Genomic DNA, 230686 nt, shown 5'->3' on the forward strand with positions numbered 1-230686 from the left:
AGTTAAATATTTTTATTGGAGAATGATGTTAGCAAGCTATCAATAAAGCTTGATACTCTTTTGCGTATTCTGAAATCTCCTCCAAAGATTTTACTAAAAAGTTCGAACTTCGAATGCTCGGGGTCACTAAAAAACTCCTTTAAATACTGATTTAAAGGAGTTTTGTGTTTTTATGCAATAAAATCATTCTTGTAAGTTCTAAATTGAACGACTGAAATTAGTTCCGCTTTAGTGGTAGCGGATATATTCATTAGAGTATTTGTATCAATATGCAAAAACAATTTAGCATTTTTCAGAAAAAATAAAATGATAAAAAAAAAGTTTTTTTAGACTAAGTAATTTATCCTTAACCCCTAAAAGGTTATTAAACCATAAAACGACCATAGCATATTATAAAAGAAATATATACTATGTAAATGTAAAAACTAATTATCGTTTTATGCTTCTTTGGGCTTATTAAACCAATAATTTAGTATTTGTCCTACTCCCCCTGTCAGAACCCCTAAAAGTATTTTCAATTCTCCCATCATAGAGTTCCCTCCTGCTTTCATATTTAAAGTATCACTTATTTCTACAACCAAAATTATGGTAACCAATATCATATACCCTATAATAAATAAAAAGCTTATTATGAATTGAATTTTTGATGTTTGCATATTCTTTTATTTTTATAACCAATTTCCGGATAATCCTGTTGACACTCGAAATACTAACAAAGACCTTTGTGTAATCTAAAGATAGGAATATCAACCAAAAAAAATATTACACTCTATTGCATAAAAATCATAAGTATTTTTCTCCTTAAAAGAAGCTCTCTTCTAAAGTAACTCACCTCATATTATCAAGTAATACTAAACTTAATTACTACACTTTTTACACCAGACAATTTTAGGATTTATAAAAAACCTATTAAATAAGATTTATTTTTCGATAGTACTCTAAAAATGCGATCATAAAAGTTAAAAAAATCATCGTTTTTATTATATTTGGTAAAGTTTTTTGATTCCCCATCATTAAACCTTAAAACCTAAACCCTATTCTTTGTTATTATTTACATGATTCTGTTTATAATTTCTAAAAAATAGAAATGGTGATATTTTGGCTTACAATCATCCGACTTATTTAAAATACATTCATGCAAACATTAGAATACCCCCTATCTACAGAGGTTAAAAACACTATTCATATAGCGCAATCGATTGCTAAAGAGTACCATAATAATCAATATAACGCTGCACATTTATTAAAAGCCTTACTACATAAGGATGTAGGATTAAAAGATTTTTTTAATCAAATTGATGCCGACATTTATTATTTTGAAGAGTGGTCAGAAGTAAGAATAGAAGTCCTACCAAGAGCTACAAACATACCTGATAAGATTGAAGGTGACAAATCTATCGAAGCTGTTTTTAATGAAGCTGATAGCATTAAACTAAAATTAGGAGAAGATGAAATCACTCCATTGTCATTATTAGTTTCTATTTGTACTCCCGGTGTTGGGTTTTCTTATGAACAATTAAAGACTCTACCTCTCAAGGCAGATGATGTTTTGATAGCAGCAAATATAAATACACCATCTTCTAACGGCGAAAAAAAGCCTAAAAATGGGAGTTCTAGTATTCTAAAGAAATCTGATTCGGGCATTTTAAAAGAATACTGTATAGACAAAACCTTTGAGGCAAAAAACAAGACACTGCATGTCATTTCGGGGAGAGATGCCGAAACAAAGATGATTATAGAAATATTGGGGCGACACTCTAAACCCAATGTACTAATAACAGGAGATCCTGGGGTTGGTAAATCAGTACTATTGGATGGTTTTACAGAAACTGTAGTAAATGGAACTGTACCAGATGCTCTTAAAAATGCTCAAATCTATGAACTAGATTTTATCCATTTGGTATCTGGAGCCAGTTACAAAAGTGAGGTAGAAGATAGATTTAAAAAAATTATCGCTGCGCTAAAAGAATTTGAAAAACCCGTTTTATTAATTGATGAGATAAATAACCTAACAGATAAGGACAATGGTAATCAAGGTCTGGTAAATATCCTAAAATCAGAGCTCGCCAAAGGTGAAATTACTTTTATAGGCACTGCAACCAATGATGCATATAGAAAACACATCGAAGTGGATGAAGGACTATCCAGGAGATTTGAAATCATATCATTGAATGAACCCTCCGAAAAAGAAGCACTAAGAATGATTTCTGATACGATAGACAGGTATAAAAAACATCACAATTTAGATGTTGATAATGACACTATTGAAGAAGCAATTCGTCTTTCTAAGAGGTTCAACAAAGAAAGAAGCTTACCAGATTCTGCCATAGACCTTATTGACAGAACAATGTCTGCCACTCGATATATGCTCGAAACTACAATTGCCAAGGTAGATACTATAAAAAAACATATCGATACTATTAAAAATATCGACAAAGAAGAAGCTGAGAAAATTTCAGACCTTGAGTTACAATGGGATAATCTAGACAAGATGTTTAGTTATTTACTGTTTACCGATCTAGGTGATGATGATAATTTTGTAGGAATAAATTCTATAGAAAAAGGTATTGAAAAAATAGAAAATGTTCTGGAAACATTTTTAAACAAGGCTAACAAAGAAAAAGAAACCATTGACAAAAATGATGTTTCTTCTACCATTGCCAACAAAACAGGTATTCCTGTAGGTAAACTTCAGGCAGATGAAAAAGAACGTTTACTCACCATGGAAGACCACCTAAAAAAACGTGTTATTGGTCAGGATCATGCAATCCAAACCATAACAGGAGCCATTCTTGAATCCAGATCTGGATTAAGTAAACCAGGACTACCAATAGGGTCTTTCTTTTTTACTGGTCCTACGGGGACAGGAAAAACAGAACTGGCAAAATCTCTTGCAGAATTTTTATTTCAGACTGAAGAAGCTATTATTAGGTTTGATATGTCTGAGTTTAAAGAAGAACATTCGGCAGCGTTATTATACGGGGCACCTCCAGGATATGTTGGATATGAAGAAGGAGGATTATTAGTTAATAAAATTAGACAGAAACCTTATTCTATAGTACTTTTTGATGAAATCGAAAAAGCACACCCTTCTGTTTTTGATATTTTTCTCCAAATATTGGATGAAGGAAAATTAAATGACCGCCTTGGTAAAACAGGAGATTTTTCTAACGCAGTGATCTTGTTTACCTCTAATATCGGGAGTGAACATGTTGTAAAATCTTTCTCAGATGGAGAGATTCCTAAATCTACGGATCTTCTAGAAATCATGTCTCGACATTTTAGACCAGAATTCTTAGGACGACTTACAGAGATAGTGCCTTTTTCACCCATTACAAAAGATAACGTAGTTAAGATATTTGAGATCCAGATGAAAGATCTTTATAAAGCTCTTAATAAGCAAGAAATAACTTTAGAACTTACAGAAGGTGCCAAAGAATTTCTGGCTCATAAAGGGTTTACCCCAAAATACGGAGCAAGACCTTTAAGAGGAATTATACGAACTGAACTAAGATCATCGTTATCTAAAAAAATAATTACTGGCAAAGTAAGCAAAGGAAGTCTGGTACAATTAGATGTAAAAGACGAAAAATTGATATGGAATTATAGTTAAGCCTATAATCCGCAATAAAATTTAGTATATTTATAATTTAGCAACCACAAATACTTTTTCCATGGACAATACATACGGATTAGGAGGAACAGAAGTAAAAACTGACGCAGGAGAAGCAATTCTAGAAATAGGACAAAATAAAACATTGCTTATTCAGAAATTGACACAAGACCAACCCTTAAAACCTAAGGTTGTTACCGGTCTAAAATCTATTGATGATGTTTTTGAAAATTATCAACCAGAGGTAGAAGTTGAGTTTGAAGATGCCGATGGCGTAGAGTCAAAAGAAACTTTAAAATTTAGCCATTTAGGGAACTTTGGTAAAAAAGGGATTATTGATCAAAGCGCATATCTGAATAATCTGAATACAGAAAAAGATCAGTACCTCAAAGTTATCAAACAACTTAAATCTAACAAGATTTTAAAAACTGCCTTGGCAGATCCAGAAGCCAAAGAAGCTCTTTTAAAATCTATTCAGTCGTTAATTGCAGAAATACAACAACAAGGTTAAAAAAGAAGTTTACATGGCATTATTAGGAAAAAAGGCAGACAAAAATATAAAAATAGAGAATCCAGCTCAGGAGCTTAAGATAAATGAAGAAAAACTTGCCAAGTATGGTGGTTTTGACTTATTAGAAGCATGTATAGATGACGTACAGAATTTGAACCCTGATCGTAAAGCAAGAAAGAAAATATTTCTTACAGAATCCTCAAAAAAATTAGAACGCCAAAAACTAGAGAAAACTCTAGAAATATGGAATGATATACTCTCTTCATCTGATGATCTATCAGACATGGTTGAAGAATCGGAGAAAAAATCAGAAATAGCAGCAGAATCTCTTAAGAAAAATTTAGGCACTGCTCTAGAGCAAACCAAAGAATTAGAACAATCTTATAGATCTGTAGCTTTGTTTTTCAAAAACACAGAATCCCAAAAATTAAAAAATGTAAATATTCTTAATGCAGAACTAGAACAGCTTAAAGATCTCGATAATACAAGATTTATTGATGCTGTACAAGAAGAACTGGTCCAAGGGTATGATCGCTTGGATCTTAGGGATAACTACGGACTCTTAGTAGTTCCCGGATATCTGGGATCTAACAAAGTCGTAGAAAAATGGGCTAAGATTGCCCATGAGAATAAAGTAATGATGATTACTGATTTTGAGCATCTTGATGAGCCAGATGATGTTATGGAACTTTTTGAAGCCGCTAACCTTACAGGAGGAGACAAATACCGCTCTAATGTAATTATGGCATGTAACTGGCTTGTCGGAAGAGGTAAACATGATGAAGTAGGCGAAGATGAAGATCTATTTGTACCACCATCAAGTGCTTTGGGAGGTAAAATATACAAAACACTAATGTCTCAGGTTACTGCCGGTAAGAAATTCGGTGGTATGAACGAGGTAGATGGTGTTCGGTTTGATCTTAAAAAAGGAGAAATCGCGCAACTAGAAAAACTAGGTCTGGTACCTATGGTAAATGAATATGGTAAAGTAATGGCTTTTTCTGCCAAAACTTTATTTAATGGTGATAACCTGGGACTACAGACATATTCTGTTGTTCGTGTGTTTGATTATGTCACCAAAGTATTAATGGACTTCTTAAACAGAAGGGCTTTTGAAAACTTTAATGCCAGAACCCGTAAAGAACTTATGGATCAAATCGTAAAATTTTTGGATGGTATTACTGGACCAGATAAATTGATTGAAGATTTTTCTGTGAGACGTTTTGAGCAAGATCCTGTTCAGAAGGATAAAATTCATCTGGATATCCATATGAAACCTTATTTCCCTGCCAAAAATTTTATGATCAAAATGGATGGGCAAAAAGGAGATGATGGATCAGAATGGAATTCTGAATATGAGCAAAAATAAAATCATAATCTTTGCAAAGCAAAAAAAGAGGCTAATTAAAAATTAGCCTCTTTTTTTGCTTTGCTTCATATTAAGAAATATCATTAAATCCATAACAACCGACTTATACAAGTAATAATTACTACTCACTATCTTTGGTTAAGTGTCCATCAAAAATATATCGTCTTTTAAAATATCCTGCCTCACAATTGCATATTTCAACAATTACTCCATTAATCGTCTTCCCTCCATTTTTTATGGATTGCTTTTTATTAGTGTATTTAATAATTTCTACTTTGCTGCCATACTCCAACTTTCCGGTTGTATTACCATCTTGATCTTTTACTTCTAAACCATTCAGTGCTTTTACATATTTTACTTCTTGTGGCTCAAAACTATGAAAGCAAGAATCAGAAATTTTGCCTTTATAAAAGTCTATATCCCGTATTATTCTTCCATCATCACTATAGATAAAATTGACATATTCTATCTGTTCTGGCTCTACAAACAAAACATCTTTTCTATGGATGCGGTCTTTGGTAATTATACTTTCTGACATCTCCCAGAATTCTGCATTTTTAGCCTTTTTTGCATTTTCATCAAAAGCGACTAATTTTTTACCTACAATATTGTATTGTTCATCATAATTAACAAGTATAATGCTTATGTGCTTTTGCGAATTATATACATATACTAATAAGGTTTTGTACAACTCTGTTAAGTGTAACTTATGTAGCACTCCACAATCTGATTTTTTCCAATGCTTACTTATTTTTTCAAAACCCAAAGCTTTTTTTTGGTTTAAGGTAAGATGACCTTTGGGACTATTTTTATCAAATTTCGTTTTTTCTACCAAAGGAAGCTCTATAAACTCATATGCCTCCAAAAAACTATAATCATAAGTTTCCTGGGCATATACCTTAGTACCAATCAAACACAAGAATACATATCCATAAAACAATTTACATCTACTTATTTTTACGTCTTTTGCTTTATTCATAATAAATTTCTTCTATAAGAGAAAACAAAAAGTATAGTGATAAGATATAGAGGAGTTTTCATAATTCTAATTACTTATAATTTAGTTTAACAACTTGAAAACAAAGTTAGTCTTACAGCACAAAACAGGTTCATAAAATTTTAATTCCTTACGTTTCGCGAATTTTAAGCGTTCGGTTATTTTTTTACCCATCAAAATCGCCACAATCTTCTTTTTCAAATTTATTCTCTATTGATTTGAAAGCATAAATGTTATATCTTAAAATATTTGAATAATGAGCTTCCTCACTTTCTTTTATTTTTAATTTGTAAATCTGATTTACTAGATTAACCTTGGAAAAACTTATTTGAATTTTATCTAATTGAATTACTTCTTCTCCTGAATATAAATGTTCTACTTTATTTATTTTAAATCGATAATTACCCTGTACCTCTTGATAGCTTTCTATATGAAAGATATAAGAAAGGGAAAGATCTTGTATTGAAAAATTCTTGCCTTCAAAACAAAATGAATAATCATATGCATATATTTTTTTTGCACTAGCATCTATATATAAAGAGAAGGCTGAAGGGTAACATATTGCATTGAAATCTACCCAGTACCTTTTAAAAACATCTGTAGCCAAACTATCTCTGACTCCTAAACCAATTAGTTCTTTATCTAAAATAGGGTAAACTTTTTTACTTTCTTTTGAAGGTATTGATGTGTCTCTTTTTATAGCAGTTAACAATAAGCTGTCTGAGTCTTTATCTTTTTTTGAGCTGTTTATTACAACCTTTTTAGATAGATCACCATTTTGAGTATTTTTTTGTGATTCTTTACAAGCTATGAACATCGTTAGAATTGTAAAGTAAAATACTATAGTTCTCATTTTATTCCGTTTTCTTTTTTTGACGCTTCTAGCATTCTATCTAATAAATCTAATCCATCAAATAGGTCTTTTCTACGTTGAAAAGAGGCTTGCCCATTATATTTACCTGATTTTGCATAAAGCATATCTGCATATGTTACTTGATAATCATTTAATACTCCTGACTCTTCCCCTGTGTAGAACTCAATATGCAGCATCCCTCTTTTTTCTCCCGTAGGTTGATGCACGTGAGGGACTAACAAGTCAACTTCTGCCACCTTATCTCCTCTAAAAACTCTTTGTCCTTTTTTTACCAAAATAGTACTTCCCTTTTTGACTTCTCCATAACGTACTACCATTCTATGACCTTTTTTGTATTCATACTCATGTTCTATTTCTATTCGCCATGTATCTCTTTAAAAATTAGCAATATCGGTTACAACTCCATCTGCAATGGCATATATTGGTTCCCCTACATCACTATATAAATCCCTAGCAGTATGAATTCTTAAAGCACTTCTCAATACCCCAAATGTCGGTGCCCTATGTTCTTTAAGTCTATAATTATAAGGTTTGTAATATTTATTTTTAAAATTATCTGGATGATTTAGAGGTATTGTATTAAATGGAGTTTCAAGTTTAAAGTAACTCTTAAACCCCTTATCGATTACCTCCCCTGCATTTTCTACACTATCACATTTGGTTTGTAGCCAAACGGATGTAGTTTCTCGTTTTACAATTTTGGGAGTAACTACTTCTTGTACAGTGGTTGTTCAATCCTTATAGCTATTAATACTTAACTATGAGGACTATTCAACCCTATCTAACTTTTCATTTTCAAATCTATATTTTACTTTTTCTCCTGAAATACTTTTTTCTTTTTGATTATCATAGATTTTTACATCTTTATTAAAAGAAAACTCTAAAATTTGATTTTCCAATTCTTTAATTTTCACAAAAGGAACAACACTCAAACTTTCTTCATATTCGTTCATAGCTACTATATCCATTACTCCAATTTCTTTGTAAATCCCATTACTATATTCATGAACTTCTACACCCCAACTCTCTTCCGCTCCAATCTCATTTATTAATATAATCTTATTAGAGTTTTCCGTCTTAAAAAGATTTAGATCATAACGCCAGCTATCATATTGTCCTTTGGACATATATATCAATTCATTATTCTTATTCTTAACAATTAAATGGATACCATTATTATTTCCGTCAATGGTTCCTGTTATTAATTGAGTATTATTTATCCAAACAGCTTCATTAACCTCTAATGAATCAGTTCTAAAATCTTTTTTAACTGAATCTGGTTCAATTCTCCTAAAATCTACAGGAAAAGTCTGAACTTTAATATTATTATTCTCTTTTTCTTTTTTAAGAATTAAATCACTTTTCGGAACTTTCTTTTTATCAGCAATTACTTTTAGGCTATTATTCTTACAACCTAAAATCATGACAATCAAAACGATAGAGAGTAAAATTTTCATACAAATTATATTTTATGTTTTGTAGTAGATATCTTCTTTTGATGTTTTTATTGCCAACCCAACTTTTACAAGTTATTATAAAGCACATACGAATTACTAAAAGTATTTTTATTATCTTCCTTTTAAATTAAACCTCACCAATATATTAATACAAAAAAAGTATTCAGGTTAACAATACTTAATTCGTTGATAATATAAAATCCCAAGTATTATTCATTGTTATTTTATCTACCCAATTCGTTTCAGAAAACTTATTATCATTTATAATATCGCTAATGGTTTTAGAATCCATATTGTATTCTTTAAAAGTTTTATATGAATAATCATCTAATACTATTTGAAGTATTTCATTTTCTTCTATTATTCTAAAAAAAATACTGCTTTGTTTATCATAAGACGTCCAAATCTTAACCGATTCATTATGATAAAAATTTTCTTCTATGGTATTGGGTAAATTATAAGTTTGCTTTAATAATTGAATAGAGCTCCAAAATGACACTTGGTTTTTATTTAATCTAAACCCCTTTTTAAAAGAAAATGTTTCTTCATCATATTCCCTATGTTCTAAAAGGTCAGTTCCTCTGTCCCATTGTAGTGAACTAACAAAATATTCAAATAGACAATCAAAAGGGTCAAGAGATTCATCAGTACAAGTTAATGTTTTATCAGATAACGATTCAGGAAATTTAAAACTAGAAAGAAAGCCACTCCATATAGGCTTTTCAAAATTTTCGCATTGAATTAAGTAACTTTTAATATTATAAAAATAAACTTCTTCAATAGTATCAACAATAACAATATTCTGATTAAAACTAGCCTTTGGCATGTCTAGTTGACTTATAACTTTTTTAGGCGAAAATTTATTTCGCCCAATAAAAAAGGTTACGTTTTTATTATTTTGAGTACTGAGATCGTTATTCAGATTTCTAGAATCTGAATTTTTAAAATTTTGTCTCTTATTTGATAGTTTAGATAAAGACTCAGATTGATTGACGTTTTGAGTGGCTCGCTTTTGATCTTTTATACAAGATAAAAAAATCAAAAAAGTGGAAAAAACAACTAATACTTTCTTCATAATTTTCTCTATTTAATTAACCCCTCTTTTCTTGAGTTTATAAGCATCTTATTTAATAAATCTTTAGGATCAAATAGATCCCTTCTCCTTTTAAAAGATCTTCCCACTGAAAAATTTGTTGATTTTGCATGTAGCATTTCAGAATACGGTACCCATCCTGGATAAAATGACTTACCAACTTCTTCTCCTGTATACATTTCAATATGTAACATCCCTCTTTTATCTGGGTACGGTTGCCGTATATAAGCCTTTTTCTTTGAATTGTAAAGCAATCCTATTTCTGCTATTTTTTGGTGCTCCACCGGAATGTAAGTGATCATTATGATAAGCGGCAGGGGTAGCGTTTGTAAGCGATGTTTTTGAATAACCTGTTAATTGTCCAGTAAATCCAAAATTTATATTGCCCAACCTATCCAAATGATGAAAAACCAAAAAGAGTAGTTTTTCAAAGTACTTTTACTAATCACCTACATTTACATCATTACTCAAAACTTTGATTTGACCATCTTTTTTTACTTTTAGCTTTCTTTTTATAGAGGTTGCTTCATCTTCCAAATGCATAAAGCTTTTAGTTGTTATATTGTAATTTTCATCTATTGTAAAACATTCGTGATATGCTATATCTTCAAGTCCAATTCCTGTAGTAATTAACCTTTTTCTATCTATCGGTTTTTGAAGTAAGGTACCATATGTAATAACATCTATCTGAATCCCTTTAATACGAGAATCATTTGGTTTATTATCAATTATTTTAGTAATTATTAATAACACTTCTATGTTTTCATTTATTTTATCTAGTCGTTTATACACATAGCTGTCTGAAAACGAAACTGTCGTATTCTCTTCGATATAATCCAAAAGAAAAGAGTAATACTTTTCAGAATACGATTTAGTCTCATTGTGTATTTTTTCTTTGACTAATTTATAAAACAGAGGTTCTTCAAAGTTATTTAAAGATAGTAACGTATCAGTTTCAATGTTTAACCCATAAATTATAGTATTGGACTGCTCTAATTCTTGTAAAGAGTCTGTACTACAATCTATAAATTCATGTGGAAGTTGTTGAATAGGAAGCTCCCTTATTTTGTCAATAAAATTATTATCAACAATAGATACTGCATTTAGCTCTAAAGAATTTTTGGAGGCTATTGTATTTTTAGAATTATTACAAGATAAAATAAAAAATACAACTATAAAATATACAGGAGTTTTCATAATTTTGATTACTTATAGTTTGGTTTAAAGCCCTGAAGGTGAAGGTGGTTTTTATGATGCGAATCTGATTCACAATGATTTAACTCTTTACCTTCATGAGTTTTATGTGCTAGATTTTTTTTAGTCACTCCCCATCCATAATCATGTAGAGCGTCTAAAAATTGATTTTGCCTTATTATATCTAATTTTAAATCCCCAACTAATATTCGATAGATCCCATTATCAATATTCCCTTTTTTCTTATCTTTTCTAAGGTATTTAAAATCCATATTAACTCCATTAAAATGGGTTACACTATATGCACCTGTTGCATCAGTAGAAACAGATCCATTGGATACCAAATCATTAAAATTCACTTTGGCTAATGCTCCTATTACTGTTGAAAAAGCCTCAGGGTTAAAATACTCCCTACTAGTATCTTCGTAAATAGCAAAATCTAAATTCCCTTTTTTATATTTAAATACTTTATTTGGAGAACCCGAGAAAGGAGTCATCAAAAGCGTCTTTCTGTTACCATCCTTTTTGTAATATCTTGTTTTTCCTCCGGAAATAACTTTTTTCCATTCTCCACTTACTTGAGTTTTAGAATAATGTTTAGTTCCATCAAGCCATTTTTGAGCTTCGATAATTGCAAAAGATCCTAAATCATGTTCTTCTCCACTGCTATCAACATATACATATCTTACTTTATCTCCTTTTTCTAAATAAGTCTTACTGATTTTACCATCAGAATATATATATATTGTAGTACTATATTTTAACTTAAAATAACTCTTAAACTCCTTATCGATTACCTCCCCGGCATTTTCTACACTATCACATTGGGTTTGAAGCCAAAGGGATGTAGTTTCTCTTTTTACAATTTTAAGACCTTTTACGGTATTCTCATAAACCCATCCTTTTGTTGATTTATGATCTGGTTTTCCTCTGTAGGGCTCTATTTGTATTTTTTTTCCTTCTAAGGCTTTGTCAAAAACAATAGTTAACTTGTTTGTTCCTCCAGTTTTTGTTACAGTACCATCTTCTGCTGTAGTTTCTATAACATCTACCAATTCTGTTTTAGCATAAGTATATAACCCTGATTTACTTTTAGCATCTATATCCGTTTTCTTACTATCTACATAAATACACCAACGAATATTATTTTTATCAGCGGTAGTGGCTGTTGTACCATATTCATCTACTGTAAAAATAGCATCTTTGCCTAAAATGCCAATTTCTGCGGGACCGTTCACTTTTTTAGGAAAACTCTTTTTATTTTCTTTTTTGTCTGCATCTGTATCACGTGTCAGGGTGATAAAGGTTTCATTTTTTCGAGTTTCTTCTAATGCTTTTGCTTCTTCGGCAGCTTTTTTGCCTTCTTCTGTTTCATCTTCTCTAATATACAATGCTTCCTGCCAGCCTTCGAAGCTTTTTACAGCATCTTCACTCTCGGTTTTAATCTTATCTTCTTTGGGACGTAACTGTATTTTTTTTATTCCTACTTCGATCTTGTCTCCTTTGTCTTCTTTATGTAGTACAATTGCACCACCTTCTTTTTTACCATTTTCTTCTTTAACATCGATCTCTATCCAATCACTAGCCTCGGTATTGGTAGTAGTATCTTCTTTTTTTGCAAATACCAAAACAGGTAGAGCCTTGTCTTTACTTTTCAAGAGTTTACTCCCCTCTTCTTTTTCACGAATTTTTACTTTGCCTTTTTTATCCTTTAGCTTTTTGGTCTCTACGATCAGGTATACCTGATATCCCATCGGTGCAGATGTTAACTTAGGATAAGAGACTTTTTCTACTGTTTTTAACAGGTCTATAGTAATGGTAGCATCTTTGGCATAGGAGGCTTCTGTTAGTTTTGCCCTGACCAATGCCTGAGTGGTATGTTTTTTATTATTTTTTTCTGCACTGTTTACTTTTTTAAGGATCACAGTAGCTATATTGTCTTTTTTTACATCTGTACCAGTGTCTGTGCTTGCGCTAACAAAAGTGTAGGTGTGAGTACCTGCACCTTCATCTACATTTTCGATCTTTTTTTCTGCGAAATAGGCTTGAATAATCTCCGGCTCCTCTTCGCTTACTAACTTTAGTACAGTATCTTCAAAGCAAAAGGTTCTCCCCATTACCTCAACATCCATACATAATTCTCTTGTTCTACTCATACCTTTGTTATTTGTTCCAATCTTTATTGGTTTCTACAGAACTCAATTTTGCTACTCCATCTTCTTTTACAGTTCCACTATACTTCAATTTAGTCTTTTCACCATCAATTTTATTATTTTTTGATTCATTTATAGTAACGGTGATCGACTGCCCGGGATCTACATTTTCTGTTCTTACGTACATGGTTGCCACTTCTCCATATTCCATTTCATTTATCCTTTGCTCTTCGTTTTCATCCATCCAGTAACTTTCGACTACTTTTGGGGCTTTATCATTGCCCAACATAGCACCTGGAATGGTCATGGCTATTTCTTTGAACTCTTCTTTAACACTACCTGCACTATTGATTTGCATGGGTTGCATGATGGTTACTTTACCACCGGTAGCACACATACATTCTGAGTCTTCGTACAGGAATTTTTTACTCCCGCCCAGAGATGATGTTTTTGTAGTTTTTGTCCATCTTTGTAATGCTGGCATACAGGGCAAGTACCCCCCGCTGGTAGGTTTTAACTTGCATTGACCAAAAGTAGCTGGTACTTGTACATCCATATCAGTGGCTTTAAACTTACCTTGTATTTTTACCTTCTGATTTTCTGTTACCAAAAGCTTGGCAGGTACAAATCCCTGATTACATTCTAATAGCGCGCCATCTAAAACATATATTTTACTACTCATTATCTTCTAGGTTAAAAGTTATTGTAGTTTCTTTTTTATAGAGGTCTTTTACCTCAAAAGCATACTTGAGCTTACCCTGAGTAACCAATCCTCGTTGTGGTGTTATTTTATACAGCCCCTTATAATCCACATGCAATTGATGTTGACTTCCTTCCTTAGTTGGCAACTGCCCTAAAAACATATTTAATTTAGGCAAGGAAAATTGAGGGTGTTCTGTATCTATTTCTGCCTGTGTGGTAATGGTAACATCTGTAAATGAAATATTCTGCTTACTGATCTTTTTTTGTTCTATCATTGGAATATTGATATTTCCCAAAGCATTGGCTATCGTTTTTTTTGCTGACAATGGCTTTTTACCTTCGTATTCATGATAAAAAAGATCTGAAAAAAAGAAACTATAAAAGTTATCTTCGAGAAACAACCGTTGGATATTTTCTTCTCGCAGTTGCCAATCAAAATCATCTACCATTTTATCGAGATCAGGAAAGTCTTCTAGCAAATCATGTTTTATGTCTTGCCATTTTTTTCTTATTTCTGATGTATTTGTTATTTTGATAAGCTTAAAATTTTTGCTGACCTGCATTTCTAACACATCATTTATTGCAGCTACTCTTAGCGCAATCTGTTGTGCTTTATTGAGTTTTTTGATCACTCTGTACTTTTTGGTTAACAAAAACCTCTTACTTACTTCTATTCGATATTGTAAAAATCCTTCTGTATTTCTGCCGTAATATGTAACATCAAACTCTAGCCCTGTAGCATTATATATGGTTTGTTTACCTTGATTTATCTCTGTACATATCTCTGCGGTATACGCACGGGTTACTCTTTCTCCGTTGAGTTTAATGGTTTGAACTATATGAGATAAGGTGCGCTGCATAGGTTATCCTGCTTGAGTTACTCGTTGTCGATTACCATGTACTCTATTAGGTCCCATACCGATACCGCTATAATGTGCTGAAAAATGGAAATAACGGTTTCTCAATGTTTTTAACAAAATTCTATGTTCTGGATTGTTATAAGACATTTTTACACCATCATTAAAAACATAATCATCCAAAATAGCTTTTGTAGAATTTAACTCGGCAGTTATTGGGTATGTTCTAGTAACTTTACTCATTATAAAATTAACACCTTTGTCTTTTGAGAATTTAGCCATAATCTGTAATGGTATGTAACTATATCTGTTACTCAATCCTTTTCTGTTACCAGTAAGGGTTCCCCAAAAATCACTTACTTCTATTTCATTAGGTTTATACCAACCTTGTTCTATCAAAAACTCTCGTTCTGCTCTTAAATCACCTAGATCAGTCAATGTATATTCTAATCGAAGCTCTTCGTCTGCATTATGGACATAACCTCCACCAATATCCGAATGAACTCCTGGAAGAAATTTCTCAACTCCTCTATTACCTGTACTTCTAATATCGGTTAGTCTAAAATTACTTCTATGCTCATCATCTGCAGCAAGTTGTAATGCATAGAGAGATTTCTTTACAGCATTTAGTTTTAGTTGTGCTGTATTATTATCATGAGATAATCCTAATGAGGCTACAGTATCAAACAATCCAGCAAAATGAATAACAACCATTTTTACTTTGATCCCCTTTTGTTCTAAGAATTCTCCTAAAGCTCCATTATCTACTTCATAGTAAATAACAGTTGTAGAAACGGCACCATATTGACCAGACCCGGTAGTAATTACTTCTTTTACCTGACCTTTTCTTTGAGTTATTTCATGGATAAAATTTCTGGCAGCGGCAGCACCCCTGCTAAATCCATAGGTCTCTATGGTTAATACATTGATGTTTTTCTCACCGATTCTATCGATTTTATCCGCTACTTGCTCACATCCTTTTTTTACTTTTGCCCGAACTCCTGTGGAACCTGTACCTAGCCCCATTCCAATTTTAGAGTCAGACCCTTCGTTTTCTGTTCCGATACCCTCTATGTAAACAGAAAACTTTTTAACGTTTTCTTCATCTACGGCTTCATAAGCTGGTTCTACTCGAGAAATATTGGAGTGATCATTGTCATAACTTCCTGTTTTATTTGGACTCCAAGGTGTTCCCCACCAAAAATCCCGATACTTCCGAACTAATGCTTCATTATGAGGTTCTCCTCGTTTCATTTTTTCATATTCCAGACGAATATTTGTGTTTTCTCTATTATTGGCAGTACCATCAAAAAATACTGCTGCTGTAACATTCACACTTTCTTCTGGGGTTAATTCTTCATATTCTGCATTACCTACATGAACAGGAGAGGTTTGAACGTTTACTCCACTAAGTACGTTTTTACTTGCTTCCTGTGCTCCAGAAGATGTTGCTGTTAATCCTATACTTCCCATATTAGTTCTTAATTAGAAGTTTCGTATACTTTTATCCTTGCTTTTTTTATATCTACTCTTTCCGAATCATTTTGTAAAGCAATGGTTATATCACTATTATATTGATCAATTTTTAAGGTCAATTCTGCAGATTTCTCTTTAGATTTTTCAAATACTTTTTGAAAAACACTATATATTTCGCTTTCATCAAAATAAATCTTGGCACCAAATTCATTATCATTTTGATCCACCCATTCCATCCGGATATGATCGGGAACAGAATAGTCAGAAAATTGATCTAGTATCTCATTTGTACCAACGGTATACAAGCTTTCACCATTATAAAAGGTTACCCGTATTTCTTTTAATTTCCCATTTTTCGGGAATCTTATTGATGGTTTCCATGAAAACCGTTGTCTATAGATATCCCATTTTCCGAACGGAATACTATCGGGATTCATTTTAGCTTTTACTTCTTCATTAAAATCTTCTTCTAGTACAGCATCTATAAACTCCTCCATTGTAATTATAGCTTCTGGTGCAAACTCCTTGATGCTAATCTCGGTTTCGGAAGCCTCAAATCTGGAAATTTCGGTTGTACGCCCCCCACCCAGAAGCCATACTACTACAACTCCTCCAGGTGCTAATCCTACATTAATCTCACTATATGTATCTTTTTTGTTTAAGCGATTTATATACCCTTCTTTAAAAAGCTTAGCAATTTTTTCTTTGGGTAAGTCAAAACTTCCTTTATAAAACTTCTTTTCAAGGTATGACACCCATGTTATTTCTAACTTAGTTGGTATAGGTTTAAAATCTTCTCCTACTATATGAGTAGGACCAGATTTCCCCCATCCTTGATGAAGAGTATGCCCTGAAGGAATATAAATACTTTCTCCATTTTCATATATCAAGCGCCCTTTATGAATTTGCATGGGATTATATTTAGGGGCACTTGCAGAAGGTATCCATTCGTATTTCTCCATTTCTTTTGTAATATTAATTTTAGTGTGATCAGATTTATTATTCTGACAAGAAACGATTCCGATACAGTTTATTATAAAAATTGTGCCTAGTACAATCGTTTTCAAACGCAGAAGTTTATTCTCCATACTCGACAGTTTCTGCACTTGCAATCGTAATTTTACCGCCAGCGTTCGTTTTGATTTCTCCACTTGCATCTGTTGTTATCTCCTGAGCTTCCTGATTATACTCACTACTTATCACCTTTATTGTTTCTCCTATTTGTTTATCTTCGTTAGTGGCACTCACAAAAGAATCTCCTGAGATATTTTCTGATTTATTTTTACCTACAGAAATATCCAGATTTTCTTCTACATTGATTTGCATGTTTTTGGCATTAAATGTCATATTCTCACCAGCAGAAATGGTAATATCATTATTAGCTGTATCAATGTGTATAATATTTCTATTCTTATCGGTTATGGTAATGAACTCTGCTCCACTACTGTCATTAAGTTCTACTGTGTGCCCACTACGAGTACGTATTGCTTTGACATCATTATTATCAGTTCTCCAGCTTTCTGGTTTTTGGGCACCTGTATATAATGCTCCCATTACATATGGACGCTCTCCATTACCTCCTTCAAAACCTACAAGTACTTCTTCTCCTATCTCGGGGATAAAATGAAATCCCTTTTCTCCTCCAGAATGCGGTGTGATCATCCTTAACCATGGTGTTGTCTCCCCATCTGGTCTTTGCCATGGGAATTGTACTTTGATACGACTTAACCCATCTGGATCAGCATTGTCTGTAACTACTGCTATCTGAGATTCACTTCTGGGAAAGGACATTGGATTGGTATTCGGGTAGATATCAATATCTGCTGTTACTCCTTCAAAATGATTTACATAATTACCATTTTCTGTTGCAGTATGCAGTACTTTGGTAATACGATAGCTTCCTTGTGTAGTTGTAGATTCTTTTATTTTTATCACCTGCCCCAGATATACTGCCGGGTTATCGCTTACACCTTTGATCAAAACTTGCTTAAGTTCACGTGTTTTCTTTTGCTGTTCTACCTGATTATCAAATCGTTGTTTTAACTCGGAATCGGTGTATGAATTAAGATAAACATTGGTTTCTTTGGCATAAATCTGCTCACTTTTGGTACTAGCAAAACCATTATACCCATTGACTCCTGTGCTTACTTCTGAAGTAGTTCTTTCATGAAGCTCATCGACAAGGTAATCGTTGGTAAAATACTTAAAATTGTTAGGAATTGGATTGAGTTCTAAAGTAAACTTTTTAAGGTCATGTCCATAGGTTAATTCTACTTCTTCACTATCTTGTGGTCTTCCAAAAACCAAGGTTTTTCCATCATAATAGAACCACTCACCATATTGAGCTGCTAATCTACTGGCATATTGATAAGAACTATCGTTATGCTGTACACTATAGTGAATATTTGAAGTGGTCTGGGGGTTAAAACTGGTTTCTAATTTGGATTGATCATATCCCTGAAATGTTTTATCTAGTATTTCTGCCAAACTTGCATCATTGTGAGAGGCAAAATGAGGTCCATCATCTGCTATAATACTTGCACTTTGGGCTTTTATCTCTATAGTATCTTCATTACCATTATCAAAGCCTTTGGTATTGTTAACTTTTACAACTACACCTTTAAACTCGAGATTACCATAACCTGAGAAACTTTCTGTCGACCCTACTTGAAGTGTAATGATTTCTCCAAGAAAATTTTTACTCTCTGAGGCCATCTCCTGATCAAGTTTTTCTAGTACATCCATACGACATACTAGTGTTAAAACATGATGAGAGTCAATGTCTTGTTGTAGAGATAATCTTTTATAAGTAAGTATTGGTGTACCGCCTATAAAAATTTGAATATTGGATTGTAATGCCATAGTCTTTTGTTTTAGGTTCACATCATCTTAAAAAGAACCGTTCTTATTCAATTTTATGAAACACACTATCTGTTATACAGCAAAATAATTACCATATAAAGATTTGAGAAAACCAATTTCTTGATCTTCTCTATACTAGGGGTATTGATTTTTTTACCACATTGCATTTTGATGATACTATATCTCTATTTTCAAAGAGAAAGTGATTTCTTATCAAAACTCACATTGCAGTTTTGTATCTAATTATCTATAAAAGATACTACATGAAAGGCATAGTGTACTTATCATGTTTTTGTATTTTTTTAGCAAAAATTTACAGACTTCAAGATAATGAATTTCAAAATAAATTCCACTTAATATCTGAGTATACTTTGGTTTCTATTTGCTTGTTTTCTCAATAAAATCAGACAATTCAAAGCTTATGCCATAAAGAAAGTACGCAAAAACAATAATGTTAATTATAGATAATGATTAAAGCTTTTAAAACTAATCCATTCTGTTGCTTTTGTACTTTTCATATCAATAACTGTTAATTCAGTTTTTCTTCCCAGGTTTCCTTCTTGATATGTCATCATGAAATAATAAACTCTAGCTTTGTCATTTTTCCAAATTTTCATTTCCAATCCATCGCTATTTATAGAAGAATGCTTGGTGTTCCTATTTTTTCTTCTAATGTTTTGGATATTATCCCAACCTCATTATCTGTGTATAAATTCACCTCATACATCGCGATCTTATAATCGTCTATCGAATAGTGCAGAATCAAATTATTACTTTGCCCATTAGAATTTCCTACCAAAGAATTTTTATTAAACTGAAGCAAGTTATTATCGGTAGTTTCAAATCTATCATATCTAAAAAGGGTTATAGCATCTGATTTTCCATCTGATAATTTAAGGTTATTTTGCTTTAGAATATCATCTATCTTTTCAGAGAAACCCAGATCATACAGATCAAAATCTAATACCTGAGATTGGCAATCTTGACTTAACACAATAACAAGTAAGAACATTATAAATAAATCGACTTTCATATCCAGATAATATTTATTCAACATTGGAATAAATTGGTTAAATTATTTCAAACTGACCGGTTTCTTTTGACCAATAAAATTCAAGATCAAGCATTAGATGCTCCAAAGGATCTTTTTTTTCAAAACACAAGGCAGGCTCACCTGTTACTTTTTTAAGGCTCGCTTTTTTACCATATGCAGAATAGACCACTACCGCGTCTTCTGATAATGTCATTTGATCAAATCCATTATCAAAATCATGTATTAAACTATTTAATCTAGCTCTAGAATCAACAGGTGATAAATACATAGATGTAGCCATATTTTGCTCTCTATTGGATAACTTTTGCTTAAAAATCTCATATTTTTTACTTTGAACAGTATTACCTATTTCAAGATAAACCATTCTCAACTTTTTCTCGATATCATCAACATCCCCAAGATCCTTTCCTTCTGTCCATAAGGCATTCAATGTGTAATTAACAGCTACTTCCATTTTTTTTGAAGATGCCAGGCTACTCAAAAGTCTATCATCAGTTATTTTTGGACTCTTATACCCTTCATAAGTCTCTTTATGCATAAATCCATTCTGCACATCATACAAATGACAATCATAACTAAACGCTGTAGCATCCGAGAACTGTGTACTACCAATTACTGGCAATACTGAAATGGAAATCTCTGTAATACCACTTTCTGAAATAGCATGATTTATTGGAGCCTGAGACGAAACCTGACCGTCTGCTACATTCATCTGAATGATTGGTTGATCATTAACCCTGATTTCAAATCGACACTCACAAGCACTAAACTTAATTATATAATAAGGCTTTCTTATCATTCTTATTTTTTTAAAGAGGAAGGTTTTTTTCTATTTGCTTTAGATATTTTTCTTCTTCAAAGAATTCATTTTTTTGGTCTTCGGCAAACTGTTGATATGTATAATTTGAATTTTGTTTTTTTACTCTTTCATTAACAAAATCCTTATAATATTGAAAATCTGAACTGAAATAATAATCAGTTAAAGATTCTATTTCATTATTTAAAATATACAAATCAGTAGTGACGGTTTTTTCGTTACCTATTTGGGCGGTATAATTTTGCTTTAATAAAAATGTGGTGTTTCCCTTTTCCCAAACTCCATTAAAAAACTCTTTATCCTTACTATAATAAATTGGTTTTCCGAATAGTTTTAAAATACTTTGATACATTTTTTCACCATTAATACCATCATGTGTATTTAACCTAATAAACTGAACGGAATTCGAGCTTTCGTTTGTATAAAAATATAGCCGTGTCGGACTATGATATTTATCCGAAAACTCTTTTGCAAAGGTAATCTTATCAAAAACAAATAAGTTTTTATCCTCAGAAGTATATACAATAAGGTTTTCGAATTTCAACTTATCTTTTTCAATTTGTAATTCGTCATTTTTTAATTCATTAAAATCATAAGGCAATTGAACTTGTGCCAAATCAAGTTTGGGTTGCGAAGAACAAGATGTCATAATACTAATGAATAGAAATATTATTATACTATAGTGTTTCATTTATTTTAGGGTTTTATAAGTTGAATTTCTGCTTTTCGACCAGAAACATCTTCCAAATTTTTAATTATATCAAATTCATCCCAGAATTTTCTCTTTTCGTTGATATTGATTGGCTTCCAATCTGCACTAACCACCTTATACGAAAGACCAACTTCAATATAAACTACCACTTGTGCAACACAAGGATCTATTTTTAAACTCGGTTTATAATAAAGACCTTTATTTGTAGCATATTTTAAGTGGTGCCCAGAAGTAATCCCTAGTTTAACCCCTGCACTTGCATGACCTTTAACGTGCGCGGAGCCTGTTTTTATTATTACAATTTTGGCGGTAAGTTCGACTCCTGCAGTAAGCTCAACCCCTAATTTAGTTTCAAGATTTGCACTTGCACTACTATTATCAGAAGCTGTATTACTTTTAAAATCTACACTTCCATTAATGGTTCCTGAAATTATCAAATCAAACCAAATTCGGAAATTCACTTCGACACCTTCTGACTTGTATCCTTTTTCTGCCCACTCTCTTATAGCAAGAACTATATCACCAGCTACGGGATTACCAGTAGTAGCATATGAAGCAGCGGTAATAGCTCCTCCTAATAAATCAATTATTAACTTAACTCCTATTAACGGTTCAGATTTAAGGTAAAACTTATACTCTGTACCTATTTCTTTGATTGGTTTTTCGTTTATTTCTCCTCTTGCTAATTGCCACTCTGCTCCTATACAAAAATTCGGAGGAACCATTTCTACAGAGAAAGGTGTTTTACTTCCCAGAGCTTGTGTTGCTTTTCCTTTAGTAGTTTTTGTAACACCTTTAGAAAGTTCTTGTATAGAGCTAAACACCTTATAAATCCATTTAAACTTATCTTCATATTTTGCCGTTACTTCAAAATCTCTTTCGTAGTTTAAATCATCAATTTTATTCCAACTGGCTTTTAGAACAACCCCCATCGCTGCTTCTGTTTGTTGCCATCTATTTTGTGCCGCTATTTTACCATTGACTTTTCTCATTCTTTCGACTCCAGCAGCATTCAATCCCTGCCACTTTACAGATAATGGATTGCTAAGCTTTAAAAAGAAATGAAAATCCCACTTAATATCTGGATATGCCTTAACTACCACCGTAGGCTTTTCTTTATCCGAATAATATCGACAACTATTAATATAGTACATAAAATCATTAGTAGTGTTTTTATGAGGCCATATGTATTTTAATGCATCGATTTTTAATAAGGAGATAGAAAGCCTAGAGTATACTTCATGTTCTACTTTACTTGTACCATCATATTCATAGGGTCCTTGTGGTCCTTGAGGAGTAAGCTCTATGACCTTTACATTGGTATCATGCTGTAGATTAGTGTCTCGTCTAAGGCATTTATCGGTTTCATACAGATCAATATCTAATGCTATCTTTTTCTTTTTAGAATCATCAGGGGCAATAGTTTCAAAAACAATACTCTGAGCGTCTGCTCCAAAAATCATAAACTTAATAGTCACTCTACGGTTAAGTTGATGCTCTGCTTCAGAAATATCTTCTCCTTCTACTAATAGCCTTCTTTTACCGTATCCTTGTGCCGATAACATTTTTCTTGATACTCCTTTGGACACCAAATACTCAACTGATGCAACAGCTCTTCGTTGGGAGAGCTTATCATTATACTCATGATCTGCTCTAATATCACAATGCGCCCCTAATTCTGCCTTTACATACGGATTATCCAATAATAAGTTAGCTATTCCGTTTAATACAGCTTTTGCATCTCCTCTTATCTCTGATTTATCCAAATCAAAATGAATCGTTTCTGATACTTGAAACTCTGATTTTCGCTGGGTATCAATATTCAGTTTTCCTTCATCAAATACAACTATATCTTTTTTATCATCGGTAACCGTTATTTTTTTAAAACGACATAATTCATATCGCTCTATGTTTACTTCTGTCTGACCAACGGTAGCTGGTCTTGCACTTTCGTGTAGCTCGACCTGTCTGGTAGAAATTTCATTTTTGATTCTCAAAAACCGGGCATGTTCGTCATCATTATGCTTATCTAAAATAGTTTTTGAACTACCACTTACTTTTATTTTTATATAGAATTTTTCTGTACTGTTTGTCCACACTCCTGTACCTGCCCTCCAGGCATAAGTATTCTTTACATGCACATTAACCTCTCCAGCTATACATGGTACAGCTCCTAATGTGGCTATTTTATCATCGCTCCCCATGCTGGCAATAAGGTAGACATCAATATCTAACATAGCTCCGTTTAATCCTTCGGTCTCTACGTACAACCATATATCATCACCATACTTTATTGGTGATTGACCAACATTTGCTCCTCCTTTGGTTTTACTCCATTTGGTACTAATAATTTTTTGTGGCGCCTGTGCTTGAAAAGTAAGTTGTTGTGGGTATGTATTAGAAGGGTCATCAATAAATGCTTCAACTACATGTTTCTTTGGTCCACAATATTTTGGTTCTACAGACAAGCCTCTGGAGTCTCCTATTTTACCTGTCTGATCATTTTTTGAATATGGTGCTCCATCTTTAGGTTTTACAATCCATTTGGCATGACCTTTAAGAGCCTCGGGAGTATCTGCATAATATTCTGCCTTGATCTCTACAATTTCATTTGCTTGCATAACAAAGTTTCGTGGAGACGTGGTTCGCCCAGACTTACTAACAATTGCAACTTTTTCTATTCCTACTGGCATATGAATATTTTTAAGTAACTATTACTTCTTCTATTTCTGACTCTGCTTCATCAAGATCATTTATATCTACCATGGGATTCATCTGTTGTTGCATATCAGAATTAGCATCCTCTGCACTCTCAGAGCTACCAGGTTGGCTTTGCCCATGATCAATAATACTTATACTGGGGCTTCCTGCAATGGGGCAAATAGCTTTACTGTCCTCTAATAAAACTTTTCCTCCATTTCCAAACTCCAGATTTTCATAAAAACCATCCCAGCCCGTAACTACAATTTGACATGGCTTAAAGCTACTACCTGTTGGCTGCAATTTGCATTGACCAAAAGTATTTTTTTCAAAAGTTCCTCCACCCAATTCCATTGAAGTAGCCAATAATTTCTCAGAACCTTCGGCGTCATCTGCATAATATTTTTTATGAGAAAGCACTTTTAACTTATCTGGTCCATCTCCAAACTGGCACTCACACATTGCTCCTTGAACGGCTGCAAATTTCTGACTCATGACTAATCAATTTTAAACATTAAACAATTTTGCCCAAAATCCCTTTTTGGGCTTGCTGTTATCCTCATCATCATCTATATCTATATTTTCACTTTTAAGTACTTCCTGTAAAAACATTTTTACAGTTACTTTTTTGGGCATTGCAAATTTCGTTTCAAAATTAGCTTCAATTCCTTCGACAATACCGTTATTACTATTAAGGAGATACGTTAAATTACATGTTCCCTTTAGATCCTTTTCATTTTTATTAATCATCCTATAATAAGGTGTATCCAATTCTTGCACCAAATCCAAAGCACATCTTTCATCATCAATCTCTCCTTCCATTTTGATCATCACATCATTTGATTTACTATTCTTTACATCTGTTAATTTTTTAATCACATTATAATTAACAGGAGTTGCTTTTCCGGCTATCGGATATTTTATTTTTTCTTCTACATAAAGATCTTCAGAATATGATGTATAAAGGGGTGCGAAGTATAAATTCAAAAACCAATCCTTAATCATTTTTTGATAAAGAATATCAGAAGATCTTAACGATTGATCGGTTAGCTGAATATATTTATTTACTAGTTCTCCTTTATGCTTTGTTTTGATTTTTTTCTTTTCTTCCTTCCATCTTTCCTTTATCTCTTCAAAATTCACGATCCCACTAAGTGTTCCTTTATAGGATGTGCTTACCTCTAATGGATACAATACACTACTTACTCGCAAAGCCAAAATATCAATAAAATTCTCTGGTTCTTTATCGTTTATATAAACAGAAGATTCTCTTTCTATTCTATAAAAGTTGGTATACTCATTGACCTCTTTAATATGCTTAATAATGAGTCTGTATCTAAGTTCATTTTTTGATACTCCATCATCAAAAATAACCATACAACCATAGTCTCCTACAAAGCCATTTGGCTTAATCATAAGACCAAAATCATTTAGGATATCTACTTTAGACTCTTGCTGAAGACCTTCCATACTCCCTAATGAAACCTAAATATTATAACTGACTTCTTCAAATACCTTAAAACAATTTAACTTTCTCCTTACTTTGTACATCAACAATTTTACCAGAGGATAAGGTTAGGTTTTGTTTATTACTGCTCACTATGATTTCATCAGATACATTTTGTTGTTTTTTTGAATCTGTAGATAGATTTTCTTCAACAATTAATGTGTTATTTTTTGTCATCACATTATAGTTTTCGGCAACACTTTTTGTAAAGTCATTTCCTGCAACCATTTCTATATTCTCTTCGGCCTTAATTTTAATATTTTTGGCCATAAAAGTCATTGTTTCTCCTGCCGAAACCTCAATATTATTATTAGCGGTATCAATACGAATAATATTACTGTTTTTATCTGTAATGGTAATAAATTCTGCTCCTCTGGTATCATTAAGCTCTACAGTATGCCCACTACGGGTACGTATTGCTTTGACATCATTGTTTTGTGTTCCCCAGCTTTGAGGATTTTGAGAACCAGTATATAATGCTCCCATCACATATGGGCGTTCGCCATTACCACCTTCAAAACCGACAAGTACTTCTTCTCCTATCTCAGGGATAAAATGAAATCCTTTTTCGCCTCCAGAATGTGGTGTAATCATACGCAACCAAGGTGTTGTCTCACCATCTGGTCTTTGCCAAGGGAACTGTACTTTGATACGACTTAATCCATCTGGATCTGCATTATCCATCACGACTGCCACTTGAGATTCACTTCTAGGGAAAGACATCGGATTGGTATTGGGATAAACATCTATATCTGCTGTTACTCCTTCAAAATGGTTTACATAATTTCCATTTTCTGTAGCAGTATGCAGTACTTTGGTAATACGATAACTTCCTTGCGCTGTGGTTCCTTCTTGTATTTTTATAACTTGACCCAGATATACTGCTGGGTTATCACTTACTCCTTTGATCAGAACCTGCTTAAGCTCTCGCGCTTTCTTTTGTTGCTCTACCTGATTATCAAATCGTTGTTTTAGATCAGAATCGTTGTATGAATTAAGATATACATTCGTTTCTTTGGCATAAATCTGATCGCTTTTACTACTGGCAAAGCTATTGTAACCATTTGCTCCTGTATTGACTTCGGTAGTCGTTTTCTCATGCAGATCATCTACAAGGTAATCATTGGTAAAATATTTAAAGTTATTTGGGATTGGATTAAGCTCCAGCGTAAACTTTTTAAGATTATGACCATAGGTCAATATCACTTCATCGCTATTCTCTGGTCTACCAAAAACCAAAGCTTTACCATCGTAGTAGAACCACTCTCCATATTGCGCTGCCAATCTGCTAGCATATTGATATGCACTATCATTATGCTGCACACTGTAATGTATATTTGTAGCATTCTGAGGACTGAAGTTTGTTTTTAATTTGGATTGATCATACCCTTGAAATGTTCTATTTAATATCTCTCCCAGGCTTACATCATTATGAGAGGCAAAATGAGGACCATCATCTGCAATGACACTTGCACTTTGTGCTTTTATCTCCACAGTATCCTCTGCTCCATTATTAAAGCCTTTGGTGTTATTCACTTTTACGACCACTCCCTTAAACTCCAAATCTCCATAGGTCGAAAAGCTTTCTGCAGAGCTCACCTGTAACGTAATAATCTCTCCCAAAAAGTTTTTACTTTCTGAAGCCATTTCCTGATTCAGTCGTTCTAGTACGTCCATACGACATACCAGTGTTAATATATGATGCGAATCAATATCCTGCTGTAAGGATAATCGTTTATATGTTAATATGGGAGTCCCGCCTATAAAAATTTGTATATTGGACTGTAATGCCATTGTATTCTATTTTAGGTTCGGATCACTTTACAATGATCCGTTTTTTATTCAATTTCATGAAATATACCATCTTGATATTGTAGCGTGATGGTCTTACCGGTAAGATTTAGAAAACCGGTTTCTTCGTCTTCTTTATACTCTGGATATTGAATTGTTTTATGTATTGGATCGTATTTCGATGACACCTTATCTCCTCTGTTTTTTTCTAAAAGAAAATAATCCTGCCCTCCAAAACAACTTTTACAATTTTGTATTTGACCATCTACAAAAGACAGTACTCGAAAAGTATAGAATTCCTTACCGCTACCATGAGTTCCATAGCTTTTCACCAAATACTTGCCTGTATCGATATCATATATTTTAAAATGATACGCATCTAAATACTCTTTTTTATCCGATAATAGACCACTATACATCCGAGGGCCCTCAACATATCGATACATTGCATTATAAACATGCCAGGTTCCTCCATTAAGTTCATCCCAAGAAATGATTTTCAACTTTTTGTCTGAAGAAGTAGCAACAATAATCTTTTCTTTTTTATTTAGCTCTTCAAAATCATGTTCCTTGAATTTTGGGTTATCCAAAATAGTTTTTAGGGTTTTCTTAAAACGATTAAGTATTGTATCTCTTGCTTCACCAGGTTCTGAGGCATAATCATGTTGGTTTTCCTTATACTTGTTATAGATCTCTCCAAGCATTTGATCTGCCCGTTCAACTGGTATATCATTAGTTGTTTTTTGAGAAACACAACTGAATTGTAGCCCAAGAAAAAAAACGAATATTAATAATCTAATTAGTTTCATTCAGAAAATATTCCTTTTGTTTGTACATATCTCCATGTAGCTACTCTTTCTGTAGCAAGTATATTTACCTGACCTCTCTCAGACTTATTAGTAGTAATATCAAGTCCTTTATTAGATTTTAACCATCTTCTTGCATTTCCTTCTCCTTGATAATACACATAAGTCCAATACGCCAGTTGGTCTTCTGTAGGTGTTCCATACCCAAAATCCTTTGCTGCTTTCAAAAACCTATCTTTGCGATGTGCTAATGTAGCTCCAAACGCCCATAAAGCACTTTCTAAATCCTTAAACGTTCCAGAAATAGTTGTTTTACCCAACTCATTAATTCTTGACTCCTGAACAAACTCGGCACCTGTGCTTAAATCTGCTAAAGTAGCTCCTTCATTGTATGTTTTAGGCAGATACTTTTTATATCGGAAAAACTCGGAACCAAAATCATCTGTTCCTAAGACATCAAAGCCACTTAATTGTTGATCAATTATTACATTGTGCGGAGGTGCAGGATCATAATTAGATTCAACAAACAGATTAAGTCCCTCACCTACAGCAATTGTATTAAAATAAGAAGGTATTATCCCTAACTCGGTTGATATATCCTCCATCAGCGTAAGTATGGCAGCCTCCTCAGGATCATCTACATACCCAGACCAACCATATACTTTTCTGGCTCCATATTTATCTTTGAGCTCCTGCTTTATTTCTTTTGCGGTTTTTTTTTCTTTCTGCTTACCCATAATAACACATTACACCTTCATGGGCCAGTTATTGGTAAAGGTAGTTCCTCGCATCACTAGCTCTTTTGCAGAAAGGGTTAAATATATCCGTAATGGCTTATCATCCACAGCATTAAACAGCTCTCTATACTCCAAACAATAGGTATCTCTGAATTCTAACTTTTTAAGACTAGAAACATTATCTCTGCGATAAAAGACAATTCCTCCATTTTTGGTAGCGGATCCGGAAGCGGCCCACTCAAAAAAATCTAATTTCACATTAGACTCGATAAGCAATCTTATCTGTCCTCCTTTAGGTTTTGCACTGGGGCGACCGGTTTCGTCTGCATTTTGTTTGAGCCCAAAATCACATTCCAATATATTGAACTCTTCCCCATCTATATTTAGTTTTGCTAAAAATGACATATGAATAAATTATAAATATTAAAGAAAACAAACTCCCATGCGAGTTTTAACAAGAAAGGGAGTAAATAAATACTCCCTTTATATTCATTATAAGGCTTCATGTAGCCAAAAAACGATTTACACCCAGTCATTTACATGCTCAGCATCTTGTGCTTTTAATGATTGAGCAGATATTGTACAGGTAATCTTAGCAGGAACACCTCCTGTTGATTCAAACTCTTCAATGTATTTTACAAGATAAGCATTTTCAAATGTAATAGTTCTTTGTGTAGCCTTGGTATCTCGCTTTTCGTACTTAACAGTTACGGTTTTCATTAAATAACTATCAAACGCCCAAGTTGAGAATAAACCTGCATCTTGTGAAAGCTCTAGAGTAAATGACCCCATTCCAGCTCTATTAACAGACGATGGTCTACCAGTAGGATCAACTTCCTGTTTTGTTTGATAATTGAAAGATAGAATTGTAAACGCTTTACCATCTACTTCTAATGTTGCATTAAAAGACATAATAATAAAATTTTAAGTTAATAATAAATATAAAAATGTATAATAAACGTGACTTGCACATCATAAATTTACTCAAAATATTAGAAGTATCGTATTAACCAAAAAGTGTAAAATTGCTAAAAAACATTCTAAAGAAAGAAAAATATTACAGCATCTTGATTTTAAAGTTTACTAATCATAATTTAGTCCATAAAAAAAGGCTTTAATCTCAAAACCAAAGCCTTTTTTTTAATAAAATTTTAACTTTTCATTCAACTCTTCTGCAGATAATCACATCATTTTCTTTAATGTTATTTGCTTCTACAGTTTTATTAAAGTTTATAAATTTTTGAAACCCTAACCAGTTTGGTTTAGAATAAAAAATCCATCCAGAAGGATTGTTCTTTTCGTCTATATAATTGATCTCCCCTCCAGGGTGTCTTTCATTATAATCATTAATAAAGAAATAAAACAGCTTACCAAACTCCATACGTTCAGGAGCCTTCAGTCTAAAGTTGCTAATCTCGTCCATGCTCTTTCCTTTATTAAACTCAAATGATATCACCAATGGATTTATGAGCTCTTCATCCTTAGGATCCTTTACTTTTTTATCAATTGGGTAAAACCATTTTTTATACACCGAGACAGGAATAGATACAGCGAATTCATATAGTTTTACTACTGTAAAAGGAATAACAAACGCAATCACGGATGCCAAGAAAATATAAGTGTATGCTGGTTTGTAAAGCCCAATGACAAACATAAAAGACATTAACCCCATACACACAGTAACTATAGTATACAAAAACTCTGACCAGAAAGAAGTACGGGTCTCTGATAAATCTGGAAAGAATTTGCGCAATGCCAATACATGTAGAACCCCAAGTATTAAAAACACCACCTGAAAGCTAATAAAGTTATTAAGTGGTACATTATTAAGTACATTTTCATTACCTAATAAGGCAGTAGCACCAAATAATAATAATACCACTAGTATATATAGAAAAAATTTCTTTCTATTTTTGGTAAACAGTTTTTTTAATCCGGTTACAAATCCCATAAGGATCACAGTAATAACAAGCAACACTACACCTATCTTAAATGCGTCTGTATTAATAACTGTAAGGAAAATCATTTTCATTTTATATAATTGTTGTTAAACCCAGTCTTGGGTTATCTGTTTCGTTTAACACAAATACACTTTCTTTTTCTGAATATGTAATATTAAGTTTGGTTTCTATTTCTAGGGGGATAAAATAGTCACAAAAGGTAGTAATAATTTTTCTAGCTACCCCGTTTTGTAAGAATTTACGCATATTTTTTCTTTCCACAGGACCAACCTCTATTTCAAAAACCGGGCACAAAACCTGAGAATCACTAAGCTCTAACACAAAATTAACACCTAAGGTATCATTATTACTTTTTATACCATTTTTATGATGATAAGGGGTTAGTTTTTTCTTTATACACACTTTTTCTCCAAGAATTTTTTCAAGACTTAAAGCCGTAAGATCTGGTTTACCAGATATATTATGTGCAAAAGGTAATAGCTTTAATAATTTCAAGCTATATGTGGCGGGAATATCCTTGTCTAATCCCCAAAAATCAAGAAGAAAACTATTTTTAAGATTTATAAACTCATTTATTAAATCTCTTTCCTTTTGCTCGACATGAACTTTTTGCACAAAAAATTCATTCTCCAGAGGAGTAAAAAATTCTCTTGCGTCTTTTTCTTCTTTTTTATGTTTTTGTCGTAAGTTTTTGTACGAAAGCTTATTCGTTTCTTTTACCTGCTCATGAAAAAGACCTTCGGGGAGTGTATCATAGATTCCATTACGAGCCAGGTTTAATTGCAATTTATCTTTAGTATCGGAGTAGGTATCTAGTTTAAAACCGATAACATCTCTACGGTATGATCTAGAAAAAGTACTTTTATTAAAAATATCTATATCACTAAAATCCAGATCAGAATTTTCAAGAATTTCTGCAACAAAAACTTCACCTTTTAAGTTTTTATATGCAGTTATTAACTCTTTATAAATTTTCTCAATTTTTTTATCTCTCATACCCCCCTACAGACAATTCTACTGCTTAATTCTTTAATTCTCCTGACTTAGATGATTATTCGCATTTTTTGGCTTTCTTCCTGCAGCTACAAACATTTTTTGCCAGTATCCATCTGTAAAATCACTTATCTGAACTCCATTTTTTCCAGAATCGCTAACTTTTGAAGTAGAGTGCACAAAACGATTATTACCTAGATAAACCCCAACATGGGTTATAGGGTGGTGTTGAGAACCTCTTTGATTAAAAAACAAAAGATCACCTTGCCTTAAAAATTCTTGCCCAATAAATTTGTCTGTACTGGGAGCCATGTATTGTTTTTCGGCAGTTCTCTCAATAAGGTTACTATATACATCGTGGTAGAGAAATTGAGTAAAGAAAGAACAGTCAATACCTTTTCTGTTTTCTCCTCCCATTTTGTAAGTAGTTCCCATCCAGCTATCGATAAATTTGTATAAAGGTATATTCTTTATTTCTTGAGGAGCTACCCCTATAATTTCACCGTATTTTTTTTGAATAGGCAGTAATTCTTGCTCTTTTTGATCTTTATCTTTTAAATATGCAAGTGCATCCTTACTCTTACAGCTCACCAATCCCAGTAAGCCTATCATTACTATTTTGCAAAATATGTTCATGCCCCCAATAAGTTATTTCTACAAATATAAAAAACTTCTTTCCTTTTTTCATTATAGATTATTTAGTTATCTCATAAAAACAACTTGTATACAAAAAAATGCTCAGGGTTTCTTATTCAATTCGCCTGTAGTATTCAAAACTTTATTAAATTGCAATATATTTCACACAACCTCTTAGCCTGTAACCAATGATACCATCTTATTATAGCTTACCACTGCAAACCAAAAAAATTGTTAGCAACAAAGAAGCAGGGCAATGCGACATTAACCAATCTATCTCCAAATTTATCCACCTGATTACTACAACTCATTATGGAGAGTGCACTTTTGATGAAACTTTTGGATGTACAATATGGAATGTTGATTTTGATAATTTAACCTCAACCAAGAAACTTAGAGACATTATTACAGAATCTCTACGAGAAAGTATTATCAGTAAAGAAAAAAGGTTAAAAAATGTTACTCTAAAAGTTGATATACAACAAGATGAATTTAGCTCTCTACAATTAAATAGAGTAAAAAAACGTGTTGATATAACAATTCATGGAATTATTTGTTTAACTAATGAGCCTTTTTCATGTATAGAAAGGTTTTACATAGCCCCTCTTTCGTATTAAAATTATGAGTATAGAAAATAAAACTCAGATCAAAAACAGGATGATAAAAAAGGCTGCTTCTCTATGGGGAGTACAGCCCAATGAGATAGAAACCTCTTTTGATCCTATTGTAACCCTTCTTATTAATGCATGCGCTTCTGAAATTGCGAAGATTTCTGGAGAGATCAATAATTCTCAGGCCAGAGTAACCGAGCAACTCATACAATTAATGACACCAGAAACACTATATGGTGCTCGTCCTGCTCATGGTATTGCTTATGCAGAGCCTATATCTCCAGAAAGTGTTATTACTCCCGAAAACCTATTATACTATAACAAAAGAATTAAAAGTGCAAATGCCGATCAGGTCATCAAAAATATCTTTTTCTCTCCTGTACAAGAAAGTAAGCTTGTAGATGTAAATATTACCCATGTTCTATGTGAAAAAGATGCCTATGAAATTGAAGGAAAATCAAGAACAAATATAGCACCTGAACATAATGAAGGCACACCCCTTCCTTCTTCTACAATTTATGTAGGAATAAAGACAGATCATCAAGAAGTAAATCTAAAGGATGCTTCTTTGTTTTTTGAAATATTGGATATTCAGGATAGAGATCTATTTTACCACCATTTAAAACAAGCAGATTTTTATTACAACGGTTCTTTACTTACTGTTTCATCTGGATATGTTGATAGTGACAACTCAGATCTTCTGGATTTAGAATCTATATTCTCTCATGTACCCAATAAAACCAGAAATATAGAAAACGAAGTAAAAAAAACATACGAAAAACATTTTATAAGCTTTAGATCCAATATTTCGTTACAAAGTAACAATGTTGTTCCACAAGAAATTACTAATTTTATAGATAATGAAGATTTTATAGATCTACACTGGATAAAAATAGTTTTTCCTAAGGTTATCAGTAGTACTATTTTAAAAAGTGTATTCTGTTCGTTTAATGCTTTTCCTGTATTAAATCGTAAGTTAGAAACTGTTTCTTATCAGCTTAAAGACTATGTAGATATTGCACCATTAAGCACAATGGATTTATTTTTGGATATTAAAACCGTAAGTAATACTTCTGGGCAATTATACAATCTTAGAGAGGATGATGCAGAAAAAGATCAAAAAGGAACATATGTTATACGAAAAGACAATGTAAGTAAACTAGATTCGCGCAAAGCAAAAGAATACTTACTACACCTTATTGAGTTACTAAAAGATGAAAGTGCAGCTTTCTCTGTTTACGGAAATGATTTTTTACAATCTAATGTAAATAAGCTAAATCAAAACATAGCTACATTAGAAAAAAAAGTTGCCGATATGACCAAAACTGTAGCAGAGACAAATTATATCTCTGTTAAACCCTATAAAAAGAAAGACACACTTTTAATAGAATACTGGACAACTAATGGAAAAGAAGCTAATCAAATAAAAACAGGAAATTCTTTACATACCTATAAAGGAAGTGAATTAAAACAAAAAAAAGGTGTTTTTCTCACTCAAACCTTTCAAGGGAAGGATAATCTGACGATGGATGAACGACTATATGCATACCGAAGAGCATTGCTATCAAGAAATAGGATTGTTACCAAAGAAGATGTTAAGGCACTTTGTTATGAATTGTGTAGTGATAAAATCAAAAATGTGACCATTAGAAAAACATTTAAAACAAATATTGAAGTGAATAAAGGGCTGGTTCCATCAATAGAAGTAAAACTTATCCCAAACCCTTCTGTAAAAGTTTCTGATTTCGAATGGGATTCTATAAAAAGTAACATTTTATCTATTTTAGAAAAACAATCGTTGAATGTTTTTCCATATTATATTACTGTATTAAACTAATAAAATTTTATACTAATGAAACCAACAGATACATTACAAAATACTTACATGGATCGAAGTATTGTTTTGTTTTTTATCATTACATTTTTTGTTACCGCAACTGTTTTTGCATACAGATACATCAATTATATACCTTGCGAGATTATAGAATTTGATATCAATGCAAAAAACTATAGAGCTGGCGAGATTATTAGATTTAAAGATAATACAAAAGGTGCCACAAAAAGAGAATGGAATTTTGGAGACAGCTCTAAAACACAAACCGGAGCAGCTCCTTTCCATACATTTGAAAAGGCGGGGCAATACGCAATTGAGCTAAGAGTTAATGGTAAATGTGAAGGAGTGCAAACAATTGTAATCAAAGAGAAAGCTTTTATCCTGGATTCTACCAAATTGGCAAACTTTACTATCCCTGCTTCTATAAAAGTTGGTCAGGTATTAAGAATTAAAGATAAAACCAAAGACGCTCGTAAATGGGAATGGAGATTTGGAGAAACAGCAAAAGTAAATTCTACCAAGAAAAACCCTCAATATATCTATGAGTCACCTGGTTTAAAAACCATTACCCTAGTAGTTAATAATGACCCTAGATATGCTACAAGAAAAAAAATAAAAGTTCTTCCTGCTAAGAAAAAATCTGGAGCTCCAAAAAGACGAATTCGAAAACCAAAAGAGTCTTTATCAACGATTAAATATGCTCCAAAAGATGTAATAAAAGATGCTCCTGAAACAGAGTTTAGAGCTCCTGATATTAAGGATAGTCAATTTGCAGCAAAAATCATGGCTGTTTCCAACAAAAAGGCAAGTGCCAAAGATTTTAGCAAATATTTATGTAATAACCTACAGTTGCCTATGACTGCAAAAGGTAAAAGAACAACTTTTATAGAATTTTGTGAAAAAATAAAAGGAAAGAGTATTAAAATCAAGGAACTCGAAATATTCAGGAATAAGAAAAATAATTGCATAGAATATATTACTATAAAATATTCTAAAACAGGTATATTTTAATGAAAATGAAAGTAGAAGATAACAATTATTATCGCGTTAATTGGATTGACGGAATGAAGATCAATAAAAATCGTTTTATTGATACAGAAAATGCACTTACACAATTCTCACAAGTAATTAGCTCCCGCGGGCTAAACTCTAATAACTATGGCTTATTACCTGATTTGGGTACGGATGAAGCCGTAAAAATGGTTTTTTCTGTTGATGGTCAGGAAACTGTTAAAGTACAACTTACTAAATGCAGAGCTATTACATCAGGAGGTCATCTCATACATATAACACCAGAAATATCGTCTTTTTTAGAAAATGAAGGAAGTCTTATTACTGCTAATTACCAAATTAGTGGTACAGAAAACGAATGCTATATTGTATTGAGTGTAAACCCATATGTTAGGGTTCCGATCGGTGATTCTGATCCAGAAGAAGAACCACCTAGGCACCCATTTGTGTTACCAGAATACAAACTGAGTATCGTTGGAAAAAATGAAGTGAATACAGAAGAATTTGGAAACTACCATATTACTATAGGTAAAATAATTTTTGAAGAAGATGCCGCTCCCTATCTAGCAGAGGATTTTATCCCTCCCTGCTCATCTATATCAGGGCATCAAGATCTATCATACACATATTCTGAGATCGGTACTTTTTTTAATGCTTTAGAAAAATACTCGATGAATATCATACAGAAAATTTATCAAAAAAAGCAATCTAATGATCTTGCCAAAATGGTTTTGACGCTTTGCCAAAACACTTTGCAATATCTTGGTGGAATTTTACCTGATTATCGCATTAATGACAGAAATGCACCTCCTGTAGCTATGATCTGTAAATTAATGTCACTAGCCAGAGTAATAAAAAACAATCTGGATGTTTATGCTGGTACAGGAAAAGAAGAATTGCTTAATTATTTATCAGACTGGTGTGATCTCAATCAAGGAGCTTTTGAAAACACTCTCATTGAAATGATCGAATTAAAATATGTACATACCGATATTAACGCATCTCTAAATCACGTATCCAATTTTACCAAGTTAATGATGTCCTTATTCAAAAAACTAAATGAATTAGACTACATCGGTAAAAAAACAGACTCAAATATATTTGTTAAGGAAGAGGTTCTTGCTAAACAAGATGTAAAAAATAGAAGAAGCTTCCTACTTGATTAAAAATCCCAACTTATAAAATTACAAAATGAAACCAAAGAATAGTAAAGAAAGAAGAAATAGTATATTAAAGTTTTCATTGTTATTTATTTTCACAGTAACTCTAATTGTAGTTACCTTCTTTTTTGATTTCGACCGAGTACCCTTGAAAGAGAATTCTGTATTGAGAGAACGATCCAAAGCAATAGAGACTGAAATGCAATTTCAGGAGAAATTTTCTACTGAAATGACTGCAATACGATCTTTATTAGATTCTTTAGATACTCCTGGGCAAAACATTCAGTATATCAATGCTCTTATAAATTCTAAAATTGTGGATTTACAAAAATCCATTCCCGAAGAGGATTCTACATATCGATACAATATGTATAATAGTATTGTAAAGTCTTTTGTAGATCTGCAAGGGTTAAAAACTAAATTAAAAGATTTTGAAGATGTAGATGCTCAATTAGATGAGTACGAACAAGAACTGGATCGTGTAAATCTGGAATTAGAAAAAGCAAATCGTTATTTGGATGCATTAAGACGCTAAATAAAGTACTTTAAACAATAGAAAAGCCTCAGAATAAAATTATTCTGAGGCTTTTTTATTTTTACTATCTAGATCGTATTATTTTTTACTACTAAGCCAATCTTTTCGTCTTTGCAATGCCTTTTCGTTAGGTTTAGAATACTCGGTAACAATCACTTCTGGATTCTCCCCTATCTTCACAAAGGTAGTTCTGTCTTTTCCATTTCTCTTATAGTTTAGAACTACTTTTTTACCTGGTTTGTTTTTGTTAACCACCTCGTGGTATTGCTCTAAATCAGAAAATGATTTATTCCCTATAGAAATAATAATATCTTCTTTCTCTAGCCCTGCTTCATAAGCTGGTGTACCTTGTTTGGTATAGTCCGATATTCTTGCCAGTCCATTTTTTGTAAACTCTATTTCAGCTCCTATATATGGATCTTTTTCAGATTTAAGATAGATCGCCATATTGCCAAATAATTTTTTGAAATCAGGCACTTCGCTATCATTAATATATTTAGAGAAAAAGTTATCTGCAAATGATGATCCTGCATATTCTCTTAAGGTAATAAATAGATTATCCATAGTGTAAGGAATCTCTGTTTTGCCGTATTTTGTCCAGAATAACTTCATAAAATCATCTAGATTAAGGTCATCCTTCTCTCCTCTTAAAGATAGATCAAGGGCCAGTCCTAACATGTTCCCATATGAATAATAAGAAATATACGTATTTCCCCTATTTACTGGATCTACAGAAGTAGCTGCATCCACAAAAGGAGCCTGGCGACTCATTTCTCTAGGGTTATAATATTGCAGTGCAGGAGAGTTCCATACTTCATTATATGTTCTGGTTAAATTGGCAATATATTCTTCCTGACTAATAATACCTGCTCTACATAGAGATAGCGTTGTATAATAACTTGTAATCCCTTCTGCAAACCATAATTCATCAGAAAGATTTGCTTTATCAAAATCAAAAGGTTCAAGTGATAACGGACGTATGCGCTCTACATTCCATGCATGAAAAAACTCATGGGCAAAAGTACCAATATTGTCTCTCATACCCCCATCTGCAATACTTCTTGGATTTGTAATTACGGTAGAGTTTCGATGCTCCATCCCATCTCTGGATACTTGAGGCATAAAACAAGCTAAAAAAGTATATTCGTTATTCTCAAAACTTGGGTAATCTCCAAATACTTTCTTTTCTTCATCAACAATCTTTTTTACCTGATCAAAAAAAGCAGAAGCTTCCTGATCTGTACCATTGTGCTGCAAAGCCATCTTAATTTTATATTCTTTGTCTCCAGAACCTACTTTATACTCTTTAACTACATGGTTACTTAACAACGCCGGACTATCCATAAAATACTGTAAGTTCGGTGCCTTAAAACTATTTCCTCCCTGAGGGATTAATTGAGTAGCGGTTTTCCATCCAAGATCTCCTCTAGTTACATACAATATCTCTATAGGACGATCTTTTAAGCTCGAGATGTACATAAAAGTAGCTGGATTATTAATCAAAGCATGAGTTTCATCTATTTGAGAATACGTACCATCCCCTCGATCTCCAAAAACGGTATAGTATACATTTATAGTACCATCATGTCCAGTAACATCCCATTGATGTAATGTAGGTCTTGTAACGGTAACATCTTTACCTTTACTATCGGTAATCCTTACATTATATACATTTTTAGCAAATTCATGCAATGCATATCTTCCTGGGGATGTACGACTCATCTTTAATGAAACCGTACCTCTTTCCAAATTTGTAAAAGTTGCAGTTACATTCGCTTCATGATGCTCTGCGTTATCGAATGATATCGAATATTTATTTTTTATTTGTGTAAAGCCCGATTGTATTGTAAAAAATAAGAGGATGATTAGTGAAAAATATCTCATTTGTAAATATTTAAATTTGGTAAATTAAGTAGTATTCTATGCATAATATTTTTGTGTAATTCTTTTAAAAACTTATGAGGCGTTAAAAATACAATTATCTGATAACTATACAAACATAGATTTTGTAAAGACTTGGTATTCATAATTCATAATAAAGATTTAACAAATTGTTACCAATTACAAGAAAATAAATTCTTTTTTCACAGATAATGATAAGAGGTTTAAAACAAGAAAGGTTCTTCAAAAAAAATATTTTAACTAAGCTTTTAAAAATTTCTTTTCTCTTTTTTCTACATTCGTAATGGCACATGAAAAACATCTATTTTCTTATCCCTCCAGAAACTCATCCTTTAGACATTATTGGACCTGCACAGCTATTTTATGAGTGTATAGAAAATGGGGCCGCACTTCAACTTTTTTTTATATCCAGTTCTTCAAATAATGAGATTTCTAGCTCATTAGGATTGCATTTCTCTAAACTTATCTCGTATACAGAAGTAACACTAGGTAAAAATGATGTTTTAGTCGTTCCTGGTATTAAGTTTTCTCTTTTAATTGATGTAACGTACAAAAAAGAAAGCATTGACTTTTATAATTGGTTACATTCTCAATACAAAAATGGTGCTACTATGGTATCTGTTTGTACGGGAGCATTTTTACTTGCCGAAGCTGGTTTGCTTAAAGGAAAAAAAGCGACTACACATTGGAAAGCTTTTGAAACATTTGAACAAAAATTTCCGGATACCGAAGTACTCAAAAATAGATTATTTGTAGAGAACGAACGTATATATACAAGTGCAGGAATGCTCTCTGGTATAGATTTGTGTCTATATCTTGTAGAAAAAGAATATGGAATAAAATTTGCCATCGAAATAGCAAAAGAAGTAGTAATGTATTTTAGACGAAGTGAATCAGATCCACAGCTAAGTATTTTTCTTCAATTTAGAAATCATCTGGATACCCGAATTCATAATGCTCAAGATTTCGTAGCAAATAATTTAGCCTCTTCTTTCACAATAGAAGATATCGCCGATAATGTAAACATGAGTGTAAGAAACCTCACTCGACAGTTTAAAAAAACTACAGGTATCACCATTGGTGATTATTTGGCAAAATTAAGGGTTGAGCAATCTGTTCATTTACTTGCCGAAGGTTATACTTTAGAATATACTACTAAAGAATGTGGTTTAAAAAGTACTAACCAACTCAGAGCACTTCTAAAAAAATATGAAGAAGTCATCCCTACAGATCTCAATTCTGTTAAATAAAATGTCCGGATACTGCGTATAGTTGTCCTTTCTACAACACACAAGTCAATTTACCTTTGCTGTATTATAAATTCAAAACGCAGAAGGTACCATACCTTCTTTTTATTTAAAAAATTAGTCTGAATATTACCACATACCATCTGTAGGTGCTTCCAGAATTAAAAGACAATATTATGTATCAAAAACTTATTATCATCGTATTTCTCATTTCACAATCAATTAATGCGCAAAAACATAAAACTACGTATGTCTGTCCTCCTTGTGATAATATATGCGACAACAAAATTTTCAAAAAACCAGGAAGATGTGATGTATGTCAAATGCAATTAGTTACAGAGAAAGAACTAAGTAAAATTAAAAATATGAAAATCAAAAAAATAGCTTTTTATTTACAACCAGGTGTAGAGGTACTTGATTTTGCAGGACCAATGGAGGTTTTTGCTTATGCAGGGTATGAGGTTTTTACGGTTTCAAAAACTAAAGAACCCATTCTATCTCAAGGAATATTAAAAATAATACCTGATTATAGTATTGATAACGCTCCAGAATCTGATGTCTTAGCCTTTTTTGGAGGTAATGCCTCAAACGCTTATGAAGATAAGAAGGTTATAAACTGGGTAAAAGAAAGAAAAAATGTAGATCTTTACTTTTCTGTATGTTCGGGAGCTTTGATATTAGCAAAATCCGGATTATTAGAAGGTAAAACAGCAACTACATTTCATAGTACATTGGATCGCCTGGAACACAACTACCCTAATGTAGACGTAAAAAGAGATGTACGTTTTGTTGATAATGGTACTATAATTACCACTGCTGGTGTTTCTGCCGGTATAGATGGTGCCCTACATTTGGTTGCTCGCCTTCAAGGATTAAATAGAGCTAAAGATGTTGCCTATTATATGGAATATGATAAATGGAAACCAGGAGAAGGTCTCATACTTACAGATGATAACCCGTACAAAGAAAAATAAAATGAAAACAAAAAGACTTTTTCTAGATCTAATAGAAGAAACTCATATTCCTGAAGTTCTTGAAATGTATAAAGAACCTGACACCTTTAAGTATATCAAACCGCTACAAGGCAAGGATGATAAATTTTATTCTGATTTTTTAAAACTAAAAATAAAGGAAGTTAGGTCTAAAAAAGGTTTTTTTTGGGTTGTAAGAAACCATGATCTAGAACTAGTAGGAGCTATTAACCTAACCCCTATTCCTAATACCGAAAGAATACAAATTGGTTGGCAAATCAGAGATAAGCATAGAAGGCAAGGGTTTGCCTATGAGGCTTCAAAAGCTGCATTAGAATTTGGTACAAAAGAAGCAAAAATCACGCCTATTTATTCTGTTTTTGAAAAAGAAAATATTGCCTCTCAAAAGATATTAACTAAGCTTAACTTTTCATTTTATGAGAACATTGATAAGGATGGTAAAGAATTAGAAGTTTATGTTTACAATTACAAATAAGTCACTTTAAACCAAAATAAATAACCAGTGATCGTATAGATACACCATCTATATCGCTTATCATACATTATTTTTCGCTCTTGTACTTTTATTTGCTCGATTAGCCTCTTAAGAATAACTTTACTATCTCATTAAAAAAGTTTTTTCTTGAAAAGTAATATCAAAATATCATTATATTGGAAAATTCAGATCTTAGGGTGGCTTACTACTTCTCTGTATTGGGGATATGTAGCCTTTTTTGACGGTAATTTTATCTGGAAAATTGGAATAACCGATTTGCTATTAGATATGTTTATCGGTATTACCCTAACGCATGCTTACAGAAATTTTGCTTTAAAAAAAGGTTGGAACGAACTGAGCTTGAAAAAGCTAATCCCTAGAATTGTATTAGTTATTGTAATACTTTCTACATCCTATATGCTTTTAGTTATTGGCAAACTATATCTGGTGCGTTTATTTATCTTAAAAAACTACGATAGTTCTTTTTTAGAATTATTCAATACTACGAGATTACAAGTTTTTATCACCGGGATAAGACTAATGTCGATTTGGGTATTGGCATACCACCTCTATCATTATTCGCGACGTGAAATACGAACTGTACAAGAAAATGCTCAATTAACAATTAAGGTCAAAGAAGCACAACTCAACAACCTCACTGCCCAACTTAATCCACATTTCTTTTTCAACTCATTAAATAATATCAAATCCCTAATATCCGAAAAACCGAATTCTGCCAGGAGAGCTATAGATTTACTATCCGACTTACTAAGAAATTCATTAAACAATAATATAGAAAGACTGATTCCGCTATGCGATGAAATAAGTTTGGTAAAAGATTATTTGGAATTAGAAAAAATGCGATTTGAAAAACGGTTACAGATATCGGTTGAAATAGACGAAAAGGTATCAAAACATTTGATCCCTCCTTTATGTATTCAATCGTTAGTCGAAAACGCTATCAAACATGGAATTGGCAAAAGAAAAAAAGGTGGTTTTATCAAAGTAAAAGTTGAAACATTAAACAATTATATACAAATCAGTGTTCAAAACTCAGGGATTCTAAGTGCTAATAATACTTTGGGAATCGGACTAAACAATCTTAGAGAAAGATTACTAATGGAATATAATGGAAAGGCATCTTTTGAGATTTTGCAAATGAATAAAGAAACTGTTTTGGCAACCATCTTAATTCCTGTTAAATGAAAAAAATCGAGGTCATAATTATAGATGATGAACGATCATCAAGAGTAGAATTAAAAAGAGCTTTAAAAAAGTATGATGATTTCATCCTTATCGACGAAGCAGAAAATGCAGATGATGCCAAGGAGTTAATCGAAACAAAAACTCCGGATTTAATATTTTTAGACATTCAAATGCCTGAAAAATCCGGCTTCGACTTAATCGAATCTCTAAACTATGTTCCTACGGTTATATTTACTACAGCGTACAACCAATATGCTGTGCAAGCTTTTGAAGTTAATGCCTTGGATTATCTTATGAAACCTATAAGAGATGAACGTTTTGAGAAGGCAATCCAAAAAATAAGAAATGAAATACTTCAAAAATTATCATCTAACAAACATAAATCCAATACTCAAAAAGTTTTTATCAAGGATGGAGAGAAACGATTTTTTATTCAACTAAATGAGATTTATCTAATTAAATCACTTGAAAATTATACCAGACTCTTTTTCCAGGATAAAAAAGCCCTTCAAAGACGCTCTCTTCGGCAATGGGAAAAGATGTTAGATAAAACTACTTTTTTTAGAATCAATAGAAACGAAATTATCAATTTACAGTACATACATGAAATAAATAAAACAACAGAAGGCAGATTAGAAGTAAAATTAAAATCAGGAGAATCTTTAGAAATATCAAACCGACAATCAATCAAGTTTAAAAAACTGAATGGTATTTAATAAAACAAACTACAAATGGCTGCATTTTTGAATTTAATAGTTTTTTGTCTTATAGAATTTAACTTATCTATACAACAACCAACGGTAACAAAAACAGATCTAGAAAAAAGTCTATATGAAGTACAAGATAATGTTCTAATCAAAACTCGGGATGGAGCAGAAATATCTGCTATAGTCGTACGAAAAAAAGGAATAGAATCTCCCAAACCTGTCATCTTTCAATTTACGATTTATGTAAGAGATACAGATAGAGATCTTAACGAACTAAAGGAAGCTGTAGACAAAGGTTATATCGGTGTAATTGCATATACCAGAGGCAAACGCTTTAGTGCTAATGAGATACTTCCTTATGAATATGACGGAAATGATGCGTATGATGTAATTGACTGGATAAGCAATCAAAAGTGGTGTAATGGAAAAATTGGAATGTATGGAGGTAGTTACAATGGCTTTACGCAATGGGCAGCTAGTAAAAAACTTCATCCTGCTTTAAAAACAATTGTCCCCTATGTAGCTGCCAGACCTGGTCTAGGTTGGCCAATGGAGAACAATATTTTTATTAATCCTAATTATGAGTGGTCTTTCTATGTTGGCAACAACAAACATCTTGATAATGAAGTCGGAAATGACAGAAGACGTTTCAGAAAAATGCAAGATACCTGGTGGGAAACCGGTACTGCGTATAACAAACTTGATTCAATCGACGGAACACCTAACAAATTGTTTCAGCGATGGATAAAACACCCGTCTTATGATGAATATTGGCGAAATATGGCTCCGTATAAAGAAGAGTTCGCACAAATCGATATTCCTATACTATCCATTGATGGGTATTATAATGATTCTCAAAATTCTGGATTGTATTATCTAAAAGAGCATTACAAATACAATCCAAAAGCTGATCACTATCTGATTATTGGACCATATAGCCATTTTGGAGCCCAACGCCAAGGCGATGCAATATTAAACGGCTATACAGTAGACTCAAATGCCTTGATCAATACTTCTGAAATAACCTATCAATGGTTTGACTATATTCTCAGAAATGGAGCAAAACCCAAAATACTACGTGATAAAATAAATTATCAAGTGATGGGAGCCAATGAGTGGAAAAGTGCTTCATCTATTGATAACATGAGCAATGCTAATCTAAAACTGTACTTAGCTCACAAAAAATCAGAAGAGTTTTATTCGCTAACCTCCCAAAAACCCGATAAGAAAACATTTCTCGATCAGCAGGTCGATTTTACCGACCGAGATGAGTATAATAATGATTACTACCCAGACCCTATTATTAAGAAAGAAATTGAAACCTCCAATGGGTTTAACTTTATCAGTGAACCTTTAAGAGAATCTGTTATTGTTAATGGATCTTTTTCTGGTGAAATAGTGGCTAGCATCAATAAGAAAGATATGGATATCGGTGTTACTTTGTACGAAGTATTGCCTAATGGAACGTATTTTCATTTATCGTATTTTATTGGTCGTGCCAGCTATTCAAAAGATATAACCACAAGAAACCTATTACAGCCTAACAAAATTGAAATTATACCATTCTCCAATACTAGGCTGGTAAGTAAAAAACTAGAGAAAGGTAGTCGCTTACTTGTATCTCTAAACGTAAATAAGAATCCTTTTTCGCAATTAAATTATGGCACAGGTAAAGAAGTAAGTCATGAAACAATTAACGATGCTTCTGAACCCTTGGAAGTAAAGTGGTATAATGATAGTTTTGTAAATATTCCTGTTTTAAAGAAACAGAATTAATATCTACATAACTCAAAAGACCTTCTATAACGTCAAAAAGACGTTCCGGAAGGTCAAAAAGACGAAGCGTTTAACTCATTGAGTAGAAATTTTAGATTAAGTAGTTAAAACTTTAACGCGGCTTGTTAAAATTTCAGCACAATTCTTTAAAAATTTAGGCTATCGAACAAAACACTTCGTCAAAAAGACGCTCCAGAAGGTAAAAAAGACGTTCCGGAAGGTAAAAAAGACGTTCCGGAAGGTAAAAAAGACGAAACGTTTAACTCATTGAGTTGAAATTTTAGCTTAAGTGGTTAAAACTTTAACGCGACTTGTTAAAATTTCAACCGAGTTCTTTAAAAATTTAAACTATCGAGCTAAACACTTCGTCAAAAAGACGCTCCAGAAAGAAAAAAAGACAAACAAGAGAGACTTCATAGTTAAATATAGTATTAATTTTTAAGTGTAGTTTATCAATCTTACTACTGAATCATATTGAAGTATACAGGTTCAAACAAGCCATCTTGAACCAAAATGGGCACTTATTGAACTTTCACGCATATTATCCATATCTTTTATTACTTATTTTGCAATAAAAAAAACTTACATGAAGAAATGATAAAGGAACAGAAAATAATAGCATATAAAGGACAAGTTGTTTTTGAAAAAATTGTAATGTCCCAGTTTCATCGTATCCCTAAACTATTTCAGGATAATGAGGCTTGTTTTATGTTTGTAAATAAAGGCGAATTTTCTGTAAGGACTCCTTCAAAATTTATCTCTTTCAAAAAAGACAAAGGGTTGCTTGCAAAATGTTTTGATTATTTTTTTGAGACTTCCCCTGATCAAAGAGCTAAAAGCCATACTATAGAGGTTTTAGGCATACTACTCTACCCTTCCGTTATTGAAGAACTATTCCATTTTGATCTTTCAAACTCTACTTATTCGGTTGATTATAATGTAAAACGAATTCAAATTAATCACTTACTCAATAATTATAAAAAGAGTATTGATATTCTCTTAAACTACCCTGAATTAGCCGATGAAGAAATGATCAAAACTAAACTAAAAGAGTTTGTTTTACTTATTAGTAAAACTCAAAAAGCACCATCTCAATTAGATTTCCTTTCTGCTTTGTTCAAAAAAAAGCATAATACGTTTGCAGCAACTGTACACGCTAATTTATACTCGAATCTATCCGTTAATGAATTCGCTCATTTATGTGGAATGAGTATTTCTACTTTTAAAAGAAGGTTTTATGAAGAATTCAGCGAAAGCCCAAAAAGGTATGTTGCAAAAATGAAATTAATAAAAGCCTCTAAAATGCTACTGTCAAAAAATCACAGAATTTCAGATATTGCTTATGATTGTGGATATGAATCTGTTTCTACTTTTAATCGTTCTTTTAAAGCATATTTTGACAAATCTCCCACAGAGTATAGATTGAGCCAATTTGCATAATCTTTGACCTTTTTTGCGAATACCATTTTGGAATTAGAATACATCTTTGTATCCCAAAGAGGAAAGATGATACAGCTTAAAGAAAAATTTGGTACTTGGGCAATTGTTACAGGTGCATCTTCAGGAATAGGTAAAGAATTTGCTGTTCAATTAGCAAATCAAGGTTTGAACATAATTTTGTTGGCAAGAAGAGGAAACCTTTTAGAGGAACTATCAAATAATCTTAGGACAAAATATAACATTCAGGTTAAGTATATGGCAATGGACTTAACTGATGACAACTTTATTAAAAATATAGAAAAACTAGCGGATAAGCTAGATATAGGACTTGTTATTTCTAATGCCGGTGGAGCCAGAATGGGTGCTTTTAATAAAATACCAATGATCGATTTTGAAGCCATGATAAAATTAAATGTATTTGCCCAAATGAAAATTTCGCATTGGTATACATCTCGTCGTATTAAAGAAAATAAAAAAGGTGGGGTTTTATTAGTGTCTTCAACAGCGGCATATCAAGGTGTACCATATGCAGCAAATTATTCCGCCGCCAAAGCATATATTCTTAACCTTGGAGAAGCTCTTAATTTTGAATATAAAAACAAAGGAATCAACATTACCACTCTGGTTCCTGGTCCTACAAATACTCCAGGGCTTACTGAAAATCCAGATGCAGATATGATCAGTAATATGCCTATGAAACCTCAACCTGTTGATCAATTAGTAAAAGAGGGTATCTCGGCAATTCTTAAAAATAAACCAAGCTATATAGGTGGTCGAATGAATAGAATCATGGCAGGCATCATGAAAACCTTAATCTCAAGAAAAAGAGCATCAGCTTTTTGGGGCAAAATGACCTATAAAATGGTTCATATCAAATAATTAATTCAACTAACAATATAAATCATATGAAAACAAAATTTATAAAGTTCACTGGACTACTATGCCTTTTATCCATTTTTTTTCACAGTTGTGGATTATTAGATATACGTCCCAAAATGATACAAAAAGAAGGCATAACTAGTAACAATACAATCAAGGGTAAAAAACTACTGGAAAAGGCATGGAAAAAACAAGGCTATGACAAATTAAAAAATCATAATGTTTATTCCTATCATGCCAACGACACCTGGAAAGGTTTGCTAGGAAAAATGGCACAAATATGGCCCGAAATGGATATCGAAATGGAATTTAAATACCAAATAGGAACTTTTGATGGACAAGTACACTTTTTAGATGGAAGACAAAAAGGAGGTTTTGCAGGTTTACAAAATTGGAATTATTATGAGATAAGTAAAAACGATACGATATTTAAAGACAAGAACGAAAAGGGAAATAGAAAAAGAGTCTTTGGTATTGCCGCCTTTCAATATTTCACAGAAATGATAGATCGCTTAAAAAATGCACCTATAATAAGTTATGCGGGAGAAAAAAAATTCAGGAATCAACAGTATGATTTGGTGTTTTGTACTTGGAGTAAAGATGTTCCTCATACAGAACATGATCAATACCTCGCCTGGATCAACAAAAAAACTGGGATAATGGATTTTGCTCAATACACTATTCGAGAAGCATATATAACCCCTCCAGGGTATAAGGCTATAGGTGGTGCTGTAGAGTTTACTGATTTTAAAAATATCAACGGAATTATGATTCCTCATCAACAATTGATATACGCCATCAAATTAAGAAAGAACAAAAAAAGGAACCTTCATAAATTAGTTATATCAGATTTTAAGTTTGATGATTTTGATGCAGAAGAACTTAGGTTAGACAAAAACATTTCAAAAGGAGGTGATTTTAAGAATTAAAAAAATGGAACCATATAAGAACTATTTATTGTAAGTGTATTACATATAATAATTATCTAAAGGGCTTTTCCTTGAAGAAATCATCATTCTTAATTGGGGATTTAAAAATTTTATCATAAGTGGATTATATAATAACCCTACAATAACTTTATTTATAATGGTTTTTACAATACAGATGCATACAATTACAATTTTTATTTTATCTGTATACTTCTTATCAACCTTATAAACAAAAAAAACTTAAAATAGTTATATCCCTATCAACACAATTATGCAAGTCCCCATTCCTTTTTCTTTACACCTTTTACTTACAATGGTTTTATCCCTATAAAAGTTACCGATCGAGATGAATTAAATCATAGAGAATAGTTTTATAGGCTTTTGTTTACGTTTACGTTTCTTTTTCAATTTATTAATCCATATAATAACCCCTGTAACTGGTAGAGATGTAGCTATTAGTGCTGAGATGAAATAAATAATTTTTGAAAAAGTACCATACACAGATCCAATATGTATCGCTCTAATTAGTGCTGCTATTTTTTGATTTACAGTCCAGTTTTTAAACAGGTCAATTTCTACAATTTCTCCTGTATAAGGATTAAATTGAAATTTATCTGAAGCATCATATGAAAAGAAGCCATTACTTTTTCTTCTAATCATAAGGGTATGTTTCTCAGATTGTGGAAAATTAACTCTTACATAACTCGCAGGCTCTTCAATATGTGAATTCATTTTGGTCACCAGACTCTCAATTGGTTTTACAGATTCATCAAAACTTTTGTTATGAGGAAGCACTATTGTTTTTTCAAAACGTTGTTTTCCTAGTTTATCTCCTAGTACTTTTTCTAGACCTTCATAATACCATCCATATGACCATATTAACCCGGAAAAAGCCATAATCAACATCGGAAAAAGTGCATAAAAGCCCAAAGTATTGTGTACATCATAATTAATACGTTTCCATTTTCCATTCCATTTTATAGTAAGGTTTTTTCTCCAGGCACTCCAGCGTTTCATTTTTTTGGGTAACCATAAAACCATACCTGATATACATAATACAATAAACACTATGGTCGAAGCGCCCACTATCGGTCTTCCTATTTTTTTATCCAAAAGTAACCACCTATGCAATACCGCAATGGTTTCAAAAAAATGGTGCCCTTTTAAAAACTCGGACTCTTCTACTTCTTCCAAAGTATATGGGTTAAGACTTATTCTATCTGGTCTTCGTTGTTTTTTCTTTTTATCAATATACCCGATACTAATAGGGTATCCTTCTTTATTATCCTCTCGATAAAAGACATCTACTACCTCTACATTTTTCTGATGTTCTACAAAAGATTTTATTTCATAAATGCTATGGCGATTATCACTAACGGTCAAGCGATATTCTTTATTAATGATTTCTATTACATCTTCTTCAAAAGCAAGAATAGTACCTGTAAGGCATACTACAAACAGTATAATACCACCTATCACACCTAGCCAAAGGTGTATTTCTCCAAATATTTTTTTTACTAAATTCAATATACTATCAGTCTTTAGAAGATATTAGTGCTTTTGATTTCTCAATTTTTTTATTGAGGATGTTTTTGGGTACACCATTTTCAATAGCCCAATTGTAAAACTCTAATGCATGTTCTGGCATTTTTTTTATCATGCATAAATCACCATAGGTAACAATCCTTGTATTAGAAGGTTGTATGTCTACTAAAGCCATTTTTGATTTCTTTTTGAACGAATCAATTATATACTCTTTGGTCATTCTGGAATCCAAGTGTCTAAAGGTTTGGTCCTCTAGTAAAAATGTCAATCCATCTTGTATTGCAGGTATCAATACTGTATAGTGATTCTTATCTTTATAAAATCTAAACTTAGAATTCGGCATTTGCGTAGTATTAGACTTTATTATCTCTGAAAATTTCTCAATACTCTTAGAATGTAGATTGTCTTCTTTTGGTCCTGCCTCGGCAAGAAATAGGATTGGTTTGGTCGTATTATTATTTTCAAGATATTTTTTACAATCGTCTACCAGGTAACCATTGTTCCACCATAAGCTTGGATCTATGGCAACAATCCCTTTAATAAAGTCATCATTTTTTTGCATAATGTGTAATGCAAAAAGTCCCCCAAAAGAATGCCCTACAAGGTTTACAAAGTTATTAGCTCTGTATCTTTTTTGTATTTCGGGATTAAGCTCATTTTTCATAAAGGCGTAAAATGAATCTCCTCCTCCCATATTCATTGTTGAAGGGATTAATGTTCCATTAAAAAAATGAGTCCCTTTGTTAGGCGTTAATTCATAGGATCTATCCATTTGGTGAATAGCAACTATTATTGCTTCCAAAATCATTGGTCTTTTGTTATCTGCCAAAAATTGATAAATAGTATTGACCAGGTCTTTTCTCTTATCCCCATCTAACACATAAATAATTGGGTATTCATGTTTTCTATTATGAGGTACGGAATACGTTTTAGGCAAATAAGTAGTAAATTTTCGATACTGCTTAAGTTCTTTTGAATAGATACTATCAACAAGTTGTATTGAGGTTTCTTTTTCTTGTCCATTAACAAAAAAACTGGACATTAATACTACCAAAAAAGAGATCAAAAAAAATGTTTTTTGTCTCTTAACATAAAATACTGTTTTCATAAAAATAAGATGTAAGCAACAGGCTTCTCGAATAAAGAGAAGCCTGTTGTTTTAAGTATTAAAGTTTATAAGTAAATCCTAAAATAAAATTAAAAGGTTTTTGTGGTATTCCGTAAGCGTTATAATATTCTTTATCAAAAAGATTGTTGAATTTTAGATCGAATTTATATTTTCCTTTTTGATAAAAGGCGGTAGCATCAAAGGTAGTATACTCCTTAGCCCAAAAGGTATTGGTAAGGCTTCCTACAGCGTAAATTTTACTCATATAATTTCCTCCAAAACCAGCTCCAATCCCCTTAAGTTTTCCTTTTAGTGCTTTATAGCTTATCCAAAAATTAGCTACGGTCTCTGGACTTAATGTAAGTCTCTTACCATTAACTTCGGGATTAGAGTGATTTTTGTTCTCGGCATTATTATAGGTATAGCCTATTACCATATTAAGTCCCGGAAATGGGTTAGCTATTAAATCGGCCTCGACACCTGTACTTTTAATCTCTCCATCTTGAGCCTGAAAAGCATATCCTTGTCCTCTGTATGACAACACAGCATTATCGATATCAATATTATAATAACTAATGGTACTCTTAATTTTCCCCTTAAGAAGATTCAGTTTTAATCCTGTTTCCCATTGTTTCACTTCTTCAGGATCAAAATTACCTGTATCTCCTGCTTGATTTATTTGTCCTGGAGGAACATTTTTAAATCCATTCATATAATTTCCAAAAACAGAAAGCTTTTCATCAAAAGGAGTATATGAGAACCCTCCATTATAAGATATTTTGTCTTGGGTGTACCCTGCGTTACGACCAAAATTTGGTGCAGGCATATCATTTATTATCGTAGGGTCGTTTGTAAATTCGTCATATCTTACTCCTCCTAATATCGTCAACTTTTTGCTTAATGTAATCGCATTAGAAAGATATATTCCCAAATTTTCAGTTCCCGCTTCAGTATCAAAAATAGCTCCATCTATAGCATCAACACCCGCATTAGTAATTTCTGGAATAACTGCATTAGGGTCATCCAAATTAATAGTGTCGATATTTAAAAACCCACGCTGTCCTCTTTTTAATGTAAAATCTCTATAATCTTTTACATAACTTCCTCCTACAAGAAGTTTGTTTTCTATATTCCCGAAATTAAATACTCCTTGAAAATCTTGACGAATCTCGAAGTTCCCTCCTTTTTCGGGTAGAAACTTAATGGCACTTCTTCCGAGCAAATCATCCTGTATAGCGTCTAACGCCAGATATACACCGTCTATTTTAAAATCGGTATATGAAAATGCAGTTTTAGAAGTCCAATTATTTGTTATCTTATAGTCTGCGTTAAATTGAGTGACCACATACTCCATATCCGCAGCTAGTTTTTTACTAGAGTAGTTGTTATAATAGTCCCACTTAATTTCATCCCAACTATTAGCTTCTACATCTCGTCCAACAAAACGTGCAAAATTTAAATTTCTATTGGTTTTAAAATATTCTGCATTGATATCGATTGTAAATCTTTTGGATAACTTAAAAGTAAATGCAGGTGAAATCATTACATTTCTTCTTCTTTCTGTTTCTTGAAAGCTTTCTTCAGAATGAAAAGCTCCATTTACCCTAAAAAGAACATTCTTTTTCTTATCCAAAGGAGTATTAAAATCAGCAGTAAGTCGGTTCAAATCCCAACTCCCTAAATTGTAAGATAATTCAAGTAAACTATTCTCCAAAGGTTTCTTGGTCACAAGGTTTACTACTCCCCCATAAAACCCAGAACCAAAAATAACAGCTGAAGGTCCCTTTATAACCTCTACACGTTCTATATTTTGCAAAGCAACAGGTGTTCTTACATTTGCTCTAAGTCCATTTTTTATTTTAGAATCTGTTCTAAACCCTCTGGCATATACAGATACAAACCCAGCATTTCCTTCTACATATCCACCTCCTGTAATACTTTTAAAAGCAGAAGGTAAATCTGTACTTACCTGTTCTTGCATTAGAGCATTTGAAACTACGGTATATGATTGTGGATTATGTATATTTTTTATAGGAAGTCTTGAGACAAATTCTGTCTTTTTGTGTGCAAATTGATTTAATCGTTCTGCAACCAAAACTACCTCCTGTAACTGTTCTTCATTAACATTCAACTTAATATCTGTTAATTGAACCATTTGCCCTTCGGTAACGGTAATAGATACAGCTTTGGTTTCTAAACCAATTAATGAAAACTCCACTGCGTAGGTTCCGGGCTGAATTCTTGCTAACACAAACTGACCTTCATTATCTGTTATCGTTCCCTTATCTGTATCTTTAAGCAACACATTAACCATTGCTGCTGGTTTTCCGTCTGAGGTATAGACTGTTCCTTCAACTCCTCCTGTTTTTTGTTGGGTATAACCAACAGTTCCTATAAAACATATAAGAAGGCAAATCGCTTTTTCGAGCATTTTCATTTTTGATATATTCATAATATTCCCTACTTTCGTTATTTAGATTTGGATTAAATAATCGGCGCAAATGTATTCTTATGTAGGAAGACAAAAGCAACGTGAAAAGTATTATTAAAGCCGTGAAACGTATTTTATGAAGTCCGTTTTTAAAAGTGAAGTCTTCACAGAAAAAATCATTACAAAAAAACTAGCCCCTGGGCTTAGGACTCGTGAGTTGTCTGAAAAAAATGTCGTGCTAGATTATACTTCTGTAAAAAGTAACACCAAAGAGATACTTCTGGATGGGATTAAAATAAATATAAGAAAAGAACGAATTGACCCCCCTTTTATAGTTGAAGTCGAACATGATTTTCCTTTCTTAAAAATACATTTTGAAATAAAAGGAAGTAGTAAGTACAGTCCTAAAAATGATAAAAGCGTTGCTGTTAATATTCCTGGAGGACATTACAATTTTTTTTATTTACCCAAAGTGAAAGGCGTTTTAAGATATGATACCTCTATAAGAAATACTCTAGAAATTGTTTTTACCAAGGCATATCTTAAGCGTGTTTTTGGAGATTCGCTTAAAAAAATAAGTGCCGGTTTTGGAGACGCTTTAGAAAAAGATATTCCCTTTTTAATGTGGGAACAAAGTAGACCTATTCCTTCACAATTATATTCTATCATACAGGAAATCATTAATTGCAAATTTAAAGAAGGTATAAAAAAGGCTTATTTAGAATCAAAAATAACAGAAATACTTACCATCTTTTTTGATTGTCTAAAGGAGAAAAGAGAATCCCCTATATCAGGTAAAAAGATTAGTAAAGAAGATTATTCAAAGATCATAATAGCAGAAGATATTCTAAGAAAAAACCTTAAAGATCCCCCTACCATTTCTGAGTTATCAATCATTACTGGTATTAACCAATTTAAACTAAAGCAAAACTTCAAATTAGTTTTTGAAAAACCCATTTTCTCATACTTAACTCAATTAAGAATGGAGAACGCCAAACGGTTAATTACAGAAAAGGAATATACAATTGCTGAAGCTTCTTATGAGGTTGGTTATAAAAATCCCCAGCATTTTACTGCTGCTTTTAAAAGGAAATATAACTATCTACCGAGTGCTCTAAAAACTTATTGACCCTTTCTACTAGTAGTAACATTATTAAGAATGCATAAACAAATCTACTTTTGATAATCTTTATGTAGATAATTGTTCTTCTTTACGATCTGTAGCTAAGGTAGGGGTCAAGGAAAATCCAGAAATTTCATCTCTCAACTCTTTTGTCATTTCTATAGTTAAAGAATTTAAAGCTGGTTCTAATTGTGCTACAGTTCGTGCTCCTATTATCGGCGCCGTTATCGTTTGGTTAGCACTCACCCAGGCAATAGCTAAACTTACTGGATCATAATCATTTGCCATAGCAAATTTTATAAACCTATCAACAGTTTTATTAGTAACCTCATCATCATACCTTTTTTGATACATTTCACTGGTTTTGAACCTCCCATCTACATTGCTATTGTGATATTTCCCAGTTAACAGTCCACCTCCCAGAGGGCTATAGGAAGTCACTCCCAATTTCTCACTATAAGCCATTGGTAATAACTCTGATTCGCATTGGCGTTTTAATAGGCTATACATCGGTTGAATACATGTGATCGGTTCATAGTTAGATTTTTCAACAATCGAAATAGCCTTCATAACTTGCCATGCTGCGAAATTACTCAACCCTATGTAATGAATTTTACCTTGCTTTACAAAATCATTAAGTGTGGATAAACTTTCTTCCAATGGTGTTTCTGTATCAAAACAGTGCATATAATACAGGTCGATATAATCTGTATTTAACCTTTTTAGACTCTTATTTAACTCTTTAGTAAGGTGATGTCTACTCAATCCTCTATCATTTACAGTATTTCCAGTTGGGTAATATGCTTTTGTAGTTATAACAACTTCATCTCTATGCTCATAAATCAACTTACCCAAAATTCTTTCTGATTCTCCCTTGGCATATACATTAGCACAATCAAAAAAATTAACCCCTCTATCTCTCGAAGTTTGGTAAATTTTTTTAGACATAGCCGCATCTGCTCCATCTCCAAATGTCATGGTTCCTAAACATAATGAAGAGACCTTAATTCCAGAATTTCCTAAGTTTTTGTAATTCATTTTCTGTAATTTGTTACTATACTTTTAATTTCCACCCCACAAAATATACTTTATCCATATCTTGGATAATCTCGAACTTGCTTTGTTTTTAATAAGTACTACATTTGCACTAGGGATGGTTTTTGGATATATTTCACTCTTTAAGCATTTAAAAATCAGAATAATTAAACATTAAACCTAGGGCGTAAAGAAAATTTTAACGCTAAAATATTTGCATAACTAGACGACTGGTCATATTTTTGCTCCTATTAATTAAACTTTTATGTCGAAAACCTTAAAACATGAAATAAAAGCCGATTACCTTTTAGAAAAGGGTATGGAGATCATGTGGTCAAAAGGCTATAACGGCACTAGTGTTAATGATATCGTTAAGGCTGCTGAAGTTCCTAAAGGTTCTTTTTATTTTTATTTTGATAGTAAAGAAGATTTTGCAATAAAAGCTCTTAACAAATATTTTATGATGCAGATCACTCCTGCTCTAGAAATATTGCATGATAAATCTCTTCCTGCAAAACAACGGTTACTTAACTTTTATGAATATAGAATTGACATCATTAAAAAAGAACTGGAATGTAAAAAAGGATGTATGGGTTGCAACTTAAGTAATGAAATGGCCGAACATAATGATAACATAAGAGAAGCTATTTTAGAAAAAAATAATCGAATAAAATCTGAAATCATAGCGGTTGCATTGGAAGCCCAGAAAAATGGTAGTATCAATGCATTGATCAATGTTGAAAATATGGTAGATTTTATCGAAGATGCTGGCAAAGGAGCAATGACTACTATGAAAGAAACGCAAAGTTCGTACCCAATGGATAATGTAATGGATATGACTAGAAAATTATTTTTAGCATAATATTTTTTTTAACCACTGTAGACGACTGGTCAATTATTAACATTTAAATAACTTTTATATATAATGTAAAGTATATTTTAGCATAACAATAACTCAACCAAATAGACGACCGGTCAACTTATTGTTTTAAAAGATCTTTTAAAGATTTATTAAAAACCGTGTCCAACTATATATAATCAAATCGTCATACTATAAAACTCGTATCAAATCGATTTTCACTTTAACAAGTCGACTGGTCAACTAACAATTAACAAATATGAATGCATTAAAAAAAGCAGGTGACGCTACAAACGCGTTTGCAAGAAAATGGGCAGAATTTGTAATCAAATTCAAATGGCCTGTCTTAATAACTACATTAATCATTGCTCTAGGGCTAGGCTCTCAAGGCAATATGGAATTTGATGGTGATTACCATGTGTTTTTCAGTGAATCTAATCCAGAACTTGAAGCTTTTGATGCTTTACAGGATAAGTATACAAAGGATGATAATATCGTCATTGTACTTTCTCCCTCTAATGGGGATATATTTACTAAAGATAATTTAGTCGCTATTGAAGAACTTACTGCAGAATCCTGGAATACTCCATATTCTTCTCGTGTAGATGCGGTAACAAACTTTCAGCATACCAGCGCTCAAGGAGATGATTTGTATGTAGATGATCTATCATATGAATCTGCTCTAAAAACCAATTCTGAAATCAAACAGATAAGAGATAAAGCACTTAAAGAGCCTCTTCTTGTTAATCGTCTACTCAACGAAAAAGGAAGCATTACTGCAATTAATATCACTGTAAGGCTACCAGGTGTAGATAGCGCAAAAGAAATACCAGAAGTAACTGCTTTTGTTCGTAAATCTATTTCTGATTTTCAGGAAAAATACCCAAATTTTCAAGTCCACTCCTCTGGACTGGTACCTCTTAATACAGCATTTTTTGAATCTTCAATGAGAGATCTGATGCTCACCATGATTATGCTTATTATAGTAATCATTACCACGCTTATTCTTACACGAAATTTCTTCAGCACATTAGCAACTCTAATTGTGGTGCTATTCTCTATTATCAGTGCCATAGGCTTTGTAGGAATTATGGGGATTAAACTCACACCTCCTTCTTCTGTTTTTCCGACTATGATACTGACATTAGCTGTAGCAGACAGTATTCATATTCTAATTACTATGCTCCAAAAAATGCGTAAAGACGGTTACACAAAAAAAGAAGCGCTTGTAGAATCTATGCGTCTTAACTTCATGCCTGTACTTATTACTAGTTTAACTACCGTAATTGGATTTTTGACCATGAATTTTGGAGATGTTCCCCCTTTTTGGGACTTAGGTAATATTACCGCATTCGGAATGACAATGGCCTTCTTATACTCTACTACTGCGTTGCCAGCTCTTATGGCTATTTTACCTGTAAAAGTTAAGGAAAAGCAAAGAGCAGCTGTAAACAAACCAAGTTGGTATACCAATCTCGGTGTTTTTGTAGCAAAACAACCTAAAAGACTTGCCATAATTTCATTGGTGATTATAGCTGGTTTTACTTATCTCGCTACAAAAAATCAATTTAATGATGAGTTCATTAATTATTTTGACGAGAGTGTCAAATTTAGAAGTGATACCGATTACATAAGCGAGAATTTAACAGGAATCTATAATGTTGAGTTTTCAGTAGGAAGTGGAGAAAGTGGAGGGATCAATAACCCTAATTATCTCAAAAACCTTAATAATTTTGAAGATTGGCTTGAGGAACAACCAGAAGTCATTCATGTAAATGCTTTTAGTGAAGTAGCCAGAAGGGTAAACCGCTCTATGCATGGTGATGATGAGTCTTACTATCAAGTCCCAAAAAGTCGGGAAGAAGCCGCTCAATATCTACTGCTCTATGAACTTTCTTTACCATTTGGATTAGATCTAAACAATCAAATTAATGTGGACAAATCTGAAAGTAGAGTTACGGTAACTCTTCAGAATATTTCTAGTGCAGAAATGATTGCTTTCTCAAAAAGAGCCGAGTTATGGTTACAAAACAATACTCCTAAGCCAATGCATACTATTGGAGTAAGTCCGACTTTAATGTTTTCAAAATTAGGATTTAGGCAAGCCGAGAGTATGCTTAAGGGAAATATAATTGCTTTAATACTTATTTCTTTAGTCTTGATGCTAGCACTAAGAAACTTTAAGCTTGGTCTTTTAAGCATTATCCCCAATGTTACTCCTGTCTTTGTTGGTTTCGGTTTTTGGGCAATGTACAAAGCCCAGATTAATACAGGAATGGTAATCGTTTTTGGTATGACATTAGGTATAATTGTAGACGATACTGTACATTTTATGAGTAAATTTTTAAGAGCCCGTAGAGAACTGGGGTATGATGCCCGACAAGCTGTTATTTACGCATTTGAAACTGTAGGAAAAGCATTGGTAACAACCACTATTGTCCTTCTAGCAGGATTTGCCGTGCTCTCCACTTCTTCTTTTGCTCTAAATAGTTATATGGCAAGAATCACTGTAATCATTATTCTATCTGCTTTAATAATTGATTTCATACTTCTGCCTGCTTTACTCATACTTGTTAGCAAAAAGAACGAAGTAACAGAGATAACTTTAGAAAAGGTCGAAAAAAAAGAAAAATTAGAACCACAAGTACAACTTGATAAATAAATTAAAACAAAAAATTATAATTATGAGAACATTAATTTTTACAGGAATAGCATTATTAGGTATTTCAATGGCATCCGCACAAAGTGCCGAAGATCGAGGTATGCAAATTGCTAAGGCAGCGGATAAAGCTGACCAAGGTTTTAAAAGCTCTATTGTAAATCTTAAAATGACATTAAAAAATAAAAATGGACAAAAGAGCGAGCGCTTGCTCATTACCAGAACCTTAGAACAAACCGAAGATGGAGATAAGTCCCTGATTGTTTTTAATAGTCCAAAAGATGTAAAAGGTACCTCTACACTTACATTTACTCACAAAATAGGATCTGATGATCAATGGTTATTTCTACCATCGATTAAAAGAGTAAAAAGAATATCTTCTAACAATAAATCTGGACCTTTTGTTGGTAGTGAGTTTGCCTATGAAGATCTTTCTTCTCAAGAGGTAGAAAAATACAGTTACAAGTTTCTAGAAGAAAAAGGAGAACTTCTTTTGGTAGAACAAGACCCTGTAGATCCTAAATCTGGATACACTAGACGAATTGTTACTTACAATAAAAACAAACAATACCGGATAGAAAAAGTTGAGTTTTATGATAGAAAAAACTCATTATTAAAAACATTAACCTATAGCAATTATAAGCTATACAAAGGAAAATTCTGGAGAGCATTATCTCTCAATATGGTAAATCACCAAAGTAATAAAGAAACTTTATTAAAATTTAGTGAATATAACTTTGAGGCAGATCTTGCTGAAGAAGATTTTACTCAGGTCGCTCTAAAAAGAGCTGGTCAATAAGTAAGCACCTATTATTCTTATTAGTAACACCAAACGCAAGGCTCAATTTGTTATATCCAATAGTGGTTATTTTGGTTACCCAGATTGTTGTTTTTGTCACAATTAAGCCTTGTGTTTCTATAAAAAATACAATTACAATACATCTAGATTGATAAACAAGTAAATCCTACAGAAGTAACCACTTCTCATTGGTGTATTGATCATTATTCTTGATTCAATTAAAAATCAAGAAATAACAAAAAAAAACAGTTTATGAAGATTAATATTATTATCCTTCTGCTAGGAAGTTTTACTACGCTGTATGCTCAAAATAAAGAGTCTAAAAAACTAAATCATGATTTTGAGTTAGAACTAGAAGGAGAATATCGATATTTTTATGATAATGCGCTTTTTGAAAATCAGAAAGATCATTTTCCTTCTTTTGCAGTACGCCCTGAATATAAAGTAGAATGGAACAAAGGGTACGAAAGTATAAATTTTAAAGGTTTTTTTCGATTAGATGTTGATGATAAACGAACACACTGGGATATACGTGAGTTATACTACCAAAAGGCTAAAAACAATTGGGAGTTTAATCTAGGAGTAAAAAAAGTGTATTGGGGCGTAGCAGAAAGCAACCACCTGGTGGATATCATTAATCAAACCGATGCTGTCGAAACATTTGACGGTGAAGAAAAACTAGGGCAACCAATGGCACAATTTACCTGGATCACCGAAAAACTAGGAACTTTTGATTTTTTCTACCTTCCTTATCATCGCAAACGCACTTTTTCTGGAGAAAAAGGAAGATTACGTTTTTCTTCTGTAATTGATAAAGATGATTTAAGCTATGAAAGTGGAGCTAAAGAATGGCGTCAAGATATTGCTTTTCGTTGGAAACATTACTTTGATATTTTTGATATTGGTCTATCACATTTTTATGGAACTGGTAGAGAACCACTTTTCACGTTTGATGCTACAGGAAACATTAATGCCTTCTATCCTATTATCAATCAATCTGGAATAGATATACAGATTACACACAATGCTTTTTTATGGAAACTGGAATCTATCTATCGCAATGCCGATGCTCAAGATTTCATTGCATTGGTTGCGGGTCTGGAATACACCTTTTCTAACATCGATCGAAATGGTTTAGATATAGGTGTACTAGGAGAATATTTGTATGATGAGCGCAATGAATTTGCCCTAAATGCTTTACAAAATGATCTTTTTCTCGGAAGTCGAATAGCCTTTAATGACACTAAAGATACTTCAATTTTGATAGGAGGAATTACAGATTTAGAATCTAGTAGTACTATTTTTAGCCTTGAAGCTTCTAGACGTTTTGGCAATAGCTGGACTGCGGAGGTAGAAGCACGTGTTTTTAACAATATCAATAGGAATGAGCCTATCTTATCTAACTTTAGAGAAGATAGCTTCTTTAGAATTTCTATTTCCAAATATTTTTAAAGCTTACACAATCTAAAAAGAAAAAGCCATCCCTAGTTTAGCAGGATGGCTTTTATAAAAAGTTCAAAGCTTATCTTATAACTAATTCTTAGTACAGGTAGTTTAAAGCAGTTCTATCTCTGTTACTAAACTCTCCATCTTCACCACCATCAAAACAAGAGATCATAATAGAATCTGTATCTAAACCACTTTGTCCCCAACGGTTAGCAGTAGGAGTTCCTGGAATATGGATAGCTCCTATCCCAGCAGACCCTTCATTACTATTATCACATCTTCTTCGAGCATAATCAGTATGTCTGAATCCTAAACAGTGTCCCATTTCATGACCCATTAAATGCTCCATAGCATTGTTACTTAAACTGTTACTACCTGCGTTAATTTGAATCCACTTATATGGTCTTCCTCCACTAGGAAAACCTGCAGATCCTCCTGCACCCGAAGAACCATTATTATATACTACCATATCAGCATTGGTAGATGCAGAAAAAGATAGACTGAAACTAAGTGAATTATTTAATGCATTATAATTATTAACAGCCCATCGAAGTCCTGTTTGCATTTTACTGGTTAAAGCATACCCAGATCCTGTATATCCAATAATACTAATATTTCTATTACCACTAGATACAAGGTTATTTGTTCTGTATTGCTTATTCCCGTTTTCTATTTCTGCCAGTTTTTGTTCTGCCAATTTATTAATTGCCAAAATAAGATCGCTAGATTGTATAGCTTCTTCTACTGACCCATCTGGATGTTTTACCGTTACATATTCTGCCCCAAAATCGTTAACTCCTGCATCATGCAATGCCTGAATATGAGCTTTTGAAAGTAGTTCTGTAACAATTTCTGGTTGTGTCTCGTTAGAAACTTCTTTTTTTTCACAGGATATTGTATATCCAGCAACGATAGCGCAAAGCGCTAGTACTTTGATTTTTTTCATTTTTAATAAGTTGAGTTTGTGTAGTTATTAATACTATTTTATAGAGTTTTTAAGCTCTATTATAAATTTAAATTATGCAAAAAAAGCTTTGAACTTTTAATTTTTGCGGTTTGAAGATATAATAATTTTTTTGAAAAATCCGTTAATTTTTTAAACTATTTATTAAAAATACGGTAAAACCGTAAGATTAATTCAACAAAAACACCAAGTATTCCTTTTTTTCTTAGCTTAAAAATCGACCAAATACACATCGTATAGGATCAATAAATATGTAAAGAAAGTGTTAAAACAAGGGAAAAAGAAAGGTATTAAAGAAAATTATAATATAAATAAAAAACGCATGAAAGAAAGTTTTTTCTTACATATTATAATTTTTAAATTCTACAAACACCCAAAAAGCCAAATTTTTAAATATTTAACAACAATCATAAAATCATTATTCTATATAACAAAAATATTCATCAACAGTTCTTCAAAAGGTTATTTTCAAGACATAAAAAAAAGATCCAAAAATGGATCTTTTTTTATGTTTTTATATCCAAAATAGGAATAAGCTATACAATTTCTGCACTAAGACCTGCATCCAATAGTTTAGAACATCTTGGTACTAACTCTTCATACACTCCTGTTTTTACGGTACATTTTCCTTTATAATGCACTAATAATGCGCATTGCTCTGCCTGTACCAGGGTATGCTCACAAGAGTAAATTAAAGTTTCTATAACATGATCAAATGTATTTATATCATCGTTGTATAGAACAATTTCATTATTGCTTACTTCGACAGGCTTCTCCAGAACCTGTTCTAAGGTTTTCTCTTGAATACTCATAAGAGGGATTATTTTTTACAAATATAATAACTTAACCTATATTATTGCTAATATCTATGTTATTTTACCACATAAGACGCTGCTATCCAATTATTTCTACTTATATGATCTACATATTGTAAATCATTCTTCATGCACTCTTCTGTAATCATCTCTAAATCTTCCTTATAAAATCCACTTAAAAACAACTTCCCTTTTGAATTCAATGATTTCGCGTAGTGTTTTATATCATTTAGCAATATGTTACGGTTAATATTAGCTATTACAATATCATAATTTCTATCTGACAACAGAGAAACATCTCCTTCATACGCTGTTATATTGGCACAATTATTACGTTCTATATTCTCAACAGTATTTAAATAACACCAGTTATCAATATCTATAGCATCTGTTACCTCAGCTCCTCTCATTTCTGCCAAAATAGCCAAAACCCCTGTTCCGCACCCCATATCCAATACTGTTTTATTTTCAAAATCAGTTTTTAAAATATGCTGAATCATCATATGGGTAGTTTCGTGATGTCCAGTTCCAAATGACATTTTAGGTTCTATAATAATATCATATTGTGTGTCTGGTTTTTCATGAAAAGGCGCTCTAACGCTACACTTATCATCAACAACTATAGGGTCAAAATTCTTTTCCCATTCCTTATTCCAATTAATTTGCTCTATTTCTTCAACAGAATATTCTATTTTAAATTCTCCCGAGCTTAATACATAAACTCCTTCAAGAATACTTTCTTCCCACTCTTCACTTTGAATAAATGCATTAACCCCTTCTTCGGTTTCAACAAAACTTTCAAACCCTACATATCCTAATTCTGCAATTAATATTTCTGTAGCGGGCTGAAGAGGGGACACTTTAAAATAACATCCAATATATTTTATCTCTGACATCCTATTTTTTCTTTTACAAAATTAAAATCTTTTACCTAACAAAAAAAGCTGCCTGAAAAGTGTATTAAAACCTAGCTATCAGCCGTATAAAGACTTCGACAAGCTCAGTTTGACAAAAAAGTTTACTTTTCAGACAGCTCTATGTACGCTATGCACATTCTAGATAGCCTCTACGATAGCTGCAAAACTTTCGGTATCCAAAGCCGCTCCTCCTATTAATCCACCATCTACATCAGATTTTGCAAAAATTTCTTCTGCATTATTGGGTTTTACACTTCCTCCGTATAGAATTGAAACCTCATCAGCGATTTGTTGATCATAAGCTTCACTTATAGTCTTTCTTATAAACGCATGCATTTCCTGAGCTTGTTCTGGAGATGCAGTCTCACCAGTTCCAATTGCCCAAACAGGCTCATAGGCAAGGATTACATTTTTCCAATCCCCTGAACTGATATGAAAAAGTCCATTTTTTAATTGATTCTCTACCACTGAAAAGTGATTGTTACTTTTGCGATCTTGTAATTCTTCTCCGAAACAAAAAATTACAGTCATATTATGCTCTAAAGCTGCATTTACCTTCTCGGCCAACAGCTTATCAGTCTCTCCAAAATATGCTCTACGCTCGCTATGACCCAAAATCACTGTTTTTACTTCAATACTTTTTAACATATCTGCAGAGATCTCTCCTGTAAAGGCACCATTCTTAGCTTGATGCATATTTTGTGCTGCTACTGTAATAGCAGAATCTTCCAAAACTTCTATTGCACTATGCAAATTAGTAAATGTAGGTGCTACAATAATCTCAGCATCAGTAGATCCAGTTAATTTTGTTTTTAACTCAGAAAGCAATGCTTTGGTTTCTGCCAGATTTTTGTTCATTTTCCAGTTTCCGGCTACAATTTTTTTTCTCATTAATTTTAAAATTTATGTTTCGGTTAATAATAGTGTGGTTAATAATGTATTACACAGGAATGATATCGGTTTAAACTCTTATCCTTGGATCTAACCATCCATATATAATATCGACAAATATATTGATAAGTATAAACATTGTTGCTATCACCAATACTGATCCCATAATAACAGGAAGATCCAATTTATTTAAGGCATCAACAATCTCTTTACCTAATCCATTCCATCCAAAAATATACTCTACAAATACGGCGCCTGCTAGCATAGATGCAAACCATCCAGAAATTGCTGTCACAACAGGGTTCAATGAATTTTTTAATGCATGTTTTTTTACTACCTGAAACATCGACAGCCCTTTTGCTCTTGCCGTGCGGATATAATCCTGGCTCATAACTTCTAACAAAGAATTACGCATCAATTGAGTAACTACGGCTAGTGGGCGTATCCCTAGTACTACTGCTGGTAGAATAAGATTTTTCCATTGGATATATTTACCTGCACCAAAATCATCAACTTCATACAAACTACCTGTCATATTTAAATTTGTAAATTCTTGTAATACATAACCAAACAACCATGCAAAAATAATAGAACTAAAAAAGGAAGGAACACTCATCCCTAATGTACTTAATAGCTGAATCAGTTTATCTGGCCATTGATCTTTAGTCAACGCGCTAATAATGCCCATCAATATACCCAAAAACATAGCTATGCTAATAGCAAAAATCGCAAGAATTGCAGTATTTGGTAAAGTTTCTTTAATTACATCACTAACTTTTTTTCCATTTTTTTGGAATGATTCTCTCAGGTATGGGAATTTTAATACCATAATAACCTTTTGGGTTTTAAATAACTGAATCCCTCCATATTTTTTTGCTTCGTAATACGAAAAATCATCTGTATTAATACTATGAAATGAAATAGGTGATAGATCATTTATATAATACAAATATTGTTTTGAAATTGATTTGTCAAAACCATATTTCTTCCTCACATTATTCAATTGTTCTTCGGTTTCATTTTGACCAAGCATCATTTGTGCCGGATCCCCGGGAAGAAGAGTAAATAACAAAAAAATCACGGTTATAACTCCTAACAAAGTAAGTAACGCATATCCTGTTTTATTGATGAGGTAACCAACCATTAGTATCGTATATTTCTTTGAAACATTAAAGAGCTAGTTTGTCGGCATCATTCCAATGTAGCTTCTGTAAGATTGTTCCATATTTCAATTTTACGATACCTGGATTAGAACGTATAATGGTTTTTAATGCTGTTTCATCAGTAGTAAAAAAGTAAAAGTCGAGATTATATTTGGCTCTAATGAGTGAAATATCTTTATTTCCCGAAGCAGTAAGCCCTATTACACTATATCCTTCAGACTTGGCTTTATCTGTAATTTCTTTAATGGCTGAGAACCCTTCTGCTTCGCTTTTTGACAAATTATAAGCCACAACAAAAATAAGTTTTTCTCTTTTAAGAAGTTCTACGGTATAATCCTTTCCATTCTTTTCTATCGAAAAATCATGAATTGCAGGTTCATACCCTTCAACCAATTCCTCTGTTTCTACAGAAATAAACTCTCCATCTACTTTAGGGTAATTTCCACCTGTTGTAATAATTTTTTCTGCTCCATTTACATTAAATTTCCAATGGTAAGCAAATTCTGCTTTTGCAGCTCCTTCAGGAACTTCCATCCCTGATAACATATCCGTTCCTTCTTTATAAGCTCTAAAATCAAATGCTGGCAAATGCATTAAAACATAATATGCAAAACCTAAACAAGCTGTAAAAGCGCCAAATACAATCCACTTATGTAATGCAACTGGAGTAATTGGAGTTATATATTTTCTACCAAAGAACAACACCAATATCAAAACGAGTAAGATTATATCTTTGGTAAAGGATTCCCATGGAGTTAACGGCAATGCATCGCCAAAACAACCGCAATCCGTTACTTTATTAAAATAAGCCGAATAGAACGTGAGAAATGTAAAAAATAAGATCATTAATAATAGTGACCATACCGTAAACTTAGGCAAGTAACCTAATATTAATGTTATACCAAGAATGATTTCAAAAACTACCAAAAACACAGCTATCAAAAGGGCAAAAGGAATTAGAAATTCTAAATTTAGTACTCCTTCGCCAAAGTACTCCTGAAGCTTATACGAAAAACCTATAGGATCATTTAATTTTATAAAGCCCGAAAACAAAAAAAGTGCTGCTACAAAGATTCTAGAGAAAGTAACTAATATTTTCATATTCTGAATATAATTTTTAAGTATAATTCGCACAAGATAATATGGATTAAATCTTGTTACTTTTAATTTAACAGTATTTTATGCTTCTAATTTACTTCATTGAGGTGTATCATAGCAAATACAGCATAATTGATCATATCCTGATAATTTGCATCAATACCCTCACTTACCAGAGTTTTTCCTTTATTATCTTCGATTTGTTTTACTCTTAGTAATTTTTGAATAATTAGATCAGTGAGTGAGCTCACTCTCATATCCCTCCAAGCTTCTCCATAATCATGATTCTTATTCATCATCAACGTTTTTGTAATACCTATATGAGTATCATACAACTCGATAATTTCTTCTGAAGATAAGTCAGGTTGTTGCGCAACTCCTTTTTCTAGTTGTATTAAAGCCATAATACTATAATTAATAATACCAATAAACTCAGAAGATTCTCCTTCATCTACTTTACGCACTTCATTTTCTTGTAAACTTCTGATACGCTGTGCTTTTATAAAAATTTGATCTGTTAATGAAGGGAGTCGCAATATTCTCCATGCGCTACCATAATCTTTCATTTTTTTGACAAATAAGTTACGACATGTTGTAATCACCTCGTCATATTGTATAGACGTATCTTGCATAAAACTGTTCAATTTTGTGTAAATTTCGCTTTAATATGGGAATTAAAAAAATTGAGCTTAAAAATTAATTCTGCGAGATTTTAAAAATTGCCCATTTCTATTTTACTATATTAGGAGTAATCTCCATATGTTTGTCATAATTAATTACTATAAAACAACACATCCCAAACAATGACCATTAACTGCAAAGGGGCTTTAATTGATCTATCTACACCAAAGGTAATGGGTATTCTCAACCTTACTCCTGATTCTTTTTATGATGGAGGAAAATATAAAAACGAAAATGATATACTAAAAAAAGTCGAGCAAATGCTCAAAGAAGGAGCCTCTTTTATTGATTTAGGAGCGTACTCTTCTCGACCTGGTGCTGATCATATCTCTATTGAAGAGGAAAAAAAAAGACTATTACCTATCATAACATTATTACTCGATAATTTTCCTAACATCCTATTGTCTATTGATACATTTAGAAGTGAAATTGCCGAATTATCCATTCAAGCAGGAGGAGCACTTATAAATGATATTTCTGCTGGAAATTTAGATAAAAAAATGATCCCAATTGTTGGAGAATTAAAAGTACCGTACATCATGATGCATATGAAAGGAACTCCTATAAATATGAAATCATTAGATCATTACGAAGATTTGATTCATGAAATGAATATTTATTTTGCCGAAAAAATTGCTGAAGCAAAAAAACATGGAGTTAATGATATCATTATCGATCCTGGGTTTGGATTTGCTAAAAATTTAGATCACAATTTTGAGCTTCTAAAAAAAATGAAATTTTTAGAAATACATGACCTTCCCATTCTGGCTGGCTTATCCAGAAAATCAATGATATATAAAACATTAAAAAACACTCCAGCAGAGGCATTAAATGGCACTACTACTCTCAATACCATAGTATTACTTAATGGAGCTTCTATTTTAAGAGTTCATGACGTCAAAGAAGCTATGGAGTGTATTACTTTAATAAATAGATACAATGAAGTGATCTAATTATTTATTGCTTCTAAATTTTGGTTATGGAGACTATCTATTCTAAATATACTGTTTTATGTAGCTTTTCAAAACAGGGTTTCCCTAATTTTTCTATTTTTACAAAAACACCCGAGACTTTTGGATTTAATCAACCTTAGAATACTTGACATACTAGACATTGTACTGGTCGCTTTTCTATTGTACTATGTTTATAAGCTGGTTAAAGGTACAGCAGCAATTAACATCTTTATAGGAATAGTTATAATTTATCTGGTTTGGAAACTAACACAGTTTCTAGCAATGGAAATGCTAAGTAGTGTTTTAGGAGAGTTTATTGGTGTGGGAATGTTTGCTTTGATCGTCGTTTTTCAACAAGAAATACGAAAATTCCTATTAATGATAGGCTCTACCAATTTTGGAAGAAGACGAAAATTCTTAAGACAATTAAAGTTTATCAGAGACACTCCCGAAGATAGCATTACCAATATTAAGGCTATTGTAAAAGCATGTGGCGAAATGGGAAAAACTTTTACCGGAGCACTTATTGTAATAAAAAGAAGTACCTCTTTGGATTTTGTTAAAACCTCTGGTGATTCTATGGATGTTTTGGTAAACACCCCTATTATCGAAAGTATTTTTTACAAAAACAGTCCTCTTCATGACGGAGCGATGATTATAGAAGATAATCGCATTGTAGCAACTAGAGCTATTTTACCTGTAACTCATGATAACAATATGCCATTACGTTTTGGATTACGTCATCGAGCTGCAGTAGGTATAAGTGAAAAAACCGATGCACTAGCTTTGGTTGTAAGTGAAGAAACTGGTAAGTTATCATATATCAAAAACGGAGAATTTGTCATCTTTAAAACAGAAGAAGAGTTAGTAGAAAAAATTAAACGGGATTTAGCCTAATGAACGATCTGATCACTATTACTAATTGCAAAAATTGCGGACAACAAATTGAAAGTTACACTTTTTGTCCTGATTGCGGAGCAAAAAAAATCACAAAACGAATTACTTTTAAAAATTTAATTCAAGATTTTGCAGACCGATTTCTTAATCTCGACAACTCTTTTATCCAAACATTTATCCACCTGTTTACAAAACCTGAAAAAGTTATCGATGGCTACATTCATGGTCTAAGAAAACGATATGTAAATGCTTTTGGATATTTTGCAATTTCGATCACCGTTACAGGAATCTATGCATTCTTTGTTAAAGACAGACTAAAGGAAATCATGAAGTTTGGCGGCCAATTCACTAAACAACAGATAGAAATACAAGGTACTATCTTCGACACTACTTTTCAGTACCAATCAATGCTAAGTTTTTTATTGATTCCAATATTAGCCATCATGTCTCGGTTGGTATTTCTTAATTATAAGAAATACAATTTAACAGAGCATTTTGTAATTTATCTATATGCATACTCCCACATTGTAGGGACTATGACAATAATCTTACTACCTCTAACTTTTATGGTAGATGATTTTATGTTTGTAGGGATGGTACAATTTCCCGTGTATATTTTTTATATGGCTTTTGTTTTAAAAAGGTTATATCAAATTAACTTAAAGAAGATTATCATCAAGACCTTCATATTTCTTGTTGTTGGAGCTATTTTTTACATACTCATAAGTCTAGCAATATTCCTCATAATGGTAATGACTGGAGCTATAGAAATACCAACCAAGTAGAAACCTTAACACATCTAATTTAGCGCATCGGCAAATTGTACTTCATAAAGATTTTTATAGTATCCATCTGCTATCTTTAGTAATTCAGTATGGTTCCCTTGTTCGACAATCTTGCCTTTATCCATTACAATAATCTTATCAGCTTTTTTGATAGTAGCCAACCGGTGTGCAATTACTATAGAGGTTCTTCCCTTAGTAATCTTGTTGGTAGCATCCTGAATTAGTTGCTCGCTATGTGAGTCGATAGATGAAGTCGCCTCGTCTAACACCAAGATACCCGGATTAGTAACATATGCCCTAAGAAAAGAAATTAGTTGTCGTTGCCCAGAAGAAAGCATAGCCCCTCTTTCTTTTACATTATAATGATATCCTTCTGGAAGACTCATTATAAATTCATGAATTCCAATCTCTTTTGCTACTTTATACACTTCCTCTTCAGAGACATCAGGGTTATTCAGCGTTATATTATTCATGATTGTGTCTGCAAACAAAAATACATCTTGAAGCACCACTGCTATATGACTTCGCAAAGATTTTAACTCTATGGTCTTAATATCAATATCATCGATAGAAATTACTCCACTATCAATTTCATAAAACCTACTTAGCAAATTAATAATCGTTGATTTTCCTGCCCCAGTTGCCCCAACTATAGCCACTGTTTCTCCTGCTTCAACATCGAGTGAAATTCCTTTTAGTACCTCTTCATTTTCTATATAGCTAAACCGAACATTTTCGAAAGCAATTTTACCTTCTACTTTTTCTAAAAGTAATGTTCCTTTATTTTCAATTTTAGAATCTGTATCCAAAACAGCAAATACCCTATTGGCAGCAACCATCCCCATTTGTAGCGTATTAAATTTATCGGCTATCTGTCGCAATGGTCTAAACAAAATTTGAGATAACTGAATAAATTCTATAACAAGTCCTAATGTAACTCCGTCACCCTGCGCTGCTTTAAGTCCTCCAAACCAAACGATCAGCCCAATAGTAACAGAACTAGACATCTCTGCTATAGGGAAAAATATAGAATTATACCAAACTGTTTTTACCCAAGCTTTTTTATGCTTCTCATTAATTTCTTTAAAATTCGTGTATTCTGTTTCTTCTCTTGTAAACAACTGCACAATCTTCATTCCTGTAATTCGTTCCTGTACAAATGAATTCAGATTTGAAACCTGCATTCTAACTTCTTCAAAAGCCGCTTTCATTTTCTTTTGAAAAACTCTTGTTGCATAAGCCACCAAAGGCAATACAACAAACACTAACAAGGCAAGTTCCCAACTCTGGTATAACATATAGCATAGGATTGCCAGCATTTTTAATAAATCACTAATAATTATAAAGAGTCCTTGGCTAAAAATACTCGCAATAGTTTCGATGTCACTTACAGCCCTTGTCACCAATCTTCCTACAGCCGATTGATCATAATATTGTTTTTTAAAGCCAAGCATATGCCGAAACAACTTCACCCTTATGTCTCTAATCACTTGTTGACCTAGCCAATTAGCAAAATAGATAAACAAGAATTGTATAATAACATCTAGCAACAAGACTCCTAGCATTAGGCAAACAAAAGAGACTAGCAACTCACTATCCTTAGGAATTATAGTCCTATCAATAGTTTGCTTTAGTAGATATGGATTGACAATTGATAAAACCGCCAATACAATAGCCGAAAAAGCCACAAAATAAAAAGTCAATCGGTAGGGATTAGTATACGTAATCAACCGTTTGAAAAGTTTAAAATCAAAAGCCTTACCACTCTTTTCTGCCATCTATCTTTTGTATATTATGTTAGAATACTCTACAGCAGTCAAATAAAGTCCATGAGCAGGAACAGAATATCCTGCCTGACTACGATCTTCATTTTTAATAATTGCTGCCAAATCCTCATTAGTCAATTTATGTTCTCCGATCTCAATTAGTGTCCCCACTATCGCTCTTACCATATTTCTTAAAAACCTATTAGCAGAAATCTTAAACACCAAATGATTCCCATTATTTTCCCAAACAGCATTTGTAATGTTACAATTATACGTTTTTACATCGGTTTTGGACTTGCTAAAGCATTTAAAGTTAGTATAGTTTAACAGTAATTTAGCAGCTTCATTCATTCGATTAATATCCAATTCTTTCTTAAAATAATAAGACTTTTTGATTCTAAAAGGATCTTTAACTAACGTCACATGATACTCATATGACCTGCTAACAGCATCAAAACGAGCGTGAGCATTTTTTTGAACCTCATCTACTTTTCGAATTGCAATTTCAGCAGGTAAAATTGCATTTAACTTATACTTTAACTGATTCAACTCTAACTCTGATTCATGATCAAAGTGCGCCATAATCTGAGTTGCATGCACGCCTGTATCAGTCCTTCCGGCACCAAATACAACAATTTTATTCCTTAATATCGTCGATAACGATTCTTCTAATACTTCTTGGATTGAAATTGCATTGGGTTGTCGTTGCCACCCGTGATAAGGAGTTCCATCATATGAAAGTTCTAAAAAATATCTCATTTACACTATATCATCTCTTTTAAAAGGCCAATAAACAATTTATCCATATAAATTTTGCTGAGTAAAGACGTTAGTATCCCTACTAATTTCAAAAGCAATACCTTATTTTTGTATAAAAACTAAACGCAAATATACTTCATAATACAGAGATTGAAGTTATGTTTTGTTTTCTGTTTTTTATTCTTCTATAAATCAATTTTATTATTCTATTTTGAAAAAGATACTTTTGCTCAGTGATACTCACAGCTATATAGACAATCGAATTTTGCATTATGTAAAAGAAGCCGATGAGGTTTGGCATGCGGGTGATATTGGAGACCTTAATGTTACGGATTCTATAGAAGAGCTAAAACCTCTACGCGCTGTATACGGCAATATTGATGATGATAAAGCAAGAGCTACGTATCCTCTGAATTCAAGGTTTATTTGTGAAGGAGTTTCGGTTTGGATTACCCATATTGGGGGATACCCTCCTAAATACAATATAAATACAAGAGATGAAATAAAAACTAATCCTCCACAATTATTTATTTGTGGGCATTCTCATATACTAAAAGTAATCCCTGATAAAAAAAACGGCGTATTACACATGAATCCCGGAGCTGCAGGGAAACATGGTTTTCATAAAGTAAGAACAATGCTCAGATTCACTCTTAACTCTGGTAAAATCGAAAATCTTGAAGTTATTGAATTAGGAAAGAAATAGTACGCAATCCAACATTATTTTTTATGAGATTAACAAACTAACTATCTCTATATATGTTTAAAAAATAAAACCCAGAGTTGGCATACTCTGGGTTTTAACGCACTAATACTACTAAGATTTTAGGTTTATCGTAATCGATCTACAGATTTTACGAGATCTTCATCCTTTTTAATAGCCTTGTTGGCCATCACTAATAAAACGATAGAAATAACAGGAATGAATTTCCCAATACCCTTCATAGGATCAGATCCTCCAGGTAAGGTTAGTGACCAATAAACAAATACTCCTAGTAAAATAAAGTTTAATAAGATATTGATACGCCCCAATACGAACTGGAGCTTTCTGTTTTTAAATAAAAAAATTGAAATCACTGACAAAACAGCAGATCCCATAAATAGCCCTAAAAGAAATGGTTTTCCACACGCATAAAGAGGTGTCGCATTTTGATCCAATCCATAAGGTAAATATATACAAAGCACCCCCGAAACAACGGCAGCTAATAATAAGTATATAGTTTGTATTCTTTGTATCATTACATTTTTCCCTTTAGAGAAAAGCAAAAATAAGAGTTTCTTTTTATAAATATGTGTAAAAAATTAAAAATAAAGTCGTATACTTGCAGCACAAAACGTGTAACCTTCTCAATTAAGGTTACTTACCTTCGAAATAAAATTTTCCTGGAATTCTTCTTTAGAAAATTTATACCAAAAACGTAAATTATATAACACATTTAAATGTTAGAGATTTCTGAATTAAAAGCAAAAAAGCTTCCTGAGTTGCAAGATATTGCAAAAGCCCTTAATGTACCTAAGTTTCGTACCTTAAAAAAATTAGATCTCGTATATCAAATATTAGATCATCAAGCTGCAAACCCTAGCAAAGTAAAGCAAGCTATTAGTGAAGATTCTTCAGAAAAAGCGAGTTCTGAAAAACCAAAAACCAATACTCGCCAGAGAAGACCTCGTGCTCGTAAACCTGAAGGAGCACAGTCAGCGACTCCTGCTACCAAGGAAACCAAAGAGACAAAAACACCTCAAGAGCATAAAAAAACTGTTGCTACTTCAACTCCTGAAGAAAAAACTTCAAAGAGTAATGAAAATAAAGACAAAGCAAAACCGCAACAAAATAAAGAGGAAAAAGGAGATAATCGCAATAGAGGTAATGACAAACCTCAACAAAATAAACCTCAGCAACAAAATAAGTCACAACAAAATAAGCAGCAACAAAACAAATCCCGTAATAACAATAACAAAAAAGAAAACGGAAATCGAGATAGCAGAAATCGCTATAAAGAACCAGATTTTGAATTTGATGCAATAATCGAGAGTGAAGGTGTCCTTGATATAATGCAAGATGGATATGGTTTTTTAAGATCAAGTGATTATAACTATCTTTCTTCTCCTGATGATATATATGTATCTCAATCGCAAATCAGACTTTTTGGTCTAAAAACTGGTGATACAGTATTAGGACAAGTAAGACCTCCAAAAGAAGGTGAAAAATATTTCCCTCTTATTAAGGTCAACAAAATTAATGGAATTGATCCTCAAGTAGTTAGAGACAGAGTTTCTTTTGAACACTTAACTCCATTATTCCCACAAGAAAAATTCAATTTAGCAGAACGACAAAGTACAATATCTACCAGAATTATGGATCTTTTTGCTCCTATAGGAAAAGGTCAGCGTGGTATGATAGTGTCTCAACCAAAAACAGGTAAAACCATGCTACTCAAGGATGTTGCCAATGCGATCGCAGCAAATCATCCTGAAGTATACCAAATGATTCTTCTTATCGATGAAAGACCTGAAGAGGTTACCGATATGCAACGTAATGTAAAAGGAGAAGTAATTGCTTCTACTTTTGACAAAGAAGCTAATGAACACGTAAAAGTTGCCAATATTGTTCTTGAAAAAGCAAAAAGATTAGTTGAGTGTGGTCATGATGTAGTAATACTACTAGATTCTATCACACGTCTGGCAAGAGCATACAACACCGTTCAACCAGCTTCTGGTAAGATTTTAAGTGGTGGAGTTGACGCCAATGCATTACACAAACCAAAACGATTCTTTGGTGCAGCCCGTAATATTGAAAATGGAGGTTCTTTATCCATTATTGCAACAGCACTAACAGAAACTGGATCCAAAATGGACGAAGTGATCTTTGAAGAATTCAAAGGAACCGGTAACATGGAACTGCAATTAGATCGTAAAATATCTAATCGTAGAATTTTCCCCGCAATTGATCTTACATCTTCAAGTACACGTCGTGACGATCTATTATTAGACGACACCACAATACAAAGAATGTGGATTATGCGTAAATACCTAGCCGATATGAATCCTGTAGAAGCGATGGAATTTATTAATGAGCGTTTCAAACAAACAAGAAACAATGATGAATTTCTTATTTCTATGAACGGATAAGAAAACACTTCTATATAAATTTCAAAGACGGTTATCTATTCTGATAACCGTCTTTTTTTTTAACCAATAAAAAAGTACCATATATTTATCTAAATAATATTGTAATTTTCAATGCACCATATGAAAGTTTTGCAAAAAGAAACTGACCAAGTTTACAAACTAAATTTATTATGAAAAATACACTATATATAATATGGAGTGCTGTTTTATTATTTTCGAGCTGCCAAAGCAACAGTCAATCCACAAAAAACAATAAAGACGCCTCGACCAATCAAAACATCTCTCCCGTACAAACCAAAACTATAAACGGTCTTGAAAGAGCCTATTTTGCCAGTGGATGTTTTTGGTGCGTAGAAGCTATCTACGAAAGCGTAAACGGTGTTTCGGAGTCTATATCAGGATATTCTGGCGGACACACCTCGAACCCCACGTACCAATCAAGCAATACAGGTCGCACTGGTCATGCAGAAGCAGTAGAAATATTCTACGACCCCAAAATTGTATCTTTCTCTACCTTGGTAGATGTATACTTTGGCTCACAAAACCCTACACAAATAAACGGACAGGGACCAGATCATGGATCACAATACAGATCAATTATTTTTTACCAAAACGAAGAACAGAAAAAAATAATTGAAGAAAAAAAAGAAGGGCTAAGCAAAAAACTAAACAGAAGAATAGCTGCTGAAATATTACCTTTTCAAAAATTCTGGAAAGGAGAAGCCTATCATCAAGACTATGAAAAAAGAAACCCTGGTAATCCATACATAAAAAATGTATCAATCCCAAGGTTAAGAAAATTTCAATCCAAATTTCCAAATCTTATAAAACCAAACCATTAATCTTTTAGTTATTTTGTTTGAGACAATATTTCCCCAATTCATTTTTTTAAAAAGCTCATTAAAACAGGAACAGCCAACATTTCACATAAATTGAATATTTTTTCTAGAAATAGTCCGATAATCCTTGATGCCCAGCAAAACCGACAACCGTAAATTAAAACTGAAAAAAAATCGGTTATAAAGACTAAAAAAATCGTTGAAAAACACAATTTAACAAAAAGAATTCACTATTTTTATGCAAATAAAATCAAAACTAGTTGTGTTTTTCATATTAAAACATTACTTTTGAGTCTGATTTAATGGTTTTCTTTTCAGTATTTTAATCAAAAATATTGAAGCTTTACTAAAACAAAAGCTACCTAAATAACTGAAAAACAAATCATTACAGAAAGAATTGTTCTTTAAAAAACCATATTTTTTTAGTGATTTACTAAAATATACTAAAGGATAGAATTAGAGCTAAATTGTTTTTGGCACCTTTTTTGAAGTTCAATTTTTGACGGCAAATTATGTTTTTTTATCTAAAAATTTAAATTAAGAAAATAATAATACAAAAGAAATTATAACCCAATCTACTTAAAAACAAGCGATATGAAGTCTATTTTTACATTTATTCTGCTTTTGGTGATTACCTTCGCGTCTGCTCAGGATGGGCAGTACTTAATGTCCTCTAATAAACTGGAGGTTCGAAGTGGTCCTGGTCTACAGTTTAATACTATTGCCGAAGTTCCTCAAGGGACTCAGGTATATGTTATGAGTTCTAACTATGGTGACTGGAGTGCTATCCAGTACAAAAGTATGAACGGTTTTGTCATCACAAAATACTTAACTGAAGACAGCCGAATTGCAGATGCAGAAAGAGCTGCTAAAGAAGCAGCAGCAAAAAGAGAAGCGGCAAAACAAGCAGCAGCACAAGCTATTGCGCAAGCAGAAGCAGCTAAAAGAGCTGCCGAAGAAGCTGCAAGAAGAGCAATTGCAAACGCAGAGCGTTTAAAAAGAGAAGCAGAAGCAGCAGCAGCCAAAGCTATTGCAGATGCAGAAGCAGCATCAAGATCTAAAGATGCAGCAGCAAGAAGAGCTCTTGCGGATACCGAAGAAACAAGAAGAGCTGTAGAAGAAGCAAACAGAAGAGCTGCCAGAGGTAGTGATGTTGCCTCTACACCAATAGAATCAACTACTCCTTCTTATGGAGCAGGTTCTAGCTCTAACTCTAGCTCTCCTAAAGCAGCAGCGATAGAAGTATCTAGAGAAGATAAGTACTCTACTTGGGAGAAAAAGACATATAAGTCTGGTGCAACTCCAAAATCATTTAACTTTAAAGGTAAGTTTGATTATAAATTAGACAACTACCTTAAAATAAAAGTGGGCAAAAACACTGAAGTTGTAATTAAGATGTACAAGATGGGTAAAACGAAAAGTGATGACCAGTTGGTACGTGTAACATATATCAACTCTAACACTACTCAGTTTATTAGAAACATACCAGAAGGTGAGTATTACCTAAAAATTGCCTATGGTAGAGAATGGAAGGAAACTGTAAAAGACGGTAAAAAGTATGGAACTTTCACTAAAAACGCTTTATATGAAGCAAGTAATCAAGTTTTAAACTTCAATACCGTTAAAACGTCAAAAGGTATTAATGTTCCTTCATACAATCTAGCATTAGACCTTACTAGTGGCGGATACACCACCGGTGGCGATGAAGATAATATTACCGCCTCAGAGTGGAATAAATAAAAAAAACACTACTACATTTAATCACCAAAATATAAATGTAATATATAATAAAACCAGGATTCTTTGAGTCTTGGTTTTTCTTTGTACAACGGATTATTCCTTTCTTGATTCTCTAATCTTTCCAGGATATAAATACAACAATCAACAAGACACCTCAATCACAAAAACACCCTTCACCAATGCACAACATACAATAAAAAAGTCCCGTGATTCACGGGACTTTTTTAATTCAGTAAATTAATTAGATCTTATTTATTTGCATTACGATGTCTTTCTCTAGCCAATAATGTATTTTTAAGCAACATAGCAATTGTCATAGGACCTACTCCTCCAGGTACTGGAGTGATAAAAGATGCTTTTTTGCTTACATTTTCAAAATCTACATCACCTACAATCTTGTAACCCTTTGGTGTAGATTCATCTGCAAGTCTTGTAATCCCAACATCTATCACTACCGCATCATCCTTAACCATTTCTGCTTTTAAGAAATTAGGAACCCCTAACGCAGAGATCACTATATCTGCCTGAGAAATGATTTGGGTAATATTCTTAGTATGACTATGAGTCAAGGTAACTGTAGAGTTTCCTGGCCAGCCCTTTCTTCCCATCAAAATACTCATAGGTCGACCAACGATATGACTTCTACCAATAACCACTGTATGTTTTCCTTTGGTATCTACACTATAACGCTCTAGTAACTCTAGTATCCCAAAAGGAGTTGCAGGGATAAAAGTAGACATATCCAATGCCATCTTACCAAAATTCATAGGATGAAAACCATCAACATCTTTATCAGGATCCACCGCTAAAAGTACTTTTTGCGTATCAATCTGAGGAGGCAACGGCAACTGAACTATAAAACCATCAATATCATCATCTTCGTTAAGCTCTTTTATCTTAGCCAATAACTCTACCTCACTGGTAGTACTTGGCATTTTAACCAAAGTAGACTCAAAGCCTATTCGCTCGCAAGCTCTTACTTTACTACCAACATATGTTAAACTAGCGCCATCGTTACCTACCAAAACCGCCGCAAGATGTGGCACTTTCTCACCACGCTCTTTCATCTTTTGAACTTCGACAGCAATTTCATCTTTGATATCGTTACTTACTTTTTTCCCGTCTAATATTTCCATTCCCCTTGGATTACCTTAATAAAGTTTAATTATATTTATTTTTTTGTAATTATCGCATTTTCCCCATCATCTGCATCATACGCTTACCTCCGCCGCCTTGCATCATCTTCATCATTTTACTCATCTGATCAAACTGTTTGAGCAACTGGTTTACTTGCTGGATAGATGTACCCGAACCCTTACCTATACGTTTTTTTCTACTAGAATTAATAATCTGTGGCTTTGATCGCTCTGCTGGAGTCATAGAATGTATAATGGCTTCGATATGCTTAAAAGCATCATCATCTATATCCATATTTTTCATCATTTTCCCAGCTCCAGGTATCATTCCAACCAGGTCTTTCATATTACCCATTTTCTTAATCTGCTGAATTTGTTTTAGGAAATCATCAAATCCAAACTGATTTTTGGCAATTTTTTTCTGTAATTTTCGTGCTTCTTCTTCGTCAAACTGCTCCTGCGCTCTTTCTACAAGAGATACAACATCTCCCATCCCCAGAATACGATCTGCCATACGAGAGGGGTAGAATACATCAATTGCCTCCATCTTCTCTCCAGTACCTATAAATTTAATAGGTTTATTAACTACAGACTTTATAGAAATTGCGGCTCCACCTCTTGTATCACCATCTAATTTGGTAAGGATTACACCATCAAAATTAAGTACATCATTAAAGGCTTTTGCCGTATTTACAGCATCTTGCCCCGTCATAGAATCTACAACAAACAAGGTTTCATTAGGAGATACTCCTTTATGAATGTTTGAAATCTCTGTCATCATCGCTTCATCTACAGCCAAACGACCAGCAGTATCAATGATAACTACATTAAACCCATTTTCTTTTGCATGAGCAACTCCTGCTGCTGCAATAGCCACCGGATCATTATTACCTCTATCACTAAATACCTCGACATTAATCTGCTCTCCTACAACATGTAATTGATCAATCGCAGCAGGTCTATAAACATCACAAGCTACAAGAAGTGGTTTTTTATTCTTTTTAGTTGCCAGAAAATTAGCAAGCTTTCCAGAAAAGGTAGTTTTACCTGAACCTTGTAGTCCCGACATTAAAATAACAGATGGTTTACCTGATAAATCTATATCAGCGACATCACCTCCCATTAGATCTGTTAATTCATCTTTGACAAGTTTTACCATTAATTGCCCAGGCTTAAGGCTTTTCAAAACATTCTGCCCTAATGCTTTTTGTTTTACTACTGCAGTAAATTCTTTAGCAATTTTATAATTCACATCGGCATCAACCAAAGCTCTTCGCACTTCCTTAAGTGTCTCGGCAACATTTACTTCTGTTATCTGTCCGTGCCCTTTTAGAATATGTAAGGCTTTATCTAACTTATCACTTAAATTATCAAACATATATTTTCTCGTATTTTCAAAACACTACCTTTATCGATAGATCGGTTGCAAATTTAAGGATTTGTAGTGTATAAATAAAGGATGAAATTACAGAATTATATAAGTAACTCTGTGATTTAAATTATTTTGAAAAAATTAATGGACTTATTAGTAAGATAGAATTTTCAGGCAATTAAATTCTTTAAAGCTGCTTAACACCTCTGTAGCTTGTTACTTCTTCCCCACCTACAACTTTTACAGCATTTTTTACTATTTCAAATCCTTTTTTTTGAAAGAAATTCTGTGTCAACATATTGATATCAGTAGTTAATGTATCAATATTAAAATCTTTTGCTATCTCTTCTATAGTTTCATAAAGCTTGCTAGCAATACCTCGACCATGATAATTCATATGAACAAAAATATATTCAATATTTCCTTTTTTATCCATAGAAAAAGAGCCGACAATTTCTCCATTTAGCTTCGCATTATACACAAAGTCTTTTTTAAACTTCTCTTGCCAATATGATTTATCTATTGCTAATCGAGAGTAAATTTTAATTTCGGATTTTGTAAATACCATAGCACCATAAGTTATTACCGTTTGGTAAAACAAATGTTGCATCAAAGATAAATCTTGATCAGTTGCTCTTGATATCTGACAATCCATACTACTAAAATAAAAAACTCTTCCTTTAATATAGTAATTACAATTGATTTTTGCCTAATACTTGGATAAAAGGAATAAAAAATCGGCATTCTTCTCTTTTCTCTGACAAAGAATCCCGATTTAAAATAGCACAATACAGGTAAGACTACATTCGTTCAGGCACGTTAATCCCTAAAAGCTTGAATCCTGACTTAACCGTATCTCCTACAACACCAGAAAGCTGAACTCTAAATATTTTTTCCTGATCTGTATCTGCTCCAAAAATTGATACATTTTGAAAAAACGAGTTATAACTTTTTACAAGGTCATATATATAATTAGCTATTACGGCAGGGCTAAGCTCAGCTGCAGCACTCTGTATAATCTCTGGATAAAATTCTAACTGTTTAATCAGTTCTTTTTCTTTTTCATGAAGTACAATATCTGTGATCGATCCATTACAATCAAAATCTGCTTTACGCAAAATTGCCTGAATCCTTGCATATGTATACTGAATAAATGGTCCTGTATTTCCTTGAAAATCCACTGATTCTTCAGGATTAAATAAAATACGTTTTTTAGGATCTACTTTTAGAATGTAGTATTTCAATGCTCCTAGACCAATAATTCGGTATATTTCATTTTTCTCTTCTTCGGTATAACCATCTAATTTCCCTAAATCTTTAGAGATATCACCTGCAGTCTTTGCCATTTCAGCAATCAAATCATCAGCATCGACTACCGTACCTTCTCTACTCTTCATTTTACCACTAGGAAGATCAACCATACCATAACTCAGGTGATTTAAATGTTGTGCCCAATCGTATCCCAATTTTTTCAGAATTAGGAATAACACCTTAAAATGATAATCTTGCTCATTTCCTACAGTATAAATCATCCCTCCTACATTGGGATTATCTTTTACCCTTTGTATAGCGGTTCCAATATCCTGAGTCATATAAACCGCTGTACCATCACTACGCAATACTAGTTTTTCATCAAGACCATCTTCTGTAAGGTCACACCAAACGGATCCATCTTCCTTCTTAAAGAAAACACCCTTATCCAACCCTTCTTTAATATTGTCTTTACCTAACAAATAGGTATTACTCTCATAATAAAAACTATCAAAATCTACTCCCAGTGCTTTATATGTCTGATCAAAACCTTCATACACCCAACTATTCATCATTTTCCACAGTTGCACTACAGCTTCATCTCCAGCTTCCCACCTACGAAGCATTTCTTGTGCTTCAAGAATAATCGGAGCTTCTTTTTTTGCTTCCTCTTCATTTTTACCTTCGGCTATCAGTTGAGAAATCTGATCCTTATACACCTGATCAAATTTTACATAATAATTACCAACCAGTTTATCTCCTTTAAGACCTGTAGATTCGGGCGTCTCATTATTACCGTATTTTTGCCAGGCAATCATGGATTTACAAATATGTATCCCTCGGTCATTTATAATCTGAGTTTTATACACCTTTTTACCACTTGCTTTAATAATCTCTGCAACCGAATATCCTAAAAGGTTATTTCTAACATGACCTAAATGTAATGGCTTATTAGTATTAGGAGAAGAGTACTCAACCATAATAGCCTTACTCTCTTCTGATGGTGTTACAAAACCATATTGCTTATCCCTTCTTATTTCGGCAAAGAAATCAAGGTAATAAGAATTCGAAATTACCAGATTCAAGAACCCTTTAACAACATTAAAATCATTAATCTTCTCTACATTTTCTACCAGATATTTACCAATTGTTTCTCCTATCTGCACAGGGTTTCCTTTTACCACCCTAAGCATAGGAAACACAACTACGGTTATATCTCCATCAAACTCTTTTCGGGTAGTTTGTAATTCTACAGATTCCAGATTGGCACCATACAATTCAAGTACAGCCTCTTTTACTTTTTCTGAAATGGTTTTTTGTAAACTCATCTTCTAAAAATTAAGATGCAAAGATAATAGAAATTAAAGTGTAGTACCACCAGTTTTTTTACCATTTCCTATGTTTATTGCATAAAAAAAGTAAAGCGGGTGATTTACTAAAGTTGCAACAATCCTCAATACGTAATAATCACTAAAGTAATTATCACCCTTTTCTAGCAAGCTTATAAATACGATAATTTGTTTTTTGAATATCATCTACAAAACCACGATAAATAGATTTTACTAGGACAAAACGTTAAGTTTTATCGATAAATTGCATTTTTTTTCTTATTTTTTATATATTTAGTCAAACAAACATATGAGGGGATTTTTACTAATTATTTTTTTATCATTATTATTTTCTTCATGTAATTCTGCGCCAATAAAAGATCCAGAATTACATAAATTAGTAGTATTATTAGTTGGCTCTTTTTCTAATAAAGAGCAGGCTGAAAACGATTCTAGCTTTGCTAGCTTGCACATGACTAATACTAGAATTTGGGAAGAAAGAATAGGATACTGGGTATACTCTGAAGTGTCTGATGCAAACAAGGATCATTACATCTATTCTCAAAGAATAATTAACTACGAGAGGTTAGATTCGTCAACATTAAAAGGAACCAGTTATGAAATCCCAAATATAGAAGAGTACAATACAGATCAAAAAAAATCAACTTTTTTAAGTAATCTAACTCCAGATAGTTTAGAAATTAGAGCTGGATGCCAGGTTTATTTCAAGAAGAAGACATCTACAATATACTCAGGAAAAACAAACAAAGGCTCTTGCACTAATGCCTTAGACTATATCGATTACACTACCAGCACCTACGTAATAAGTAAGGATAACATCTCAATTTGGACCAAAGGATATAACAACAACAGAAAGCAAGTTTGGGGAAAAATCAATGGTCCATATAAATACAAAAGGTTATCTATAAAAAAACAGCTCTTTTGATTAACTAATATAATCAGCAAGTGTTTTGTTTTCCAAAACCTTTAGCGTACTATCTCTTACTTCAATCATAACACTATGCACTGCACATCTTTGTTCATCTGGGCAGTCATCACATTTTTCATAAAAATTAAGACTTACACATGGAAGCATAGCAATAGGACCTTCGAGAACTCTAATCACTGAAGCCATTGTAATATCTTCGGGATCTTTAATCAAATAGTATCCTCCTCCTTTCCCTTTTTTAGATCCCAAAAACCCTGTTTTTCTTAATGTCAAAAGAATACTTTCCAAAAATTTTTGAGATATATTTTCACTTTTTGCAATCTCAGAAATCAACACCGGGTGATCACATTTTTTTCTTGCAATATAAGTAAGCGCTTTTAGCCCATATTTAGTTTTTTTCGAAAGCATATTTTAATTAATTTCTGGTTTGCTGCTCATAGCCATATATCAAATTAGAAGCATAGGCTACATCCATACAAACTACAAACTTTTGGGAAGAAAAACTTCAGCCATCATACAACGAGCACTCCCCCCTCCTAATGTCTCGATCGTATGAAGATCACTATGCAGAATTGCACAGTGTTTCTCTATAGTACTTATTTGAATACTATTTAAACTCCTATACGCTGCTGATGACATTACAAGATAGCGTTTATCTCCTAAACCTACAACCTGCAGCATATTACCTGCAAAATTATTAACCTGATCTTCTGTAATAGCAATTATCTCTTTTCCATCATTTTTTAAATGATTAACAAGATTTTTTCGCTCTTTTTTATCATCAATACATTCCAGGCATACTACGGCAAATGTTTCTCCAATCCCCATCATTACATTAGTATGATATATCGGTAACCGCTCTGAATCAACAGTTTGATATGCAGTGAAGACTACTGGCGTATATTCAAAATCTTCACAGAATTCAATAAATAAATTTTCATCTGCTCTGGGAGACAATGCACAATATGCTTTTCTGTTTACCCTATCTAACACAAGACTACCTGTACCCTCAAGGAAAACTTCTTCATTTTCAGCATCTGTATAATCTACAACATTTTTTATTTCAAAACCAGATGCTTCTATACGTTCCAATACTTCTGATCTACGTTCTTTTCTTCTATTTACAGCAAACATAGGATACAGTCCTATATCACCATTTTCATGAAAAGACACCCAGTTATTCGGAAAAATAGAATCTGGGGTATCATTTTTAGGATCATCGTCAATCACAATAACCTCGACTCCAGCTTCTTTCAATACATTAACAAATTGATCAAACTCCTCATTTGCCTTCTTATTAGCATCTTCTGGCACAATCCCGGCATCTTCCTGATAGTAATTATTCACAGCAGTTTGTTCATTCATCCTAAACTGCACAGGACGAATCATTACTATAGTATTGGTTACTTGTTTCATCTATTTACATTTTTTTTAAATCGAATAAAATCTTAATAGCAGGTTTTTGTATTGATATCAAAATTTTTCATCATGTTTATTACCTTATTCTATATGACTATAGCTATTACAATAAATAACAAACAATTTATTGTAACACTTGCTTTATTACTATAATATCAATCTCTTATCAATGGCATTGTAGAACAGCGTAACAGCCCTTCTTGTTTTGCTATTTCTGAATATGACACCTCTTCGACTACAATACCAAAACTTCGAAGCCAAGTATTTAATCTTTTAAAGTTTTTATCAGAGATCACAACATCTTCTGCAATAGAAAATATATTTGAGTTCATATCATACATTTCATCTCTATTAATATGAAAAAGATTTTCCATTCCAAAAAGATTTACAAGGTATTCATAATCTCGAGGATCTCTAAAACCTTCTTTATGGATAATTGCTTTATTCTTTCCTACGGGTTGAAAACAACAATCTAAATGAAGTGCATTATCCCTTGGATCTTTCATTGATTTATTCAAATCAAATTCTTTTACTATTTTATTAGGAAAAAGTGATTTAATATAATCAACCCCTTTCATATTGGTACGCGCAACAATACAATCAGGATAATCTTCTCCTTTATATGTGCCTATGAATATATATTCATTATGAGCCATTATGTCTCCCCCTTCAAAATGAATTTCTTCTGATGGAGCTTTATAAACTTTATCCGGATCAATTTTATCTATTACATATTGAATAGCTTTGATTTCTTTTTCTCGATCAGGTAATATATTTGTTTTTATAAACTTATCTTCTATTACTAGTGCTATATCCCTGGCAAATATTTGATTATAATCTTCAATAATTTCTGGTCTATACACTTTTACATTGTATTTCTCAAAAATCTTAGCTACTTCTTCCATTTCTTCAACCATTGCAGGTTCTTTTGGATAAGTTCCAGCTTTTATATGTTCAATTGATTTTGGATCATAAGCTTCTTCTAGTTTTGGAACAGGACCATTACTTACTGCTGTTCCCAAAACTACAGCTCTTAACCTGGATGTTTCGTTCTGTACGTTTAATTTCATTATTTCTGCAAACTCGACAAGGCATTGCCGGGGTTCTTAATTAAATTATCCAACAAATATATAAATAAGAGAATCTCTGAAAACTAATTTTATTCAAAAAATTATCAACTCTTTTATAAAATTCGAAAAATTAACTCTATAAAAGAGAATGATATTAATATTTTAATAAAAAAGGCGTTGAATTTCTTCAACGCCTCTCTTAATATAATATTCTATTCTAGCGTTCAGATACTGGCACAAATTTTCTATCATTTTCGCCGATATATATTTGTCTTGGTCTTCCTATTGGTTCTTTGCGTAACCTCATTTCTCTCCATTGAGCGATCCACCCTGGCAACCTACCTAAAGCAAACATTACAGTAAACATTTCAGTAGGAATCCCTAGCGCTCTATAAATAATTCCTGAGTAAAAATCTACATTAGGATATAGTTTTCTTTTTACAAAATACTCGTCTTCTAAAGCAACTTTTGCTAATCCCTTGGCAATATCAAGAACTGGATCTTCAATACCGAGATCTCCTAATACTTCTTCTGCTGATTTTTTAATGATTTTAGCTCTTGGGTCAAAGTTTTTATATACTCTATGACCAAATCCCATTAAACGGAAAGGATCATTTTTATCTTTTGCTTTGGCGATATATTTTGCTGTATCTCCTCCATCTGCTTTTATGGCTTCAAGCATTTCTATAACTGCTTGATTAGCTCCTCCATGAAGAGGTCCCCATAGTGCAGATATACCAGCAGACAATGATGCAAACAATCCGGCGTGAGAAGAACCTACTATTCTAACTGTAGAAGTAGAACAGTTTTGTTCGTGATCTGCATGTAGTATTAATAACTTATCCAATGCGTCATAAACCAATTTATTTGGTTCATAACTTTTGTTTGGTCTTGCAAACATCATTTTATGCAAGTTCTGCACATAACCTAATGAGTCATCTCCATAATCCAAAGGAAGACTCTTTCTTTTTCTCATTGTCCATGCTGCAAGTACTGGAAATTTTGCTAATATTTTTACAATAGCATTATACATTTCTTCTTCAGAATCAACGTCTACTGATCCTGGGTTAAAAGCTATTAATGCACTTGTCAAGGAAGACAACACTCCCATAGGGTGTGCACTTTTAGGAAATCCATCAAGAATCTTCTTCATATCTTCATCAACATGAGACTCTTCTTTTATATCATTATCAAATTTTTCTAATTCGGTAGCTGTAGGTAATTCTCCAAAAATTAATAAGTAGGCTACTTCCAAAAAATCTGCTTTTTCAGCTAATTCTTCGATAGAATATCCCCGGTATCTAAGAATTCCCTTTTCTCCATCAAGAAAAGTGATAGCACTTTCACAGCTTCCTGTGTTTTTATACCCTGGATCTATTGTTGTAACTCCTCCAGTTGCACCTCTAAGTGTTTTAACATCAATTCCTAATTCGTTCTCTGTTCCTTTTATAATTGGAAACTCATATTTATTCCCGTCGATTTCTAACGTAGCTGTTTTTGACATTTGATTATTTTAGAATTTTGCTGTTATTGTAGGTTCGCTAAATTACGAAATATAGTGTTAATATAGTATTAATCGTAAGATCATTTTTAACCTTACAATCCATTTTTAAGAATTATTTATACAAAAAGAGACCATCTTCTCAGATGGTCTCTTTGGGTCACTAATTATATGACTTTATTTTACTTTAAAAGCGTTCTCTTTTGGATAATAAGCTACACTTCCCAACTCCTCTTCAATACGAAGTAGTTGGTTGTATTTTGCCATTCTATCACTACGAGAAGCTGATCCTGTTTTTATTTGCCCTGTATTCAATGCCACCGCCAAATCAGCAATAGTATTATCCTCTGTCTCACCAGATCGATGTGACATCACAGAAGTATATCCAGCATTATGCGCCATATTAACTGCTGCAATTGTTTCTGTAAGGGTTCCTATTTGATTCACTTTAATAAGTATTGAGTTTGCAATACCATTTTCGATTCCTCGAGAAAGTCTTTCAACATTTGTTACAAACAAATCATCACCTACTAACTGAACCTTGTCTCCTACTTTATCAGTAAGATATTTCCAGCCATCCCAATCATTTTCATCCATACCATCTTCTATAGACACAATCGGGTACTTTGAAGCCAAAGATGCCAGATAATCTGCTTGTTCCTCACTAGTACGTATTACTCCTTTATCTCCTTCAAATTTTGTGTAATCGTATTTTCCATCAACAAAAAACTCAGCCGCAGCACAATCCAAAGCTACCATCACTTCATCACCAAACTTATAGCCAGCTTTTTCTACTGCAAGAGCTATAGAATCCAATGCATCTTCTGTACCTTCTAAAGTTGGGGCAAACCCTCCTTCATCACCTACAGCGGTACTCAATCCACGGTCATGCAGTACTTTTTTAAGGTTATGAAAAATCTCAGTTCCCATTTGCATTGCTTGTGTAAAGTTTTCTGCTTTTACAGGCATTACCATAAATTCTTGAAATGCAATTGGAGCATCACTATGCGATCCACCATTGATTATATTCATCATAGGCACTGGTAAAGTATTAGCACTTACACCACCTACATAACGATACAAAGGCATTCCCAATTCATTTGCAGCTGCTTTAGCGATAGCCAATGAAACTCCTAATATAGCATTTGCACCAAGTTTTGACTTGTTAGGAGTACCATCTAATTCGATCATAGTTTGATCTAACAAATTCTGATCAAATATAGAATACCCTAATAACTCTTCAGCAATTATTGTATTAACATTTTCAACAGCCTTAAGAACTCCTTTGCCCATATAGTCTTTACCTCCATCTCGCAACTCTACCGCTTCATGTTCTCCGGTAGATGCCCCAGAAGGTACAGCTGCTCTTCCTAAAACACCATTTTCGGTAATCACGTCTACTTCTACAGTTGGGTTACCACGTGAATCTAAGATTTGTCTAGCGTGAATATTAATAATTACACTCATGTTTTAAATTTATTTGTTGGATAATTTTAATTCTTCGCAATATACAAAACCAGTAAATTTTAATCCCTTGAAAAAAACCATAATTTACTACAGAAATTACAATATAACAGCCAAGTTATTAACTATAACGTTATAAATTAATACTTGCTAAAAATGAAATATATAACACTAAAACGATCCAAGTTTTTTTATTATTCTATTGTTTTGATTTTTTTATATTTTCTATAAACTGATCAAACAGGTATGTTGAATCATTTGGTCCTGGACTTGCTTCGGGATGATACTGTACAGAAAAACAATTTTTATTTTTCATTTTAATTCCCGCAACCGTATCATCATTAAGATGCACATGAGTTATCTCTACATCAGGATGGTTTTCTGTCTCTTCTCTTTGAATTGCAAAACCATGATTCTGAGATGTAATTTCCCCCTTTGTGGTGATCAAATTCTTTACCGGGTGATTTATACCTCTATGTCCATTATGCATTTTATAGGTACTAATCCCATTAGCTAATGCTATCACTTGATGCCCCAAACAAATACCAAATAATGGTAAATCTTTTTCTAAAATTTTCTTTGCTGTGTCAATTGCTTGAGTCAATGGCTCAGGATCTCCAGGTCCATTAGACAAAAAATATCCATCTGGTCCCCATTCGCTCATTTCATCAAATGTTGAATCGTACGGAAACACCTTTATATAAGCGTCTCTTTTTGCAAGATTTCTTAAAATATTTTTCTTTATTCCTATGTCCAAGGCTGAAACCTTATACGTAGCTTTAGGATCTCCTACAAAATAAGGCTCGGTAGTAGAGACTTTGGAAGCCAACTCCAATCCATTCATATCCGGAACCGCAGCTAACTCTTTCTTTAGGTCATCTATCTTATCTACTTCTGTAGAAATAACCGCATTCATAGCTCCATTATCTCTAATATAACTTACTAAAGCTCTAGTATCTACATCAGAAATTGCTAGAAGATTATGTTTAGCCAAAAAGTCTTGCAAGGAACTATCAGCTAGATCCCTAGAATACTCATAGCTAAAATTCTTAACTATCAAACCTGCTATTTTAATTGAATCTGATTCAATTTCTTCTTCATTAGTTCCATAATTACCAATATGCGCATTAGTTGTTACCATTAACTGCCCATAATACGACGGATCCGTGAAAATTTCCTGATACCCTGTCATACCAGTATTAAAACATACTTCGCCAAAGGCGCTACCTTCTCTTCCAACGGCTTTACCATGAAAAATGGTTCCATCGGCTAATAAAAGAATTGCTTTTTTTCGAGATTGATACTTCATCTGTTTGTAAATATTGTTTTTAATCGTAAGATTTTATTTTTATAGCGAATACTTTAATCAAATTTTCTATATCACTATAATCACACTATCTAAATTTATTTGGTACTAAGATTTCCTAAAATGGAATTTTTTTTAAAAATGTTCAAAAAAAAAGGATAAACGGCGAACGTTTATCCTTTTATATTATGTGCGATTCGCATCATTCATTTACTCTTCTTCAGAACTAGGAGTTTCAGCAACTGGTGCTACAGCTGGAGCTTTTCCAGACTTTTTACCACCTCTTCTTCTAGATTTCTTCTTAGCAGGTTTACCAGCATTATAAAGCTCATTGTAATCTACCAATTCGATCATTGCCATATCAGCATTATCTCCAAGACGATTTCCTAGTTTAATAATTCTTGTATATCCTCCAGGTCTATCTCCTACTTTAGGAGCTACATCTCTAAACAATTCTGTTACTGCATACTTATTACGCAATCTACTAAAAACAATACGACGATTATGCGTTGTATCCTCTTTCGACTTGGTAACTAACGGCTCTACAAACTGCTTTAACGCTTTAGCTTTAGCAACTGTAGTATTAATTCTTTTATGCTCAATTAAAGAGCAAGCCATATTAGCAAGCATTGCCTTGCGATGCGCTGTTTTTCTACCTAAGTGATTTACTTTTTTTCCGTGTCTCATGACATTTAATTTTAATCATCATCTTGCTACAACCCTCTTTGGGGAGCAAAATATGATAGATTAGTCTTTATCTAGTTTATATTTCGAAAGATCCATACCAAAGTTAAGTCCCTTTACATTCACTAGCTCTTCTAGCTCAGTTAAAGATTTCTTACCAAAGTTACGGAACTTCATTAAGTCATTCTTATTGTAAGATACTAAATCTCCTAATGTATCAACTTCTGCAGCTTTTAAACAATTTAATGCACGTACAGATAGATCCATATCGATCAATTTAGTTTTTAACAACTGTCTCATGTGAAGTGATTCTTCATCATAAGTTTCTGTTTGTGCAATCTCATCAGCTTCTAATGTTATACGCTCATCCGAGAACAACATAAAGTGATGTATTAGTATTTTTGCAGCTTCTGTTAATGCATCTTTAGGATGAATAGATCCATCAGTTACAATTTCGAAAACTAATTTTTCGTAATCTGTTTTTTGCTCTACACGATAATTCTCAATGCTATATTTAACATTTTTAATTGGAGTGTAAATAGAGTCTGTAAAAATGGTTCCTATAGGAGCGTTAGCCTTCTTGTTTTCCTCTGCAGGAACATAACCTCTACCTTTTTCAATAGTGATTTCAAGATTAAGAGCTACTTTTTTATCCATATTACAGATAACAAGATCAGGATTTAATACTTGGAATCCAGAAATAAACTTCTGAAAATCTCCAGCTGTTAATTGCTCTTGCCCTGAAATAGAAATGGTAACAGATTCGTTATCTATATCTTCGATTTGACGTTTAAAACGAACTTGTTTAAGATTTAAGATTATTTCTGTAACATCTTCTACCACTCCAGCGATTGTAGAGAATTCATGATCTACACCTTCTATTCTAAGAGAAGTTATAGCGAATCCCTCTAAAGAAGATAGCAAAACTCTTCGTAAAGCGTTACCAACCGTTAATCCATATCCTGGTTCTAATGGTCTAAATTCGAATTTACCATCGAACTCAGTAGAGTCGATCATGATAACTTTATCGGGCTTCTGAAAATTTAATATTGCCATGTTATTGTTTCTTCTTAGAGTTATTACTTAGAGTATAATTCGACGATGAATTGTTCATTAATGTTTTCCGGAATTTGAATTCTAGCCGGAACAGATACAAATGTACCTTCTTTAGTATCATTATTAAAAGTAATCCACTCATACACTTTACTATTATTAGCAAGTGAGTTTTGAATTACTTCAAGTGATTTTGATTTTTCTCTAACTCCAACAACATCTCCTGCTTTCAATTGGTAAGAAGGAATATTCACTTGTTTTCCGTTAACCGTTATATGCCTGTGAGAAACCAACTGTCTAGCACCACTACGCGAATTAGAAAGTCCCATTCTATAAGCTACGTTATCCAAACGAGATTCACAAAGTTGAAGTAACACTTCACCAGTAATACCTTGTGAGCGCGTTGCTTTTTCGAACATATTACGGAATTGACGTTCTAAAACACCGTAGGTATATTTAGCTTTTTGCTTTTCCATTAATTGGATTGCATACTCACTTTTTTTACCTCTACGTCTGTTATTTCCGTGTTGTCCTGGAGGGTAATTTCTTTTTTCGAATGACTTATCGTCTCCGAAGATCGCTTCTCCAAATTTACGAGCGATTTTTGTTTTTGGACCAGTATATCTTGCCATTAGTAATAATTTAGTTATTGAGGGCGATTCATGAATTAAGGTCTCTTTCCTTCATAAATCAGTTTCCCTCTTTTAGATTTACTTATTGTTAATTATATAAAAAGATCCCGAAATAAAATTCGGGATAAGAATTACACTCTACGTCTTTTTGGAGGACGACATCCATTATGTGGCATTGGAGTTACATCAATTATTTCTGAAACTTCAATTCCTGAATTATGAAGAGAACGTATTGCAGATTCTCTACCATTACCTGGTCCTTTAACGTATACTTTCACTTTCTTAAGCCCTGCTTCGATAGCAACTTTAGAGGCATCCTCTGCAGCTAATTGGGCTGCATAAGGAGTATTCTTCTTAGAACCTCTAAATCCCATTTTACCAGCAGAAGACCATGAAATAACGTCTCCCTTTTTATTTGTTAACGAAATAATAATGTTGTTAAAAGAAGCTGTTACATGTGCCTCTCCTACAGATTCAACTATTACTTTACGTTTTTTTGAAGTTGACTTTGCCATACTACTTATTATTTAGTCGCTTTTTTCTTGTTAGCAACAGTTTTTCTTCTTCCTTTACGTGTTCTAGAGTTATTCTTAGTACGTTGTCCTCTAAGTGGTAAACCAGCTCTATGACGTATACCTCTATAGCATCCTATATCCATAAGACGCTTGATGTTTAACTGTACTTCAGAACGTAATTCTCCTTCTATGGTATAGCTTCCAACAGCTTCACGAATACGACCGATCTGGTCATCATCCCAATCAGAAACTTTTATACTTTCATCTACTTTGGCAGACGCTAAAATTTCTTTAGCTCTACTTCTACCAATTCCGAAGATATAGGTTAATGCTATAACTCCTCGCTTTTGTTTAGGTATATCTACCCCTGCAATTCTTGCCATAATTACCCTTGTCTTTGTTTAAATCTAGGATTCTTTTTATTAATTACGTAAAGTCGGCCTTTTCTACGTACAATCTTGCACTCGGCACTTCTCTTTTTTATTGATGCTCTAACTTTCATCTCTTTGTTTTTTATTTCCAAAATATGCAAAACACATACTTCGAAAGGGATCAGTAACAAGATTTTTCAGCCCGCAAAAGTACACAAAAAATCTTAATTAACTAATATTAATACAATATTAATATCTATATGTTATACGAGCCTTTGTTAAATCATAAGGACTCATTTCTAATTTCACCTTATCACCAGGTAATAATTTTATATAATGCATACGCATTTTACCTGAGATATGAGCTGTCACTACGTGACCATTCTCTAGCTCTACACGAAACATAGCATTTGACAATGCTTCGATAATACTTCCATCTTGTTCTATTGCCGGTTGTTTTGCCATTATGCTACTGCTTTACGGTTTTTACCAGTTTTCATCAATCCATCATAATGCCTGTTAAGCAAGTATGAATTAACTTGTTGCATTGTATCTATAGCTACCCCAACCATAATTAGTAATGAGGTACCACCGAAAAACAATGCCCAACCTTGTTGTACATTTAATAATTTAACAGCAACAGCAGGAAATATAGCGATTAATGCTAAAAATATAGATCCCGGTAGTGTAATCTGAGACATAATCTTGTCCAAATATTCAGAAGTTTCACTTCCAGGACGTATCCCAGGAATAAAACCTCCACTACGTTTTAGATCATCTGCCATCTTGTTTGTAGGCACCGTAATTGCAGTATAGAAATATGTAAATATTATAATCAACAATGCAAATACAAGGTTATACCAAAATCCAAAGATATCACTAAACGCAGCTTTTACACCTTGTGACATTTCTGAATCTGATAATCCAGCAACTGCAACAGGCACAAACATAATTGCTTGAGCAAAGATGATCGGCATTACTCCTGATGCGTTTAACTTTAACGGAATATACTGACGAGAACCGAAAACATTTTTTTCGTATCCACCGCCAGCAGTTCTTCTTGCATATTGTACCGGTATCTGACGCACAGCCATTACCAATAGCACTGAAGCTAAAATAATAACAAACCAGATAACCAACTCTATTAAAACCATAATCATTCCTCCGCCATCTCCAGAAGTTCTGGATGCAAAATTTTGCACGAATGATTGTGGTAAAGTAGCAATAATACCTACCATAATTAATAAAGAAATACCGTTACCTATACCTTTATCAGTAATTTTCTCACCTAGCCACATTGCAAAAACACAACCTGTAGATATGATAATTACAGAAGATACAACAAAAACGGTTTGATTAGGAATCACAAAGGCTTCTGCCGGTAATGTTGCAAACAAATTATAAATATACCCAGGTCCCTGAACTAGAGTAATGGCAATAGTTAACCAACGTGTAATCTGGTTAATCTTTTTTCTACCACTTTCTCCTTCTTTTTGTAGTTTCTGTAAATAAGGAATTGCAATTCCCATCAACTGAACTACAATCGAAGCAGAGATATAAGGCATAATACCAAGTGCAAATACAGAAGCATTTGCAAAAGCTCCTCCCGTAAATGCATTAAGCAATCCCAATATACCATCCTGAGTCTGCGTACCAAGGTTTGCTAATTCTGAAGCATCTATTCCAGGAAGTACAATCTGTGCTCCAAATCGATATACCAAAAGCAACCCTAGTGTAACTAGGATTCTATTTTTTAGTTCTTCGATTTTCCAAACGTTTTTTATTGTATCAATAAATTTCATGAATCGTTTATTATAAGGTTACTGCTTCACCACCTGCTGCTTCTATAGCAGCTTTTGCAGTGGCTGTGAATTTATGAGCTGAGACTTTTAGCTTTGCCTTTAATTCTCCTCTCCCCAGTATCTTAACCAAATCATTTTTTCCAGCAAGGCGTGTACTTAAAATCACTTCTAGATCTACAGTATCTTTAATTTTTCCATCATCTACTAATTTTTGTAGTGTGTCTAGATTAATTCCTTGATACTCTTTTCTATTAATATTCTTAAATCCAAATTTTGGCACACGTCTTTGAAGTGGCATTTGCCCACCTTCAAAACCGATCTTTTTAGAATACCCAGAACGTGATTTTGCTCCTTTATGACCACGAGTAGCAGTTCCTCCTTTTCCGGAACCTTGTCCACGACCTACTCGCTTACTATTATTTTTTACCGAACCTGCAGCAGGTTTTAAGTTACTTAAATCCATGTGCTTTTATTATTTTGTTTCTACCGAAACTAAATGTTTAACTTTATTTACCATCCCTAGGATATTAGGAGTATCTTCATGCTCCACAACCTGGCCGATCTTTTTAAGACCTAGAGCCTCTAAGGTTCTCTTTTGTCTCTGAGTACGATTAATCGCACTTTTTACTTTAGTAATTTTAATCTTTGCCATCGTTCCTAATTTTATCCTTTAAACACTTTTTCTAGTGAAACACCTCTTTGAATCGCTACTTGCTGCGCACTACGCATTTGTAACAAAGCATCGAAAGTTGCTTTCACCACATTATGTGGGTTAGACGATCCTTGGTTCTTAGAAAGTACATCATGTACTCCTACTGATTCTAATACCGCACGAATAGCACCACCAGCAATTACCCCGGTACCCGTTGCAGCAGGCATAAGCAATACTCTCGCTCCACCATACTTACCTTTTTGTTCATGTGGCAAAGTACCTTTATGTAAAGGAATTCGAACCAGGTTCTTCTTTGCATCTTCTACTGCCTTAGCAATTGCTTCGGCAACTTCTTTAGATTTTCCTAAACCATGACCAACAACACCATTTTCGTCTCCTACAACAACGATTGCAGAGAATCCAAATGCCCTACCTCCTTTAGTAACTTTAGTTACACGTTGTACACCAACTAAACGGTCCTTAAGTTCAAGTCCACTTGGTTTTACTAATTCTGCGTTTTTATATTTTTGATACATAATTTCTTAGAATTTAAGTCCTGCTTCTCTAGCACCGTCTGCTAATGATTTTACTCTACCGTGATACAAATATCCTCCTCTATCAAAAGATACTGCTTCAATACCAGCTTTCTTAGCTTTTTCAGCAAGTGCTTTTCCTACCAAGTTTGCCTTTTCTATTTTATTTCCAGTTGCCGAAGCAATGTCCTTATCTCTTGAAGAAGCAGCACCGATTGTTTTACCAGTTACATCATCTATGATCTGAGCATAGATTTCTTTATTACTTCTAAAAACAGATAATCTAGGTCGTTGCTCTGTTCCGTTTACACTACCACGGATACGCTTTCTTATCTTTAATCTTCTTGACTCTTTTGAGAATGCCATAACGTTAGTTATTATGCAGATTTACCTGCTTTTCTTCTTAATTGTTCTCCTACGAATTTGATTCCTTTCCCTTTATAAGGCTCTGGCTTACGGAAGCTTCTAATTTTAGCAGCTATCTGTCCAACCAATTGCTTATCGTGAGAAGTTAATTTTACGATAGGGTTTTTACCTTTTTCTGAAATAGTTTCAACCTTAACCTCTGGAGCTAAGTCTAATACTATATTGTGGGAGAATCCTAAAGCCAAATCTAATTTTTGACCTTGATTAGAAGCTCTATAACCAACTCCGACTAATTCTAATTCTTTAGTATAACCTTCAGAAACACCAACTACCATATTATTAATCAAAGCTCGGTATAATCCATGCTTTGCTTTATGATCTTTGATATCACTAGGTCTTTCAAGAACTACTTGACCTTCTTCTACTTTCACACCGATACTATCGATTTCTTGAGAAAGCTCTCCTAATTTTCCTTTAACAGTAACAACATTACCTGTCACTTCAACAGTGACACCAGACGGAATAGTTACTGGATTTTTTCCTATTCTTGACATTTTTTTCTTGTCTTTTATACTGTTAATAAACGTAGCAAAGCACTTCTCCACCTACATTCTCTTGCTTAGCACGCTTACCGGTCATTACACCGTGAGAAGTAGAAACTATCGCTATACCTAATCCATTAAGAATTCTAGGAATATCATTAGACCCTGCATACTTACGTAAACCTGGTTTACTAATTCTTTGTAATTCTTTAATTACTGGTTCTTTAGTTAATTTATCGTACTTAAGTGCGATTTTGATAGTACCTTGTGTTGTATTATCTTCAAACTTATAACTTAAAATATATCCTTGATCGAATAATATTTTAGTGATTTCTTTTTTAACCTTCGAAGCTGGTATCTCAACCACTCTGTGTTGAGCACTATTCGCATTACGAATTCTGGTTAAATAATCTGCTATAGGATCTGTATTCATTGTGTCTAATTTATGGTTTTGGTTTTCAACTTAATTGTCGAACCTTAAACCAATTAATTTTCTTTATTATTACCAACTAGCTTTAGTTACTCCTGGAATTAATCCTTTGTTAGCCATCTCTCTGAAAGTTACACGAGAAATTCCAAACTGACGCATATATCCTTTTGGTCTTCCTGTTAACTTACAACGATTATGCTTACGGATAGGAGAAGCATTTTTAGGCAATTTTTGTAATGCTTCGTAATCACCAGCTTCTTTTAAAGCTTTGCGTTTTTCTGCATATTTTGCCACAGTTTTAGCTCTCTTCACCTCACGGGCTTTCATTGATTCTTTAGCCATAATTAATTCTTTTTAAAAGGTAATCCTAGTTCGGTTAACAATGATTTTGCTTCTTTATCGGTTTTAGCCGAAGTTTCGAAAGTAATATTCATTCCAGATATCTTATTTACTTTATCAATATCGATCTCTGGGAAAATAATTTGTTCAGTAATACCTAATGAGTAATTACCTCTTCCATCAAAACCTGTTGCTTTTATTCCGTTAAAATCTCTTACACGTGGTAACGCTGAAGTAATCAAACGATCTAAAAACTCATACATTCTTTCTCCTCTTAACGTAACTTTAGCACCAATTGGCATTCCTTTACGTAATTTGAAAGAGGCAACATCCTTTTTAGAAATTGTTGCTATAGCTTTTTGACCTGTTATATTTGTTAATTCATCAACTGCGTAATCGATTAACTTTTTATCAGCTACTGCTGCACCTATCCCTTTACTTAAAACTATTTTTTTAAGTTTTGGAACCTGCATTACATTATCATAGCTGAATTCTTCGGTAAGAGCAGACACTACTTTGTCTTTATACTCTTGTTTTAATCTTGGGATATAAGCCATAATTATATTACTTCATTAGATTTTTTAGAAAATCTTACTTTCTTATCTCCTTCTACTCTATACCCAACTCTTGTTGTTTCACCTTTGGCGGTTAACAATGATAAGTTAGAAATATGAATAGGTGCTTCTTGCTTTACAATACCTCCTTGTGGATTGGCAGCACTAGGCTTTTGGTGTTTTGACACCATATTTACGCCTTCCACAATCGCTTTGTTCTTATCTTTCAGTACTTTCTGTACTACGCCTTCTTGACCTTTATTGTCACCTGCGACAACTCGTACAGTATCTCCTGATTTTATTTTTAGCTTTGTCATCTTCACTACTTTTATTAAAGCACTTCTGGCGCTAGTGAAACAATCTTCATGAATTGCTTATCACGAAGTTCTCTTGCAACAGGACCAAAAACACGAGTTCCTCTCATTTCGCCAGCAGGATTCAATAGAACACATGCATTATCATCGAAACGAATATAAGAACCATCTGGTCTGCGCACTTCTTTCTTAGTACGAACAACAACTGCGGTTGAAACTGCTCCTTTTTTAATGTTTCCATTAGGAGTTGCTTCTTTAACACTGACAACGATCTTGTCACCTACAGAGGCGTATCTTCTTTTTGTACCACCTAAAACACGGATAACTAAAACTTCTTTACCTCCTGTATTATCGGCTACTTTTAATCTAGACTCTTGTTGTACCATAATTACTTCGCTCTTTCAATTACTTCTACTAATCTCCAGCACTTGGTTTTACTCAAAGGTCTTGTTTCCATGATCTTTACAGTATCACCAATATTGCAGTCGTTTTTCTCGTCGTGTGCAACGTATTTTTTCGTTTTTAACACGAACTTTCCGTACATCGGGTGTTTTACTTTTTTAACTTCGGCAACTACAATTGATTTTTGCATTTTGTTGCTAGTCACAACCCCTATACGCTCTTTTCTTAAATTTCTTTTTTCCATCTTTCAGCAGAATTAACCGTTTAATTCTCTTTTTGTTAGCTCTGTAGCCATTCTTGCAATAGATCTTCTAACCTTACGCAATTGTAAAGGATTCTCTAATGGAGACATAGCGTGAGCCATTCTTAAATCTGAATACGCTTTCTGAGTTTTACCAAGTTCCTCTTGTAATTCAGCTGTAGATAATTCTTTTACTTCTGATTGTTTCATAGTCTCTCAAATATTAAGCTTGATAATCTCTAGCTACGATAAACTTAGTTTTTACAGGAAGCTTCTGAGCTGCCAGACGAAGAGCTTCTTTAGCTACGTCGTAAGGCACTCCACTTATTTCAAATAATATTCTTCCTGGTTTTACTACTGCTGCCCAATACTCTACAGCACCTTTTCCTTTACCCATACGTACTTCAAGAGGTTTCTTAGTTATAGGCTTGTCTGGGAAAATTTTAATCCACAGAGATCCTTCTCTTTTCATATAACGAGTAGCAGAAATACGAGCTGCTTCTATTTGTCTAGCAGTAACAAAACTTGAATCTAATGATTTAATTCCGAAAGTTCCGTTTGAAAGCGTGTGTCCTCTTTGAGAAAGACCTTTCATACGTCCTTTTTGTTGTTTACGGAATTTTGTTCTTTTAGGCTGTAACATTGTTAATTTACTTTAAAAAATTACTTTCTACGACGTGATTTATTATTTCCACCACTTCGTCCACCTCGGTCACCTTTTCCTTGTTTTTTGGATAATCCAACCAAAGGAGAAAGCTCTCTCTTACCATATACTTCACCTTTCATGATCCATACTTTAACACCCAATCTACCGTAAGTAGTGTGTGCTTCTACTAAAGCATAATCTATGTCAGCTCTAAATGTTGATAAAGGAATACGACCTTCTTTATAAGACTCTGAACGTGCCATTTCTGCACCATTCAAACGTCCTGAAATCTGAATTTTGATCCCTTCTGCATTCATTCTTATTGCAGCCGCAATAGCCATCTTAATAGCACGACGATATGAAATACGACTTTCTATTTGTCTTGCTACGCTAGATCCTACTAAGAATGCATCAAGTTCTGGTCTCTTGATTTCAAAAATATTGATCTGTACTTCTTTTTCAGTAATCTTCTTAAGCTCTTCTTTTAACTTGTCTACCTCCTGTCCACCTTTTCCGATAATGATACCAGGTCTGGCAGTGGTGATAGTAACGGTTACAAGTTTAAGCGTTCGCTCAATAATTACTCTAGATACACTAGCTTTTGATAAACGTGCGTGTACATACTTTCTAATCTTATCGTCTTCGGCAAGTTTATCACCGTAGTCATTACCTCCATACCAGTTGGACTCCCATCCTCTGATGATACCAAGGCGATTTCCGATTGGATTTGTCTTCTGTCCCATAGTTTATATTAGCTTTGTGTATTATTGTTTGCTGCAACCACGATTGTCACGTGATTAGAGCGTTTTCTTATTCTATGTGCTCGACCCTGTGGAGCAGGACGAAGTCTTTTTAACATACTTCCTCCATCTACACGAATCTCTTTGATAAAAAGATCAGCATCTTCAATGCTTGCGTCTTCATTTTTCGCTTGCCAATTAGCTATTGCAGAAAGCAATAACTTCTCTAAACGACGTGATGCTTCTTTAGGGTTAAATCTAAGAATATGAAGCGCCTTTTCAACTTTTTCACCACGTATTAAATCCGTTACTAAACGCATTTTGCGAGGTGACGTAGGGCAGTTATTAAGTTTAGCAAAAGCAATTTGCTTTTTCTCCTCCTTAATTCTGTCTGCCATTTCTCTTTTACGAACTCCCATGACTTAAATTATTTTTTACCTTTATTTTTAGCACCAGCATGTCCTCTAAAAGAACGAGTTGGCGAAAATTCTCCTAATTTATGACCTACCATATTCTCAGTAATATATACTGGAACAAATTGGCGACCATTATGAACTGCAATTGTTTGCCCTACAAAGTCAGGAGTAATCATAGATGCTCTTGACCAAGTCTTGATAACCGACTTTTTATTAGCTTCTACATTCGCAGCTACTTTTTTCTCTAACTTATAGTGAACGTAAGGTCCTTTTTTTAATGAACGTGCCATATCTTATTATTTCTTTCTACGTTCTACAATATACTTATTACTCGCTTTCGTCTTAGAACGGGTTCTATATCCTTTTGCAGGAAGACCTTTTCTAGAACGTGGGTGACCTCCAGAAGAACGCCCTTCTCCACCACCCATTGGGTGATCTACAGGGTTCATTGCTACTGGTCTTGTACGAGGACGACGACCTAGCCATCTAGTTCTACCGGCTTTACCTCCAACAACCAACTGATGATCGCTATTAGATACAGCTCCTATTGTAGCCATACAATTAACCAATATCATTCTCACCTCTCCTGATGGCAGTTTTACCGTTGCAAATTTACCATCCCTTGCCATAAGTTGTGCAAAAGAACCAGCACTACGTGCCATTACCGCACCTTGACCAGGGCGTAATTCTATACACGAAATGATAGTACCTAAAGGAATATTACTAAGTGGCATAGCATTACCGATTTCAGGAGCTACATCAGTTCCTGAAACGATATTTTGACCAACTTGTAAACCGTTTTGAGCGATAACATAACGCTTTTCACCATCTTGGTAATTCAAAAGCGCTATAAATGCAGTTCTGTTTGGATCATATTCTATTGTTGCAACCGTAGCAGGAACTCCCTGCTTATCACGTTTAAAATCAATGATACGATACCTTCTTTTATGACCACCACCTTTGTAGCGTATAGTCATTTTTCCTTGACTGTTTCTACCACCAGATCTTTTTTTCGGAGCTAATAAACTTTTCTCCGGCTTATCAGTAGTAATGGCGTCATACCCATTTACTACTCTAAAACGCTGACCTGGGGTAATTGGTTTCAATTTTCTTACTGACATTTTCTAGTCTTAAAGATTACTATATAAATCAATTACTTCACCTTCCGCCACCTGTACAATTGCCTTTTTAAAAGCGCTTGTTTTACCAGTAACCATACCCGTTTTTGTATAACGAGTACTTCTATCTGGGCGGACATTTATTGTTCGAACCTTAGTAACAGACACTCCATAAGCAGCTTCAACTGCTTTTTTGATCTCTACCTTATTCGCTCTCTTATCTACTACAAAACCATAGCGATTAAACACTTCGCTATCAGTAGTAGCCTTTTCTGTAATAATAGGTTTTATTAAGATACTCATGGCTTCTATTTACTTAAATTCGTTTCAATTCCTTTCAAAGAACCTTCCAAAAGCACAACTTTGCCTGCATTAAGTATTTTGTAAGTACTTAATTCTGAAGCAGTTATAACTTCTGAACTTTTTAAATTGCGTGACGACAAATATACATTTTTATTTGACTCAGCCAACACAAACAAAGATTTTTTGTTTTCAAGTCCTAAAGACTTCAAAATAGCTGTAAAATTTTTCGTTTTTACAGTATCAAAAGAAAAATCCTCAACAACCGTAATTGCTTTATCATTTGCCTTAATACTTAACGCAGATTTACGCGCTAATCTTTTTAAGTTCTTATTTAATTTAAAAGAGTAGTTACGCGGTCTAGGACCAAAAACTCTACCTCCACCTTTAAATATTGGAGACTTAATACTACCAGCTCTGGCAGTACCAGTTCCTTTTTGTTTCTTTATCTTTCTAGTACTACCTACGATCTCAGCTCTTTCCTTAGCCTTATGAGTACCTTGACGCTGATTAGCCAAGTATTGCTTCACATCTAAGTAGACAGCATGATCATTTGGTTCTATACCAAAAACAGCATCAGAAAGGTTTGCCTTTCTTCCTGTTTCTTTTCCGTTAATATCAATTACCGTTACTTCCATTACTTCTGAATCGTTACATAAGCGTTTTTATGCCCAGGAACACATCCTTTGACAACAAGTATATTCTTTTCAGCTACTACTTTTAACACTTTTAAGTTTTGAATTTTTACCTGATCTCCACCCATTCTTCCTGCCATTTTCATTCCTTTGAAAACTCTTGCAGGATAAGATGCAGCACCTATAGAACCAGGAGCTCTTAGACGGTTATGCTGACCGTGAGTAGCCTGACCCACACCAGCAAAATTATGCCTTTTTACTACCCCTTGAAAACCTTTACCTTTCGAAGTTGCAGAAACATCCACAAATTCACCTTCAGTAAAGTGCTCAACTGTTACCGTATCTCCTAACTTGTACTCCTCATCAAAACCTTTGAATTCGACAACTTTACGTTTAGCAACAGTTCCTGCTTTTTTAAAGTGACCTATAGCCGCTTTAGTAGCATTTTTGTCTGCTTTGTCATCGAAACCTAATTGAATAGCTTCATAGCCATCAACCTCTTCAGTTCTGACTTGGGTTACCACGCATGGTCCAGCCTCGATTACTGTACATGGAATATTTTTTCCATTCTCATCGAAAATGCTGGTCATACCGATTTTTTTTCCTATTAACCCAGACATATTTAATTATTTATTAATGATTTACTATTTTCTTATTGAAATCTCTTTCAATTCACTTTAAACTTTTGCAAAAAAACAGGGTCAAAATACTTTCAACCCTGAATGTACTTTTTTGCCGTTTTTCCCTCGCACACGGCTTGGGACATTTTACAGTAAGACAACGCTTACTTTAAAGTTTTATCACACCTTGATCTCAACTTCAACTCCACTTGGTAACTCAAGCTTCATCAACGCATCAATCGTTTTTGAAGATGAACTATAAATATCCAATAATCTCTTATAGGAACTTAATTGAAATTGCTCTCTCGATTTTTTATTTACGTGAGGTGAACGAAGCACCGTGAAAATCTTCTTATGTGTTGGTAAAGGGATTGGCCCAGTTACTACAGCTCCTGTACTCTTTACCGTTTTTACGATTTTCTCAGCAGACTTATCCACTAAGTTATGATCGTAAGATTTCAGTTTTATTCTAATTTTTTGACTCATTTCTGTAATAATTAAGCGTTAACTCCTTTTGCAGCTGCAATTACTTCTTCCGAAATATTAGAAGGAGTCTCAGCATAGTGAGAAAATTCCATTGTAGATGTAGCTCTACCCGAAGACAATGTTCTTAATGTTGTAACATATCCAAACATTTCAGAAAGAGGAACTGTAGCTTTCACAGTTTTTGCCCCTGCACGGTCTCCCATATCACTCACTTGTCCTCTACGACGGTTAAGATCACCTACGATATCCCCCATGTTTTCTTCAGGAGTAATAACTTCAAGCTTCATAATCGGCTCCATAATTACGGCTTTAGCAGCTTTTGCTGAATTTTTAAAACCTAATTTAGCAGCTAATTCGAAAGAAAGCTGATCCGAATCCACATCGTGATAAGAACCATCTTTTAAAGTTACTTTCATAGCATCAACCTCATATCCTGCCAACGGCCCATTAACCATTGCCATCTTGAATCCTTTTTCAATTGAAGGAATAAACTCCTTAGGAACATTACCTCCTTTAATTATAGATTCAAACTGAAGCCCTACCTGACCTTCATCTGCTGGTTCAATAGTAAACACAATATCTGCAAATTTACCACGACCACCTGATTGCTTCTTATACACCTCTCTGTGATCTGCAGCAGCTGTGATAGCTTCTTTATACTCAACTTGAGGTTGTCCTTGGTTAACTTCAACCTTAAACTCTCTCTTCAAACGATCAACAATTATATCCAAGTGAAGCTCACCCATTCCAGAAATAATAGTTTGACCTGAAGCCTCATCAGTTCTTACTGTAAACGTTGGATCTTCCTCAGCTAATTTAGCCAAAGACAAACCTAATTTATCTACATCTGCTTTTGTTTTAGGCTCAACTGCAATACCAATTACGGGATCAGGAAAATCCATAGATTCTAAAACAATAGGATTTTTCTCATCAGACATAGTATCTCCAGTCTTAATATCTTTAAACCCAACTGCAGCTCCAATATCACCGGCTTCGATATACTCGATAGCGTTTTGCTTATTAGAATGCATTTGATAGATACGAGAGATACGCTCTTTTTTACCTGAACGATTGTTCAAAATATAAGACCCAGCATCCAAACGACCAGAATAAGCTCTAAAGAATGCTAAACGACCTACAAAAGGATCAGTAGCAATTTTAAATGCCAAAGCCGAAAAAGGCTCTTTTACATCAGGCTTACGCAATTCTTCCTGGTCTGTATTTGGATTAATCCCTACAATACCCTCTTTATCCGTTGGAGAAGGCAAATAACGACATACTGCATCTAAAAGGAATTGTACTCCTTTATTTTTAAATGCAGACCCACATATCATTGGAATAATAGACATATCCATTACTGCGGCTCTAAGTGCAGCATGTACTTCTTCCTCTGTAATAGAATCTTCATCTTCCATAAATTTTTCAAGAAGATCTTCATCGTAAGCAGCAACTTCTTCTATAAGTTTTCCTCTAAGAATTTTCGCTTCTTCTTTAAGATCATCAGGAATATCAATAACATCAAAGGTAGACCCCTGTGTTTCATCATGCCATACAATAGCACGATTCTTTACTAAGTCTACAATACCTTTAAAATCAGCTTCATCACCTATATTCATAACGATAGGCACAGCATTAGAACCTAACATATCTTTTACCTGCTGGCAGACTGCCATAAAATTAGATCCTTGACGATCCATTTTATTCACAAACCCTATTCTTGGTACCTTATAATTATCAGCAAGTCTCCAGTTAGTCTCTGATTGTGGCTCTACTCCATCAACCGCACTAAACAAGAAAACTAATCCGTCTAACACTCTTAATGAACGATTTACCTCTACAGTAAAATCCACGTGACCTGGAGTATCAATAATATTAAAATGATATCCTTTGGTATCGTCTACCGCTTTTCCATTTTCTGTTGGAAAGTTCCACTCACAAGTTGTCGCAGCAGAAGTAATAGTAATACCACGTTCTTGCTCTTGCTCCATCCAATCCATTGTAGCCGCACCATCATGTACTTCTCCAATTTTATGACTTACACCTGTATAATAAAGAATACGTTCGGTAGTTGTAGTTTTCCCTGCGTCAATATGCGCAGCAATTCCTATATTTCTAGTATATTTTAAATCTCTAGCCATTTCTTAATGATTAAAATCTAAAGTGTGAGAATGCTTTATTTGCTTCAGCCATCTTATGAGTATCTACTCTTTTCTTAACAGCAGCTCCTTCTTCTTTTTCTGCAGCAATAATCTCTGCAGCAAGCTTCTGCGCCATAGATTTCTCATTTCTTTTACGAGAAAACTGGATCAACCACTTCATTGCAGTGGAAATTTTACGGTCTGGTCTGATTGGATTAGGAATCTGAAAAGTAGCTCCTCCAACACGTCGACTTCGTACTTCAACATGTGGCATCACATTTGACAACGCATCTTTCCAAATCTCTAAAGACGTTTTTTCGTCATTTTGTTTTTTTTCTTCTACAATATCAATTGCATCATAGAATATTTTGAAAGCTGTCGATTTTTTACCATCCCACATCATCATGTTTACAAAACGAGTCACTAACTGATCGTTAAAACGTGGATCTGGCAAAATCGGTCTTTTTTTAGCCTTTCTTTTTCTCATGTCTTCTTCTTAAAGTTTTTTAATTACTTTTTAGGGCGTTTTGCACCATACTTAGATCTACGTTGTGTTCTACCTTCAACACCTGCGGTGTCCAAAGCTCCACGAACGATATGATATCTAACTCCTGGTAAATCTTTTACCCTTCCACCTCTAACTAATACTATCGAGTGCTCCTGGAGATTGTGACCTTCACCACCGATGTACGCATTCACCTCTTTACCATTAGTTAACCTAACACGAGCTACTTTACGCATAGCTGAATTTGGTTTTTTTGGTGTAGTGGTATAAACACGTGTACAAACACCGCGGCGTTGCGGGCACGAATCCAAAGCAGCCGATTTACTCTTCTTAGTTATTTTGGCTCTACCTTTTCGTACTAATTGTGAAATTGTTGGCATAATTTGCTTTACACTATTATTAAAAATTTTTCAAATATCCTTTTTAAAGGGCTGCAAAGGTAGAAATAATTTTCAGCAAATCAAATCCTAACGAATTAATTTTCAAACGCATTCTAAGATATTCAATTAACATCATTCGCAATCCTTCTAATATTCGACTATTCTAACAAAAAAAGCTACAGACCTTATTAATAAATATATTCAATTTCATACACCATATAATATATCATCTCAAAACACCAATTATTTAAGAGAATAAGCAACTACAAAACTTTAACCTTAAACAATATCTTGAAGCTAACACGTAAAACAAACTAACAATCAATAGTTAAAATTATTAACAATCAAATACCACCAAAAATAACAGTAATTTACACCAAAGGTTTTACAAGAAAAACACCTTTACATCAAATCTACAAAAACCTCTTAAACAACTAAGCCCCTCTAAATCAACAAAACACAAATACAAACACCCATACATTCAAGGTATCACATCCAACTCACCCCTTTACCTATAATTCATCATAAAAACACCTACACTTATTACGAATCCCATTATAAATTATAAAGAATGGTTAAATTTTTGCAATAAAAAGTTGCTTAATAAAGATATTATTGTGATTTTTGGCATTGGCTAATTCAAATAAATCATAAAAATGAGAACAAAGTTTAGTGGAATTCTAACGCTAATCCTAGCGTTTGTAGTGCAACTATCGTTTGCACAAGAAAAAACGATCTCTGGTAATGTGTCCGACAATAGCGGACTACCATTACCCGGGGTAAATATCGTTGTAAAAGGTACTGCTACAGGTACACAGACCGATTTTGATGGTAACTATACCATTAATGCTAATAGAGGTGCTGTATTAACCTTTAGTTATGTAGGTTTTGCAGTAAGAGAAATTGCTGTCGGTAATGACGATACAATTAATGTTCAATTACAAGAAGATGCAGCACAGCTTGAAGAAGTTGTTGTAACTGCACAGGGTATCCGAAGAGAGAAAAAATCTTTAGGTTACGCTGTAAGTACTGTTGCTAACGACAAAATTGAGCAAAAGGCAGAAGCGGATTTAGGTCGTATCCTATCTGGTAAAGCTGCCGGGGTTAACATTACAGCAACTAACGGATTATCAGGTTCGGGAACGAACATAATTATTCGTGGTTATAGTTCTGTAACTGGAAGTAACCAGCCTCTTTTTATTGTTGATGGTGTTCCTTTTGATGGAGGTACAAACACACAGTCAAGTTTCCTTGATAACGTTACTGAATCTAGTAGATTCTTGGATCTTGATCCTAACTCTATAGAAAGTGTAAACGTATTAAAAGGTCTTAGTGCAACTACTTTATACGGTCAAGCAGGTCGTAATGGGGTAATCCTTATTACTACTAAAAATGGAGCTACAGGTTCTTCTAATGAAAAATTCGAAGTTACTTTTACGCAATCAATTTTTAGTTCTGAAGCTATCTTGCCGAAGTATCAGAATAATTATGGTGGTGGTTTCCACCAAGATTACGGATTCTTCTTTAGTAACTGGGGTCCTGGGTTTAACTCTGATTTGAGTGCTAATCGAAATTTTATAGGTATCGCTCCTGATGGAACTACATTAGTAAACGGACCACTTGGGGCATTTGGTGATCAGTCTCTAAATGTTGGTGTTGAAGATCAAATAGACATTCCCTACAGATACCAACCTTACAATAGTGTTGATGATTTCTTTAGAACTGGATATACTTCTACTACATCTGTTAACGTTGGTGGAGGTTCTGAGAAAGGAAGATTTAACCTAAGTTATACTCACCTTAATGATGAAGGTGTAACTCCAGGTAACACATTAAGAAGAAATAATATTGGCTTAGGAGGTAGTGCAAAACTAGCTAATAAATTAACTGTAAATGGTGTACTTAACTTTGCATTAACAGATTTTAAATCCCCTCCAGTTGCACCAAGTTTTGGTTCTGGTACCGGTTTTGATGGAGGTTCTGTTTTTGGAGATCTTTTATATACTCCTCGTAGTGTAAACTTATTTGGATTACCATTTCAAGCACAAGATGGACGTAGTGTATATTACAGATCTGGAAATGATATCCAGAATCCAAGATGGACTGTGGCTAACACTCAAACTTCGCAAGAAGTTCGTAGAATTTTTGGTAATGTTGCTTTAAACTATGAAATTAAAGACTGGTTAAACCTGGCGTATCGTGTAGGTATTGATCAATATACTGAATCAAATAGATATGGACAAAACAGAGGTGGTGTAGATGGTCAACAACTTGGTATTTACAGAACTACTTCTGTAGTAAATACTATATGGGATCATACTTTGTCTTTAAATGCTAATAAAGATCTTTCTGAAAATCTTAACTTAAATGTTAACCTTGGTGTTAACCCGCGTTATGAAAACTTTGAAAGAGAAGGTGTTGAAAGTGTAGGGCAATTAGCTTTTGGTGTATTAGAGCATTTCAACTTTGAAAGTCAGTCTTCTTTTAACAGTTTTACAAACCTACCAATTGGAGTTAAATCTACTCAAAACACTATTGGAGCATACTTTGATGCCACCTTAGCGTATCAAGATTTCTTATATTTGAATGCCTCTGGGCGTAATGACTGGTCTTCTACTTTGGAGAGAGAAAACAATTCATTGTTCTACCCTGCTGCTAGTATTTCTTTCATTCCTACTTCGGCATTTGATAATTTAGCTGGAAATGGGTTAAATTATTTAAAAATGCGTTTTGGGTATGGATCTTCTGCTGGATTCCCATTCACATATAATACAAGAAATGTATTGGAACTTCAGCCAAGAGCATTTGTTACTACTGATGGTTCTGCTGTACCTAATAATAATGTTGCTAACAGATTAGGTAACCCTAACTTAAAGCCTGAGCTTGTTACGGAATTTGAGCTTGGTGTTGACACTAAACTTTTTAACCGTCTTAACTTTAACGTAAGTGTATTCTCTAAAAAGACAACTGACTTATTAACTGATCAATCATTAGATTTTGCTACTGGTTTTAATATACAAACAGTAAACATTGGAGAATTACAAACTGAAGGTATCGAAATTGATTATAACCTTGATATCATTAAACCAAATGGTGACGGTTTCAAATGGAATATAGCAGGAAACTTCTATGCAGATGAAAATGAAGTAACTGACCTTGATGATTCTGTAGATAGAATTCTACTTACAGGAGCAGTTATTGGGCAAGCGGCAAACTATGCTATTGAAGGAAAGCCTTACGGTATCATCTTAGGAACAACAGTTCAAAGAGATGCTAACGGAGATAGACTTGTAGATGCTGATGGATTGTATATTGAAGATACTGAGCCAAGAGAATTAGGAGACCCCAACCCGGATTGGACAACCAATGTAAATACTACCTTAGGGTATAAAGGGTTTTCTTTTTATATGGATTGGCAATATCGTCATGGTGGAGATATATTCTCAACGACTACTGGATCGCTTATTGGTCGTGGTGTAGTTGATGGTGATGATCCTATCAATAGAGAAGCTTTATATGTTGTTCCTGGTGTTGTACAACAATTTGATGGCGACGGTAACCTTACGGGTACTGTACCTAATACTACTCAAATAACTGCAACGAATCTTGGTTTTGATATTTATGGTTTTGGTGCAAATGAATTCAAAATGTTTGATGGTTCTACACTTAGATTAAATGAACTTGCTGTAGGGTACAAAATGCCCTCTAAATTCTTAAACAATACTCCTTTCGGAAGTCTTTCTATCAAAGCTTCAGGATTTAACTTATGGTACAAAGCTTTCAACTTCCCTGACGATGTAAGGTTTGATACTAACTCATTAAGTACAGGTGTTGGTAATGGATTAGGAATTGACTTTATTACTGGTCCTAGTGTAAGAAGATATGGTGTAAGTATTCAAGCAACGTTTTAATAAAAAAAACTATGAAAAAATATAATATAACAAAAAAGATACTTAAACACTTTACGCTATCGTTAGTATTAACAGGTATCTTAATGGTAACAAATTCTTGTGAAACTACAGAATTAGACCATTTAAATAACCCAAGTAGATTAACACCAGATCAAGCATCTGAAGATTTGTTTATAAATGCAATTCAGTTAGGTCTTGCCGCCTTTTTTGATTCGGACAATACCGACAACTTTAATGGTGTAAATGAATTTGGTATGCAGCTAACTAGAATGGTAAGTGCGTTTGGTACTACATATCAAAATCTATACGGTCCTTCTGATCTAAATGGGATTTATGCAGACGCGTATACTGGAGTAATGATTGATATAAGAACTTTAACCCCTCTTGCTGAAGAAAAAGGTCTTTACACTCATTTAGGTGTTGCACAAGTAGCGGAAGCATATATTATGATGACTTTGGTTGATTACTTTGGTGATTTTCCATATGAAGAAGCTTTTTTAGGTGCTGAGAATATTTCTCCAGCTTTAACTCCGGGAGAAGACATCTATGCTTCTGTTGAGCAACTATTAATCGATGCAGTAGCAAACTTTAATAAAGAACAAGCTTCTAACATTGAGAATGATTTCTTTTATGACGGTGATGAAGAGAAGTGGATAAAACTTGCAAATACTTTAAGAATAAAATTGTACACTCAATCCAAATTGGTTGATGCTAATGCTGGTTCTAAAATCAATGCTATTTTAACTGATGCAACTAATTCAGGTGGTTATATCTCCTCTTCTGCAGATGATTTCCAATTCAACTATTCTACTACAGATGTAAACCCTGATAGTAGACATCCTTTATTTGGAATTAGTTTTGATAATGGACCTGCTGATTATATAGGTAATGATTTTATGAATCGCTTAGTAAACCAAAAAGATGTTGCTGACGCAAGCATTGACGACCCTAGAACAAGATATTATATCTATAGACAAGAATTAGACTTTGCTGAAGCAAATACTCAAACCAAACCTTGTGTTGTTGAAAGTAAACCAGCTCATTATAGCGCAGATGATCCTTTTTGTAATAGTGTAGGTGATGGATATTGGGGTAGAGATAATTTAGATCAAGATGGTATCCCGCCAGATCAAGCTTTCAGAACATTATTTGGTGTTTACCCTGTAGGTGGACCATTTGATGATGGCTCAGGAAATAATATAACTAATAGAAATACAGGATTGATTGGAGCTGGTAGTTCTATGATCATGCTATCTTCTTATGTTCAATTTATGTTAGCTGAAACTGCTTTAACTAGTGGAGTTACTGGTGACGCAAGAGATTATCTAGAAGCCGGCATGACTCAGTCGATTAATAAAGTAATGGCTTTTGGAGAGCAATTATCAGATTTACCAGGAGCTTTAGTTCCTACTGCTGGTGATGTTACTGCTTATAAAGACGCTATTTTAGCTAAATATGATGCAACTGCTACCGATGATGAAAAGTTAGATATTATCATTGAACAATACTACCTAGCATTATGGCAAAATGGTGTAGAGGCTTACAATACGTATAGAAGAACAGGTAAGCCTGATTTACAGCCTGGTTTATTAGCTGCTCCTGGTGTGTATATGAGATCACTCCTTTATCCAGATGCACTTGTTAACAGAAATAGTAGTGTAAGTACTAAGCCTATTTCAACTCAAGTATTCTGGGATACTAACCCTGCTAATTTTGTTGACTAAAAAATAAGATAGATATGAAAAATATATATAAAAAAATATTCTTTGTTCTTTTTGCAGCCGTGGCAATGATCAGTTGTGAAGACGAAGATAAAAGTCCACTTTTTGTAGACGCTGATCCAAGTAATGATGCTGTATTTGTTACAATTGCTCAAGATCCCAATAATTTAGTTATTGATTTCACAAAACCAGAATCGAGTTACAATTTTACAATTACTGCACCTGCTAATAATGTTGCAGAATACGACTTAATTGTAATACGTACATCTAACGATGTTGATTCAGAACCTGTATCTGTTCAAAAAGTTACATCTTTTCCTTTTGATTTCAGCATAACAAGAGCAGATCTTGCAGCTGCGTTAGGAGTTGCTGCCGATGATCTTAAACCAGGAGATCAATTTAGTTTTGTATCTACTGCTACAGGCACCAATGGAGTAAAAGCTTCTTTTGCTGATTTAAATGGTGACGCAACAGGTCCGGGTCAATTTCAAGGTTTTAACCATACAACATTTGTAATATGCCCTTTTATTACTTCTGAAGCTGTAGGCACTTACTCAGTTACGAGTGATGGGTTTGGAGGATTTGAACCTGCCAGTGCTACTTTTGAAGTAACTGCTGGTGCTAATGATGGTGAGGTGATAGTAACTGGATTGTACGATGCAGATAAAAGTTTTACTATTTCAATGAATACAGAACTTGGTATTGCAACTATTGACCGACAACCAGTTGCAAATTCTTTTGCTGGATATGCTGGAGGTAATATAAATACAAACACAACAACAAGTTTCTTTTTCTCTTGTACTGGTACTATGATACTAAATCTTCAACATACTGTTGACCTTGGAAGTTTTGGTAACTACACACTTAAAGCGAAGAAAAATTAGATAATTAATGTGAAAATTGCAAATAATGTTTTCAGGAAGCCATCTATATAGATGGCTTTCCTTTTTTTAAATAAATTAGCTATGAAACATCTTACCCTAACATCCTTCTATAGAATAGTTTTAACTATATCATCTATCTTTGCCATTTATTCCTGTAGTGATGATGATGAATCAATAATAAATGAAGAAACCCCCATTCCAATATCTTCGGAAAATCCAATTGCAGGAGATACTGGTATGATTATTACCTTAGATAGCTCTAAAATTCAAAAAGGGTTAATTTTGGTAAACGACATAGGTAACGCACGAGTATATCTAATGAATAAATTGGATGCCTCTATAGCTCATGAATGGAATATTGATCTAAAACTTGGCAATGATGTCGAATTACTAGATAACGGAAAACTGTTAGCTTCATTAAAAGATAAAAATGCTCTTTATGACATAGGTGGATATGCAGGAAAAATTCAGTTGATCAACCCTGACAGCTCCATCGAATGGGAGTATACATACTCTGATGAATTTCGACTTTCTCATCATGATATCGAATTGTTGCCTAATGGTAATATCTTAATCCTAGCATGGGAAATCAAATCACTAGCTGAAGCAGAAGAGGCTGGTTATGATTTAAGTAATACTGTAGAGAGGCTATTTCCAGAATCATTAATAGAAGTTGATCCTAATACAGACCAAATAGTATGGCAATGGAATTCTTGGGATCACCTAATACAAGATCATGATATCTCAAAAAATAATTATGGTGAAATAGATAAAAATCCACAATTAATAGATATAAACTATCATTATGATGAACGTGGAGATTTAATGCATGCGAATGGTATAGATTATGACTCTGAAAAAGATTTAATATACCTAAGTATAAATTTTTATAGTGAAATATGGGTTATTGATCACAGTACCACAACTGCCGAAGCATCTTCACACGCATCAGGTAATTATAATAAAGGAGGAGATTTGGTATATAGATTTGGAAATCCAACTGCATACAAAAACACTAAAGGTACAAGGCTGTTTTACAACAATCATTTCCCAAACATTCTTGATAAAGATGAAATAGGAGCTGGTAATCTATTGGTATATATGAACGGTAACATCCCCGGAAATGAGCAATCAACTGTCTATGAACTAAAACTACCCGACAATTTTGGATTGGCTCCCGATCAAAACAATGAGCCAACAATTATTTGGGAATTCTCCGATAAAGAGCTTTACTCTCCTTTAGTCTCAGGTGCAGTTAGATTATCAAACGGCAACACCTTAATTACTGAGGGTTCTTTTGGCTTTTGGGAAGTAAATGAAAACAAGGAAGTTATTTGGCAATTTGATGGCGTCAATAGCTTTTTTTGGAGAGGTTATCATTATGACAATGATCATCCTGCTATTCTCAATCTAAATCTTTAGGTTAAACAAAATTTATAACTTATAAATCCCGATAAAATCAATCGGGATTTTTTTATTCACTCTTTAAAAAAATTTGCTTAGCAATGTTACTCATCAAGAGTAATAAGCATCTTAACTTGGTTTACTTACTTTTTTATGGTATTTTTAACAGTTCTATAATTGAAAATCAAGAATATAGAACAATATTCAGTCAGTAAAAATAAACTATTAAATCACTCACTATGATTATAAACAATCTTTTAACAAAGAAAAGTAATGTATTCTTATTTGCTTTAACACTAGCCTTACTAACAAATTATTCCTCATTTTCACAAAAAATGTGGAAGTCTGAAGCTCCTGCCAATCAACAAGGTCGTAACCTTAAACTAGATGACTTATTTAATCAAGTTAAAAAGTTATCCAAAGAAGATATCCTGGCTAACATAAAAGGCTCTCCTTATCTATCAGAGAACTTTACTCAAGGAGATGTGTATTTTGAAGCAGATCCTGTTGGAAAACTATACATGCGTTATAATGCTTTTAGTGATGAAATTGAAGTAAAGAAAAACACTAATGACAAAGATTATTCTGCTCTAATCAAAAGTAAATTAATCAACTGCAATTTAAATCAACAACAACTTATCTATAGCACATACAAGCCTATAGATAAAATGGCTGAAGAAGGATATTTAATATCACTTACAAACCCTTCTAATTCCTATACATTGTACAAAAGAATAAAAACTATTTTTAAAGATCGTGGTGTAGAACAAGCTACCTCTTTATCAAAAGTTAGTGAAGCAAAATTTTCTACCTTTACAACTTATTACCTTCTTGCCAAAGATTCAAAAGAAGCTAAACAACTACCAAAGAAACAAAAGAAAATTTCCTCACTTTTTCCAGAACAAGATCGTTCTGTTATTTCTGACTATATAAAAGAACAGAACATTAACCCTAAGAAAGAAAAAGATCTAATTAAGTTAATCAACTTTGTAAATGGACTAGGTCAAAAAATATAGATCCTAACCCCTTTATTCAATAAAAAAATAGTTGATTTTTTAAAATACATCCCGATGAAATTTCATCGGGATATTTTTTTATAACTATCTTTGACGACTATGAAGAATGAATCCCTGATTTTCGGTATTAGAGCAATAATAGAAGCTATAGGAGCTGGTAAAGCTGTTGATAAACTTTTTATCCAAAAAGGATTGCAAGGAGAGTTATCTAAAGAATTAATGAAAGTAGTACGAGAAAAAAATATTACTATTAATTATGTACCTGTAGAAAAACTAAACAGACTAACACGCAAAAACCATCAGGGTGCTGTTGCTTACATCTCTCCTATTGATTTTTATGATCTGGAGAATCTAGTGATAAATGTTATAGAATCAGGAGAAACTCCTTTGTTTTTGATTTTGGATCAATTATCTGATGTTCGCAATTTTGGAGCAATTATAAGAACTGCTGCTTGTACGGGAGTTCATGGCATTATCATTCAGAAAAAAGGAGGAGCACCTGTTAATGCAGATACTGTTAAAACTTCTGCAGGAGCCGTATTCAAAATTCCTATTTGCAAAGTGGATCATATAAAAGATGCAATGTTTTATTTACAAGGTTCTGGAATTCAAATAATCGCTGCCACTGAAAAAGCCGACACCAATATATATGACACTGATCTTACGGTACCATCTGCCATCATTATGGGAAGTGAAGGTAAAGGTATATCGCAATCTGTATTAAAGCTGGTTGATCAGCAAGCAAAATTACCTATGCATGGAGATATTGCTTCACTTAACGTATCTGTTGCCTGTGGTGTATTTCTGTATGAAGTAACGAGACAACGTTTATAAAACAAATAAATCTTTTAAAACAATTACCTAAAGTTGACTCTAGTTAGATTTTTCATTCTTTGAAGAGTCATCGGTATCAGTTGTATTTTCTTTATACTCATAAATGACAGTTACACTACTATCAGGAGTTTCTTCTGGAATACTTTCTATAAAGTTCCCATTTTCGTCAAAATGTTTTAAAAATTCATCTTCTTCTGGTATAAAATCATCGGATTCCCATACATATTGATCAGGTGTTACCACCCCCTTTTTAATAAAAAGCGCTAAGAGTATTCCTGTTACCAGTCCTGACAAATGGCCTTCCCATGAAATTTTAGGATCTATTGGAAAAACATACACAACCATGCTCCCATAAATAAAAACAACTACAAAAGACAGCGCAATCAGCCTAAAATGCTTAGCCACTATACCCTTGAAAAACAGAAAACCAAAAAGCATGTAAATAACTCCACTGGCTCCAATATGATTTGCTGACCGCCCTAACAACCAAGTCAAAAAACCCGTTAAAAGCATACCTATAAATAATACTTTCCAAGCATTTTTCTGATAAAAAAAGAATAATGCCGCTGATAAAATCAAAAGAGGTAAAGTATTATGCCATAAATGGGTGATATCTGCATGAATAAAAGGAGAAAATATCACCCCTCTAAGCCCTACAATTGTTCTGGGATATACACCAAAATCATTAAAATCTACTCCGAAGCGAATCTCGAACCAAAAAACTATCCAAATAAATAATACAAATAATAAAGGGTAACCGACAACCCCTGTATTAAATCTAAAATGATTATTCGTTTCTTGCATAACAACAATAATATATCAAAAAAAACTCCAAAATCTAAACTTCGGTTAAAATGGCAGGTTCTTACTTAATAAGAACACTATCATACAATAGGTCTAATTAATAAAGTAGACTTTACAAATTCTGAAATAAGCTATATTATAAATTAATGCTCTACCTGATTTATTTTCTCTTCAAATCCAATGAAGGTTTGTAACTTTGCTATTATCAAATAAGTCCTTTGGGTGAAATTGATACCAATCGAAATGATTGTTATCGATTCTACTTAATCCTCGGAAAACTATAATAACCAGCGGATGAATGAAAACAAACCACTTGCAGAGCGAATACGTCCAAAATCTCTAGAAGAATACTTGAGTCAGGAACATCTGATTGGTGATGATGGTTCTCTCACTCAACAGATAAAAAAAGGCATTATTCCCTCGCTAATACTTTGGGGACCACCTGGAGTAGGAAAAACAACTCTAGCAAACATTATTGCTGCCGAATCAGGAAGACCTTTTTATACTTTAAGTGCTATAAATAGTGGTGTTAAAGAGGTAAGGGAGGTTATTGAGAAAGCAAAACAAAGTGGAGGTCTATTTACTGCCAAAAATCCTATTTTATTTATTGATGAAATTCATCGTTTTAGTAAATCGCAACAAGATTCTTTATTAGGTGCTGTAGAAAAGGGATGGATAACTCTTATTGGAGCAACCACTGAGAATCCCAGTTTTGAAGTAATACCTGCCCTTTTATCTCGCTGTCAGGTTTACACACTTAATCCCTTTGGTAAAAAAGAATTGGAAGCTCTTCTACATAGAGCAATGAGAGAAGATGAGCATCTAAAAACTAAAGAGATAACACTTAAAGAGACAGAATCATTACTTAGGCTAAGTGGTGGTGATGCCCGAAAGCTATTAAACATCTTCGAATTGATCATCTCTAGTCAAGATCATGACCCAATTGTTATCACTAATGATCTTGTTTTAAAATTGGTACAACAAAATACTGTACGTTATGACAAAACAGGAGAACAACATTATGATATTATTTCTGCTTTTATTAAATCTGTTAGAGGTAGTGATCCTAATGCCGCTGTATACTGGCTCGCCCGTATGATTGAAGGAGGCGAAGACCTTAAGTTTATTGCCCGAAGGATGATTATTCTAGCTTCAGAAGATATAGGAAACGCCAACCCTACGGCTTTGATTCTAGCTAATAATACTTTCCAGGCAGTAAATACCATTGGGTTTCCAGAAGCAAGAATAATACTGAGTCAGTGTGCCGTATACCTTGCTTCCTCGCAAAAAAGTAATGCCTCTTATATGGCTATTAATCAAGCCCAACAATTAGTAAAGCAAACAGGTGATTTATCTGTTCCTCTTCATATAAGAAATGCACCTACCAAATTGATGAAAGAATTAGGGTATGGTGAGGATTATAAATACTCACATAACCACAAGGATAATTTTGCAAAGCAAGAGTTTCTTCCGGATGAGATTACAAACACAAAACTATATGATCCAGGAGATAATCAACGAGAACATTCGATGAGAAAATTTCTCAAATCCAGATGGGAAGATAAATATGGATATTAGGCACTTTACTGTCTTGCAAATGTATCTGTAATCAATTTATTGGTTACCGGATTAATGCGTTCTAAGACAAAATTACCATATCCATCAAAATATCCATTACCGCTAAGATCTCCTCCTTGCACTATATAGTTTTTCCCGTTTGCTGATTTAAAGATCTTTCCTATGGAAACTTGTTCTCCTTCATTTTTGAATATTTCATATCCATATTCTTGTTTTTTGAAGATAAACTTAGAATCATTAAAGATATACAGAGAAGACTCTGTTGGGGTTTTTATTGTACTTTCTTCCTTTTTAGTTTCGACAGGTTTTTCTTTTTCAACAACAGCTTCTTCTTTAACTGGTGTTTTCTCAACACTTTTTTCTTTCACATCACCACTATAGGCATATTTTAGGGCTGCTACATCCTTAAACGCATTTCTTAGAGCTTCATGATAAGCTGGTTTAAAATCTTTTTCTCTACTTTTCCCTTCAGAAGATGTAAATACGACAGTACCATTACAATCTATTAATTCAACAGTAAGTTTGGTTGTAAAAACACCTGGTCTACGTTTCACATTTGCTTTCAATGCTTTACACCCATTATCATTAAGATCGGAAGGAAAGTTTTTACTATCCATAAAGGCATTAAAACCGTATTTATTAAATAAAAACTTAGTCAGTGAATTGATTTGATAGACATCTGTCCCTTTTAGAAAGCTATAACTTTCGGGAACAACAACATACTTAAAATCATTGATACTCTTTTGAGCGCTCATGCTCAAAGTTGAAGCCAAAACAACCCCTAAAAATATAATACGTAACATACAATCACATTATAACATTAAAACCAAATTGAAGAGAAATTCCTCTTGCTTTTGCAAGATTAGGATATTCTAACAAATTATTTGCCGAAATATAAAAATTAATTTTCTTAATATGAGTAGATAACAGAAATCCTACATTATAATACGAATAATCGTCTATCGTATAAGTAAGCTTGGTTCTCAAAAAATTAAACAATCGTTTATAATAAAACAATGAAGCTGCATACTGAGGTCTTTTGGGTCTAAACTGAGTAAATAATTGTACCCCAAAAGCATCCATATATGGAGGTTGCTCTCCTTCAATATAACAATCACAGGTACCATCATCATACCTATTAAAAGAATATTTGATCGACCCATTTAATTTTAATGGACGCATCGTTATATATGCTTTACTCAATGTATCAAGTGGAATGGCTTCTTCTAATTCATCCAAAAAATTCTGAGAATCCTCACCAGAGAACTGAATAGGCGTTTCAAAACCTTCAAAAACATAGTTCCCTTGTGCTTTGTAGGTTTCTACATCTTTAGAATATAAGATCAATCCAAGATCATTAGCACTACCAGTGATAGACAATTGCTCATTTACTTTATGTGTAAACCCCAGATCAATACCTAATCCTAAATTACCCCCTAACAATGCCCTTCCTACAAGTTTATTGACAACTTCTTTTCCTTCAAGTTCTTTAAGAGAAGTATACCCTGATGTTCTAACTGTGACATCTGCATTGCTAATAATATGTTGATAGATATTATCTCCTTGCGGTGTTTCTATGGTAGTAAAAGTCCCCCTATTTCTGGCACTGCGCACATGAAATATACTAGAATACAATTTTGCACGAGCCCCAAAAATTAGTTTCTTATTTACTTTCTTATTATACCCAAAGTGATATACCGTTAATAACTCACTCGATCCACTTATATTTGAAAATCGAAATGGTCGATTAAGAAATTCCTGATTACCTTGATAAGCTAGAACAGCAAAATCCTTTGGAAAATACCCAATAACATCCAACTCTTGATAAATTCCTCCAGAAAAGTATATTTTATTGTTTTTCTTGCTTTTCCAACCAAGATTTACAAATTCTAATTGCTGTGTTGTTGTTAAATAATCATTACTGGTAAGTTTGTTAAGTGTAGTTTCTATCTTATCGTTAATATCTCTTCCGTCGTCTGCAAAAATATCATATAAGGATCCTCCTCTTAGTCCTGCATTTAAATGAAAATGAGATAAGAAAGGTACCCCTGCATGGTAATCAAAATTTACTTCGGCACCAGGATTAAGCATTAATGATTGAGGTAAATCTACAAAATCATATAAAGTTTCCTTATTTTGAGAATAGACAAAGCATCCCCACAAACCAATAAGTAAGAACACAAAAACTCTCATAATTCATAATTAATAAAGTAAGTCCCCTTTGATCTTAATTCAAGAATTCCATCAAGACTACTATTTACATTTTGTACTTGAATCGAAGAAACTAGTTTTGCAGCATTACTTAAAATATTGATTGCATTAGTATCAAGAACGATTACTTCTGTGGTAATTACTGGATCGGTTCCTTCACCGTTACCACTTTCGGCTATCATACTATACAAAGGTCCAATTCTCTGATTATTCTCATCTAAGAATCCAAAATCAAATTCAAAATCTCTTTGAATAGTATTCTTAAACTCAAAGGTCAACTCTACCCTTTCTAAATTATCTACGACAAAATCAGTTCCTAAAAGATCATAATTTAGTGTATCACTAATTATTACTTCAGGGATAGAAATAGCTGGGTCTAAATCTGGATCTATAAACTCATTGGTATCGAATTTTGAATACACAAAATCCACTTCATAAACTGGAGTCAATGCAATATCTTCTACTTGATCAAAATCCACATCTTTTACACAGGAAATGAATTGTATCAGTATGCCTAGAGCACATAATAGTACATGTGTTTTTTTTGTTTTCATTTTGGGGAAAATGTTTTGTAAACATCTAAAATACAAATATTTATTATTAAAGATAATTTTTAATCTCCTTTAACATAGACACTTGAACATTATGAAGGGGCAATTTTTCCTTGTGATAATTAAAGCATATCGTTTTCAATCCTACAGCTTCTGCTCCTATAATATCAGCTTCATAGTTATCTCCTATCATTATACTTTTATCTAATTTTGCACCAGATTTTTTTATCGCTTGCTCAAAAATAAATGGGTTTGGTTTTTTTACACCTGCTTCTTCACTATTGGTAATTGTATCAAAATATTGCGCTATTCCTGAGTTTACAATTTTTTTGTATTGAACTTCTTTAAATCCATTAGTGATAATATGTAAATTATATTTAGGATTAAGATATTCTAACAAATCTTGTGTTCCATCAATTAAATAATTATGAAGTGGCAAAAAATCAATATAGTCTTCAGATATTGCGTCTATTGTTACCAAAGGCAGCTTTTTGTGGAGAGAAGCAAAGGCTTCTGTAAGCCTCCCTCTTCTGAGTTGTTTTTTAGTTACTTTTTCTTCTCTATATAACTTCCAATACCTCATGTTGATTGGCTGATATATCTCCAAAAAATCTTTGACAGCTATTTGTATATCAAATTTCTCAAAAATCATTTGAAACGCGAGAGAAGAGTTTCTATCAAAATCCCAAAGTGTATGATCTAGGTCAAAAAAAACATGCTCTATACTTTTATTCATCTGCAATAGTCCAAATATATTCTAATATTGATTTCCAAAAAGAATGATTATGTAGTTCACTAAATAATAAATTACTAAAAACGGGAATAAACACTCCATTTACATCCTTCACCTTATTAAGATATGAAATGATTTCTTCTCTTGTACTCACTGAATCATTAGCATACTCTTCACCTCCTATATCTGCAAAACAAACGGAATGTATTATTAGTGGGGTCTGTACCTCATAATCCAAATCATAAAACATAAAAGGAGTACAGGTGCCTGCTCTAAAACCAGAATATTCTGCGTACCCCATCGAATAATCTTCACCTATCTCTAATTCGATAAAATTGCGATACGCTTCGGGTAATTTAATTTTAAAAAAAGAACAGAGTGCATGCTCCAACCTTCTATTCAAAATATTTTCAATTCGTAGCTTTTCTTTTTTCAAAACTACTGCATCGGATATTGCCGCATAAGAAATTTTTAGTCCAACATCAGTATAATCAGCTATATGTTTAATGATCTTGTGATGTTGCGGGCGATTATAGCCCACATTCTTTTCATATGTAGAATAATCACCTAGCCCAAATAGCACTTTAGATTTTCTTTTTTTTCTTTTTTGTAATGTGATTATAAAATCAAAAATATCATATGGATCTTTTTTTACTCCGATAATTACTTTTATCCTGTCTGTAAGTTTATCGAATTGTAGCCTCCACAAATCCCGAATCCCCCCTCCTAGTGACCTCAGAACTCCTTTGTTTTTATACACAAAGGTTTGAGAAACAGAAACAATAGGGATTATATTAAATTTCTTTTCCTTAAAATCTAAATTTGAATATTTTTCTATAAGTACCTTCTTTAACTTATATGCCCATATATCTACCACAGGATCCTGTAAAAATCCATTGATATATCCAATACTTTCTGTAGCAGGAAAACGCCCCATGTCATCTTTTACGTGTGGCAAATATTCTTCATACCTAGTTAACAGATAAAATGTAGCGGCAAAAATATCAAATGGTAGTGCTGAACTACTATGTTTAACTTCAAAAAAACATTTTGTTTCCTCCCAATCTGACACTTGAATATCAATATCATTTAATCCATGTTCAAAAAGCAAATCGACACTTTGAAAATAAAGTTCCTTACCCAATGGCTGTTTCCCATAAGATAGCTTTGGACCATCATGAGCAATAAAAGTTTCTATTTTTGAAGTTAAGTCAACCTCTAAACCTAAAATACGTTTACATATTTGCTTGAAGGTATAAGAAACCCTAGGTGTAATTTTTTGTACATGAATTAATAACATATTTTTTTACATATTATAATATAGCTTCGTCTGCAAAGCTAAAATAGCTTTTTTCAGTAATAATAAGGTGGTCCAATAGTTTGATATCCAAAGTAAATCCCGCTTCTTTTAATTTTTGAGTCAATATTTTATCAGAGTGGCTAGGGTGTAAAGCGCCACTAGGGTGGTTATGCCCAATTATTATCCCTGTAGCTCCATATTCTAACACTGATCTAAAAACTATACGAACATCCACCAAAGCTTCGGTCTTTCCGCCTACACTAATTTGTTTTTTTTGGATCACTTTATTTGCATTGTTTAAAAACAATATCCAAAACTCTTCGTGTTCGAGATCGCCTATAATAGGTCTTAAAAGATTAAAAGCATCCTTACTACATGTTATTTTGGGTATTACTAGCGTATGTTCATCTCTTCTCCTTCGTCCCAGTTCTAATGCCGCAACAATAGCAATAGCTTTTGCTTCTCCAATCCCTTTAAAGTCCATTAACTGTTTTACCGACAATTTACTTAAAGTATTAATTTTATGATTAACACTAGCCAAAATTCGTTTACTTAAGGCTACAGCACTCTCTTCCCGATTTCCAGAACCAATTAATATTGCAATCAACTCTGCATCTGTTAATACATTCTTCCCTTTAGCGATTAATTTTTCTCTTGGACGATCATTTTCACTCCATTCCTTGATCGAAAATGAAGAATTTAACTCATTCATATAATTGATTTAATAATTAAAAAAAAGTTCTAAACCCTACTTGAAAGTATAAACTATTTCCCTCAATAACAACATCTTATTACATAATAAATATACCGTAATCAATATTAGATTTTAGGTTATAACCTATAATTTAGCCACATATATTTGTTTGAAAATGAAAGTTTTACTATATTTGGACACCCTTAATTGAAAAATGAACATTTTAACAACTTCAAATTAACCTATTTATGAAGAATATTTTTACTTTCGTTTTGCTTCTTGCGGCATTGAATTTTTACGGGCAGGATAAGAAGATTTCGTTTCTGAATTTAGTAGGAAATAACATACAAGTGCCTAACGGATGCCAAGCGCAATCTGAATATGAGCTACAAGCTTGTGATGGAACATCTATTAAATGGGACTATTATAGTGATGATATGCTATCCGCTGTTTTTGATGCTACAATTACTGCTTTTGCAGAAAGCAATGACTCAAAAACAGAAGTGACTTTTACTTCTTTTGGTGCTCAACTAAAAGGATATAAATTTAAAATGGGAACTACCTTTCAATATTTTTTATATGGTACAATTAAGGATCAACCCTTAATGATCAATTTAGGTACACCAAAAGACATAGCATCTAATGATGATTTAGATGGTTTCTTAAGTCTTTTCTTTGATGAAGTAAGTTAAAAAAACAATATATAATATCATACGATAGAGATCAGTCCGCAAGATTGGTCTCTGTTTTTTTATACAAAAAAGTCTTATTTTTGATTATATACAGTATAAGGAACAATTGTTATGAAATCTCTTTTCAATCCAGACATACAAAATGAAATAGAAAATCGTATTGAAAGCTTATCCAAAAACAGCTTACCTATTTGGGGAAAAATGGATATTTCTCAAATGCTGCATCACTGCCAATTTCCACTAAAAATTGCCCTAAAAAAAGATTCTCCGAAAATAAAATCAAATTTCTTTGCTAAATTATTATTTAAAAAATCCATGTATAATGACAAGCTCTGGAAAAAAAACATACCAACTCTCTCTAAACTTAAAGTAACCGATCAAAAAGATTTTGACACTGAAAAAGAAGTACTTTTAAGTCTTGTTACTAGTTTTTCTAACCAAAGAGATAGAGAAGAATGGAATGATCACCCATTGTTTGGAAAATTTACAACTGATCAATGGGGGAAAATGCAGTATAAACACCTCGATCACCACCTTCGACAATTTAACGCTTAATACCCTCCTCTGTGTATCCACCAAAACATCACCAAGAATACAATTCTAAAAATATTAAGCAAGTAGCATTAACTTATCCTTTTGCTACATTGATTTCTGCTCAGAACAAAAAGCCTTTTATCACCCATGCTCCTCTTATCTTACATCAGGATAAATTGGTGGGACATATTGATAAAAATAACCCTCATGTAGATCTATTAAAAGAAAACTATCCAATTGTTGCCGTTTTCCAAGGACCACAAACCTATATTTCTCCTTCTATATACTCTACCCCTCAATTACCAACATGGAATTACATTATTGCCCATGCCAATGGTTATGTGACAGAAATCAAAGACGCTAAAACCTTGAAAAACTCCTTGGTAACTATGACAGAATACCTAGAGTCTCCTAAGCATAACTATACCTTATCTCACGATGATCCGAGAATGGACCGATTGATCAATTTTATACATGGTTTTGAAATTAATGTAGAACACTGGGAAGGAAAGTTTAAATTAAGCCAAGACAAAACACCCACAGATATTGAAAATGCAAAACAAGAATTAATTAAAAACAACCAGCAAAATACAGCTGATTTTGTAAACCTTTTGTTTGAGAGGCATTTCTAACTTTCAATCCAGTCTTTTACCTCATCAAAATCTAGTCCTCCATAATTACCACTACTCATAAGCAGCAATGCAGAATTAGCAAAATCCTTTTTATTTAAATATTCTCTAAAACTTTCAGGGTTTGTATAAATAACCAGATCATCTCGATTAAAAGCTTCTGCAATTTGAGAAGCAGAAACCTCTTCAAGTTGTTTAATTTTAACGGCATGAGGAGAATAAAACACTACAGCTTCGTCGGCCGCATCTAATGCTCCCTCATATTCTTTCAAAAAGTCTGCATTCAAACTACTATAAGTATGCAATTCCAGACAAGCAACTACTTTTCTACTTTGATACTGCTCTTTAACCGCTCTGGTTGTTGCACTAACTTTAGACGGGCTATGTGCAAAATCTTTATAGGCAACAGCATGATTGCTCTGTGCTATTTTTTCTAATCGTTTTGATGCACCTTTAAAAGAAGCAATAGCTTCATAAAATTCATCCTCATCAATCCCCATATTTTGACAAATCCATTTGGCTCCTGCAAGATTACTCAGGTTATGCGCTCCAAAAACTTCTATTGGCATCTCACCCTCTGGAGTATGCAATAAAGTTTCTCCATTTTCTACATTATACTCTGGGGTGGTATATGGAAATTTGCGCATCGGTATTTCAGCAAGTTCTGCTAGTTTTTTCACCTCTTCATCTTCCTCGTTATATACTAGTGCTCCACCATTAACAATAGAATTCATAAAAATTCTAAATTGATCTATATAATTATCAAAAGTTGGAAATACATTAATATGATCCCAGGCAATACCACTTACCAAAGCTATGTTCGGTTTATATAAATGAAATTTTGGTCTGCGATCTATAGGAGAAGATAAATATTCATCTCCTTCTAAAACCATAAAATCATTATCTTCTGTTAGATGCACCATAGTATCAAAACCTTCTAATTGTGCCCCTACCATATAATCTACTTCTTTTTCATGATAATGCAGCACATGCAAAATCATTGAGGTTATTGTTGTTTTACCATGTGACCCTCCTATCACTACTCTGGTTTTGTTTTTGGATTGCTCGTACAAAAACTCTGGGTAAGAATATATTTTTAAGCCTAATTCCTGAGCTTTAATAAGTTCTTCATTATCCTCTTTTGCGTGCATGCCTAAAATAACAGCATCCAGATCTGAAGTAATTTTCTCTGGAAACCAGCCAAATTGATCTGGTAATAACCCATATCTTTCCAGTCTAGATTTTGAAGGTTCAAAAATAGTATCATCACTACCGGTTACCTGATATCCTTTTTGGTATAATGCCATGGCAAGGTTGTGCATTGCACTCCCCCCAATAGCTATAAAATGTACTCGCATATTTAGCTCTTAAATCAAAGAGTAAAGATACAATTAACAATTAGCTAATAAAATAATGATGTCATGAAAACAATTGCTTTTTTCCCTTTTCTCGTCATTTCCTAACCAAATCACAGGTCTTCCTAAACAAAACATACACTTCCCTCAATTACCATTTCATTATTCTTCTAATAGTATTTTCTTCGTGATCTAATAGAGTTAGGTATAAATTTTGATTTATAGCTACAAAATTATCAAGACTCATTTCAAATACGTAGTTTTATGATGTCATTCACAAATCATGAAGTGTTTTTACACAAAATAACACAACACTTCTTTACGTTTGTTTCACAACCTAATATATATATGATGAAAAAACAAATCATCCTTATTATAATCTGTATATCAAATTTATATACCATGAAAGGTCAAGAAGATTACCAAAATGATTGGAAAAAAATCGAAACTTTTAACCAACAGGGACTTCCAAAATCCGCCTTAGAAGTAGTAGAAACGATATATGACAGAGCTCAAAAGGCAAATAATGATAACCAAGTGATCAAAGCATTGATTCACAAGGCAAAATATATGCTTACGCTAGAAGAAAATGCACAACTCACTATCATTAAAGACTTTAAAAATGAGATCAGCAAGAGTAAGTTTCCCAAAAGAAATATTTTAGAAAGCATTCTTGCTAATTTATATTGGCAATATTTTCAGGAAAACAGATGGAAATTTTACAACAGAGCCCAGACTTCCAAAAAGGTTGATCAAGAGGATTTCAGAACATGGGATCTGGAAACATTGTTTGCCGAAGTACATTTGTATTATCAAAAATCCCTTCGAAATGGAGTCTTGGCGCAACAGACAGATCTAAAGAAGTTTGATGATATCCTTAACACCTCTAAAGATTCAAAAAAATACCGTCCAACTCTTTATGATTTTCTAACGCATAACGCTTTAGACTTTTACAAAACTTCTGAGACCAATATCACCAAGCCTGCATATGCATTTACGATAGACGACAAAAGATATTTGCAAGACCACAAAGTCTTTTCTTCTTTACCCATAGCGACAAAAGACTCTTTGTCTTTACAGTTCAATGCGTTAAAACTATATCAAAACTTATTAAGTTTTCACAAAAGGGACAAGACTCCAGATGCACTGATCGAAGCCAATATCGAGCGAATCAAATTTATATCCAAAAATGCAGTCTTTGGAGACAAAAAAACCGTTTTACTTGAATGTCTAAAGTCTGAAAAAAGTAAGTTCCCTACTCATGCAGCTTCAGCCCTGTATGATTATGAAATAGCTAATTTATATAAAGAAAATGCTGCAACCTACATTCCTGAAGAAAATGAAACTCATCGCTGGAAATTAAAAGAAGCCGTAGAAATATGTGATGCTACCATTAAAAAGTTTCCTAATTCTAGAGGAGCTAACAAGTGTAATTCACTAAAAAGTCAGATACTATCTACCGCGCTAGATATTAAAACCGAAGAATATATACCGATACAAACATCAGGGCGACTACTAATTACTTACAAAAACTTAAATAAACTTTATTTCAAGACTCTAAAAATAAGTCACAAGCAATTAAAAAGTTTAAATCGATTATACAAAACTCCTGATCAGATCAAATTTTTAAGCTCTTTAAAAGCAAGTAAAACCTGGGAAGCTAGTATTAGAGATGAGCATGACTACCAAAGTCACACCACTGAAGTATTGTTACCCGAATTAGAACAAGGTCTTCACTTAATTTTAGCAACTACATCAAAAGATCTTTCTGAAGAAAACATGTTCTCTTTTGGCCATACTCAGGTTACCAATTTGGCATTGATAGAAAACAGAACTCCCGAAAAGTTAACCTTTCAGGTTTTGAATCGCCACAATGGAGCACCAGTTTCGAATGCCAAAATAAACTTAAAAACTCTCAACCAGAGAGGATATGGAAACAAATTGGATAAAACTCTAACTACGGATGAAAATGGACAAGCACACTTAGCATTAAACAAATATTATTATGATGTAACTATTACTGTTTTACATGAGAAAGATATCGCAAAATTTGAAGGGTATTATCTGAATCAATCCTATAAACAAAATAATACGGCAGAGACTCATCAAAACACCTTTCTTTTTACCGATAGAAGTATTTACAGACCTGGACAAACTGTCTATTTTAAAGGAATCATGATGTCGTCTACTGGTAAAGAAAATTTTAAAGTTATTCCGGATCAATTTACTTTTGCTACTCTTGTAGATGTAAATGGACAGGAGGTAAAGACTTTAAAATTCAAAACAAATGATTATGGCTCCTTTAGTGGTGAATTCATCCTTCCTTCATCAGGATTGACAGGGAATTACACTATAAAAACCAATAATTACAATAGTACATCTTTCTCTGTAGAAGAATATAAACGACCTAAGTTTGAAACCAAATTTAACCCTGTTACCAAAACCTACAAGGTTAATGATGTTATAAAACTAGCAGGAGTAGCAACAGCATATGCAGGGAGTACAATTAGCGATGCAAAAGTAGTCTATAGGGTGCATCGTAAGGTCCAATATCCTCTTTGGTGTTATTGGTACCCAAGACATACCGTAGAACCCCAAGAAATAACCCATGGAGAAACCAAAACTAATAAAAAAGGAGAATATAATATAGACTTTACCGCATTACCTGATCTAACGGTATCCAAAGAAAACCTACCTATTTTTAATTATGAGATCATAGCAGATGTAACCGACATTAACGGTGAAACGCGAAGTACAACAACAATAGTTAATGTAGGATATCATACTTTGACAGCTAATGTTTCTATCAAAAATGAAATAGACAAAACTCAAAAGGATCATTCACTTACTATAACTACATTAAACCTAAACAATGAATCCATTGCTGCAAATGGGACTATCAAAGTTTTTAAGCTACAAGCTCCCGATAAAACAATGCGTATTCGACCATGGAAAGCACCAGACTACAGTGGATTTAAAAAAGAAGAGTTTAAAAAATTATTCCCTCATGATGCCTTTAAAAATGAACATGATTATCGAAAATGGAGTAAAGGACAACTAGTACTTGATAAACCTTTTAGCACGTCGGCTACAAAAGAAAATGCAATTGGTACACAAAAATTAACGCTGGGAAGTATTAAAAAATGGAAATCAGGAAAATATATAATAGAACTAAACACTAAAGACCGATTCGGACAAGATGTAAAAGACATACAATACATCACTTTGTTCAATCAAGGTGATAAAGTGATCAGTGATCAACAATTATTTGAAATTACTACTGATAAAGCCATCTATAAAATTGGCGATGAAGCAATCATCAAATTGAGTTCTGCTTCAAAAGATATAACAGTTACCATTGATATTGAAAAAGATCATAAAATTATCAAGACCCAACTCATTAGACTTTCTAATAACAGCAAAACAATTAGAATTCCTGTTACAAAAGAAGATCTTGGAGGGTTCTCTATTGGTTATAGTTATCTAAACTATAACGGTTACCAGAGTGGTACCACTATAATTCCTGTACCATACGAACCCACAGAATTAAGTATCGAAACCAAAACATTTAGAGATAAGTTACTTCCTGGTCAACAAGAAACATGGAGTTTTACGATTAAAGGACCTAAAGGAGATAAAGTTAGCGCAGAGCTATTAGCTAGTATGTATGATGCTTCTCTGGATCAATTTAAAGGACACAAATGGTATTTTACTCCAATTAGCCGTCCTGAATACTATGCAAACAGCAAGCGACAAGCATCACAAAGTTTTGGAGTGCAATCATTTAGACTAAACAACTATAAGAGTCCAAGTAACTATTATGGTGGGCAAGGATATGATCAACTAAATTGGTTTGGGTTATATTTTGGTCAACAATATTTTGGAGGCAGAAACCGAATGTATGATGTCATGGAAAGTAGTGCACCTGCACCTATGATGCGGAGATCCAAAGCCAAAAAAAGCATGACGGCAGCAGCTGTACAGGAAGAAGCAGAATTTATGGTAGCAGATGATGATAATGCTGTGGCTGGTGCTCCTGGCGAAAAGGATGCAAAAGAAAACAAAGAAAGTAACGATGACAAAAAACCTGAAAAACAAACAACTTTGGAAGGTGTAAAAATTCGTAAAAACCTACAAGAGACTGCATTTTTCTTCCCAAAACTAACTACTGATGAGGATGGCAATATTAGTTTTAACTTTACTGCACCCGAAGCATTAACTAGATGGAAATTACAGCTTCTTGCCCATACTAAAGATTTAAATTCAGCTACCACTACTCTAGAAGCAGTTACTCAAAAGGAACTAATGGTTCTTCCTAACCCTCCTAGATTTCTTAGAGAGGGAGATAGAATTGTATTAAGCTCCAAGATATCTAATCTTGCCAGCGAGGATCTTGAAGGGATTGCAGAACTACAGTTATTTGATGCGCTAACCAATGAAAAAATTGACACGCAACTTCAAAACAACAATGCTCGTCAAAGTTTTAATGTTAAAGCTAAAGAAAACACCAATGTATCTTGGGAATTACAAATCCCTGACAACATACAAACCGTACAGTATAAAATTATTGCCAAGGCAGGAGATTTTTCAGATGGTGAGCAAAACGTACTTCCTGTACTAAGCAATAGAATGTTGGTAACAGAAACTTTACCTATGTGGATTCGTTCTGATCAAACCAAAACGTTTACACTTGATAAATTAAAAGATAATACATCAAACACATTAAAGCATCATAAACTTACTCTGGAGATGACCTCTAACCCTGCCTGGTATGCCGTACAGGCACTTCCATACCTTATGGAGTATCCTTATGAATGTGCTGAGCAAACCTTTTCAAGGTATTATGCAAACAGCTTGGCAAGTCATATCGCCAATTCTAATCCTAGAATACAAGAAGTATTTAACCAATGGAAATCAAGTGACGCCTTACTAAGTAATCTTGAAAAAAATCAAGAGCTTAAATCTCTAATGATTCAAGAAACTCCATGGTTACGGGATGCCCAAAGTGAAACCGAACAAAAGAAAAGAATTGCTCTACTCTTTGACCTCAATAAAATGAATAATGAATTGCAATCTGCCTTGAATAAATTACGACAAATGCAATATAGCTCAGGAGGGTTCCCTTGGTTTCAGGGAGGGCGTGAAAATAGATTCATCACACAACATATTGCAACCGGGTTTGGACATCTAAAAAAATTAGGGGTTACCCAATTTAATGGAGACACCAATAATATGCTCCAAAATGCAATTAATTATCTAGATACAGAATTTGTACATGAATATAACAGACTTAAAAGGTATTGTGAGAAGAACAAAATTGATATTAACAAAAATCATTTAAGCTACACCCAGATACATTATTTATATATGCGTAGTTTCTTTGCTGATATCAAAAGACCTAAAAAAACTAATGAAGCCTGGAATTATTACATTGGTCAATCCAAAAAATATTGGTTAAGCCAAAGTTTATACTCACAAGGGTTACTTGCCTTGATACTAGATCGAAATAACGATCATACTACAGCTACAAAGATCATTAGATCACTAGACGAAAAAAGTATCACTAATGAAGAATTAGGTATGTATTGGAAATCAAATACTGCTAGCTGGTTCTGGTATCAGGCTCCAATCGAAACGCAATCGCTTATGATCGAAGTCTTTTCTGAAATAGAAGCTGAACCCAAAAGAACTGAAATTGTTGATAACCTAAAAATCTGGTTACTTAAAAACAAGCAAACCAATCGTTGGAAAACTACCAAAGCTACTTCTGATGCTGTATATTCACTATTATTGCAAGGCAGTGACTGGTTATCGGTTACCGATATGGTAGATATCGTACTTGGAGATCAAAAAATTGATCCTAGAACAATGGATGATGTAAAAGTAGAAGCAGGCACAGGGTATTTTAAGACCTCATGGAGCGGCAATGATATAAAACCTAATATGGCTAAAGCCACGATCTCTAAAAAAGGAAAAGGCATTGCCTGGGGAGCTCTGCATTGGCAATATTTTGAAAACCTTGATAAAATCACCTCAGCTGAAACTCCCCTGTCTTTGAAGAAAAAACTATTCCTAAAAAAGAACACCGACACAGGAGAAGAAATCACTGAAATCACTTCTAAAACGAAGCTAGGATTAGGTGACCTAGTAAGAGTACGTATTGAACTTAGATCGGATCGCGCTATGGAGTTTGTACATATGAAAGATATGCGAGCATCTGGTCTAGAACCTATTAATGTAATTTCTCAATATAAATGGCAAGATAATTTGGGGTACTATGAAAGCACCAAAGATGCCTCTACAAACTTCTTTTTTGATTACTTACCTAAAGGCGTATATGTTTTTGAGTATGACTTACGTGTTAATAATAAAGGAGATCTTTCTAACGGTATTACAACCATACAAAGTATGTATGCTCCAGAATTTTCAAGCCACTCTGAAGGTGTTAGAGTACATATTGAGTAGCATAATAAGTTACTTTTGACTATTTTAGACCTCACAGGCTTGTACTTAACTTGATTTAGTACTGTCTGTGAGGTCTAATTATATTCAGAGCTATCATATGAGGATATTAAAAAAGATTTTAAAATTTATTGGAGTAATTTTAATTATTCCGATCACTTATCTCATTATCTCATTGATCTCAACATACATACCTGTAAACAACAAAGAGAGTAGTGAAAAAAAATCACAAACCGTTTACCTTAGTTCTAATGGTGTTCACTTAGAAATTATTATTGCCAAAAATGATCTAAATTCAAATGTCTTACATAGCCAAAAATACAATACTCAAGCCGAGTTTTTCTCATTTGGATGGGGTGATAAAAATTTTTATGTAGAAACGCCGACATGGGCAGATCTAACCTTTTTTAACGGATTTCAGGCATTATTTCTTAATAGTCCCACACTATTACATGTTACCAGATACTCTTCTGTGCAAGAGGATTGGATAATGCTAAAGATCAACCACGAGCAACTCAAAAAAATTAATCAATACATCTCTTCTACATTTCAATTAGATTCTAAAAACAAAAAAATAGTTCTACCTGGTTTAGGATATCGTAGTAATGATGACTTCTATGAAGCAAAAGGAAATTACACTTGCTTTAACACTTGCAATAGTTGGGTAAATAATGGATTAAAACAAAGTGGCATAAAAGCTTGCTTGTGGACGCCTTATGATTTTGGATTGCTAGGTATGCATAAGAACCAAACTCCTTAAGATAATTTTTAAGAAAAACGTAACGCATTTCTTAATCTAGATTAATTCTTTAGTCATTTTCTATATTGAATTTTGTAATAAATGCTAAAAAATCATGGTTATTAAAACAGATAGAATAAATATCAACGAGGTAAATCCCAATGCGTATAAACCTATATTAGATCTCTACGACAATATCAAAAAAAGCTCTTTATCTAATTCTGAGTTTTTACTTATAGAAATTAGAGCATCTCAAATTAACGGCTGTGCGTTTTGTATACAATCACACATTAAGGAAGCGATTGAAAATGGGGAAAAACAATATCGCATACACGCTTTACCATTTTGGAGAGAATCACCATTTTTCACAAACGAAGAACAAGTAATTCTGGAGATTACAGAAGAGGTTACTAATATCTCTATACACGGTCTAAGCAATGAAACATACCAAAAAGCCATTCAATTATTTGGAGAAAAAAAAGTATCCGATATAATAATGGCAATTTGTTGTATCAATGTATGGAACAGAATAGGAAGAGCCACTCAATTAATACCTGAACGTTCTCAATATTAACCAGAATTAATGTTAGATGAAAATTATTTACACCAATCTCTTTTAAAAAACCAGTATTGCACTTGGTTATCTATAAGCCGTAGTCTATAGATCTGATCTAAGTTTGATTGAAGAGGAATATCTTGAGGTAGATGTTTTATAAAAAAAACTACTTTACTGCCTAATAACAAAAAGCTGGCTCTGCATTATGAAGAGTCAGCTTTTTGTATCAAAACATTTTTTTTTCAAACAACCATATTATTCTCTCAATATTACACTTTATAATTTTACTTAAAAGTTATATTGGTTACCTCTTGCTTTAGACTGAAAATATTTGGATGCAAATCTTCATCTGGACCTAAAACAGGCATTCTCTTTGCAGTCCCCTTATATCCCGCCGGAAAGCTATCATCTTTCATAGCTGGTTTAAAGTCATAATTGCCTATTGCATCTCCATTATCCGTATAAACAATACCGCCATTTTTATCATAATATATGGTTGTCATAGTAATCATACTAAAAGCTTCTTTACTATTATTTTCAATAGTATAATCCACAAATTTTTCACCTTTACTATTAGGATTATTAATTGTAGCTTTTAGTACTAAATGATCTATCACATCAATTTTTCTTTTTAAAACCTCCATTTTCGATCTTGTTTTCTCAATACCCCCGAAATACATATTAGCAATAGATTCGTCCAGCTCATATGTTTTTTTTACAGTATTTTCTAAAGGTTTTAATAACTCAAAAATCGAATCATTATAGATTACCACTTCTTTAAAGGTGTTTTCAGAAGGGCTATAAAATTTTAAACTATTAGCCAATCCCTTAACTTCATCAAATTCTTTTTTAAAATCACAATCTACTTCCTTACCCGACAGGTAACAGTTTTCGACTTCTCTATCCGTCTCTTCAGCCCTAGCTGTCTTTTTTTGTTTACATGCTCCAAATGTTGCCAACGCTCCTAAAACTATTACTAAGTATTTTTTTTTCATTATTATAAATTTGTATTATTTCACTTTTTAGTTAATCCATTTCTTTTTTTCGAGAGCAAAACAGTTCTTTATACATTTACTGTATTATCTGCTTTGAAACATCTTTGATGAGATCAAAATTAAGTATCCGGAAAAATAAAAAAGGAACAAATTTATATTTGCAATGAGTTAAAATGGATTCGATTGTAATTATTTGATATTCGAAAATTTCTAGATGTTTTGAAACATCAAATAATAACTAAAAAGATAAAATTATATTGAGAGACTGTTTTTAGACAACTAAAAAAAACTAAAAATGAATAAAACACATAACTTATAGCCAATACATAACTACAGTGTAGAGAAGAACAAACTAGAAAAGAGTCAACTCTTCTTTGTTAACAGAAAGTAACTATAAGGATAAAGATAGATACTAAATAACATACCTACCCCTACTCACCCTTAAACCTTACATACTAAGCATTCAACATTTTCCAGAGTCTATCCTTTAATTCTTGCAATCCTTGTTGAGCTACCGAAGAAATAAATATATAAGGAATATTTAGTTGTTGATCTAACTCAATCTTTAATTCCTCTTTTAATTCGTCATCTAACATATCGCATTTAGAGATCGCAATAAGTCGTTCTTTATCTAACAAATCTGGGTTATATCGACGCAATTCATCCAAAAGGATTTCATACTGTTCTTTAATATCAGGAGCATCTGCAGGAACTAAAAACAACAAAGTAGAATTACGCTCGATATGCCTTAGGAAACGATGTCCTATACCTTTTCCTTCTGCTGCTCCTTCAATAATTCCAGGGATATCAGCCATCACAAAGGTTTGAAAGTTTCTATACTCTACGATACCAAGGTTTGGCTTTAAAGTAGTAAACTCGTAGTCAGCAATTTTAGGTTTTGCAGCAGTAATAACAGATAATAATGTAGATTTTCCAGCATTAGGAAACCCTACTAATCCCACATCTGCCAATACCTTAAGTTCCAATGTAATATCATGCTCCTGTCCTTCAATTCCCGGTTGCGCATAACGAGGTGTCTGATTTGTAGGGCTTTTAAAGTGCCAATTTCCTCTACCTCCCTTTCCTCCTTCTGCGGCGATATATTCTTGTCCTTCCTCGGTTATCTCTTTGATTATATTTTGAGTCTCTGTATCTCGCACTACAGTCCCCAGAGGTACATCTATATAAATATCTCCTCCATCGGCTCCTGTACTTCTACTCTTACTACCATGTCCTCCATGATCAGCTCTAAAGTGACGCTTAAATTTCAGGTGATATAGCGTCCACATATTTGGGTTAGCACGAATAATAACATGTCCTCCGCGACCACCATCACCTCCATCAGGTCCTCCTTTTGTGATATATTTCTCACGGTGCAAGTGAACAGATCCTTTCCCTCCATTTCCGGAAGCTACATGTAACTTAACATAATCTACAAAATTCCCTTCTGTCATAACTCGTTTCCTATAATCATCTCATCAAAAATGAGAACCTTATCAATTTAACATCTATTATATTACTTCTGATCAATTAAAAATCAGAAACTAGAATTTATCTATAATACTATTTAATCTGTCAGTAATTTCTTTTACTGCACCTACTCCATCAACTCCAAAATACTTGTCTTGTTTTTGATAGTAGTTTTTTAAAATGGCGGTTTCATCATAATATACTTTAATTCTATTGCGAATTACTGCTTCATCTGCATCATCAGGTCTTCCTGATGTTTTTCCTCTTTCGAGTAATCGCTCTACCAAAACCTCATCATCGACTTCAAGTGCAACCATTGCACTCACCGCTGTACCTTTAGATTCTAATAGTTTAGCTAATGAGTCTGCCTGAGCTTCTGTTCGAGGAAAACCATCAAAGATAAATCCTTTTGCATTTGGGTTATTATCAACTTCGGCGTTAAGCATATTAATAGTAACTTCATCTGGTACTAATTGTCCTTTGTCTATATAAGATTTTGCCAAAGTACCTAATTCTGTTTCATTTTTTATATTGTATCTAAATACGTCTCCTGTAGAGATATGTACTAGATCATATTTTTGTTTTAAAACTTCTGCTTGTGTTCCTTTTCCTGCCCCTGGAGGTCCGAATAACACCAAATTTGTCATGTTGTTTGATTTTAATTCATAAACTTCTGTAAGATTACGTCCTAATCCATTATAATCTAGACCGTATCCAACAATAAATCGATTTGGGATTTCAATCCCTATGTAATCTATATTAATGTTTTTGGTATATGCTTCAGGCTTATAGAACAACGTAGCAATACTAAATGTTTTACAGCCTTTTCTTTCTAAGATTTCTTCTAAGACTTCTAATGTATTTCCAGTATCTACAATATCTTCCAAAATCACTACTGTTCGCCCAGACACCTCTTCTCCTAATCCTACTAACTCTTTGATCTCATTAGTTGTCTCGGTTCCTTCATATGATGCCAGTTTTACAAAACTTACTTCGCAATCATGGTTAAATCGTTTCAAAACTTCTGAAACAAACATAAAAGCACCATTTAACACTCCTATAAATAATGGATTTTTATCTGCCAAATCCCTATTTAACAAAGCTGCTATTTTATCTATTGCCGTTCCAATTTCTTCCTCTGCAATAAAAGGACTAAACTGTAAATCGTGCAGTTTTATTATTCTATCTTGCACTTGTTATGATTTGATTTTAAATTTGAAGCCGCAAAGATAGTGATTAGAAATGAGCATAACTAAGAATTAAGGCATCAACCGAAATGACATTTTCCAGAATTCTGTCAGGTCTCTAAAAACACAAAACAACCACCCTAAGAATTATACCTAAAAGAGTATACTCAAAGTATTTACCTTACAATATTATGGTTATTCCTTTTTAAAAAATTATTTTTGCCAAATAAAGTAAATTTTGAGCCCAATAATGACAAATTTTTTCTCGTCAAATTTTAAGTTAGGAATATTAGGAGGTGGACAACTTGGCAAAATGATGTTATACGAAACCCGAAAATATGACATCCGTACGCATGTTCTTGATCCTAGCCAAGATGCTCCTAGCAAAATAGCTTGTGATCATTTTCAACAAGGTAATCTTATGGACTATGATACAGTTTATAATTTTGGAAAAAAAGTAGACGTACTTACTTTTGAAATAGAAACCGTAAATCTAAAAGCTCTGGCTCAACTGGAAAAAGAAGGAAAAACAGTCTATCCAAGTGCAAAGACTTTAGAAAAAATACAAAATAAAGGGAGACAAAAAATCTTCTATGAAGAAAACAACATACCCACCGCAGAGTTTGTTAGGTTTTCTAATAAAGCACATTTGACAGAAGGGATTACCAATAATAAAATCAAACTCCCCTTTGTTTGGAAAAGCACTCAGGGAGGTTATGATGGCAAAGGAGTATCCGTTATAAAATCAGGTGCTGATTTGGCAAAAATACCAGATACCGAATGCATTGCAGAAAAACTAATCGATTTCAAAAATGAATTGGCTGTAATCGTGGTTCGTAGTCCAAGTGGTGAAATTAAAACCTATCCAGTAGTAGAAATGGAATTCCACCCAGAAGCAAATCAGGTAGAATATGTAATATGCCCGGCAAGAATCGATGATAATGTAACACAAAAAGCAATACAAGTTGCTACAAAGGTTTCTAAAGCTTTTGAGCATGTAGGTATATTAGCGGTAGAGATGTTTCAAACGCAAGATGACGACATTCTTGTTAACGAAGTTGCACCCAGACCGCACAATAGCGGACATTACTCTATAGAAGCCAGCTATACAAATCAATTTGAACAACACATAAGAGCTATTTTGGATTTACCACTAGGGGAAACCGAGAGCAAAGTAGCCGGTATAATGGTTAATCTAGTTGGTGCTGAAGGACATACTGGAGATGTTGTATATAAGGACATAGAAAGCATCTTAAAAATGAAAGGTGTAACACCTCATATTTATGGTAAAAAACAAACTAGACCATTTAGAAAAATGGGACATGTTACCATAATAAACAAAAGCATTGATGAAGCTAGAAAAATAGCTGAAAAAGTAAAAAACACAATACAAGTTGTAAGTAAATAAAAAATGTTGTCTTACTAATTAAACAATATTCTAAAATTGATATAACAAAAAAAAGATTAATGTAATGAGTAAAGTGGGAATAATAATGGGTAGTACCAGTGATATGCCTGTAATGGAAAAAGCTATTGATGTACTAAAAGGTTTTGATATTGAGGTCGAAGTTGATATTGTCTCGGCACACCGTACCCCTGAAAAGCTCTTTGATTATGCAAAAAATGCCCATACCAGAGGGATACAAGTTATTATCGCTGGTGCAGGTGGAGCAGCACATCTTCCTGGTATGGTAGCCTCGTTATCACCTCTACCAGTAATTGGGGTTCCTGTCAAATCACGTAACTCAATTGACGGTTGGGATTCTGTTTTATCTATTCTACAAATGCCTGGTGGAGTTCCTGTAGCTACTGTAGCTTTAGACGGTGCATTAAATGCCGGTATTCTAGCAGGTCAGATTATAGGATCTGGTGACAAATGTATTTTGGATAAAATTATTATGTATAAAGAAGGTCTAAAACAAAAAGTAATCGAAGGAGCTAAACAGATCAAAAAATAACAAAAAAAAAGAGCTACTTTTCAGTAGCTCTTTTGAATATCAGGTCTTACAAAAGAATATAACAATATTTATTAACCAACTTAAATATATTACACAAAAAATTCATCGTAAGACCATTACTCTTAAAACCTAGAACAAAGGTAAAACCTTACTTTTATTACACCATAAAAGTAATGCTAAAATATTCAAACTTTCGACAAAATACCTATTTCATCGATAAAAAACACTTTTTTAAGCTTTAAGAGCTTTTTTTTGATTGAAAAAACGGACGTAAAAACAGAACACCACCCCAAAAAAGAGGTTTTTAAACAAAATTTCAATACAAAAGAGCCGCAAAAATTGCAGCTCTTTCGATATATTTGGTCTTCGCTTTAGAAAATTATTAATATTCATACCCCAAATAGAAATAACCATCGAATCTAAAACTAGACCATACTAATAAACCTGATCAAATCTATCAGTATAAAATTTAGTTTGGCTAAAAATCGATACAACTCAGAAGCAATTTTCGACGAAAGGCTATTTTTTTCGATATAAGACATATACAATTAATAACATAGAGAAATTATCATTAAACCAATGAAGAATCCATTATTAAAAATCTTTGATACCGCACCATTTTCAGAAATAACTTCAGATCATTTTTTACCCGCAATAAAAAATGGTATCTCAATTGCAAAAAAAGAAGTAGATGCAATAGTTAACAACCCAGAACCCCCATCGTTCTCTAACACTATTGAAGCTTTAGATTATAGCAGTGAATTACTCGATAGAGTAACAAGTGTGTTTTTTAATCTTAATAGCGCAGAAACCAATGAAGATATTCAAAAAATAGCACAGGAAGCTTCTCCTCTACTTTCAGAATTCAGTAATGACATATCACTTAATCTGGATCTATTTAAAAGAATTGAAGTTGTTTACAAAAAAAGAGAAACATTGTCTCTAACTCCTGAGCAATCAAAACTTTTAGAAAAAAGATACAAGTCCTTTTCTAGAAATGGAGCCAGTCTACCTAATGAAGAAAAAGAAAAGCTTAGAAAACTAGATACCGAACTTTCTACCTTAAGCCTAAAATTTGGTGAAAACGTATTAGCCGAAACCAATAAATTTGAAATGCTCCTTACTAATGAGGCTGATTTATCAGGGCTTCCAGAAGGTGCAAAAGAGGCAGCAAAAGCATTAGCCGAATCCAAAAACAAAAAAGGTTGGTTAATCACTCTAGACTACCCTAGCTATATTCCTTTTGTCACCTATGCTAACAATCGTGAATTACGTAAAAAACTCACGCTTGCATTTGGTGCTAAAGGTTTTAATAATGATGATCTGGACAATCAAGATATTGTTTTAAAAATTGTAAACTTACGACATCAACGTGCCCGTCTTTTGGGGTATTCATCTCACGCCAACTATGTTTTAGAAGAAAGGATGGCTGAAACTCCAGATAATGTATTTTCTTTTTTGAATGAAATTTTAGAAAAAGCAAAACCTGCAGCAGAAAGAGAGTTTAAGCAATTAGAATCCTTTGCAAAAGAATTAGACGGCATAGACAAACTTCAGAAATGGGATGGGGTTTATTATACTGAAAAATTAAAGCAAAAACTATTTGATCTTGACGATGAAAAATTAAAACCATACTTTAAACTTGAAAACGTAATTGATGGTGTTTTCACAATTGCTTCAAGATTGTTTGGTCTTCAATTTGAAGAAACCAATGATGTGGATAAGTATCATGAAGAAGTAAAGACATATCATGTTACAGATGCAAAAGGAAACTATGTTTCATTATTTTATGCAGATTTTCATCCAAGACCAGGAAAAAGAAATGGGGCATGGATGACTTCTTACAAATCGCAAATGAAGAAAAATGACAAAAACATAAGACCTCATGTTTCTATTGTTTGCAATTTTACAAAACCGACTCCCAGCAAACCTTCTTTACTAACTTTTAATGAGGTAACAACCCTGTTTCACGAATTTGGACATGCATTACATGGTATGCTTGCGGATACTATGTACCCTGGATTATCAGGAACAAGTGTATCTTGGGATTTTGTTGAATTACCAAGTCAGGTTTTAGAAAATTGGTGCTACCAAAAAGAAGCCCTCGAGTTATTTGCAAAACACTATGAGACCAATGAAGTAATACCGATGGAACTAATAGAAAAAATCAAAGAATCTGCAACCTTTATGGAAGGTATGAAAACTTTGCGCCAGCTGAGTTTTGGACTGCTGGATATGTCCTGGCATGCACAAGACCCAAGCTCTATTACAAATGTAAAAGAGCATGAAGAAAAAACTTTTGCAACAACTACCTTATACCCTAGTATTGATAAAAATTGTATGAGTACTGCTTTTTCACATATTTTTCAAGGTGGTTATTCTGCCGGGTATTACTCCTATAAATGGGCAGAAGTATTGGATGCAGACGCCTTTGAATATTTTAAAGAAAATGGGATTTTCAACAAAGAAATAGCCACTAAGTTTAAAGAGCATGTATTATCCAAAGGAGGTACAGAAAATCCAATGGTGCTATATAAACGTTTTAGAGGTCAGGAGCCCAAACCTGAAGCTTTGCTAAAGCGCGCAGGGTTAATTAAATGAATTAATAAAAAATGTCAAACTGAGCCTGTTTATATATTCTGACTTTTAATAGTATAGTCTTTAACAAGCTCAGATTGACTGACATTTTTGCTAATGCTTTTTATACTTTGAATTTACCGTAATGAAATTCTCCTTTACAGTAAATTCAAAGTATAAAGGGTATACTCCATTATTTTACGATCATCTGTTTTGTATAGCTTTTTACCCCATCAAAAAGAGTCAAAAAGTATATTCCTGAAGAAAATTTTGAAGTATTGATCTCGGTAGCTTTAGTTATTAGCTTAACCTCCTGCAGTATATTACCCTTCACATCAATAATAAGCATACTGCTACTGGTTTTCCATAAATTATTGTTTACTGTTACGGTTATATTCTCTCCTGCAACAGGATTAGGATAAAATTCGAACAAAGAATTGTTATCTACTAATGCTACTGGAGCAAAACTTCTTGCCGAAGCCCCACAGGGTCCTATAAGAGTCCAACCACTATTAGTTCTTTCATAAAGATACCCTTGGTATGTAACACGATCTCCCGGTTGGTATGTTTGTGAACTACTATAAGGAGGCACTCCGGCACAAGGATCAGAGCTACCGCCGCTAGTAGTAGCACTAACTGCTGTGCTGGATGCAGAAATATTTCCGGCAGCATCCTTGGCCTTAACACTAAATTGATATGTAGTACTGGCTGTTAACCCTGTAATACTTGCCGTAGTTCCAGAAACAGAAGTTGAAACTGTATTTCCTTTGTATACATCATACCCAGTCACTCCTACATTATCAGTAGCTGCATTCCAAGATAAAGTTAGTGAGGTTTGAGCTATATTAGATGCAGTTAACCCTGAGGGGGCAGAAGGAGCTTGAGTATCTCCTCCACCAGATCCGCCAATCACCACAGTATAATCTTCTACTTCGCCATACTGAAAAGATTCACATGAAGTAGGTATCGCATTATATTTCATAGACACTCTCATTCTTGTTTTTCCATCTTTGGCACTTGACGGCACCGTAAAACTACCACTAACCGGAGAAGTTTTTGAAGCAGTCTTTGACCATACTTGCTCCCCAGCATCAGCAAAATCTCCATCTTGATTATAATCAATCCAAACAGAATACCCTTCACTATATGTTGTACCCGACCATGTTGGTGTGATAGTTATTGTATTAGAACTTCCTTTAGACAGATTAGTCGATTCTGCAGTAAAATCACTATACCCTCCAGCTGCAGCCGTCGATGTTTTGTTTATTGCTCCCAAAGCCACTCTACTAATATACTCATCAGAAGTACTTTGCCCATTAGATGAACAATAATTAGATGGATTACCTCCTCCAGAAACTCCATTAGAAATTTCTATCAAATATTCTAATGCCAATTTTGCAAACTTGGCTGCATGGGTAGCATTAGCTGTTGGAAATCTAGACGATGTATCTCTGGAAGTATGAATATGAGGATTACTTTCACTAAATCTAGCTTCAATTGGGAATGCTGTTTCATACCCTTGCTGTGCAAAACTATGATGATCAGAACATCCATAATTACAGGCAGAATTGCTGTATGTAATTTTATGAGCGCCGGAAGCATTGTAGTGATCCATTAATTTCTTCAAAAAATTATTTAAAGATGTACTATTATATGTATCTGTGGTAATAAAAATATCTCTTGTAGAGCCTTTATAATTTGTCATATCCAATTGCATATAACTAACAATGTTTACATTTCTCCTCTTATAGTCTCTTGCGATTTCTTTAGAACCGACTAACCCAACTTCTTCGGCAGCAAAAGCCATAAACTCAACAGTACGTTTAGGTTTAAAATTCATACTAAACAATACTCTGGCTGCTTCAGTAATAGTAGCAATACCCGAAGCATTATCATCTGCACCGGGAGCATTATTCTGCCCTTCTCTTGATGTTGAATCCAGATGCCCTCCGATCACCACATACTCATCTGGTTTTTCACTACCCGTAATAGTCATTATAACCGATGGCATCGAAGTATTAGAATGATTTACAAGCCTTACAGATACATCACTACGATTACCTGCTATATTCTGCCACTTTGTTTTTAGATCCCTAGAAGCTCTTGCTGCACTACTTTTGGTATGGTATCTTGTTCCATAATTCTCAAGTTCTCTAATTTGAGTTTCAATATTAGAATTATTCACCAAGCCCAAGCTTTGGTATACCAATTGATCTTGAGTAATTTGAAAAACAGCTACATTTTTTGATAATGAATTCTGTTTGGTTTGCTTAATAGCATATACTTGCTCTATGGTATTTATAGCATCTTCCTTAGAATTTTCATAAAAATATCCCGGTCCATGCCTCAATCCGGTATGATGTAACTCCTTTGCCGAATGCTCATTGAGCATCACTGCACTATACTCTTTAAGAGATTTAATAATTTTAACATCCTTAGGATGATTTCTTTTTAGTTTCAATGCGTCCTGAGTATCCATAGTCGCATAAAACATCTTAGGGCGTTCTTGTGCTGATAACGAAAGCACAAGCATCGTAGCTAAAGCCCCTAGTAAATTTTTAGGTTTCATAAGTTGAAATTTGTGATTAAACTCCAAGCTATCAAAAAGGGCATACTTGACCAATATAAATGTGTCCTATATCAGTACTTATATGTCCTAAAACATAATTTAGTACACTTATTAAGGAATGTTACCACCAAACCTTTTGCTAAAAACTAAGCAGAGCTAAAAAATCAATTTAATTTTCAATATTTTTTGAAAGTTTGAAATATTTTATATATTTGCTCTATGGATTACAATGAAGCAAAAAACAAATTTATTTCTACCTGGGGATCATTAGGAACATTATGGGGCATTAATAAAGCGATGGCACAGATTCATGCATTGTTACTAATATCTCCCGAACCACTCTCTATGGAAGATATCATGGAACAACTACAAATCTCTAGAGGAAATACCAGTATGAATTTGCGGCAACTCATGGATTGGGGTATTGTCTTTAAAGAAAATAAAATTGGAGAAAGAAAAGAATACTTTACTTCTGAAAAAGATGTGCAAGAACTTGCTAGACAAATAGCTAAAGAAAGAAGTAGACGAGAGCTACAACCTACAATAAAAATATTAAAAGATGTCTCAAATATAGAAGAAGACGGCACCGATAAAACTAAAGAATTAATAAAACAAACCAAAGCATTACATGAGATGGCTGACACTTTGGATGTTTTAATGAATAAAGTTATAGGTCAGGATCATAATTGGATTACAAAAGCTTTGGTTAAACTGATTAAATAACATACATCAAAAAAGCAGAAAGGAGTATTTCTCCTTTTTATTTTCAATTATAGTTTCAATTTTTTCTGAAATTTTAAAATTTTATAAATATGAAAAATTATATCCCAAACTGGTTACTAATACTTGGAGGTATCGGGCAAATCTTTACAGCATTGATATATCCATACATAAGACATAAAGTATTTGACTGGTATAATGATGTCAAACAGTTAAAACCACTTAATCAAGAAATCGCAAAAACTTATGGAAGATATATCCAAGGACTTAACTTTTCATTTGGATTGATTACGATTCTGCTTGCCTCTAATCTCAAAGAACAATCAGGATTATCTATCGCTTTAACGGGTTTAATCGCAGCTTATTGGGTAGGAAAAGTGGTAACTCAAATAGCTTATTACCCAATGTACCAAATACCTCAAAAACAAACATTTAAGATAGGAAGTTATTTTATGAACTGCTTATTTGTCTTTTTTGCTTCTGTCTATACTGTATTGGTAATCTATAATTGCATTGGCTTTTTCAACCTTATATAAACTTAAAAATTATGAGTACACTAACAATAATACATAAGTTAAAGCTTAAAAAGTCTGTAACAAGAGAAAAAATAATCAAGTTTTATGATGAGGCAACAGAGGATTATGAATTTTGGAGCAAAGATTTCAATATGCATTTTGGATACTATATCCCTTTTAAAACCAGTATCCTGAAAAGAGATTCAATGCTTAATGAAATGAATCAGCAAGTATATAATCGTTTGCAGGTTAAAAAACAAAATTCATTGGTTGCAGATCTTGGTTGTGGTATAGGTGGTGTTATACAATATGGATTAAGAAAATATCCCCTTATACATATAATAGGCGTTACCTTATCTCCTTTTCAAGTTAATGAAGGGAACAAAAGGCTAAAACATAAAAACGGTTTAATTCTGGAAGAAAATTATTGCCATACTTCTTTCAAAACTAATAGTATTGATGGCGCTTATGCCATAGAAAGCTTTTGCCATTCTGGTCATAGCAAGCAAGCATTGCAAGAAGCTTACAGAATCTTAAAACCTAATTCAAGATTAGTTATTGCAGATGCATTTCTAAAAAAAGATGAAGAACAACTATGTATTGGTAGTAACTACTGTTATGAACAACTTTGTAAAGGCTGGAGCTTAAAAGGTTTAGGAAGTATTCAAAAAACAAAAAATACTTTAGAGCAAATAGGGTTCAAAAATATTACTATTGAAGACATATCGCATAGAGTTGCCCCCTCAGTGCTTCATGTACCATTTGCAATTACAGGATTTATACTAAAAAAAATATTTAGAAAAGAAACCTTAAAGCCTCAAAGCTGGAAAAACCTAAAAGGGTCATTGTTTGCTTTACTTTCTGGCTTACACATAAAAAGTTTTGGCTACTATTTAATCACCGCAGAAAAATAAAACCACATTACAATGAAAAAAATCGTAATCGCAGCAGGAACAGGTTTTCTCGGCAAAATACTCATCAATCATTTTGCTCCAAAAGCTAATACTATTATCGTTCTAACCCGTGGAGAGAACAGAACAGAAAACAACATCCAATTTGTTCATTGGGATGCCAAAACTCTTGGAAATTGGACAAAAGAATTAAATGGAGCAGATGCCCTTATCAACATGGCTGGCAAATCAGTAGATTGCAGATACACCAAAAAAAACAAAAAACTAATTCTCGATTCTAGAATTCAATCCACAGCTATTTTGGGCAAAGCCATCAAAATATGTCAAAATCCACCCAAAATTTGGATTAACTCTTCTACAGCAACAATATATCGCCATTCACTGCACAAAAAAATGGATGAACAAGAGGGAGAAATAGGTTCAGGGTTTTCTGTTAACGTAGCGACATCATGGGAAAACACATTCTTTAGCCAACAAACTCCCGCAACCAGAAAAATTGCGTTGAGGACTTCTATTGTTTTAGGACAGAAAGGAGGAGCCTTTCCTCCTATTCTAAACCTGGTCAAAATTGGGTTTGGAGGAAAACAAGGGAACGGTAATCAGAAAATTAGTTGGATACATGAAATCGATTTTGCCAGAAGTATTGAATTTATAATGCATACCCCTCATATTAAGGGAGTAATAAATATTGTTTCTCCACAACCTACTACCAACTCCATCTTTATGAAAACCTTAAGAGAAATTATAAAACCCTCTATAGGAATTCCGTTATCGAAACCAATACTTAAATTGGGTGCAAGAATCATTAAAACCGAAACAGAGCTAATACTCAAAAGTAGAAATGTAATCCCAGGAAAACTTGATCATAACGGATTCAAATTTTCATTCCCCAACTTGGAAAAAGCACTACAAAACCTTACAAAACAATCATGACGACTATTTACCTCAAAACCCTAATAAAAGCTCCCATAGATCAAACTTTTGATCTGGCAAGAAGTATTGATTTTCATATTAAATCTTCAGAAAAAACTAAAGAAAGAGCTATTGCCGGTCGTACTTCTGGGCTAATAGAGCTGAAAGAAACAGTTACTTGGCAAGCAAAACATTTTGGGGTGTCTTGTATTCATAAAAGTCTTATTACAGCTTTAGAATACCCAAATAACTTTACAGATGAAATGATTAGAGGACATTTTAAAACCTTCAAACACCAGCATATTTTTAACAAAACACATTCTGGAACCGAGATGATCGATATAGTCGAATATGAAACACCATATGGGGTTTTAGGTAGATTGTTTGATATTATTCTCTTAAAAAAATATCTTATCACATTTCTAACCACCCGCAATCAAGCCATAAAATTGCACTTGGAAAACAAAAATTGAGACATCAAAAATTATAGATATAGATTATTCAAATATTGATATAGAGCATTCTTTCTGTGAAGCGTTTATAAGATTCAACTTTTTATCCTATTTTTGATAAATATAACAATCGAAAAAACCATGTCAACAAACACCATAGACCCCAATACATGGGTGGATAAATACAGTGATTATCTGTTTAACTATACCATTGTACGAGTTGATGATAAAGAAATTGCGCAAGATCTAGTACAAGAAACATTCTTTGCGGGACTTAAGTCTATGAAAAATTTCAAAGGAGAAGCAAGTGAGCGTACCTGGCTCATTTCTATTCTAAAAAGAAAAATCATTGATCATTACCGAAAAATTAATAGCAATAAGGGCAAGGCAGAAGTAAGAATAAATTACACTTCTGATTCTGAAACAGAAGGAGACTGGTTAGAAGAGCGAGTAGCCGATCCATACGATGCAAACGCTGAAGGTGAAATTGAAAATAAAGAACTTGGCTTGGCAATACATAATTGTTTGGGAAAATTACCTCATAAACAAGCTAGTATTTTTAAAATGAAAACAATACAAGGTTTCGATACTGAAGCAATTTGTAATGAATTTGATATTACCGCGTCTAACTTATGGGTTATTATCCATAGAGCACGTACAGCAATGGCAGAGTGTTTAGAAAAAAATTGGTTTTAGGAAAAATGAGTAAAAGAAAAGGAATTTTTGTAAGTTGTCCAGATGCGAATCACTTTTGTGATAAGAATCAATATAAAGAAGCTACGTTTTGGGAAAAAGTAAGACTTAATATTCATCTTATCTATTGCAGGGCATGCAGGAAATATTCTACTAACAATGGTAAATTAACCAAATTAGTCAAAGACCCAAAAGTCATTAGCATTAATAGAACAGATAAGGAAGCAATGAAAGAGCGATTAAAACAAAAAATGCAACAGTAATTTAACACCCTTAAGTAAAAAAATTACGCCAACACATAACAATGAAAACTACTAATAAGAATAAGCTATTTGTATCCTGTGAAGAAGCAAAACATATTTGTGATAAAAATCAATATGGAGAAGCCTCTTTTTTAGAAATAGTAAGACTTAATATTCGCTTGGTATATTGTAAGGTTACTCGCGCTTATTCAAAAAGAAATACAAAACTCACCAAAACTATTGACAAAGCCAATACACATGTCATTAGCCCTTCTGATAAAGAAGTAATGAAACAACAGATAAAAAAGAAGTTATCTAAATAAATTTTCTAGGATTATCAATATCACAAACCACATTATTGGAATACTCTCTATCCAAAAGGAGCAATAATACTCTGATTGTTTTTTTTCTGTACCCCATAAGAAAAGTAAACTAATTGTAGTGATTAATATTGTGCTCAAAATTTCTATCGAAGATAACAACTCAACTTTTACGGCTGTTAACAATAAAAAAAGCACCAATAAAACACTTCCAAAAACCTTGGTTCTAGTTACCCCAATTTTTTGAGGGATTGTTTCTAGAGCTGTAGAATCATATTGAAGATCTCTTACCTCAAAAGGTAACATCATAACAACAATAAATAAAAAACGCTGAATCATTTCGATCAAAAAATCAAAATCCAAATTCACGTTAGCATGTACAAGAGGAACCAGTACTGTTATTCCTGCCCATACCATCCCAATAATAAAAATCTTTACCCCGGCAAGACTTCTTAAATTTCCTTTGTTAGGAAAAATAGGTACTGCATACAATACAGTAAGCACTATAAATGGTAACATATATACCAACGTCTTAAGAGATATTTTGAACGCAAAAGAGATAAATAACAAACATGTAATAGCCGTTAAAACCTGGATACCTTTCATAGACTTGGTCAACCTTCTATGGTATAGCTTGGAGACTTTAGAGTATTTTACAAAATTATAAGCAGTAACAGCTCCAAAAAAACTAAAAAAAAGAAAAGTATGCTGCCCTGATATTCCAAATTTTATAAAGGTCACTTGTACTAGAGCACACATCGCCAGAGCTACATGAATACTACCATTTATATAAAATTTGAATATGCTTTTTAAGGTTTCCACGTTGCGGTTTTAGGGTTATCTGTTAATAAAACCCGAATTTGGTTAAAAACTCGATATATCTAGGTTAATTAATTGTGAAAGTTTTAGTAATTAAATATGTATTTTTGCCGTCTCAATTTCAACTGTTCTTTTTCAATATGAAAACTGATTCATTTAAACTACGTCATATAGGTCCGTCAACAAAGGATCTCGGCGAAATGTTAAACACAATTAAGGTAGATTCTATACAACAATTAATCTATCAAACTGTCCCTGATGATATTCTGCTAAAAACTCCACTGAATCTTGCTTCAGCAATGAGTGAACAAGAGTATTCTGCCCATATACAAAAGCTTTCTGCAAAAAATAAAGTTTTCAAAACCTATATAGGTCTAGGATACCATGAAGCTTGTTTACCTGCTGTTATTCAACGAAATATCTTAGAAAACCCAGGATGGTATACAGCATATACCCCATATCAAGCAGAAATTGCACAAGGTAGGCTTGAGGCTTTATTAAATTATCAGACGATGATCTGTGATTTAACTGGTATGGAACTTGCAAATGCTTCGTTATTAGATGAAAGTACGGCTGCCGCAGAAGCAATGACTATGCTATATGCTGTGCGATCAAGAGATCAGAAAAAAAATGGGGTAAACAAATTTTTTGTTTCCGAAGAAATATTGCCTCAAACTCTTTCTTTATTACAAACAAGAGCTACTCCTCTTAATATTCAACTAGTAATAGGGGATCACCAACAATTTGATTTCTCAAACGAGTTTTATGGTGCGATTTTACAATACCCTGGTAAATCAGGTCAGGTATATGACTATGCTGATTTTGTAAAAAAATCCCACCAAGCAGAGATCAAAGTAGCAATAGCTGCTGATATTCTTAGTTTGGTATCTCTTAAATCTCCTGGAAGTTTTGACGCCGATGTTGTTGTAGGAACAACACAACGTTTTGGAATCCCATTAGGATATGGAGGACCTCATGCAGCTTTCTTTGCTACAAGAGAAGAATATAAAAGAAATATCCCCGGAAGAATTATTGGTGTTACTCAAGATACAAATGGTAATCGTGCCCTTAGAATGGCATTACAAACCAGAGAACAGCACATCAAACGAGATAAAGCAACTTCTAATATCTGTACTGCACAAGTATTACTGGCTGTAATGGCAGGGATGTATAGTGTATATCACGGACAAGAGGGATTAACATATATTGCTTCAAAAGTTAATGCTTCTGCATCAACATTGAGCACTGCTCTAGAAAAGTTAGGTTTTCACCAACTTAACACTGCTTATTTTGATACTATTCGTGTACAGGCTAATGCAAATAAAATAAAAGAGATAGCAGAAACTAATGACGTAAACTTTTACTACCCCGATTCTGAAACAATTTCTATTTCTTTAAACGAGGCAACAACGGTTAACGACATTAATACTATTATATCAATTTTTGCTCAGTCGGTAGAAAAAGACACAATTGTAATAGAAAAAATAAGTGACTCTAATACCATTCATGACAACCTAAAGCGTAATACAGAATTCTTAACAAGTGATGTATTTAACACTTATCATTCTGAGACAGAATTGATGAGGTATATTAAAAAACTAGAGCGCAAAGACCTCTCATTAAATCATTCTATGATCCCATTAGGATCATGTACAATGAAACTTAATGCAGCATCCGAAATGCTACCTCTTAGTGATCCTCAATGGGGAAACATACATCCTTTTGTACCAATACAACAAGCAGAAGGATATCAAATTGTTCTTAAAAAGCTTGAAGAACAACTTACAGAAATCACTGGTTTTGCTGCTACTTCATTACAACCGAATTCTGGTGCTCAGGGAGAATTTGCTGGTCTAATGGTGATCAGAGCCTATCATGAATCAAAAGGAGATCATCATCGTAACATTTGTTTAATTCCGTCCTCTGCTCATGGTACCAATCCTGCTTCTGCAGTTATGGCTGGAATGAAGGTGGTTGTTACCAAAGCTACCGAAGAGGGCAACATCGATGTAGAAGATCTTAGAGAAAAAGCACTAAAACACAAAGATAATCTTGCTGCTTTAATGGTAACTTACCCATCTACACATGGAGTGTATGAATCAGCTATAAAAGAAATCACTAAAATCATCCATGATAACGGAGGACAGGTGTATATGGACGGAGCTAATATGAATGCTCAAGTTGGTCTGACTAATCCAGGAGTGATTGGTGCAGATGTATGTCACCTGAATTTGCATAAAACTTTTGCAATACCACATGGTGGTGGTGGTCCTGGCGTAGGTCCTATTTGTGTAGCAGAACAATTAGTTCCTTTTTTACCAGGTAATCCTATTATTGCCTCTGGAGGTGATCATGCAATTTCTGCAATTTCTGCAGCACCTTGGGGCTCCGCTCTGGCATGTTTAATATCTTATGGATATATCACAATGCTTGGAGCAAAAGGACTGAAAGAAGCTACCGAGTATGCAATTCTAAATGCTAATTACATCAAAGAGCGCCTTGACGGAGAATATGATGTATTATATGTCGGAGAAAGAGGAAGAGCCGCGCATGAAATGATCATTGATTGTAGACCTTTTAAAGCAAACGGTATAGAAGTTACCGATATTGCAAAACGACTTATGGATTATGGCTTTCATGCGCCTACAGTATCTTTTCCTGTAGCAGGAACCATAATGATTGAACCAACCGAAAGTGAAAGTAAATCAGAATTAGATCGTTTTTGTGACGCCATGCTTTCTATACGCCGTGAAATAGCAGATGCCAACCTCGACAATCCTAATAATATAATGAAAAATGCTCCCCATACCATGGCAATGCTAACTGCCGATACATGGGATTTCCCTTATACAAGAGAACAGGCAGCATATCCATTACCTTATATAACTGATAATAAATTTTGGCCATCTGTACGTCGTGTAGATGATGCTTATGGTGATAGAAACTTAATCTGTACCTGTACTCCTATCGAGGAATATATGGAAGAAACAGATGCTTAAAAATTAACTTTTTGAAATTATAAAGAGGCGACTTTATAGTTGTCTCTTTTTTATTAAAACAGTAAATGATGAAAGATATTTCTTCGAGAAAAGATATAGAGTTTATAATGAAATCTTTTTATAATGATGCATTTAAAGACCCTGTAATTGGTAAATTCTTTACAGAAATAGCAAAAATTAACCTCGAAGAGCATATTCCCGAAATAACCGACTTTTGGGAACAGCAATTGTTTAGAACGGGTGGTTACAAAAAGAATGTAATGCAAATTCATAAGAATTTAGACCATAAAAAAAAGTTAGAAAAAATTCATTTTGACACTTGGTTATCTCTATTTCGCGATACGGTTAACAGTAATTTTAAAGGAGAAAAAGCAGAATTAATTAAAACAAGAGCCCTATCCATTGCTACAATGATGCAATTAAAAATAAAGTAACTTTTTTCGCTCTCAAAATCATAAATAAGAGGTTGGGTATCGTAAATCATACTATGCGCGCATAACAATATACTTTGTAATACTTATCTTACGACTCCATAACCTATAATTGGAGACAATGAGTATCAAAATAACCGGCACAGGTAGCTATATCCCTAATGAAATTGAAAAAAACAACGCTTTTGTTAATCATCAATTCTTTACGGGTGACGGATTGCAAATTAAACAAGATACCACTACTATTATAGACAAATTTAAAAAGATTACTGGTATTGAAGAGCGTAGATATGCATCCCCCCAACAAAACACTTCGGATCTGGCATTTCTCGCTGCAGAGAAAGCAATACTAAACTCCAAAATTGACCCAGAAACCCTTGATCATATTATCGTAGCTCATAATTTTGGAGATGTAAATAAAAATTCCTCTCAAGCAGATACCGTTCCCAGTCTTGCTGCCAGAGTAAAACATAAATTGCAAATAAAAAACCCTTATTGTATTGCATATGATGTACTTTTTGGCTGTCCTGGCTGGATAGAAGGTGTTATACAAGCTCATTCTTTTATTATAGGCAACAGGGCTCAAAAATGTCTAATTATCGGGGCAGAAACTCTTTCGCGAGTGGTAGACAAACATGATCGGGATTCTATGATTTACTCAGATGGATCAGGAGCAGTCATACTAGAAAAAACCAATGAACCTGGAGGAATAATCTCCTCTATAAGTGCCTCTTATACTCTTGAAGAAAGTAATTTTTTATTCTTCGGAAAAACATATAAAAATACCTCAGACGATGAGAATAAGTATATCAAAATGTATGGTAGAAAAATATATGAATTTGCTTTAAACAAAGTTCCTAATGCAATGAAAGCTTGCCTTGATAAAACAGATTTTCATATTACCGATATCAAAAAAATCCTCATCCATCAAGCCAATGAAAAAATGGATGAAGCCATTGTAAAGAGATTCTATGATCTTTATGACAAAGCAGTTCCCGAAGGGATAATGCCCATGAGCATACAAAAGCTAGGAAACAGTAGTGTTGCTACTATCCCTACCTTATTCGATCTTATATTAAAAGGAAAAATAAAAAATCAATCTATTAATAAAGGGGATGTCTTACTATTTGCCAGTGTAGGGGCAGGAATGAATATTAATGCATTTTTATATCAATTTTAATATTTTCACCTCTCTTCGATCGTATTTCTCAAATCTCTTTTATCGACAAAAACACATTTTTTATCTATACTTACATCATATATAGCAACAGTATACCCAATATCATAAAAGAAATTATATATTTACCCGCAATAATTTAAACTCAAATTCACTAATTTTTATGAAAATTACTACGCAATTAATTTCAACTTTACTGTTGTTAGTATGTGTTAATGTATCCACACATGCTCAAAACTTCTTACCGGGATTTAATGGTTTCTCAAAAAAGAAAACCTCATATCTTCATATGGATGGAGGAGAAGTCATTAAAGGAAATCTCAAAAAGTTAAAATATGAAAAAGGACTTATAGAAGAAGTTAAAATAAGAGACCTTAATGACAAAAAAGTAAAAATTAAACCTGATAATATCTCGTTTATGTACCTTCCGCCAAGTGGTTTGGCTAAATTGGCAAACTTTACAGATTTTATTACAGATGCAGACCAATGGAATAATGAAGATCTAGATCAAAACCTATTCAAAAGTGGATATGCCTATTTTGAAAAATCCGAAGTAAGGGTAAAGAAAAAAACTAGAGCATTAATGGTACAACTCGTAAACCCTTCTTTTTGCGAAAAGATTAAAGTTTTTCAGGATCCTTATGCCAAACAAACTGCTAGTATTGGTATTGGTCCACTAAAAGCTGGTGGAATTTCTAAGTCATATTATGTTAAAAAAGGTGACGAAGTAGCTATTCGTCTTAAAAAGAAACATTATGATGAAGAATTCAAGATGTTTTTTGGTGACTGCCCTGCTTTAATTGAAAAGTATGGAGATAATCCAAAATGGTCTGAATTTGCAAAACATATATACGAATATACAAAAGAGTGTAAGTAATACACCTCACTACTATATAAAGAATGGGATACTTAATCGTATCCCTTTTTTATTTAAAAAAATAGCATAATTTAGCCTCTAACAAGAAGGTGAAACCAATACAAATAATTTATGTACGAAGGAAGTTTTCCTCATAAACGGTATCAAAAAACATTAGAATTTCTTAGAAAAAATGTACCCGCTCCTGGAACAATTTTAGATTTGGGTGTTAGAAATCCTTTTGTAGAATTTATGGAAAAAGAGGGGTACACTGTCTCAAATACTGCTGGAGAAGATCTGGATCTTGATACGGAAACCGTTAAGACAAAAAATACCGATATTGTTACAGCTTTTGAAATTTTTGAACACCTCATTGCTCCTTTTAATGTATTAAGGGACATTAAATCGGATAAACTAGTAGCCTCTGTACCTTTAAAATTATGGTTCTCTTCTGCTTATAGAAGTAAAACAGATCCTTGGGACAGACATTATCATGAATTTGAAGATTGGCAATTTGATTGGTTACTCGAAAAATCAGGGTGGAGAATAGTAGCTAGAGATAAATGGACCCACCCAATAAAAAAGGTTGGTTTGCGTCCTATATTGCGGTTTTTTACTCCCAGATACTATATTGTGTATGCAGAAAGAGTAAAAACTCTTTAATTTGTTTTTAATTTCAATACCTTATCAAAGTTTAAAATCACTTCTTGAAAATATATATTATCATACCGGCTCATAATGAAGAAGGTTTTATAACCAAAACTCTTGATTCTTTAGTCTCACAGACTTTTCTTCCTGAAAAAATAGTCGTTGTAAATGATAACTCAACAGACAAAACTAGAGTTATTACAAATGATTATATAAATCGATATGATTTTATCTCTTTGGTCGACACCAGCTCTTCTTCTGAGCACATGCCCGGTAGTAAGGTGATCAATGCTTTTTATCAAGGTCTCAAAACACTTGATACTAATTATGATATCATTTGCAAATTCGATGCAGATCTCATTTTTCCATCTAATTATTTAGAAAAAATCGTACATCATTTTAATGCTAATGATCAAACAGGAATGGTTGGTGGATTTTGCTATATCGAAAAAGGCGGTAGTTGGGTATTAGAGAACCTAACCAACAAAGACCACATAAGAGGTGCTTTAAAAAGCTATAAAAAAGCATGTTTTGAAGATATCAAGGGACTTAAACCTGCCATGGGATGGGATACTATTGATGAATTGTTAGCACAGTATCATCATTGGGATATAAAAACAGACACTTCTTTACATGTAAAACACTTAAAACCTACCGGCAATACCTATAACCCAAAAGCAAAATATAAACAAGGTGAGGCTTTTTATCGTATGCGATATGGCTTTGGGATTACATTGATCGCCTCAATCAAACTAGCACTACTAAAAAAGAAACCCATTCTGATCAGTGATTATCTTTTGGGATACCTCAAAGCTAAAAAAAGCAAACAACCCTACCTGGTTACTAAAGACGAAGGAATATTTATTAGAAAGCTTAGGTGGAATAAGATTATAAAGAAGATTTCTAAAATAAAATAATAACGAGATATTTCATTTTTTTCATTCATATATTATGCATCTAAGTTTGAAAAACTTGTTATCCTGCTTCAAAAAACTCATAGAACCCAAGGTAACGGCGTATCCTTCTTCAAAAAAGTCATAGAACTCAAGGTAACGGCGTGTCCTGCTTCAAAAAACTCATAGGACTCAAGGTAACGGCGTATCCTTCTTCAAAAAAGCCATAGAACTCAAGGTAACGACGTGTCCTGCTTCAAAAAAGTTATTGAACTCGGGGTAACGACGCGTCCTCCTTCAAAAAACTCATAGGACTCAAGGCAACGGCGTATCCTTCTTCAAAATATCCAAAAACCCCAAAAGCATCCACATATTACTTTGGATACCAGACTTAACAAAAAAACTTGCTTTTCTGTCTTCTTAGCCTAAATCAGCACTAATAATTATTTTAACACAAAAGGCAAAACCTTTCCGGTAGCTCCATTAGGAAAAGAAATCCCTAGTAATGCTGAAATTGTAGGTGCTATATCCGGAATATGTGTTTCTTGAGTTGTACTTCCCTTTTGTATACCATGGCCAAAAAATAATAAAGGCGCATGCGTATCATATGGCAAACCACTACCATGTGTAGAACCTGTTCTTGAGTATGATATTGTAGCTGGATCCATAACAACCACTATATCGCCACTTCTTTTTTGATTATACCCTTTTTGAATCAAAGCACCAATACCCGTAGTATATTGCCCGTTTTCTAATTGATACCTGGTAAACACCTTATCTATCTGGTTTTCTTGTAATATAAAATGAGCAAGTTTTTTCTGTAATTCCTCTGGAGCAACAGAATGTTTTTTCAAACCTGCATAATGAAAAAATATCTGATTATTTGATATATTTTCAATCAACTCCCCTGTCTTGAATTCTTCTTTTACAAATGTTTTCACCTTTTTGGCAAACCCATCTCTATCAAAATAACCTGCAGGAATTTTAACCGATTTCAAATATGCAGGTACATGTACTGCTCCGTGATCTGCCGTAAGAAACACTGTATATTGACCTTTACCTACTTTGGCATCGAGGGTATTAAAAAAACGCTCTAGATCCTTATCCAATCGTAAATAGGTGTCTTGAACTTCTTTAGAATTTACTCCAAAATTATGTCCAACATAATCTGTACTCGAAAAACTCACGGTAAGAAAGTCTGTAATCTTATCTGCTCCCAATTGCTCGCCATCAATAGCGGCTATTGCAAAATCTGTAGTTAAGCTATTTCCATAAGCTGAGGATTTAATAATATCGAATCCAGAATTCTGATCTTTTAGCTTTGCAAAATCATAAGGAAATGTAGCTGTCTCTTTTCCTGTATATCCTCTTTCAAATTCATTAAGATCAGAACCACTTTCTATATAAGTATTAATATCATATAGTGTATTCCATACTCTTAAGTACGATTCTGCCCGATCAGAATCATTAAATTTTTTAACCCAATCCGGTAGTTCATTACAATAATAGGTACTTGTAATCCATTTTCCTTCATCTTTTCCTCTAAACCAATAGGCTCCATTAGCCGAATGCCCTGCTGGTAAGATCGCCCCCCGATCTTTTATAGCAATTCCAATGGTTTTTCCTCTCAATTGAGTATGTAACCTGTTTTGATCGGCAACCGTAGATGTTTTCATACGACGTGGAGACATTTTTTCTAAGTGTGTATCTGACCCTACCGCTTTTACCAAAGAATCACTTGCACAATATACCATGGCTTTACCAAATTTATCATACCAATGATTGGATATTATACCATGATTTTTTGGTGTTGTCCCTGTGTAGACCGAAGCGTGTCCTGGTCCAGTATAAGTAGGCACATAGTTAAAGTGATTATTTTTACAATTAAACCCTTCATTAATCATACGTTTAAAACCACCCTCACCAAATCGATCATAAAAACGAGTAATATAATCGTATCTCATTTGATCCACTACAATACCTACTACTAATTTTGGCGAATGGTTAACACGCACTACCTCTTGCCCTCTACCTGAAATACAGCTTATGGCGACGGATAAGATCAGGAATATATTCTTTGTCATTACTATTTTAAATTTAGATCGCTAAAGTACAATTTGTACAAATGTAAAACTTTAATGGAAGGTTAAATGCTATGGATTTTTTTTTTTCTATTTTAGCTTTTCTAATAATAATACATGTTTTACCTAGACGATATTGGTCGCTATTTTTTGATGTTAAAGGGTGTTTTTAGTCGAATGACTAAAAGATCGGTGATACGTAATCTGATATTTAAAGAGATTGATGATCTAATTATTGGCTCTTTAGGGATAACAGTATTCCTTGCTTTCTTTATTGGCGCTGTTGTAGCGATACAGACAGCTCTAAACCTTACAAACCCTTTAATACCAAAAAAGTTAATAGCTTTTGCTTCCAGGCAATCGGTTATTCTTGAATTTGCTCCTACTTTTATTTCTGTTATTATGGCTGGTAAAGTCGGCTCATTTATTACTTCAAGTATTGGAACTATGAGAGTTACCGAGCAGATTGATGCTTTGGAAGTAATGGGGATTAATTCGCTTAATTATTTGGTCTTCCCTAAGGTTATTGCAATGCTAACCTATCCTTTTATTATTGCTATCGCCATGTTTACTGGTATATTTGGTGCCTACATTGCAGGAGTATATGGTGGATTTATTTCTAGCTCAGAGTTTTTGACCGGATTACGAGAAGAGTTTATACCTTATCATCTGATTTACGCATTTATAAAGACGTTTTTATATTCCTTTTTACTAGCTACTATACCTTCTTTTCATGGGTATTATATGAAAGGAGGCGCATTAGAAGTTGGTAAAGCAAGTACATCTGCCTTTGTATGGACTACCGTTTCTATTGTAATATCTAATTATATTCTCACTCAATTATTATTAAGCTAATGATAGAAGTTACTGATTTACACAAAGGGTTTAACGGAGAAGATATTTTAAAAGGTATTACGACTGCTTTTGATAGAGGCAAAACTAATCTTATCATCGGTACCAGTGGAAGTGGAAAAACCGTTTTCTTAAAATGCTTGCTTGGTCTTTTTACACCGGAGCAAGGCTCTATTTGCTATGATGGCAGTACATATTCTGATCTCAACAAACAACAACAAAGGGATTTGAGAGAACAAATGGGAATGGTTTTTCAAGGAAGCGCCTTGTTTGACTCTATGACCGTAGAAGAAAATGTGATGTTTCCTTTAATGATGTTTACCAAACAAAAGAAAGAAGAAATGCTCGAAAGAGTTCATGAAGTTTTAGCTCGTGTAAATCTAGAGAATGCTAATAATAAACTTCCATCTGAAATCAGTGGAGGAATGCAAAAACGAGTAGCTATTGCTCGGGCTATTGTAACAAAACCAAAATACTTATTCTGTGATGAGCCTAACTCAGGACTGGATCCCAGAACCGCCATAGTTATAGATAATCTTATTAAAGAAATCACCGAGGAGTATAATATTACAACAGTAATCAATACACACGATATGAACTCTGTTATGGAGATTGGAGAAAAAATAGTATTTCTTAAAAATGGATATCTAGAGTGGGAAGGTGACAAATCTCAAATCTTTAAAACGGATAATAAAGCGGTAACAGACTTTGTGTACTCTTCAAATCTATTTAAAAAAGTTAGAGATGCACAGTTAAAAGGATTGTAACATTCTAAATCTTTTTTGTTTTAGAGCACACTATAACTTCTACTTCTAAATCAGTTTTTGTCTTAATCTAGAAGTTTCCGAATGTATTATTACTTGATATAATGCCCTAAACCTACGACGCTCAATAAAGGTTTAAACTCTATTAGACTGTATTCTGCTATTTCCTTTTGAATCAAAGGATCTTTACTCAATATTTTATGAACTTCTTCTTCTGAGTCGCAATTTGCTATTATAACCCCTCCATTTCTTGGAGATTTAGGACCTCCTAATACAAACTTCTCTGCTTTGTATTGTGTTAAGATATAATTGCGATGAGCTTCAGTGAAACGATTAACCTCTTCTATTGGCTTAATAAAGTTAAAGTTGATAATAAACATAATTATATTTTATATGTATTAATCTTAATGTTCTCATGATTTTATTCCTAAATATCGTTCTTTTATGATATTAAAATGTCTTAGTTCATGACCGGCAATATGATACGCCAACCCTCTGACTGTTCTTTTATTAATATTACCTACAGATGTTCCATTTCTCATAAAACAGTTATCTGGCAAATATTTAAATAGCGTTATAGTAGCTTTTCTTACTGCCTCGTATTCCTCAAAAATACTTTCTAAACTCCTGTTGTTTGCTTCAGAAAATAAGGCATAGCTATTTTCTTCGAATCCAGGCAAAGGTGTTTTATCATTACGTGCATATCGTAAAGCGCGATATGAAAAAATACGTTCATCATCAATGATATGGACTAAAATTTCCTTTATTGTCCATTTATTGTCAGCATATCTATAATAGAGCTTTTTCTCGGGCAAATTGTATATGAACTTTTTGATAGTAATAAAATTATTCCATAAATGGTATAATATTTTACCATCGTCTTTTAGTAAATCCATATAAATATGAGAGTAAGAAGGAAATTCGCCCAGTATAGGTTTATCTATTTTTCTCATAAAAACTTTAGTTTAGATTATTATCAACCCAGGTTTCTATTAAGAACCGTGCAATAGAGTCTGGTTTTGAAAGTATTAATTGGTTCTTTGATGTTAACTCTTTTATTTGTTTTGCAGAAAACCAGGCAGCATCCTTAATCTCTTCTCCATCTACCTTGAAGGTCATATCCTCTACCTCGGCAACAAAGCCCACCATTATTGAAGAGGAAAATGACCAGGGTTGAGAATCGACATAACGTAGATTTACCACATCTACATTCACTTCTTCCTTCATTTCTCTTACTACAGCATCTTCTAAACTTTCTCCTATTTCAACAAACCCTGCAAATGTAGAACACATATACCCTTTGTTCAATTTTCTTTTATTTAATAAGCAGAGAGACTCTCCTTCTTTGGCTTTATATTCAATCAAAACGATAATAGCCGGTGATATTTGTGGGTAAAAAATGGCAGAGCATTTAGAATTATTACATTTTCGGCTATGACCGTTTTCCTTACTTTTTGTCTTTGAACCGCAAACGCCGCAAAATCTACTTATTTGATTCCATTTATTTATACCAAGAGCATAAGCCAAAAGTGCTCCTTGTTCATTTGTTAACTCATCTACTAAGTCTCTCATATCATAAAACCCACCATTACCTAAAACTTCTGAAACATTCTCTACATCTTTTTTGGTTAATTGAGCGGTCCATATATTTTTTTCTTCACTCAATCCCAAAAAGGAAACATCCATAGATAAACTGTCGAATATTTCTATAGGAAATAGTGCAAGTTCTTTTTTCTCTTTTTTCAGAAAAAAGTAAAACTTTTGCTCTAATGAAATAATCAAAACATTAGTTACAGAAATATCGATCTGCACATTTCTATTTTGAGCCGCTCTATCAAAAAAAGGATCACTATAATATTGTCTTTTCATTTAGCCCTAAATTTTGTAGACCAGCTTTTTGCCCATTTCCCTAGAGGGGATAGTAATTCAAATAGTTCTTTTCCTTGATCTGTTAAAGTATATCCATCAAGAGATCTTTCAATAAGGTGAGACTCTGTCAACTCCTTTAATCGCTTATTCAAAGTAGTTGGAGATATGGATTCACAATATTCTTGTAATTTCCTAAAAGTACTAGGACCTTTATACAAATGCCATATAATACCCATAGCCCAACTTCTACCAAGCAGGTCAAAAAGAGCCATAATTGGTTGTCCTGTTTTTGACCCTCTGACGGGTTTTCCTGGTTTTGGTGTTGCCATAATTTTTTGCTACATATTTGATAGCAAAGCTACATAAAGTGTAGCAATTAAACAATAAAAAGCCACAATTCATTTTATACTGATTCCCTAAGCACTTTAAATGAAATAGCATGAAATATTTTATTCAGAAACGATTAAGGATATTTAAAAAATAATCTAATAAAAGGACAAGCAAAATAACCGATTGATTATTAGAAGAATAAAAAAAACATAACCGCTATATATTAAGGGTGATATACTCAAAAGATATTACCTACTAAACTTCGCAAGAAGTACACTAAATTTTCATCATACTCTATAAACCTAAAAAGAGATACCATCATAATGATGGTATCTCTTTTGTAATCATATCTTATTCTCTTGTAATATCTGTTACACAGAGCTATGTCACCGACAATAATTTTGGTAAATCTTTATCAAAATCATTTTACCTTACTACAACTACATCTTTAGTTTTTCCTTTTTAGGTATATAGTATCCATTTTCCAATGTTTTCCCTTTTTTCCACTTCCTCCATATCTATTAAAGGCTTTTATTGTATCTGCTACATACCCTTCTTTTTTTACAATCTCTCTAACCGATAAGGGTGGTGCTTCCATTGCTATCAAAACAATTTCCTTATATCTTTTTTCTTTCAACTCATAATACCCGGTAGAATCCGTAAGAGTTTCTCCTACCTTACACCCACTAATGGGTTGCATATTTTCTAAATCAAACACATACCCCGTTAATTTAGGTCTACTAAACCTGCTTACAATACAACTTTGCAGCAATATGAACACCCCTAATACAAATAGCACTCGTATCAATGTGTTGAGCTTAGAAGAAGTTTTAACCATAATTTCGCCATAAAGCTTTTCGCACAAAAATGACTCTATTCTATATATAAAGTATCAGCTTTCATCTCTTTAGTAATCCATTCTCGAAGGGCATTTTCTCTAATAGCATCCAAACTATCTGATACCTGAAATTTCCATCTAGGAAAAAGAACCTGAACTGTATCTACTTTAAGAAAATTTGATTTTTGCACTTCACCGTACCCTAATTCTGCTAGGTCAGGAAAACGTATTTTGGCATCTTTTGCTATACTGGCATATGGCATAACAGCAACCGGAACTACTGCATTTGCTTCTTTAAGCTGGGTTTCCATACTAGCAATCTGAATCTTTAAATCTTCAATTTCATCCAGTAGCTTATCATTTTCCTTTTCCACACGATTTAACTGCTCAATTGATCTGTCATAAGCTTTAGATATCTGATCAATCCCTCGTGATTTATTACCATTTATTGCTAATGCAAAACCACTAATACTAGCGTATTTTTTGATTTCATTTTGCAAATCACTTACTGTCGCTTCATTAATTTCTCCATCAAAATAAAGCTTTATAGACTCATTGTTATAGTCATAAAAATCTTTTCTGAGATATAAATTCTCGTTAGCATCGATTTCATTAGCCTTAAAATTTTTATAATCTCTCTCTGCATTACTTTCATTAAGCGTTACATAAAACGTATAACTTGCAGGTACCATTACTAATATTGCTAATAAAGAAGCAAATTGCGCGGTACGCTTTCTTTTTGCCGAATTGGCATATCGCAACATTGGAAAACGCAATAATTTAGAAACTATAAAAGTAGACAATGCAATAAAAGTAGCATTTATAGAGAATAGATATAATGCTCCAAAAGCATACCCTGGTTCTAGTTCTGCTATCCCATATCCTACTGTACACAAAGGAGGCATTAATGCCGTAGCAATAGCGACTCCTGCGATGGCATTTGCCATTGTTCCTTTTTTAGATTTTGCAACAATAAGTGCTAGTCCTCCAAAAACTGCAACCAAAACATCCAAAATGGTTGGAGCCGTTCTAGCCTCTAATTCTGGTGTTAATTCTGTTAAAGGAGATACCCAAAAATACAATGTAGCAGCAAGAACACTTAGACCTACCATTACCCCAAGATTAACCAATGAGCGCCTTAAAGTATCAATATCATTAATTGCAATGGACAAACCTACACCGACAATTGGTCCCATTAAGGGTGAAATTAACATGGCTCCTATTACTACCGCAGTAGAACTTACATTAAGACCAATTGAAGCAACAAAAACAGAAAAAATAAGAATCCATGCGTTATGCCCTTTAAAAGGAATATCTTTTTTAACATCTTCTATAGTCTGATCCTTATCAGTTTCTGATCTGATATCTAATAATTCTCTAACAAATGTATTTACGCTTGCAAAAAGCCCTTTGGCATCTCTTTTTACAGATTTTGCCATTTCTTCCTGATTAGAAGCAGGTTGATTTGTGTTCTCTGTCATTGTTTTTATCCGTATTGTTCGCCGTATGTATCTTTTACTTTTTTCAGTACTTCTTTAATATCCTGTTCTTTCTTTTTTGGATAGATTAAAAGCACTTCTTCTTTATCTATAACAATATAGTCTTGCAATCCATCAACTACTACAATTTTATCATTAGAAGTTCTTATCATATTACCAGAAGCATCTTCTGATAGCACTCTAGCATTAACAACTGCGTTACCCGAATCTGTTTTATCCAATTTATCATATAAAGATCCCCATGTTCCTAAATCATTCCAGTCAAAAGTAGCAGGAAGCACATATACATTATCTGCTTTTTCTAAAATAGCATAATCAATAGATATATTTTCTGCCAACGGATAATTTATTTGAATAAAATCGTTCTCCTGCTCAGTATTATAGACAAGAGACCCTTTTTCAAACAAGGCAGTCATTTCTTTTTGAAATTTTACAAAAGCGCTAACAATACTTTTTACACTCCATATAAAAATCCCAGCATTCCAAAGATAATTACCTTCTGAGATAAATTGTTTTGCAGTTTGGTAATTTGGTTTTTCTGTGAACTGAGTTACTTTTTTTCTGGTGGCTTCATCTTCTTTATCATATTGAATATATCCATACCCTGTATTCGGAAACGTGGGTTGAATCCCGAGAGTCATTAAAATATCACTCTTTGAGCATGCTGTAAAGCTTTGTTCCAGATCTGAGATAAATGCATTTTCATCTTCGATCCAATGATCACTGGGCGCTACTACCATTACTGCATCTGGATTATCTTTTTGAATTTTTAGAGCTGCATACAAAATACAAGGTGCAGTATTTCGCATTGCCGGCTCTGTTACCACCTGGCGCTGTTCTGCTTCAGGTAACTGCTGTAACACCAAATTATTATATCGTTCGTTAGTAAGGATAAATATATTTTCCTTTGGTACAATTTTAGCTAGGCGCGAGAACGTACGTTGAATCAAAGTTTCTCCTGTTCCTAACATGTCATGAAACTGCTTTGGAAATTCTGTGGTGCTCACAGGCCAAAATCTTGACCCGACTCCACCAGCCATCAATATTGCATAATAATTTTTGTTCATAATTAATTTAATAGTTCAACTTCTGCATTGGGGTTAAAAAGATAAATTCTACCTGTATCAAGCTCTACGCATTCATAACGTTTGACTTTTTTATTACCTTTCTTAAAGACTTTTCCATTGTATAATCGGAATACACTTCCGAGGGGTAACTCAAAGATATAATTTTTATCGTTAGCAGGATCATATTGTTTTAATGCTAATGCTAATTTTTCATCTGTATCACTACTGGCTCTGGGATTTTTAAAATGATGTGCTATAACTGGTAATAATACTGATGGGAAAACTTCTGGATTGATATAAGGTAGCATTAATTTTTGAAAAACTTTTTTCCATTCTATACCATGTGGTTTTATATAACGTCCGTATTTCTCAAAAGCAATAAGGTGCGCAATCTCATGTATTAATGTAATAAGAAAACGATATTTATTAAGAGAAGCATTTACAGTGATTTGATGTCTTCCATCGGGCATTTTACGATAATCCCCATGTCGTGTAACTCTTTCATTTACAATTTTGAGATGCACATTACACTTAATAATCAGATCGAATGCAGGCTCCAAAGCACGTTCAGGAATGTATCTACCCAGTATTTCCTTCATTGGCGCAAAATACAAAATTAAGTGCATCGATGCGATGCACTTAACTCAATTTTTTTTACTTCCGTATCCATTTAAAATACACGAAAATAGCTACCCCTAAAATTAGTAAAGGCCAAATATAAAACAACAACAATGTTAAATTTTCTATAACCGACCAACCAAAAGACAAACCTTCCTCTGCTTTATCCAAAAACCCTGGTTTATATCCTACTGGTTCTTCTTTCGGAATTATTGTTTGATACATATCTACTTGGATTGTACTATAGGACACTCTATTACTCAAGTACTTCAGCCTTCCTTGAGCAGATTCTATTTCTTCCTGAAGTTGACTCAATTTCTCCTCTGCTTTTAAAATATCTTCAACTGTTTTTGCTTTTGTTCTTAGAATGGTTTCATAACGCTCTTTTACCTCAAACTTTGTTTTTAAACGTGAGCTAATATCCATATACTCTTCGGTGACATCTATTGTAGATATATTTTTATGATCCACAAATTCTGCAAAACTGCAAATACTATCCAAAACAGTATCAAACAGGTCTTGTGGAACCCTAATGGTAAACCTATTTTCTTTTGTATAGTTTGTATTTGTAAATCTTTCATCAGAAATATAGCCTTTGTACTTCGAAGCTATTTTTTTTGCTAATGATGTTGCTTCTTCAACATTCTTCACCTTTAATCGACAATTACCATTTTTAATAATCTTGACCTGGTTATCAAAACTTTTTTTCTTTTCGTTGTTTAACTTTAAATCACCTTCTGTTTCAAATGAATTCAAAAGTGCTGTTTCTCCTGTTTCTTCGAGTGCTATGTTTTCTGATTTATAATTATGAGGTTGTCCTTTGGAGCAAGAAAAACCTATTAATATCATACTACTCAATACTATTCTTTTTATACCACTAATTTTGTTCGTTTTCATTTTTATATTTTTTATCTTGTTAAACTGAAAACAAACTTAAAAGCTAATCTTATCTACCCATTGTAGAACCCTTGTAAAGCAATTGTAAAACATTTTACAAAACACAAACTCTTAATTACCAAAATATTACAACTATAACTTCTGAAGAAAAAATAGCGTTTGATCTCCTTAAAAAAGCAGTAACACAACAGTTTTTAAAGAAAAACACAGCATCTAGCCATGATATTTCTGAATGGAAAGGGCAAGATATTATTTTGTTTAAGGAAGATTTACAAGAACAGGTCAAAGCTTCAATCAGTGAAAAGTCCTTCTATAGTTATTTTAAAAATTCCTCAGAAAAACTTCCTAGAGTTGACATTCTAAATTTACTTTCGCAATATTGTGGATTTGTAAATTGGAATGATTTTAAAAGTAATCATACTAACCCCCTAAATCACACCAAAGCTATTGATATCTCAAAATGGTTCTGGATCACTCTTTTGGCGTTTGGTTTATTTACTGGTATTTATTTTCTTATTCCTAATCAAAACACATTTAGCTTTTGTTTTATTGATCAGGATAGAAATCAACCTATTACCCAGACACCAATAGATATTATTATTCTTAATGATAACGAATCTCCTTTCTATTTAAAAAGTGACAGTACTGGTTGTTTTACTTGGAAAACGAAAGATGATTATATCCGTTTTGTAGTGCAATCTCCATATCACAAAACAGATACCATATACAGGATTGCATCATCAAGCCAACAAGAAAATCTTCAAATTCAAACAGATGATTATGCTTTAATGCTTCATTATTATGCTAATGGAAAAGTAAAAGATTGGAAAAACAGAAGAAAAGAGTTGTCCAAAATAATTGCTAACGACGCGACTATTTTCCAAGTGCTTCCCCACCGATTGGGTATAGAGATATACACTAAGGATGAATTTATAAATAGATTAACCACTCCAACGCAAAGTTTAAAAAACATCGAGATTATAGAATCCCGAAAGCTACACACACAGATAGTAAAACTAAAATTCAGGATAAAGTCATGAAAAAGTTTACCTATATTATAATATCACTACTTTCTTTTGGATGCGCTAATAATGCTAGTTCCGAATCCAAAACAATGGATATAGAGGCGTCTGAATCTTATATAGAAGCAGAAGAAGCATCAGAGATATCCGAGAATGATGCTTACATCCTATTGATCACGCAAAAACTCGAAGAATATTTGGATCGAGAAACATTAGCCATAACTAATCCTAATTTTAATGTTAAAATCGATAGCAGCAAACTTCTCTCTACAGAAAAAGGAACCAAACTTAAGAAAGTAAGCTTTATATCTTCTTTTGAAGCTATCTCAGATTCTGTAAAAAAAGTTACAACAAAAGTTGTACTCGATCATAAAACTGACACCATACTGACATTTATCAAAACTTCAAAAATAGAAATCGATGGCGAGCAATTAATATCTACAAAGATTTCTTTCGACACTATCCCAAAGAACAATGACTAGTACCTAAGGGGTACTACTAGAGACCTGAAGTGCTTTTCCATTATAGAGTTTATTACCCGTTAAAGAAAACTCTCTAATATAACTTGCCATTTCTATCGCTGTTAGTGGTGCTTGATACCCAGGAAAAGCTTCTTCCAACATTTCGGTTTGCACAGCTCCTAGCGCCAAAACATTAAAGGCTATTCCACTTTCTTTATATTCTTCTGCCAATAACTCACTCAACGTTATAACTGCCCCTTTACTAGAACTATAAGCTGCTAGCCCAGGGAATTTCATGCTTCCTTGTATTCCTCCCATACTACTTATGGTTACCACATGACTACCCGGTTTCATAAAAGGTAGAACCAAACGTGTAATTTCGGCTACACCAAAAACATTTACTTTATAGACATCTTCAAAATCCTGAGTAGAAATCTCTGCAAAAGGCTTATTTAGTAACATCCCTGCATTATTAACCAAGATATCAACTTGTTCCCAAGAAGATGAAATATAATCTATCATCTTTTTATGACTCTCGACATTACAGATATCAAAAGAAAAAGTGTCAATATTTTTGTGCTGGAGATCAGCAATAGGCTTTTCATTTCTGGATAATGCTAAAATCTGATGCCCTTCATCAGCCAATAGTTTTGCAAGTTCATATCCTATCCCTCTACTTGCTCCTGTGATAATAATATTTTTCATTCCTACTACAAAGTTTACTTTACAAACCTGTCAGATCTACCAAATCTTTATTAGTTTAATTTAATTTCTTTTTGAGGTGTATTTGCCATTTTAGTAATTACCGGAATGCAACTATTAATAAGATCCGCCATAAATTCGAAGTTCATTTCTGATACTTCATCATCTACATGATGATAATAGTTATAGTTAGTAAAATCAAAGGTAGAAATGGTTTGACAAGGCACATTAAATTGTTTATAAAATGGATAGTTATCACTTCTCATAAACAATTGAAACTCTTTGGCTTTTGCTAAATACCCAATCAACTCGGATCCTGCATACTCATTGATTTTTTCAGCCATATTAGATTTATCAAAACCAGTGATATAAGCTTTGTATGATTTATCATTTAGAGGTACACCTATCATCTCAAAATTAACCATTGCATATAGATCCACTTTCTTTTCTTTCAAAACTTTTGCAAGATGCTCTGACCCAAGCAACCCTCTTTCTTCTGCTCCAAATAACACAAAAAGAATGCTACGTTTATTATTTTTTAATTGAGCAAATTGTTTTGCCAAAGAAATTACTGCACTACTTCCTGCCGCATTATCATTAGCTCCATTGGCAATTACATCCCCATTTACCTCTTTCCCACTACCTATATGATCAAAATGTGCTCCTAGCACAATAACTTCTTTAGCCAATTCTTTGTCAGTACCTTTAAGAAAACCTACCACATTATATGTTTCTATACCTTTTACATCAAAAACATCTCTGTATGTTTCAAAATAAGGAGCTACTTTATATTTCTTAAACTCTTCTTCAATAAAATGAGCCGCTTTTTCCAAGCCTTCACTTCCAGTATCTCGTCCACCGAGATCATCACTAGCCAGAAAATTCATAATATCGGCAATATCAGAAGCACTAGTTTGTAATTGTGCAGTTGTCGATTGTTTACAATTGACAAATAAAACTGTAATTAGAATAATAAAAATGTTCTTTCGCATGAAAATATGTTTTGGATAAAGATAAAAAATCCCGCTTCATTAGAAGCAGGATTAGATATGAATTATGTAAGTAGTTGAACTACGCCAGCATAGTTACTGGGTTTTCAAGATACTGTTGTAATGTTTGCAAGAACTGTGCTCCTGTTGCTCCATCTACCGTTCGATGATCACAGGCTAAAGTTACTTTCATTGTATTACCTACAACAATTTGCCCATTTTTAACCACTGGTTTCTCAACTATTGCCCCAACAGATAATATTGACGAATTTGGTTGATTGATTATTGAAGTAAATTCCTGAATACCAAACATACCGAGATTAGATACTGTAAATGTACTACCACTCATTTCTTGCGGTGTTAGCTTTTTATCTCTTGCTCTTATTGCCAAATCACGAACTTTAGTATCAATTTCCATGATATTCATATGATCTGTAAATGGTAATACCGGTACCACTAATCCATCTGGAACTGCTACTGCAACTCCTATACTAATATGTTTATTATATACAGTTACATCATCTTTCCAACTTGTATTTACTTGCGGATGTCTTCTTAATGCCATTGCACAAGCTTTAACAATCATATCGTTAAAAGACACCTTGGTATCTGGCAATTCATTAATGATTTTACGTGAAGCAATTGCGTTATCCATATCTACTTCTATTGTTAGATAGTAGTGTGGTGCAGTAAACTTAGAGTTTGACAAGCTTCTTGCAATAGCTTTACGCATTTGCGAATTTTTCACTTCTTCAAAACCTTCTTCTCCCGCAGGGGTAAATGTTTGTATTGCTGGAGTCGAGGTTACTTCTTTAGACGGTTTTGGAGCGCTCGAAACGGAAGGTGTATAGGATTCTACATCTTTCTTCACTATACGTCCATTTTCGCCTGTTCCTTTTACGAGAGAAAGATCTATACCTTTATCTGCCGCAATTTTCTTTGCTAAGGGAGAAACAAAAATTCGACCTCCAGATGTTGCTTCTACATTAGAAGCAGTACTTTTCACTTCCGTATTCCCTCCTTTTTCCGAAGATATTTCTTTTACAGTAGAGGAAGTATTACTTACTGTAACACCATCTTTAAGATGAGATATATCTGTTCCGGCAGGTCCAATAATTGCCAATAAAGCGTCAACCGGAGCTGTTTGCCCTTCTTCTATACCAATATGCAATAAAACCCCGTTATAGAAAGATTCAAATTCCATAGTAGCCTTATCAGTCTCTATTTCGGCCAGAATATCTCCTTCTTCAACAGTATCTCCTATCTTTTTCAACCAAGTTGCAACAGTTCCTTCTTCCATTGTATCACTAAGACGTGGCATAGTGATCACTTCTACTCCTTCTGGAATAGTTGAGGATGCTGCAGAAACAGGACTCGACTCTTCCACTTTTTCTTCTTTCTGCGCTTCTGTTTTTGGTGTTGCGTCTCCATTCAACAATCCAGAGATATCTTCTCCTTCTTCCCCTATAATGGCAAGAAGCTGGTCAACGGGAGCCGTTTCTCCTTCTTCAATCCCAACATGTAACAAAGTTCCTTCATAGAAAGACTCAAATTCCATTGTTGCTTTGTCCGTTTCTATTTCAGCCAAGATATCACCTTCACTAATTTTATCTCCTTTTTTCACAAGCCACTTCGCAACAACTCCTTCTTCCATTGTGTCGCTCAATCGCGGCATATTAATTACTGTAGCCATAATTTATTGTGGTTTGTGTGATAAAAATGGATAATCGTCCTGCTCGTATACAACGTCGTACATTACATTCTTTTCTGGGAATGGTGATTCTTCTGCGAATTTTTGGCATTCTGCAACCCGATCTTTCACTCTTTTATCTATTGTAGCAATTTCATCATCTGTAGCATATTTTTTTTCTTTAATAATATCCAGCACCTGAGTTATTGGATCTATCTTTTGATATTCTGCCACTTCTTCCTTAGTACGGTATTTCTGAGCATCACTCATAGAATGTCCTCTATATCTATATGTTTTTAGTTCCAAAAATGTTGGTCCACCACCTGTTCTTGCTCTAGTAATTGCTTCATCCATAGCTTCTGCTACTTTTATCGGATTCATAGCGTCTACTGGTCCAGAAGGCATTTCATAACCTTGTCCTAATTTCCAAATATCTGTATGATTTGCCGTTCTTTCGACTGAAGTTCCCATAGCATATCCATTGTTTTCTACACAAAATACTACTGGTAGTTTCCACAACATCGCTAAATTGAAAGTTTCATGTAATGAACCCTGTCTGGCAGCTCCATCACCAAAAAAAGTAAGTGTTACTGCATCTCTTTTGTGATATTTATCCGCAAATGCTAAACCTGCTCCCAAAGGTATCTGTCCTCCGACAATACCATGTCCTCCATAAAACCTATGCTCTTTTGAGAAAATATGCATCGACCCTCCTAATCCTTGAGAAGTACCTGTAGCTTTACCATACAGCTCTGCCATAACTCGTTTTGGGTCTACCCCCATACCAATAGGCTGAACATGATTACGATATGCTGTAATCATCTTATCTTTGGTAAGGTCCATTGCATGTAAAGCTCCTGCCAAAATTGCTTCCTGACCATTATACAAGTGTAAAAAACCTCTTACTTTCTGTTGAATATAAACTTGGGCTAGCTTATCTTCAAATTTTCTCCAGAAAAGCATTTCTTCGTACCAATTTAGGTAAACATCTTTGGTTATCTTTTTCATTTATAATTGTACTGATATATGACTAAAAAACTAGCTTCAAAACTAGTAATCACTTAATGTCTTCTCTTACTTTCTCAAGAAAACGAAAAACAAAAATAACATATTCGGAATTAAGGAAAAAGGAGTTTGCCCATAAAATCAACGAAAACGTTATAAATATGAATTATCAAAAACGAGTGGCATAATATTAGCCAATGATGATGATTTTACAACTTTTCCTGTTTCTCCCATAAAATAAATGACAATTGGGCTGTTTTGTTTTTGTTCATACTCAGCAATTGCCTGCCTACAGGCTCCACAAGGGGGTGTTGGAGTAATTAGATTATACTTTAAAGATTTTGCCGAAAGCGCCATGGTAGTAATTGCAATTTCAGGAAAATTAGCGCCTGCAAAATATATTGCTGTACGTTCTGCACATAATCCTGATGGATAACATGCATTCTCCTGATTATTTCCCAAAACTACTTCGCCATTTTCCAGTAAAAGTGCAGCTCCTACTAAAAACTTAGAATAGGGAGCATATGCTTTATCTCTAATCTTAGTAGACTCTCGCATTAATTGTTGAATATCTTTTGGCAATTCATCAAATGAATCGTAAACCTGAAGAACAGATTTTATTTCTATTTCTTTCATAAGGGGTTATTTAATACAATGAATGATAAATTCTTCAATACATATCTGTTTAATTTTTTGCAACTAACAACAAAAGATTTTGAAGTAATTCTAAAAAACAACAGCCTCACAATTTACTACAAACAAAAAAAGTATCAAACCCAAAGGCTTGATACTTTTATATATTATTACGATAATATTCTTAATCGTTGTACTCGTCTCCAAAATTAAATGAAAGACCAAAACGAAGCGTTCCTTCTAATGGGCTCTTAACCGCAGAAGTAGAAAATAAATAAGAAATATCAAGATTTACAATATTATATCTAAATCCAGTTCCTAGAGACAAGAATTTACGTGCTCCTTTTTCTTCAGATTCGTTAAAATATCCTGCTCTGAAAGCAAACACATCACGATACATGTATTCTGCCCCAAGCGACCATGTAATTTCTTTCAATTCCTCACTAAATCCATCTGGAGCATCTCCCCAAGAAGAAAAAATTGATCCAAACGCGCTTTTATCATTATACTCATCATTTGCAATTTGCTGCTCCTCTGCAGTTATCACGCCGTCTCCATCTGTATCTGGATCCAAAGGTGTAGGAACTAATAATTTACTAAACTCTATAGACGGTGTGATTCGATTATCTTCATTAAAAATAAAATCAAACGCCCCACCTAATCTAAAGTTCGTAGGTATAAAATTCTCTTGCCCTGCATCATCATACTTTATCTTAGGTCCGATATTAGAAATTGTTGCTCCAGCTCTCCATCTACCATTAAATGAATTAAAAGCAATCTCATCACTTCTATAAAAACCTGCTATATCAACCCCAAAGCTTCCTGCTGCACTAGCATCTGCTCCTAAACCTTGCAACCTAAGATCAGAACGTAAATATCTACCTGCTACAGCCATAGAAAATCTATCATCTAGCTTTAGCGCATAAGAAATATCCAACGTTAATTCATTTGGTTTCTGAACATTAGGCTCATCATTTGGTCCTTGTCTGAATTCTATATCTCCAAGACTAAAATATCTAAAACTAGCTGCCACAGCACTACGTTCATTAATACGGTTATAATAATTCACATTTCCCAAAAATATGTCATTAACCAGATTACTTAAATATGGAGTATAATTAACCCCTACTCCTTGTTTATTTTTTACGTATACGTATTTAGCTGGATTCCATTGTTGAGAAAATGCATCTGCGGAAGTTGCAACCCCTTGATCCCCCAGACCTGCTGCTCGTGCATCTGCAGCTATTAATAAAAACGGTGTTGCCGTTGTAATTGCCCTGTTTTGTTCCTGCGCCTGTATCTTAAAAGTTAAAAATGTAATACACACTAGGCTAAGGGTTAATATTCTTTTCATATCCTTTAAAAATTGAGTTTGACAAATATATAGTTATTTAGTTAGTAAGAATGATTGTGCTCTTATTTTTTTTCAAGCTGATTGTTTATAAACGCTAATTTTGTAGATATCTTATATCTCTTTTTGTTTTCCAGTTTTAAAATCAGATAAAACATCTCAATATATGCTAATATTTCCTGTTTGACAAAGGGGTGTTGTCTTTTAATTTCTTGAATTAAGAATTAGAGATTTCTAAATTAAGAAACGTGAAGATAATATTAAATATGACTTTTTGCTTAACATTATCTTATGAAATAAGATTTTTACCAAAAATTAATGCTCAAATATAATTTAATTGGAATGCTATATTTGTTGTTTTTATTAGAAAATGAATAATAAATAAAGAAATATTGCGTTAAACCAAAGCCATTATAAATTCATAAAAAAATGTGAATTGATAATATTTTGAAAAAATTAGGGTAAATTTAACGTTTATTATTTATATTGCAAGCCCTAATTTCTACTTTAACGAACTTAAGATTATGAGAAACGCGTTTATTTTTAAGTCGCTAATGGTACTTTCCGTTAGTGTTTTACTATTTAGTTGTTCTAAGAACGACTATGGGAGTAATTCTAGAGCCACAGGATGGAAATATAATTCCAAAGATGGCGGATTTCAGGTTAACACAAATTACAAAGAACAAGAAACCGGACCTGGTTTAGTTTTCATTGAAGGTGGTACTTTTACAATGGGTAGAGTACAAGATGATGTAATGCATGACTGGAACAACACTCCTACCCAACAACATGTTCAGTCTTTTTATATGGATGAGACTGAGGTTACCAATGTAATGTACCTAGAATATCTTGATTGGATAAAAGGAGTATATCCTCCTACCGAGCCAAAATATAGAAATATTTATTACGGTGCGCTTCCTGATACGTTAGTATGGAGAAATAGACTTGGATTTAATGAGATGATGACTAACAATTACCTGCGTCATCCTGCATATGCAAACTACCCTGTAGTGGGAGTAAATTGGATTCAGGCAATAGAATTTAGTAACTGGAGAACTAATCGCGTTAATGAAAGAATTCTTGAGGAAGAAGATGTTATCAAAAAAAATGCACCTTTCGAAGATGTTTCGGCAGAAAGTACGTTTGATACCGATACTTACCTAAACGCTCCTTCGCAAACTTATGGTGGTAACGATGAAGCAATTAGAGGAGGAAGAGCCTCAGAAAGATATGAAAAAACAAATGACTCTACAGGTCTTTATATACAACGTAAAGATGGATTGCTTTTACCAAAATACCGACTTCCTACAGAAGCTGAATGGGAATACGCTGCTTTAGGTCTTGTAGAAATTAGAAGCTATAACATATATAGAGGTAGAAAAAAATACCCTTGGAATGGAAAATATACCCGATCTGGGCAAAGAAGAACCAGAGGGGATCAATTAGCTAATTTTAAACAAGGAGATGGTGATTACGGAGGTATTGCAGGTTGGAGTGATGATGGTGCAGATATTACTGCTCCTGTAAAATCGTACAATCCAAATGATTATGGGTTATACGACATGGCCGGTAATGTAGCCGAATGGGTAGCTGACATCTATAGACCTATAGTTGATGATGAGTATAACGATTTTAACTACTACAGAGGAAATGTCTATACTAAAAATGCTATTAATCCAGATGGAACTGTAAAAATAGTAATGACTGATTCTATTGTCTATGATACTTTAAGTAATGGTAAGATCATTGCACGAGTACTACCTGGAGGTATACTACAAGTACCTGTTGATGAAGACGACACGTACATGAGAACTAATTTCACCGATAGTGACAATAGAAACTATAGAGATGGAGACAAAAGTTCTTCTAGGTACTTTGAAGCATATCAAGATCAAAATACTCCAAATAGAAGAATGTATAATGCTCCAATCCATTATGTAGGTCCTGATGCTGAAGACAGCACAAAAATGGATAAAAGATATGATGAATCTAGTAAAAGAACAACTATCGTAGATGATAAAGTACGTGTATACAAAGGTGGTTCCTGGAAAGATAGAGCATATTGGTTAGATCCTGCGCAAAGAAGATTTATGCCACAATATATGGCTACTGATTATATTGGTTTCAGAAACGCAATGTCTAGGGTTGGTACTAAAGCAAGAAAGAAAAAAACACCAAGACACCAGAAACCAAAAGAATAATATTAGAATACTATTAATGTTCGTTATAAACATAAGAGCCCTGTACACAATTTCTGTCAGGGCTTTTTACTATTTCATGATTAATGACTATTTCCCAAATACATCAACTATTTTTAGAAAGTACTGGTGTCTGCACAGATACTAGAAAAATTAAACCGAATACCATTTTCTTTGCCTTGAAAGGAGATAACTTCAATGGAAATTTGTACGCAAAAAAAGCCATAGAACTTGGAGCTTCTTATGCCATAATTGATGAAATTGATTTTAAAGAATCTGAAAAATATATTGTTGTAGACAATGTTCTAAAAACATTACAAAATTTAGCTTCTTATCATCGTAAATATCTCGGCACTCCAATTATAGCACTTACTGGAAGTAATGGAAAAACAACTACTAAAGAATTAATCAATAGCGTGCTTTCTTCTGGTTATAATACTACTGCCACGGTCGGTAACTTAAATAATCATATTGGAGTTCCTCTTACACTTTTATCGATGACTAAAGATACCGAAATAGGGATTGTAGAAATGGGAGCAAATCATATAGGTGAAATAGATTTTTTATGCTCTATTGCTACCCCTGATTACGGGTATATTACAAACATTGGGAAAGCTCACTTAGAAGGTTTTGGAAGTATTGAAGGAGTATTTCAAGGAAAAACAGAGCTATATAAGCATTTAAGAAAATATAATAAATTGGTCTTTCTCAATCTGGATGAAAAACAACTAGCCGATGCATCAATTGGGATAAACTCCTATAGTTTTTCACAATCTAATATCAATGGTAATACTATTGTTGAATTAACAGATGTTAATCCAAATGTTACCATCACTTTTAATGAATTAGCAATACATAGTAATCTAATTGGTAAGTATAACTATACAAATATAGCAGCCGCTATAACTATTGGGGATTATTTCAAAATCAAACCTGATCAGATTAAACGTGCTATCGAATCTTACACTTCTACAAATAATCGCTCTCAGATTATTAAAATAAAACAGCATACCGTTATTCTGGATGCTTATAATGCCAACCCAACAAGTATGAATGCAGCTATCAATAATTTTGTTCAGCTGAACTACGACTCTAAAATTGTTTTTCTGGGAGATATGTTTGAGTTAGGTGATGAATCGCAATTAGAACATCAAAAAGTAGTTGATTTAATTAGCACTGCAAAGATTGATAAAATATACTTACTTGGAGATATTTTTTTTAACACCAAATGTGAGGATTCTAGGATTAATAAATTTAAATCATTTGATGATCTTGCAGCAAATTGGAAGATAGAGAATAAAAACGGAGGTATTCTTATCAAAGGATCACGAGGAATGCAACTTGAAAGAATAATTGATCTTCTCTAATTTTTTGCTATATCATTGTTTTTTATAAATGCTTCTAGATTTCCTATTGATGTTTTTATAGATTTCTTTATTGCTTTTTTTATAAATAGCCATAACAAAATTTTACTGAATAATGATTTTGCCTTTAGATAGGTTTCAACAGTTAGAGTACAACTGTTTTCTGATCTAGGTTTTATAATAAAAAATTGATACATTTTTTCAATAGGGGCATCCGTAGTTAACTCTCCGTAGACAATTTCATTTGATTCTGCTTCCTTAGTAACTGTAGTAAAATTTAAGCGTTTCCCATCAATAACACATACATGTTCTGTTCCTAGGCGGGTGACTTCATCTGGATTATACTCGAATTTATCTACTCCTTTTACCCAATAATGTCTGTAACCATAATTGGTTATATATTCTAATAAGTGTAATGCAGATATTTCAAACTCTGTTGTAAAAGCAATATCCGGTGGACACTTAAAATCAACCACTTCTGGAGTCTCAAATGGATTGAGCTTCAATTTATCTTTATCAATTTCAGAAAACAAATATCCTATCTCTTTACCATCATAAGTATTCTTACTTTTTTTAAAATGGTATAGTTTGCTTTCATAACTTGATGATAGTCCAATAACTGTAGAAATATCACTACTCAAGAGTGCATAATTATCACTTGCGATAGAATTCTTTAGTAGTCTATGTGCTTCGATAACCGCTTGACCAAAAGGTTTGCGTTTTTCTTGTACGGTGATGAACTGTAACTCTCCACAATGTGCCACAACCTTTAGTTGTAAATTTGGAGCAGTAGCACATGCATTACATGGACATATTCGATTTTTCTCAAGCAGTTTGAGATGACTATAAAATGCTGTAAACATTGTTTCTATCTGCGCCAGTAATTTTTCTTGAGAAGGGACTTCTTTTTCTTTATAAAAAAAGAGAGCATCTCCCTCTACCTCAGCAAGTTTCAAATTTTGCGTATTCGCATTAACAAGCACCTCTAATACTTCAGAAATTACATGCTGACTATGCTCAATCTCTGTATTTTGAACAAAATGTGTAAAACCAGAAATATCTGGAATAAAAAGTAATGAATTTACCATAAAATAATATCAAAAAATTTGAGATTTTTTATCCAATTCTCAAAAAACTTTAGATGATATCACTCTTCTAAATTGAATAGTGTTATCGTTTTTTTAGCTCAGACCTTTCTTTTTTTATAACAATATACAAATCCTTATTGATCACTTGTCCCTATGTCCAACTATTTAACCCTATATTAGTATACCTTCTTGCCATAGTATTCAAAAACGTAAAAAAAAAGATCCACACATATGCTGTGTGGATCTTATCTTATTTAAAACATTATTTATGATACTTCGTACTATAAATGACAATCATATATTGACAAAAGGATTTACAATTTTTGGGTTAGAAAGTGATAAACCTATTTTGTTTGCACATGCAATGTGACACTTATATTCATTATCCAATTTGATTTCTTTTAAAAAGAAACTATCATTATTAACTCTTGTATAACTATTGATTATTTCAAAAGATTTAAGCGGAATTGAAAGCCCCATGCCATGTGCTTTTATAACTGCCTCCTTTTGTGTCCAATACTCAAAAAATGATGTTCTTATATCCCTAGAAGATGTAATTCTCTTCCATTCACCTATTGTCATCTGACTTTTAAAATCTTCTATACGAATATCATGTTGCTTTTCTATATCTATACCTACATCATTAGTATCTGTTAATGCACAAATCACGATATCTCCTGAATGGGAAATATTAAATCTAACCTGTTGTTCATCAAAATATGGCTTATTATATTGGGTATATTTTATACTATTTTCACAAAACTCTTCGCCTCTTTCTTCTATACCTTTTTTTAAAAGAAATCTCCCTAACAGTGATAATTGCATATCCTGCCAACGACGATATTTTAAAATTTTTCTCTGAAATTCGATAGAAAAAACTGAACCCACTTCTTTTACAAGTTGATCATGATTTTCTTTATTTATATATGAATAAAGGATTTGTGTCATTTCTTATATAATACTCCTAATTTTATAGTTTAGTTGAAAGGCTAAACAGTATTTTTCAAAATTAGCAATTCTGATTATTAATTCTTTTTCAAAAATGATTAATGTAATTATTAAAGAATTCCCCAATAAAACAGATAGGTTACAAGCAAAATATTGGAAAATAAGACAGAAAAAACAATACTTCTATCGTTTATCCTTTTTATTAGCATAATGAAGTATAATAAAGTTACTATTAGAAACCCTCCAAAAATCAAAATCATGATAAATACATAATCAAAATTATTAGGTAGACCGAATGCCAGAATAAAATAATTTTGGTTAGCAACTTTCATTAATGCAAGGACTAGACATATTAAGCCCGTAATTCCTGCGGCAGATGTTAGAACACTAAGAATCCTTACTATTCTATCTGGGGTTCTTTTATATTTTCTTCTCAAAAGCTTAATCATATAGGTAAAGACAAACACACTCATTATCCCCAGGGCAACAAACAAAGGAGATAGAAAAATCAAGTTTAACTGATTTAGGCTATTCCCTACCTTAGATACTCCTGGATTGATGGTAACTCCTTTAACAAAACTTATCATACTTTCTTTTTCAAAAGCATTCACATCTGGAGTACGATTAGGGTCATTAATAAAAGCCTGGGCAATCTTATTCCCTGTTTTTGTAAAACCCGGTGTATGACCATAAGAAGCTGCAATCACGGAATATCCTTTAGAAAAAACCTTAGCTAGTACTTTTCCGTTGGAAGAAGGTGTAATTGGGTCATACCCTCCAGAAAACACGAGTACCGGAAAAGATAATGTTTCCAATTTTGAAGAATCAAAAGTTGATATGGAGTCGTTGCGATTAATATTCCACTTATCACATACTTTAAAATCTGACTTATAAAAAGACACACCACCTTTGAGTCCTATGTGCTTGGAAGCATCCCTCTTATAATCCGATATTTTATTAAATGGTAGCGCTTCGTTACAACTAACACAGTAATACACTCCATAATCCATTCCTAGTAAGCTAGAAAATGCCGCTACCAATTTTCCTAGTGCTTCATTGTTTCTCTGCTGAAATTGATAAATTAACAAAGGTATCATTTCAATAAGTTGTTTAGTATACAACGCTTGTTGAATTGCTATTTTAAAATCTTCTGAATTGTAGGTAAACTCTCCAGAAGCAATAGTTTTTTTATCTACAGAAACGGTTATAGGTGCTTTTTCTAAATCAGCAACAGTTTTGTAATACATTTTTTCTAAGTCTGGATATACAGCATTACAATCTTTATCACCTTTACACTTCTTAAAAACTTTTGACAGGCTTTTTACATAATTACTCGTATTGTATGAATAGTAAGTAGGCATATCTGATATCGGAGAGTCTAAAGATAAAGTCTTGATGTCCTCAGGGTAAGACGTAGCATATACTTGTGCCATATAAGTCCCGTATGAAACACCATATACATGCCAATCATCATATTTTAATTGATTTTTTAGAGCATGTAAATCTTTCGCTACTGATTGACTGTGATATGCCTTAATATCAACTCTCGAGTTTAGAAGGTTTTGTTTACACGATAAAGCAGCCGCAGTTTTTTGATTCTCATCCTCTTGTTCTGACTGATTTTTGGCTAAGATATCTAAAAACTTTTTTCCCAAATCAGGACATAGTCTAGGTTCAGAAAATCCAGTACCTCGAATATCAAACAATACAATATCATTTTCTTGTCGAAGAGGATGATTAAACCAATTTCCTATATTTTGAATGCCGCTTGCTCCTGGCCCTCCTTGTATAAAAACTAAAGCATCTCTATCCGTCTTTCCTGATTTGTTTTTTAATACCGCAACAGCTAATTTGATAATGTTACTTTGAGGTTTATCCCAGTTTTCAGGTACAGAGAGATATTTCCATAAAATCGTATCTTTCTTTAGAACTTCTGCATTTGGAAAAAAAGACTCTGTATCCTTAAGAGATACATTTTGGCTTTGTGCTGACACAAAGGAAGAAAAAATAAATGCTAGTACTATTACTTTTCTTATATAAAAATTCATAATTTTTTGTTGATGATTACTTTGCTTTTTTGTTTTATGGCTTATCAAAAACTAAAATCTATTTCGATAGATTTTTCTTTTTCAAAAGCCAATTCGATATCTATATCTTCTATTAACACATTAGTATCAATTATTATTTCTTCCAAAATTTTCTTAAATTTTGAAACTAGTAGTTCAATGGTTTCCTTCTCATACTTGCTAGTATCATAATAAATAGAACCATGTAAAAACTCTTCATTTATAGAAAAACTTATTAATAGCGGAAGCCTATTATATTTTGCATCTACAGGATGAAAATCTAATACAAAATCTTCTTTTACTTTAATTTTTTCATAATTAAAGGTTGGATTTTGCAACACTATAATTGCTTCTAATCGTAACTGACTTAGAATATCCTCGGGAATATCTTGATGCTTATCTATTACTAACATATCCTCTTGCACTTTTTGCAATAGATTTATTAGTGATTGTTCAGGACTTATTCTTAATCGTAAGGGTAATGTTTTTACAAACATCCCTATTTGGGAATGTAAATCTGAAAAGGGTCGTCCAGAATTTATAGTCCCAATGCAAATGTCATTAAGCCTTTCAGTTTTATAAATCAATACATAAAATGCCGTAACAATAAGAGTATGGAATGTGATTTTTTGTTTTAATGCTATGCTATCCATGTTTGCAAGAAACACTTTATCCCAATTGAAACGGTGGAAGCTACCAGTATATTTTTCACTTAACTCACCATTTTCCAGATCATAGGTGATCAAACTCCTCCATTGATAATGATCCAAATATTGTTTCCAAAAATTACGATTTTCACTCTTGTTTTCGAGCTCAATTTCATGTTGCCAAACTGCATAATCCTTGAATTGAAGGGGCAGTAATTTTTTTTCAAAATTCGTTTGCGAAACTAATGCTCTATAATTATTTACAACTTCTTTTATCAAAATTTCTAGTGACCATCCATCCATAATAATATGATGTGTAACAAAAAGTAATATACTTTGCCCACTAGGTACTTTGAACAACCCAAGTCGTAATAATGTGTCGTTCTTTAAATCAAATTCTCTATTTGCGTAGGTTTCTAATGCTTTTTTCAGACTTGAACTCTCAACAAAAAACTCTTCGATTTCAAAAATAATTTCTTTCCCTTCTCTTATTTTTTGACGTGGAGATCCTTTATATTCAACAAAATTTGTTTTTAATATTTCATACTTACTAATAATATTCCTAAATACTTTCTCCAGTAAAATCTTATCAAACTTACCCTCTATTTTATACGATCTAAACATATTATAGGCAATGGACTTTTCACTCTGAAATGAAGCTAGCCATATAGCATATTGTGGTAATGTTAATGGATAATGAGGTTTTATCTTGGTCGATGGTATTACTGTTAATTGTTGAGTTTCCATTTTTTCCAAAAACCCAGATAACATCTCAACAGTTGGGTATTCAAAAACAGTTCTTAATGAAACATGGAACCCCAATTCTTTTTCAATTTTACCAATTAATCTTACTGCATTCAAAGAATGCCCACCCAATTGAAAAAAATTATCTGTTACACTTATTTTGTTTGTTAACTCTATTACTTCTTTAAAAAGTCTACAAAGTATGATCTCTATTTCTGTAGTCGGTTTTTTAAAATTTGATTTCGTTTCTAAAGGATTTACATCTCGAAGTATTAAAGATTTTCGGTCTATTTTTTTATTAGGAGTTAAAGGAAACTCCTCTATAGGAACAATTATATATGGTATCATATACTCTGGTAATTCCTTACGCAAAACATTAGTAATCCTATCGGCACTTATTGGTTTTTGATTAAAAACAACATATGCTACTAAGTAAGCTTCTTGATTCATTCCTTTCTTAGCAATAACTACTGAAGATTTTATACCTGATAATTGATTCAGTTTGGTTTCTATCTCTCCTAATTCGATACGATATCCTCTAATCTTTACCTGATGATCGTTACGACCCAAAAATTGAATTTCACCAACGTTATTCCATTTACCAATATCTCCTGTGTCATAAATTTTTTCTCCTTCGACAAAAGGATTTTTTATAAATTTTTCTGCTGTTAATTTTTCATTTTTATAATACCCTTTAGCCAATCCATCTCCGCCTATATAAATATTTCCTGAGGTATTCTGGGGTACTAATCGTAATGATCCATCTAGTATATAAAACTTAGTATTATGAATTGGTTCTCCTATATTTGAAGCATCTTTTGGTTTGTTAATTTGTTTACTGCTTGACCAAATAGTAGTTTCTGTAGGACCATACATATTCCATACCTCTGCACAGGTTTGTAATAAATTTTCTGCCAAAGATTCACTTAAAAGATCCCCTCCACATAATACTTTTAGTTCTTTATCACCACTCCAGCCTGCATTATACAACATTTGATAAAAGCTGGGGGTTCCCTGGATTATGTTGGGTTTAATATTTTCTAACTCTTTTAATATAGACAAGGGATCTATCAAAGTATCTTTATCTACCACATATAATGTGGCTCCTGATATCAAGGGAATAAAAAATTCTAATATAGAAATATCGAAAGATTGCGTCGTAACCGAATACAATAGGGTATCTGATGTTATGTTGTGTTTTTGTTGAATACTTAATAAGAAATTTAATAGTGATTGATGTCCAACTGCAACACCTTTTGGGTTTCCGGTAGAGCCAGAGGTATAAATGATATAAGCTAGATCCGAAAAAACCTTTTCCTTAATGGTTTTTAATGTATTGAGGTTATCATGATTGATGACCTCGTCTGCATTTACATATTTTATCTTATTCTTTAATACTTCTTGTAGATCATTATCTCCAATAATACACTTTACCTTACTATGATTTATTATGTATTTAAGCCTTTCTATAGGAAAACTTGGATCTAACGGGACATATGCTCTTCCCGATTTAAATATCCCTACTAGCACTGCTATAAAGTCTACCGAACGATGCATTAAAACTGCTATGGGGGACTGATCCTTATTCCCGAAATTGCGTAATAAATAGTCTGCTACAAGGTTTGATTTATGGTCTAACTCCTGATAAGAATAGCTTCTATTTTTATCTTGCACAGCTATCTGATCTCCATTTTTCTTTACTTGATCAGTAAAAAAAGATAATAAGGTTCTTTCTTTTGGATAATTATATTGTGTTTGATTAAAAGTATTTAATAATAGTTGTTCTTCAGCAGGTGTTATGTATTGATAATCCGATAAGGTTTTCTTGTGATCTATACTAATTTCTGAAATCAGTTGTTCAAAATGTGTGACCACTTGTTTTATCGAATTTTCGTCAAAAAAACTGAGATTATAGTCAAAATCAATTTTTACATCATCCTGCTCATCGAATTCACGAATATATACCGCCAAGGCTACTCGTTCTGATCTATGAGAGAGTGGAATTACTTTCGTTTTTGTATTCTCAAAATGGTCTGCGTAATTTTGTTTTTCATATGATAACGTAATATTAAACAACCTATCTTTATCCTTAAAAGCATCTAACTCTTGTACTAATTTTCCTAATGGAAAACGTTGATAGCGATAGTCTTGCCTAAGTTGTTGTTTAATATTGTATACCAAATCTTCAAAAGTATTTTCGAAATCGAGTGACATACGTAAGGCAGAAACCCCCATAAAAAGACCGACCGTTTTTTTAAAAACTGATTTACTTCTATTCAACACCGGAAGCCCTATCGCAAAATCCATATTTTGATGTTTTCGACCAAAATAGAGATATAAAATCCCCAATATCACATGAAAAGTGGAGCTTTTAGATTCTTTAGCAACATTTACTAGTTTATTATAAACTACTCTTTTGATAATTAACTCTTGACGACTACTCGTATTGGTATGAATAGTATCAGTTGTTTTTTCGAATAAGCGTTCTGGTAGCGTTTTAAACTTCTCTGTCCAATACAATTTATCTTTTTCAAAAGCATCAGAACTGTGATAGTTTTCATCATCTACCACAAAATCTGTATAACTATATGGATATTGAGTTTTTATTTCTCCGTAGTTAATGAGTTCATTATAATTTTGAACTAACCTCTGGAACATTAAGGAGGTTCCCCAGCCATCAGTAATAATATGATGGTACATTGAAAACAAATAATGAAACGTACTATTTACTTTAACCAAAATAAACTTGTGCAATAGTTTTCGAGTACTAAAATCAAAAGGCTCTTCAAATGTATTTTGCATAAAATCATTTGCTAAAGTATCTGCCTGATCTTTATAAGAAAAATCTATAAAATCCAGAGATGATTTATGTTCGGGTAAGATTTCTATTTCGGCATTTGCATCTCTATATACTACTATACTCCGATATGCATCATGTTGTTCTATCAATTTGATATAAGCATCATTCAAGGTTTTAAAATTTATGTTGCCTTTAATTGCTATTTTGGCTCCTATATTGTAAATAGGTTCTTTTGGATATAACAATTGCTCAAAATAGACATCTTGTTGAGGAAGCGTCAATTTCATATCGATATTCTCTAAGTTAAATGATTTTGTTTTTGATTTCTCAAAAACAAAGAAAGGTAAGTTTTATGCCCAAAGGCTTTCGGTAAGTTCGATCTTATTATTTACGTTTACATCTTTAACAATTTTTCCGTAATCAAACTTAATAATACGATCGGCAAGATGGAAATAAGCATCATCATGAGTAACTGCAATAATAGTTTTTCCTTCTGCTCTAAATTTCGGAATTAATTCTTCGTAGAAATATTTCCTAAAATGTGGATCTTGATCAGCCGCCCATTCATCTAATATTAAAATTGGTTTTTTCTCGAGTAAAGCAAAAATCATAGACATTCGTTTACTTTGCCCTTTAGAGAACTTTCTTCTTGCAGATTCCTCTTTATCATCGGCAACAACCTGATCTAGCTGCATAGTTTTTAACAACTCTCTATATTCTTCGTTATTCTGAGTGGTATAGTCATCGTAGTTATGAGAAAATATATGATTGTTGGTAAAAATGGCTGTCATTGAATCTTGCAGATTATCTTTAATGTTTAGATTTTCATCATTGTTTAGGATGATTTCTCCTGCCGTTGGGTGATATAGACCTGTTAATACATTAATAAACGTACTTTTTCCTGATCCATTCCCTCCTACTATAAATATTACCTCTCCTTCATTAATCGTAAGGTTTACAGGACCTAATGCAAAAGTTTTTTCTTCACTTTCATTATCATAATCGAAAGACATATTTTTAAATTCCAAAGAATTAAAGTAGAGATCTTTTTTCTCAATTGTTTTTGCTATTGTATCATCAATTTCAAAATCTTTCATGAAATTTTTAATCCTTCTATTCGCAACCATAAAACGGGTATACATTTGCTGTAGGTTTATTAAATTATTAATCGGTCCTGAGATAAAAAGAATAACTACAACATATGCTATTACATCTTCTCTCTCTAATAATCCCAAAGCAGGCAGGCCAAATAAAACAGCCGCAATAACAGCATATAGCCCATATTGACTAATCATGTTAATTGAAAGAAAAACATAATTGATTTTAAAATCCAAATCTTCAGAATCATCCCTATTAGGTCCTAGGTATTTTTCCATTATATTTTTTCTTCGAGACGCACTTAATTTTAACTCTTTGAATCCCAAAATCAAATCATCTACATAATTATAATAATGTTCATTAAACTTCCTTAAGCTTCCGACCTGACTTGACATAGTGTTCATAACAACGAAATAACATACCGCTACCAATATAATAAGAGCAAGAACGATTCCTGCGGATATTGGAGAGAGTGTAAACATATAAACGACACCTAATACTAACATTAGTAAAGAACTTACCGTATGGGTAACTGTATATGGTAAATTAGAAAAAATCCGTAAGTCTTCCATGGCTGTATAAAAACGTTGAGTCCCGAATTTTTCAAGAGTCTTTAGGGGAGCTTTCAATATTTGGTTAAACAGGTTTTTTTCATTTTCATACAATATCTTAAAGGCATACTTATTCAATCCTTTTTGAAAAATGATATTTAGCAGATATGTATACCCAACAGCTGATAAAAAAACTATGATCATATAATCTTTTAAAAACTCTTCGTTTCCTGCAAGGACATTATTGATTATATATATAATACCAAAACTTAAAATAGTGTTGGGTATCGCATACAATAGTAGAAGAACTATGTCCTTCGGTTTTAATTTTAACATTTTTCAAGTGTTTATGTATGTAGTGGTCTACTGCATACGATTAAGATTGATATTACAACCCCAACCAAAGGGGGCTATTACATAGAGATGATCATTATGATCTAAAGGAGGAAACCGGGTAAATTAACTGGTACAAGAATACTTGCAGCCTTGTATTTAATAATTCTGGAGCTTATTAAAACTCTTATTTTAAACTTACAACCTTACTATCAAAAAGTGGAGTTTCAATAATTTTTGTTAATTGCTCTGAGTGGTTGTTTATAAAAAAATGATCTCCATTTAGAATTTTAAATTGGAATTTACCTGTAGTAAATCGATTCCAGTTTTCAATTTTATCTTTACTTTTTTCTTCAGATCCCATTAATGCATAAATAGAGGTTTTTAACACAAAATCTGCTTCAGAATCATGGTCTTTTTCCAACACTTCGAAATCCGCTCTCATTATAGGACTAAAAAAATCGAACAAATCCTTATTTTCAAGAACTTCTTCTGGGACTCCTCCTAATTCTCTTAGTTCTTCTTTAAAGTCTTTGTCGTTCATTAAATACCTTTTCTTTTCTTTTTCTCCATCAAACTCCTTAATTCCTGGACCAGGGTTTCCTGAAACTACTAAATGATTTGGAGGATCATCAAAATCTTCCATTTTTTTTGCAACATATAGCCCCATAGTCGCCCCCATACTATGTCCATAAATTACATAAGGCTGATTATTTCTTCGCTCTATAATTTGGTCAAAATAATCTTGTACTACTAATTCTTTTGTTTTAAGTAAATCTTCTCCAAACCTTCTTCCTCGACCAGGTATCTCCAAAGGAATAAAGCTGATATCAGAACTTATATTTCTCTTTAAGAAATCAAATGAATAGCAACTCCCTCCGGCAAAATGAAGTAAAAACAATTGCATATTTTACGATTTAATAGTGATTACTAAAATAAAAAAGTCATTGGGCTCTTCTTCCTTCTGATTTTCCGACATCTTTATTTTTATAACCGGATTTTTTTAACCTCCCGAAGTTGTAGGAAACAGAAAAGCGTATATAATTGGTGTTAAAAGTATTTTCATAAACAATATCGGTACTTCCAGATTTATAATCTCCATCAGCTCTTATCGAATGAAAAACATCATTAAAATCGAGATTACATTTTATAGCATTGTTGAACATTTTTTTTTCAACACCAATATTAACAGCACCTTGATTTTTTCTTAAGTAAATTCCATCCTGAAGATCACTCAAATACCAGCCGGTCAAATAAATAGTTGCCCATGATTTTAAATCAAAACTATTTTGAGAATAGAAATAATAGTTAAATATATTATCTCTGACTTGAAAAACATTAGTGTCATCAATTAAATCATTATAGCTAACACTCATGGTATTAGTCGACCTCCACCATTTTAGGTTTAAGTTTTTCGTTAGTGAAGCAAAATAAGAATGTTCTTTATCAAAATTTAGACTTTGTAAAACATATTCCCTGGGATCCTCATCAGATTGAAAAGCAGCTCTAGAAATACGGTCATTAGTATAAGTGTATCCTATTTTTAAACTCCACTTATTATATGAACCACCTATTTCAAAAGCATGAATTTTTGCCGGTTGTAAATCAGAGTTCCCCCTTATAGAGGTGAATTCATCTTGATAAATTACGAATGGGTTTAATGACTCATAAGAAGGTCTACTAATTCTGGATGAGTATGTAAAATAAATGTTTGTCTCATCTGACAATTTTGTGGTAAAGGATGCATTAGGAAAAACATTTACATACTTATCTTCTACAGTCACTCCTCCATCTACATCTGTAAACAACTCATAATCTGTCAACTCTACTCGCGTACCTATACTATAATTGATTTTATCATTTATTTTCCCTTTCAAATTGACGTACCCCGCTGGAACTCTTTCATTATATTCAAAATTGCTTGATAAATCCTCATCTCTTATTGCCTCTCCTGTATTTTGAACATCAAAGAAATTAGTAAAAGATTTGTTATTAACGTACCCAAACTTACCTCCTGCTTCTATAGATGTACCATTTTTAAAAGCCTTGGTATAATCTAATTGAGCACTAACAATCTTTATCTTACCTTCTCCCTTATTATTAATCAAAGAATTACTTTGCACATTATTAACTGTCCTAGATTCATTTATATCATTGTCAAACTCATTATTATAGCTACCATATTGACTTCCTATAAACAAATTAGAACCTAAGGTATCCAATTTAGAATAGTAATTAACATTTATAATGTTCTTCAAGTCAAGGTCATCTATTTTTAAGGTACTATTATAAGTGCTTACATTTGTATCTGTAATTATATTATTACTCAATTGATTTCCACCCATATCTTCATATGCCCCATTATATTCTAATGAGATATAACTATTTTTATCAAGATCGTACTGAACACCCAAACTATAATTAGAAAAGTTCTCGTTTTCGTACAACCAATCTAATTCTATATCAGATTTAAAAAAATCTCCAGTAACATTTCTGGTTCTTGTAGTTTTTTTAAGCCATCTATCATCACCTATTAGTAATCCATAGTTACTACTGATTGACCATTTTTCTTTTTTGTAACTATAACTAACATTTGTTCTGTTATTATTTCCAGCAAAATCACTATAACTAAAATAGTTTTTAATCACTCCCTTTGAGCCTTCATCAATGTTTCGTTTTGTGACAACATTGATTACTGCATTGCCTTCGGCATCATAGCGTGGTCCTGGGTTGGTTATAATTTCAATTTTTTCTACAGTGGAAGGAGAAAGAGCTGACAAACGCTCGTTAGCAACTCTCATGCCATTTATAAAGACTATAGCATTACCTTTTCCAAAAACATTTATACCTGAAGCTTGGTCAACCAATACTCCAGGAGATTTACTCAATATTTCATTCACCGATATGCTTGTTGCTAAATTTGTATTAGCTACTTTAACCTCTAAAGAACCATCTGCTCTTTCTTTTACTAAAGAAGCTTTAGAAACAACTAATATCTCTTCTAATTCATTTTGTGCTTCTGATACAACAATATCTCCCAATTCAACATTTTCTTCATTACTATATTCCACATCAACATAGGTGTCTTGAAATTCTAAAGAAGTTAATTTCAATATTACTTTCTTATGGTTTAAATTTAATAATTCAAATTTACCTTCCAAGAAACTGGTTCCTGTTATCATAGTTGAGTCCCTTGAAGATAATAAAAGTGCATTACCAAAAACAGCCGTATTATTAGAGTTAACAACATTTCCTGAAATAGATTTTATCGATTGTGCTTGTGTTGTTATACAGGTTACTATAAAACATAGTCCTGCTATAATCACCTTTAAGTTTTTATTCATTTATCTTAAATTTTGATTTGTGTAATTTGTAAGATGCGTTTTTAATCTTCCTAACTAAATGATTTACAAAACAGTGTCATAAATCTACTACTTTTTACTGTTAAATTCAGAAATTTTATGCATACTTAAAGTTCTGAATCAATTACATCCTGTGGTAATTTTAAGTTTGCTAGTATTAAGCGTTTTAGATATACAAGGAAATCATAATTTGTTTCTTTTTCAAAGTTAAGCTTCAAAAAAGTCTCTATGGTTGCATCGTTTCTAAAAGTAAACTCGTTCTTAATATTGTTTGAATTATCAGTTCCTAAAACATAGTTATTACTTTTCATATAAGAGTTAAACTCATTAGACGAAACACATTTTGGTGAAACACCAGTTTCTTTTAATGCAGTTAGAATTTCTCCATTAGAAAAATTTCTCTCCGGTAAAATATGATAAACATTTAAATGGTTTGTATGTGTGAATGAAATTTCGGATACTACTTTTGATAAAACATCAACTGGAAAAAAACTAATTCTAGATTTTTCTTCTAATATCTCTTTACAATAACATTCCAGCTCGCACAATATCTTTAATTTTGACCACATTAAATTTTTGTTAAGATTTTTATCATGAGAAAAAAATCCATCTTTATATCTACCTCCAATATTAGAAATTCTAAAAATTTTACCATTAAAGTTATAGTTATCCAAAATATATTTTTCAGCCATAATCTTTGAAGAAGAGTGGATTGTTCCTGCGGTCTGCCGACCTGTAAAAAAATCGGTCTCATAAAAATTATCTATATCAAAACTTTCATTTTTTCCTGCCACAGAAACTGTCGAAATAAAATTGAGCTTTTTTATTTTCTTTAGGTTTGCCAAATCCACGATATTTCTTGTTCCAAGATAATTTACGTGCTCTTCTTTTCTTTTTTTACTAATATATTCTGGGGTTCCTCCTATGTGAAATATCATGTCAATGTTAGGAAGTTCTTTCTCCAAGTTTTTAATCCCTAAGTTTTGCAAACACAAATCTCCCTCAATGATATGTATTCTTTCTTTATCGAAAACCTCATAATAATTCTCAAAAATTGACCAAAATCTCTGCTCTGATGAATAGCTCTCTTTTTTTCTAATCAAACAATACAATATCGAGTTAGTATTAGTCATCAAATAATCAATTACCGCCATTCCCAGCAACCCTGTCCCTCCTGTAATAAATATTTTTCCGGGAACTTCTTTCACCAAGTTTTCTTTCTTAATATCACTAATTAACTTGCTATATTGATTTTCTCTGAGTTTTGTATCATTTTTGGAGACAACTTTATCGTTAGTAGTTTTATCATCAGTTTCAGGGAATATCTTTATTAATAATTTGGAAATAGTCGAACAAGAATAAATATCTTCATAAGGTATTTTGATACCACTATTTTTTTCTATTTCATCTATCATTTCCAAAGCTAACAGAGAAGAACCTCCCAGATCAAAAAAGTCATCATCGTCTTTAAAGTCTTCCAGCTCTAATAATGAAACCCAGATATTTCTAATTTCGGATTTCACTCTAGTTTTATCTAATTCTGGCGTTGTGTTTTCCTTTCTGACAATGTGTTTTGAAGTGTTATTTAACTGTAGAAAAACTAACTCTTCTAGTTTTGAGATAGTAGACTGAGTATAAATATCTTCATATGGAATTTTTACTCCTTCTATATTTTTTTCTATTTCATCTATCATTTCTAAAGCTAACAGTGAAGATCCTCCTATTTCAAAAAAATCTTCTTTATCATTAATATCATTCGTTTCTAACACAGAATACCAAGCCTTTGTAATTATTGTTCTAACATCATCTCTTGTAATTTCTTTTCTTTTAAGCTTATCTGCTAAAGGGTTTTCTTTTACTTCAGGCCAAAAACGTTTTGGGAAAAAATATGGAAGTTCAATATTATTAAAGATAGGGGTTACACTTGTCATAAGAGGATTTACTCCTGAATCCAATATATTGGAATACAATTGAAACCTGTCGTTATCAGGCAATAAACCATCAATAACTTTCAGGTTTAAGTTTAGATCATCAAATCTATTTTTTTCCTTTTTTGAGAAATCAATTAATACTACTTCTTTAAAAGAGAGATTATTTTTCAGGTATTTTCTAAATGATTCTTCATCAAAGTCTTTTACTTTCTGTTCATTAACTGAACTATTATTAATAACTTGTTCTACCGTAATTTTTGATTTAAGTAACAAATTTATAGTACTATCCTCTTTGGTAGTAATTAATTTAATTTTCGCCCCAAATTTATCAAATAGATATTTATATATTGCATACTGAACTAGGGTACTCAAAGCAGCGGCATTTTGTATATCTTCAATCTCCAAGGCTACATATTCATCCCACTGCCTTTTGATAAACCTATTTTCGTCGAGAATTAATTTTATAGATTCTTTTGAGTATTCAAGAATATCCAAATCTAATAACATAAAAATTATTTCGTGATCTGGATTATTTGATTTTGATTTTAAGGCAGAGATAAGAGATTGTTTTGAAGAATAAATTATTGCCTGGTTTTCTTTATCAACCTGAAAAATTTTGTTAAGTTTTAAACATAATCTATTAACATCATTATCATTATCAATACCTTCAATCTTTTTGATCAGGTAATCTTTATAGAGTTTAAACTTTCGTTCATCTTTATGACTGATTTGCAAGTAATTAATCTTCTTAGGCTCATATAGCCTTGTTATATGAGCCTCATTTTGAGAAACCACTACGTGTACATTGGTACCAGTCAATCCATAACTACTTACACCTCCTACCCTTTCGTTTTCTTTAGAATCCCACGGTTCTGTAGATGTTGGAACGTATAAGCCTATGTCTTTCAAATCGAAAAAATCATTTAACTTATTAAGGTTTGCCTGCACTGGAATTATTTTAAAATTTAATGCTGCTACTAATCTAAGTAAGCCTGCTAATCCACTTAAAAAATCCAAATGTCCAATCTGACCTTTGAATGAACTCATGGCAAAAGGGGTTTCTTTTGGAGGAGGATTCAAATTGTATATAGCTTGTTTTATTCCTTCTACTTCAATAGGATCTCCAAGGATTGTTCCTGTTCCGTGGGCTTCGATAAAACGCATCTTTTTTATATCTATTTTTGCATTATCCCAGGCTTGTAAGATAACGTCTTTTTGGGCTTCAGAACTTGGTGCTGTTAGGCTGGATATCCTGTTCCCTCCATGATTTAAAGCTGCTCCTTTTATTTCGCCAAAAATGGCGTCTCCATCTTTTACTGCTTGTTCATAACGCTTTAATACAAAAAAGACTGCTCCTTCTCCGTTTACCATTCCATCTGCTTCCTGATCAAAAGGTCTACACTCTCCTTTTTGAGAATGAACAACATTATCATCCATTCCTGATTTGGTAAGTGACAGTGTTTTGGCTCCTCCTACAATGGCCATATCACATTCATTAGTATTAAGGCTTTGTCTGGCGGCATTTAAAGCTACTAACGAAGAGGAACAAGAAGTGCTTATTGCTACAACCGGTCCTCTTAAATCCAAATACTTTGCTAATCGAGTTGCTTCTATTCCCTTTACAAAATCAAAATCTAAAAAAGAAACGTCCGAAATGCTGGCATAATTATGATAGACAGACTTTGCTGCAGAATAAAAAACACCTGTCTTTGTTCCTTTTAAAGAAGTCTCATTATAACCTGCATTATAAAAGGCCTTAATTGCATTTGTTAAAAAAAGCCGATGCTCGGGAAAAGTTCTCAAGGACTCTCTTTCTGTAAACCCAAAATGTTCATTGTCAAACTTATCTATTTCATTCAGATAACCTCCTCTGGACATTTCTATTTCTCCAAAAGCTTCATGAATTTCCTTTAGGCGATGTTCGGGCATCTCTCCAATGTAGGAAGATTTACTATATAATGACTCTCTTAATTCATCCCAATTTTTAATATTTGGTAATTCAAAAGATATTCCGATTATTGCAATAGAATTATTCATAATTTTAAAATTTTAGTTCGTTGATTTCCATGACCTCCTCATTTTCAATATCCTTTTCAAACAGTTTAGACTGCTCTTCAATAGTTCTATGATTAAAGAAATCCACAATATTTATTGCCGCATTAAACTTCTTTTCTAGCTTTTGTTTTAGTTTTACAACTAATAAAGAATCCCCTCCGATCCTAAAGAAATTATCCTGAACACCAATTACTTCAGTATTCAATACTTCTTTCCATATTGTAACTAATTCCTCTTCCAAGTCATTCCGAGGTGCTACATATTGTTCTGATAAAACTTGATTATTATCTACATCGGGGAAAGATTTTCTATTTACTTTACCACTTACAGTTAATGGAAATTCTTCCAAAACAATTAATCGACTTGGAAGCATGTAATCTGGCAAATGAGTCGATAAATAATCATATAATAAGTCTTCATTGTACCCTTCACTAGCTAGCAAATATCCAACCAAGAATTTCCGATCACTTTCTTCTCCTTTTACTAATACTACTGCATTTTCGACAAATTCAAAAGCCTTAATTCTATTTTCGATCTCTCCAAGTTCTATACGGTTACCTCTTATTTTCACTTGATCATCTATTCTTCCGATATATGCTATCTCTCCATTAGGAAGCCATTTTGCCAAATCCCCTGTACGATATATTTGCTCACCTTCATTAAATGGACTTGGAATAAATTTCTCTGTATTGAGTTCTGGTCTTTCTAAATATCCTTTTGCCACCTGAACTCCTTCTATCAACAATTCTCCGGGAACCCCTATAGGTCTTATCATCAGATTTTTATCTACTATATAAATCTTTGTATTTGCAACTGGTTTTCCAATAGTAACACCTTGTGTTTTGGTATCTACATTAGTTAAATTTATGGATGTAACGTCAATTGCCGCCTCGGTAGGTCCATACAAATTATGAATACTAACCCAAGGTAATTTCTTTTTAAACTCTTCTACAGTTTTACTTGATAAAGCTTCTCCGCTACATATTACGTGTCTCAAGCTTCTACAATAATCTGGTTGTAAACTTTCTAAAAATATAACTAACATTGATGGAACGAAGTGACAAATACTTATTTGATTTTCTTTTATCAATTGCTGCAAGTATTCTGGATCTTTATGTCCATCAGGTCTTGCGAATACAAGTTTACACCCAGAGATTGAAGGCATTAATAATTCCCATACAGAAACATCAAATGTATAAGGAGTTTTCTGTAAAATAATATCGTTCTCAGTAATTGTTAAATCATTACACATCCATAGTAACCTATTATATAATCCTGCATGAGAATTAACTACTCCTTTAGGGTATCCTGTAGATCCCGAGGTATATATCGCATAGGCAATATCAAACTCATTTACTTTTACATCCGGTTTGTTTTTACTATAATTTTTTTTCTCTAATTGAAAATTTGTTATAAAACCTATATCTACCAGAACCTTGTAGGCACTATCTTCTTTTATATATTTTACACGTTCATCGGGATATTTCATATCTAAAGGAACATATCCCGCTCCTGCTTTTAAGATTCCTAAGATTGCTATTAACATTTCTAGGCTTCTATCCATTTGTATTCCTATCAAATCATTTTTTTTAACCTTATACTTTTCTATAAGATAATGTGCCAGTTGGTTAGATTGTTCATTAAGTTCTTTGTAGCTTATCGTAGTTTCTTCAAAAACCGCTGCAATTACTTCCTTATCATTCTTTACAGAAGAAGCGAACTTATCCAATACCGTAATTTCATTACCATAGCTTATACTAGTCTCATTGAACTTGGACAGTAAGTTTAATTCTTCTTCGAAAAGAAAAGTTGTTTCCTTGACTTTTGTTTCAGGATGCTCTAAGTAAGTTGATAAAATATTTTTGACATACTTACTAATTCTATTTAAAGTAATATCATTCTTTAAGTCTCTTTTTAATTTGTATTTCAGACTTAAAGAATTCCTACTTACATTAGCTATTAAATCAAGCGCGGTATTAGTTGCTTCAAAAGACTGGTTACTTATCTCTTCTTTTTGGGATTTATTGTAGCTTATATCATTTTCCAATTTTAATGAATCGTACACATGAAAATTGACATAATTAAATATCACATCAAAAAACGGCGATCCTCCTATCGTTTCCTCATTATTTAGCTTAGAAATTTCATAGAGCGTTAATCTCTCATTTTTTTTGATCCTTGTTAAGTTATCTTCTGTTTTTTTAAAATAGTCTGACCACGAAAAAAGCAGAGCGTTATCTAATCTATTTCTAACCGGAATTGTATTTAAAAAACATCCTAATAACTTTTCTCCATCTTCAATTACGGGTCTATTATTAGTAACCATCCCAACTACAAAATCATTTTCATAATTGATTATATTCAATGCATAGACAAATGCACCGTACAATACGGATTTAAGGGTTATTTTATCTTTTTTGCATTGACTTTCTAATTTGTATTTATAATCAAAATCATAGGTGTCAATTAATATTTGATTTTCGTCAACATCATTGAAAATATCGAGTTTTTTGTAATCTATTAACTCAGTTTTCCAAAAACCAGCTATTTCAACATCCCTTTTATCATATAATTCTTCTATTATTGCATCTCTGTTTTTTGCTTTAAGTTTCTCCACATTTAAAACAGTTTTCTGTTCTAATTGTTTATAAATCTGGAACAATTCAGTGTTTAAAGAAGCTATACTCCATCCATCTAAGATGGCATGATGAAATTGAAATAGAAATATACTGGCAGTATTATTTATTTCAAAAAGACTAATTCTCCATAACAATCCAGAATTTAAATCAAATGGATTATTACGTTCGGATAGCATGTACTCACTTATATATTCACTTTTTTCTTTTGTTGGTAATTCTTTTATATCCTTATAATCAATATCGAAATCTATTTCCTTTTTCACGATCTGTACTGGATCATTATAGTTCACTATATCTAACTGTGTTCTTAGCGTAACATGTTTCTCAATTAAAATTGAGAATGCCCTCTTAAACTTCTTTTTATCGACCAGAGGAATTTGATACATAAATTGATCGTGATAGACTCCTTGCTGTAAATTTAATCCTGATAAAACAACCATCCCTTTTTGAATGTCACTCATGGGGTATACATCTTCTATGTCCTGAAAGTTATCCATCTCTTCCAGTACACTTTGTCTGAGTTCTTTGATATTTTGTTCAATTTCGTCTTTTATTTTTTGTTGTCTATCAAAGTTTTGAAGCTCTTTTTCTATAGTCTGAGATAAGGATTCTATAGTATTAAATTCATACAACTGACCTATTGTAAGTTTTTGATTGTACTTTTTATTTAAGCTACTAATCAAGCGAATAGAAAGGATAGAATCACCTCCTATTCTGAAAAAATTATCTCTAACACTAATATTTTCATTATTCAATATTTCTTTCCATATTTCAACTAACTCTTCCTCTAGGTCATTTTTTGGAGCTATATATTGTTCTGTTAATTTTTGATGATCATTCAAAACCTGTAATTCTTTTCTATTGATCTTTCCACTTGTGGTTAGTGGGAACTCATCCAATACTGTTATACGACTTGGAATCATGTATTCTGGCAAATGATTTTTTAAATAGCCGTACAAATTATCCTCTGTATAATCTCCTTTTTGGATAACATATGCTATCAGGTATTTATGAGTGTTTTCTGATTCTTTGACTAAAACAGCAACATTTTCTACTAAACCAGAGGACTGGATTTTGGCTTCAATTTCACCAAGTTCAATACGATTACCTCGTATTTTTACCTGGTTATCTAATCTACCCAAGTATTTAATCTCTCCATTAGGAAGCCAAGAAGCTAAATCTCCTGTTCGATAAGTACGTTCCCCTTGTTTAAAAGGGCTTGAAATAAATTTCTCTTCATTAAGTTCTAGACGATTCAAATATCCTTTGGCAACTTGTACTCCTTCTATAAGTAATTCTCCAGGAACTCCAACCGGTTGCAGAGTTAAGTGTTTGTCTACAATATAGATCTTAGTATTAGCTACAGGTTTTCCTATATTTACTCCATGTGTTTTTGTATCTATATCAGTTAAGTCAATTGCAGTAACATCTATGGCTGCCTCTGTAGGACCATATAGATTATGGATTCGAGTCCAAGGTAATTTACTTTTAAAATCTTCTACCAAACTACTTGGCAATGCTTCTCCACTACAAATTACATGGCGTAAACTTCTACAATTTTTTGGTTGTAAATTTTCAAGAAATATACCCAACATAGATGGCACAAAATGTATAATACTTATTTGATTTTCTTTGATTACCTGTTGAAGATATTTAGGGTCTTTATGACCTTCAGGTTTTGCAAATACTAAGTTACAACCTGTGACCATGGGTAATAACAGTTCCCAAACGGAAACATCAAAAGTATAAGGTGTTTTTTGTAAAATTATGTCTTCATCCGTTACTCCCAAATATTCATACATCCATGATAATCTATTATAGATTCCTTCATGTGAATTAAGCACCCCTTTAGGTTGTCCTGTAGAACCTGAAGTATATATCCCATAAGCTAACCCTGAAAGACTGTCTCGTATTTCTATTTCTGGTTTACTGTATGAATTTTGCTTTGTTTTAAAATCATTAATAAAGTCTTGATCTATACAAACGCGATATTTACTATCTTCTTGAATGAATCGTATGCGGTCATAAGGATATTGTGTATCTATAGGAATATAGGCTCCTCCGGTTTTTAGCACAGCTAAGATACTAATGATCATCCACTCACTTCGATCTAGCTTAATAGCAATAAAATCATTTGGCAAAATTTGATGATTACATATCAGGGCATCTGCCAGTTGATCTGAATACTCATCTACCTCCTTAAATGTCAAATTTTTACCACCATACATTACTGCTATATCATTAGGTTTTCTTGAAACTTGTTCTTTAAATAAGCCTATAACAGTTAAGTTTTCTCGGTAATACTTTTTAGTATCATTAAACTCTAAAACAATTTGAGTTCTTTCATTTTTAGTCAAGCAAGAAACTTGTTCCAGTGTTATTTGTGCATTGCTTATGAATGTTGACATTAGGTTTTCAAAATGGTCTCGTATTTGTGTTATATCTTTTTGCATATATACTTGACTATTATATCTAAACTTAACATCTAAACTTGCTTTTCCCGGACCCACCAAAATATCGAAATCATAGTGTGTTTCTATAAGGTTTTGTCCGGATAATACAGAGATTTGCCCATCTATATTATTTGTTTCAACAAAGTTTTCATCTAATTCATTTACTGCGTAATTTTCAAACACATAAATATGATCAAATAGTTCATTTCCGAGCAGGTTATCTGATTGTATCTCTGATAGACTTAGATAATGATGATCTAAACTTGCTATAGATCCTTGCTGTTGTTTTTCTAATAACTCTGAAAACTTCATGTTTCCAGTATACTTAACACGTACTGGCACAGTATTAATAAACAGCCCTACCATATCTTCTACCCCCTGTATTTCTGACGGGCGACCTGATACAACCACTCCAAACACTACATCTTGCTTATTATTATATTTAGAAAGTAAATACCCCCATACCGTTTGTATAAAAGTATTTTCTGTTACATTGTACTGAGCACATATCGCTCTCAGTTTATCCAATTGATTAGATTCAATTTTAAGAACCTCCTCCATTGCCTGATAATCTTGTTCAGTACCTTTCAAATTTTTAAATGGTACTATGGCTTTTTCGTTATAATCTGACAGATAATTTTTCCAATACAAAGTATTTGATGTTTTATCTATGTTACTTAACCACTTAATATATGATGAATATGGGGTAATTTCAGGAAGAGATAATGGTGTATTACTCTCTATAGACATTAGTATCTGATAAAACTCATTGATTAGTATGCTTCCGCACCATCCATCCATCAAAATATGATGGTAACTCCAGATAAATTCATAAACTCCACCTCCTAAATCAAGTACACCTAAGCGTATTAAAGAATTCTGTTCAACTTCGAAGCCATGTCCCCGATCTTTTTCTTTATAATAGGAAACCTGCAATTCCTGATCTTCTTTTGATATTACAGAAGAAAGGTCTTCAAATCTATAGGTATGGATGAAATTTTTACGAACAATTTGTAGTAGTTTCCCATATCTTGTAGTAAAACCGGTTCTTAGAACTGAATGACGCTTAACAAGCAATTCATAACTTTTTTGTACATTATCGAGGTTAATTTTCGGCATACTCAAGCGATAGCTACGTTGTGTACAATAAGTTGTTTTATCCTTACCTGAAATCCAATGATAAAAAAGACCTTCCTGAAGAGGGGATAGTTCGTATACATCCTCTATATTATTATCCCTGTTAAGTTCTAACAATTCTGATACGCTCAACTCTTTATAAGTAAGATCACTTGGAGTTATATATGTTTCTGTACATTGGCTCAATTGTTGAACCATTTCTGTTAATACAGTTTTGTATGTTTGTGTTAAGTCAGAAACTTGTTCTCCTTCATATACCAAATCATTATATGTTAGATTCATTTCTAACATCCCATTAACAAGCATTCCCGAAACCCTTAATCTTTTACCTAGGTTATCATTCTCTTTTGAAGATTCAGCTCCTCTGTATTCTTTAGAATGGACAAAAGATTTTCTACTATTATCTCCTTCTTCTTTTGATATATTACCAAAATCCCCTAAAAAATTAAAAAGAACACTGGTTATCAACTCTTTGTCTAATTCATTATTCAAGTAACGCAAGATCCCGTACCCTACACCTTTATTAGGAAGCCTTCTCAAAGATTCTTTTACTTTTATTAGTGCAGTTGAATAATCCAAAAACTCATTCCCGACATCCAAAACAAAAGGGTAAATACTCGTAAACCAACCTACTGTTCTGGTTACATCTACTCCATCTATAATTCCTTCTCGACCATGTCCTTCTAAATCCAAAATGACCTTGTTTTCTTTAAACACCTTTTGGATACTTATTCCCAATGCTGCTAATAAAAGATCATTAATCTCTGTATTATATACCCGATGTGTTCTGGTCTGTAAAAGTTCAACTATATCTTGATCTAAAGAAAAATAAGTGTTTTTAATATTACCATTACTCAGATCTATCAAATCTGTTTCTTTATAAATAGGGGAAACCTCTTTGGATAATATATTTTTCCAATATTCCTTTTCTTTATGTAATTCTTCGCTTGAAGCATATTCTTGGAGCAATGCAGCCCATCGCTGGTAGGAATCTGTCTTTTGAGGTAACGATATTTTTATTTGTTTTTCCAGACTCTCATATATATTTTCTAAATCCTCTAGTAATATTCTCCAAGAAACACCATCAACCACTAAGTGATGTATGATCAATATGAAACAATCCTTGGTTTTGAGTTTAAACAAGGCCGCCTTTACCAGGGGACCTTTCTCAATATTTATACTAGATTGCAATGCACTACATAAAACTGTCATCTCTGATTGGTAATTATCTGAATCAGATAAATCATGTAAATCGAGTGAATGCCCTTTATAGGTCTCTTCTTGATTTTCTTGAGACCAAACTCCCTTTTCATAGGTATACATCATTCTTAAAGCATCGTGATGCTTTATTAAAAGTTCCAAGCTTTTATTCATCAAAGAGAAATCGATGGATGCAACTCTTTCCAGCATCACAGATTGATTATAATGTGATTTATTCTTAAGTAAATCAGAAGATAAAAAATAAGATTGAATAGGTAGCAGTGATACCCTTCCATTTACCGATGATTGGTTTATTATCCGTTCTATTTGAGTTAAATCGGGAGCTAACTTTGATACAATTGGAGTTTTCATTAACTGACCTACTTTCAACCCATAGCCACGTTGTTTTAAGCGAGATACAATTAATATACTTTTTATAGAATCGCCCCCTAGGTCATAAAAATTATCATTAATCCCAATATTCTCACGCTTTAATACAGATTCCCATATTTCGATTAAAACTTGTTCTTTTTCATTTCGAGGTGCCAAATACTGCTTCTCTGTAGATAATTTCATTGTTGGATCCGGCAATGCTTTCAAATCAATTTTACCATTGGCCGTTAATGGAAATTCCTCTATAAGTACAAAATAAGTTGGAATCATGTAAGAAGGTAAATAATCCCCAAGATAAGTCCTTAGGGCTGATGGTTCTATAGTACCTGAACCTCTATAATATGCAACCAATTCTTTATCTTCAGAATCGAATTCTTTAGCCAACACCCTAACTTCATCTATTTTTTCATTAGACAGTAAAGAGCTTTCTATAGCTCCTAATTCTACTCGATTACCTCTTATTTTTACCTGATTATCTATCCTGCCAATGAACTCAATATTTCCATCTTTCAACATTCTCACCAAGTCACCTGTTCTGTACAGCCTTTCCTTTTTCTTTGTAAAAGGGTTTTGAATGAATTGTTGTTGGGTTAATTTTGATTGATTAAGATATCCTTTAGCAACACCTTTACCCCCAATTAGTAGCTCCCCAGGAATTCCAATAGGACAAGGTTTCATTTGTTTATCAACAATATATACTGAGGTTTGAGAAAATGGTCTGCCAATAGGAATATTAATATAGGGTATATTAGTATTGATTTGAAACAAAAGTTTACCAATAGTTGTTTCAGTAGGACCATAATGATTTACTATTGCCATTTTAGGTTTCTGTTGCATTATCCTATTTACTATATCAACAGACAACTTATCTCCTCCAAAAATAATCATATGATTAGGCAATAAGCAATTATCTCCATTCGTTAAAGCTTGCCAGTGACTTGGCACAATTTTTATACAATCGATCTCATGCTTAATAAAATACTCATGAATTTCTTCTGAGTTTCTTAAAGCCTCTTTTTGAGGTAGATAAAGAGCTCCTCCAGAAAGTAATGCTCCATAGACAACAGTATTCCCAAGGTCTGTAGCAATATTAGACATTAAAGCAAATCTCTTAGAGGTTCTTATATCGATGCTTTCAAATAGCCCTATAACATAATCTATCAAATTAGCATGAGTAATCATAACTCCCTTAGGTTGACCTGTAGAACCTGAAGTATACATAACATATGCTACAGTATCTTGTTTGATCGTTGGCAATCCAAAGATTTCTGTACTATTTTTAAGTGACTCCCATATACCGTTAACCGCAAATTTATCTACATCATAATTCTTAGTTTTTTCCTGATCTTCTGAAAGGGTAACCAAAACTTTCATCTTCGTATTATCAATCTGATATTGTATCCTTTGGTTAGGCAATTCTGGGTCAATAGGCACATAAGCAGCACCCGTTTTAAGAATTGCCAAAATTGAGATTATGGACCAATCAGAAGTAGGCATTAACAGACCTATAAGGTCATTTGGTAAAATACCATAATTTTTTATTAGATAATAAGCTAACTTAGTAGAGTATTCATCTAGTTCCTGATATGTTAGTTCTATATTTTCAAAAACTAGAGCTCTAGAATTAGGGGTTACTTCTACTTGCTCTTTAAACAAATCTATAATTGTTTTTTCATTAAAATCTAACGAGTTTTCAGTACCTTCATACACCAATTTGGATTGTTCAGAGCACTCCAAATAATTTAAATCTTTAATTTGAGTGTTGCTTTCTTTTAATATTTCTCTGATTAGTGCCTGATAATGATTTATCAACCCTTCTATTAAATCATTATCATATATATCAGTATTGTACGTTACCCTTATTCCTATATGATCCCCTATTTCTTCAAAAACCAGTAAAATATCAAATTTAGCCTTAGTAGCTCCATAATCTTTTACAACGCCAATTTCATCCTTTGGTATGATTGATTTTTCATCTGCATCACTGGTATTTTGTAATACGACTCTAATACCAAATAAATCATTTTTACTTACACCTTCTTCCTTTTCTAATTCCTCAATCATTCTATCAAATGGATACATTTGATGTGTATAAGCTTCTAATAAATCTTGTTTTATTTGTTCATAAAATTCATCAAATGAAATAGAACTTTTCACATTACTTTTTAACGGCAAAGTGTTGATATAAAACCCAATTTGGTCTTTTAAGTCTGAATGTTCCCGCCCTGCTATCGGGCTACTTAGTACAATATCTTCCTGCCCCGTGTACCTGAATAATAATACTTTTAGAGAGGACAATAGAAACATGAATAAGGTTCCTCCTTTGTCTTGTACATATTTATGTACTTTATTAGTATCTTCTTTAGCCATATATGTACTTAAGAGCTTTCCGTTATACGTTTTTAAAGAAGGTCGCTGTCTATATGGTGATAGATTCAATACAGGCAAATCCCCTCGGAACTTGTCTAACCAATATTTTCTATGAGTTTTATACGTTTCTGTTTTTAATTGGGATAATTGCCATGCGGCATAATCTTTATATTGTATCCGTAAATCTGGCAAATCTAATATTGTTCCTTTGGTAAAGTGATTATAATACTCTATTATATCTCGGGATAATATATCCATTGACCAACCATCACTAATTATATGATGCATATTGTAATACAGGACGCACTCTGAATTAGATATTTGCAAAAGGCTCACACGTAGTAAAGGACCATTTTGAAGGTCAAATGGCTTATATGAATCTTCTTCAATATAATTTAAGGCAAGTATTTCTGGTTTTTTTTCCTGGTGATAGTCTTCATAGCCAAAATCAAAACCTAGTTCTGATAATTCCAAAACAACCTGACGAACCTCACCACTAGTATCTTCCTGAAAAACTGTTCGTAAGATTTCGTGACGTTCTATTACACTTTTAATAGCCCGTTTGAAATTTTGAACATCATAATTCCCTTCTAGTTTAATGGAATATGGCATATTATATACCTCTGAACCTCCTTCTAACTGGCTTATCATCCATAATTTTCTTTGAGCATCAGAGATAGCATAGTTAGTTTGTTTTGAAACCTTCTCTATTAAAGTATGCTCTTCCTTATTTCCCTCTGTAATAAGTTCCACATGAGACTCTAAAGTTGTATTCAAAAATATGGTGGTAATTGACAACTTTACGTCAAATGTTTTATGATACTGGCTAATAAGTCGAATTGCTTTTAAACTATCTCCTCCTAAATCATAAAAATTATCTTTAACACTGATTTTTTCTATCTTAAGGATTTGCTTCCATACTTTAGCTATAGCTTTTTGTAAAACTGTTGTTGGAGGTACATAGAAGCTTTTTTCTTTATTTGCGCTATTGGGTTTTGGTAATTTTTTTCGATCTATTTTTCCATTACTATTCAAAGGGAGATCCTCCATGTACACGTAATAAGATGGTATCATGTAATTGGGCATCTTTGTTTGTAGATAAGCCTTTAATTCATCCTTATCATAATTATCGTTTTTTACCAGATAAGCGCATAATTGATTTTGATTATCCTGATCTTTTACTATATCTACTATACTATCTTTGAGTCCATTATACTTGGACAGAGCACTCTCTATTTCTCCTAGCTCAACTCTAAACCCTCTAATCTTAACTTGATTATCCTTTCTACCAATAAACTGCATATTACCGTTAGGCATCCAACGCCCAGAATCTCCCGTCTTATACATTCTACCTCCTAATCGGTCGTTAAATGGATCTTTTACAAATGCTGCATTGGTTTTTTCAGAATCATTATCATAACCTCTGGCAACTCCAACTCCTCCAATAAATAATTCCCCAGTCACTCCAGTAGGAACAGGTTGCAAATTACCATCTAAAATGTAAAAGAAATTGTTTGTAATCGGTTTTCCATAAGGAATACTATTCCAACCTTCTTCTACCTTGTTTACAGGATAATAGTTGGACCAAATTGTACCTTCTGTAGCTCCTCCTAAACTAATGATTTCGGCTTTCGGAAAAAACTGTTTTGCCCTATCCGGTAATGAGACAGGAATCCAATCACCACTCATAAATACTAATCTCAAACTATTATTGATATAATCTTTATGATCAGCCGATAAGTTATCTACCAAGTAATTAAATGTCGTTGGAACAGAATCCCAGAAAGTAATATTTTCATTAGTTATTATTTTCTCCAAATTTGGAAAGTCCTCTTTGGTAGCTATGTAAACGCTTCCACCACTTACTAGCATTCCAAAAATATCATATACCGATAAATCAAAGCATACAGATGTTATACATAGAAGCCTATCGCTTTCATTAACAGAAAAAGTATCATTTACCCATCGAATCAGGTTGATTAAAGAAAAGTGCTCTACCATTACTCCTTTTGGGTTGCCCGTAGAACCCGAAGTATAAATGGTATAAGCCAACTGATCTGAAGCTATTTGCACCTTTGGATTTTCAAGGGATACATTTTCATCTGTTATGCTGGGTAACCCGATGAATTCTACAGAGGGCATTTTTTCTTCTAACGATTTACCCGAATCATCTGATAAAACAAAACTAACTTTGGAATTCTGAGCTATATAACACTGTCTTTCAACTGGATAATCAGGGTCAATTGGCACATAGCTCCCCCCAGATTTTAGGATTCCTAATAGGGCTATGACCATATCAAAACCTCTATTAAAAAGGACTCCTACATTAGTCTCAGAACCAATTCCTTTAATAATTAAATCATTAGCAATTGCATTAGCCCTATCATTTAGTTCTATATAGGTTACTATCTCTCCATTTTGCCTTAAAGCAATGTTATCAGGAGTTTTCAGGACTTGTTCTTCAAAAAAATCTATCCAGGTTTTATCTTTGGAATAGTTAACTATAGTATTATTATACTCGTATAGTAATACTTTTTTTTCAGACTCCGATATATATTGAATTTTGTTAATAGGACAGCTACTGTCTTTTACTATTTTTCTTACGATTGCCTTGTAATGTTTTATTAACCCGGTAATCATCTCATAATCATACACATCTGTATTGTATGTTAAGATTAATCGTAAATAACCTTCTATTTCTTCAAAATTAAACTCTATATCAAATTTTGCTTTTATCTCTCCATTATCTTCTATTAAACCGGTATCTACATTAACTCCATTCAATTTACTATCAGCTTCACTAGTATTTTGTAGTACAAGCATTATATCAAACAAAGCATTTCTACTAGCGTCTCTATTGAGGTTTAACTCTTCTATAACTTTGTCTATAGGGTACATTTGGTTTGAATAAGCTTCTAACAAGTCTTGTTTTACTTGTTGGAAAAACTTGTCAAATGAGTTATTCCCATTAATCTTATTTCTTAATGCTAATGTATTGAGGTAAAACCCAATTTGATTTTCTAGGTCAGAATGATCCCTACCTGCAACCGGAGTACCTATTACTATATCCTCCAGTCCAGTATATCTATGAAACAATACTTTTAAAGAGGATAACAAAAACATAAATAAGGTTCCTCCTTTTTCTTTGACATATGTTTTTACAGCCATTGTATCTTCATCATCTAACCAGGCGGTCAAATATCTCCCATTATATGTCTTTAAAGACGGGCGTTTTTTATAGTTTGGTAAATCCAAAACAGGTAAATCACCCGAAAGTTTATCAAACCAATATTTCTTATGGTTTGTATAAGTTTCATTTTCTAACTGATTCAACTGCCAAGTAGTATAATCCTTGTATTGTATTTTTAGTTTAGGAAGATCTAAGGTTACCCCATTAGCAAAATGTTTATAATAAGATATTACATCACGTGATAATACATTTATAGACCATCCATCACTGATGATGTGATGCATATTATAGTAGAAAACATACTCTCTATCTGTTAGTTGTAATAAACATACACGTATCAATGGACCATTTTCTAGATCAAAGGAAACATAGGAGTCATTTTTAATATATTCTTTCGCACATTTTTCCTGATTTTCTTTTTTTCGAAAATCTTTGTAAACAATATCAAAATCAGATTGTTCAATGACTAATTGTTGTAAAACTCCTTCTTGATTTTCTCTAAAAACTGTGCGTAAAATTTCATGACGTTCTATTACACTTCTAATTGCTTTCTTAAAATTAGGAATATCATAATCTCCTTCTAATTTTACAGAATATGGTAGATTATATGCTGCAGAACTTCCTTCAAACTGACTTAAAACCCACAGTCGATATTGAGCAGAGGAAACAGGATAAGCATTTTTTATGGCGGTAGCTTCTATCCCAAAATAATCCTTATTATTTCTTTCGGATAATAAAGCTATTATTTCACCCTTATTAGATTTTATTGTATCAGCGATCTCTTGAGTTAGTAAGCCTTGTTTAATATTAAGTTTTAATACTCCTTCTTCCAAATAAAGGTTAGCATCTAGTTTTTTTAATTCCTTAAATAAGTGTAAAATATTACTATTCATGAGTTGTTTGCTTTTTAATTGATAAATTTCTAGTAAAAAACACTGAGTATCTATTACTCATACCATGACTGTCTCTATAGAAAAACATTCATTTACAAGCAATTACACAACAGTTCTTAAGAGTGAAATAGTTTTAGGTTTTTGCTAAAAAATTAAATAGGTATGATTGGTATTGAACCTAGTATTCAGGATTGGTAAGTAAACTGGATTCGAAATTAAAATTGTTTTTTTTCAGACGATTCTTAGAAATAACTTATTGATAATTAAAGAACAATAGTTGAATTAATATTTGACCTCTAAAACTCCAGCTACTCTTATAGTTTATCAAACAGACATAGAAACCAAAATCTTACGTGAGCCTTCAAATGGAGTTCTTCCGTGCGCAGCAAGAATATTATCAATTAGCATCATGTCCCCTTGTTCCCACTTAAAAGTAACCATATTTTTTTCGGCTACAGATCGAATTTCTTCAAACATTGTTAACGGAATTTCCTCTCCATCACAGAAAGTTACATATTGAGGCATACTCATAGGATCATCTCCATATATTTCCATTAAAGCTTCATATACTTCTTTTGAATTTGTACTTGGATGAAATTGATCGGCCTGATTAAACCAGACTTCTTCATTAGAAACAGGGTGTTGGATCACTGCTTTTCTTTTTTGTGTAAGCCTAAGACCATCTTCGCTATCCCAGGCAAACAAAACATCGTTAGTTTTACAATAATTTTCAACTACCTCCTTTTGATTGGTTTCAAAAGTATCCTGCCATGAAGGTCCTGCTCCATATCCTCCATGCAAATTACGAATATATTCTACTCCTTTTTCTTTAAATGCACTTTTTGTCTCTTCGGAAAGATCGGATAAAATAGCTCTACTGTCAGCTACAACCGTACTTCCTCCTTTTACGGGTGCTATTTCACAACAAAAAAACAAATAGCTTGGCCATTGATTTCCATATGACATCTCATTATGTAATGAGATAAATTCTTCTGGAGGGTGCTCTGTTGAAGTATAAACTTTTCCATGTAGTTTTGTTCGTGGTGAATTTCCGTCAACATAATCCAAAGAGTTACCAGGAAATGCATTAACACACTCTTCAAGTTTTACCGCGTCATCGATTCCAAAAGATTTAAAAAGAACTGCTCCGTTTTCAATCAATATTTTTTTGATCTCCGAAGCTTTTGTCTGTAATAATTCAGGTAAAGATGTTATATCTGAAGAACTTTTATCCCATATAAATGGAAGGGTTGCTATTGATTCCATATTAGTATTTTTTATTTTTTATAAATGTTTTTTTGAATTTGAAATTCATTTCATGAAACTCTTATAACAATCTTGAAGAATAATATTTTTCAAGTTGTTATTTATAGAAATGTACTATCTGTTTATCTATTTTTTTGTGTTATTTATGCTAAAAAAAATAGCTTTTGATTTGTGGAACCTGGAAAAAAGGTCAATAGGTAATGAATTAGTCTTCTAATACCATTCTTAAAATTTTCTGGCTAGAATTCTATTGTTGTTTATTTTATATTAATACAAGCTAATCTTATAGTTAGATACTTACCCTATAGTTCTGATAAGCCTTTTTCTTTTTGTATTTAATTAAAAAGTAATTGTTTCGTTGTATTTGTTAGGTTTCTTTTCCTGAATTTCAAGCCAATCATAAGTACTTATCAATTCAGCATGTTTTTCAATAGTCGTTAAAACATATAGTTCTTTTAGTTTTATTTCGATATTAAAAAGTTTGTGATACAAGTTGACTAGTTTTATTAATTTTATACTATGCCCTCCTAGCTCAAAAAAGTTTTCATTTATACCAATTCTTTTTATTCCTAAAAGTTCCTGCCAAATCTCCACCAATTTAGTTTCCATTTCATCTCTGGGAGGTATGTATTCTTCTTGCTGGATAATTCCTTCTAACAAAGGCGAGGGTAATACATCTTTATTTATTTTTCCATTTGATGTCAATGGTATAGTATCTACTCTTATAAAAAAGTTTGGAATCATGTAAACTGGTAACACTGCTTCTAACCCCTTCCTAACCTCTTTCATATCCATTGATTCGTCATGACTCACGATATAAGCACATACATATTCTTCTTCTAATACTTTTTTTATAACTACTATTGCTTCTTCTATTTCTTCTAACTGAATCAAATTAGTAGCAATCTCTTCTAACTCTACTCTATACCCTCTTATTTTTATTTGTTTATCCTGTCGCCCCAAATATTCTAATGTTCCATCTTTTTTCCAAAACCCTAAATCACCTGTTTTGTATAGAAGCTCTTGAGGCTCTTTAGGATTAATAATAAAGCGTTTATTGGTTAAGTCGGTTAGATTCAAATATCCTTTTGCCAAATTATGACCGCCTATATAAACCTCACCTTTAACACCAATAGGAACAGGCATAAGATCGTCATCCAAAATACAAATGGTACTATTATGAATAGGTTTTCCTATTGAGGGTCTGTATGCTAAAGTTTCTTTTTCAACAGACATTGTATGACTTGTTACAACATGAGTTTCGGAAGGACCATAATGATTATGCAGAAGCACCTTGGGGTACTGTTCTAGAAAAGATTTTAAATTTCCTCTTACATATAATTGTTCACCACTTGTTACAATATGTTTTATACTATGCCCAGAAAAATCTGATATAGAGTGATGCTGAAAAAAGTTCACTAGTGCAGAATAAGGAAAAGATAATACTTCAATGGATTTTGAGAGAATAACATCTTTTAGAAGCCCATAGTTAAATCTTTCCTGCTCATTTGTTATATATATGCTGCCAGAAGAACATAAAGTACAAAATATGTCTTGAAGTGAAACATCAAAACTAAAAGAGGCATATTGTAAATACTTTAATCCGACATCTGTTCTACAATTATGAATATCCCACTGGATAAGGTTACTTAACATTTTATGTGTTTGTACCACCCCCTTAGGTTTCCCCATAGATCCTGATGTATAAATTACAAATGCTGCAGAGTCTAATTGACTATTATCGCTTTTTGAAGAAGGGTATTTCGACAAGATGTTTTCATCTATCAAAACAGATTGTGATTCTGCCTCTGATATGTAGGCATCTGTATCTTTATTAGTAATTACAATAGCTAAGTTAGCGTCTTCACATATATAGGATATACGTTGACTCGGATATTGATAATCTATGGGTACATATACGGCTCCAGCCTTTACAACTCCGATCATTGCAATTACACTATCAACCGAACGGGGTAGCATAACACCTACCATTTCTCCTTGACTTATGTTATACTCCTCTCTTAATAAATTTGCTAATTGATTACTTTTTTCCTCCAAATCACTGTAAGTCAATCTTGTATTCTGACATAATACCGCAATACTTTCTGGTGTCTTAGATACTTGTTCAGAAAATAGGTTAACCACCGTTTTTTGCTGTACATCAAAACCTGTATTATTAAATAATTTTAGAGTATCAAGGTCTTGAGCAGTAAGACAAGATATTTGATTAATTAGCTTTTCTGATTGATTAGGCAATTCTTGCAATAGGTTTATATAATGAGATATAAATTGAGTAATAAAACTAGCTTCATAAATATCAGAGTTGTACTCCAATTGCAATAATGCTCCATCAACATATTCTTCAAAGTTAAACAACAAGTCAAATTTACTAGACGTATTATATTCTATTTTTTCTTTTTCAAATACATCAGGAAACTTAAGCTCTACCCTATCACCTGTAGGGCTCTGATGCACAAACATCACGTCAAAAATAGCACTTCTTGAGGTATCTCTTTTTAGGTGTAAGTCGTCCACCAAAGCATCAAACGGATAGCGTTGATACTTATACGCATCTAATATTGTTTTCTTTACTAAAGTAAAAAACATATCAAATGTCATATTTTCTTTAATTTGACTTCTAATTGCCAATGTGTTGACATAAAAGCCTATTTGATCTTTAAGGTCTATATGATCCCTACCGGATATTGGTGTTCCTATGATTAAATCTCGTTGATTTGTATATTTAAGCATAAGTACTTTTAGAATAGCCATAAGCCCCATAAATAGAGTTCCTTCTTTTTCTGTAACATAGGCTCTCAATCTGTCTATCTGGGTATTGGAGATATAAATCGAATATTTATTGCCATTACTGGTTTTTACTTTAGGGCGTTCACCAGAACTAGATAACTCAAAAGCAGGTAAATCTCCTTTTAATTGTTCTATCCAATATTTCTTATTAGCATTATGAGCAATTGTATTGAGTTGTTGTTGTTGCCAAGAAGCATAATCCTTATATTGAATGTTTAACTCTGGTAGGGATATTGTTTCGTCTTTTTCATACGCATTATAAAACATTGAAGTATCCCTAGTTATTATTTCCATTGACCATGCATCACTAATAATATGATGTATATTAAAATAAAATACTGTTTTGTTTTCTGCTATTTTAATGAGTTTTACTCGTATCAAAGGTCCATCAACTAGGTTAAATGGCAAAAAATAATCTTCTTCTATATGTGATACTGCCCGTGTTTCGGAATCATTTTCGTTTGACAAATCCTTAAATTCTAATTGTACCTGAAATTCTTCTGAAGGTAAAACCCATTGCCTTACTTCTCCATTGTCATTTACTCTAAAAACGGTTCTAAGAATTTCATGGCGACCAACCACAGAAGTTATTGCTTTTTCAAATGCCGGAATATTATAATCAATATTAGAAATAGTATAAAATGGCATATTATACGCTACTGAACTCTCTCTTATTTGAGATAAAACCCACAATCTCATTTGAGAAGATGATAAAGGGTATCCATTATCGGATTCTGAAACCTTAGGAATAACTATCTGGTTATTATTAGAATTGGCTTCTTTCTTTAAATATTTTATAATATCCTTTTTATTTTCTTTTATTTTTGATACTAACTCAGGCGAAGGTTTTGCATTATCAAATTTTAACTTGATATCTTCTCCCTGTAATGAAATATAAACGTTATTTTCTCTTAATTCTTTGAGCAAGTTTTTCATTGGTCTGCATTTTAATTAACCAGCTAACTTCAGTAGAAGTACTTAAATCATTCTAATAAGTAATGGCTGGTTATCAAATTATTAATTCATTTGACAATTGATCTTCACTACTTAACCATTGTTTCTCTTCAATTATAAGAGCTAAATCCTTAATCGTACTATTTGACAAAACATCTACAATTGTCAACTCAACATTTATCTCTTTCATAATTTCATTAATCAACTGAGTAGCCAATAAAGAATTACCTCCGACTTCAAAATAATTATCTAAAACACCTACTGGGTGATATCCCAAAATACCACTCCAATGCTTAGCAATACTTTTCTCAATATCTGTTTCGGGTTCTACAAAAACATTATTAACATTTCTTTTGTTACTTAACTCTATACCATTTGGCAATGAATCATTCTCCTTATGGAATGAAATGTTATCATATAATACTTCAATCGTATCATGTACTTCTTCATCTTCTATATGAAACAGTTTTTTGATGTCATTTAAATATCGCGTATGTAAATCGTTTAAATTACTTAATAACTCAACCGAAACTTTATTCTTGTCAGCGATTACAACTTCAATAGAAGACCTTAACCTGTCACTTAAGTATTTATCATTTGTATGATGGTAAGATTCTGTTATTTCTTTGAAATCATTATATTCAATATTGACTTTAGGCTTCCAGAAATAATTCTTGGAAAAAGCATAACCTGGTAAGGAAATTCTTTTTCCCTCATGTGTTTGAGGTGCATCAAATACCAATCCTTTTATATAAAGAAGTGCCTTTTTTTCATAAAAATTATTTAATGAATCATTTTTGGTTGACGTCCTTGGGAGCAGACTAACTGTACTTACTTGTTGGTCAAAAATTGCTTTGACAAAAGAAGACAGACCATTGCCCGGTCCAACCTCGATAAAAGTTGGATTTGATACATAATCAGTTATATCCTTAGCCGCATCCAAAAATTTTACAGGGTGTACTATCTGATCTAGCCAGTATTGCTTTGAACAAAATAATTTTGGATCAACCAAGCTCCCTGTGCATGTTGAGAATATTTTAGTACTAAAATACTTAAAATCGATCTCTGATAAGATTTTTTCATAGTCATCTAATACATCACTCATCATTTGGGTATGGTATGCATGCGATACTTTTAATGCTCTATATTTGATATTATTTATTTCAAATAACATGCTTTGTTGTCGAATATCTTCTTCTGTACCACCAACAACAATATTATCATGAGTATTAAATACGCTAATAGATATTGTATCTAATAGGAAAGAATCAAGTTCACTTTGTGCCGATTGAACCAAAAGCATAGCTCCTTTTGGCATTGCCCCCATTAGCCTTCCACGGTGATAAACCAATTTTAAAGCATCTTCTAACGAAATACAGCCAACCACGCAAGCGGCTACATATTCTCCTAAACTATGACCAATAATAGCTTTTGGCGTAATGCCAGACTTTAATAATTCTTTAGCCAAGCAATATTCAACTATAAACAATGATACTTGTGTATTCTCTGTTTTATTTAGCATTTCACTATTATCAGAGAAAACTATTTTTTTAAAATCAACCTGATATAATGATTTCAAGTATTCAAAACAATAGTCCATATCTTTTCTAATAGCCTCATGATTATGATATAAATCATTAGCCATATTTGGATATTGACTCCCCTGCCCTGGAAACAGAAATACTCCTTCAGATATTTCACCATATCCTTGATAACATTTTTCATTTTGACCTCCAACTAATTGAGCTATCAATTCTTCCTTATCATTACACACTGCGCTGAATCGGTGAGGCATAGTCTTTCTTCCGTATATATTTGTATATTCAACATCTTCTAGTAATATCTCCTGGTTTTTACGTATATGTTCTGCCAACTGTTGTTTTTGTATACTCAGGTTGTTTTGATTTAATGCAGACAAGGCTATCACAAACGGTCTTTTACACGTTTTTTGTTTGATTATTTGCGGAGGTTCCTCTACTATGATATGTACATTAGTTCCTCCTACTCCTAAAGAACTAACCCCTGCTCTGCGAATATCAAAGTGATCCGACCAAGGCATATGGGTTTGACTTACATAAAAAGGAGAAGACTCTAATTGGAGTGTAGGATTTGGTTTTGAAAAATTAATACTAGGTACAAAAGCACCTTTATTAACACATAATGCTGCTTTGATGATTGAAGCTATTCCTGCTGCTGCATCCAAGTGTCCTATATTACTTTTTACAGACCCTATAGCACAATATTGGTTCTTTTTGGTATATTGACGAAATGCTTCTGAAAGTGCTGATACTTCTATAGGGTCACCTATTAAAGTTCCTGTTCCGTGAGCTTCTATCATACCAATAGTTTCTGGGTGAATATCTGCTACTGCCATAGCTTCGAGAATAACATCTCTCTGAAGGTTTACACTTGGAGTTGTATATCCTTGTTTGTTTCCTCCATCATTATTAGTTGCTGTGCCTTTGATTAGTGCGTAGATATTATCTTTATCTTTGATTGCATCGGTTGCTCTTTTGAGAACAATGGTCCCTACTCCATCACCAGTAACTGTACCACTTGCTTCACTATCAAAAGGGCGACAAGTACCATCTTTTGAATATATAGATTCTGGCACATGCATATAACCTATACCTTGATCTGAGTCAAAACATACTCCTCCTGCCAAAGCCATATCACATTCATAATTCAATAAACTTTGACACGCCAAATGTACAGCTAGCAATGAAGTTGAACAGGCAGTTTGAAGGCTCATGGCTGGTCCTGTTAAATTAAGTTTATACGAAATCCACGTTGCCAAAAAATCTTTTTCATTCAAAATCCTATATAATAAAGGGTCTGTTAGCTCTTTTTTAGAATTTGTGTTCAAAGTGCGCAACAAATATGAGTTGGTCGACATTCCACAAAAATTGCCTATTGATAGATCTAGGCGGCTTACATCATATCCCGCATCTTCAATTGCATGCCAGCTTGTTTGCAATAACAGCCGAATTTGAGGATCCATAATTAAGGCTTCTGAATTTGATAGCCCAAAGAAATCTGCATCAAAATATTTGGCATCTTCAAGCCTTGAACTTGCATTAACAAAACGTTTATGGTTCAAAACATCCATTGAAATTCCAGAAGCATGAATTTTCTCTTCATCAGCTTTGCAAATACTATTTACACCATTAACGAGATTTTGCCAATATTCATCTATATTTTCTGCTTTAGGGAAACGGCCAGCCATTCCTATTATAGCAATATCATTTTCAGAAACTTGTTTCATTTTTTCCAGATTATATCAGTTAACTTTATTTGCCCGGGCATTTCTTCTTAGCGCACCTTTATTTACAGCTTTTTTAATGGTATTAGTATCTTCTTGATTATTCGTGTTTTGAATCAATTTTGCTTGTTGTGGGATTGTAGTATTACGAAACAGTTCTATTAAAGAAAACTTAACATTAAACTCTGTTTGTAGTTTTTCATGTAACAAAACTATTTTAATAGAATTTCCTCCAGCTTCAAAAATACTGATATGGCTAGGGATATTTTCCTTGTTCAAAACTTCGCACCAGATACGATAAATATCTAATTCCATTTTATTTGTTAACTGTGGAATATCATTAGAGGCTACTTTTTGCGGCTTGAATTCTTTTAATCTTACCATATCCACTTTTCCATTTTCCATCAATGGTATTGAAGGCACAAAAACAATATCCCTGGGGTTCATATACTCAGGAAGCTTCCGTTTTAAGGTGTTTATAATAGTGTCCTCATTCGTTTGAGCTTGTAATTGCTCAATAACAGTATCATTTTGTTTTATCCCATGGTTATGATTAGTTGCATATAGCATATAGGTATTTTCTTCTTTTGGCACATTGGTATCACTCATAATCAACTCTTCGACATTTATGACATACCCATTCTTATGAAGCAGTTTTGTAATACTATCCAAATTATTGTCCCCATCTACCTCAACTGCAAGATGACGAATCATTGACCAATGTTCTGACCGAATTCCATCTAAAACCAGACATTCACTTTTTTCTACATCTAATTTTAATAAATCAATTGTTTGTATGTTTAACTCATCTATAATGTCAGAAACTGTTGTTAACTGACAGTCCACTTCTTCAGAAACATAAAGAGATGACAAGTATTGTTTGAACTCTTCTGACAAACCATCTGGACCATCTATATTCTCATAGAGTGATTGTGCTATTTTTTGTTTTTCCTCTGCTATATTATTAGCTCCTTGATCTAATATTTCTTTATCATGTTCTATATATTTTTCAATCGCGCTCAATATTGTTTCCTTATCTGCGAACCTACCTGACATGCCTGCCATTTCTGGATAGTAATAAAATGTTGCTCTTTCTTTTTTATTCGAAACTCCATAATTCATAACACGCCCTTTTATTTGGCGATGTTCGAAGTTTTTCTTCAAAGCCGAAAAAATCTGTGGAATAGGTTCAAATGCAATAATAGTCGCATTAGGCTGCCTTTGATTTACATCTATACTAAATGTTCCTATATTTGCTCCTATATCCAGAACCAGACCATTTTCTGGTATAGATATACCATGTTTAAAATATATACCATCTTCTATAATTTCCTGATATAACATTGCCAATTGGCGATCGGACTGATGGTACACTGTACTGCCGTCTGTAAAATGAAACGGCTTTGCTTGTTTTTCTACAGGTAGGTTTTCATACTCTCCATAAACAATATCTTCTTTTACAACGTATGCTGACAAGAATGTCTCATTATCTTTTATGATTGGTACTACTTTGCAATCTTTAACACCAGAAACGTTAGAAATTGCCTTCTCTATCTCTTCGAGTTCTATCCTATAGCCACTAATCTTGATTTGATTATCTCTTCTGCCAATGTACTCAAAAGTACCATTAGCATTTAGCTTCATCAAATCACCTGTTTTATAAAATCTGTTATTATCAAAATAAGGGTTATTTATACTCTTAAAGTTTTTATTAGTAAGTTCAGGGTTATTGTAATATCCTTTTGCTACACCAAATCCTCCTATACAAAATTCTCCTATCATTCCTAAAGGCACTTGTTGTTCATACTCATTAAGTAATAGTACCTCTGTATTAATTATTGGGTTACCTATATTAATATCTTTAGTATTGATTTGCCTCCATGCAGACCAAACGGTTGTTTCTGTAGGTCCATACATATTATACAATCTACAATTAGAATTAATAACTGAGCTAAGCCCTTTTACCAAATCCTGCTGTATTGCTTCTCCTCCAATAAGCCAATGTTGAACCGAGGATAAATCTTTATTTTGAGTCTGATTGTAAAGATCAACCACAAGTTTTGACTGTGATGGTGTCATTTGTACATGGGTAACCTTATAGTCATGAATCAGGTCTAATTCTGTTTTTTGATTATCTGTATGTAGTAATTTATTGAGCTCTGTGTATGATCGGTATATATTTTTAGTTTCAACAATTTTTTCCAGTCCTGATAATACTTTTTCGCTTTCGACACCAAAATCCACCAAACATGCTACTTCTGTAACTCCAATATTTTGAATACTAAACAACATTTTCTGACAAGATTCAGGAGAACCAAATAATGTATTTTCTTTACTAAATTTTTGATAAGCCATTTCGATCAGCTCTTCACTTTGGGTATGCACATCCAGCCCAAGTTCTTGAGCTATTGGCTCCATTAATTTTATTGAAGATCCTAAATACTCTTTAAAAGGTTTCTTGCTAATTTCTAAGGCGGCATTCTCTGATGAATCAATATAGGTATGAAGCATTAAAGAAACTTTCTTGTCTTCAATATTAAAACCATTATCTATTAATGCTTTATGATAAGTTTTAATATTCTTTTCTAATTCTTCCTGAGATTGCCCAAGCATGTGAGTAAGAATATTCGCCCCGATTTCTCCGGCATACCTAAAGGTTTCTGGATTACCTGCCGCTGTAATCCATATTGGTAATTCTTTTTGAATTGGAGTAGGTCGAATTTTAATAGTAAAATCCTTATCTACTCCATTTTTTCTTATGACGGGTTCACCTTTCCAAAGGGCTTTTAGTTCTGCTACTCTATTTCTCATTTCCTGACGACGATTATTGTAATCTGAATTTGAAATAACAAAATCATTTGGATGCCATCCTGAAGCAATACTCACACCTACTCTTCCATTACTCAAATTATCGACTATAGACCATTCTTCTGCAATACTAATAGGGTCATGTAAAGGTAAAACAACACTACCTGCTCTAATACTTATATTTTGGGTTAATACAGATAATGCCGATCCTAATACAGAAGGGCTTGCAAATGCTCCCCCAAATTCTCCGAAATGACGTTCTGGTGTCCATATTGCAGAAAAATCGTTTTTATCTGCGAATTTTGCTGTTTCTAATAGTACCTCATATTTGTCATCATTTTTATCTGCTCCAAAAAACATAACACTAAAATCAATTTCTTTTGCAGGGCTTAACTTATCTGGTGATAGTAATTTAAATGGGCTTGACTGTTGTAGTACTATAGTTTGCCCTCTTGAAATTGTCCAAATCAATTCTAAAACAGAAATATCAAAATTCATACTAGTTTGTGCTAGCCACTTTTGTTGGGTTTGATTACCAAATGATATATCTAGCCCTTTTAAAAGGTTATTTAAGTTTTTGTGAGTGACTTCAATACCTTTTGGTTTTCCTGTCGTCCCTGATGTAAAAATGATATACGCTACATTACTATCATTGTAATTTGGTACTACTTTTCTATTTTCTTGAAATTTCTGCTGATCAAGATAAACGAAAACTTCATTTGATACTTCTTTTAGATACAATTCACTTAATGGTTTTAATGTGACGATACATTTTAGTTGAGCATCAAGTATAATTTGGTTTCTTCTTTCGGAAGAGTAAACTGGATCAAGTGGGATATATACGGCTCCTACTCTAAAACAGGCAAAAATTGTAGCTACCATTTCAACATTTCGTAACACGCATATCCCAACATGATCCCCATTTTGCACTCCTTGATCCAGTAATAGACAAGTAATCGAATCTACTTTTTCTCCCAATTCTTTATAGCTATAAGAAATATCATTGCAAATAATAGCTGTTTCATTCGGTAGGTTTTTAACCTGATAGTCAAATGATTCAATCACACTATCATCCTTACTTATTTCTACTATTTCTCCTTGTAGATGTTTATAAATATTTCTTTCCTCTATTTCATTGATCATGTTTGTTTTAAAAACGTTTTCATTTGGAGTATCTAATAGAGAAATTAGCAATGTTTCGAAATGTTCAGTCATTAGAATTATAGTACTTTCTTCAAATAGATCTGTGTTATACTCCCATGACAAATGCAAGCCTTCAGAATCTTCTCTTATATTCAAGCTAAAATCATATTTGGCACTGCTTTCGTTATCATTATTAACAGGTTCCATGACCACTTCTGGCAAAGAAAATTCTACTTCTTGAGTATTGTGAAGTGTTAGTAAAACTTGAAACAATGGATTATGGCTTAGATTCCTTTTTACTTCTAGTTTTTCTACCAATTTTTCGAAAGGCATTTGTTGATGTTCATATGCTCCCTCTAGCATTTTTTTACTTTGTCTCAGCAATTCTACGAAACTAGGTTTTTGCGATAAGTCACTTCTTAAAACTAAAAGGTTCATAAAAAAACCTACTAGATCGGATGTTTCAGCTTGTTCTCGATTTGCTATAGGAGTTCCTACTACAATATCTTTTTCGTTACTATATCTTGCCAGTAAAACACTAAATGCTGCATGTATTCCCATAAATAATGAAGCACTCTCTGATCGACATAAGTCATATAAAGACTTTAGTACATTTTTATGTATATGAGAATTATATGTTTTCCCATTAAAACTTTGCATAACTGGTCTAGGTTTATCTAATGGTAGGCTATGTACTACTGGCAAATCAGAAAGTTGATTTTTCCAGTAATTTATCTGTTCATCCAGAACCTTACCTGTTAACCATTGTCTTTGCCAATATGCATAATCTGCGTATTGTATATTCAATTTTGGTAAAGGGTTGGGTTCTCCCTTAACATAACTGGAATACAACGTATTGAATTCATTAATTAAAATCCCCATTGACCAACCATCTGATGCTATATGGTGCATGGTAACGATTAAAATATGTTCTTCTCTCTTTAGTTTTAGAAGTCGAACATTTAGTAACATATCTTTAGTTAAATCAAATACCTTACAAGCTTCCTCTTCTATTTTTTGTGCTATATCTAACTCATAATTCTCTGATAATGCATCTAATTCTTCAATAGTACTTTGAAAATCGGTTATAGTTTGAACCTTTTGAATTGGTTCTCCTGATTGATCAACCAAAAAATAACTTCGTAAACTTTCATGCCTTTGAAGGATGGTTAAAAAGGTTTGATCCAGTGCTTTGTAGTTAACTTTACCCGTTAATTTAAAAGCAGAACTTAAATTGTAATGATGGCTACCATTATTAATTTTATCCAAAAGCCATAAGCTTTGTTGAGAAAACGAAAGAGGTTTAGAAATACTCTTATCTAGTTTTTGTACTAGGGGAATTTCTTGCGTTTGATTTTCGATTAAAGAAATAATATCTTTCTTATTCTCTTTCAAAAATTGTTTATCCTCATCATTTAAAGCACCCAAATCTCCTTTTATCAATAGCTTATCCTGAGAAACCTCAAAACTTATTCTTTTTTGAATTAATTCAGTCAATTTTTGTTTAATGCTTAGATTTCCCATACTTCTGAATTTTTGTCGTTTTTTATTTGTTCTGTTTGATTTGCAGATATGCCATTTTTAAATACTACCTCATCCTCAATTAACTTAGCCAATTCTTGTATATTTTGTGACGCAAAGACATTTTTTACTTGTAGTTTAACATCAAAGGTTTCATTTATTTCATATAACATACGAGTTATATATAGCGAGTGCCCTCCCAGTTCAAAAAAATTGTCCAGAACTCCAATAGAAGAAACTTCCAGTACGTTTTCCCAAATACGCACTAATTCTATTTCTATTTGAGTTTTGGGAGCTACGTATTTTGCTTTAGTCAATGCTTCGTCTGTTACATCAGGTAGCCTTTTTTTATCAATCTTTCCATTTGATGTAAGGGGAATACAGTCGGTAACTACCATATAAGAAGGAATCATATACTCTGGTAATCGCTTACTAAGTTGTTTTCTTAAAAATTGTTTATCTACTTCATCAGTACCCGTGATAAACGCGACAATTACTTTTTCACCCTTTCTATCGATAATGTCTATAAAGGTCTGGTGGATGTTATTTAATGATAAGAGAGTATTCTTTATTTCGGCTAGTTCTATTCTATATCCTCTAATCTTTACCTGATCATCATTTCTTCCTAGATAAGTTATAATTCCTTTATCGTCTTT

196 protein-coding genes and 1 pseudogene (1 of these 197 cut by a window edge) are annotated in these 230686 nt (G+C 33.0%); 67 read left to right on the forward strand and 130 right to left on the reverse strand.

The annotated features are described in order from the left end of the window. Window positions 1-437: 437 nt before the first annotated feature. Window positions 438-656, reverse strand: coding sequence for a hypothetical protein (locus C1X07_RS24775; RefSeq protein WP_128755293.1), 219 nt, complete (start codon window positions 654-656; stop codon window positions 438-440). A 479-nt stretch (window positions 657-1135) separates the two neighbouring features. On the opposite strand from C1X07_RS24775, the gene C1X07_RS15245 reads away from it, so the two are divergent. From C1X07_RS15245 to C1X07_RS15255, 3 genes are all read left to right on the forward strand, one after another. Then, window positions 1136-3613 (forward strand): ATP-dependent Clp protease ATP-binding subunit, encoded by a 2478-nt coding sequence (locus tag C1X07_RS15245; RefSeq protein ID WP_103070906.1) that lies wholly within the window; start codon window positions 1136-1138, stop codon window positions 3611-3613. Window positions 3614-3674: 61 nt separating this feature from the next. Next, complete coding sequence (locus C1X07_RS15250) at window positions 3675-4124, forward strand: hypothetical protein (protein ID WP_103070907.1); 450 nt, start codon at window positions 3675-3677, stop codon at window positions 4122-4124. A gap of 13 nt (window positions 4125-4137) precedes the next feature. Continuing rightward, the gene (locus C1X07_RS15255) at window positions 4138-5493 is read left to right on the forward strand and encodes a DUF5458 family protein (protein WP_103071095.1); all 1356 of its coding nucleotides are present in this window, start codon (window positions 4138-4140) and stop codon (window positions 5491-5493) included. A 121-nt stretch (window positions 5494-5614) separates the two neighbouring features. On the opposite strand, the gene C1X07_RS15260 is transcribed toward C1X07_RS15255, so the two are convergent. The 29 genes from C1X07_RS15260 to C1X07_RS15390 form a co-directional block, all read right to left on the reverse strand. Further along, a complete protein-coding gene (locus tag C1X07_RS15260) occupies window positions 5615-6472 on the reverse strand; it encodes a hypothetical protein (RefSeq protein WP_103070908.1) in 858 nt (285 codons plus the stop codon). 184 nt (window positions 6473-6656) lie between these two features. Next, the gene (locus C1X07_RS15265) at window positions 6657-7343 is read right to left on the reverse strand and encodes a hypothetical protein (protein WP_128755294.1); all 687 of its coding nucleotides are present in this window, start codon (window positions 7341-7343) and stop codon (window positions 6657-6659) included. After that, window positions 7340-7681 carry a hypothetical protein gene (locus C1X07_RS15270; RefSeq protein WP_103070910.1) on the reverse strand — a complete coding sequence of 114 codons (342 nt, stop codon included), beginning with the start codon at window positions 7679-7681 and terminating at the stop codon, window positions 7340-7342. Before C1X07_RS15270 ends, C1X07_RS15265 begins: the two co-directional genes overlap by 4 nt. A gap of 450 nt (window positions 7682-8131) precedes the next feature. Next, the gene (locus C1X07_RS15275) at window positions 8132-8821 is read right to left on the reverse strand and encodes a hypothetical protein (RefSeq protein ID WP_128755295.1); all 690 of its coding nucleotides are present in this window, start codon (window positions 8819-8821) and stop codon (window positions 8132-8134) included. Window positions 8822-8999: 178 nt separating this feature from the next. Then, window positions 9000-9896: a hypothetical protein gene (locus tag C1X07_RS15280; protein ID WP_103070912.1), complete on the reverse strand. Its 897-nt coding sequence runs from the start codon at window positions 9894-9896 to the stop codon at window positions 9000-9002. Window positions 9897-9904: 8 nt separating this feature from the next. After that, the gene (locus C1X07_RS15285; protein WP_128755296.1) at window positions 9905-10108 is read right to left on the reverse strand and encodes a hypothetical protein; all 204 of its coding nucleotides are present in this window, start codon (window positions 10106-10108) and stop codon (window positions 9905-9907) included. A gap of 7 nt (window positions 10109-10115) precedes the next feature. Continuing rightward, a complete protein-coding gene (locus C1X07_RS24780) occupies window positions 10116-10328 on the reverse strand; it encodes a hypothetical protein (protein WP_128755297.1) in 213 nt (70 codons plus the stop codon). Between the two features lie 27 nt (window positions 10329-10355). Beyond that, a complete protein-coding gene (locus tag C1X07_RS15290) occupies window positions 10356-11111 on the reverse strand; it encodes a hypothetical protein (protein ID WP_103070914.1) in 756 nt (251 codons plus the stop codon). 8 nt (window positions 11112-11119) lie between these two features. Continuing rightward, entirely contained in the window at window positions 11120-13264 is a 2145-nt protein-coding gene (locus C1X07_RS15295) for a hypothetical protein (protein ID WP_103070915.1), read from the reverse strand. Window positions 13265-13271: 7 nt separating this feature from the next. Further along, entirely contained in the window at window positions 13272-13943 is a 672-nt protein-coding gene (locus C1X07_RS15300; RefSeq protein ID WP_103070916.1) for a DUF4280 domain-containing protein, read from the reverse strand. Further along, window positions 13936-14823, reverse strand: a complete 888-nt coding sequence (locus C1X07_RS15305; RefSeq protein WP_103070917.1) for a hypothetical protein — start codon at window positions 14821-14823, stop codon at window positions 13936-13938. Before C1X07_RS15305 ends, C1X07_RS15300 begins: the two co-directional genes overlap by 8 nt. Before the next feature lie 3 nt (window positions 14824-14826). Then, the gene (locus tag C1X07_RS15310) at window positions 14827-16293 is read right to left on the reverse strand and encodes a T6SS phospholipase effector Tle1-like catalytic domain-containing protein (RefSeq protein ID WP_103070918.1); all 1467 of its coding nucleotides are present in this window, start codon (window positions 16291-16293) and stop codon (window positions 14827-14829) included. Window positions 16294-16301: 8 nt separating this feature from the next. Then, window positions 16302-17384 (reverse strand): DUF2931 family protein, encoded by a 1083-nt coding sequence (locus tag C1X07_RS15315; protein WP_164914176.1) that lies wholly within the window; start codon window positions 17382-17384, stop codon window positions 16302-16304. Next, window positions 17374-19158 carry a type VI secretion system Vgr family protein gene (locus tag C1X07_RS15320; protein ID WP_103070920.1) on the reverse strand — a complete coding sequence of 595 codons (1785 nt, stop codon included), beginning with the start codon at window positions 19156-19158 and terminating at the stop codon, window positions 17374-17376. Before C1X07_RS15320 ends, C1X07_RS15315 begins: the two co-directional genes overlap by 11 nt. 458 nt (window positions 19159-19616) lie before the next feature. Beyond that, complete coding sequence (locus tag C1X07_RS25060; RefSeq protein ID WP_164914177.1) at window positions 19617-19775, reverse strand: hypothetical protein; 159 nt, start codon at window positions 19773-19775, stop codon at window positions 19617-19619. Between the two features lie 17 nt (window positions 19776-19792). Next, a complete protein-coding gene (locus C1X07_RS15325) occupies window positions 19793-20191 on the reverse strand; it encodes a hypothetical protein (RefSeq protein ID WP_103070921.1) in 399 nt (132 codons plus the stop codon). A 37-nt stretch (window positions 20192-20228) separates the two neighbouring features. Beyond that, window positions 20229-21011: a hypothetical protein gene (locus C1X07_RS15330; protein ID WP_128755298.1), complete on the reverse strand. Its 783-nt coding sequence runs from the start codon at window positions 21009-21011 to the stop codon at window positions 20229-20231. 10 nt (window positions 21012-21021) lie between these two features. Further along, window positions 21022-21720 carry a hypothetical protein gene (locus C1X07_RS15335; RefSeq protein WP_128755299.1) on the reverse strand — a complete coding sequence of 233 codons (699 nt, stop codon included), beginning with the start codon at window positions 21718-21720 and terminating at the stop codon, window positions 21022-21024. Window positions 21721-21725: 5 nt separating this feature from the next. Continuing rightward, complete coding sequence (locus C1X07_RS15340; protein WP_103070924.1) at window positions 21726-24434, reverse strand: OmpA family protein; 2709 nt, start codon at window positions 24432-24434, stop codon at window positions 21726-21728. A 10-nt stretch (window positions 24435-24444) separates the two neighbouring features. Further along, window positions 24445-24936 carry a DUF4280 domain-containing protein gene (locus tag C1X07_RS15345; RefSeq protein WP_103070925.1) on the reverse strand — a complete coding sequence of 164 codons (492 nt, stop codon included), beginning with the start codon at window positions 24934-24936 and terminating at the stop codon, window positions 24445-24447. 12 nt (window positions 24937-24948) lie between these two features. Next, complete coding sequence (locus tag C1X07_RS15350) at window positions 24949-25911, reverse strand: hypothetical protein (RefSeq protein WP_103070926.1); 963 nt, start codon at window positions 25909-25911, stop codon at window positions 24949-24951. A gap of 46 nt (window positions 25912-25957) precedes the next feature. Next, on the reverse strand, window positions 25958-27742 hold the full coding sequence (locus tag C1X07_RS15355; RefSeq protein WP_103070927.1) for a type VI secretion system Vgr family protein: 1785 nt from the start codon (window positions 27740-27742) through the stop codon (window positions 25958-25960). 44 nt (window positions 27743-27786) lie between these two features. Next, the gene (locus C1X07_RS15360; protein WP_103070928.1) at window positions 27787-28548 is read right to left on the reverse strand and encodes a hypothetical protein; all 762 of its coding nucleotides are present in this window, start codon (window positions 28546-28548) and stop codon (window positions 27787-27789) included. Next, window positions 28545-29282 (reverse strand): hypothetical protein, encoded by a 738-nt coding sequence (locus tag C1X07_RS15365; RefSeq protein ID WP_103070929.1) that lies wholly within the window; start codon window positions 29280-29282, stop codon window positions 28545-28547. Before C1X07_RS15365 ends, C1X07_RS15360 begins: the two co-directional genes overlap by 4 nt. A gap of 9 nt (window positions 29283-29291) precedes the next feature. After that, a complete protein-coding gene (gene tssD, locus C1X07_RS15370) occupies window positions 29292-29687 on the reverse strand; it encodes a type VI secretion system tube protein TssD (protein ID WP_103070930.1) in 396 nt (131 codons plus the stop codon). Window positions 29688-29804: 117 nt separating this feature from the next. Next, the gene (tssD, locus tag C1X07_RS15375) at window positions 29805-30194 is read right to left on the reverse strand and encodes a type VI secretion system tube protein TssD (protein WP_103070931.1); all 390 of its coding nucleotides are present in this window, start codon (window positions 30192-30194) and stop codon (window positions 29805-29807) included. A 247-nt stretch (window positions 30195-30441) separates the two neighbouring features. Beyond that, entirely contained in the window at window positions 30442-31314 is an 873-nt protein-coding gene (locus C1X07_RS15380; protein ID WP_241507269.1) for a TssN family type VI secretion system protein, read from the reverse strand. 1 nt (window position 31315) lies between these two features. Continuing rightward, entirely contained in the window at window positions 31316-32239 is a 924-nt protein-coding gene (locus C1X07_RS15385; RefSeq protein WP_103070932.1) for a hypothetical protein, read from the reverse strand. Window positions 32240-32272: 33 nt separating this feature from the next. Continuing rightward, on the reverse strand, window positions 32273-32872 hold the full coding sequence (locus C1X07_RS15390) for a C40 family peptidase (protein ID WP_103070933.1): 600 nt from the start codon (window positions 32870-32872) through the stop codon (window positions 32273-32275). A 188-nt stretch (window positions 32873-33060) separates the two neighbouring features. On the opposite strand from C1X07_RS15390, the gene C1X07_RS15395 reads away from it, so the two are divergent. Genes C1X07_RS15395 through tssO form a run of 5 tightly spaced genes read left to right on the forward strand, consistent with a single transcriptional unit; the run spans window position 33061 to window position 38023 of the window. After that, the gene (locus tag C1X07_RS15395) at window positions 33061-33489 is read left to right on the forward strand and encodes a GPW/gp25 family protein (protein WP_103070934.1); all 429 of its coding nucleotides are present in this window, start codon (window positions 33061-33063) and stop codon (window positions 33487-33489) included. Window positions 33490-33493: 4 nt separating this feature from the next. Continuing rightward, complete coding sequence (locus tag C1X07_RS15400) at window positions 33494-35320, forward strand: type VI secretion system baseplate subunit TssF (RefSeq protein WP_103070935.1); 1827 nt, start codon at window positions 33494-33496, stop codon at window positions 35318-35320. Window positions 35321-35335: 15 nt separating this feature from the next. Further along, entirely contained in the window at window positions 35336-36328 is a 993-nt protein-coding gene (locus C1X07_RS15405; RefSeq protein ID WP_103070936.1) for a PKD domain-containing protein, read from the forward strand. Then, complete coding sequence (locus tag C1X07_RS15410) at window positions 36328-37494, forward strand: hypothetical protein (protein ID WP_241507270.1); 1167 nt, start codon at window positions 36328-36330, stop codon at window positions 37492-37494. The genes C1X07_RS15405 and C1X07_RS15410 overlap by 1 nt, the downstream gene beginning before the upstream one ends. 25 nt (window positions 37495-37519) lie before the next feature. Further along, the gene (gene tssO, locus C1X07_RS15415; protein ID WP_103070937.1) at window positions 37520-38023 is read left to right on the forward strand and encodes a type VI secretion system TssO; all 504 of its coding nucleotides are present in this window, start codon (window positions 37520-37522) and stop codon (window positions 38021-38023) included. A gap of 78 nt (window positions 38024-38101) precedes the next feature. Here the strand turns inward: tssO and C1X07_RS15420 are convergent, their stop codons facing one another. Then, entirely contained in the window at window positions 38102-39907 is a 1806-nt protein-coding gene (locus C1X07_RS15420; RefSeq protein WP_103070938.1) for a M61 family metallopeptidase, read from the reverse strand. Window positions 39908-40215: 308 nt separating this feature from the next. Here C1X07_RS15420 and C1X07_RS15425 point away from each other — a divergent pair, with 308 nt between their 5' ends. From C1X07_RS15425 to C1X07_RS15465, 10 genes and pseudogenes are all read left to right on the forward strand, one after another. Next, window positions 40216-41175, forward strand: coding sequence for a GlxA family transcriptional regulator (locus C1X07_RS15425; protein ID WP_103070939.1), 960 nt, complete (start codon window positions 40216-40218; stop codon window positions 41173-41175). 173 nt (window positions 41176-41348) lie between these two features. After that, window positions 41349-41498, forward strand: a pseudogene (locus C1X07_RS25480) (hypothetical protein); the annotation flags it as partial. 39 nt (window positions 41499-41537) lie between these two features. Next, window positions 41538-42146, forward strand: coding sequence for a DJ-1/PfpI family protein (locus C1X07_RS15430; RefSeq protein WP_103071098.1), 609 nt, complete (start codon window positions 41538-41540; stop codon window positions 42144-42146). Between the two features lies 1 nt (window position 42147). Continuing rightward, on the forward strand, window positions 42148-42639 hold the full coding sequence (locus tag C1X07_RS15435) for a GNAT family N-acetyltransferase (protein ID WP_164914178.1): 492 nt from the start codon (window positions 42148-42150) through the stop codon (window positions 42637-42639). A 147-nt stretch (window positions 42640-42786) separates the two neighbouring features. After that, the gene (locus C1X07_RS15440; protein ID WP_103070941.1) at window positions 42787-43845 is read left to right on the forward strand and encodes a sensor histidine kinase; all 1059 of its coding nucleotides are present in this window, start codon (window positions 42787-42789) and stop codon (window positions 43843-43845) included. After that, window positions 43842-44561, forward strand: a complete 720-nt coding sequence (locus tag C1X07_RS15445) for a LytR/AlgR family response regulator transcription factor (protein ID WP_103070942.1) — start codon at window positions 43842-43844, stop codon at window positions 44559-44561. Before C1X07_RS15440 ends, C1X07_RS15445 begins: the two co-directional genes overlap by 4 nt. Before the next feature lie 15 nt (window positions 44562-44576). Continuing rightward, window positions 44577-46328, forward strand: a complete 1752-nt coding sequence (locus C1X07_RS15450) for a CocE/NonD family hydrolase (RefSeq protein WP_103070943.1) — start codon at window positions 44577-44579, stop codon at window positions 46326-46328. A 594-nt stretch (window positions 46329-46922) separates the two neighbouring features. Next, complete coding sequence (locus tag C1X07_RS15455) at window positions 46923-47768, forward strand: helix-turn-helix domain-containing protein (RefSeq protein WP_103070944.1); 846 nt, start codon at window positions 46923-46925, stop codon at window positions 47766-47768. Between the two features lie 66 nt (window positions 47769-47834). Further along, on the forward strand, window positions 47835-48647 hold the full coding sequence (locus C1X07_RS15460) for an SDR family NAD(P)-dependent oxidoreductase (protein ID WP_103070945.1): 813 nt from the start codon (window positions 47835-47837) through the stop codon (window positions 48645-48647). 26 nt (window positions 48648-48673) lie between these two features. Then, on the forward strand, window positions 48674-49576 hold the full coding sequence (locus C1X07_RS15465; RefSeq protein WP_128755300.1) for a DUF6503 family protein: 903 nt from the start codon (window positions 48674-48676) through the stop codon (window positions 49574-49576). 351 nt (window positions 49577-49927) lie between these two features. Here C1X07_RS15465 and C1X07_RS15470 read toward each other — a convergent pair whose 3' ends face one another. Genes C1X07_RS15470 through C1X07_RS15480 form a run of 3 tightly spaced genes read right to left on the reverse strand, consistent with a single transcriptional unit; the run spans window position 49928 to window position 54681 of the window. Continuing rightward, window positions 49928-51103 carry a PepSY-associated TM helix domain-containing protein gene (locus C1X07_RS15470; RefSeq protein ID WP_164914179.1) on the reverse strand — a complete coding sequence of 392 codons (1176 nt, stop codon included), beginning with the start codon at window positions 51101-51103 and terminating at the stop codon, window positions 49928-49930. Window positions 51104-51110: 7 nt separating this feature from the next. Continuing rightward, the gene (locus tag C1X07_RS15475) at window positions 51111-52229 is read right to left on the reverse strand and encodes an alpha/beta hydrolase (RefSeq protein ID WP_103070948.1); all 1119 of its coding nucleotides are present in this window, start codon (window positions 52227-52229) and stop codon (window positions 51111-51113) included. Window positions 52230-52287: 58 nt separating this feature from the next. Next, window positions 52288-54681: a TonB-dependent receptor gene (locus C1X07_RS15480; protein WP_103070949.1), complete on the reverse strand. Its 2394-nt coding sequence runs from the start codon at window positions 54679-54681 to the stop codon at window positions 52288-52290. Between the two features lie 115 nt (window positions 54682-54796). On the opposite strand from C1X07_RS15480, the gene C1X07_RS15485 reads away from it, so the two are divergent. Further along, complete coding sequence (locus C1X07_RS15485; RefSeq protein ID WP_103070950.1) at window positions 54797-55789, forward strand: helix-turn-helix domain-containing protein; 993 nt, start codon at window positions 54797-54799, stop codon at window positions 55787-55789. Window positions 55790-55849: 60 nt separating this feature from the next. Here the strand turns inward: C1X07_RS15485 and C1X07_RS15490 are convergent, their stop codons facing one another. After that, a complete protein-coding gene (locus C1X07_RS15490; RefSeq protein WP_103070951.1) occupies window positions 55850-56821 on the reverse strand; it encodes an aldo/keto reductase in 972 nt (323 codons plus the stop codon). A gap of 262 nt (window positions 56822-57083) precedes the next feature. On the opposite strand from C1X07_RS15490, the gene C1X07_RS15495 reads away from it, so the two are divergent. The 4 genes from C1X07_RS15495 to C1X07_RS15510 all read left to right on the forward strand — a co-directional run bounded on the left by C1X07_RS15495 (window position 57084) and on the right by C1X07_RS15510 (window position 62587). Continuing rightward, window positions 57084-57680 (forward strand): TetR/AcrR family transcriptional regulator, encoded by a 597-nt coding sequence (locus tag C1X07_RS15495; RefSeq protein ID WP_103070952.1) that lies wholly within the window; start codon window positions 57084-57086, stop codon window positions 57678-57680. A gap of 256 nt (window positions 57681-57936) precedes the next feature. After that, window positions 57937-60339: an efflux RND transporter permease subunit gene (locus tag C1X07_RS15500; RefSeq protein WP_103070953.1), complete on the forward strand. Its 2403-nt coding sequence runs from the start codon at window positions 57937-57939 to the stop codon at window positions 60337-60339. 22 nt (window positions 60340-60361) lie between these two features. Then, entirely contained in the window at window positions 60362-61135 is a 774-nt protein-coding gene (locus C1X07_RS15505; RefSeq protein WP_103071099.1) for an outer membrane lipoprotein-sorting protein, read from the forward strand. Between the two features lie 252 nt (window positions 61136-61387). Next, window positions 61388-62587, forward strand: coding sequence for a hypothetical protein (locus tag C1X07_RS15510; RefSeq protein ID WP_103070954.1), 1200 nt, complete (start codon window positions 61388-61390; stop codon window positions 62585-62587). An 88-nt stretch (window positions 62588-62675) separates the two neighbouring features. Here C1X07_RS15510 and C1X07_RS15515 read toward each other — a convergent pair whose 3' ends face one another. From C1X07_RS15515 to C1X07_RS15550, 7 genes are all read right to left on the reverse strand, one after another. Further along, window positions 62676-63527, reverse strand: a complete 852-nt coding sequence (locus C1X07_RS15515) for a M57 family metalloprotease (protein WP_103070955.1) — start codon at window positions 63525-63527, stop codon at window positions 62676-62678. Window positions 63528-64081: 554 nt separating this feature from the next. Continuing rightward, a complete protein-coding gene (locus tag C1X07_RS15525) occupies window positions 64082-64357 on the reverse strand; it encodes an ATP-dependent Clp protease adaptor ClpS (protein WP_103070957.1) in 276 nt (91 codons plus the stop codon). A 59-nt stretch (window positions 64358-64416) separates the two neighbouring features. Then, window positions 64417-65256, reverse strand: a complete 840-nt coding sequence (gene prmA, locus C1X07_RS15530) for a 50S ribosomal protein L11 methyltransferase (protein ID WP_103070958.1) — start codon at window positions 65254-65256, stop codon at window positions 64417-64419. Between the two features lie 159 nt (window positions 65257-65415). Then, window positions 65416-66168: a triose-phosphate isomerase gene (tpiA, locus tag C1X07_RS15535; RefSeq protein WP_103070959.1), complete on the reverse strand. Its 753-nt coding sequence runs from the start codon at window positions 66166-66168 to the stop codon at window positions 65416-65418. 70 nt (window positions 66169-66238) lie between these two features. Continuing rightward, window positions 66239-67312 carry an ABC transporter permease gene (locus C1X07_RS15540; protein WP_103070960.1) on the reverse strand — a complete coding sequence of 358 codons (1074 nt, stop codon included), beginning with the start codon at window positions 67310-67312 and terminating at the stop codon, window positions 66239-66241. Window positions 67313-67337: 25 nt separating this feature from the next. Beyond that, window positions 67338-68432: a BT_3928 family protein gene (locus C1X07_RS15545; protein ID WP_103070961.1), complete on the reverse strand. Its 1095-nt coding sequence runs from the start codon at window positions 68430-68432 to the stop codon at window positions 67338-67340. An 86-nt stretch (window positions 68433-68518) separates the two neighbouring features. After that, window positions 68519-69061, reverse strand: a complete 543-nt coding sequence (locus C1X07_RS15550; protein ID WP_103070962.1) for a DUF1599 domain-containing protein — start codon at window positions 69059-69061, stop codon at window positions 68519-68521. A gap of 171 nt (window positions 69062-69232) precedes the next feature. Here C1X07_RS15550 and folP point away from each other — a divergent pair, with 171 nt between their 5' ends. The 3 genes from folP to C1X07_RS15565 all read left to right on the forward strand — a co-directional run bounded on the left by folP (window position 69233) and on the right by C1X07_RS15565 (window position 71745). After that, the gene (folP, locus tag C1X07_RS15555; protein ID WP_103070963.1) at window positions 69233-70063 is read left to right on the forward strand and encodes a dihydropteroate synthase; all 831 of its coding nucleotides are present in this window, start codon (window positions 69233-69235) and stop codon (window positions 70061-70063) included. Between the two features lie 120 nt (window positions 70064-70183). Beyond that, on the forward strand, window positions 70184-70960 hold the full coding sequence (gene cdaA, locus C1X07_RS15560) for a diadenylate cyclase CdaA (protein ID WP_103070964.1): 777 nt from the start codon (window positions 70184-70186) through the stop codon (window positions 70958-70960). Then, window positions 70960-71745: a DUF3667 domain-containing protein gene (locus C1X07_RS15565; protein ID WP_103070965.1), complete on the forward strand. Its 786-nt coding sequence runs from the start codon at window positions 70960-70962 to the stop codon at window positions 71743-71745. The genes cdaA and C1X07_RS15565 overlap by 1 nt, the downstream gene beginning before the upstream one ends. Before the next feature lie 14 nt (window positions 71746-71759). Here C1X07_RS15565 and C1X07_RS15570 read toward each other — a convergent pair whose 3' ends face one another. Both C1X07_RS15570 and truA read right to left on the reverse strand, forming a co-directional pair. Continuing rightward, on the reverse strand, window positions 71760-73523 hold the full coding sequence (locus tag C1X07_RS15570) for an ABC transporter ATP-binding protein (RefSeq protein WP_103070966.1): 1764 nt from the start codon (window positions 73521-73523) through the stop codon (window positions 71760-71762). Further along, window positions 73524-74270 (reverse strand): tRNA pseudouridine(38-40) synthase TruA, encoded by a 747-nt coding sequence (gene truA, locus C1X07_RS15575; protein WP_103070967.1) that lies wholly within the window; start codon window positions 74268-74270, stop codon window positions 73524-73526. Between the two features lie 211 nt (window positions 74271-74481). On the opposite strand from truA, the gene C1X07_RS15580 reads away from it, so the two are divergent. Continuing rightward, window positions 74482-74976, forward strand: a complete 495-nt coding sequence (locus tag C1X07_RS15580) for a metallophosphoesterase family protein (RefSeq protein ID WP_103070968.1) — start codon at window positions 74482-74484, stop codon at window positions 74974-74976. 125 nt (window positions 74977-75101) lie between these two features. On the opposite strand, the gene C1X07_RS15585 is transcribed toward C1X07_RS15580, so the two are convergent. Beyond that, the gene (locus C1X07_RS15585; protein ID WP_103070969.1) at window positions 75102-75509 is read right to left on the reverse strand and encodes a DUF4293 domain-containing protein; all 408 of its coding nucleotides are present in this window, start codon (window positions 75507-75509) and stop codon (window positions 75102-75104) included. Window positions 75510-75710: 201 nt separating this feature from the next. On the opposite strand from C1X07_RS15585, the gene rho reads away from it, so the two are divergent. From rho to C1X07_RS15600, 3 genes are all read left to right on the forward strand, one after another. Then, complete coding sequence (rho, locus tag C1X07_RS15590; RefSeq protein ID WP_103070970.1) at window positions 75711-77399, forward strand: transcription termination factor Rho; 1689 nt, start codon at window positions 75711-75713, stop codon at window positions 77397-77399. Window positions 77400-77569: 170 nt separating this feature from the next. Then, window positions 77570-78241 carry a peptide-methionine (S)-S-oxide reductase MsrA gene (msrA, locus tag C1X07_RS15595; RefSeq protein ID WP_103070971.1) on the forward strand — a complete coding sequence of 224 codons (672 nt, stop codon included), beginning with the start codon at window positions 77570-77572 and terminating at the stop codon, window positions 78239-78241. A 591-nt stretch (window positions 78242-78832) separates the two neighbouring features. Beyond that, the gene (locus C1X07_RS15600; RefSeq protein WP_103070972.1) at window positions 78833-79978 is read left to right on the forward strand and encodes an SH3 domain-containing protein; all 1146 of its coding nucleotides are present in this window, start codon (window positions 78833-78835) and stop codon (window positions 79976-79978) included. Window positions 79979-80226: 248 nt separating this feature from the next. Here C1X07_RS15600 and C1X07_RS15605 read toward each other — a convergent pair whose 3' ends face one another. The 4 genes from C1X07_RS15605 to argS all read right to left on the reverse strand — a co-directional run bounded on the left by C1X07_RS15605 (window position 80227) and on the right by argS (window position 85065). Next, entirely contained in the window at window positions 80227-81114 is an 888-nt protein-coding gene (locus tag C1X07_RS15605) for a bifunctional 5,10-methylenetetrahydrofolate dehydrogenase/5,10-methenyltetrahydrofolate cyclohydrolase (RefSeq protein ID WP_103070973.1), read from the reverse strand. Between the two features lie 49 nt (window positions 81115-81163). Then, window positions 81164-82492, reverse strand: a complete 1329-nt coding sequence (ffh, locus tag C1X07_RS15610; protein WP_103070974.1) for a signal recognition particle protein — start codon at window positions 82490-82492, stop codon at window positions 81164-81166. A 181-nt stretch (window positions 82493-82673) separates the two neighbouring features. After that, window positions 82674-83141 (reverse strand): GNAT family N-acetyltransferase, encoded by a 468-nt coding sequence (locus tag C1X07_RS15615; protein WP_103070975.1) that lies wholly within the window; start codon window positions 83139-83141, stop codon window positions 82674-82676. A gap of 145 nt (window positions 83142-83286) precedes the next feature. Continuing rightward, on the reverse strand, window positions 83287-85065 hold the full coding sequence (argS, locus tag C1X07_RS15620) for an arginine--tRNA ligase (protein ID WP_103070976.1): 1779 nt from the start codon (window positions 85063-85065) through the stop codon (window positions 83287-83289). A 310-nt stretch (window positions 85066-85375) separates the two neighbouring features. On the opposite strand from argS, the gene C1X07_RS15625 reads away from it, so the two are divergent. Further along, on the forward strand, window positions 85376-86011 hold the full coding sequence (locus C1X07_RS15625; protein WP_103070977.1) for a chromophore lyase CpcT/CpeT: 636 nt from the start codon (window positions 85376-85378) through the stop codon (window positions 86009-86011). Here C1X07_RS15625 and C1X07_RS15630 read toward each other — a convergent pair whose 3' ends face one another. The 38 genes from C1X07_RS15630 to rpsL form a co-directional block, all read right to left on the reverse strand. Further along, complete coding sequence (locus tag C1X07_RS15630) at window positions 86012-86422, reverse strand: RrF2 family transcriptional regulator (protein WP_103070978.1); 411 nt, start codon at window positions 86420-86422, stop codon at window positions 86012-86014. A 72-nt stretch (window positions 86423-86494) separates the two neighbouring features. Beyond that, a complete protein-coding gene (gene ctlX, locus C1X07_RS15635; protein WP_103070979.1) occupies window positions 86495-87430 on the reverse strand; it encodes a citrulline utilization hydrolase CtlX in 936 nt (311 codons plus the stop codon). Between the two features lie 158 nt (window positions 87431-87588). Next, complete coding sequence (locus tag C1X07_RS15640) at window positions 87589-88506, reverse strand: dimethylarginine dimethylaminohydrolase family protein (RefSeq protein ID WP_103070980.1); 918 nt, start codon at window positions 88504-88506, stop codon at window positions 87589-87591. Window positions 88507-88720: 214 nt separating this feature from the next. After that, the gene (locus C1X07_RS15645; protein ID WP_103070981.1) at window positions 88721-90007 is read right to left on the reverse strand and encodes a citrate synthase; all 1287 of its coding nucleotides are present in this window, start codon (window positions 90005-90007) and stop codon (window positions 88721-88723) included. Between the two features lie 174 nt (window positions 90008-90181). Then, window positions 90182-91471: a phosphopyruvate hydratase gene (eno, locus tag C1X07_RS15650; RefSeq protein WP_103070982.1), complete on the reverse strand. Its 1290-nt coding sequence runs from the start codon at window positions 91469-91471 to the stop codon at window positions 90182-90184. 196 nt (window positions 91472-91667) lie between these two features. Continuing rightward, window positions 91668-92777 carry a glutamine-hydrolyzing carbamoyl-phosphate synthase small subunit gene (carA, locus tag C1X07_RS15655; RefSeq protein WP_103070983.1) on the reverse strand — a complete coding sequence of 370 codons (1110 nt, stop codon included), beginning with the start codon at window positions 92775-92777 and terminating at the stop codon, window positions 91668-91670. A 207-nt stretch (window positions 92778-92984) separates the two neighbouring features. Next, the gene (gene rplQ / locus C1X07_RS15660; protein WP_103070984.1) at window positions 92985-93461 is read right to left on the reverse strand and encodes a 50S ribosomal protein L17; all 477 of its coding nucleotides are present in this window, start codon (window positions 93459-93461) and stop codon (window positions 92985-92987) included. A 60-nt stretch (window positions 93462-93521) separates the two neighbouring features. Then, on the reverse strand, window positions 93522-94514 hold the full coding sequence (locus tag C1X07_RS15665) for a DNA-directed RNA polymerase subunit alpha (protein ID WP_103070985.1): 993 nt from the start codon (window positions 94512-94514) through the stop codon (window positions 93522-93524). Between the two features lie 23 nt (window positions 94515-94537). Further along, on the reverse strand, window positions 94538-95143 hold the full coding sequence (gene rpsD, locus C1X07_RS15670) for a 30S ribosomal protein S4 (RefSeq protein ID WP_103070986.1): 606 nt from the start codon (window positions 95141-95143) through the stop codon (window positions 94538-94540). Window positions 95144-95274: 131 nt separating this feature from the next. Continuing rightward, window positions 95275-95658: a 30S ribosomal protein S11 gene (gene rpsK, locus C1X07_RS15675; RefSeq protein ID WP_025666464.1), complete on the reverse strand. Its 384-nt coding sequence runs from the start codon at window positions 95656-95658 to the stop codon at window positions 95275-95277. 8 nt (window positions 95659-95666) lie between these two features. Next, window positions 95667-96041 (reverse strand): 30S ribosomal protein S13, encoded by a 375-nt coding sequence (gene rpsM / locus C1X07_RS15680; RefSeq protein ID WP_103070987.1) that lies wholly within the window; start codon window positions 96039-96041, stop codon window positions 95667-95669. A 2-nt stretch (window positions 96042-96043) separates the two neighbouring features. Further along, window positions 96044-96160: a type B 50S ribosomal protein L36 gene (ykgO, locus tag C1X07_RS15685; protein WP_013621733.1), complete on the reverse strand. Its 117-nt coding sequence runs from the start codon at window positions 96158-96160 to the stop codon at window positions 96044-96046. A 118-nt stretch (window positions 96161-96278) separates the two neighbouring features. After that, the gene (infA, locus tag C1X07_RS15690; protein ID WP_008613577.1) at window positions 96279-96494 is read right to left on the reverse strand and encodes a translation initiation factor IF-1; all 216 of its coding nucleotides are present in this window, start codon (window positions 96492-96494) and stop codon (window positions 96279-96281) included. Beyond that, the gene (secY, locus tag C1X07_RS15695) at window positions 96494-97831 is read right to left on the reverse strand and encodes a preprotein translocase subunit SecY (RefSeq protein ID WP_103070988.1); all 1338 of its coding nucleotides are present in this window, start codon (window positions 97829-97831) and stop codon (window positions 96494-96496) included. The genes infA and secY overlap by 1 nt, the downstream gene beginning before the upstream one ends. 10 nt (window positions 97832-97841) lie before the next feature. Next, window positions 97842-98294, reverse strand: a complete 453-nt coding sequence (gene rplO / locus C1X07_RS15700) for a 50S ribosomal protein L15 (protein WP_103070989.1) — start codon at window positions 98292-98294, stop codon at window positions 97842-97844. A gap of 9 nt (window positions 98295-98303) precedes the next feature. Beyond that, on the reverse strand, window positions 98304-98483 hold the full coding sequence (rpmD, locus tag C1X07_RS15705) for a 50S ribosomal protein L30 (protein WP_103070990.1): 180 nt from the start codon (window positions 98481-98483) through the stop codon (window positions 98304-98306). Window positions 98484-98494: 11 nt separating this feature from the next. Continuing rightward, on the reverse strand, window positions 98495-99019 hold the full coding sequence (gene rpsE / locus C1X07_RS15710; protein WP_103070991.1) for a 30S ribosomal protein S5: 525 nt from the start codon (window positions 99017-99019) through the stop codon (window positions 98495-98497). A 6-nt stretch (window positions 99020-99025) separates the two neighbouring features. Further along, on the reverse strand, window positions 99026-99382 hold the full coding sequence (gene rplR, locus C1X07_RS15715) for a 50S ribosomal protein L18 (RefSeq protein ID WP_103070992.1): 357 nt from the start codon (window positions 99380-99382) through the stop codon (window positions 99026-99028). Between the two features lie 11 nt (window positions 99383-99393). Continuing rightward, complete coding sequence (gene rplF, locus C1X07_RS15720; protein ID WP_103070993.1) at window positions 99394-99936, reverse strand: 50S ribosomal protein L6; 543 nt, start codon at window positions 99934-99936, stop codon at window positions 99394-99396. 22 nt (window positions 99937-99958) lie between these two features. After that, window positions 99959-100357 (reverse strand): 30S ribosomal protein S8, encoded by a 399-nt coding sequence (gene rpsH / locus C1X07_RS15725; RefSeq protein WP_103070994.1) that lies wholly within the window; start codon window positions 100355-100357, stop codon window positions 99959-99961. 69 nt (window positions 100358-100426) lie between these two features. Beyond that, entirely contained in the window at window positions 100427-100696 is a 270-nt protein-coding gene (gene rpsN / locus C1X07_RS15730; protein WP_025666456.1) for a 30S ribosomal protein S14, read from the reverse strand. Between the two features lie 2 nt (window positions 100697-100698). Then, window positions 100699-101250, reverse strand: coding sequence for a 50S ribosomal protein L5 (rplE, locus tag C1X07_RS15735; RefSeq protein ID WP_103070995.1), 552 nt, complete (start codon window positions 101248-101250; stop codon window positions 100699-100701). 2 nt (window positions 101251-101252) lie between these two features. Continuing rightward, on the reverse strand, window positions 101253-101564 hold the full coding sequence (rplX, locus tag C1X07_RS15740) for a 50S ribosomal protein L24 (RefSeq protein ID WP_103070996.1): 312 nt from the start codon (window positions 101562-101564) through the stop codon (window positions 101253-101255). Window positions 101565-101578: 14 nt separating this feature from the next. Beyond that, complete coding sequence (rplN, locus tag C1X07_RS15745) at window positions 101579-101947, reverse strand: 50S ribosomal protein L14 (RefSeq protein WP_027392543.1); 369 nt, start codon at window positions 101945-101947, stop codon at window positions 101579-101581. Between the two features lie 2 nt (window positions 101948-101949). Then, window positions 101950-102207, reverse strand: a complete 258-nt coding sequence (gene rpsQ / locus C1X07_RS15750; RefSeq protein WP_025666453.1) for a 30S ribosomal protein S17 — start codon at window positions 102205-102207, stop codon at window positions 101950-101952. A gap of 12 nt (window positions 102208-102219) precedes the next feature. Next, window positions 102220-102414, reverse strand: a complete 195-nt coding sequence (gene rpmC, locus C1X07_RS15755; RefSeq protein WP_024770872.1) for a 50S ribosomal protein L29 — start codon at window positions 102412-102414, stop codon at window positions 102220-102222. 13 nt (window positions 102415-102427) lie between these two features. Beyond that, the gene (rplP, locus tag C1X07_RS15760) at window positions 102428-102847 is read right to left on the reverse strand and encodes a 50S ribosomal protein L16 (protein ID WP_025666451.1); all 420 of its coding nucleotides are present in this window, start codon (window positions 102845-102847) and stop codon (window positions 102428-102430) included. Window positions 102848-102867: 20 nt separating this feature from the next. Next, complete coding sequence (rpsC, locus tag C1X07_RS15765) at window positions 102868-103593, reverse strand: 30S ribosomal protein S3 (protein ID WP_103070997.1); 726 nt, start codon at window positions 103591-103593, stop codon at window positions 102868-102870. A gap of 8 nt (window positions 103594-103601) precedes the next feature. Continuing rightward, window positions 103602-104009, reverse strand: a complete 408-nt coding sequence (rplV, locus tag C1X07_RS15770) for a 50S ribosomal protein L22 (RefSeq protein WP_103070998.1) — start codon at window positions 104007-104009, stop codon at window positions 103602-103604. Between the two features lie 8 nt (window positions 104010-104017). Further along, the gene (rpsS, locus tag C1X07_RS15775; RefSeq protein WP_024770876.1) at window positions 104018-104296 is read right to left on the reverse strand and encodes a 30S ribosomal protein S19; all 279 of its coding nucleotides are present in this window, start codon (window positions 104294-104296) and stop codon (window positions 104018-104020) included. A gap of 6 nt (window positions 104297-104302) precedes the next feature. Beyond that, the gene (gene rplB, locus C1X07_RS15780; protein ID WP_103070999.1) at window positions 104303-105127 is read right to left on the reverse strand and encodes a 50S ribosomal protein L2; all 825 of its coding nucleotides are present in this window, start codon (window positions 105125-105127) and stop codon (window positions 104303-104305) included. Between the two features lie 9 nt (window positions 105128-105136). Next, window positions 105137-105427 (reverse strand): 50S ribosomal protein L23, encoded by a 291-nt coding sequence (gene rplW / locus C1X07_RS15785; RefSeq protein WP_103071000.1) that lies wholly within the window; start codon window positions 105425-105427, stop codon window positions 105137-105139. Window positions 105428-105432: 5 nt separating this feature from the next. After that, window positions 105433-106062 (reverse strand): 50S ribosomal protein L4, encoded by a 630-nt coding sequence (gene rplD / locus C1X07_RS15790; protein ID WP_103071001.1) that lies wholly within the window; start codon window positions 106060-106062, stop codon window positions 105433-105435. After that, the gene (gene rplC, locus C1X07_RS15795; RefSeq protein WP_103071002.1) at window positions 106062-106679 is read right to left on the reverse strand and encodes a 50S ribosomal protein L3; all 618 of its coding nucleotides are present in this window, start codon (window positions 106677-106679) and stop codon (window positions 106062-106064) included. The genes rplD and rplC overlap by 1 nt, the downstream gene beginning before the upstream one ends. 180 nt (window positions 106680-106859) lie before the next feature. After that, window positions 106860-107165, reverse strand: a complete 306-nt coding sequence (gene rpsJ / locus C1X07_RS15800; RefSeq protein WP_010181931.1) for a 30S ribosomal protein S10 — start codon at window positions 107163-107165, stop codon at window positions 106860-106862. Between the two features lie 11 nt (window positions 107166-107176). Beyond that, window positions 107177-109303, reverse strand: a complete 2127-nt coding sequence (fusA, locus tag C1X07_RS15805) for an elongation factor G (RefSeq protein ID WP_103071003.1) — start codon at window positions 109301-109303, stop codon at window positions 107177-107179. A 10-nt stretch (window positions 109304-109313) separates the two neighbouring features. Next, window positions 109314-109790, reverse strand: a complete 477-nt coding sequence (rpsG, locus tag C1X07_RS15810) for a 30S ribosomal protein S7 (RefSeq protein WP_024770882.1) — start codon at window positions 109788-109790, stop codon at window positions 109314-109316. A 23-nt stretch (window positions 109791-109813) separates the two neighbouring features. Further along, window positions 109814-110188 carry a 30S ribosomal protein S12 gene (rpsL, locus tag C1X07_RS15815; protein ID WP_024770883.1) on the reverse strand — a complete coding sequence of 125 codons (375 nt, stop codon included), beginning with the start codon at window positions 110186-110188 and terminating at the stop codon, window positions 109814-109816. 656 nt (window positions 110189-110844) lie between these two features. On the opposite strand from rpsL, the gene C1X07_RS15820 reads away from it, so the two are divergent. The 6 genes from C1X07_RS15820 (at window position 110845) to rlmB (ending at window position 119958) form a co-directional block, all read left to right on the forward strand. Further along, on the forward strand, window positions 110845-114099 hold the full coding sequence (locus tag C1X07_RS15820) for a SusC/RagA family TonB-linked outer membrane protein (protein ID WP_103071004.1): 3255 nt from the start codon (window positions 110845-110847) through the stop codon (window positions 114097-114099). Between the two features lie 11 nt (window positions 114100-114110). Then, on the forward strand, window positions 114111-115823 hold the full coding sequence (locus tag C1X07_RS15825; RefSeq protein ID WP_103071005.1) for a SusD/RagB family nutrient-binding outer membrane lipoprotein: 1713 nt from the start codon (window positions 114111-114113) through the stop codon (window positions 115821-115823). A 14-nt stretch (window positions 115824-115837) separates the two neighbouring features. Next, window positions 115838-116704: a hypothetical protein gene (locus C1X07_RS15830; protein ID WP_103071006.1), complete on the forward strand. Its 867-nt coding sequence runs from the start codon at window positions 115838-115840 to the stop codon at window positions 116702-116704. Between the two features lie 81 nt (window positions 116705-116785). After that, complete coding sequence (locus C1X07_RS15835) at window positions 116786-118126, forward strand: aryl-sulfate sulfotransferase (RefSeq protein ID WP_103071100.1); 1341 nt, start codon at window positions 116786-116788, stop codon at window positions 118124-118126. A 221-nt stretch (window positions 118127-118347) separates the two neighbouring features. Further along, window positions 118348-119124, forward strand: a complete 777-nt coding sequence (locus C1X07_RS15840; protein ID WP_103071007.1) for a hypothetical protein — start codon at window positions 118348-118350, stop codon at window positions 119122-119124. Window positions 119125-119223: 99 nt separating this feature from the next. Further along, on the forward strand, window positions 119224-119958 hold the full coding sequence (gene rlmB, locus C1X07_RS15845) for a 23S rRNA (guanosine(2251)-2'-O)-methyltransferase RlmB (protein ID WP_103071008.1): 735 nt from the start codon (window positions 119224-119226) through the stop codon (window positions 119956-119958). Window positions 119959-119997: 39 nt separating this feature from the next. On the opposite strand, the gene C1X07_RS15850 is transcribed toward rlmB, so the two are convergent. Beyond that, the gene (locus C1X07_RS15850) at window positions 119998-120762 is read right to left on the reverse strand and encodes a rhomboid family intramembrane serine protease (RefSeq protein ID WP_103071009.1); all 765 of its coding nucleotides are present in this window, start codon (window positions 120760-120762) and stop codon (window positions 119998-120000) included. A gap of 294 nt (window positions 120763-121056) precedes the next feature. Here C1X07_RS15850 and C1X07_RS15855 point away from each other — a divergent pair, with 294 nt between their 5' ends. Further along, on the forward strand, window positions 121057-122340 hold the full coding sequence (locus tag C1X07_RS15855; protein ID WP_103071010.1) for a replication-associated recombination protein A: 1284 nt from the start codon (window positions 121057-121059) through the stop codon (window positions 122338-122340). Between the two features lie 5 nt (window positions 122341-122345). Here C1X07_RS15855 and C1X07_RS15860 read toward each other — a convergent pair whose 3' ends face one another. The 6 genes from C1X07_RS15860 to radC are packed head-to-tail and all read right to left on the reverse strand — an operon-like array spanning window position 122346 to window position 127847. Further along, window positions 122346-123143, reverse strand: coding sequence for a hypothetical protein (locus C1X07_RS15860; protein ID WP_103071011.1), 798 nt, complete (start codon window positions 123141-123143; stop codon window positions 122346-122348). 4 nt (window positions 123144-123147) lie between these two features. Further along, the gene (locus C1X07_RS15865) at window positions 123148-124533 is read right to left on the reverse strand and encodes a DUF5723 family protein (RefSeq protein WP_103071012.1); all 1386 of its coding nucleotides are present in this window, start codon (window positions 124531-124533) and stop codon (window positions 123148-123150) included. Further along, a complete protein-coding gene (locus C1X07_RS15870; RefSeq protein ID WP_103071013.1) occupies window positions 124530-125105 on the reverse strand; it encodes a hypothetical protein in 576 nt (191 codons plus the stop codon). The genes C1X07_RS15865 and C1X07_RS15870 overlap by 4 nt, the downstream gene beginning before the upstream one ends. Window positions 125106-125151: 46 nt before the next feature. After that, entirely contained in the window at window positions 125152-125838 is a 687-nt protein-coding gene (locus C1X07_RS15875; protein ID WP_103071014.1) for a YjjG family noncanonical pyrimidine nucleotidase, read from the reverse strand. Continuing rightward, entirely contained in the window at window positions 125831-127135 is a 1305-nt protein-coding gene (locus C1X07_RS15880) for a polysaccharide deacetylase family protein (RefSeq protein ID WP_103071015.1), read from the reverse strand. Before C1X07_RS15880 ends, C1X07_RS15875 begins: the two co-directional genes overlap by 8 nt. Before the next feature lie 13 nt (window positions 127136-127148). Then, on the reverse strand, window positions 127149-127847 hold the full coding sequence (gene radC / locus C1X07_RS15885; protein WP_103071016.1) for a RadC family protein: 699 nt from the start codon (window positions 127845-127847) through the stop codon (window positions 127149-127151). Window positions 127848-128077: 230 nt separating this feature from the next. Here radC and C1X07_RS15890 point away from each other — a divergent pair, with 230 nt between their 5' ends. From C1X07_RS15890 to C1X07_RS15900, 3 genes are all read left to right on the forward strand, one after another. Next, window positions 128078-128521, forward strand: coding sequence for a hypothetical protein (locus tag C1X07_RS15890; protein ID WP_103071017.1), 444 nt, complete (start codon window positions 128078-128080; stop codon window positions 128519-128521). A 111-nt stretch (window positions 128522-128632) separates the two neighbouring features. Beyond that, entirely contained in the window at window positions 128633-129076 is a 444-nt protein-coding gene (locus tag C1X07_RS15895; RefSeq protein ID WP_103071018.1) for a DUF1569 domain-containing protein, read from the forward strand. An 11-nt stretch (window positions 129077-129087) separates the two neighbouring features. Next, window positions 129088-129687: an FMN-binding negative transcriptional regulator gene (locus C1X07_RS15900; RefSeq protein ID WP_103071019.1), complete on the forward strand. Its 600-nt coding sequence runs from the start codon at window positions 129088-129090 to the stop codon at window positions 129685-129687. Here C1X07_RS15900 and C1X07_RS15905 read toward each other — a convergent pair. Beyond that, the gene (locus tag C1X07_RS15905; RefSeq protein ID WP_103071020.1) at window positions 129684-131042 is read right to left on the reverse strand and encodes a UDP-N-acetylmuramate--L-alanine ligase; all 1359 of its coding nucleotides are present in this window, start codon (window positions 131040-131042) and stop codon (window positions 129684-129686) included. The two genes, C1X07_RS15900 and C1X07_RS15905, sit on opposite strands and share 4 nt — an antisense overlap. Window positions 131043-131441: 399 nt before the next feature. Between C1X07_RS15905 and C1X07_RS15910 the strand changes: the two genes are divergently transcribed. The 3 genes from C1X07_RS15910 (at window position 131442) to C1X07_RS15920 (ending at window position 138814) form a co-directional block, all read left to right on the forward strand. After that, window positions 131442-137504, forward strand: coding sequence for an alpha-2-macroglobulin family protein (locus C1X07_RS15910; protein ID WP_241507271.1), 6063 nt, complete (start codon window positions 131442-131444; stop codon window positions 137502-137504). A 97-nt stretch (window positions 137505-137601) separates the two neighbouring features. Further along, window positions 137602-138261: a TIGR02117 family protein gene (locus tag C1X07_RS15915; RefSeq protein ID WP_103071022.1), complete on the forward strand. Its 660-nt coding sequence runs from the start codon at window positions 137602-137604 to the stop codon at window positions 138259-138261. 94 nt (window positions 138262-138355) lie between these two features. Beyond that, a complete protein-coding gene (locus tag C1X07_RS15920; protein ID WP_103071023.1) occupies window positions 138356-138814 on the forward strand; it encodes a carboxymuconolactone decarboxylase family protein in 459 nt (152 codons plus the stop codon). Between the two features lie 266 nt (window positions 138815-139080). Here the strand turns inward: C1X07_RS15920 and C1X07_RS15925 are convergent, their stop codons facing one another. The 3 genes from C1X07_RS15925 to C1X07_RS15935 all read right to left on the reverse strand — a co-directional run bounded on the left by C1X07_RS15925 (window position 139081) and on the right by C1X07_RS15935 (window position 142442). Next, window positions 139081-139791, reverse strand: a complete 711-nt coding sequence (locus tag C1X07_RS15925; protein ID WP_103071024.1) for a hypothetical protein — start codon at window positions 139789-139791, stop codon at window positions 139081-139083. Between the two features lie 455 nt (window positions 139792-140246). After that, window positions 140247-141245, reverse strand: coding sequence for a GTPase ObgE (gene obgE / locus C1X07_RS15930; RefSeq protein ID WP_103071025.1), 999 nt, complete (start codon window positions 141243-141245; stop codon window positions 140247-140249). A 90-nt stretch (window positions 141246-141335) separates the two neighbouring features. After that, the gene (locus C1X07_RS15935; RefSeq protein WP_103071101.1) at window positions 141336-142442 is read right to left on the reverse strand and encodes an adenylate kinase; all 1107 of its coding nucleotides are present in this window, start codon (window positions 142440-142442) and stop codon (window positions 141336-141338) included. Window positions 142443-142698: 256 nt separating this feature from the next. Between C1X07_RS15935 and C1X07_RS15940 the strand changes: the two genes are divergently transcribed. From C1X07_RS15940 to C1X07_RS15950, 3 genes are all read left to right on the forward strand, one after another. Continuing rightward, on the forward strand, window positions 142699-143856 hold the full coding sequence (locus C1X07_RS15940; RefSeq protein WP_103071026.1) for a 5-(carboxyamino)imidazole ribonucleotide synthase: 1158 nt from the start codon (window positions 142699-142701) through the stop codon (window positions 143854-143856). 64 nt (window positions 143857-143920) lie between these two features. Further along, on the forward strand, window positions 143921-144406 hold the full coding sequence (gene purE / locus C1X07_RS15945) for a 5-(carboxyamino)imidazole ribonucleotide mutase (RefSeq protein ID WP_103071027.1): 486 nt from the start codon (window positions 143921-143923) through the stop codon (window positions 144404-144406). A 579-nt stretch (window positions 144407-144985) separates the two neighbouring features. Beyond that, window positions 144986-147007 (forward strand): M3 family metallopeptidase, encoded by a 2022-nt coding sequence (locus C1X07_RS15950; RefSeq protein WP_103071028.1) that lies wholly within the window; start codon window positions 144986-144988, stop codon window positions 147005-147007. A gap of 169 nt (window positions 147008-147176) precedes the next feature. On the opposite strand, the gene C1X07_RS15955 is transcribed toward C1X07_RS15950, so the two are convergent. After that, window positions 147177-149552, reverse strand: coding sequence for a M20/M25/M40 family metallo-hydrolase (locus C1X07_RS15955; protein WP_103071029.1), 2376 nt, complete (start codon window positions 149550-149552; stop codon window positions 147177-147179). A 219-nt stretch (window positions 149553-149771) separates the two neighbouring features. Between C1X07_RS15955 and C1X07_RS15960 the strand changes: the two genes are divergently transcribed. The 8 genes from C1X07_RS15960 (at window position 149772) to C1X07_RS15995 (ending at window position 154320) form a co-directional block, all read left to right on the forward strand. Continuing rightward, window positions 149772-150275, forward strand: a complete 504-nt coding sequence (locus C1X07_RS15960; RefSeq protein ID WP_103071030.1) for a GbsR/MarR family transcriptional regulator — start codon at window positions 149772-149774, stop codon at window positions 150273-150275. 89 nt (window positions 150276-150364) lie between these two features. Further along, entirely contained in the window at window positions 150365-150808 is a 444-nt protein-coding gene (locus C1X07_RS15965) for a hypothetical protein (RefSeq protein ID WP_103071031.1), read from the forward strand. Between the two features lie 11 nt (window positions 150809-150819). After that, window positions 150820-151701, forward strand: coding sequence for a methyltransferase domain-containing protein (locus C1X07_RS15970; protein ID WP_103071102.1), 882 nt, complete (start codon window positions 150820-150822; stop codon window positions 151699-151701). Window positions 151702-151713: 12 nt separating this feature from the next. After that, the gene (locus C1X07_RS15975) at window positions 151714-152631 is read left to right on the forward strand and encodes a TIGR01777 family oxidoreductase (RefSeq protein ID WP_103071032.1); all 918 of its coding nucleotides are present in this window, start codon (window positions 151714-151716) and stop codon (window positions 152629-152631) included. Further along, window positions 152628-153083, forward strand: coding sequence for an SRPBCC family protein (locus tag C1X07_RS15980; RefSeq protein WP_103071033.1), 456 nt, complete (start codon window positions 152628-152630; stop codon window positions 153081-153083). Before C1X07_RS15975 ends, C1X07_RS15980 begins: the two co-directional genes overlap by 4 nt. Window positions 153084-153203: 120 nt before the next feature. Further along, on the forward strand, window positions 153204-153758 hold the full coding sequence (locus C1X07_RS15985) for a sigma-70 family RNA polymerase sigma factor (RefSeq protein WP_103071034.1): 555 nt from the start codon (window positions 153204-153206) through the stop codon (window positions 153756-153758). Window positions 153759-153763: 5 nt separating this feature from the next. Continuing rightward, window positions 153764-154018: a hypothetical protein gene (locus tag C1X07_RS15990; RefSeq protein ID WP_103071103.1), complete on the forward strand. Its 255-nt coding sequence runs from the start codon at window positions 153764-153766 to the stop codon at window positions 154016-154018. 41 nt (window positions 154019-154059) lie between these two features. After that, window positions 154060-154320 carry a hypothetical protein gene (locus C1X07_RS15995; protein ID WP_103071035.1) on the forward strand — a complete coding sequence of 87 codons (261 nt, stop codon included), beginning with the start codon at window positions 154060-154062 and terminating at the stop codon, window positions 154318-154320. Here C1X07_RS15995 and C1X07_RS16000 read toward each other — a convergent pair. Continuing rightward, window positions 154309-155139, reverse strand: a complete 831-nt coding sequence (locus C1X07_RS16000; protein ID WP_128755301.1) for a UbiA prenyltransferase family protein — start codon at window positions 155137-155139, stop codon at window positions 154309-154311. The two genes, C1X07_RS15995 and C1X07_RS16000, sit on opposite strands and share 12 nt — an antisense overlap. Before the next feature lie 137 nt (window positions 155140-155276). On the opposite strand from C1X07_RS16000, the gene gcvP reads away from it, so the two are divergent. The 6 genes from gcvP (at window position 155277) to C1X07_RS16030 (ending at window position 162164) form a co-directional block, all read left to right on the forward strand. Next, complete coding sequence (gene gcvP, locus C1X07_RS16005) at window positions 155277-158135, forward strand: aminomethyl-transferring glycine dehydrogenase (RefSeq protein ID WP_103071037.1); 2859 nt, start codon at window positions 155277-155279, stop codon at window positions 158133-158135. Between the two features lie 65 nt (window positions 158136-158200). Further along, a complete protein-coding gene (locus tag C1X07_RS16010) occupies window positions 158201-158569 on the forward strand; it encodes a group III truncated hemoglobin (RefSeq protein ID WP_241507272.1) in 369 nt (122 codons plus the stop codon). Between the two features lie 118 nt (window positions 158570-158687). Beyond that, a complete protein-coding gene (locus C1X07_RS16015; RefSeq protein WP_103071039.1) occupies window positions 158688-159746 on the forward strand; it encodes a 3-oxoacyl-ACP synthase III family protein in 1059 nt (352 codons plus the stop codon). A 160-nt stretch (window positions 159747-159906) separates the two neighbouring features. Next, on the forward strand, window positions 159907-160620 hold the full coding sequence (locus C1X07_RS16020) for a hypothetical protein (RefSeq protein WP_103071040.1): 714 nt from the start codon (window positions 159907-159909) through the stop codon (window positions 160618-160620). Window positions 160621-160731: 111 nt separating this feature from the next. Continuing rightward, on the forward strand, window positions 160732-161262 hold the full coding sequence (locus C1X07_RS16025) for a class I SAM-dependent methyltransferase (RefSeq protein WP_103071041.1): 531 nt from the start codon (window positions 160732-160734) through the stop codon (window positions 161260-161262). A gap of 44 nt (window positions 161263-161306) precedes the next feature. After that, window positions 161307-162164 (forward strand): glycosyltransferase, encoded by an 858-nt coding sequence (locus C1X07_RS16030; RefSeq protein ID WP_103071042.1) that lies wholly within the window; start codon window positions 161307-161309, stop codon window positions 162162-162164. A gap of 419 nt (window positions 162165-162583) precedes the next feature. On the opposite strand, the gene pafA is transcribed toward C1X07_RS16030, so the two are convergent. Then, window positions 162584-164224 (reverse strand): alkaline phosphatase PafA, encoded by a 1641-nt coding sequence (gene pafA, locus C1X07_RS16035; protein WP_103071043.1) that lies wholly within the window; start codon window positions 164222-164224, stop codon window positions 162584-162586. A 114-nt stretch (window positions 164225-164338) separates the two neighbouring features. On the opposite strand from pafA, the gene C1X07_RS16040 reads away from it, so the two are divergent. After that, window positions 164339-165076: an MlaE family ABC transporter permease gene (locus C1X07_RS16040; RefSeq protein WP_103071044.1), complete on the forward strand. Its 738-nt coding sequence runs from the start codon at window positions 164339-164341 to the stop codon at window positions 165074-165076. Next, window positions 165076-165840 (forward strand): ABC transporter ATP-binding protein, encoded by a 765-nt coding sequence (locus tag C1X07_RS16045; protein ID WP_103071045.1) that lies wholly within the window; start codon window positions 165076-165078, stop codon window positions 165838-165840. The genes C1X07_RS16040 and C1X07_RS16045 overlap by 1 nt, the downstream gene beginning before the upstream one ends. Before the next feature lie 89 nt (window positions 165841-165929). On the opposite strand, the gene C1X07_RS16050 is transcribed toward C1X07_RS16045, so the two are convergent. The 9 genes from C1X07_RS16050 to C1X07_RS16090 form a co-directional block, all read right to left on the reverse strand. Further along, the gene (locus C1X07_RS16050) at window positions 165930-166217 is read right to left on the reverse strand and encodes a YciI family protein (RefSeq protein ID WP_103071046.1); all 288 of its coding nucleotides are present in this window, start codon (window positions 166215-166217) and stop codon (window positions 165930-165932) included. A gap of 33 nt (window positions 166218-166250) precedes the next feature. Next, on the reverse strand, window positions 166251-166790 hold the full coding sequence (locus C1X07_RS16055) for a DinB family protein (RefSeq protein WP_103071047.1): 540 nt from the start codon (window positions 166788-166790) through the stop codon (window positions 166251-166253). A 7-nt stretch (window positions 166791-166797) separates the two neighbouring features. After that, complete coding sequence (gene nudC, locus C1X07_RS16060; RefSeq protein ID WP_103071048.1) at window positions 166798-167706, reverse strand: NAD(+) diphosphatase; 909 nt, start codon at window positions 167704-167706, stop codon at window positions 166798-166800. Beyond that, window positions 167703-168035, reverse strand: coding sequence for a winged helix-turn-helix transcriptional regulator (locus C1X07_RS16065; RefSeq protein ID WP_103071049.1), 333 nt, complete (start codon window positions 168033-168035; stop codon window positions 167703-167705). Before C1X07_RS16065 ends, nudC begins: the two co-directional genes overlap by 4 nt. Window positions 168036-168484: 449 nt before the next feature. Next, a complete protein-coding gene (locus C1X07_RS16070; RefSeq protein ID WP_103071050.1) occupies window positions 168485-168874 on the reverse strand; it encodes a hypothetical protein in 390 nt (129 codons plus the stop codon). 35 nt (window positions 168875-168909) lie between these two features. Then, window positions 168910-170355, reverse strand: a complete 1446-nt coding sequence (locus C1X07_RS16075) for a DUF389 domain-containing protein (RefSeq protein WP_103071051.1) — start codon at window positions 170353-170355, stop codon at window positions 168910-168912. Window positions 170356-170360: 5 nt separating this feature from the next. After that, window positions 170361-171440, reverse strand: coding sequence for a mannose-1-phosphate guanylyltransferase (locus C1X07_RS16080; RefSeq protein ID WP_103071052.1), 1080 nt, complete (start codon window positions 171438-171440; stop codon window positions 170361-170363). Window positions 171441-171442: 2 nt separating this feature from the next. After that, window positions 171443-172039, reverse strand: a complete 597-nt coding sequence (locus C1X07_RS16085; protein ID WP_103071053.1) for a SprT-like domain-containing protein — start codon at window positions 172037-172039, stop codon at window positions 171443-171445. A gap of 55 nt (window positions 172040-172094) precedes the next feature. Beyond that, window positions 172095-172955, reverse strand: coding sequence for a DUF4349 domain-containing protein (locus C1X07_RS16090; RefSeq protein ID WP_103071054.1), 861 nt, complete (start codon window positions 172953-172955; stop codon window positions 172095-172097). A gap of 254 nt (window positions 172956-173209) precedes the next feature. Between C1X07_RS16090 and C1X07_RS16095 the strand changes: the two genes are divergently transcribed. After that, complete coding sequence (locus C1X07_RS16095) at window positions 173210-173995, forward strand: hypothetical protein (protein WP_103071055.1); 786 nt, start codon at window positions 173210-173212, stop codon at window positions 173993-173995. Then, window positions 173992-174459 carry a hypothetical protein gene (locus C1X07_RS16100; protein ID WP_128755303.1) on the forward strand — a complete coding sequence of 156 codons (468 nt, stop codon included), beginning with the start codon at window positions 173992-173994 and terminating at the stop codon, window positions 174457-174459. Before C1X07_RS16095 ends, C1X07_RS16100 begins: the two co-directional genes overlap by 4 nt. 3 nt (window positions 174460-174462) lie before the next feature. Here the strand turns inward: C1X07_RS16100 and C1X07_RS16105 are convergent, their stop codons facing one another. From C1X07_RS16105 to porV, 6 genes are all read right to left on the reverse strand, one after another. After that, the gene (locus C1X07_RS16105) at window positions 174463-175143 is read right to left on the reverse strand and encodes an SDR family NAD(P)-dependent oxidoreductase (RefSeq protein WP_103071057.1); all 681 of its coding nucleotides are present in this window, start codon (window positions 175141-175143) and stop codon (window positions 174463-174465) included. Window positions 175144-175193: 50 nt separating this feature from the next. Beyond that, on the reverse strand, window positions 175194-176132 hold the full coding sequence (locus tag C1X07_RS16110) for a M20/M25/M40 family metallo-hydrolase (protein WP_103071058.1): 939 nt from the start codon (window positions 176130-176132) through the stop codon (window positions 175194-175196). 79 nt (window positions 176133-176211) lie between these two features. Continuing rightward, entirely contained in the window at window positions 176212-177822 is a 1611-nt protein-coding gene (locus C1X07_RS16115) for a pyruvate dehydrogenase complex dihydrolipoamide acetyltransferase (RefSeq protein ID WP_103071059.1), read from the reverse strand. Window positions 177823-177825: 3 nt separating this feature from the next. After that, entirely contained in the window at window positions 177826-178827 is a 1002-nt protein-coding gene (gene pdhA / locus C1X07_RS16120; RefSeq protein WP_103071060.1) for a pyruvate dehydrogenase (acetyl-transferring) E1 component subunit alpha, read from the reverse strand. A gap of 150 nt (window positions 178828-178977) precedes the next feature. Then, complete coding sequence (locus tag C1X07_RS16125; protein WP_103071061.1) at window positions 178978-179460, reverse strand: cytidine deaminase; 483 nt, start codon at window positions 179458-179460, stop codon at window positions 178978-178980. 181 nt (window positions 179461-179641) lie between these two features. Continuing rightward, entirely contained in the window at window positions 179642-180811 is a 1170-nt protein-coding gene (gene porV / locus C1X07_RS16130) for a type IX secretion system outer membrane channel protein PorV (RefSeq protein ID WP_103071062.1), read from the reverse strand. Between the two features lie 521 nt (window positions 180812-181332). Here porV and gldJ point away from each other — a divergent pair. Beyond that, window positions 181333-183009, forward strand: a complete 1677-nt coding sequence (gldJ, locus tag C1X07_RS16135) for a gliding motility lipoprotein GldJ (protein ID WP_103071063.1) — start codon at window positions 181333-181335, stop codon at window positions 183007-183009. A gap of 83 nt (window positions 183010-183092) precedes the next feature. Further along, on the forward strand, window positions 183093-184373 hold the full coding sequence (locus C1X07_RS16140; protein ID WP_103071064.1) for a UDP-N-acetylmuramoyl-tripeptide--D-alanyl-D-alanine ligase: 1281 nt from the start codon (window positions 183093-183095) through the stop codon (window positions 184371-184373). Here the strand turns inward: C1X07_RS16140 and C1X07_RS16145 are convergent. The 14 genes from C1X07_RS16145 to C1X07_RS16210 form a co-directional block, all read right to left on the reverse strand. After that, entirely contained in the window at window positions 184370-185458 is a 1089-nt protein-coding gene (locus tag C1X07_RS16145) for a DUF2652 domain-containing protein (protein ID WP_103071065.1), read from the reverse strand. The genes C1X07_RS16140 and C1X07_RS16145 overlap by 4 nt on opposite strands. Before the next feature lie 294 nt (window positions 185459-185752). Further along, entirely contained in the window at window positions 185753-186406 is a 654-nt protein-coding gene (locus C1X07_RS16150; RefSeq protein WP_103071066.1) for a 4'-phosphopantetheinyl transferase family protein, read from the reverse strand. Between the two features lie 110 nt (window positions 186407-186516). Next, window positions 186517-188454, reverse strand: a complete 1938-nt coding sequence (locus tag C1X07_RS16155; RefSeq protein WP_241507273.1) for an alpha/beta fold hydrolase — start codon at window positions 188452-188454, stop codon at window positions 186517-186519. A 44-nt stretch (window positions 188455-188498) separates the two neighbouring features. Next, the gene (locus tag C1X07_RS16160) at window positions 188499-192950 is read right to left on the reverse strand and encodes a non-ribosomal peptide synthetase (RefSeq protein WP_103071067.1); all 4452 of its coding nucleotides are present in this window, start codon (window positions 192948-192950) and stop codon (window positions 188499-188501) included. A 63-nt stretch (window positions 192951-193013) separates the two neighbouring features. Further along, a complete protein-coding gene (locus C1X07_RS16165; protein ID WP_103071068.1) occupies window positions 193014-194648 on the reverse strand; it encodes a cyclic peptide export ABC transporter in 1635 nt (544 codons plus the stop codon). A 184-nt stretch (window positions 194649-194832) separates the two neighbouring features. Continuing rightward, window positions 194833-195552, reverse strand: a complete 720-nt coding sequence (locus C1X07_RS16170; protein WP_103071069.1) for a thioesterase II family protein — start codon at window positions 195550-195552, stop codon at window positions 194833-194835. A 37-nt stretch (window positions 195553-195589) separates the two neighbouring features. Next, window positions 195590-197989, reverse strand: coding sequence for an outer membrane beta-barrel protein (locus tag C1X07_RS16175; RefSeq protein WP_103071070.1), 2400 nt, complete (start codon window positions 197987-197989; stop codon window positions 195590-195592). A gap of 125 nt (window positions 197990-198114) precedes the next feature. After that, the gene (locus C1X07_RS16180) at window positions 198115-201975 is read right to left on the reverse strand and encodes a beta-ketoacyl synthase N-terminal-like domain-containing protein (protein ID WP_103071071.1); all 3861 of its coding nucleotides are present in this window, start codon (window positions 201973-201975) and stop codon (window positions 198115-198117) included. 4 nt (window positions 201976-201979) lie between these two features. Continuing rightward, the gene (locus C1X07_RS16185; protein WP_103071072.1) at window positions 201980-216268 is read right to left on the reverse strand and encodes a non-ribosomal peptide synthetase; all 14289 of its coding nucleotides are present in this window, start codon (window positions 216266-216268) and stop codon (window positions 201980-201982) included. A 324-nt stretch (window positions 216269-216592) separates the two neighbouring features. Further along, window positions 216593-217534: a TauD/TfdA family dioxygenase gene (locus C1X07_RS16190; RefSeq protein ID WP_103071073.1), complete on the reverse strand. Its 942-nt coding sequence runs from the start codon at window positions 217532-217534 to the stop codon at window positions 216593-216595. Between the two features lie 339 nt (window positions 217535-217873). Beyond that, window positions 217874-221278: a non-ribosomal peptide synthetase gene (locus C1X07_RS16195; protein WP_103071074.1), complete on the reverse strand. Its 3405-nt coding sequence runs from the start codon at window positions 221276-221278 to the stop codon at window positions 217874-217876. Window positions 221279-221351: 73 nt separating this feature from the next. After that, window positions 221352-224561: a type I polyketide synthase gene (locus C1X07_RS16200; RefSeq protein WP_103071075.1), complete on the reverse strand. Its 3210-nt coding sequence runs from the start codon at window positions 224559-224561 to the stop codon at window positions 221352-221354. Between the two features lie 15 nt (window positions 224562-224576). Further along, the gene (locus tag C1X07_RS16205; RefSeq protein WP_103071076.1) at window positions 224577-230033 is read right to left on the reverse strand and encodes a MupA/Atu3671 family FMN-dependent luciferase-like monooxygenase; all 5457 of its coding nucleotides are present in this window, start codon (window positions 230031-230033) and stop codon (window positions 224577-224579) included. After that, window positions 230021-230686, reverse strand: partial view of a non-ribosomal peptide synthetase gene (locus C1X07_RS16210; protein ID WP_103071077.1) — the final stretch only. It continues 2745 nt past the right edge of the window; only the last 666 of its 3411 coding nucleotides appear in the window; its start codon lies beyond the right edge, outside the window — the gene reads right to left on this strand; the stop codon is at window positions 230021-230023. Before C1X07_RS16210 ends, C1X07_RS16205 begins: the two co-directional genes overlap by 13 nt.

The sequence above is a fragment of the Aquimarina sediminis genome (assembly GCF_002895435.1).
Lineage (GTDB): Bacteria > Bacteroidota > Bacteroidia > Flavobacteriales > Flavobacteriaceae > Aquimarina > Aquimarina sediminis.

Excerpts from the sequence above, each read along its gene's own strand:
- C1X07_RS24775 (WP_128755293.1), bottom strand. The coding sequence starts at position 656 with ATGCAAACATCAAAAATTCAATTCATAATAAGCTTTTTATTTATTATA.
- C1X07_RS15245 (WP_103070906.1), top strand. The coding sequence starts at position 1,136 with ATGCAAACATTAGAATACCCCCTATCTACAGAGGTTAAAAACACTATT.
- C1X07_RS15250 (WP_103070907.1), top strand. The coding sequence starts at position 3,675 with ATGGACAATACATACGGATTAGGAGGAACAGAAGTAAAAACTGACGCA.
- C1X07_RS15255 (WP_103071095.1), top strand. The coding sequence starts at position 4,138 with ATGGCATTATTAGGAAAAAAGGCAGACAAAAATATAAAAATAGAGAAT.
- C1X07_RS15260 (WP_103070908.1), bottom strand. The coding sequence starts at position 6,472 with ATGAATAAAGCAAAAGACGTAAAAATAAGTAGATGTAAATTGTTTTAT.
- C1X07_RS15265 (WP_128755294.1), bottom strand. The coding sequence starts at position 7,343 with ATGAGAACTATAGTATTTTACTTTACAATTCTAACGATGTTCATAGCT.
- C1X07_RS15270 (WP_103070910.1), bottom strand. The coding sequence starts at position 7,681 with ATGGTAGTACGTTATGGAGAAGTCAAAAAGGGAAGTACTATTTTGGTA.
- C1X07_RS15275 (WP_128755295.1), bottom strand. The coding sequence starts at position 8,821 with ATGAAAATTTTACTCTCTATCGTTTTGATTGTCATGATTTTAGGTTGT.
- C1X07_RS15280 (WP_103070912.1), bottom strand. The coding sequence starts at position 9,896 with ATGAAGAAAGTATTAGTTGTTTTTTCCACTTTTTTGATTTTTTTATCT.
- C1X07_RS15285 (WP_128755296.1), bottom strand. The coding sequence starts at position 10,108 with ATGTTACATATTGAAATGTATACAGGAGAAGAAGTTGGTAAGTCATTT.
- C1X07_RS15290 (WP_103070914.1), bottom strand. The coding sequence starts at position 11,111 with ATGAAAACTCCTGTATATTTTATAGTTGTATTTTTTATTTTATCTTGT.
- C1X07_RS15295 (WP_103070915.1), bottom strand. The coding sequence starts at position 13,264 with ATGAGTAGAACAAGAGAATTATGTATGGATGTTGAGGTAATGGGGAGA.
- C1X07_RS15300 (WP_103070916.1), bottom strand. The coding sequence starts at position 13,943 with ATGAGTAGTAAAATATATGTTTTAGATGGCGCGCTATTAGAATGTAAT.
- C1X07_RS15305 (WP_103070917.1), bottom strand. The coding sequence starts at position 14,823 with ATGCAGCGCACCTTATCTCATATAGTTCAAACCATTAAACTCAACGGA.
- C1X07_RS15310 (WP_103070918.1), bottom strand. The coding sequence starts at position 16,293 with ATGGGAAGTATAGGATTAACAGCAACATCTTCTGGAGCACAGGAAGCA.
- C1X07_RS15315 (WP_164914176.1), bottom strand. The coding sequence starts at position 17,384 with ATGGAGAATAAACTTCTGCGTTTGAAAACGATTGTACTAGGCACAATT.
- C1X07_RS15320 (WP_103070920.1), bottom strand. The coding sequence starts at position 19,158 with ATGGCATTACAATCCAATATTCAAATTTTTATAGGCGGTACACCAATA.
- C1X07_RS25060 (WP_164914177.1), bottom strand. The coding sequence starts at position 19,775 with ATGAAAATTTGGAAAAATGACAAAGCTAGAGTTTATTATTTCATGATG.
- C1X07_RS15325 (WP_103070921.1), bottom strand. The coding sequence starts at position 20,191 with ATGAAAGTCGATTTATTTATAATGTTCTTACTTGTTATTGTGTTAAGT.
- C1X07_RS15330 (WP_128755298.1), bottom strand. The coding sequence starts at position 21,011 with ATGATAAGAAAGCCTTATTATATAATTAAGTTTAGTGCTTGTGAGTGT.
- C1X07_RS15335 (WP_128755299.1), bottom strand. The coding sequence starts at position 21,720 with ATGAAACACTATAGTATAATAATATTTCTATTCATTAGTATTATGACA.
- C1X07_RS15340 (WP_103070924.1), bottom strand. The coding sequence starts at position 24,434 with ATGCCAGTAGGAATAGAAAAAGTTGCAATTGTTAGTAAGTCTGGGCGA.
- C1X07_RS15345 (WP_103070925.1), bottom strand. The coding sequence starts at position 24,936 with ATGAGTCAGAAATTTGCAGCCGTTCAAGGAGCAATGTGTGAGTGCCAG.
- C1X07_RS15350 (WP_103070926.1), bottom strand. The coding sequence starts at position 25,911 with ATGGAAGGTCTTCAGCAAGAGTCTAAAGTAGATATCCTAAATGATTTT.
- C1X07_RS15355 (WP_103070927.1), bottom strand. The coding sequence starts at position 27,742 with ATGGCATTACAGTCCAATATACAAATTTTTATAGGCGGGACTCCCATA.
- C1X07_RS15360 (WP_103070928.1), bottom strand. The coding sequence starts at position 28,548 with ATGAAACTAATTAGATTATTAATATTCGTTTTTTTTCTTGGGCTACAA.
- C1X07_RS15365 (WP_103070929.1), bottom strand. The coding sequence starts at position 29,282 with ATGGGTAAGCAGAAAGAAAAAAAAACCGCAAAAGAAATAAAGCAGGAG.
- tssD (WP_103070930.1), bottom strand. The coding sequence starts at position 29,687 with ATGTCATTTTTAGCAAAACTAAATATAGATGGGGAAGAGTTCAATATA.
- tssD (WP_103070931.1), bottom strand. The coding sequence starts at position 30,194 with ATGTCTTTTAATGCAACATTAGAAGTAGATGGTAAAGCGTTTACAATT.
- C1X07_RS15380 (WP_241507269.1), bottom strand. The coding sequence starts at position 31,314 with ATGAAAATGATTTTCCTTACAGTTATTAATACAGACGCATTTAAGATA.
- C1X07_RS15385 (WP_103070932.1), bottom strand. The coding sequence starts at position 32,239 with ATGAGAGATAAAAAAATTGAGAAAATTTATAAAGAGTTAATAACTGCA.
- C1X07_RS15390 (WP_103070933.1), bottom strand. The coding sequence starts at position 32,872 with ATGAACATATTTTGCAAAATAGTAATGATAGGCTTACTGGGATTGGTG.
- C1X07_RS15395 (WP_103070934.1), top strand. The coding sequence starts at position 33,061 with ATGATACCATCTTATTATAGCTTACCACTGCAAACCAAAAAAATTGTT.
- C1X07_RS15400 (WP_103070935.1), top strand. The coding sequence starts at position 33,494 with ATGAGTATAGAAAATAAAACTCAGATCAAAAACAGGATGATAAAAAAG.
- C1X07_RS15405 (WP_103070936.1), top strand. The coding sequence starts at position 35,336 with ATGAAACCAACAGATACATTACAAAATACTTACATGGATCGAAGTATT.
- C1X07_RS15410 (WP_241507270.1), top strand. The coding sequence starts at position 36,328 with ATGAAAATGAAAGTAGAAGATAACAATTATTATCGCGTTAATTGGATT.
- tssO (WP_103070937.1), top strand. The coding sequence starts at position 37,520 with ATGAAACCAAAGAATAGTAAAGAAAGAAGAAATAGTATATTAAAGTTT.
- C1X07_RS15420 (WP_103070938.1), bottom strand. The coding sequence starts at position 39,907 with ATGAGATATTTTTCACTAATCATCCTCTTATTTTTTACAATACAATCG.
- C1X07_RS15425 (WP_103070939.1), top strand. The coding sequence starts at position 40,216 with ATGAAAAACATCTATTTTCTTATCCCTCCAGAAACTCATCCTTTAGAC.
- C1X07_RS15430 (WP_103071098.1), top strand. The coding sequence starts at position 41,538 with ATGAAAATCAAAAAAATAGCTTTTTATTTACAACCAGGTGTAGAGGTA.
- C1X07_RS15435 (WP_164914178.1), top strand. The coding sequence starts at position 42,148 with ATGAAAACAAAAAGACTTTTTCTAGATCTAATAGAAGAAACTCATATT.
- C1X07_RS15445 (WP_103070942.1), top strand. The coding sequence starts at position 43,842 with ATGAAAAAAATCGAGGTCATAATTATAGATGATGAACGATCATCAAGA.
- C1X07_RS15450 (WP_103070943.1), top strand. The coding sequence starts at position 44,577 with ATGGCTGCATTTTTGAATTTAATAGTTTTTTGTCTTATAGAATTTAAC.
- C1X07_RS15455 (WP_103070944.1), top strand. The coding sequence starts at position 46,923 with ATGATAAAGGAACAGAAAATAATAGCATATAAAGGACAAGTTGTTTTT.
- C1X07_RS15460 (WP_103070945.1), top strand. The coding sequence starts at position 47,835 with ATGATACAGCTTAAAGAAAAATTTGGTACTTGGGCAATTGTTACAGGT.
- C1X07_RS15465 (WP_128755300.1), top strand. The coding sequence starts at position 48,674 with ATGAAAACAAAATTTATAAAGTTCACTGGACTACTATGCCTTTTATCC.
- C1X07_RS15475 (WP_103070948.1), bottom strand. The coding sequence starts at position 52,229 with ATGAAAACAGTATTTTATGTTAAGAGACAAAAAACATTTTTTTTGATC.
- C1X07_RS15480 (WP_103070949.1), bottom strand. The coding sequence starts at position 54,681 with ATGAATATATCAAAAATGAAAATGCTCGAAAAAGCGATTTGCCTTCTT.
- C1X07_RS15485 (WP_103070950.1), top strand. The coding sequence starts at position 54,797 with ATGAAGTCCGTTTTTAAAAGTGAAGTCTTCACAGAAAAAATCATTACA.
- C1X07_RS15490 (WP_103070951.1), bottom strand. The coding sequence starts at position 56,821 with ATGAATTACAAAAACTTAGGAAATTCTGGAATTAAGGTCTCTTCATTA.
- C1X07_RS15495 (WP_103070952.1), top strand. The coding sequence starts at position 57,084 with ATGTCGAAAACCTTAAAACATGAAATAAAAGCCGATTACCTTTTAGAA.
- C1X07_RS15500 (WP_103070953.1), top strand. The coding sequence starts at position 57,937 with ATGAATGCATTAAAAAAAGCAGGTGACGCTACAAACGCGTTTGCAAGA.
- C1X07_RS15505 (WP_103071099.1), top strand. The coding sequence starts at position 60,362 with ATGAGAACATTAATTTTTACAGGAATAGCATTATTAGGTATTTCAATG.
- C1X07_RS15510 (WP_103070954.1), top strand. The coding sequence starts at position 61,388 with ATGAAGATTAATATTATTATCCTTCTGCTAGGAAGTTTTACTACGCTG.
- C1X07_RS15515 (WP_103070955.1), bottom strand. The coding sequence starts at position 63,527 with ATGAAAAAAATCAAAGTACTAGCGCTTTGCGCTATCGTTGCTGGATAT.
- C1X07_RS15525 (WP_103070957.1), bottom strand. The coding sequence starts at position 64,357 with ATGAGTATTCAAGAGAAAACCTTAGAACAGGTTCTGGAGAAGCCTGTC.
- prmA (WP_103070958.1), bottom strand. The coding sequence starts at position 65,256 with ATGTCAGAGATAAAATATATTGGATGTTATTTTAAAGTGTCCCCTCTT.
- tpiA (WP_103070959.1), bottom strand. The coding sequence starts at position 66,168 with ATGAGAAAAAAAATTGTAGCCGGAAACTGGAAAATGAACAAAAATCTG.
- C1X07_RS15540 (WP_103070960.1), bottom strand. The coding sequence starts at position 67,312 with ATGGTTGGTTACCTCATCAATAAAACAGGATATGCGTTACTTACTTTG.
- C1X07_RS15545 (WP_103070961.1), bottom strand. The coding sequence starts at position 68,432 with ATGAAAATATTAGTTACTTTCTCTAGAATCTTTGTAGCAGCACTTTTT.
- C1X07_RS15550 (WP_103070962.1), bottom strand. The coding sequence starts at position 69,061 with ATGCAAGATACGTCTATACAATATGACGAGGTGATTACAACATGTCGT.
- folP (WP_103070963.1), top strand. The coding sequence starts at position 69,233 with ATGACCATTAACTGCAAAGGGGCTTTAATTGATCTATCTACACCAAAG.
- C1X07_RS15565 (WP_103070965.1), top strand. The coding sequence starts at position 70,960 with ATGAACGATCTGATCACTATTACTAATTGCAAAAATTGCGGACAACAA.
- C1X07_RS15570 (WP_103070966.1), bottom strand. The coding sequence starts at position 73,523 with ATGGCAGAAAAGAGTGGTAAGGCTTTTGATTTTAAACTTTTCAAACGG.
- truA (WP_103070967.1), bottom strand. The coding sequence starts at position 74,270 with ATGAGATATTTTTTAGAACTTTCATATGATGGAACTCCTTATCACGGG.
- C1X07_RS15585 (WP_103070969.1), bottom strand. The coding sequence starts at position 75,509 with ATGATACAAAGAATACAAACTATATACTTATTATTAGCTGCCGTTGTT.
- rho (WP_103070970.1), top strand. The coding sequence starts at position 75,711 with ATGTTAGAGATTTCTGAATTAAAAGCAAAAAAGCTTCCTGAGTTGCAA.
- msrA (WP_103070971.1), top strand. The coding sequence starts at position 77,570 with ATGAAAAATACACTATATATAATATGGAGTGCTGTTTTATTATTTTCG.
- C1X07_RS15600 (WP_103070972.1), top strand. The coding sequence starts at position 78,833 with ATGAAGTCTATTTTTACATTTATTCTGCTTTTGGTGATTACCTTCGCG.
- C1X07_RS15605 (WP_103070973.1), bottom strand. The coding sequence starts at position 81,114 with ATGGAAATATTAGACGGGAAAAAAGTAAGTAACGATATCAAAGATGAA.
- ffh (WP_103070974.1), bottom strand. The coding sequence starts at position 82,492 with ATGTTTGATAATTTAAGTGATAAGTTAGATAAAGCCTTACATATTCTA.
- C1X07_RS15615 (WP_103070975.1), bottom strand. The coding sequence starts at position 83,141 with ATGGATTGTCAGATATCAAGAGCAACTGATCAAGATTTATCTTTGATG.
- argS (WP_103070976.1), bottom strand. The coding sequence starts at position 85,065 with ATGAGTTTACAAAAAACCATTTCAGAAAAAGTAAAAGAGGCTGTACTT.
- C1X07_RS15625 (WP_103070977.1), top strand. The coding sequence starts at position 85,376 with ATGAGGGGATTTTTACTAATTATTTTTTTATCATTATTATTTTCTTCA.
- C1X07_RS15630 (WP_103070978.1), bottom strand. The coding sequence starts at position 86,422 with ATGCTTTCGAAAAAAACTAAATATGGGCTAAAAGCGCTTACTTATATT.
- ctlX (WP_103070979.1), bottom strand. The coding sequence starts at position 87,430 with ATGAAACAAGTAACCAATACTATAGTAATGATTCGTCCTGTGCAGTTT.
- C1X07_RS15645 (WP_103070981.1), bottom strand. The coding sequence starts at position 90,007 with ATGTCAAAAACAGCTACGTTAGAAATCGACGGGAATAAATATGAGTTT.
- eno (WP_103070982.1), bottom strand. The coding sequence starts at position 91,471 with ATGAGTGTAATTATTAATATTCACGCTAGACAAATCTTAGATTCACGT.
- carA (WP_103070983.1), bottom strand. The coding sequence starts at position 92,777 with ATGAAGTATCAATCTCGAAAAAAAGCAATTCTTTTATTAGCCGATGGA.
- rplQ (WP_103070984.1), bottom strand. The coding sequence starts at position 93,461 with ATGAGACACGGAAAAAAAGTAAATCACTTAGGTAGAAAAACAGCGCAT.
- C1X07_RS15665 (WP_103070985.1), bottom strand. The coding sequence starts at position 94,514 with ATGGCAATATTAAATTTTCAGAAGCCCGATAAAGTTATCATGATCGAC.
- rpsD (WP_103070986.1), bottom strand. The coding sequence starts at position 95,143 with ATGGCAAGATATACTGGTCCAAAAACAAAAATCGCTCGTAAATTTGGA.
- rpsK (WP_025666464.1), bottom strand. The coding sequence starts at position 95,658 with ATGGCAAAGTCAACTTCAAAAAAACGTAAAGTAATAGTTGAATCTGTA.
- rpsM (WP_103070987.1), bottom strand. The coding sequence starts at position 96,041 with ATGGCAAGAATTGCAGGGGTAGATATACCTAAACAAAAGCGAGGAGTT.
- ykgO (WP_013621733.1), bottom strand. The coding sequence starts at position 96,160 with ATGAAAGTTAGAGCATCAATAAAAAAGAGAAGTGCCGAGTGCAAGATT.
- infA (WP_008613577.1), bottom strand. The coding sequence starts at position 96,494 with ATGGCAAAACAACCGGCAATAGAACAAGATGGAAGTATTATCGAAGCA.
- secY (WP_103070988.1), bottom strand. The coding sequence starts at position 97,831 with ATGAAATTTATTGATACAATAAAAAACGTTTGGAAAATCGAAGAACTA.
- rplO (WP_103070989.1), bottom strand. The coding sequence starts at position 98,294 with ATGGATTTAAGTAACTTAAAACCTGCTGCAGGTTCGGTAAAAAATAAT.
- rpmD (WP_103070990.1), bottom strand. The coding sequence starts at position 98,483 with ATGGCAAAGATTAAAATTACTAAAGTAAAAAGTGCGATTAATCGTACT.
- rpsE (WP_103070991.1), bottom strand. The coding sequence starts at position 99,019 with ATGTATCAAAAATATAAAAACGCAGAATTAGTAAAACCAAGTGGACTT.
- rplR (WP_103070992.1), bottom strand. The coding sequence starts at position 99,382 with ATGGCATTCTCAAAAGAGTCAAGAAGATTAAAGATAAGAAAGCGTATC.
- rplF (WP_103070993.1), bottom strand. The coding sequence starts at position 99,936 with ATGTCAAGAATAGGAAAAAATCCAGTAACTATTCCGTCTGGTGTCACT.
- rpsH (WP_103070994.1), bottom strand. The coding sequence starts at position 100,357 with ATGAATACAGATCCTATAGCAGATTATTTAACCAGAATTCGTAATGCG.
- rpsN (WP_025666456.1), bottom strand. The coding sequence starts at position 100,696 with ATGGCTAAAGAATCAATGAAAGCCCGTGAGGTGAAGAGAGCTAAAACT.
- rplE (WP_103070995.1), bottom strand. The coding sequence starts at position 101,250 with ATGGCTTATATCCCAAGATTAAAACAAGAGTATAAAGACAAAGTAGTG.
- rplX (WP_103070996.1), bottom strand. The coding sequence starts at position 101,564 with ATGACAAAGCTAAAAATAAAATCAGGAGATACTGTACGAGTTGTCGCA.
- rplN (WP_027392543.1), bottom strand. The coding sequence starts at position 101,947 with ATGGTACAACAAGAGTCTAGATTAAAAGTAGCCGATAATACAGGAGGT.
- rpsQ (WP_025666453.1), bottom strand. The coding sequence starts at position 102,207 with ATGGAAAAAAGAAATTTAAGAAAAGAGCGTATAGGGGTTGTGACTAGC.
- rpmC (WP_024770872.1), bottom strand. The coding sequence starts at position 102,414 with ATGAAACAATCAGAAGTAAAAGAATTATCTACAGCTGAATTACAAGAG.
- rplP (WP_025666451.1), bottom strand. The coding sequence starts at position 102,847 with ATGTTACAGCCTAAAAGAACAAAATTCCGTAAACAACAAAAAGGACGT.
- rpsC (WP_103070997.1), bottom strand. The coding sequence starts at position 103,593 with ATGGGACAGAAGACAAATCCAATCGGAAATCGCCTTGGTATCATCAGA.
- rplV (WP_103070998.1), bottom strand. The coding sequence starts at position 104,009 with ATGGGAGTTCGTAAAAGAGAAATGGCAGACAGAATTAAGGAGGAGAAA.
- rpsS (WP_024770876.1), bottom strand. The coding sequence starts at position 104,296 with ATGGCACGTTCATTAAAAAAAGGACCTTACGTTCACTATAAGTTAGAG.
- rplB (WP_103070999.1), bottom strand. The coding sequence starts at position 105,127 with ATGTCAGTAAGAAAATTGAAACCAATTACCCCAGGTCAGCGTTTTAGA.
- rplW (WP_103071000.1), bottom strand. The coding sequence starts at position 105,427 with ATGAGTATCTTAATAAAACCTATTATTACAGAAAAGGCTACTACTGAT.
- rplD (WP_103071001.1), bottom strand. The coding sequence starts at position 106,062 with ATGGAAGTAACGGTAATTGATATTAACGGAAAAGAAACAGGAAGAAAG.
- rplC (WP_103071002.1), bottom strand. The coding sequence starts at position 106,679 with ATGTCTGGGTTAATAGGAAAAAAAATCGGTATGACCAGCATTTTCGAT.
- rpsJ (WP_010181931.1), bottom strand. The coding sequence starts at position 107,165 with ATGAGTCAAAAAATTAGAATAAAACTGAAATCTTACGATCATAACTTA.
- fusA (WP_103071003.1), bottom strand. The coding sequence starts at position 109,303 with ATGGCTAGAGATTTAAAATATACTAGAAATATAGGAATTGCTGCGCAT.
- rpsG (WP_024770882.1), bottom strand. The coding sequence starts at position 109,790 with ATGAGAAAAAGAAAGGCTAAAAAAAGACCGATTTTGCCAGATCCACGT.
- rpsL (WP_024770883.1), bottom strand. The coding sequence starts at position 110,188 with ATGCCAACAATTTCACAATTAGTACGAAAAGGTAGAGCCAAAATAACT.
- C1X07_RS15820 (WP_103071004.1), top strand. The coding sequence starts at position 110,845 with ATGAGAACAAAGTTTAGTGGAATTCTAACGCTAATCCTAGCGTTTGTA.
- C1X07_RS15825 (WP_103071005.1), top strand. The coding sequence starts at position 114,111 with ATGAAAAAATATAATATAACAAAAAAGATACTTAAACACTTTACGCTA.
- C1X07_RS15830 (WP_103071006.1), top strand. The coding sequence starts at position 115,838 with ATGAAAAATATATATAAAAAAATATTCTTTGTTCTTTTTGCAGCCGTG.
- C1X07_RS15835 (WP_103071100.1), top strand. The coding sequence starts at position 116,786 with ATGAAACATCTTACCCTAACATCCTTCTATAGAATAGTTTTAACTATA.
- C1X07_RS15840 (WP_103071007.1), top strand. The coding sequence starts at position 118,348 with ATGATTATAAACAATCTTTTAACAAAGAAAAGTAATGTATTCTTATTT.
- rlmB (WP_103071008.1), top strand. The coding sequence starts at position 119,224 with ATGAAGAATGAATCCCTGATTTTCGGTATTAGAGCAATAATAGAAGCT.
- C1X07_RS15850 (WP_103071009.1), bottom strand. The coding sequence starts at position 120,762 with ATGCAAGAAACGAATAATCATTTTAGATTTAATACAGGGGTTGTCGGT.
- C1X07_RS15855 (WP_103071010.1), top strand. The coding sequence starts at position 121,057 with ATGAATGAAAACAAACCACTTGCAGAGCGAATACGTCCAAAATCTCTA.
- C1X07_RS15860 (WP_103071011.1), bottom strand. The coding sequence starts at position 123,143 with ATGTTACGTATTATATTTTTAGGGGTTGTTTTGGCTTCAACTTTGAGC.
- C1X07_RS15865 (WP_103071012.1), bottom strand. The coding sequence starts at position 124,533 with ATGAGAGTTTTTGTGTTCTTACTTATTGGTTTGTGGGGATGCTTTGTC.
- C1X07_RS15870 (WP_103071013.1), bottom strand. The coding sequence starts at position 125,105 with ATGAAAACAAAAAAAACACATGTACTATTATGTGCTCTAGGCATACTG.
- C1X07_RS15875 (WP_103071014.1), bottom strand. The coding sequence starts at position 125,838 with ATGAATAAAAGTATAGAGCATGTTTTTTTTGACCTAGATCATACACTT.
- C1X07_RS15880 (WP_103071015.1), bottom strand. The coding sequence starts at position 127,135 with ATGTTATTAATTCATGTACAAAAAATTACACCTAGGGTTTCTTATACC.
- radC (WP_103071016.1), bottom strand. The coding sequence starts at position 127,847 with ATGAATGAGTTAAATTCTTCATTTTCGATCAAGGAATGGAGTGAAAAT.
- C1X07_RS15890 (WP_103071017.1), top strand. The coding sequence starts at position 128,078 with ATGAAGAATATTTTTACTTTCGTTTTGCTTCTTGCGGCATTGAATTTT.
- C1X07_RS15895 (WP_103071018.1), top strand. The coding sequence starts at position 128,633 with ATGAAATCTCTTTTCAATCCAGACATACAAAATGAAATAGAAAATCGT.
- C1X07_RS15905 (WP_103071020.1), bottom strand. The coding sequence starts at position 131,042 with ATGCGAGTACATTTTATAGCTATTGGGGGGAGTGCAATGCACAACCTT.
- C1X07_RS15910 (WP_241507271.1), top strand. The coding sequence starts at position 131,442 with ATGAAAGGTCAAGAAGATTACCAAAATGATTGGAAAAAAATCGAAACT.
- C1X07_RS15915 (WP_103071022.1), top strand. The coding sequence starts at position 137,602 with ATGAGGATATTAAAAAAGATTTTAAAATTTATTGGAGTAATTTTAATT.
- C1X07_RS15920 (WP_103071023.1), top strand. The coding sequence starts at position 138,356 with ATGGTTATTAAAACAGATAGAATAAATATCAACGAGGTAAATCCCAAT.
- C1X07_RS15925 (WP_103071024.1), bottom strand. The coding sequence starts at position 139,791 with ATGAAAAAAAAATACTTAGTAATAGTTTTAGGAGCGTTGGCAACATTT.
- obgE (WP_103071025.1), bottom strand. The coding sequence starts at position 141,245 with ATGACAGAAGGGAATTTTGTAGATTATGTTAAGTTACATGTAGCTTCC.
- C1X07_RS15940 (WP_103071026.1), top strand. The coding sequence starts at position 142,699 with ATGACAAATTTTTTCTCGTCAAATTTTAAGTTAGGAATATTAGGAGGT.
- purE (WP_103071027.1), top strand. The coding sequence starts at position 143,921 with ATGAGTAAAGTGGGAATAATAATGGGTAGTACCAGTGATATGCCTGTA.
- C1X07_RS15950 (WP_103071028.1), top strand. The coding sequence starts at position 144,986 with ATGAAGAATCCATTATTAAAAATCTTTGATACCGCACCATTTTCAGAA.
- C1X07_RS15955 (WP_103071029.1), bottom strand. The coding sequence starts at position 149,552 with ATGAAACCTAAAAATTTACTAGGGGCTTTAGCTACGATGCTTGTGCTT.
- C1X07_RS15960 (WP_103071030.1), top strand. The coding sequence starts at position 149,772 with ATGGATTACAATGAAGCAAAAAACAAATTTATTTCTACCTGGGGATCA.
- C1X07_RS15965 (WP_103071031.1), top strand. The coding sequence starts at position 150,365 with ATGAAAAATTATATCCCAAACTGGTTACTAATACTTGGAGGTATCGGG.
- C1X07_RS15970 (WP_103071102.1), top strand. The coding sequence starts at position 150,820 with ATGAGTACACTAACAATAATACATAAGTTAAAGCTTAAAAAGTCTGTA.
- C1X07_RS15975 (WP_103071032.1), top strand. The coding sequence starts at position 151,714 with ATGAAAAAAATCGTAATCGCAGCAGGAACAGGTTTTCTCGGCAAAATA.
- C1X07_RS15980 (WP_103071033.1), top strand. The coding sequence starts at position 152,628 with ATGACGACTATTTACCTCAAAACCCTAATAAAAGCTCCCATAGATCAA.
- C1X07_RS15985 (WP_103071034.1), top strand. The coding sequence starts at position 153,204 with ATGTCAACAAACACCATAGACCCCAATACATGGGTGGATAAATACAGT.
- C1X07_RS15990 (WP_103071103.1), top strand. The coding sequence starts at position 153,764 with ATGAGTAAAAGAAAAGGAATTTTTGTAAGTTGTCCAGATGCGAATCAC.
- C1X07_RS15995 (WP_103071035.1), top strand. The coding sequence starts at position 154,060 with ATGAAAACTACTAATAAGAATAAGCTATTTGTATCCTGTGAAGAAGCA.
- gcvP (WP_103071037.1), top strand. The coding sequence starts at position 155,277 with ATGAAAACTGATTCATTTAAACTACGTCATATAGGTCCGTCAACAAAG.
- C1X07_RS16010 (WP_241507272.1), top strand. The coding sequence starts at position 158,201 with ATGATGAAAGATATTTCTTCGAGAAAAGATATAGAGTTTATAATGAAA.
- C1X07_RS16015 (WP_103071039.1), top strand. The coding sequence starts at position 158,688 with ATGAGTATCAAAATAACCGGCACAGGTAGCTATATCCCTAATGAAATT.
- C1X07_RS16020 (WP_103071040.1), top strand. The coding sequence starts at position 159,907 with ATGAAAATTACTACGCAATTAATTTCAACTTTACTGTTGTTAGTATGT.
- C1X07_RS16025 (WP_103071041.1), top strand. The coding sequence starts at position 160,732 with ATGTACGAAGGAAGTTTTCCTCATAAACGGTATCAAAAAACATTAGAA.
- pafA (WP_103071043.1), bottom strand. The coding sequence starts at position 164,224 with ATGACAAAGAATATATTCCTGATCTTATCCGTCGCCATAAGCTGTATT.
- C1X07_RS16040 (WP_103071044.1), top strand. The coding sequence starts at position 164,339 with ATGTTTTACCTAGACGATATTGGTCGCTATTTTTTGATGTTAAAGGGT.
- C1X07_RS16045 (WP_103071045.1), top strand. The coding sequence starts at position 165,076 with ATGATAGAAGTTACTGATTTACACAAAGGGTTTAACGGAGAAGATATT.
- C1X07_RS16050 (WP_103071046.1), bottom strand. The coding sequence starts at position 166,217 with ATGTTTATTATCAACTTTAACTTTATTAAGCCAATAGAAGAGGTTAAT.
- C1X07_RS16055 (WP_103071047.1), bottom strand. The coding sequence starts at position 166,790 with ATGAGAAAAATAGATAAACCTATACTGGGCGAATTTCCTTCTTACTCT.
- nudC (WP_103071048.1), bottom strand. The coding sequence starts at position 167,706 with ATGAAAAGACAATATTATAGTGATCCTTTTTTTGATAGAGCGGCTCAA.
- C1X07_RS16065 (WP_103071049.1), bottom strand. The coding sequence starts at position 168,035 with ATGGCAACACCAAAACCAGGAAAACCCGTCAGAGGGTCAAAAACAGGA.
- C1X07_RS16070 (WP_103071050.1), bottom strand. The coding sequence starts at position 168,874 with ATGGTTAAAACTTCTTCTAAGCTCAACACATTGATACGAGTGCTATTT.
- C1X07_RS16075 (WP_103071051.1), bottom strand. The coding sequence starts at position 170,355 with ATGACAGAGAACACAAATCAACCTGCTTCTAATCAGGAAGAAATGGCA.
- C1X07_RS16080 (WP_103071052.1), bottom strand. The coding sequence starts at position 171,440 with ATGAACAAAAATTATTATGCAATATTGATGGCTGGTGGAGTCGGGTCA.
- C1X07_RS16085 (WP_103071053.1), bottom strand. The coding sequence starts at position 172,039 with ATGAAGGAAATACTGGGTAGATACATTCCTGAACGTGCTTTGGAGCCT.
- C1X07_RS16090 (WP_103071054.1), bottom strand. The coding sequence starts at position 172,955 with ATGAAAACGAACAAAATTAGTGGTATAAAAAGAATAGTATTGAGTAGT.
- C1X07_RS16100 (WP_128755303.1), top strand. The coding sequence starts at position 173,992 with ATGAAAAAGTTTACCTATATTATAATATCACTACTTTCTTTTGGATGC.
- C1X07_RS16105 (WP_103071057.1), bottom strand. The coding sequence starts at position 175,143 with ATGAAAAATATTATTATCACAGGAGCAAGTAGAGGGATAGGATATGAA.
- C1X07_RS16110 (WP_103071058.1), bottom strand. The coding sequence starts at position 176,132 with ATGCGAAAGAACATTTTTATTATTCTAATTACAGTTTTATTTGTCAAT.
- C1X07_RS16115 (WP_103071059.1), bottom strand. The coding sequence starts at position 177,822 with ATGGCTACAGTAATTAATATGCCGCGATTGAGCGACACAATGGAAGAA.
- pdhA (WP_103071060.1), bottom strand. The coding sequence starts at position 178,827 with ATGAAAAAGATAACCAAAGATGTTTACCTAAATTGGTACGAAGAAATG.
- C1X07_RS16125 (WP_103071061.1), bottom strand. The coding sequence starts at position 179,460 with ATGAAAGAAATAGAAATAAAATCTGTTCTTCAGGTTTACGATTCATTT.
- porV (WP_103071062.1), bottom strand. The coding sequence starts at position 180,811 with ATGAAAAGAATATTAACCCTTAGCCTAGTGTGTATTACATTTTTAACT.
- gldJ (WP_103071063.1), top strand. The coding sequence starts at position 181,333 with ATGAGAAACGCGTTTATTTTTAAGTCGCTAATGGTACTTTCCGTTAGT.
- C1X07_RS16140 (WP_103071064.1), top strand. The coding sequence starts at position 183,093 with ATGACTATTTCCCAAATACATCAACTATTTTTAGAAAGTACTGGTGTC.
- C1X07_RS16145 (WP_103071065.1), bottom strand. The coding sequence starts at position 185,458 with ATGGTAAATTCATTACTTTTTATTCCAGATATTTCTGGTTTTACACAT.
- C1X07_RS16150 (WP_103071066.1), bottom strand. The coding sequence starts at position 186,406 with ATGACACAAATCCTTTATTCATATATAAATAAAGAAAATCATGATCAA.
- C1X07_RS16155 (WP_241507273.1), bottom strand. The coding sequence starts at position 188,454 with ATGAATTTTTATATAAGAAAAGTAATAGTACTAGCATTTATTTTTTCT.
- C1X07_RS16160 (WP_103071067.1), bottom strand. The coding sequence starts at position 192,950 with ATGAAATTGACGCTTCCTCAACAAGATGTCTATTTTGAGCAATTGTTA.
- C1X07_RS16165 (WP_103071068.1), bottom strand. The coding sequence starts at position 194,648 with ATGTTAAAATTAAAACCGAAGGACATAGTTCTTCTACTATTGTATGCG.
- C1X07_RS16170 (WP_103071069.1), bottom strand. The coding sequence starts at position 195,552 with ATGCAATTGTTTTTACTTCATTTTGCCGGAGGGAGTTGCTATTCATTT.
- C1X07_RS16175 (WP_103071070.1), bottom strand. The coding sequence starts at position 197,989 with ATGAATAAAAACTTAAAGGTGATTATAGCAGGACTATGTTTTATAGTA.
- C1X07_RS16180 (WP_103071071.1), bottom strand. The coding sequence starts at position 201,975 with ATGAATAATTCTATTGCAATAATCGGAATATCTTTTGAATTACCAAAT.
- C1X07_RS16185 (WP_103071072.1), bottom strand. The coding sequence starts at position 216,268 with ATGAATAGTAATATTTTACACTTATTTAAGGAATTAAAAAAACTAGAT.
- C1X07_RS16190 (WP_103071073.1), bottom strand. The coding sequence starts at position 217,534 with ATGGAATCAATAGCAACCCTTCCATTTATATGGGATAAAAGTTCTTCA.
- C1X07_RS16195 (WP_103071074.1), bottom strand. The coding sequence starts at position 221,278 with ATGAAAAACTTGCTCAAAGAATTAAGAGAAAATAACGTTTATATTTCA.
- C1X07_RS16200 (WP_103071075.1), bottom strand. The coding sequence starts at position 224,561 with ATGAAACAAGTTTCTGAAAATGATATTGCTATAATAGGAATGGCTGGC.
- C1X07_RS16205 (WP_103071076.1), bottom strand. The coding sequence starts at position 230,033 with ATGGGAAATCTAAGCATTAAACAAAAATTGACTGAATTAATTCAAAAA.